The organism is Rhodobacter sp. 4.3.4 (genome assembly GCF_058724655.1).
The window spans coordinates 1137402-1358511 of sequence record NZ_CM178967.1; the positions used below are offsets into that span (position 1 = coordinate 1137402).

Below are 221110 nucleotides of genomic sequence, written 5' to 3' on the forward strand. Positions count from 1 at the left end.
AAGACCGCCTGATCGTTGCGGGCAAAAAGCCGGATCAGCGCGGGCGAAAAGGCCGAGCCCAGCACCTCGGCGACGAAGATCCCCGATCCGGCGCGGGTGGTCAGCAGGCCCTCCTGCTGCAACTCGGCCACCGCCTCGCGCAGCGAGGGCCGCGACACCGCAAGGCGTTCGGACAATTCGCGTTCCGACGGCAGCCGCTCGCCGGGGCGCAGCACGCCCTCGACGATCAGATTCTCGATCTGGCGCACGACGGCCGAGGCAAGTTTCTCGGATTCGATCTTCTGGAATGGCATGTCTCTCTCCCGTGGTCAGAAACTATGACCAATGGAAAAGCCGGGCAATGGAAAATGGTCAGGCCGGGCGGGGGCCCGGCCTGATGCAGCATCACTTTGGCGGACCGGCTCAGCGGTTCGGGCGGATGATGAATTCGACGCGGCGGTTTTGCGCCTTGCCCGCGGCGCTCAGGTTCGAGGCCACCGGCTGTTCTTCGCCGCGGCCGTAAGCCACGACGCGATAGCGCGGCACCCCGGCGCCGATCAGCAGATTGGCCACCGAATTGGCACGGTCTTGCGACAGGCGCTGGTTATAGGCGGCGTCGCCATCGGAATCGGTGTGGCCGACGACATCGACGGTGGTGTCGGGATAGCGGTTCAGGCTGCCCGCCAGCGTGTACAGATCGCGTTGCAGATCGGGGCGCACGGCGGCGCTGTCGACGGCAAAGAGCACGTCTTGCGGCATCGTCACCACCAGACGGTCGCCCTGACGCACGACCGAGACGCCGGTGGTGTCCAGATCCCGGCGCAGCTCCTGCGCCTGCTTGTCCAGCTGGTTGCCGATGGCGCCGCCGATCAGCCCGCCGACGATCGCCCCGGCGGCGGCCTTTTCCAGTTTCTCGTCGCCATTGCTGGTGGCGCCCAGAACGCCGCCGATCAGCGCCCCGGTGATCGCGCCGCCGCGCATGTTGGCATTGGGATCGGCGCTCGACGATCCGCTGTAGCCTTGGCTGTAGGGCTCGGTGCAGGCGGAAAGCGCGAAAAGCCCGGTGCAGGCGAGAAGGAGGGTGGAGGTCTTGGTCATGGAGCTGCCCTTGTGCTTGCGGCCCTCGCGGCCGTTCACCTCAGTCTACCTCAGATTTTCGTCGCGGTTCCATGCCCTCTGCGCATTGGGCGGATTCTTGCGCATCAATTTCCGGCGAGACGGTCAGAGCCCGGCTTCGTGTCTGGCGTCATGTCTGGCCGCCTCGCGCGCCAGCAGCGCCCGTTTCAGCCCCAGCCCCCAGTGATAGCCGCCCAGCCCCCCCGAGGCGCGCAGCACCCGGTGGCAGGGGATCAGCACCGCGACCGGGTTGCGCCCGACCGCCGTGCCCACCGCCCGCACCGCGCGCGGGCTGCCGATGCGGGCGGCGATGTCGGAATAGCTGCGGACCTCGCCCGAGGGGATGGCCAGAAGCGCCTCCCAGACCTTGATCTGAAAGGGGGCGCCAAGGACGCAAAGCCGCGCTTCACCGCCGGTGCCGAAGGCCGCCGCGACCCAGCCCGCCAGCGGCGCCGGGTCTTCGCGCAGCCGCGCCCCGGGCCAGCGCGCGACCATGTCGGCAAAGGCGGCGTCGGCGCCGATCTCCTCGGTGAAGGCAAGGCCGCACAGGCCGCGGTCGGTGCCAAACCCCAGCACCGGGCCGAAGGGGCTGTCGAACCGGCCCCAGCGGATCAGCAGCCCGGCCCCGCCCGCGGCCAGCTCGCCCGGTGTCATCGCCTCCCAGCGCAGGATCAGATCATGCAGCCGCGAGGGGGCAGAGAGCCCCGCGGTCTGGGCGACCTGATCAAGCGGCAGCTTCTGTGCCAGCAATTCACGCGCAAGGCCAAGCGAGAGATATTGCGTGTAGCGTTTCGGCGAGACCCCGGCCCAGGCGGAAAAGACGCGCTGGAAATGCGCCGCCGAAAGCCCAAGCCGCGCCGCAAGCGCGTCCAGCGGGATCTGCACCGGCCGGCCCGCGGCCCGGGCCTCGGCCTGGGCGGCATCGATTTCAGCGATCGCCCGGGCGATCAGCCGGTAGTGATAGCGGTCTTCAAGCGGGATCGGGTCGGACATGGGCACGCCTTTCGTTGCGCCATCCTAGCCCGGTTCGCGCGCTCCGGGCGACCCGAAAGCTGCGGTTTCGGCGGGTCAGGCGGCGACGCGGCGGGCGCGGGCCAGCCGCTCGCGGCGGAACATGGCCACTTTCCAGTCTTCAAGCCAGGGGCGGGCCGGACCGGCATGGCCCGCGGCGACGCGCGCGGCGATCGCGCCGCGGAGGCGGTCGGGCAGCAGCGAGAGATAGGCGGCATCGGCCTGGACCGAGCTGACCCACATGCCTTCGGCCAGCACGATTTCCGGGCTGGCGAAGAGCATCGAATAAAGCTTTTGCGACCCCGTTCCGGCCTCGGCCATCGGTTGCGCATGACAGGCCCGGGCGAACATCTCGGATTCGCCGAACCAGAGGTCAAGCTCGTGCCCGGCCAGCAGCACCCCGGTTCCGGGCGACAGCAGCACCTCGCGTTCCGGCAGAGCCTCGCCGAAACAGGCGGCAGAGAGCCGCAACGGCCGGGTTTCGGGGGGGGCGCGGCGCGGCATCGTGTGCTGGCCCACCCACAAAAGCGGCTGATAGCCGTAGTCGCGCGTCAGCACCCGGTCGCCCGGGCGCAGCCAGTCGATCGGGGTCGGACCCTCGGCGGTGGCGATCCGCGCGCCGCTGCCCAGGCAGGGCAGGGTGGCGATTTCCTCGGGGCTGGCGGCGCGGGCGGGCAGGGCGAAGGGCACGGCCTCGGCATAGTCGATGCCGGGGGTCAGCGGTTCCGAGGCGAGGAACAGGCACAGCACCCCGGCAATCTCGATCCGGTCGAGCCGGATCGTGCCGCCGCCCGGCTTTTGCAGCAGCAAGGGCACATCGGCGGTCATCTGCCCCGCGGCGACGACATGGCCCATCGCATTGCGCAATTCGGACCCGTCCGCGCCATGGACAAGCTGCCACAGCATCGTGGCGGTGTCGAAATCATGATCAAGCGACCAAAGCCCGCGCTCGGCGTCGAAGCCCAGCACCGAAACCGGATAACCGTAATCCATGTGACCTCCTGCACCCGCAAAGACGCCCCATTTTTCCGCATCACGGCCAACGAACCGTTAACGGCGGCGGCGAATTGTCCGCAATTTGTCGAATTCGGTTAATCCTGCGCGCGCCCTCTTGCCCCGTGCGGGAACGGCGGGCAGAAGGGGGGCCATGGTCGCACAGCTTGATTACCCCATGATGAAGGAGATCTTCCGCCGCTTCGCGGAGGCCAATCCGCATCCCGAGGGGGAGCTTGAGCATGTGAACGCCTTTACCCTGCTGGTCGCGGTCGCGCTGTCGGCGCAGGCGACCGATGTGGGGGTGAACAAGGCCACGCGCGGCCTCTGGCCGCTGGCCGACACGCCGCAAAAGATGCTGGCCTTGGGCGAGGAAGGCCTGACCGAACATATCCGCTCGATCGGGCTTTACCGCACCAAGGCGAAGAACGTGATCGCGCTCTCGCGCCTGCTGGTCGAGCGTTTTGACGGTCAGGTGCCGTCCTCGCGCGCGGCGCTGGTCAGCCTGCCCGGTGTCGGGCGCAAGACGGCGAATGTCGTTCTGAACATGGGCTGGGGGCACCCGGCGCAGGCGGTCGACACCCATATCTTCCGCGTCGGCAACCGCTCGGGCATCTGCCCGGGCAAGGATGTCGATGCGGTCGAGCGCGCGATCGAAGACAATGTGCCGGTGGAATTTCAGCGCCATGCGCATCACTGGCTGATCCTGCACGGGCGCTACATCTGCACTGCCCGCAAACCCCGCTGCGCCGATTGCCTGATCCGCGATCTGTGCCGTTACGAGGAGAAGACCGCATGAAGAAATACCAGGTTGTCGGCATCGGCAACGCCATCGTCGATGTGATCGCGCAATGCGACGATGAATTCCTGGCCGCGATGGGCATCGAAAAGGGCATCATGCAGCTGATCGACCGCGACCGCGCCGAAAAGCTTTATGCCGCGATGGCCGAGCGCACCGAGGCGCCGGGCGGCTCGGTCGGCAACACCATCGCGGGGCTGGGCAACCTTGGCCTGACGGCGGCTTTCATTGGCCGCGTCGCCGATGACACTTTGGGCCATTTCTACAAGGCCGCGCTGAATGCCGAGGGCACGGATTTCCCGAACCCGCCGGTGAAGGGCGCCGATCTGCCCTCGTCGCGCTCGATGATCTTCGTCACCCCCGATGGCGAGCGGTCGATGAACACCTATCTGGGGATTTCGGCGGAACTTTCGACCGAGGATGTTCCGCTTGAAGTCGTTGAAAACACCGAAATCCTGTTCCTTGAGGGCTATCTTTTCGACAAGGATCACGGCAAGGCGGGGTTCCTGAAGGCGGCGCAGGGCTGCCACCGCGGCGGCGGGCGGGCGGGGATCTCGCTGTCCGACCCGTTCTGCGTCGATCGCCACCGCGACAGCTTCCGCCGTCTGGTGAAGGACGAGATGGATTTTGCGCTGGGCAATGAACACGAATGGGCCTCGCTCTACCAGACCGATCTGGAGAGCGCGCTGCAACAGGCGGCGTCCGAATGCGGGCTCGTCGTCTGCACCCGCTCGGGCGCCGATGTGGTGGTGATCCGCGGCGAAGACCGGGTGGAAGTGCCGGTGACCCGGGTGGTGCCGGTCGATGCGACGGGGGCGGGCGATCAGTTCGCGGCCGGGTTCCTGTATGGCATCGCCACCGGGCAAAGCCTTGAGATCGCGGGCAAGATGGGCTGCATCGCCGCGGCCGAGGTGATCAGCCATTACGGCGCGCGGCCGGAAACCGACATTCTGGCGCAGTTCAAACAGGCCGGGCTGCTCTGATCCATGGGCCGCTCGCCCTATCTGGCGCCGGATTTCTACGGCAAGGCGCTGGCCGAGGGGCGGCACCGCGCCATCGTCGGCGGGCGCTGGGACGAGACCGGGCGGGCGCAGATGGCGGCGCTGTGCGAGGTGGGGCGGATGCAGCCCCACCATCATCTGCTCGACATCGGCGCGGGGGCGCTTCGTCTGGGCTGCAAGGCCGTCGCCTTCCTTGAGCCGGGGCATTACTGGGGCACAGATGCCTCGCGCGATCTGATGCTGGCGGGCCATGCGGCGGAACTGGCGGACCCGGCGCGGCTTGACCCCGCGCAGCTGATCGAGGATGACGCCTTCGCCTTTCCGGGTGTGCCCGGGGCGATCACCCATGCCATCGCCTTTGCGGTCTTTCCGCATCTGCCAAGTGACTGTCTGGCCCGCGCGCTGGCGAACCTCGCCCGGTTTCCGCGGCTGGAGGTCTTTCTGTTCACGGTGTTTCTGGCGCCCGAGGCGCAGGCGGGGGCACAATATCGCCAGCCCGATGGCGTCGTGACCCATCCCGACCGGCCGCCCCGGCATATGCTGGAGCGCGATGTTCTGGCCGCCGCCGCGGGCTGGGATCTGACGAAACACGACCGGATGCTGCCGCGCGGCCAGGTCCTGTTCGAGGCGCGCAAGCGCCCCGCCTGACCTTCCCCTTTATCTTGCCGCAAATATCCCGGGGGGCCGAGGCATCGCCTCGGCGGGGGCAGCGCCCCCGCGCGGCTGGCCTCAGTCGCCCAGCTTCACATGCACCTCGTCCAGATCGATCTCGCCCACCGGCAGCTTGTTGTCGGGATTGTCGAAATCGTATTTGAACAGCTGGAAATCCTTGCGATAGATTTCCCAGACCAGATGCCGCGACAGATCGTCGAAATAGGCCGAGACCGGATGCGCCCGCTTCGGCCCGTGGCCCTCGCTTTCGTTGAACTTCGGCACCGCCTTCAGATCGACCGGATGGCGCGTCTGGATGTTGTTCAAGACGACCTGCATCCCCTCGTCGAATTTCTCGGTGAAGAAAATTTGGTCATAGCGCCCGCCGTTGACGATGAAGGTCGAGATATGCCCCGCCATCGCCGACCAGTGGATGTCGGGCTCCATCGGGCGGCGCCAGCGGATGGTGTCGCGCGCAAACAGCAGAAACCGGCGGAACGAGGCCACCTGATCGAAGTCGAAGCCGTTCTCCGGGCTGCCGACATCGATGCCGTATTTCTGAATGAGCTGCGGCACCAGCGCGCCGCGGTAGCGCTTGCCGTTGCGTTGAATCCCCGCGATCTTGTCGAAGAACGACGACAGGATCCGCGCATAGGGGTTGCGCACGCAGGTGAAGGCATAGGATTTATGCGCCCTCACATTCGCCTCGATCGGCTTTTGGCTCTGCTCCTGGCTCCATTTGTGCAGCCCCGCCGTGCTGTCATGGATGTCGCCGTCGAAAAACCGCCCGTGATCGGAATAGAACATGATCTGCCCGATCGAGGAGCAGGCGCATTTCGGAACGACCCGATAGACGACGCTCTCGCTCTCGGTCATCCAGGTGCCGGGAAACCCCATGGTGTCAACCTCCAGTCGCAGTGCGCCAAGCCTGTCACACCACTCTTCAAGAATTCCTTCCCTTGAAGCAAAGAACCTCTGTTTATTCAATGTCCTTTGACGGTATCTAGGCGAATAGCGCAGAACTGGCACGGCTTGTTTCCAATATGGCAAAAATCGCCTTCATCCTGCTGACCCACAAAGACCCTGACGGGATCATCGCGCAGGCCGAACGGCTGACCTCGGCGGGGGATTTCGTCGCGATCCATTTCGATGCCCGCGCCAGCAAGGCCGATTACGCCCGCATCCGCGAGGCGCTGGCGACCAACCCCGCCGTCACCTTCGCGCGCAAGCGGCACAAATGCGGCTGGGGCGAATGGAGCCTTGTCGCCGCGACGCTCGAGGCGGTCGAAGCGGCGCTGACCGCCTTTGACCAGGCGACGCATGTCTACATGCTCTCGGGCGATTGCATGCAGATCAAGACGGCGGAATATGCGCATCGCTTTCTGGAGGCCGACGACGCCGATTACATCGAATGTTTCGATTTCTACGCCTCGGACTGGATCAAGACCGGCTTCAAGGAAGAACGGCTCGCCTATCGGCACTGGTTCAACGAACGCACGCAGACGAAGCTGTTCTACACCTCGTTCGAATGGCAAAGGCGGCTTGGCCTGACGCGGCGGGTGCCTGCGGATCTGCAGATGATGATCGGCTCGCAATGGTGGTGCCTGCGCCGCAGCACCGTCGAGACGGTGCTCGCATTCGCCGCCCGCCGCCGCGACGTGCGGCGGTTTTTCCGCACCACCTGGATCCCGGACGAGACCTTCTTTCAGACCCTCGTGCCGCATCTGGTCCCCGAGGCCGAGATCCGCCGCCGCACCCTGACCTTCCTGATGTTCACCGATTACGGCATGCCGGTGACCTTCTACAACGACCATTACGACCTGTTGGTGTCGCAAGACTACCTGTTCGCGCGCAAGATCAGCCCCGATGCGCTGGAGCTGAAGGCGCGGCTGGGCGCCCTGTGGCAGCAGCGCGGCGTCAGCTTCACCGTCTCGAACGAGGGGCGGGCGCTGTTCAGCTTCCTGACCGGGCGCGGCCGCGAGGGGCGCCGCTTCGCGCCGCGGTTCTGGGAGCGCGAGGCCAGTCTGGGCCGTGACCGCACGCTGCTTCTGGTCGTGTGCAAGAAATGGCATGTGGCGAAACGTCTGGTCGAGCAGGTCCGCCAGCAGGCGGGGCTGGCGGCGGTCGAGTATATCTTCAACGAAGAGGGCGGCCTGCCCGATCTGGGCGGCATCGAGCGGTCGGTGGACAAGCGCAACCGCCATCGCCGCGCGCTGTTGCGGATGTTGTTCGACTATCATCAGACCGACCGGCTGGTGGTCTGCCTCGATCCGGCGGCGATCGAGCTGATGCGGGATTTCGCCACCGACAAATGCACGCTGCGGGTGCTTGAAATCGAATGCGATTTTTCCGATGCCTATCTGATCGGCCATGCCCGCCGCGTCGGTCTGGCGGGCGAGACGACCCCGCCCGAGGTGCTCGACCGGCTCCTGCCGACGATCCGCAACGATCTGCGCCACGAAAGCGAGCAGATGCGCGATGCCGGTTTTCCGGTCTTCCTGCGGATGCGCCAAGGCGACAGCCCGGAGATGAACGCCGCGCCGCTGGCGGCGTTTCTGGGCATCGCGCCCGATCTTGCGCATCGCATCGCCGCGACCGATTATCTGTTCGTCGATTGAGGAGAACGCCCTTGGCCTATGTCTATGACACCACGAACGTCTTCGCCCGCATCCTGCGCGGCGAGATCCCCAACCGCACGGTCTGGGAAACCGAACACACGCTGGCATTCCGCGATATCGCGCCGAAAGCCCCCGATCATGTGCTGGTGATCCCGAAGGGACCCTATGTCACCTACGATCACTTCTGCGCCGAGGCGTCAGAGGCCGAGATCGTCGATTTCACCCGCACCGTCGCCAAGGTGGTGAGCCTGATCAGCGCCGAGGCGCATGGCGCGGGCAAGGGCTTTCGCGCCATCACCAATGCGGGCGAGAACGGCGTGCAGGAAGTGCCGCATTTCCACCTGCACATCCTCGCCGGGCGCTGCATCGGCCCGATGATCGTCACCGACTGATCTTTCTCCCAGTCGCTCCCGAGACAGGGCGTATTTGGGCCAAGAAAAAGCCCGCTGCGTTTTTTCTTGGTGCAAATACGCTGGGGGTCCGGGGGCAAAGCCCCCGGCAGCCCGACCGGGTGCCAGGTTTGGAAAGCTTGCGCGCTGCGGCGTTATTTCGCATAACTCCGCCTGACCCATTTGCCGCGCTCAGGAGCCAGCCATGTCGAACGCCCCCGAACTCAAGGTCGTCACCCATTGGAAAGGCGCCTGCGACGGCGGCGAAGGCGCGCTGGGCCATCCGAAGGTCTGGCTGACGATCCCGCGCGAGAGCGGCGAGATCTGCTGCCCCTATTGCGGCAAGAAATTCATCATCGACCGCGCCAACGCCGTCGAAGAGCACTGAGCCCGCGCCCCCGCGCGCAGAAGGCGGCCGCGTCCCGGCCGCCTTTTCGTTTGCGGGGGGCTGTGGCACAAGGAAGCAAAAGAGGAGGCGCATATGAGTTTCGGAAAAGGCTGCCATCTGCATCTGATCGACGGCTCGGCCTTCATCTTTCGCGCCTATCACGCGCTGCCGCCCTTGACGCGCAAATCCGACGGCCTGCCCGTGGGCGCCGTGGCGGGCTTCACCAACATGATCTTCCGCTACATCGAAGACGCGCGGGGCGCCGATGCGCCCACCCATGCGGCGGTGATTTTCGACTACAGTTCCAAGACCTTCCGCAACGAGATCTATCCCGCCTACAAGGAAAACCGCCCCCCCGCGCCCGAGGATCTGCGCCCGCAATTCCCCCTGACGCGCGAGGCCACCCGCGCCTTCAATCTCGCCTGTCTGGAAATCGAGGGCTATGAGGCCGATGACATCATCGCGACGCTCGCCCGGCAGGCGCGCGAGGCGGGCGGGCGCGTCACCATCATTTCCTCGGACAAGGATCTGATGCAGCTGGTGGGCGATGGCGTGGTGATGCTTGATGCGATGAAGAACCTTGTCATCGGCCCCGAGGAGGTCGAGGCGAAATTCGGCGTGCGCCCGGATCGGGTGATCGACGTGCAGGCCTTGGCGGGCGATTCCGTCGACAACGTGCCCGGCGCGCCGGGCATTGGCATCAAGACCGCCGCGCAACTGATTGGCGAATATGGCGATCTGGAAACGCTGCTCGCCCGCGCGGGCGAGATCAAGCAGCCGAAGCGGCGCGAGACGCTGGTGAATTTTGCCGATCAGATCCGGGTCTCGAAGCGGTTGGTGACGCTCGAAGATCACGTGCCGCTCGACTTCGGGCTGGAGGCGCTCGAGGTGAAGGAGCCCGAACCCGAGGCGCTGATCGCTTTCCTTGAGGCAATGGAATTCCGCAATCTGACCAAGCGCGTGGCCGAGAAATTCGGCCGCGAGCTGCCGGTGGGGGCGCCCGCAAAGGCCGACGCTGCCGCGCGCTGGGCCGAGGGGGCGGCGCCGCAGGCCCGCCTGGCACCGCAGGCCGAGGCGGTCGCGCCGATCGACCCTGCGCGCTATCTCTGCCTCACCGATCCCGCGGCGCTGCGGGACTTTCTGGCCGAGGCGCAGGCAACCGGCGTGCTGGCGGTCGATACCGAGACCACCTCGCTCGACGAGATGCAGGCTGATCTGGTCGGTGTCTCGCTTTGCACCGGGCCGGGGCGGGCCTGCTACATTCCGCTGGGGCACACGACGGGGGGCGATGATCTTTTCGGCTCCACCGCGCTTGCGGCGGGGCAGATGCCGATGGACGCGGCGCTGGCGATCCTGAAGCCGGTGCTGGAGGATGAAAGCATCCTGAAGATCGGCCAGAACATGAAATACGACTGGAAGATCTTTGCCCGGCGCGGCATCCGCGTGGCGCCGTTCGACGACACGATGCTGATGTCCTATGCGATGTTTTCCGGCCTGCACGGGCATGGCATGGACGCGCTTTCCGAGGAATATCTGCACCACCGCCCCATTCCGATCAAGGAGCTGATCGGCACCGGCAAGGCGCAGATCACCTTTGACAAGGTGCCGCTCGACAAGGCCACGGCTTACGCCGCCGAGGATGCCGAGATCACCTACCGGCTTTGGGCTGCCTTCAAACCGCAGCTGCACCGGGCACAGGTGACGACGGTTTACGAGACGCTCGAACGGCCGCTGGTCCCGGTTCTGGCGGAAATGGAGATGGCGGGGGTCAAGGTCGATCCCACCGTGCTTGCCCGGATGTCGAATGTCTTCGCGCAGCGCATGGCGGGGCTTGAGGAGGAAATTCAAGCCCTTGCCGGGCAGCCCTTCAACGTCGGCAGCCCCAAGCAGCTGGGCGAGATCCTGTTTGACAAGCTGGGCGTGCCGGGCGGCGAAAAGGGCAAGACCGGGGCCTATGCGACCGGGGCCGATGTGCTCGAAGACATCACCACGATGGCGGATCACAAGCAGGCGGCGGAGCTGGCGGCGAAGGTGCTCGACTGGCGCCAGATCGCCAAGCTGAAATCGACCTATACGGATGCGCTGCAGACGCATGTGAACCCCGACACCGGCCGGGTGCATACCTCTTATTCCATCGCGGGGGCGAACACCGGGCGGCTGGCCTCGACCGATCCGAACCTGCAAAACATCCCCGTGCGCTCCGACGAGGGCCGCCGTATCCGCGAGGCTTTCGTGGCCACGCCGGGGCATCGGATCGTCTCGCTCGACTACAGCCAGATCGAACTCCGCATCCTTGCCCATGTCGCGAACCTGCCCGAGATGAAGGCGGCTTTCGCCAAGGGCATCGACATTCACGCGATGACGGCGTCTGAAATGTTCGGCGTGCCGGTCGAGGGGATGGACCCGATGGTGCGCCGCCGCGCCAAGGCGATCAACTTCGGCGTGATCTACGGCATCTCCGGTTTCGGTCTGGCGCGCAACCTGCGCATTCCCCGGGCCGAGGCGCAGGGCTTCATCGACCGTTATTTCGAGCGTTTCCCGGGCATTCGCGCCTATATGGACGAGACGGTGGCCTTCGCCAAGGCGAACGGCTTCGTGCAAACGCTTTTCGGCCGCAAGATCCACACGCCGGAAATCAACGCCAAGGGGCCGGGCGCAGGCTTTGCCAAACGCGCCGCGATCAACGCGCCGATTCAGGGGGCGGCGGCCGACATCATCCGCCGCGCGATGATCCGCATGCCCGCCGCCATCGCGCATCTGCCCGCGAAGATGCTGCTGCAGGTGCATGACGAATTGATCTTCGAGGTGGCGGAAAGCGCCGTCGATCCGCTGATCGCCACGGCGCGGGCGGTGATGGAAGGGGCGGCCGATCCGGCGGTGCGGCTTTCGGTGCCGCTCGTCGTCGATGCGGGGCAGGGGGCGAGCTGGGCCGAGGCGCATTGAGGCCCGCCATTTGCGCTGCATCAGGGCGGGCGGTCTGGCCGCGTGCTTTGCTGGGCGCAAATGGAGGTTTGCGATGCGTGCGATTCTGATGTGCTTTGGCGGGGCGATGGGGCTGGCGGCCTGCATGGGGGCGGTTGATCTGACCGCGCCCTCGCCCGCAAGGGATTATGCCGATTACTGCGCGGGCTGCCATGGCACCGGCGGCGATCCCGGCCCGATCGCGCAGGAGCTGAAGCTGCACCCGGTCTCGCTGGCCGATCTGACGATGATGAATGACGGCAATTTCCCCGAGGCGCGGGTGATGTCGAAGATCGTCGGCCACCGCGAGCATGGCGAGATGATCGGGGCGCTGGCGGGCGATATGCCGTCGTTTGAGCCGATGCTGGACGGCCCTGTGGTGCTTTATGACAGTGGCGACGGCATCGCAACGCCGACCCCGGCGCGGCTGGTGCGGCTGATGGAATACATCAAGGGCATGCAGCAATAACCGCTTGATCCGCAACGAAAAAGGGCGCCCTTGCGGGCGCCCTTCGATCTTCCCTTTGGGGAAGATTACATCATGTCCATGCCGCCCATGCCGCCCATGCCGCCGGCCGGGGCCGCTTTCGGCTCGGGCTTCTCGGCGATCATGCATTCGGTGGTGATCAGCAGACCGGCGATCGAGGCCGCATCTTCCAGCGCGGTGCGGGTGACCTTGGCCGGGTCGATGACGCCGAAGCCGAACATGTCGCCATATTCTTCGGTCTGGGCGTTGAAGCCGAAGGCCGCATCGGTCGATTCCCGCACCTTCCCCGCCACGACGGCGCCATCGACGCCCGCGTTTTCGGCGATCTGACGCAGCGGCGCTTCCAGCGCGCGACGCACGATCGAGATGCCCGCATCCTGATCCGAGTTCGCGCCGGTCAGGTCGGCCAGCTTCTTCGCAGCCTGAACCAGAGCCACGCCACCGCCGACGATGATGCCTTCCTGAACGGCCGCACGGGTCGCGTTCAGCGCGTCATCAACGCGGTCCTTGCGCTCTTTCACTTCGACTTCGGTCATGCCGCCGACGCGGATCACCGCAACGCCACCGGCCAGTTTGGCCACGCGCTCTTGCAGCTTCTCACGGTCGTAGTCCGAGGTGGTTTCCTCGATCTGGGTGCGGATCTGCGCCACGCGGGCGTTGATTTCCGCCTTGTCGCCATGACCGTCGACGATGGTGGTGTTCTCTTTCGAGATCGTGACCTTCTTCGCACGGCCGAGCATGTCGAGCGTGACGTTTTCCAGCTTCATGCCGAGGTCGTCCGAGATCACCTGACCGCCGGTCAGGATCGCGATGTCCTGCAGCATCGCCTTGCGACGATCACCGAAGCCCGGCGCCTTGACGGCGGCGATCTTCAGCCCGCCACGCAGCTTGTTGACGACAAGGGTCGCCAGCGCTTCGCCTTCGACATCTTCCGCAACGATGATCAGCGGACGGGTCGACTGGATCACGGCTTCCAGCAGCGGCACCATCGGCTGCAGCGACGAAAGTTTCTTCTCGTGCAGCAGGATGTAGGCGTCTTCCAGATCCGCGATCATCTTGTCGGGGTTGGTGACGAAATAGGGCGAGAGGTAGCCGCGGTCGAATTGCATCCCTTCGACGACTTCGACTTCGGTGTCCATGCCCTTGTTTTCTTCGACGGTGATCACACCCTCGTTGCCAACTTTCTGCATCGCGTCAGCGATGAAGCGGCCGATCTGGGCTTCGCCGTTGGCCGAGATGGTGCCGACTTGCGCGACTTCGTCGCTGTCTTTCACCGGGCGGGCGGCGGTCTTGATCGCGTCGACGACGCGGGCGGTGGCCAGGTCGATGCCGCGCTTGAGATCCATCGGGTTCATGCCCGCGGCGACGGCTTTCATGCCTTCGCGGACAATGGCTTGCGCCAGAACGGTCGCGGTGGTGGTGCCGTCCCCGGCTTCGTCATTGGTGCGGGAAGCGACTTCCTTCACCATCTGCGCGCCCATGTTTTCGAACTTGTCGGCCAGTTCGATTTCCTTGGCGACCGAGACACCGTCCTTGGTGATGCGCGGCGCACCGAAGGATTTTTCGATCACCACGTTGCGGCCTTTCGGGCCGAGCGTCACCTTGACCGCATCAGCGAGGATGTTGACGCCGCGCAGCATCCGGTCGCGGGCGTCGGTCGAGAATTTGACTTCTTTGGCTGCCATTCTTTCGGCTCCTTCAAATATCGTTGGGGATCAGGGTCTTCTCGTCGATTACGAGATGATCCCCATGATGTCCGATTCTTTCATGATCAGCATTTCGACGCCATCAAGCGTCACTTCCGTGCCCGACCATTTGCCGAACAGGATGCGGTCGCCCACGGCGACGGCGGGGGCGATCAGCTCGCCCGAATCCTTGCGCGCACCCGCGCCCACGGCGACAACTTCGCCCTCGGCCGGTTTTTCCTTCGCCGTATCGGGGATGATCAGGCCGCCCTTGGTTTTTTCTTCGCTTTGAACGCGTTTGACCAGCACGCGGTCATGCAGCGGTTTGAATGCCATCTGGGTCACTCCCTAAGGTTCCAGGTTCATGCTTTCAGCACTCACGGGTGGCGAGTGCTAACGGCAGGGGAGTTAGTCATCGCCCCCCCGGCCTGTCAACACCCGGGGTCGGAAAAATTTTCGGGCCCGTCATTGCACCCGCGATGCTGCGGGCGCGAAAGGGCGGGGCAAGAGGTGACAAGCGGGGGGCAAGGCCCTATAAGGCGCCCAAATCCCCCTTCAACATCCGAGGAACGCATGACCACCAAGGTTTTCGGCCACAAATCCCCCGACACCGACTCGACCGGCTCGCCGATCATCTGGGCCTGGTACATGACCGAGGTGCTGGGCCAGCCCGCGAAACCGGTGCTGTTGGGCGAGCCCAACACCGAAGCCGCTTTCGTGCTGAAGCACTGGGATCTGCCGAAACCCGAGATCATCGCGGGCGTCGAAGCCGGTGAAAAGGTGGTCATCGTCGACACCAACAACCCGGCCGAGCTGCCCGAGGGCATCAACAAGGCCGATATCACCGCCATCATCGACCACCACAAGCTGGTCGGCGGTCTGGAAACCAAGGGGCCGATCGACATCACCATCCGTCCGCTGGCTTGCACCGCCACGATCATGTTCGACCTGATGGGCGAGGCGGTGGCCAAGGCGCCGCGTGGCATCAAGGGCGCGATGCTCTCGTGCATCCTGTCGGACACGCTCGAGTTCCGCAGCCCCACCACCACCGCGCATGACAAGGAAGTTTGTGAGAAGCTGGCCGCCGATCTGGGCGTCGATATCGGCGAGCTGGCCACCGCGATGTTCGAGGCGAAATCCGACGTGTCGGAGTTCTCGGATGCGGAGCTGCTGCGCATGGATTCGAAAGAATACACCGTCGACGGCAAGGAGCTGCGCGTCTCGGTGCTGGAAACCACCGCGCCGAAGCTGATCCTCGACCGCAAGGACAGCCTGATGGCCGCGATGGTCGATGTGGCGAAAGAAGACGGCGCCGATCAGGTGCTTTTGTTCGTCGTCGACATCCTGAAGGAAGAGGCGACGCTGCTGGTGCCGAACGATTTCGTCAAGCGCATCGCCGAGGCCAGCTTCCCCTGCACCGTGACCGGCGACACCGTGGTTCTGCCGGGCATCATGAGCCGCAAGAAACAGATCATCCCGGCGCTGAAGGTCTGATCGGACCTGCACCTCGGGCACAAGGATCTATCGCGGGGGGCTTCGGCCCCCCGTCGCATTTTCGCGCCGTCTCTCCGGGTTGCAGCCGCGGCTGACCGAGACCGCCCGGAGGCCGGGCCGGGCGCTTTTCGCCGCGCTGCAAGACCCGCGAGGGCTGCCGCCAGGTATCATCGCGACGATCGGGGAAGTTGCTGGCGGGGGGCGATTCGATCCCCGGCCCCTTGCGGGGGAGTCGCGCGGCAGGCCTTGTTGACAAAGGATTTTTCTGCAGGCGCGGCACATTGTCCGGACGCGACGCCCGAATCGATCCTGCGAACGGTCTGTTAACACGAATCCCCTATCACCTTCTCCCCAGAGGCCGACACGCCTCCTTCGGATCGTTTGCGCCTTCGGCCTTTGCCGTAGACCCCGAGGGCGACCCTTTGCCTCCGTCTACCCACGTCAACATCCGGGCAATCCGGTATCCGAAGGCAGATTTCATGGCACTGGTCAAACGCACCCAGATTTCCGCTCAGGCAGCTCCCAAGGCGGCCGCCCCCAAAGACGAGCCCGCGCCCAAGGCCCGCGGCGCGGCGCCGGTCGACGCGCAGCGCCGGCAGGCCCGCACCTTCGCGCGCCAGCAGGCGGCGGCGGAGCAGATCGCCTCGGCGACCACCGAACTGGCGACCGGCGTGGCCGAGGCCACCTCGGCCAGCGAAGAACTCAAACGCGCGATGGAGGAAATCGCCGCCGGGGCCGAAGAGGCTTCGAGCGCGGCCGGGGTCTCGCTGCGGGCGGTGCGGGAAATTGCGGCGATTCTGGTCACCTCGCGCGAGGCGGCGGTGATTTCGGTCGACAAGACCGAGGCGCTGCAACAGCTTGTCGGCACCACGCGCGAGCAGATCGTGAATTCCATCGCCGCCATCGCGCGCGCGGCCGCGCGTCAGGAAAATTCGGTCAAGATCGCGCATGAGCTGGAAAATCAGGCCTCGACCATCGGCGAGATCGTCAAGGCCGTGGCGCGGATCGCCGATCAGACGAACCTGCTGGCGCTGAATGCCGCGATCGAGGCGGCGCGGGCTGGCGAGCATGGCAAGGGCTTTGCCGTCGTCGCTGACCAGGTGCGCACGCTGGCCGAAACCTCGGAAAAATCCGCCCGCGACATCCAGGATCTGATCGGCAAGATCCAGGAAGAGGTGCAGGTGATCGCCGAGGGGATCAAGCAATCGGCCGACACCGCCCGCGCCGAGGTGGAGCGCGGCGAAGGGGTCAATCAGCAGCTGGCGCGGGTGCGCGACGACATGGCGACGATCGTCGAGGGCGGTCGGGACATCGCCGCGCAGGCACGCGAATCCGAAGCCGCCGCGGGCGAGGCGCAGCGCGGCGCCGAGGATATCTCCAATTCCTCGAACAGCCAGGCGGCGGCCTGCGAGGAAATCCTCTCGACGCTCGATCAGCAAAACGTCGCGCTTTCGGAGAGCGAGGCCTCGTCGGCGGTGCTCTCGGAAATCGCCGACGAGCTGAAAAACAGTTCCGATGTCCGCAAGAGCGCCGAGGAAGTGGCGGCGGCGGCGGAAGAACTGTCTTCGGCGATCGAGGAAATCAACCGCGCCGCGGCGCAGATCCTGACGGCGATCGACCAGATCGCGGCGGGGGCGAATACCCAGGCCGCGGCGACGACCCAGGCGGCGGCGGCGGCGGCGCAGATCCAGGCCGGGGCGGAAAACTCGCGCCTCCGGGCCGAGCAGGCGCTGGAACGGGGCGAGGCGATTTCCGATCTGCTGGCGCAATCGCGTGCGGCGGTGGACGAGCTGGTCTCGGGGGTGCAGAAATCGGTCGAGGCGAACGGGCTCCTGCGGGAGCAGGTTGTCGCGCTGGCGCAGGTCTCGGGGCGGATCGACAAGATCGTCGATGCGATTTCCACCGTCGGCATTCAGACCAACATGCTGGCGGTGAACGGCTCGATCGAGGCGGCGCGGGCGGGCGAATTCGGCAAGGGCTTTGCGGTGGTGTCGACCGACATTCGCAACCTGGCCGAAGAAAGCAGCGAAAATGCCTCGCGGATCAAGGATATGGTCAAGATGATCCAGGAACAGATCGGCGTCGTGCGGGTCGATCTGGATGAAATCTCGGCTGCTGCGCTGATCGAGGTGGACAAGAACCGCGCGATGACCGCCGATCTGGCCCGGGTCACCGCGGATATGGCGCAGGTGCTTGAGGGCAACCGCACCATCGCCAGCGAGGCTGAGGCGATGATCGCGCGCGTCACCGATGTGCAGACCGGGATCAACCAGATCGCCGCGGCCGCCGGGCAGGCCAATCAGAACTCGGCCCGTGCGGCGGCGGCGGCCAAGCAGCAGGCGCAGGGCGCGGAGGAGCTGGCGATGGCGGTCGAATCGATCGCCTCGCTCGCCGATGAACTGCAAACCGGGCTCTGAGGCGGACAGGTCATGACCGACAGCATCGATGCGGGCGGCGATCCGGCCGCCCCCCCCGCCGCCGCTCCGAAACCGGGACGGTCCGCGAAGGCGAAAAAGCCTGCCGCCGATGTCGGGGTGAAACCCGATGCCGAAGCGGCACCGCCCTCGGGCGCTCCCTCTGCCGGGGCCGCGCGGCAATTCGTGATCTTTTCGATTGCGGGCGAGAGCTTCGCCGTTGCTCTGGCTGCGGTGCGCGAAATCATTCGCGTTCCGGCCATCGTCAAGCTGCCGCTGGCGCCCGCCGCGCTTGAGGGGCTGGCCAATCTGCGCGGCTCGGTGCTGCCGGTGGTCAACACGCGGCGTCTTTTCGGCCTGGCCGAACGCGCCCATGACGATGCGACCCGCGTCGTCATTCTGGACGGCGCCCGGCCGGTGGGGATCGTCGTCGATGACGTGGCCAATGTCGTCAGCGTCGAGGCCGACCGCATCGAGATGGCCGGGGCGATCACCACCACGGTGCGCTCGGATCTGCTGGAGGGCGTGATCAAGGCCGAGGGCGAGCGCGGCATGGTCATGGTGCTGGATGCGCTGGCGATGATCGCGCGCGAATTCGACAGCTTCGAGGCGCGCGGCCCCGAAACGGCGCTGCGGATGCAGGCGGTTGCGCAGACCGCCGCCGAAAGCGGTCATGACGATCAGATGCAGCTCGTGTCCTTTGATGTGGCGGGGCAGGAATACGGGCTGGAAATTACCTGCGTGCAGGAAATCGTCCAGGTGCCGGAGCGCATCACCCGGGTGCCCAAGGCCGCCGCCGCGGTTCTGGGCGTGATGAACCTGCGCGACCGGCTGTTGCCGGTGCTGTCGATGCGCGCGCTGTTCGGCATGGAACCGGCGCCTTTGGCCGATCACAACCGCGTCGTCGTCGTCTCGCTGGACGGCGGACAGACTTCGGTGGGTCTGGTGATGGACCGGGTGCGCGAGGTGCTGCGGGTGCCGCGCAGCCTGATCGACCCGATGCCGCCGCTGCTGGCCGCCGATGCGCAGCTGCGCGACATCACCGCCGTGTGCCGGCTCGACGAGGGCCGCCGCATCGTTTCGGTGCTCTCGGCCGATCAGATCTTCGATGACGGCGCGCTGCGGGGCAGCCTGGCCGCGCTGACCGAACAGGGGCAAAGCATGGACAGCAGCGAAACGGTGTCGGATAGTTCCGACGAGGAACAATTCGTGGTGTTCCGGCTGATGAACGAAGAATACGGCGTCGCCATCGCCGCCGTTCAGGAAATCCTGCGTCTGCCCGAAACCATCGCTCGGGTGCCGCGCAGCCCCGATTTCATCGAGGGGGTGATCAACCTGCGTGGCGCGGTGATCCCGCTGGTCGATCAGCGCAGCCGCTTCGGCCTGCCGGTGCAGGAGCGCAACGACCGGCAACGGGTGATGGTCTTCACCATCCGCGGCGTGCAGACCGGCTTCATCGTCGACAGCGTCTCCGAGGTGATGCGGATCGCCCGCGCCCAGATCGAAGACGCGCCGGAGCTGGCGCTGGAACAGGCGCAGATGATCCGTCGTGTCGCCAATCTGGCAGAGCGGCAACGGATGATCCTGCTTTTGGAAAGTGATCGCCTGCTGGACGGGGCCGAACTCGACGCGCTTGACGCGGCCTGATCGGACAGCCCATGCCCAAGGTTCTGGTGATCGACGATTCCGCGCTGATGCGCAAACGGCTCTCGCAGATGCTGGAGGCGCGCAAATGGCAGGTGAGCACCGCCCGCAACGGGGCGCAGGCGCTGGACATGGTCGAGGCCTGCGCACCCGATGTGATCACGCTCGACATCAACATGCCCGAGATGGACGGGCTGACCTTCCTTGGGCATCTGATGCATCGTCGGCCGACGCCGGTGGTCATGGTGTCCTCGCTCACCGAGGCGGGGGCGCTGGCCACTTTCGAGGCGTTGCAGCTGGGCGCGGTCGATTACGTCCACAAGCCCGATGGCACGGTCTCGCTGGATCTGCACCGGGTCGAGGAGGAAATCTGCGCCAAGGTGGCGGCGGCGGCCCGGGCGCGGCTTTTGCGGCCGGGGGCGGTGCGCCGCCCGGCTCCGGCTGCCCGGCCGCAACGGCCCGCGCCCGCAGCCGGATCTGCGCCCGGGCAAACGCCCGAAAAACTGGTGCTTGTTGGCGCCTCGACCGGCGGGCCGCGGGCGCTGGAAGAGCTCATCTCGGCGCTGCCGGGCGATTTTCCGGCCCCGATCCTGATCTGTCAGCACATGCCCGCGGCCTTCACCGGCCCCTTTGCGGCGCGGCTTGACCAGATCGCGGCGCTTCGGGTGCAGGAGGTCACCAGCCCGACGACGCTTGCCCCGGGCACGGTCTATATCGGCCGGGGCGATGCCGATGTCGTACTGATGCGGCGCGCGGGCAATTTGATGGCGACCTCGGTGCCCTCGGACGGGCGGCCCTGGCATCCCTCGATCGGGCGGCTTGTCGAAACCGCGCTGGCGCATATGCCGGCGGAGCGGCTGGTGGGCGTGATGCTGACCGGCATGGGCGATGACGGCACGCCCGAAATGACCAAACTGCGCCGTGCCGGCGGGCGCACCGTCGCGCAGGACGAGGAAACCTCGGTCGTCTTCGGCATGCCGGCCGCGCTGATCGCGGCGGGGGGCGCTGAAACCGTGCTGCCATTGGCGCGCATCCCGGCGCGGATCGGCGTCTGGCTGAACCGCGCCCAGATCAGAAGGGGGGCCTGAGCATGGGTCTTGTCCGGGCGGAAAACCGCAGCCGCGATGCCGCGGCGGCTTCTGGCTGCGAAACCGCGGCGCAGGCGCTGCGGCGCGAGGCGCAGGCGCTGGGGCAGACCCCCGGCGCGGAGGCCGAGCTGGGTCTGCGGCTGCGGACCGAGCAGGACCCCTTTGTCCGCGAAGCGCTTGCGGGCGCCCTGGTCCGGCAGGGCAGTCTTGCCGCCGCCGAGGTTCTTGTCGCGCAGCTGCGCGCCGAGGATGCGGCGCTGCGCAATCTGGCCTTGGCCGCGCTTGTGGCGATGCCCGGCCCCGCCGCCGCGCTGCTGGAGGGGATGCTGGGCGATCCCGACCCCGGGATGCGCCTGTTCGGGGTGCTGCTGGCGGGGGATCTGCCGCTGGGCGGGATCGAAATGACCCTGTTCGCCCGGCTGCAGGAGGAGACCGATGCCAATGTCTGCGCCACGCTGATCGAGGTGTTGCAGGGCCTGGGCCAGTCCTTGCCCGCGCAGATCCTGACCACCACGGCGCAGCGCTTTCGCTCCGATGGCCTGGTGCAGTTCCTGCTGGCGGAGATGCCGACGCTGGGCGACGGTTTTTCGGCGGCCCGGTCATGAGCCCGCATGGCCCGCTGCCCAACGGCCCGCTGCCCGTCACCTCCGAGGAGATGCAGGCCCTGCAGGAGTTCTTCTATCGCAAGACCGGGATCCGGCTCGATGCGAAGCGGCGCAGCTTCACCGATCGGCGCCTGGCCGAGCGCATGCGCCTGACCGGCTCGCGCAGCTTCCGCGACTATTTCATGCTCGTGCGCTTTCAGCCCGGCGAAGAGGAATTGCAGCACCTGATCAACGAGATGACGGTGAACGAGACCTATTTCCTGCGCGAGGATTACCAGTTCGACTGTCTTGTCCGCAACATGCTGGACGAGCTGGTGCGGGACCGTGCGCCGGGCGACCGGCTGCGGATCTGGTCGATCCCCTGTTCGACGGGCGAGGAACCCTATTCGCTGGCGATCTCGATTCTGGAAAACTGGCCGAAGGCCGATGCCTATGACATCGAGATTCTGGCCTCGGATGTCGACAGCCGGGTGCTGGCCAAGGCCCGCGAGGGGCTTTACGAGGAGCGCGCCCTGCATCGGGTGCCGCAAGCCCTGCGCAGCCGCTATTTCCATGCCGTCGCGGGCGGCAAATGGCAGGTGATCGACGAGCTGCGCCAGTCGATCGACTTTTCGCTGATCAATGTCGTCGATCCGGCACAGATGGCGCGGCTGCGGCAGATCGACGTGATCTTCTGCCGCAACCTGCTGATCTATTTCGACGAAACCTCGCGTCGGCAGGTCGCCGAGGCGTTCTTCGACTGTCTGCGCCCGGGCGGTTTCATCTGCCTTGGCCATTCCGAAAGCATGTCGCGGATCTCGCCGCTGTTCTGCCCGCGCAAGTTCCCCGATGCGCTCGTGCATCAAAAACCCTTGTCCGTCCCGTCGCTCTGAGGTCGCGCCGCCATGTCGAACCCGCAAGGCAAAATCGCCACGCTGCCCCCGCCGCCGCCGCGCGTGCTTCTGATCGACGACGCCTTCACCCTGCGCCGCTATTGCCACAGCCTGCTGGCCGCCGAGGGGTTCGAACTGCACGAGGCGATCAACGGGCTCGAGGCGATGGAAGTGGCGCTGCAACGGCCGTTCGACCTGTTCTTCGTCGATATCAACATGCGGATGATGGACGGGCTGAGCTTTTTGCGCGCGGCCCGTGCCACGCCGGATCTGGCCGGGGTGCCCGCGGTGATCGTCAGTTCCGCGAAGGCCGAGGCCGAGCAGGCCCGGGCCTTCGCCGCCGGGGCGAATTTCTTCCTGACCAAGCCGATCGACCCCGCGCTTTACGTCGCGGTGGCGCGCCGCCTGTGCGGCCTTTCCCCGCGCCCGCGCGTCGCAGGCGACCGCCTTGCCGGGAGGGCCGCATGAGCCAGCAGCCCGATCTTGACCTGTTGCGCGACGGCTTCGTGCCGGAGATGCGCGATCTTGTGGAAACCGCCGCCGAGGCGCTGTTGCAGCTTGAAGCCCATCCCGCCGATGCGGTGGCGGTCAACGATCTGTTTCGCGTCGTGCATACGATCAAGGGCACGGCGGGGATGTTCGATCTGCCGATCCTGGTCGAGCTGGTGCATGCGGCCGAGGATCTTCTGGGCGCGGTGCGCGAGGGGCGGGTCGGGCTCAATCCCGAAATCGTCGATGACCTGCTGGGCTGTTTCGACACGCTTTCGGGCTGGGTCGAGGCGATCGACACCGCGGGCAGGCTGCCCGAGGGCGCGGCCGATTTCGCCCGCATCCGGTCGCGGCGCTATCGCGACTGGCTGGGCCATGCCGATCCGGCCCCGGAGACGGAAGGCGTGACCGCAGCGCAGCCGCAAGACCCCGGTGCCCCGCCCTCCGATGCCTTGCCCGCCTGGCTCGATCTGCCGCTGCGGGCGCAGATCGCGGCGGTGATCGCCGAGGCGGCGCCCGAGACCCGTTTCACCCTGATCCGCTACAGCCCGCGGGCCGATTGCTTCTTTTCCGGGGAGGACCCGGCCTATCTGATGGCGCAGGTGCCGGGGCGGCTGTGGTTCCGCGTCGGACCCTCAGGCGCCTGGGCGGCGCCCGATGTCTTCGACCCCTATCACTGTCAGCTGCGTTTCGAGCTGCTCAGCGCCGCGCCGCGCGCCGAGATCGACCATCTGTTGCGCTATGTCGTGGCGGAGACCGAGGTGATCGGGATCGACCGGGCGCAGATATTCGACGGGCCTTTCGATCCGGTCTCCGCGGCGCTGCTGGCGACGCAATTTCAGCTGGCGCAGGCGCCCGATGCGGCGGTGGCGGCGATTGCGACGGCGATCCAGGCGGTGTTTCGCAGCGCCGGTCTTGTCGTCGCGCCCGAGACCCTGCGGCTGGCGGTGCAGGCCGCCGCGCAGGAGGGATCGGATCTGCCCCTGCGGCGGCTGCGCGCGGCGGTGACGGGAGAGCCCTGCGCGGCGCCGGAGGCGGCGGAATTGGCCGCGGCGCCGGTCGCGGGGGCGCCCGTGGCCGAGGCCGGGTCAGGCGCGGACCGGGCGTTGAGGATCGAACCGGCGAAGATCGACGGCCTTGTCGATCTGGTGGGCGAGCTGGTGGTGGCGAAGAATGCCTTGCCCTTTCTGGCCGATCGGGCGGAAAACCACTTCGGCAATCGCGAGATGGCGCGCGAGATCAAGACCAGTTTCGCCGTGCTCGACCGGATCGCGCAGGAACTGCAAACCGCGGTCATGGGCATCCGCATGCTGCCGGTCGCGGTGGTGTTCAAGCGTTTCCCGCGCCTTGTGCGCGACATCAGCCGCAAGCTGGGCAAGACCGTCGATCTGCAGATCGAGGGCGAGACCACCGAGGCCGACAAGGGCGTGATCGAGGCGCTGGCCGATCCGCTGCTGCACCTGCTGCGCAACAGTCTGGATCACGGCATCGAAAGCGCCGAGGAGCGCCGCGCGGCGGGCAAGCCCGAGGCGGCGCGGCTTTTGCTGCGCGCCGCGCAGGAAGGGGACAAGGTCGTCTTGCGGATCGAAGACGACGGCCGGGGCATCGACCCGGCGAAGATCCGCGCCTCGGCACTGCGCAAGGGTTTGATTTCTGCGGAAACCGCGGCGGGGCTGTCGGATGCGGAGGCGGTCAATCTGATCTTCCTGCCCGGGTTTTCGACGGCCGAGACGGTCTCGGACCTGTCGGGGCGCGGCGTCGGCATGGATGCGGTGCGCCACGCGATCGAGGCTTTGGGGGGCACGGTGCGGCTGTCTTCGGTCGTCGGGCTGGGCACCACGGTCGATCTGCAATTGCCGCTGACGCTGGCGATCTCGAAGGTGATGGCGGTCGGGATCGGCGGCCAGCTTTACGGCATCCCGATGGCGCTGACGGCGGAAACCGTGCGCATTCCGCAGGCGGAGATCCGCAATCTGAAGGGGCGCGAGCTGGTGCATCTGCGCGGCGCGCTGGTGCCGATCGTGCGGCTGCGCGAGCGCTTCCTGCTGCCCGCGCGGCCCGCCCCGGAAGAGGCGGTGCTGGTGGTGCGGATCGACGGCGCCCCGATCGGCCTTGTGGTCGATGAATTCGTGGCGGGCATGGATGTGATCATGAAGCCGATGGCCGGCATCCTGAACGGCGTTCCGGGCTATGCGGGAACCGCCGTGCTGGGCGATGGCCGGGTGCTTTTGGTGCTCAATGTCAAGGAGTTCCTGTGATGCCGATCATTTATGACGCGGCGCAGGCGCGCTTCGAGGGCGCTGCAACCGTCGAGGAGGCGCTGGATTTCGCGCTTTGGCTGAGTGCCACCGAGGCGGCGCAGGTCGATCTTGGCGCGGCAGGGCCGATCCACAGCGCGGTGCTGCAATGTCTTCTGGCGGCGCGGCCGCGGCTGATCCGTCCGCCGCCGGAGGCGTTTATGGCCGCCTGCCTTGCGGATCTGCCGCAGGCAGGCCCGGTCGCGGCCCCGACCGCCGCCCCGATCGAAAAGATGTCTGACAAAAACAAAACGAGGAAAACATGAAGACCATCCTGCTTGTCGATGACAGCCCGACCATGCTGATGAGCATGGAAACCACCCTGACCCGCGCCGGTTATGGCGTGCTCAAGGCTTCGAGCGGCGAGGCCGCCCTGCAGGGGCTGGCGGCGGGGAACCGGCCCAATCTGATGATCACCGATCTGCATATGGGCGGGATGAACGGGCTCGATCTGATCCGCGAAGTGCGCAAGTCTCCGGCGGGCCGGTTCATGCCGATCCTGATGCTGACCACCGAATCCGCGCAATCGCGCAAGGACGAGGCGAAGGCCGCAGGCGCCACCGGCTGGATCGTCAAGCCGGTCGAGCCCGAGGCGCTTTTGGGCGTCGTGCGGCAGATCCTGCCGAGCGCCTGAACCCGGTTTCGCAGTTCCGTCAGGCAAGGGAAGACCATGGTCACGGGCTTTCATCCCCCCCGCAGTCAGGCTCTGGCCTGCGCCGAAGTCGTGCGCGGGGTTCGTGTCGAGACCGAGCGGAAGTTCCTGCGCGCGGGCATGGCGCTGACCTCGGTCTGTGCCTGTTTCGATGCGCTGGAACATCCGATCCGGGACATTGCGGCCTTCGCCTCCTCTGACGGGGCGACGGAGCTGACCGAGACGATCCGTCAAAACGAGGCGGCGCTGCGCGGGCTGCTGGCCAATTTCGAACGCAGCCGCCTGCCGCTGGAGCAGATCTGCCGGGATGTCCGGGCGATGCAGGGCGTTGCCGCGCGTCTGTCGGGGGTGATCCGGACGATGACGATCGTGGCGCTGAATGCCCGGGTCGCCGTGGCGCAGATCGCCGAGACGACGGGCTCGATGGCGGTGTTTTCGCGCGACGCGCCGGAGCTGGTGCGCACTGCGACGCTGCGGGTTGCCGAGGTCGACGAGGCGCTGGCGGCGCTCTCGCACATGGTCGCCTCGGCGCAGGAGCGGTCTTCGGGGCTTGGCGGGCTTTTTGCCGAACATGCGACGACGGCGGCGCAGGACATCCTGTCCGGCATCGCCCGGCTGGATACGCATATGTCCGCGCTGATGACGCGCGGCGGCAAGCTGGGCCAGAACGCGCAGGCGATCCGCGATGCGGTGTCGAAAGCGCTTGTGGCGCTGCAGTCGGGGGATGCGATGCGCCAGGGCCTCGAACATGTCGAGATCGTCTTCGAGGCCGCCGAAGATCCCCGGGTGGGCGAGGGGCTGCGGCTGGCCCTTGCGGATCTGGCCGGGGAACAGGCCGCCGCGGCGATCGCGCGGCACATGCCGCATCTGCAGCAGATGGAACGTCAGCTTGCCGCCGCCAATGCCCGGACGCAGGGGTTCCTGCACGAGGTGGAAGACCTGTTCCTGCCCGGGCGCTCCGGGCTTACGGATCTGCTGGCCGCCTATGCCCGGATCGGCACCATCCTTGCCGAGGGGGCCGGGCTGCAACGGGCGCTGGGCGAGGAGGCGCGGGCGCTGTCAGGCTCGGTCGACAGGGTGCAGGACATCGTCCACGAGATCGGGGCGATCGAAATGCGCATCAATCTGATCGGCATCAATGCGGTGATCGCCTGTGCCGGGCTGGGTCTGGACGGGCTGCCGCTGAAGGTGATCGCGCATCAGCTGCGCGAGCTGGTCGAGCAAAGCAGTGGCCGTGTGCGCGATCTGACCGCCAATCTCGGGCAGATCCGGTCGTCCTCGGCGCAGATCGCGGATCTGTTCGACCGCCAGTCGACGGATATGCAGGCCATTCGCGACGAGCTGGAAACGAAAGTCGCCTCCGGGCTGGCGGCGCTGCGCCGGTCGCTTGCCGCCGCGCAGACGGCGATTTCGGACAACAACCGGCTGCTGGCGGAAAACCTGACCGACGGGCTGCGGGCGATGTCGGATCATCGCGACGAGATCGGCCGGATGGGTGCGCAGCTGCAAGCCACGGCGCCGCAAGGGCCGCCAAGCCAGCCGCTGTGCCTGAGTTCCGGCGAAAGCGCGCTTCTGGCCGATATCCGCGCGCGGCTCTCGATCGAGGCCGAGCGAACCGTCCATGACGCCTGGCTGGTCCGGATCGGACAGCAGGACGCCCGGCAGACCGCGGCTCCGCCGGCCCGCGCGGCGGGCGCGGATATCGTGCTGTTCTGACCGGGGGGCTTGTCCGGGTGCCGCCCGACGCGGCAGCGCGGCACGGGGCGGCTTCGGCCACGACCTGCACCTGAGGGGCGCAGCGGAGGGCAAGGTCCGCACAACGGCAGGCTGTTTCAGCCCGGGTGATCGGTTGCGCCGGGCAGCTCTTCGCCGATCCTTGAGACGCACGATCCGCGGCGGGATCGCAGGCCCGGAGAATCGGCGATTGCAAAGATCGACACGCGGGCCAAAAATGCTGGCCGTATAAACGGCTCAGCAAACAGCTTTAGCTGTGCCTGGCCATATGCTTGATTTTATGTTTGATTTTGTTGGTGGCGAGGGGGGGACTCGAACCCCCGACCCCGTGATTATGAGTCACGTGCTCTAACCTGCTGAGCTACCTAGCCACTGGCGGCGTCACTAAGGGATGGCGCGGGGGGCGTCAAGGGCGAAATCGGGAAAAAGTGTTTCAGACCGCCAACCGCCCCGCCGCGGCCGTGACCTCTGCCGCCAGCGCGGTCAGCGCCTCGGGGGCAAGGCTGGCGGTGGCGATCTCGATCACCCGGTGATCCTGCCGCGCGCGGTGCTTGTCGTAGCGCGGATCGTAATGGCGCTGCATCAGCTCGGCCGCCAGCGCCTCGAAGGCCTGCGCCCTGGCCAGCCCGTGCCAGCGGTGGATCACCTCGGCGGCGTGATAGGGGCGCAGCTGGTCGATCAGCCGGGTCAGCCGCAGGGGATCGGCCACGATATCGGCATAGGCCCGCGCCAGATAGGCCGCGCGCGCGGGCAGGGGCGCCACCAACCGCAGCCGCGGCGCCGTGCGCAGCGCCGCCCACAGGGTTTTCGGCAGTTGCAGCTGCCCCACCTTCGCGCTTTCGGCCTCGATCAGCACCGGCCGCGCCGGATCGAGCTGTGCCAGCGCCAGCGCCAGCTTGCCCTCGAAGCCGGTCTGCGCCGGTTGCCCGCCCGGCCGCGCGCCAAAGATCGAGCCGCGATGATTGGCCAGCCCTTCAAGGTCGATCACCTGCGCGCCCTGCGCCGCCGCCGCGAGCAGCACCTCGGTCTTGGCCGAGCCGGTGTTGCCGTCCAGCACGACAACCGGCGCCCGGATCGGCTGGTCGAGCGTCTCCAGCACCAGCCGCCGCCAGCTTTTATAGCCGCCCTCGACAAGATCGGTGCGCCAGCCCACCGCGCGCAGGATCGTCGCAAACGACCCCGAGCGCTGCCCGCCGCGCCAGCAATAGACCAAGGGCCGCCAGCCCCCGGTCTTCGCCGCCAAAGGGCCTTCCAGATGCGCGGCGACATTCTTCGCCACCAGCGCCGCGCCGATCTTGCGCGCGTCAAAGGGCGAGACCTGCTTGTAGATCGTGCCGACCCGGGCGCGTTCGTCGTTTGACAGCGCAGGCAGGTTGATCGCCCCGGGCAGATGGTCGAGCGCATATTCCGCGGGCGAGCGCACGTCGATGATCGTGTCGAAATCGAGCGCCGCCGCCTCGGCGACGGAGGTCAGGCGCATCAGTAGACCGTGACCGGCGTGCCCAGCTCGACCACCTTGTAAAGGGCCATCACATGATCGTTCACCATGCGCAGGCAGCCGTTCGAGACGGCATGGCCGATCGAGGCGGGCTCGACCGTGCCATGGATGCGGATGCCGGTATCATGGCCGTTCTGGTAAAGATACATGGCGCGGGCGCCCAGCGGGTTGCCGGGGCCGCCCGGCATGCCGGTTTCGGCATATTTCGCGTAATGGCTGGGGCTGCGCTTCACCATCTCGGGGGTGGGTTTCCAGCTCGGCCATTCGACCTTGCGCGCCACCGTGGCCTGACCACGGAACTGCAGCTCCGCGCGGCCGACGGCGACGCCATAGCGCATCGCCTTGCCCGGCGCGATGATGTGGTAAAGGAAGAACTTGTCCGAGACGACGATGATCGAGCCCACCGCCAGCCCGGGCTTCACATCCACCTCGGTCGGGTAGAATTGCGGCGCGATCGGCCAGGTTTTGGCGGGCGCTGCCGCCGGAGCCGGAGCAGCAGGGGCGGCTGCGGCGGCCGGAGCTGCGGGGGCGGCCTGCGCGAACAGCGGCTTTGCAGCCACGCCCAGCGCGGCCAGACTCGTCAGAAAGGTGCGGCGATACATGCAGGTCTCCCGGTTCCGTTGCGGCAGGCTAGCAAAGCGCCTGCCGCCACTCAACGTCAAAAGGGGCGCCGCTCACTCCGACTTGCCCAGCGCCGCGGCCTCCATCTGCGCCTCGTGCTCGCGCCGCAGCGCCTTGCGCAGCTCGGCCGCCTTCCAGCGCAGCATCTCGGTCTCGTTCGCGGGCTCCAGCATCGGCACCGGCACGGTCTTGCCGGTCTCATCCACCGCGACCATGGTGAAATAGCAGCTGTTGGTGTGCCGCCGCGTGCCTTCGCGGATGTTTTCCGCCTCGACCCGGATGCCGATCTCCATCGACGACCGCCCGGTGTGGTTCACGCTGGCGCGAAACCGCACCAGCTCGCCCACATGAATGGGTTCCTTGAAGATCACCTGGTCAACGGAAATCGTCACCGCATAGCGCCCCGAATAGCGCGAGGCGAGCGAGAAAGCGACGCGGTCAAGCCAGTTCAACAGCGCACCGCCATGCACCTTGCCGGAAAAATTCGCCAGATCCGGCGTCATCAACACGGTCATTTCCAGCGTCTTGCGCTCGTCGGCGGTCAAAGGATTCATCATCTGGGCCTCGTCAAATCGAAAACGTGGCAGAGGCGTAGTTCAGCCGGGAAGAAACTGCCACCGCTTCTTGGCACATTTGCGCGATCAGGGACCTGGCCGCAACCCGCCGCCCTTTCATCTTGCTGCAAATATCCCGGGGGGCGTCCCGCAGGGACGGGGGGCAGCGCCCCCCTAGCCGGTCAGATGCCGCAGCCCCTGCGTGACATCGGTGCGCACCGCCAGCCGCAGCCCGGGTTCGTCGCCCGCCCGCAGCGCCGCCAGAATCAGCCGGTGATGGCGCGGCGGCTCGGTGCGGGGAAACTTGCCGTGCAGCTGTCGCATCGTGGGGCCGAGCTGCAGCCAGACCGTTTCCAGCACGGCCAGCATCGCCGGCGCCTGGGCGCGCAGATATAATGTGCGGTGGAATTCCAGATTGGTGCGGATATAGGCCACCGCATCGCGCCGCGCGACGGCCTCGGCATTCGCGGTGTTGATCGCCGAGAGCCGGTCGATCAGCGCCAGATGGGCGCGGGGCAGGGCGCGCGAGGCCAGCTCCGGCTCGATCAGCGCGCGCAGCGCCGCCAGCTCCTCGATCCGCTCGTTCGTCAGCTCGGGCGTCGAGACCCGGCCCGAAGACGACAGCGTCAGCGCGCCTTCCGCCACGAGGCGGCGCAAAGCCTCGCGCACCGGGGTCATTGAGACGCCGAATTGCTTGCCAAGGCCGCGCAGCGTCATCGCCCGGCCCGGCAAAAGCTCGCCGGTCAGGATCTGCTGGCGCAGGCTGCGGTAAAGCCGGTCATGGGCGGCGGTTTCGGTCGGGCGGGGCGCGGGCTGGGTCATGCCCCTTTGTGATCACGAATTCCGCCGCGGTCAATCCGTCAGACGGATCGCCTGCAGTGCCGCGCCGTTTTGTTTCAGCCAGGCCCGGTGCCGGGCGTAATCGGGGCAAAGCCGCGCCACGACGGCCCAGAAGGCGGCGGAATGGTTCATCTCGACCAGATGCGCGACCTCGTGGGCGGCAACGTAATCGAGCACCTCGGGCGGGGCCATGATCAGCCGCCAGCTGTAGGAAAGCGACCCATCCGGCGCACAGGAGCCCCAGCGCGAACGGGTGTCGCGCAGGGTGATGCGCTTGAACGGGCGCCCAAGCGCCTTGGCATGGGTCTCGGTCGCGGCCTGCAGCCGGATGCGGGCGCAATGGCGCAAAAAGGTTTCCAGCCTTGCCCCCAGCCGGTCTTCGCCCGCGGGGACCAAAAGCCGCGCGCCCTCGCGCCTTGGCGCGCGCAGGCTTGCCGCTTCGATCCGCAGCGCCGCGCCTTCAAAGGGCAGCAGGTCGCCAAAACCGGGGCGGCTTGGCGCGGGCAGCTGCGCAAGCGTGCCGCGCAGCCAGTCGGTTTGCGCCGCGGCAAAGGCCATGGCCTCGGCCAGACGGGCGCGGGCAGGCAGGGTCAGCGTCACCGCGCCGTCGATCCGGCTGACGCGCAGCGAAAACCGCCGCGCCCGGGCCGAGCGGCGCAGATGCACGGCGACACCGGGCAGATCGGGCAGGATCAGGGGGCTTTCCGTCATCGGCGGCGATGGTCCGGCTGGAAGCGGCAGGTTGCGCGCGAAAAGGCTTTGACACCCCGCGGCGGTTATGGCAGTTGGCTTCGACTCTGTGCGATAGAGCTTGCCAGGAGACTTCCATGCCGAAAGAGGAATGGGGCGTCAAGCGCCTCTGCCCGCATTGCGCGAGCCGGTTCTATGATCTGGCCAAAGACCCGATGACCTGCCCGGTCTGCTCGAACAGCTTCTCGCTCGAGAGCCTGACGGCCGCGGGCCGCAGCCGTGTGATGGTGTCCGACAAGGTGGCGCCGCGCGCGGCCGATCTTGATGTCGACGATCTCACCGATGACGATCTGGACGAAGACGGCGGCGACGTCGATCTGGACGACGATCTGCTCGAGGATGACGAGGACGACAACGTCTCGCTGGATGACATCGCCGATGTGGCGGGGGGCGAAGACGAGGCCTGAGTCGGCCCGAAAGGGGCGGATCACGGAAAAGACGGGACCGGGCGCGAAGGCAACTTCGCGCCTTTTCCTTTGCTGCAAGGCGGTTTTCGGGGGGCTGAAAAATTTTGCGACGAAGCGTGTTTTTTCCTCTTGCGCCCGTCGCTTGAGGTCCATATACACCGCCTCACGGAAGACGGAAACGTCAAGCCGATCCGGTGGGGTCATAGCTCAGATGGGAGAGCGCTTGAATGGCATTCAAGAGGTCCGGGGTTCGATTCCCCGTGGCTCCACCAATAAAAACAAAGGCTTAAGAAGCAGAAACCCCGCCCAAGTGGCGGGGTTTTGCTTTTGGGGGCACACCGGGGGCACAGGTCACGCCGCCGTCACCTCGGCCTCGGTCGGAACCGCAATGCTGCCGCCGCCCTTTACTGCGGCAAGGTCGTTGTGCAAGGCGTCGAGCCGCGCGGCGAGGTTCAGAATGATCGGCCGCAGCGCCGCGCGCGACGATTTCGCCTGCGGATCGTCGCCCCAGCTTTCCCACTCAAGGACTTCGAGGCCACCAGCGAGGGCGGCAAGGTGACAGCACTCGCCTTGCAGGTCGAGGAGGGTCTTCTCGGTCATTGCATTATCTCCGGTTGGGGGTTATCAATGAAAAACGTTGACACACCCGACAGGACAAGGCGTCAATGAAAAACGTTGATATAGCACCAGCACAGTCACGCGCGGCCCGCGGCTTGGTATCCATGACGCAAACCGATCTGGCCAAGGCCGCGAACCTCGGGCAATCAACCGTGATCGACTTCGAGCGCGAACGTCGCACCGTTTCCGATCAGGCCAAGGCCGCCATCCGCGCCGCGCTAGAGGCTGCCGGGGTCGTCTTCCTGCCGGAGAACGGGAACGGGCCGGGGGTCGCCCTGCGGAAGGGGTGATCCGCCTTTGCAAGACCGCGCGTGAGACAGAGCGCAAGCCGGGCTGCAATGTTTCTGGGGAAGCTTTGACGGCTGGAACACCGTGGCGCAGACCGGACAAGTTCGCTCGGGCAACGTCGCCCTGAGCTTCGCCTTTACCCGCCGCGCATCGGCCTTGAAATAGCACCGCTTCGAGCAAAAAATCTGATGCCCGTCTGTCTCGGCAGGTATCGGAGCGCCGCACTCTGGGCACGGGGGGCGCTTGGCCTTGGCCTCGATTCGCGCCACCCGTTCCAAATCATAGTTCGCAGCGTTCCTGCACTTGGTGTCGCAATAGATCGTCCATGCGGGCCGATCCTCTGCCAGTTCCTTGCCGCACCATTCGCACAGCCGCCGCATGTCCAGGTCAGAAGTCATATTGAACCGCCATCCGAACCGCCTCGTCTTCCTGCGCAGAGCGCAAACGGCCAAGGCGCTTATTGTAGCTGTTCTGGCATCGCGTCTCGCAAAACTTGAAATGTCCCTCGGGCAGTTCCTTGCCGCAGTTCGCGCAGCGGGTCCGCTCGATCAGGGTTCCCGCCTCGATCGTCCATTCCGGTTGCCCTTGGTCCCATGTCGGGCGCACCGGCGCCCCTGCGATGCGGAAGGCGTCTTCGAGCACTTCCCGCGCCATCTTGTCAGCCTCGGCCCAGCGCCAGCCCTGCAAGCACAGATCGGAGCGGATACCAGCCCGCAGAGGCCCTTCGAGGCCCCACAGACTGCCCGTCGCGCCCGCCTGAAACGCCAGCCGGATCACGCGGGCCAGTTCCTTGGCCAAGGCGTTGTAACGCGCCTCGCCCACGCGCCCGCGGCGGGCATCCCGCGCCCGCCGTTCCTTTCGGTTGATCATATGCGCAGGAAGCTGGAGCATGTCAGTCGGCCCAGTCAATGAAGCTCAAGGCATCCTGCAACGTGGCCCCCTCGATCCCGGCCTCTTTCGCCTGGGCGAGAGCCTGCACCATCGTCGCCAGCGCCCGCGCCTTGCCGCCCGCGTCGAAGGCCTGCATCGGGCGCACCACGTCCACCTTGACCGCCCCGCCCAGCTTTTCCGAAGCTTCCTCGGCCAAGAGCATGGCAATGGGCTGCATGACGATCTGGGCAAGGTGACGCTGTGCCTCGCGCACAAGCGGCCCCTGAGCCGCGGGCGAGAACATGGCGGGCAACACGCCATAGGCCGCGAAGATCGCGCCCCGTGCCGCGTCCAGAAGCTCGGCAGGCATCGCCCGTTGCAGATCCGGGGTCAGTTGGTCGGGCGCCTTGCCCGCGTTCGGGTGCATCCCGGCCCCGACAGCCTGCGCGACGCCTTCGACCACAAGGGCGGAACCGCGCCGCCCTTTGAACGCCGATCGCATCGCCGCCATGTCCGAGGCGCTGCCCTCGGGCATATGGGCGATCTGAGAGCCCACCGGAGCATCGCGCCAGGTATCCCGAAGCGCGGTCTCGATCTCATGCAACAGGCTCGCGGTCAGGCTGGCCCGCCGCAGCGGCGCCTGTCCGGTCCAAGGCGCAACCGGATCGACGCCCAGGCGCACATGCAGCACCTCGGCCGCAAGAACCGTGGTCGAGGTCGAGCCGCCCGCCTCAGAGACGGTCACGCGATAGGCGCGCGGGATGCCGTCCTTGGTGGACAGATCCCAATCGGCGCAGGGAATGAGCCGGTCCCGGATCAGAAGCACCGCCTCGCCACGGAGCGCCAGAGAGCGTGCGACAAGCGCCATCGTCTTGCGGTCCAGAAGGTCGCTGCCGGTCACATCGGCCATCCTCGCCGAGGGACCGGATGCCCTCCATCAGCTGCTCGCCGACATGAAACGGGGCCACGTCAACGATGCCGGGCGTTATCGGGCGCGCTACCGTTTCTTCTTCGAATGGCTGCGCTACCGCGACGACGACCGCGCGTTCGACACCATCCGCGATCTGGTCCGGGAATTCGTCTGGAAAAACTTCCCCGTCGCCCGAGGCGCGCTCGTGCTCGGCAAGGAATGTCCCCGCCAGTTCGTGCACTCGCTCTTCGCTGCCGTTCGCGCAACCGGCATCACGAAGCGCCAGTTGGGTCGAAGACTCTGCTCGATGGGGCTCGCGACACCCAACGGGAATGCGTTGGGCTTCGATATCCACGACTATATCCCGGAGGGCGTGCTTGCTACCATCGCGGCCGAGTTTTCCGGCCTGTTGAACGCCACGGAGGCCGCGGCCTATCTCGGGATCAAGCCATTCCTGCTCACCCAACTGACGCGGCCCGACCTGATCCCCGTCTTCCTGCGGGCAGAAAAGGCCCTGCCGCTCTATCATGTTTCGGCGCTGTCCGGCTTCATGGGGCGTCTCGACAAGCTGCGCGAGAACAGCGCTCCGCAGGAGAGCTGGACCGACATTGCAACCGCCGCGCATCGCACGAAAATCCTCACCGAGAAGGCGGTCGTATTGGTCCTACTGCACAAGCTCGCCCTGCGCAGCCCTCACGGCGAGGCCGCAGGGTTTCGGGATTTTCGGATTGATCCCGTTGCCCTGCGCGAAGCCATCGGTTTGCCGGAGCAGGGTGCAGTCCATCCCGCGCGGGCCGCACAGCTCTTGCACCTTCCGATCGGCACCGTCTCCGCGCTTTTGAAGCATCGGCACCTGGAGAGCGTTCCGGTCAAGCGGCCCCCCCCCGCAAGGCCGCTCCTCTATGCCTGCCCATATTCCATCGACATCTTCCCCGACATGTATGTGTCGAGAAAAGAGCTGGCCCGGCACTTCCATGACCGAGACCCCCTGGCCCTGATGGATGACCAGCTTTCGGAATTTCGGATCGACCTCGGCAAGAACGCCGCGCCGATCTATCGCCGCGAAGTGCTCGACATCCTCTGAAATCGCCGCGCCGGCCTTCGGGCCGGTGTTTTTCGTCTGACCCCGGACAGGGTGTGTGGCACAAATGGACAGGTCACTGCGCGAACCGAAATCAGGGGTACTGATTTCATTAGGTTTTCGCGGCAGAAAATGGAACAACTACGAGGCGCTTTTCAAAACAAGGACTTGAACGACCCTCGCCCCGCCTCGTGCGGGGCGTCGTCGTTTCCGGGGCAGGCTGCCGGTTCCCCGCGGCGGCCGCCCGCTGGCCGTTCCCCCCGGGGGCGTTGCCCCTCCCCGGATCGGCGCCCCGGCCCGCCCCGCGCCTTGCCTTGATCGACCCTGTCTGCCGCCTTGCCGTTGCCGGGCATCGGTGCCCCGGTCCGTCCTGTCATCCGGAGCCTTTCAGGCGCGGTGTCCATCGTGGCGCGGGTGCCGATGCACCCTCCGGGTCCGGAAGCGCTCCGGGGCAGGGGACACGGACAGATCCGGGCTTGACGGCTGTGCCGCCGCCGTCACTTCTGCCGCGGCGCTCGGGCAAGCGCCCCATCCTTGGGCGTCCCGCGCGCAAGCCGGGCGGCGGGGCAGGCCGCCTCTGCGGGCGACCTGTCGCAGATCAGGAATGCCCCGTTCGAAGGCAGGTGCAACACCGGGCCGACCGGTCAGTGATTTCGGGGGCGGCGATTCCGGGAGAGGCGATTCTGGCGTAGATGCCGCGGATCGCGATGGAAGCCCGCCGCGACCTTCGCCGCCGAGTCTTCGGCGGTCTGGCGGCTGCGCCCTGCCGGTCGGCGGCCTGCATGACGGAAGCGGCCCAGGGCCGGCGGGTAGCCGCGGCAGCCGACAGGTTCCGCCGCGAGAGCTCGCGGGAAGGGTCTTTGGGGGGATGCTTTCGGCAAACGGCCCGCAGCTTGCGGCGGGCCGGGCGGGGCCGATCTCTGCCTCTGCGGAAACCGGCCCGGTCGGATCGCCGCTTGCGCCGCGATCCGGTTTTCAGAACGGCTGCGCGCTCAGCGATGCGCGGCGTAGATCTGCACGATGCGATCCACCGCCGCTTCGGCCGACATCTCCTCGCTTTCGCCGGTCCGGCGCGAGGTCAGCTCGACCACGCCATTGCCCAGACCGCGCGGGCCGACGGTGATCCGCCACGGCAGGCCGATCAGATCCATCGTGGCGAATTTCGCCCCCGCGCGTTCGTCGCGGTCGTCGTAAAGCGGATCGAGGCCCTTTGCCACCAGCGCCTTGTAGATCCCGGCGCAGGCCGCATCGGTCGCCGCGTCGCCCTGTTTCAGGTTCACGATGCCGACATGGAAGGGCGTCACGCCCTCGGGCCAGATGATGCCGCGCTCGTCATGGTTCGCCTCGATCAGCGCGCCCAGAAGGCGGCTCACGCCGATGCCGTGGCTGCCCATCTCGACCGGCACGCGGGTACCATCGGGGGTGACGACGGTTGCGCCCATCGCTTCGGAATATTTCGTGCCGAAATAGAAGATCTGCCCCACTTCGATGCCGCGGCCGACGCAGCGGCGCTCTTCGGGGATCTGATTGAACACCGCCTCGTCGTGGGTTTCGTCGGTGCGGGCGTAAAGCGTGGTGAATTCCTCGCAGATCGCCGCCACCTGCGCGCGGTCGTCGTAATCCACCGCCCGGTCGCCCAGTTTCAGATCGGGCACCTGCGAGTCATAGAAGACCTCGCTCTCGCCGGTCTGGGCGAGGACGAGGAATTCATGCGTGTTGTCGCCGCCGATCGGCCCCGAGGCGGCGCGCATCGGAATCGCGGTCAGCCCCATACGTTCATAGGTGCGCAGATAGCTGACCATGTGGCGGTTGTAGGCATGCAGCGCGTCTTCTTTCGTCAGATCGAAGTTGTAGCCGTCCTTCATGTAGAATTCGCGGCCCCGCATGACGCCGAAGCGCGGGCGGACCTCATCGCGGAACTTCCACTGGATATGATACAGCGTCAGCGGCAGGTCCTTGTAGGACGACACATGGGCGCGGAAGATGTCGGTGATCATCTCCTCGTTCGTCGGACCGTAAAGCATTTCGCGCTCGTGCCGGTCCTTGATGCGCAGCATTTCCTGGCCGTAATCATCATAGCGGCCGGATTCGCGCCACAGATCGGCCGGTTGCAGCGTCGGCATCAGCAGCGGAATGTGACCGGCGCGGATCTGTTCCTCATGCACGATCTGTTCAATGCGCTTGAGCACCTTGAAGCCCAGCGGCAGCCAGGAATAGATCCCCGCCGCCTGCTGCTTGATCATGCCCGCGCGCAGCATCAGCCGGTGCGAGACGATCTGCGCCTCGGCGGGGTTTTCCTTGAGAACGGGGAGGAAGTAGCGGGAAAGGCGCATGGACAAGCCTCGGCACAGGGTTTCGTTGCGCAAGTGGGTAGTAGAAACGGCGTCGCGGGGCAAGATGGGCAGGCAGGATCACCGGCGCAGCGCGCCGCCGCATCGACCGGCGCGCGATGCCGGATCGTGAACCCGTCCCGGCCGCGAAGCGATTGAAACCAAAGCCTGCGCCGCAGGCCTGCGGGCCCCTTCCTCACGCCCAAAGCACGGTCTGTTGAGCAAACGTGTTTCGATGTTCCCGGTCAAAATATTGAACTTGTTCGGGAAAATGCAGACCTTGCAGGCATGAAGCCTGTTTTCTGAAGGAAGAGTAAGATGAAAAAGCTCAGTGTTGCGATCGCCGCGATGGCCAGCCTTGCCGCCCCCGCCTTTGCCGGTAACCTCTCCGCGCCCGTGGTCGAAAGCGAACCGGCCGTTGCGGCGACCCCGGCGCCGGCGCCCGTGCAATCCTGGGACGGGTTCTATGCCGGGATCACCGGCGGCTCTGTCACCGGCGGCGGCGCCAGCTACACGCCCGACGGCAAAGCCTTTGGCATGGGCCGCGGCAGCTACGGCGTGATGGGCGGCTACAACCTGCAATCGGGCGCGCTCGTCTACGGTGGCGAGATCGCGGCCCAGGCCACCGATTTCAACCTGGACGGGGCGCCGGGCAAGTTCGACAACATGATCGACCTGAAGGCCCGCGCCGGGATGGCCTATGGCAAGGCGCTGCCCTATGCCTTCGTCGGCTATTCGCGCGGCGACTGGAAGAACGGCGACGCCCGGACGAACGGCGCGGCCGATGGCATGAACTACGGTCTTGGGCTCGATTATGCGGTGAACGACAAATGGTCGGTCGGTGCCGAGCTGATCCGCCGCGAGCTGAGCACCGATTTCGACGGGGCGCAGGGCAGCGTCGACACCAACTTCAACACCGTGCAGGTGCGCGCGGGCTTCCGGTTCTGAGCCGGAGCATTTGCGAAACATCGGGGAGGGGGGCTCTGCCCCCCGTCCTTTCAGGACTCCCCCCGGGATATTTGCGGCAAGATGAACGCATGGTCTTTCATCTTGCCGCAAATATCCCGGGGGGTGAATTGGCCGAATGCCAAGAGGGGGGCAGCGCCCCCCTTTTGCCTGCGCAAAAGCGCCACGGTTGACACGCCTGCCGTCGCGGCGCATACCCGCGCCACCATAACCCGCAACCGGGCGCTTTGTAGCCGCCAAACCGACGAGGAGGACGCATGTCCCAAATCTCCCTTTCCTTTCCCGATGGTGCGAAGCGCGATTACCCCGCAGGGGTGACGGCGGCCGAAGTGGCGGCCTCGATCTCGCCCTCGCTGGCGAAGGCGGCGATCTCGGCGCAGCTTGATGGGGCGCATTGGGACCTGCAATGGCCGATCAAACGCGACGCGCGCATCTCGATCAACACGATGAAGGACCCGGTTCCGGCGCTGGAGCTGATCCGCCACGATCTGGCCCATATCATGGCCCGCGCCGTGCAGGAAATCTGGCCCGATGTGAAGGTCACCATCGGCCCGGTCCGCGATGCGGGCTGGTTTTACGATTTCGACCGCGCCGAGCCCTTCACCCCCGAGGATCTGGGCCAGATCGAGGCGCGGATGAAGCAGATCATCAACGCCCGCGAGCCTGTCCGCACCGAGGTCTGGTCGCGCGCAGATGCGATCGCGCATTACGAAAAATCGAACGAGCCCTACAAGGTGGAACTCGTCAACCGCATCCCCGAGGGGGAAGACCTGCGGATGTATTGGCACGGGAACTGGCAGGATCTCTGCCGCGGCCCGCATCTGCAACACACCGGGCAGGTGCCCGCCGATGCCTTCAAGCTGACCCATGTCGCGGGCGCCTATTGGCTGGGCGACAGCACGCGCCCGATGCTGCAGCGCATCTACGGCATTGCCTTCCGCTCCCGCGATGACCTGAAAGCCCATATGACCATGCTCGAGGAGGCCGCGAAGCGCGATCACCGCAAGCTGGGCCGCGAGATGGACCTTTACCACATGCAGGAGGAAGCGCCGGGCCAGGTGTTCTGGCATCCGAACGGCTGGACGATCTACACCACGCTGCAGGATTACATGCGTCGTCGCCAGCGCGCCGACGGCTATGTCGAGGTGAACACGCCGCAGGTGGTGAACCGCAAGCTCTGGGAGGCCTCGGGGCATTGGGAAAACTACCGCGAGAACATGTTCATCGTCGAAGTCGATGAAGAGGGCGCGCGGGAAAAGGTGATCAACGCGCTGAAACCGATGAACTGCCCCTGCCATGTGCAGATCTTCAACGTCGGGCTGAAATCCTACCGCGATCTGCCGCTTCGGATGGCGGAATTCGGCTCTTGTGCCCGCTACGAACCCTCGGGCGCGCTGCATGGCATCATGCGGGTGCGCGGCTTCACCCAGGACGATGCGCATATCTTCTGCATGCCCGATCAGATCGAGGCGGAAACGAAGAAATTCATCGAATTCCTCTCGGCGGTCTATGCCGATCTGGGCTTTGATCAGTGGCGCATCAAGCTCTCGACCCGGCCCGAAAAGCGCATCGGCTCCGAGGAAAGCTGGGATCATGCCGAGGCGGCGCTGGCCAATGCGGTCACCGCGGCCGGGCATGAGTATGAGATTTTCCCGGGCGAGGGGGCGTTTTACGGGCCGAAGCTGGAATTCGTGCTGACCGATGCGATCGGCCGCGACTGGCAATGCGGCACGCTGCAGGTGGACCCGAACCTGCCCGAGCGGCTTGACGCGAATTACATCGGCCCCGACGGCGCCAAGCACCGCCCGATCATGCTGCACCGCGCCTGTCTAGGCAGCTTCGAGCGTTTCATCGGGATTCTCATCGAATCGCATGCGGGCAAGCTGCCGCTGTGGCTGGCGCCGCGGCAGGTGGTGGTGGCCTCGATCACCTCGGAAGCCGATGATTACGTTGAGGAAGTGGCCGCCAAGCTGATCGCGGCGGGGATTCGCGCCGAATGCGACACCCGCAACGAGAAGATCAACTACAAGGTCCGCGAGCATAGCCTGGGCAAGGTGCCCTATATCTTCGCCATCGGTGCGAAAGAGGTCGAGACCCGCACCGTTTCGGTCCGCCGTCTGGGCGATACCCGCACCGAGACGGTGGATCTCGATGCCATCGTCGCGGCGCTGAAAACCGAGGCGACGCCGCCCGATCTGCGCTGAGCGCAGCTGCCTGAACGACCGGGACGCCATGGGGAAACCTGTGGCGTTTTCGCATTTTCAGGCCTTGCGCGGCCAGGGCGCGGGGCGCGCAGGCGCCGGGGCAGGGCCGGTGTTTTGGCTTTGTTCCCGTTTTTGACAGTCTTGCAACACTTTGAAACTATTCCACCTTCAACTTGGGGGTGCAAAAATGTCGCAGGCTTTGAAATCAGCGCCTGCGGCGCTTTGGCCGTTGATTTTTGGAATGCGTATGGCACGCTTCCCTTCGCGTGAACTTGGACTTTCCTACCGCTCCCTTTTCGGGGCAGCCGGAAGACACTGGAAGACCTGGCTGCACGTCCGGGGGCAATGTCGCCCCAGGCCAATACGAGGAGAGAGATATGGCTACCGGAACCGTGAAATGGTTCAACACCACCAAAGGCTACGGGTTCATCGCCCCCGATGGGGGTGGCAAGGACGTGTTCGTCCACATCTCGGCGGTTGAACGCGCCGGGCTGAAAGCGCTCAGCGACAACCAGAAGATCAGCTTCGAACTGATCTCGGGGCGCGACGGCCGCTCGTCGGCGGGCGATCTGAAACTTCTCTGAACGACGCTCCTGCCGTCGAGAAGGCCCGCGGCGCCCACGCGGGCTTTTTTTCGTTCCGGGGCTGGTCAGTCCTGCAGATCGCCGACCCCGATGCCCAGCGTGGCCGCCAGCGCCACCAGCTCCAGCCGGCTGGGGCTGTGGCGCCGCGCTTCGATGGCGGTGATGGTTTCGGGGGCGACGCCCGAGTCCCGCGCCAGATCGGCCACGCTCATCCGCGCGGCACGGCGCCAGGCCATCAAGGGCGAGGCCCCCGCGCTGATCCATGCAAGCTGGGTCCAGAAGCTTTGCGATTGGGAATGGAATTCCTCGCGCGGGATTTCTATCCGCGGCTTCGGAATTGCGGTCATGACATCCTGCCTGTTCTCGCCTCTTCCCCATGGGAAAAGTAGCGCGAAAAGACGCGCCATCCTATCATCGAGAACTTATAAGGCTCTGCAACTTTGAGATTATTTTGACACGTTCGGGGGAAGTCCGCGTCAGCAATGCGTCTTTTGCGCGGCAGCGTCCCAGCCCAGCGTCAGGCTGTCGCCGCGGATCACCGGCCGTTTCATCAAGGTCGGATGGGCCTGCAGCAGCATCGCGATCGGGGCGGCGCGCTCGGCTTCCGAAAGGCCGCGCCAGGTGGTCGAGCTGCGGTTGATCAGCTTCTCGCCAAAGGCCGCGATGAATTTCGCGATCTCGGCCTCGGTCAGCGGCTCTTTGCGGATATCGCGCAGCACCGGGGCCTTGCCCGCCGCGGAAAGCGCCGCCAGCGCCTTTTGCACCGTGCCACAGGTCTTGATGCCGTAGACGATCATTTTGCCTCCACCAGTTGCCCGTCCGAAAGCCGCAGCACCCGGTCCATCCGCGCGGCAAGCTCCAGGTTGTGCGTCGCGATCAGCGCCGAAAGCCCGGTTGCCCGCACCAGCTCCATCAGCGCCGAGAAGACCGTCTCCGAGGTCGTCGGGTCAAGGTTGCCGGTGGGCTCATCCGCCAGAAGCAGGGCAGGGCGGTTCGCCAGCGCCCGGCAAAAGGCCACCCGCTGCTGCTCTCCGCCCGAGAGCGCCGAGGGCCGGTGCCCGGCGCGCGCCGCCAGCCCGACGCGGGCGAGCAAGTCCTGCGCCCGCGCCTCGGCCGCCTTGCGCGCGGTGCCATTGGCCAGCTGCGGCAGGACGATGTTTTCCAGCGCGGTGAATTCCGGCAGCAGATGGTGGAACTGATAGACAAAGCCCAAAGCCTCGCGCCGCGCCGCGGTGCGGGCCGCGTCCTTCGCCCCGGTCAGATCCTGCCCGTTCACGATCACCCGGCCGGAATCAGGCGTGTCCAGCAGCCCCGCAATATGCAGAAGCGTCGATTTCCCGGCGCCCGAGGGCGCGACAAGGGCCACCACCTGCCCGCGCGGAATGACCAGCGAGGCCCCGCGCAGAACGATGATTTCATTCGCCTTGCCCCGGTTGTAGCCCTTTTCGAGCGCGTCGAGTCGCAACACCTCATTCATAGCGCAGCGCCTCCACCGGATTGAGCCGCGCCGCCCGGCGGGCCGGAAAGATCGTCACCACGAAACTGAGCCCCAGCGCCAGGACGACCGCCTTGGCCACGTCCCAGGGCAGCAGCTTCGCGGGCAATTCATAGATGCCGCGGATCGACGGGTCCCAGGCGCCGCCGCCGCTGACCCAGTTCACCGCATCCATCACATGGCTGATGTTAAGCGCAAACAGCACGCCAAGCCCCACCCCCAGCGCCGTCCCGATCGTGCCGGTAAACGCCCCGCACAGAAAGAACACCCGCATCACCGAGCCCTCGGTCAGCCCCATGGTGCGCAAAATGCCGATGTCGCGGCCCTTGTTCTTCACCAGCATGATCAGCCCCGAGGTGATGTTCATCGTCGCGATCAGGACCAGCACCGACAGGATGACGAACATCACGTTGTCCTCCATCGTCAACGCGCGCAGGAAGCTGCCCGAGGCATCGCGCCAGCTCCACAGCATCGTGCCCGCGCCCCCCGCCGCAATCAGCTGCGGCGTCAGGTCGTCGACATGTTCGGGGTCTTTCACCATCACCTCGATCTCGTCGGCGCCGCCCTCGCGGTTGAAGAAGCTCTGCGCCTCGGCGAAGGGCATGTAGATCCGGGTGCGGTCGATGTCCCAGCGCCCGGCGGTGAAGATGTAGACGACGGTATAGGCATTCACCCGCGGCGAGACGCCGAAGGGGGTCTTGACCCCGTTCGGAGAGATCAGCTTGACCGTGTCGCCCGCGGCCACGCCCAGTTCCCGCGCCAGTTCCGAGCCCATGGCGATGCCCTGACCGAAGCTTTCGATCTCGCCGTCGATCTGTTCCGAATGCGCGACGCGGGGAATGGTCATCAGGTTTTCGTAAGAAATCCCATAGACTTCCGCGACGTTCGAGCGGTCATTCATCGTCGCCATCACCTGGCCCCGGATCAGCGGCGCGGCCCGGGTGACGCCCGGCACCTGCGCGATCCGTGCGGCGCGGGCCTCGTAATCCGGCATCAGGCTGGAGAAGATCCCGGTCTCGGGCGCGACTTCCATCGGCGCGGAATAGACCGTGACATGGGCGTTCGAGCCGAGGATCGTGTCGACGAATTCAGCCCGAAAGCCCGCGCGCACGGCCAGCGTGATGATCAGCGCGGCGACGCCCAGCATGATGCCGATCAGGCTGATCCAGGTCATCACGCTGACGCCGCCCTCGGCGCGGCGGGCGCGCAGATAGCGCCAGGCGATCAGGAATTCGAAGCCGGAAAACGGCGCGGTGCGTGTGGCCATGAAGCGCTCCCAGAAGTCGGCGCAAGCTGGCCTCTGGGCGGCCAAAGGTCAAGGCAAGATGCGTAAAGAGGTCGCGAGGGACCGCCTTGCCCGCCGCGCGCCCCCGGGCCGCTTACCAGCTTTTGGTGTCGATCGGATAGGCGGTGGTGTGGCGCAGCCGCTCCATCGCGAAATGCGAGGTGATGTTGCGGATCGGCACCGCATCGGTCAGGCGGCGATAAAGCAGGTCATAGGCCGCCATGTCCGGGACCGCGACGCGCAGCAGGTAATCCATCTCTCCCGCCATGCGCCACACCTCCATGATTTCGGGCAGTTTTTCGACCGCGGCCGCAAAGGCGTCGCGCCAGTCCGGGCTGTGATCGGGGGCCTCGATGGCGACGAAGACGGTCAGCCCCAGCCCCAGTTCCTGCGGATTGGCCAGCGCCACGCGCTTTTCGATCACCCCCGAGGCTTCCAGTTTCTGGATCCGCTTCCAGCACGGCGTCTGCGACAACCCGACCCGGTCCGCGATCTGCGCCACCGGCAGCGTCGCATCGCGCATCAGTTCAGCAACAATCTTGCGGTCGATCAGGTCAAGCTGGGCCATCCGGGGTCTCCGAAGCGGGGTCTGTGGCAAGGGAATGCCATCTTTGGAAAAAAGTCCACTGTGTTTATCGAGTTTTGGTATTTTTTATGCGCGACCGGGAAAAAACGCGGTGTCGCGGGCCCGGTTCGACGCGGCGCAACGATGCCGGTCTGCAGCCGTGGCGCGACGGGTGGGGGCGCTCAGCGCCCCTGCCGCCGCGCCAGAAAGGCCAGCCGCTCGAACAGATGCACATCCTGTTCGTTCTTCAAAAGCGCCCCGTGCAGCTTTGGCAACAGGTTTGCCGGATCGGCCTTCAGATCCTCGGGCGACAGATCCTCGGCCAGCAGCAGCTTCAGCCAGTCGAGCACCTCGGAGGTGGAGGGCTTCTTCTTCAGCCCCGGCGTCTCGCGGATCTCGTAGAATCGGCTCAGCGCGGCGGCGAGCAGCGCCTCCTTGATGCCGGGGAAATGCACCCTGACGATGGCGCGCAGCGTCTCGGCATCGGGGAAGCGGATGTAGTGAAAGAAACAGCGCCGCAGGAAGGCGTCGGGCAGTTCCTTTTCGTTGTTCGAGGTGATGATGACGATCGGCCGGTGGCGCGCGCGGATCGTCTCGCCGGTCTCGTAGACATGGAACTCCATCCGGTCGAGTTCCTGCAACAGGTCATTGGGAAATTCGATGTCGGCCTTGTCGATCTCGTCGATCAGCAGCACCACCTTGGCCTCGGCCTCGAAAGCCTGCCAGAGCTTGCCCTTGCGGATGTAGTTGCGCACCTCGTTCACCCGCGCATCGCCCAGCTGGCTGTCGCGCAGGCGCGAGACGGCATCGTATTCGTAAAGCCCCTGTTGCGCCTTGGTCGTCGATTTCACCGCCCATTCGAGCATCGGCAGCCCGAGCGCCGCCGAGACCTGCCGCGCCAGCTCGGTCTTGCCGGTGCCGGGCTCGCCCTTGACCAGCAGCGGCCGCTCCAGCGCGACGGCGGCATTCACCGCCACGATCAGATCGGGGGGGGCAACATAATCCTTGGTCGAGCTGAACTGCACTTGCCTCTCCTTGCTTGCTGCCCAAAGCCTAGCCGGGTGGCAAAATTGCCGCAAGCGCCGCGCGGGAAGGGGGCGGGAAAGATGCCGCAGCCGCAAAGCGGGGGTGACAACACAAGCGCGTTAGGGTAAGTGAGCCCGCAGCGGTGCCGGGGGGCAACCCCGACATGACCGAGGGCCCGACAGTGAGTGACGCGATGAAAGCCGAGACCTTCCTCCCCGACAATTACCGTCCGGCCGAAGACGAGCCTTTCATGAACGAAAGGCAGCTTGAATATTTCCGCCGCAAGCTCCTGGCGTGGAAATCGGAATTGCTCGAACAATCGCTGGAAACCCTTGAGGGGCTGGCCGAATCGGCGCGCAACGTGCCCGATCTGGCCGACCGCGCCAGCGAGGAAACCGACCGCGCGCTGGAATTGCGCACCCGTGACCGGCAGCGCAAGCTGGTCTCGAAGATCGATGCCGCGCTGCGCCGGATCGAAAATGGCGAATACGGCTACTGCGAAATGACCGGCGAGCCGATCTCGCTCAAGCGGCTCGACGCCCGGCCGATCGCCACGATGACACTGGAAGCGCAGGAAAAACACGAACGCCGCGAGCGTGTTCACCGCGACGACTGACCCGGGCCGGCCCTTTTGACGGGGGGGCGCAGCAGGGGGGTGCGACGCGACGCCCCAGCGCGGGGGGGTTGATTTCGCGCAAAGACATGGGACACCGGCTCCAGCAGGGGCCGGTGCTTTTTATTGGAAGACGGCGCCGGGTCGGGCGGGGTCCAACGGTTCGGAAAGGGTCTGGTCGTGCTGATCGGTCGGAAGGTGACGGTGCTTGGGGCCGGGGTGGCGGGTCTTGCGGTGGCCCGGGCGCTGGCGCTTCGCGGCGCCGAGGTGACGGTGCTGGAACAGGCCGATGCGATCCGCGAGGTTGGGGCGGGGCTGCAGATTTCCCCCAATGGCGCGCGGGTGCTGCATGCGCTGGGTCTGGGCGAGGCGCTGGCGGCGGCGGGGCCGCAGGCCGAGGCGATCGAGCTTCTCGAGGGCGAGACCGGCAAGCGGGTGACGCGGCTGGATCTGGCGCGGCTGCGCCCGGGCGAGGAATACCGGATGCTGCATCGCGCCCGGCTGATCGAGCTTCTGGCCGAGGGGGCGCGCGCGGCAGGCGTCGAGATCAGGCTGCAAAGCCGGGTGGCCGAGGTGATGCTGGGGCCGCATCCGCCGCGGCTGAAGCTGCTCAAGGGCGAGGAGATCGAGACCGGCCTCTTGATCGGCGCCGACGGGTTGCAATCGCGGGTGCGGCGCGCGCTGAACGGCGAGGGGCGGCCCTTCTTCACCCATCAGGTCGCCTGGCGGACGCTGATCCCCTGTGACGATGCCGAACCCAAGGTGGCGCAGGTCTTCATGGGCAACGGCCGCCATCTGGTCAGCTATCCGATCGGCCGGGGGCTGCGCAACATCGTGGCGGTCGAGGAACGGCAGCGCTGGACCGCCGAGGGCTGGTCGCATCGCGACGATCCGCGCAGCCTGCTGGCCGCCTTCGAGGAGTTCTGTCCGCAGGTGCAGGACTGGCTGGAAGCGGTGAAGGAACCCTGGCTTTGGGGGTTGTTCCGGCATCGCGTGGCGCGGGTCTGGCAGGGCCGCGGCGCGGCGATCCTGGGCGACGCCGCGCATCCCACCTTGCCCTTCATGGCGCAGGGCGCGGTGATGGCGCTGGAAGATGCCTGGGTGCTGGCGGCCTCGCTGGCGGAAGCGCAAAGCGACGCCGAGGGGCTGGCCGCCTATCAGGCGGCGCGGCGTGCGCGCTGCGAGGCGATCGTCGAGGCGGCGAATGAAAACGCCCGCAACTATCACCTGTCGGGCCCGGCGCGGGTCATTGGCCATCTGGCGCTGCGCACGGCCTCGGCGATTGCGCCCGGCAAGATCCTTGGCCGCTTCGACTGGGTCTATGGCCATGACGTGACGGCCCCGCAAAAGTAGGGGCCGCCGCAAACCGGGGCTGTCTCAGGCGTCCAGATCGATCCAGACCGGCACGTGATCCGAGGGTTTCTCGCCCGCGCGCACCTCCTTGTCGATGCCCGCATCGCGCAACAGATCCGCCGCCTGGGGGCTCAGCAGCAGGTGGTCGATGCGGATGCCGTTGTTCTTTTGCCAGGCGCCCGCCTGATAATCCCAGAACGAATACTGCCCCGGACCGGGCACGCGGGCGCGGAAGGCATCGGTCAGGCCAAGGTGCAAAAGCCGCCGGAACGCCGCGCGGGTCTCGGGCAGGGCCAGCGCATCCGCGCGCCAGCTTTCCGGTTTCGCCGCATCCTCGTCTTGCGGGATCACGTTGTAATCGCCCGCGAAAACCAGCGGCTCCTCGCTGCGCAGCAGGGTGTCCACCCGCGCCTGCATCCGCGCCATCCAGGCCAGCTTGTAGTCGTATTTCGGCCCCGGCGCCGGGTTGCCATTGGGCAGGTAAAGCCCGCAGACCCGCACCGCGCGGGTGCCGATCACCGTCGCCTCGATCCAGCGGGCCTGATCGTCGCTGTCGTCGCCGGGCAGGACGCGCGTCACATCCTCCAGCGGCAGCCGCGACAGGATCGCCACCCCGTTGAAGCTTTTCTGCCCGTGCGTGTGCACCGTGTAGCCAAGCCCGTCCAGCACCTCCTGCGGGAAAGCTTCGTCGGTCGATTTGATCTCCTGCAGCAGCACGACATCGGGTTCGGCCGCGCGCAGCCAGGCGGGCAGGGCCTCGGCGCGGGCCTTGATGCCGTTGATGTTGAAGGTGGCGATCTTCATGGTCTCTCCTTGCGGGGGCGGGGGCGGTTCACAGCAACAGCAGCACGATGATCTGCGGTGCCAGGATCCGCATGCACATCACCAGCGGATAGACCGAGGCATAGCCGACCGAGGCTGCCGCCGAGCCCGACATGCCATTGGCAAAGGCAAGCGCGGGCGGATCGGTCATCGACCCCGCCAGCACGCCCGACAGGCTGAGGTAGTTCACCCGATAGACGATGCGGGCGACGAAGGCCACGATGATCAGCGGCACGAGGGTGATCACCATGCCGTAGAGCATCCAGGTCAGCCCCGGCCCGTGGATCAGCGTCTGCACGAATTGCCCGCCCGCCTTCAGCCCGACTGCCGACAGGAACAGCACGATGCCCAGCTCGCGCAGCGCATGGTTGGCGACCGGCGGCATGAAGAAGACGAAAGGCCCCAGAAAGCCGATCCGCGACAGCAGGATCGCCACCACCAGCGGCCCCCCCGCCAGACCCAGTTTCAACGGCGCGGGCAGGCCCGGAAAGGCGATCGGGATCGAGCCGAGGATCACGCCCAGCAGGATGCCGAAGAAGATGCCGGAATATTGCACCTGCTCAAGGCTTTTCACCTGATCGCCGAACAGCGGCTTCACTGCCTCGATATCGGCGGGGGCGCCGACCACGGTCAGGATGTCACCGAATTGCAGCGCCAGATCGGGCTCCACCGGCAGCTGCGTCCCCGCCCGGCTGACGCGGGAAATCGAGACCGAACGCTCCTCCAGCCCCAGATCGCGGATATGCTTGCCCAGCGCCTTTGGCTCGGTCACCGCGACGCGCTGCCAGCTCAGCTGCGTGCCCTTGGTCGAGGTGAGCGACACATCCACCTCCTCGCCGAGGATCAGCACCATCGCATGCAGCTTCTCGGCCGGGCCGACCAGATGCAGCACGTCGCCCATGTGCAGCGCCATCGAGCGCAACGGATGCATCAGCACCGCGCCGCGCTTGAGCCGCGACACCACCACGCCCTGATCGTAAAGATCGGGCACCTCACCCAGCTCCAACCCCTCAAGATTGGGGTTGCGCACCACCACATTGAGCGCGGGCAGCTCCTTCGTGCCGCCCTTGGCCCGGGTCGCCTCGAACTCCGCCTCTTCGCGCTCGATACGGATCGCCAGCACCTGCCGCACCGCGATCATCGTCAGCAAGATACCAATTATCCCAAAGGGATAGGCGATGGCATAGCCCAGAGAGGCTTCCGAGATCACCTCCGAGGGCACGCCCGCATCCTTCAGCACCTGCGTTGCCGCGCCCAGCCCCGGGGTGTTCGTCACCGCCCCCGACATCAGCCCGACCAGCGCGGGCACCGGGATATCGGCAATAAAATGCAGCGCCACCGTGGTGGCCACGCCCAGAACGACGATCGCGGCGGCGATCAGGTTGAACTGAAGACCCGCCCGCTGCAACGAGGCGAAAAAGCCCGGCCCGACCTGGATACCGATCGTGAAGACAAAGATGATGAGGCCGAATTCGCGCACGAATTCCAGCATTTCCGGGGCCAGATGCAGGCCCGCGACCGTGGTCCAGTGGCCGACGAAGAGCCCCGCGAAAAGGACCCCGCCGATACCAAGCCCGATGCCGCGCCAGTTCACCCCGCCCAGAAGCAGACCAAGTGCCCCCGACAGCGCCAGCGCCGCCGTGGCCAGCCCCACCGGCGAAATCGTGCTGAGGAAATTCAAGAACGCCATGGCCCCCCCTTGCGGGGGTTTCCTCCCCCCACGGCAAATTGCGCTTCCCGGCCAGAGAGGTCAAGTTCTTGTGACCGGCTGAAAAAACGGGGCCGGGGCCGGTTTTGCGGCACCGGCCCGGGGCCGGGCTCAGTTCAGATAGGGCATCGGATCGACCGAGTCGTAGCCCTTGCGCACCTCGAAATGCAGGAAGCCGGACTCGCCCGCGCGAACCTTGGCGATGCTCTGGCCGCGGCGCACCTTGTCGCCCTTGGCGACGGAGATGCCGTCGATATTGGCATAGACGGTCAGCAGCCCGCCCTCGTGGCGCAACACCAGGATCGGCACCTGTTCGGTGTCCTTGGTGATCGCCGCGACCGTGCCCGCATCGGCGGCCTTGACCGGGGTGCCGGCGCTGGCGCGGATATCCACCCCGTCGTTCTTGCCCTTGGCATAGGGGCGGATGATCGCGCCCGGCACCGGCATGACGAATTTCGAGCTGCTGGACGCGGCCGTGCGCGAGGCGCCCAGATCGGGGGCGGCGGATGTGTCGACCGGGGCCGAGGCCTTGGGCGGCACCTCTTTCGGCAGCGGCTTCGCCGCCGAGGGCGGCTCGGGCGTGGGCGAGCCTTCGCCCGGTTCGGTCAGCGTCGCGGTGGCGGGCCGCGGCGCGGCGCCGGTCGCGGGCGGGATCATCAGCATCTGGCCTTCGCGCACGCTCAGATCGGCGGGCAGGCCGTTCCAGTCCGCCACCGATTTCGCCGGGACATTGTAATAGCGCGCGATCGAATAGGCGGTCTCGCCACGGGCGACGCGGTGGCGGATCGGCTCGACACCGCTTTTGGCAGCAGGTTTCGTCACCGGGGTCGCGCTTGGCGCGGCCGGACGGGGCACGGCGGCGGGGGCCGCGGGTGTCGTGGCGGGCGGCTGGTTCACGGCGGCGCGGTCGATCGCACTCGAGGCAAGCGAGGTGATGTCGATCCGCTCGGTCCCGGTGCCCCCCGCGCTACCGCCAGTGCCAAGGGCGCCGCCCGTCACCGGCTCGCTCACCCGTTTGGGCAGGGCCAGAACCTCGCCCTTGCCGAGCGGCGTGTTCGGGGAAAGCGCATTGTAGCGCGCCAGTTCCGTCGCATCGAGGCCCAGCCGCGAGGCGATCGAGCCGACGCTGTCGCCCTGCCGCGCGACGGCGACCTGATAATTCGGATAGGAAATCACCCCGCGCGCATCGGGGGCGGGGCGGTCGGCCGTGGCCTGACGCACGGCCTCGGTGGTGTCGAACCCGGTCTTGCCGAAATGGCGCAGGTCGGCATCGAAACTGCCGTCCTTGCCGCAACCGGCCAGCACGGCCAGCGCGACGCCGGTCAGCAGCACGCGGGTCAGTCGGCGGGAGTGGGGGGCTTGCATCGCTCGTCCTCGTTCGGTCTGTCGTTCTTTGGTCTCGTCCCGGTTCCGCGGCGGCCCGGCTCAGTCGCCCGCCATGCCCTCGACCAGCGGCACGAAGCGCACCGGGCGCAACTCTTCGTAATCGAAGCCGGTGTCCAGTCGCGTCACGCGGATCAGGCTTTGCACGGTGTCGGACTGGCCGACCGGAAGCACCATGATACCGCCGATCTTCAGCTGCGACAACAGCGGCCCCGGCGGGTCCTCGGCGGCGGCGGTGACCAGAATCCGGTCGAAGGGCGCCTGATCGGGCAGCCCGCGCGAGCCATCGGTGGCCAGCGCGACGATATTGGACAGCGACAGCGCCTCGAAGACCGCCTGCGCCTCGCGCACCAGACGGCGGTGGCGGTCGACCGTATAGACGCGGCGGCACAAAAGCGACAGCACCGCCGCCTGATAGCCCGAGCCGGTGCCGATTTCGAGCACCCGGTCGCGCGGGCCGACCGAGAGCGCCTGGGTCATCAGGCCGACGACCGAGGGCTGCGAAATCGTCTGCCCGCAGGCGATCGGCAGCGGCATGTCCTCATAGGCGCGTTCGGCAAAGATGCCGCGCACGAAGGCGCCGCGGTCGATGCGCTCCATCGCCGACAGGATCCGGGCATCGGTCACGCCCTTCGAGCGCAGCGCGTAAAGGAACTGCATCGTGATCCGGGCGCGCTCGTCCTCGGTCATGCGAGCCGCGCCTCGAGATCGGCCAGCACGTCATGCGCGGTCAGATCGGCGCGCATCGGCGTGACCGAGATATGACCCTCCAGGTTCACCATCGCATCGGTGCCGGGCGCGGTGGCGCCATGCTGCGGACCGCCCTTGATCCACAAAAACCGCCGCCCATTGGGCGAAACCGCGGGCTCGACGGTGAAGAAACTGTCGCTGCGATAGCCCTGCGCCGCGACCCGGGTGCCCTTGACCGCGGCGGCGGGGACGGGGGGGAAGTTGACGTTGTAAAAGACGCGATAGGGGCCGTCGTCCCAGATGCCGTTCAGCCAGAGCCTGCGCACCAGACCCGGGCCATGCACGCGGGCCGCCTCGAACGGGTCAAGCCCGGGGCCAAGGCAGGCCGGGCCGAGGAACTGGCTCAGCGCGATCGCCGGAATGCCCTGCAGCGCCGCCTCCATCGCCCCGCCAAGGGTGCCGGAATAAAGCGCATTCTCGGCCGAGTTGTTGCCGCGGTTGACCCCCGACAGCACCAGATCCGGGCGCCCGTCGGTCAGCACGTCGTAAAGCCCCGCCAGCACGCAATCGGCCGGGCTGCCCTCGGCGGCGAAGCGGCGCGGCCCCAGCTCGGCAATCGACATCGGCCGGTTGTAGCTGATCGCATGACCGACGCCCGATTGCTCGAAGGCGGGGGCGACGGTCCAGACCTCGCCCGCCGGGCCCGCCAGCTCGGCCGCGATCGCTTCGAGCACCGAAAGCCCCGGCGCGTTGATGCCGTCGTCATTGGTGATCAGAATGCGCATGCGACCCTCGTTGCCCGGTTTCTGTCTGATTAGCCGCTGCGCCGCAGCCAAACAAGCAAGGTGCTGCGTTTGGCGCGCAGGTGTGCCCTTGCGGACCCGGTCTGCCCCGGACCCGGCGGGGCAGGGGGCGCTGCCCCCTCTTGGCCTCTCGGCCAATTCACCCCCGGGATATTTGTAGCAAGATGAAAGGGCGTGATTTCATCTTGCTACAAATATCCCGGGGGGAGCGTCAGCGGGGGGCGGAGCCCCCCTCCGTCAGAGTTCGGCCAGCAGCCGCTTCGCCTCGTCGCGGCAATCGATCAGCGGCGACCGGTCCTCGGACGGGAAGAAGCGCGCCCGCACAGCCGTCGCCATCGGGCGCGGCGACAGGATGCGCACCTTCGGGCCGATCTTCGCCGCCTCGACCGCATAGCTGCGGGCGAGCGAAATCTGCGCCGCCTTCGTCGCGCCGTAAGAACCGAAATAGGGCTGGCCCGCGCGGTCATCCTCGAAGAAGACCGCGGTGCCATCGCCCGCGCGCAAAAGCGGGTCGATCAGCGGGATCAGCGTCGCGGTGCCGGTCAGGTTCGTCGCCACCGACTTCTCCATGTCCTTCGCATCCGAATGCGCGGCGGGCGAGAGCGGCGCGGCATGGACCGCCGTGTGAATCCAGAGCTGCAGCCCGCCCCAGCGCCCCAGAATGCCGTTCGCCAGCGTTTCCATTTCCTCGGGCTTGGTGATGTCCAAAGGCGCCAGCGTCGCCGAGCCGCCCCGGGCCTGAATGACATCGTCCAGCGATTCCAGCCCGCCCACGGTGCGCGCCACCGCCATGATGTGCCAGCCCTGCGCCGCCAGTTCCTCGGCGATGGCAAAGCCGAGCCCGCGCGAGGCGCCGGTGACAAGGGCGAGTTTCTTGAAGGCGGTTCCGGTCATGGCGCAACTCCTGAGCGTTTCGCGCGGGTTTTAGGCCCGCTCCGGCGGCGGCGCAAGGGGCGCATTGGCGCGGGCGGGGGGCTTCTGTCTGCCGCTGGCGCCGATCCTCACGTAAAATCGCTTTACCTTGGGTTGCGCCCGGCGCGGTTTGGCGGTTCTTTAGGCCCAGCCCCAAGCAAGGTTCCGGAATGACCGATCTGACGACCGACACCGATCCCAATCCCGGCCTGTTCGGGCAGCTCGCCGATCTGGGGCGCATCCTGCGCACCGTGCGCAGCTGGCGGCGCATCCTGTGGCTGATCGCCGGGCTTGTCGCGGTGATCGCGGTGACCGCGGCGGCGCAGATCCTGCTCAATGCCTGGAACCAGCCCTTTTACGACGCGCTCACGCACAAGGATTTTCCCGCCTTCGTGGTGCAGCTGGGGGTCTTTGCCGTTCTGGCGGGGGGGCTTCTGGCGCTGAACGTTGGCCAGCTCTGGCTGGATCAGACGCTGAAGCTGACGCTGCGGCGGGGCATCTTCACCGCGCTTTTGCACGACTGGACGCGGCCCGGCGCGGCGCTGCGGCTGTCGCGCGCCGGGCGGATCGGCGAGAACCCCGATCAGCGGTTGCAGGCCGATGTCGACGGGCTGGCCGATCTGTCCGTCGCGCTGGGGGTCGGGCTGTTTCAGGCGGGGCTGTTGCTGTTTTCCTTCGTCGGCGTGCTCTGGCACCATTCCGACGGGCTGTCGGTCTCGATCCAGGGCCGCGCGGTCGAGATCCCGGGCTTCATGGTCTGGTGCGCGCTGTTCTATGCCGGGCTGGCCTCGTGGCTGAGCTGGCGCGTCGGCCGGCCGCTGGTCGCGATGAGCGCCGAGCGCGCCGCGCGCGAGGCCGATTTCCGCTTCGAGATCGTCCGCGTCAGCGAGGCCGCCGAGGCGATCACCCTTGAACGCGGCGAGCGGGTCGAGGCGCGGCGGATCAGGGCCTCTTTCGCGCGGCTGGTCGAGGTGATCCATGGCGTGATCCGCGCCACAGTCGGGCTGACCTGGGTCACTGCCGGCTCGGGCTGGTTCAACACGGTGGCGCCGATCCTCGCCGCGGCGCCGTTCTATTTCAGCACCGACATGACGATCGGCGAGCTGATGCTGGTGGTCGGCGCCTTCAACCAGGTGCAGGGCGCTTTGCGCTGGTTCATCAACAACTTCGCGGGGATCGCGACGTGGCGGGCGATCCTGCACCGGGTGATCAGTTTCCACCGGGCGCTGCGCGATCTGGCGGCGGACGACGGCGCCGCGCATCCCGACCGCATCCGCCGCGAACCGGCCGCGGGCGGGATCGAGATCGAGGCGCTGTCGATCACCACGCCCTATGTCTCGGTGCGGCTGGCCGAGGACCCGATCCGGCTGGCGCCCGGGGATCGTCTGCTGCTTCAGGGCTCTTCGGGGTCGGGCAAGACGATCCTGTTCCGCACCCTGGCGGGGCTTTGGGATCGCGGCGCAGGGCGCATCGCGATGCCGCAGGCGGGGGCGGTGATGTTCCTGCCGACGCGCGCCTATGTGCCGCCGGGGCGGCTGATCGACGTTCTGGGCTATCCGCATTCCGCCGCGCATTTCCCCCGCCCCGAGGTCGCGGCGGCGCTGGCGGCGGTGGGGCTTGGCCATCTGGCGGGCAGCCTTGACGTGGACGAGCATTGGGAAAAGCTGCTCTCGGAAAGCGAAAAGCATTGCGTGAATTTCGCGCGGGTGATCCTCAACCGGCCGCAATGGCTGGTGATGGACGACACGCTGCCGCAGCTCGACCCCGAGGCAAGGGCGCGGATCGTGACGCTGCTCAAGGGGCCTTTGGCGCATCTGGGGCTGATCGACATCGGCAATGGCGGCACGCCGCATGATGTCTTTACCCGCAAGGTCGAGATCATCGCGGGCGAGGGCGTCGCCTCAGCCGAGATGCGGGCTTGAAAAGCCAAGCCGCCGCAGGCCGGTTCGCACCTCGGGGGCGGACATGAAAAGCCGCCACAAAAGCCCCGTGCGGGCGTTTTCGATCATGCCGACGATCGGCCCCTGATCGATCGCCAGATGGCTTGACGCGACCCAGCCGCGGCTGTCGTCAAAGGCGTCGACCATGCCAAAGCGCCCCCAAAGCTCGGGGCGCGCGGCCATCGCGCGGGCGGCCGACAGGCTGGCGCGCGGCAGATAAGGCAGTGCCGAGAGCGCCGCGGTGGGGGCGATCACGCCCCTGTCGTTCGCGGGGGAAAAGGCATTGTAGCCATCTGGCCCGTCGCAGGCGGTCAGCCCCCAGAACGGGCCGTAGCCCTTGAACTTGCTGGGGTTTTTCAGGCAATGCGCGTGGTTGATCCGGGTCTGGGCGCGGTTTTGCGCGAAGTAGTCGATGCCGTCCTCGACCAGCCCGCGCGGGTCCAGGCCAAGGAAGGAATAGTGGCTGAAAAAGAGCGGCCCACCCAGCGCGGGGCCAAGCGGCAGGCGGATGCGATGCCAGCTTTGGCCGTTGCGAAAGCCGGGGCTTTGCTTCCAGCCCTGCTGGTAAGCTTCGGGCGCGATCGGATGGGTGGGCGAGCCTGCACCCAGCACAAAGGCGATCAGCCCCTCGTGCCAGCCCATCAGCGCCAGTTTTCCGAAACCGTGATGCGGGCTCCAGTGCCAGTGCAGCCGGTCGGGCGCGGGGCAGAAGCCCCCCCAGTCGACCGCCCACCACAGCGCCTGAATGCGGGCGGCCAGCGCCGGGGCAAAGGGCGCAAGCCATTGCCGCGCCGTCAAAAGCCCCATCATCAGAAAGGCGGTCTCGACGATGTCGCCGCCGTCGTCATGGGGCGAAAAGGCGATGGTGGCGCCGGTCGCGCCGTGCATCCAATGCGGAAAGGCGCCACGATGGCGGGGGGCGGCTTCGAGATGGGCCAGAATGCGGTCGATCTGCGCCAGCACGGCGTCGCGGGCGATGAAGCCACGCTCGGCGCCCACGATCAGCGCCATCAGGCCAAAGCCGGTGCCGCCGGTCGTCACCGTGTCGAGCCAGCGGTCATCGCCGTATCTTTCCCGCGCCATTCCCGACACGGGATGGGCGAATTCGGTGAAATAGCGCAGCGTCTCGGACTGGATGCGGTCCAGAAGCGGTGCTGTCCTCATTTCAGCCACCGGACGGAAATCTCTTGCGTCTCAAGCGCATGCGGGCCGATGCTCAGACGGAACTCGCCGCCCTCCCAGTCGCGGCGCAGCTGCGCCAGATCGGGGCCGCGGTCATATTCAAGATCGGCGGCGGTCAGCCGGAACCGCGCCGTGCCGGTTTCGCCCGGGGCAAGCGTCAGCCGCGCGAAGCCCTTCAGCTCGCGCAACGGCCGCGAGATTTCGGCGACCGGATCGCGCAGGTAAAGCTGCACGGTTTCCGTGCCCGCCCGCGCCCCGGTGTTGGAGACCGCGATGCTCACCTCGAGCACGGCATCGGCGCCCCGCAGCGCTGTCGCGCTAAGCTGCGGCTTGCCATAGGCGAAGCTTGTGTAACCCAGCCCGAAACCCGCCGGGAACAGCGGCGTATGCGGGCTTTCCAGAATGCAGGCGGTGGTGAATTTGCGAAACACATGCCGCCCCGTGGCGTCGGTTTCGCTGTCGCCAAAGACATCGACGCCAAGCCCCTCCTGTGGGCGGCCCGAGGGCAGGTCCTCGATGCGCAGCGGCAATTGGCCCACATGGCGCGGCAGCGAGATCGACAGCCGCCCCTCCGGCGCGCGGTCGCCAAACAGCACTTCGGCGATGGCCGGGCCGCCCTCGGCGCCCGGATGGCCGGTCCAGATCAGCGCATCGGAAGCTGCGGCTTCCGCGGTCAGGGCCAGAGGGCGGCCGGAAATCGCCAACAGGATCAGAGGGATGGCGCGGTCTTTCGCAATCTCGGCCATCTCGCGGACAAGCCTCGGCTGCGCTCCGGGCAGCGTGATGTCGAGCCGGGTCGAGCTTTCGCCGGAATGTTCCTTCGCCTCGCCCAGCGCCAGCACGATCGCATCGGCCTGGCTTGCCACGGCGCGCGCCTCGGCCAGCATCGCTTCCAGCGACCGGCTTTCCGGCGGCACCGAGGGCATGGCGCGGTTGTGGACATTCAGCCGCGCCGCCAGCGCCGGGTCTTCGACGATGGAACAGCCCTTGGCAATCAGAACCTTTGTGCCGGGGCCTGCGACGGTGGTCAGGCCTTCGGCCAAGGTGACGCTGTCCATCGGGTTCACGTCGATGGCCCAGCTGCCCTGCATGTCGATCCGGTCTTCGGCCAAAGGCCCGATCAGCGCCAGCGTCTTGCCGCGGGCGAGCGGCAGAACCCCGGTGTTCTTGAGCAAAACCAGCGACTTCGCGGCAGCTTCGCGGACAAGGGCAATATGGTCGGGGCAGCGGATCACCTTGGCGCGCAACGCTTCGTCAAGGCCCATGAAGGGATCGGCAAAAAGCCCAAGCCGTTCCTTGGCGCGCAGCACCTGACGGCAGCGGGCGGTGATCTCGGCTTCCGTCACCGGGCCCCAAGGGCGGGCGTCGGGGGCGGTCTTGCCCTCTTCGACCAGCGCCGCCAGATGATGCAGGAAGGCGCCCGAGACCAGATCGACCGCGACGCCCGCCTTGAAGGCGAGATAAGCGGCCTCGCGCGCATCCGTGGCGATGCCGTGGTGGATCAGCTCGGGGTCGATGGCGGTGAAATCGGTGACCATCATGCCCTCGAAGCCGAAACGATCCCGCAGGATGTCTTGCAACAGCACCCGATGCGCGGTGGCGGGAATGTCGTTGAGCGCGGAAAAGGCCACCATCACCGCGCCCGCCCCAGCGGCGACGCCCGCTTTGAACGGCTCCATGACCCGCATCAGCGTGGCCGGGCTGGCCTCGACCGCGGCATAATCGCGCCCGGCGATCGACAGCCCGTAGCCCGCGAAATGCTTCAGCGTCGCCATCATCCGGTCGGGCCGGGCGAGGTCGCCATCGGCGCCTTGATAGCCCGTCACGATCGCCCGCGCGATGGCGGCGCAAAGATGCGGCAGCTCGCCATGGCCTTCCGCGATCCGGCCCCAGCGCGCGTCGTAGGAAATGTCCAGCATCGGCGCCCAGGTCAGCGAGACGCCATCGGCCCGGGCCTCGCGCGCGGTCATCTGCGCGATGCGGCTGATCAGGTCGAGATCCCAGGAACAGGACAGCGCCAGCGGGATCGGCCCGCAGGTGATGTAGCGCTGCAAACAGTCGCGGGCGAAGAACAGCGGAATCCCATGCGGGCTTTCCGTGATCGCCATGCGTTGCAGCACCCGCCGCTCGGCGATATTCGCCCCCGCCGAGGTGCCGCACAGATGGCCGCGCCGGATCAGCGTTTCGGTATCGGCCCCCGCCGCGGCGCCGGTGGTGGGCAGGCCTGCGGCATGCGGAAAATTGAGCTGGCCTATCTTGTCGGCAAGGCTCATCCGGCCCAGCAGATCATCCAGAAAATCCTTGCCTTCCGTGGACTTGCGCATGGTCTGACCCCCTGGCTGACTGGGGTCAGCTTACTCCCGGTGCCGGGGGGCGCAAGCGGAAAGGCTCAGGCGCGGGCGGGCAGGCGTTCGCGGGCGGTGCGGGCCGAGACCTCTTGCAGCCCATGCACCAGCGAGATGCCCATGATGCCGTGATAGAGGATCGAACCGCCCAGAATATGCAGGATGTAGATCCAGCCCTCGGCAAAGCCGCCGATCACCAGCACGACAAGCGAGCCCACCGCCGAGATCAAGAGCGACAGCAGCATCGCCCGGCCGTTCGGACCGCGCCGCCGCGCGACGATGGCGCGGCGTTCCAGTTCCGCGGCGCCAAACAGCAGGCCAAGCGAGAGCAGCATATAAAGAACGATGACGTAAAACATCGGGGGGCCTTTCGGGATCGTGGCAGCAGGCTAGCAGAAACGCCGGGGGCTCGCAACTTGGCCGGTCAGCCGCGCAGCACCACACCGACGGCTTTCGCATCCGGGTAGACATCGGGTTTCTTCGAGGAAATCGCCGCATGTGCCACGCCCTCCAGCCCGTGGACAAAGGCATGGATGCGCGAGACCAGTTCCTCCTGCGTGTCGATCCGCGCGCCGTTGAAGGAGCGGATGAATTCCGCCACGCGGTCGTAATCGAAGAACCGCCCCGCCTGCCAGTCGGTGCCGGTCACGGTGATCTCGGCCGAGACAAGGACGCGCTGCATGCGCGCGCGCTCGAAATCATGGATGCCCAGAAACATCGTGATTTCAAGTTCTTCCAAGCGGATGATCAGATCAGCCATGAATATGTCCCTCTTTCACCAGAAAGGCCACGTCGCGCGGCAGCCGCCACAGGGCCTGACCGCCATCGACCGCGATCACCTCGCCCGTCACACCTTTCGCATCCCAGAAATAAAGCGCCAGCCGCACCAGATCGGCGGGCTGCACCTGAATGCCCAAAGGGTTGATGCGGCTTGATTTTTCGAAATTCTCCGGGGTCTGCTTGCCGGAAATCAGGGTGATCGCGGGCGCGATGCCATTGACCCGCGGGCAGCCACCAAAGCGCATCGAGAGCATCTCGGTCGCGGCATGAAGCGCGGCTTTCGACAGCGTGTAGGAAAAGAAATCCGGGTTCAGCGCCAGCACCTTGTTGTCGAGCATGTTGAGCACAAGCGCATCGCCGCCGTCCAGATCCTGCGCCGCCATCCGCGCGGCCAGCGCGAGCGGCGCCTTGAGATTGACCGCGAAATGCGCATCCATCTTCGCGTCCGACAGCGTGAAGATGTCGTCATTCATGAAGTTCGAGGCGTTGTTGAGCAAAACATCGACCCGGCCCAGAAAGCCTTGCGCCGCGTCGAAAACCCGCTGCACCGCGGCGGCATCCTGCAGATCGCCCTGCACCAGACGGCAGATCTCGGCCGTCTGGTTCAGCTCGGCGGCCAGCGCCTCGGCCTCGGTCGCGGAGGCGTTGTAATGCAGCATCACGCGAAAGCCGCGGGCGGCGAAACCGCGGGCCATTTCCGCGCCGATGCGCTTGGCGCCGCCGGTGATCAGAATGCCGGGCATGGGGTCTCCTTTGTCCTTTGGCCTATTTAGGGCAGGGGGGCGAAAGAAAAAGACCCCGGGGTTTCCCCCGGGGTCGGAACTTGCGGTGCAAGGGCTCAGATCTTGCCGTTGCGCTGCTGGATCATCATGAAGGTGTCGTAGTTGTATTCCGCCACCTGCGTCCACAGGTAGTGGTCGGCGCGGAAGGCCACCATCGAGTCGTAGATCTTCTTGAAGCCCGGGTTGGTCGCGGTCATTTCGGCATAGACTTCCTGCGCGGCGTTGAAGCAGGCCTCGAGGATCTCCTGGCTGAACGGGCGCAGCTGCGCGCCATTCGCCACCAGCGATTTCAGTGCCAACGGGTTCTTGTAGTCATACTTCTGCAGCATGTCGGCGTCTTCGGCATGGCAGGCGGTGCGCAAAAGCGCCTGATAGGATTTCGGCAGCCCCTCATAGGCGGCCTTGTTGAACATGAAATGGACGGTCGGGCCGCCTTCCCACCAGCCGGGATAGTAGTAATAGGGCGCGACCTTGTAGAAGCCGAGCTTCTCGTCATCATAGGGGCCGACCCATTCGGTGGCGTCGAGCGTGCCTTTTTCCAGCGCCGGATAGATGTCGCCGCCCGCCACCTGCTGCGGCACGAGGCCGAGCTTCTCCATCACCTTGCCGGCAAAGCCGCCGACCCGCATCTTGAGTCCGGAAAGATCGGCGACGGTGTTGATTTCCTTGCGGAACCAGCCGCCCATCTGGGCGCCGGTGTTGCCGCCCGGGAAGCCGATCAGGCCCTGAGTACCGAGGAATTCGTTGTAAAGATCGATGCCGCCGCCGTGGTATTGCCAGGCGTTCATGCCGCGCGCCGACAGCCCGAAGGGCACGGCCGCACCCAGCGCCCAGGTCGGGTCCTTGCCCCAGTAGTAATAGCCGACGGTGTGGCAGGCCTCGACCGTGCCCGCGGCGGTGGCGTCGGCGGCCTGCAGGCCGGGGACGATCTCGCCACCGGCGAAGACCTGGATCTGGAAATTGCCGTCAGTGGCTTCCGACACCATCTTCGAGAGCACGTCGGCGCCGCCATAGATCGTGTCGAGCGATTTCGGGAAGGACGAGGTCATCCGCCAGGTCACTTTCGGCATCGATTGCGCCAGCGCAGGCGTGGCCAGCGTGGTCGCGGCGGCGCCGCCAATCGCGGCTCTGGTCAGAAATGAACGACGGTCCATTGGGGTCTCCTCCCGTTTGTTTCGGTCTGGTTCGCATGCCGTCCGGGTCGTTGCCCGGCCGGTCCGGCGCTCAAACTGGCATCGCGGGCCGGTTCTGTCCAGACGCTGCGCAGGAAAATTGCGCGAACCGGTCCGAAAACATGACCAAATGAATGCGGGACGCCCTTCGGGCGGAAGATCCTGTGCGAAACTGCCGCATCTGCGGGCGGCGCAGGGCGGCCTTTGCCTTAGCGCATGTCGGGCAGCTGGATTCGCGCGACCTGTTCGGCGATCGGATCGACGGAAAGCGGATGGGTCTCGCCCGAATGATCCTCGGGGTCGCCCAAGGGTTGCCAACGCCCGGCCTTGAAGATTTCCAGCGCCGAGAATTTCGCCTTGTAGCCCATCTTGCGCGAGCCGGGGACCCAATAGCCCAGATAGACATAGGGCAGCCCCGCGCGTTTCGCGATCGCGACGTGGTCGAGGATCAGATGCGTGCCCAGGCTCAGGTCGATCTGGTCGGGCTCGTAGAAGCTGTAGACCATCGAGACGCCGTCATCGAGCACATCAGTCAGGCAGACGGCCGTCAGCGGGCGGGGGCCGCTGTCCACCCGGCCGTCGCGATATTCGATGACGCGGGTCTTTACCGGCGTTTCCTCGATCATCGCGGCAAATTCGAAGATGTCCATGTCGGCCATGCCGCCATCGGCATGGCGCGCGTCCAGATAGCGGCGGAAGAGCGCGAATTGTTCCTCGGTCGCCCAGGGGCTGGTGGCGGTGCGTTTGAGATGGGTATTGCGGTTGAGCACCTTGCGCTGCGTCCGGGTGGGGACGAAATCGGCGACGCGGATGCGCGCCGAAAGACAGGCCGAGCAATCGGCGCAGGAGGGGCGGTAGAGCACGTTCTGCGAGCGCCGGAAGCCCTGACGCGAGAGCGCATTGTTCAGTTTCTCGGCGCCTTCGCCCTGCAGCGCGGTGAACAGTTTGCGCTCCGCCCGCCCGTCCAGATAGGGGCAGGGCTGCGGGGCGGTCACGTAGAATTGCGGGGCAAGCGGAAGCGAATGGCGCATGAGAGACGGGGGCTGACACGTCAAAGGCGAGTGACGCAGGCCCAAGCTATCAAAGCGCGGGCTCTGCGCCAAGGATTTCCTTCGAAAGCGGGACAAAGACCCTGCCCTTTGGGGGCAGGGTCGGAGGCGGGCAGGGTCAGTTCGCCGTCTCATGCCGGTCTGCGGGCCGGTCTGCGGGCGCCGGAGCGGTCGCGGCGGCGCGGGCGCGTTCTTCCATGTATTGGTCGAACTCGGCCTTGTCGCGGGCTTCGCGCAGCCGGATCAGGAAGGATTCGAATTCCTCCTGTTCGCGTTCGAGCCGGGCCAGCATGTCGGCGCGATAGGCGTCGAAGGCGGCGTTGCCGGTCGGGCGCATGGCATGGAAGGCGTAGCCGCGGGCGAAGCGCGGGGTGAACCCGGCGCGGGCGCGGCAGGTTCTGGCGCTGAAACGGCCGGTCATCAGGATGAAGCCCAGCACCACAAGCCCGAGCGGGCCGGCGAAGATGAACGATCCGATCATCACCACGACCCAGCTTGTCGGGCCGCGGTCGTCAAGCCAGGTGAGCGTGCGGGTGATCGTGCCGGGGCGGTCGGGGCCAGTGTGGGTGGCGGCGGTGCTATAGGTCATGGAACCCTCCGGGGTTGGATGTGAAGTCTTTTCACATTGCGAAGGTGGGGAGGCGGCAGGGCTGGGTCAAGAGGGGATGTGAAAGATTTTTACATTGCATCGCGGGGGCGGGGAGAGACTTCGCCCCGGCGGGGGCGCTGCCCCCCGCAGCCCCCGGGATATCTGCGCCAGGGTGAAAGGGGCCGGGGCATTTGCGCGCCTTGACCCGGGGCTTGCGGCGGCTAGTCTGCCGCCATGAGCCTTGCATCCCGCCTGACCCGCACGCCCCTTCCCTTCGATCCTGCCCGCGGCGCCGATGTGGCCGCCCGCTATGGTGATTTTCCGCCCGAAATCCGGGGGGTGATCGCGGGCACGGCGGGCTGTTCGCCCTATCTGGCAGGGCTTCTGGAGCGCGAGGCGGAGTGGCTGCGGGCGGCGCTGTCAGGCCCGATCGAGGCGGCTTTCGTGGCCGAGATCGCGCGCTTGCAGGAGGTCACGCTTGAGGCGCTGGGCGCCGAGTTGCGCCGTGCGAAGCGGCGGCTGGCGCTTTTGATCGCGCTGGCCGATCTGGGCGGGGCCTGGTCATTGGAGCAGGTGACCGGGGCGCTGACGACACTGGCCGAGACCGCCGTCGATCTGGCCCTGCGCCGGCTGGTCGCCGAGGAGATCCGGCGGGGCAAGCTGCCGGGCAAGGGCCCGGATGACGCTGCCCGCGCGGGCGGCATGGTGGCGCTCGCGATGGGCAAGATGGGGGCGCATGAGCTCAATTATTCCTCGGACATCGACCTGATCTGTCTTTTCGACGAGACCCAGTTCGACCCCGATGACCGGATCGAGGCGCGCGCGGCCTTTATCCGGGTGACGCGGAAAATGTCGGCCCTGATCAATGACATCACCGCCGAGGGCTATGTGTTTCGCACCGATCTGCGGCTGCGCCCGGACGCCTCGGTGACGCCGGTGTGCATCTCGATGGGGGCGGCGGAGCTGTATTACGAGGCGGAGGGGCGGACCTGGGAACGTGCCGCCTATATCAAGGCGCGGGCTTGCGCGGGTGACATCGCGGCGGGCGAGAAATTCCTGCGCGCGCTGACCCCTTTTGTCTGGCGCAAGCATCTGGATTTCGCCGCGATTCAGGACGCCCATGACATGCGGCTGCGGATCCGCGCCCACAAGGGTCTGGGCGGGGCGATCGAGGTGGCCGGGCACAACATGAAGCTGGGTCAGGGCGGCATCCGCGAGATCGAATTCTTCACCCAGACACGGCAGCTGATCGCGGGCGGGCGCGACCCCGATCTGCGCGACCGCAGCACCGTCGGGGGGCTGGCGAAGCTGGCCGCCAAGGGCTGGGTGCCCGCCGATGTGGCCAGCGAGCTGACCGAGCACTACCGTGAGCATCGCGAGATCGAGCATCGCATCCAGATGGTGAACGATGCCCAGACCCAGCTGATGCCGACCACGCCCGAGGGGATCGACCGGATCGCGCGGATGATGGGGGCGGGCGATACCGCGGCCTGGTCGGCGCGGCTGAAGCAGCGTCTGACCCGGGTCGAGGCGCTGACGGGGGCGTTCTTTGCCCCCGCCGAGGCCGCGGCGCGGCCCGATCTGAGCCCCGAGGCCGAGGCGATCATCGAGGCCTGGGCGCATTATCCGGCCTTGCGCTCGGACCGGGCGCAGGCGATCTTCCGCCGCATCGAGCCCGAAATCCTGAAGCGGATGCAGCGCGCCGCCAGCCCCGAAGAGGCGCTGCGCCAGTTCGACGGCTTTCTGGCGCGGCTGCCCGCGGGGGTGCAGCTGTTTTCGCTTTTTGAGGCGAATCCGTCACTCATCGATCTGATCGTCGATATCTGCGCCACCGCGCCGGGGCTTGCGAGCCATCTGAGCCGCAATCCCGGCGTTTTCGATGCGGTGATCGGCGGATCGTTCTTTGCCGCCTGGCCCGGGGCCGAAGCCCTGGCCGAGAGCTTTCGTGCCACGCTGGCGGCGGTGCCGGATTACGAGAAAAAGCTCGATGCGGCGCGGCGCTGGGCCAAGGAATTCCGCTTCCGCGTCGGCGTGCATCATCTGCGCGGGCTGATCGACGCGGCCGAGGCGGCGCGGTTTTATGCCGATCTCGCGGGCACTGCCGTCGCCGGGCTCTGGCCCGAGGTGGTGGCCGAATTTGCCCGCAAGCACGGCGCGCCGCCCGGCCGGGGGGCGGTGGTGCTGGGCATGGGCTCGCTGGGCGCCGAGCGGCTCAATGCGGCCTCGGATCTGGATCTGATCGTGATCTATGACGCGCAGGGCATCGAGCAGTCGGAGGGGGTGAAGCCCTTGGCAACGCGGCAATATTTCGCGCGTCTGACGCAGGCCTTCATCACTGCGCTGACCGCGCCGATGCCCGAGGGGCGGCTTTACGAGGTCGACATGCGGCTGCGGCCCTCGGGGCGGGGGGGGCCGGTGGCGGTGTCGCTCGACAGTTTTGGCGACTATCAGCGGGCCGAGGCCTGGACCTGGGAACATCTGGCGCTGACGCGGGCGCGGGTGCTGGCGGGGGATGCCAGCCTTGGCGCCGATGTCGAGGCGGTGCGGCTGGCGGTTCTGGCCGAAAAGGGTGGCGATCCGAAGGTGATGCCCGATCTGGCCGAGATGCGGGCACGGATCTTTGCCGCCAAGGCCCCCGATGGCGCCTGGGAGGCGAAGATCGGCCCCGGGCGGCTGCAGGACATTGAGCTTCTGGCGCAAAGCTTCGCGCTGCGCGCGGGCGAGCCCGCCCGCAAGGTCGAGGCGCAGCTGCGCATCGGTCCGCGCCGGGGGTTTGTCACGAAAGCCGAGGGCGAGCTGCTGGCCTCGGCCTATCGCTTCCTGTGGCGGCTGCAGGCGGGGGGGCGGCTTTTGACCGACCGGCCGCTGGATCTGCAGGCGCTGGGCGAGGGCGGGCGGGCGTTTTTGCTGCGCGAACTGGGCGCAGACAGTCTGGACGCCCTTGCCGAACGGCTTGCGCGCACCACATCCGAAGTTGCGGCGCTCGTCGAGAAGGCGCTCGGCTGACGGGAGGGCGAAGATGGATCTGAAACTGGCGGACCCGAAGGGGCTTTTGCGCGAAAGCTATCGCATCGAGGGGATCGGTGCGGTCGAATGCCGGTCGATCTTTCTGGATTGGGCGCTGAGCCTTGCGCCGGGCACCGACCAGATCGCGGCGATGCGGGTTGTTTTGACCAGTTATGGCGCCGATGCGGGCCATCCGATGTCGCAGGTTCTGGCCGAGGGGCTGACCCGCGCGGAAACCGCGCCCGCCCGGCGCGGTGGCCGGGCGGGTCGGATGTCGGTCTGATCAGCCAAGCGTCGCGCGCGAGAGCGCGGCGGCATCCGTTGCCAGCGCCTCGATCGCGGCCCAGTTGCCCGCGCTCATCATGCCCTGCGGCGCCACCCAGGAGCCGCCGACGCACATCACGTTCGGCAGCGTCAGGTAATCGCGCGCATTCTTCAGACTGACCCCGCCGGTGGGGCAGAACGACACCTTGGGTAGCGGCCCGGCCATGGCTTTCAGCGCCGCCGCGCCGCCCGAGGTTTCGGCGGGGAAGAATTTCAGCATGTCATAGCCCAGGTCCAGCGCCCGCATCACTTCCGATGCGGTGACGGCGCCGGGCAGCAGCGGCAGGCCCTCGTCCTCGCAGGCTTTGACAAGGCTTTCGGTCAGGCCCGGGGCGACGCCGAATTGCGCGCCCGCGGCCTTGGCGGCCCGGACATCGGCGGGGGTCAAAAGCGTGCCCGCACCGACGACGCCGCCTTCGACATCGACCATGGCGCGGATCGCCTCAAGCGCGCAGGCGCTGCGCAGCGTCACTTCCAGCGCCTTCAGCCCGCCCGCCACCAGCGCCTTGGCGAGCGGCTGGGCATGGGCCACGTCCTGCACCACGATCACGGGCACGATGGGGGCAAGCGCGCAGATTTCGCGCGCTTTCGCGGATTGGGCGGTGGGGGTCATGACGGGCCTCCTGAGGGGTATGGGTCAAGGGGGCGTATTTAAGCCAAGAAAAAGCCACGGGTTTTTTCTTGGTCCAAATACGCAGATGCGCCGCAGGCGCGGCCTCACACTATCACGGACGCGCCGGAGGTGGCAGGGCCGGTGTTGCGGCGGAACGTCTCGAACAGCTCGCGGCCGAGACCCGTGCGATTGGCGCTCAGATCGGGGGTGGCCGGGGCGCGGCTCTCGAAGCCGTCGGTCAGGCAGGTGAGGCTGCCGGTGTCGGCGTCCAGCCGGATCAGATCGCCGTCGACGAGTTTGGCGAGCGGTCCACCACAGGCGGCCTCGGGGCTGACATGGATCGCGGCGGGCACCTTGCCCGATGCCCCCGACATCCGGCCATCGGTGACCAGCGCGACGCGCAAGCCGCGGTCTTGCAGCACCGAGAGCGTGGGGGTGAGCGAATGCAGCTCGGGCATGCCGTTCGCCTGCGGCCCCTGAAACCGCACCACGACCACGGTATCGGCGGTGAAGTCGCCGCGTTTGAAGGCCTCTTTCACCGCGTCCTGGCTTTCGAAGATGCGGGCCGGGGCCTCGATCACATGGCGGTCGGGGGCGACGGCCGAGACCTTGATCACGCCGCGACCGAGATTGCCCGCCAGCTGTTTCAGCCCGCCCGTCGCCGCGAAAGGATCGGCGGCGGGGCGCAGGATGCGGTCGTTGAGGCTCTCCTCCGGGCCCTCGACCCAGGTCAGGCGGCCCTCGATCAGCTTCGGTTCCTGGGTGTAGCGCGCAAGGCCCGGACCGGCGACGGTGTTCACATCGGCATGCAAAAGCCCCGCGCGCAGCAGGTGGCGGATCAGGAATTGCAGCCCGCCCGCGGCGTGAAAGGCGTTCACATCGGCCAGCCCGTTCGGATAAACCTTGGCCATCAGCGGCACCACATCGGAAATCGCGTCGAAATCTTCAAGGTCAAGCTCGATCCCCGCCGCGCGCGCCATCGCGGGCAGGTGCAGCACAAGATTGGTCGAGCCGCCCGTGGCCATCAGCCCGACCAGACCGTTGACGAAGGCGCGCTCGTCAAGGAGCTGCCCCACCGGCAGCGCATCCGGCCCCAGCGCGGTGATTTCGGCCACACGCTGCGCGCCCGCCACCGTCAGCGCATCGCGCAGGGGCGTGTGCGGGTTGACGAAACTGGACCCCGGCAGATGCAGGCCCATCACCTCCATCAGCATCTGATTGGTGTTCGCGGTGCCATAAAAGGTGCAGGTGCCCGGCCCGTGATAAGACGCCATCTCGGCTTCCATCAGCTTGTCGCGGCCCACCTCGCCGGTGGCAAATTGTTGCCGCACCTTGGCTTTTTCGTCATTCGGCAGGCCCGCCGTCATCGGCCCCGCAGGCAGGAAAATCGCGGGCAGATGGCCGAAGGTCGCCGCCGCCATCACCAGACCCGGCACGATCTTGTCGCAAACGCCCAGGAAAATCGCCGCGTCGAAGGTGTCGTGAGACAGCGCCACCCCGGCGGCCAGCGCGATCACCTCGCGCGAGAACAGCGACAACTCCATCCCCGCGCGGCCCTGGGTGACGCCGTCGCACATCGCTGGCACCCCGCCCGCCACCTGCGCCGTCGCCCCGATGTCGCGCAAAGCCGCCTTGATCTGCGCCGGGTAATCGGCATAGGGCGCATGGGCCGAAAGCATGTCGTTATAGGCGGTGACGATGCCGATATTCGGCCCGCGCCCCTCGGCCAAAGGCGCCTTGTCCGGCCCCATCGCCGCATAGGCATGGGCCTGATTGCCGCAAGCCAGATGCGCCCGCGCCGGGCCCGCGGCTGCGGCCGAGGCGATCCGCGCCAGATAGTCGGCGCGCCGCGCCGAAGACCGGGCGCGGATACGCTCGGTCACCCGGGCAATCGTGGCATTCAGCGGTGCGGCAGTCTCGGTCATGGTCATGTCCAGCTTTTGCGAAGGCTCGGGATGTCCCGTAATATTCAGTTTAGCGCTAACAAATCAATCCTGCTTTCCCTCTTGCGCGGGGCGGCGGGCAAGGTCCAGCGAATTTCCGCGAAAATCCGAAAGGTGTGGCGCGGATGAAGCAAAGCCATGCCGATGCGGGCTTTGCGCGGCGCGAAACTCGGGATAGAGGGGGCGCAATATCCTTCAGCACACAGGCCCGCCATGACCGAAGAACAAGCGCCGAAGTCCCGTCCCGTCGTGCGGCTGCGCCCCAAGGCCGAGGCCCGCGCGATCCGGCACGGCTTTCCCTGGGTCTATGCCGACGAGCTGGTGACCGACCGGCGCACGCAGGGGCTGACCCCCGGCGTGATCGCGACGCTGGAAGATGCCGAGCGCCGGGTGCTGGGCACGGTCACGGTCAATCCGAAATCGAAGATCATCGCCCGCGTTCTGGATCGCGACGCAGACGCCGCGATCGATCGCAACTGGATCGCGGCGCGGCTCGCGCGTGCGCTGGATTTGCGGGCGCGGCTGTTCGACCGGCCCTATTATCGCCTCGTGCATGCCGAGGCCGACGGCCTGCCCGGCGTCATCATCGACCGTTTCGGCGATGTCGCGGTGGTGCAGCCGAACGCCGCCTGGGCCGAGGCGCTGATCGGCGATCTTTGCGCGGCCCTCGTTGCGGTGACGGGCGTGACGACGGTGATCAAGAACGGCTCCGGCCGCTCGCGCGGGCTGGAAGGTCTGCCCGAGGAAACCGTGATCCTGTGCGGTGGGGTTGACGGCCCGGTTCCGGTCGAGATGAACGGCGCCACCTATATGGCGGATGTGCTGGGCGGGCAGAAGACCGGGCTGTTCTTTGATCAGCGTCCGAACCACGCCTTTGCCGCGCGGCTGGCGCGCGGGGCGCGGGTGCTCGATGTGTTTTCCCATGTCGGCGGGTTTGCGCTGGCCTGTCTGGCGGGGGGGGCGGAAAGCGCTTTGGCTGTCGATGCCTCGGCTGCCGCTTTGGATCTGGCCACGAAAGGCGCCGAGGCGATGGGGCAGGGGGCGCGTTTCGCCACCCGGCAGGGCGATGCCTTTGTTACGCTGGAAGCGCTTGCGACCGAGGGCGCGCAATTCGATCTGGTGATCTGCGATCCGCCCGCCTTCGCGCCGAACAAACAGGCGCTCGATGCGGGCTTGCGCGCTTATGAGCGCATCGCGCGGCTGGCGGCGCCCTTGGTGGCGCCGGGCGGTTACATCGTGCTGTGCTCCTGCTCGCATGCCGCAGATCTGGTGGCGTTCCGCAATGCCTCGGCCCGCGGTCTGGGGCGTGGCGGGCGGCGCGCGCAGCTGTTGCACACCGGGTTTGCCGGGCCCGATCACCCGATGCTGCCGCAACTGGCCGAATCGGCTTACCTCAAATCGCTGGTCTTCCGGCTCGACTGATGCGCGCCGCCCCCGGCAAGGTTTTGCTAGACGCCTGCGTGCTTTACCCGACGGTTCTGCGCGAAATCCTGACGGGCTGCGCCGCCGAGGGGCTTTACACCCCCCTCTGGTCGGACCGCATCCTGGAGGAATGGGCGCGGGCGGCGGCGCGGCTGTCCTCGGGCGACGAGGCCTATGCCCGGGGCGAGATTGCCACGCTCAAGGCCCGTTTCCCAAAGGCCAGCATTGCCCCCCGCCCGGGGCTGGAAGCACGGCTGCATCTGCCCGATGAAAACGACATCCATGTGCTCGCCGCCGCCATATCTGGCGGGGCCGAGGCGATCGTGACGCAAAACCGCGCCGATTTCCCGCGCGGGGTTCTGGCGGCCGAGGGGCTTGTGCGCCTTGATGCCGATGGGTTCCTCTGGGCGCTGGCGGCCGATCATCCCGCGCAGCTCGCCGCCGTGGTGGAACGCGTCCGGGCCAAGGCCGAGGCGCTCTCGGGCCAAAGCTGGACCACCCGGGCGCTTTTGAAAAAGGCGAAGCTCTTCCGCCTTGCCCGTGCGCTTGAAACCGCCTGAGACTTTCCCATCCCTTGCCAAACCGCTTTGAGTTCGCCCGACACCGGGCTAGACTTGCGCCCGGCGCCAAGGTAGGAAGGGCATGTGTTACCGCTAACATATGTCATGCAGGACGGCGCCGGAGGAGGGCGCCAGTCATGCCAAGAATCGGAGCCAGCCCCATGGTGTCGCGTGTCATTCCGGTCGATCTTTTCGATCTCGTGATCTTCGGAGCCACGGGCGATCTTGCGCAGCGCAAGATCCTGCCCGGGCTTTACCGCCGCTTCCATGCCGGTCAGATGCCCGAAGGGGCGCGGATCATCGGCGCGGCGCGCTCCGGGATGGATGCCGCGGGCTTTCGCGCCCAGGTGGCGAAGGCGATCGCCGACTATGTTGATCCGGCGAAACAGGATGCGGCGATGATCGCGGCCTTTCTGCAAAACCTCGATTACGTTTCGGTCGATGCGACGGGCGAGGGCGGTTGGGACGCGCTCAAGGCCCGGGTCGATCCGGGCCGGATCAACGCCTTCTATTTTTCGGTGGCGCCGATGCTGTTTGGCCCGCTGGCCGACCGGCTGAAAGCGCATGGGATCGCCGGAGAGAGCGCGCGCATCGTCGTCGAAAAGCCCTTCGGGCGCGATCTGGCATCGGCGCGGGCCTTGAACGCGACCTTGGCCGCGCATTTCGAGGAAAGCCAGATCTACCGGATCGACCATTATCTGGGCAAGGAGACGGTGCAGAACCTGATGGCGGTGCGTTTCGCCAATATCCTGTTCGAGCCGCTGTGGAACGCGCAATATATCGATCATGTGCAGATCACCGTGGCCGAAACCGTGGGCGTGGGCGGGCGCGGCAGCTATTACGACAAATCGGGCGCGATGCGCGACATGGTGCAAAACCATCTGATGCAGCTTCTGTGCCTGATCGCGATGGAGCCGCCCTATCACTTCGACCCCGATGCGGTGCGCGACGAAAAGGTGAAAGTTATCCGGGCCTTGCAGCCCATTCCCGCGGCCGACATCGTGCGCGGCCAATATCTGGGCGTGAAGGCCGGGCCGGGTCGGGCCGAGCAGCCGGGCTATCTGGAAGACAGCGAAAACCCCGACAGCCGGACCGAAAGCTATATTGCGCTGAAGGTGCAGGTGGCGAACTGGCGCTGGCAGGGCACGCCGTTTTATCTGCGCACCGGCAAGCGGCTGCGGGGGCGCGCGAGTGAAATCGCCATCACCTTCAAGGCACCGCCGCATTCGATCTTCGATCAGGAGGAGGCGTCCTGGCGCGAAAACGTCCTTGTCATCCGGCTGCAACCGGATGAGGGGATGAATCTGAAAGTGATGATCAAGGAGCCGGGGCCGGGGGGGATGCGTCTGGTGCAGGTGCCGCTTGACATGTCCTTTGCCGAGGCTCTGGGCGAGGAGGGCGCCGACATTCCCGACGCCTATGAACGCCTCATCATGGATGTGATCCGCGGCAACCAGACGCTGTTCATGCGCGGCGACGAGGTCGAGGCCGCCTGGGCCTGGACCGATCCGATCATCGCGGGCTGGGAGGCGCGGGGCGACCGGCCGCGGCCCTATGACGCCGGGTCTTCCGGCCCGGAAGATGCGCTGATGCTGATGCATCGCGACGGCCGTCGCTGGCGGGAGATCCGCGAATGAACCTGATCGAATACCCGGACCGCGAATTGATGATGCTGGCGCTTGCCGACAAGGTCGCCAGCCAGCTGCGCCGCGCGCTTGAGGTCGAGGAGCGGGTGACGCTCTGCGTGCCAGGCGGCACCACGCCCGGGCCGGTCTTCGACATCCTCTCGGGCCTTGATCTCGACTGGGCGCGGGTCTGGGTGATGCTGAATGACGAGCGCTGGGTCGATGAAACGAGCCCGCGTTCGAACACCGCGCTGTTGCGCAACCGGCTTTTGCGGGGCGCGGCGGCGCTCGCCCATCTGGTGCCGCTCTACGCCCCCGCCGAAACGCCCGAGGAGCGGCTGGAGGAGCTGTCCCGGGGCGTCCGCGCTGCGCTGCCGCTGACGGTGCTGATGCTGGGCATGGGCACCGACATGCACACCGCCTCGCTTTTCCCCGGCGCCGATCATCTCACCGAGGCGCTGGCCCCCGATGCCCCCCCGGTGATGGCGCTGCGCGCCGATGCCGCGGGCGAGCCGCGGATCACGCTGACCGCGCCCGTCCTGCGCGCGGCGATGCATTGCCATCTTCTGATCACCGGTGCAGAAAAGCGCGCAGCACTCGAGCGTGCCGCAAGCCTTCCCGAAACCGAGGCTCCGGTGCGCATCGTCCTTTCCAACGCCACCATCCATTGGGCCCCCTGATGAACCGTTTCGATGACCTGCTTGCCCATGCCGCGACCGTCAAGGATCGGCATATCCTCGATCTTTTCGCCGCCGATCCCGCCCGCGCCACAGCTTTCAGCGCCGAATTCGGGGCGTGGTTCTTCGATTTCTCGAAAACCAACATCGACGCCACGGGGCTGAAGCTGCTGATCGATCTGGCCGAAAAGACCGGGGTTGCCGCGCGCCGCGACGCGATGTTCGCGGGCGAGAAGATCAACGAGACCGAGGGGCGCGCGGTGCTGCACGCGGCCTGGCGCAATGCGGCCGAGGCGATCACGGTCGACGGTCACGACGTGATGCCCGCGCTGCGCGAGACCTTGGGCCGGATGCAGGCCTTTGCCGAGGATGTGCGGACGGGCCGGTTCACCGGGCAGGGCGGGCGCATCACCGATGTCGTCAATATCGGCATCGGCGGCTCGGATCTGGGGCCGGTGATGGCCGCGATCGCCTGCAGCTCCTTTGCCGACGGGCCGCGGCTGCATTTCATCTCGAATGTCGATGGCGCGCATGCGCATGACGTGCTCTCGGGGCTCGACCCGGAAACGACGCTGGTGATCGTGGCGTCAAAAACCTTCACCACGATCGAGACGATGACGAATGCGCAAACCGTCCGCGCCTGGATGGCGGCGAAGGTTGCGGACCCGGCGGCGCAATTCGCCGCGATCTCGACCGCGACCGACAGAACCGCCGCTTTCGGCATCCCGGCTGAGCGCGTCTTCGGGTTTGAGGATTGGGTCGGCGGGCGCTATTCGGTCTGGTCGCCGATTGGCCTCAGCCTGATGATCGGCATCGGCCCGGGCTATTTCGCCGAGTTCCACGCCGGCGCCGCCGCGATGGACCGCCATTTCCGGCAGGCGCCTTTGGCGGAAAACCTGCCGGTACTGCTCGCGCTGGTCGGCATCTGGCACAATCAGGTTCTGGGCCATGCCACCCGCGCCGTGTTGCCCTATGAACAGCGCCTCGCCCGGCTGCCCGCCTATCTGCAGCAGCTGGAAATGGAAAGCAACGGCAAGCGCGTCTCGATGGACGGCGCCGATCTGCCCTGGCATTCCGGCCCGGTGGTCTGGGGCGAGCCCGGCACGAATGGCCAGCACGCCTTCTATCAGCTGATCCATCAGGGCACCCGGGTCGTGCCTTGCGAATTCATCCTGGCCGCGCGCGGCCGCGAGCCCGATCTGGAACATCAGCACCTGCTGCTGGTGGCGAACTGCCTGGCGCAGTCCGAGGCGCTTCTGCGCGGCCGCTCGCTTGCGGAAGCGACGGAGATCATGGCGAAAAAGGGCCTGACCGGGGCAGAGCTCGACCGTCAGGCCCGCCACCGCGTCTTCCCGGGCAACCGCCCCTCGACGACGCTGCTGATCGAGGTGCTTACCCCCTTCACGCTTGGCGGCATCGTCGCGCTTTACGAACACCGGGTGTTCGTCGAGGGCGTGATCCTTGGCCTCAACAGCTTCGACCAATGGGGGGTCGAGCTTGGCAAGGAACTGGCGTTGGCGCTGGCGCCGGTGCTTGACGGCAGCTCGGAGGGCGCGGGCAAGGACGGCTCGACGCTCGGCCTCGCCCAACGCATCCGCGCCGCCCGAGCCTGAGCAAAGGGGGGGCGCTGCCCCCCGTCCGCAAGCGGACTCCCCCCGGGATATTTCCGGCAAGATAAAAGCACGATCGGGGCTTCTCATTCATCTTGCCGGAAATATCCCGGGGGGTGAATTGCCGAAGGCAAGAGGGGGGCAGCGCCCCCCCCTTTTTCTTTGGCGTCGCCTGCGGTTCAGCCCATACGTTCCGACGTATAGCCGCCGGGCGAGGCCGGGAAGACGACGGTCTTGTTGCCGTTGATGAAGACGCGGTGCTGCACATGGGCGTGGATCGCCCGGGCGAGCACCAGCGCCTCGACATCGCGGCCAAGGCTGACGTAATCCTCGGGGCTTTGCGCATGGGTGATGCGGACGGTTTCCTGCTCGATGATCGGGCCTTCATCCAGATCGGCGGTGACGTAATGCGAGGTCGCCCCGATCAGCTTCACGCCGCGCTCATAGGCCTGCTTGTAGGGATTGGCGCCCTTGAAGCTGGGCAGGAAGGAATGGTGGATGTTGATGATCTTGCCCGACATTTTCTGGCAGAGCTTGTCCGACAGGATCTGCATGTAGCGCGCCAGAACCACCAGCTCGGCGCCGGATTCCTCGACCACATCGAGCAGATGCGCCTCGGCCTCGGGCTTGTTTTCCTTCGTCACCTTGATGTGGTGGAAGGGGATGTCGTGGTTCACCACCACCTTCTGATAGGTCATGTGGTTCGAGACGACGCCGACGATCTCGACCGGCAGCGCGCCGATGCGCCAGCGGTAAAGCAGGTCGTTCAGGCAATGGCCGAAGTTCGAGACCATCAGCAGGACCTTGACCTTCTTTTCCGCATCATGGATCGCCCAGTCCATGTCGAATTCCTGCGCCACCGGCTCGAAGCCTGCCTTCAGGCTTTCAAGCGTCGCCCCGGTCTGCGACACGAAGGTGACGCGCATGAAAAACTGGCCGGTCAGAAGGTCGTCATACTGGTTCGAATCGGTCAGGTTGCAGCCGCTGTCGGCCAGATAATTGGCAATCGCCGCCACGATCCCGCGGGTCGAGTGGCACTTCACGGTCAGCACATAGGTGGTCATTCCCGGTTCCTTTCGCGGCCCCCTGAGGGTGTCTCGGAGGCGTCTAGCACATATTCCCCGCCCCGCGGCAAGGGGCCTGCCGGGATGCGACCGCGGATCGTCAAAATGCGTCGGGGCGCGTGTCGCAATTGCTCCGGCTGGCCAATCCGTCCGCGTCGCGCCCGGCGCGGCCGGAGTTTCGCCGCGGCTTCGCCCCGGCGACCCGCGGGGGGCGCTGCCCCCCGCACCCCCCGGCGTATTTTGCCAAGGAAAACCACAGAGCCGGGGCCGCTGTCCCGGTCTTGAAGCCGGTCATTGCGGCAAAGCCGCGCGAGGCGACACAGCAAAGATGGTCGGCTTTCGGCTTTTCCTGGTGCAAATACGCCGGGGGTGCGGGGGCGGAGCCCCCGCCCGGGTCGCCTTGGCGACGCCAAGGCGAAATCCCTTCCTCCCGGCGGGCGGGGTGTCAGATCTGCTTTTCGGGCAGATGCACCACCAGCCCGTCAAGCAGCGAGGTCACCTTGATCTGGCAGGTCAGCCGCGAGGTTGCCGGGTTCGGCTCATAGGCGAAATCGATCATGTCGGTCTCGGTCGGCAGGGGTTTGGGCAGCCGGTCCACCCAGGCCGGATCAACATAGGCATGGCAGGTCGAACAGGCGCAGGCGCCGCCGCAATCGGCGTCGATGCCCGGCACGCCATTGTCGCGCGCCGCTTCCATCACCGTCAGGCCCGGTTTCGCTTCCACCTCGTGACGGGTGCCATTGTGTTCGATGAAGATGATCTTCGCCATGAAATCCTCGTGTGCCGTGGCTGCGCTGGGTTCGCTTTCCCTTTAGGACAAAGGCGCCCGCATTGCCAGCGCCGCTTGGCCGCATCCGTGTTGTCCCGCCGCGCCGCCCCTTTGCGGCGCATCTCAAAGCCGCTATGGTCGCGCCGAACCCGAGCCGGACCCGTCATGACCTTTTCCCTGCCTTGCCCGCCCCTTGCCCTGCTGGCGCTTTGCGCGGGCCTTGCCGGTTGCACCGCGGCCGATGCCCCGGCGCCGCGGGGCAAGCCCGCGCAGGCGCCGGTGCCGATCCTCGCCCCCCCCGCCAATTCGCTGGCGGGCGAATGGCTGAAATCCCCCCCCGGCCCCGAGGCGAAGGGCTGTTTCACCGAGGAACGCCGCCCCGCCGTGGTCGAGACGGTCACCGACCATGCGCTGGTCGAACCCGAGGAGCGCGATGCGAAAACCGGCGCGGTGCTCTCGCCTGCGCGCTACCGCACCACGACGCAGGCGCGCATCGTCTCGGGCGGCGGGCGGATGTGGTTCGCCTCGGTCTGCGCCGCCGAGATGACCACCGCCCGCATCGCGGTTTTGCAACGCGCGCTTTGGGTGCGCGGGCTTTACGCGGGCCCGCTGGACGGGCGGATGAGCGCCGCCACGCGCGAGGCGATCCGCCGCTATCAGACCCAGCGCGGCCTGCTCAGCGCCGAGCTTTCGCTGCGCGCGGCGCGCGAAATGGGCGTCGTCTCCTGGCTGGCAGCGCCCTGATGCAAAAGGCACCCCGAAGGGTGCCTTGGCTGCCGGTCCGGTCGCGGGTTATTGCAGCGGCACTGCCACGAACCGCGGCTCGCCCGCGCGGCGAATGAGCAAAAGCACCGATTTGCGCCCGCCCTCCTTCGCCTCGGCCACCCGGGCCTGCAGATCTGCCAGCGTCGCCACCGGCTGCTGTCCGGCCTCGACGATCACATCCCCCGCCCGCAGCCCCTTGTCGAAAGCCGCCCCGGTCGCGTCGATATCGGTCACCATCAGCCCGGTCAGATCCTCGGGCAGGTTGCGCTCGGCGCGCATCGCATCGGTGATCGGCGAGAGCACCATGCCCAGCACCGACCCGCCCGCCAGCGCCGGGGCCACGCTGTCCGCCGCCACCTCGCTGCTTTCGGCCAGTTCGCGCTGACCCAGCGTCACCTGCAGCGTCACCGGCTTGCCCGCCCGCATCACCACCACATCGACCGCCTTGCCCACCGGCGCATCGGCAACGCGACGGGTCAGCGATTTCGTGTCCTTCACCGGCGCACCGGCAAAGCTGATGATCACGTCGCCCGATTTCATCCCCGCCACCTTGGCCGGGCCCTCGGGCACTTCCGACACCATCGCCCCCTCGGGCTTGGCAAGGCTCATCGCCTCGGCCATGTCGGGGGTCACGTCCTGGATCTTCACCCCCAGCCAGCCGCGCCGGGTGGCGCCGAATTCCTGCAGCTGCCCCACCACCTTCGAGACCACGTTCGAGGCCATGGAAAAGCCGATCCCGATCGAGCCGCCATTGGGCGAGAGAATCGCCGTGTTGACCCCGATCACCTTGCCGTCCATGCTGAACAGCGGCCCGCCCGAGTTGCCGCGGTTGATCGCGGCATCGGTCTGGATGTAGTCGTCATAGGTGCCCGAAAGCTCGCGATTGCGCGCCGAGACGATGCCGACCGAGGTCGAGAACCCCTGACCCAGCGGGTTGCCCATCGCCATCACCCAGTCGCCCTCGCGCATCGTGTCGCTGTCGCCGAAGCTGACGAAGGGCAGCGGCTCCTTGCTCTCGACCTTCAGAAGCGCGATGTCGGTTTTCGGATCGGTGCCGACGATCTTCGCATCAAGCTTCTTGCCATTTGCGAATTCGATCGAGATTTCATCGGCGACGGTATTGCCATCCTCGCCCTTGATGACGTGGTTGTTGGTCACGATGTAGCCATCGGCCGAGATCACGAAGCCCGAGCCCAGCGCGTCTGCGCGGTGTTGCCGCTGCGGCCCGCCCTGCGGCAGGTTCGGCATGCCGAATTCCTTGAAGAATTCCTCGAACGGCGAGCCCGGCGGAAAGCCCGGCATGCCGCCCACGGGTTCGGATACCGTGGTCGAGGTGGTGATCATCACAACCGCCGGTTTCACCTGCACGACCAGATCGGCGAAGCTCTCGGGCACCGGGCCCGCCAGCGCCGGGCTCATCGCCACGGGCGCCAGCGCCAGCGCGGTGGAAAGCAGCGCCGCCATCAGGATCGGTCGGGCAAGGCGCGGGGTGGTCAGCGAAAGAGGGGTCTTGATCATGCGGGTCTCCCGTGGTCCTGGCCGATGCTCGGCTTGACCTGAATAAAAGGGTAGGGGCTTCGGCTTGCAATTGAAAGCCCGTCGCGCGGCGTCACTTCGATGTGAAAGCGTCGCGAGGCTCAGGCGAAGGCCTGCACCAGCGCCACGACGCCGACGCCCGCCGCCACCGCCGCAAGGCCGATCCGGCGCCGCCCCTCGGGGCCGAGGCTGGCCAGCAGCGCCAGCACCTCAAGGATGCGCGAAGGGGCCAGCACAAGTGCCAGCCCCTCGATCACGAGCACAAGGCCCAGGGCGGTGAACACCGCCGCCATCAGTTTCCGGCCGCCGGAACGCCCGCCGCGAGCGATTTCACGAAGCGCTCATAGTCGAAGTAAAGGCTGTCCGGTTCCGTCACCAGCGAGGAGGTGCCCGGCTTCAGGCTTTCGGCATAGAATTGCAGCGCCCGGGTGAAGGCGAAGAAGCTTTCGTCCTTGCCATAAGCCTCGGCATAGATCCGGTTGCGTTCGGCATCCGCCTGACCGCGCACGATTTCCGCCTGCTTGCGCGCCTCCGAGGTGAGTTCGACCACCTCGCGATCGGCCGCCGCACGCACCCGCTGCGCCGCCTCGCCGCCGCGCGCGCGTTCATCCGCCGCCTCGCGTTCCCGCTCGGCCCGCATCCGCGCATAGGTCGCGGCCAGGTTCTGCTCGGGCAGGTCGGTGCGCGTCAGCCGCACGTCGATCACATCGACGCCCAGCGCATTCGCCTCGCGTTTCGCGATGTCGCGGATCTTGTTCATCAGCGCGGTGCGGTCGTTCGACAGAACGGCGGTCGAGGGCACCGAACCCATGACTTCGCGGATCGCATTGTTCAGGATGCCATCCAGCCGGTTCTTGGCAAAGCTTTCGCCGCCATCGCCCACCGCCTCGCGGAACTTCACCGCATCGACGATGCGCCAGCGCGCGAAGGCATCGACCACCAGACGGCGGTCATCGAGCGGCGTGACCTCCAGCGGCTGCGTGGTCAGGCTGAGGATCCGGTCGTCGTATTTCACCACATTCTGCACGAAGGGGATCTTGAAGCCGATCCCCGGTTCGGTCCGCGCCGCGGTCACTTCGCCGAATTGCAGCACCAGCGCCTTTTCGCGTTCATCGACCGTGTAGATCGAGGACAGGCCAAGGCCCAGGGCGATGATGCCGATCGGGATCAGGAATTGTGCCTTCATCAGTTCGCCCCCCCGGTCGTCGGCTGCACCGGCCGCAGCCGGTCAAGCGGCAGATAGGGCACGGTGCCCGACTGCCCGTCGATCACCACCTTGTTCACGCCGCCCAGCGTCGTGCTCATGGTTTCATAGAACATCCGCCGTTTCGTCACATCAGGGGCCTTGCGGTATTCCTCATAGACCGAGGTGAAGCGCGCGGCCTGACCCTGGGCGTCGTTGACCACCGAAGCGCGATAGGCCTCGGCCTGCTGCACCAGCTGCGCGGCCTGACCGCGGGCGCCCGCCGTCACCTGGTTGGCATAGGCGTCGGCCTCTTTCTCCAGCTTGTCGCGTTCCTGCTGCGCCGCCTGCACGTCGCGGAAACTGTCGATCACCTCGCGCGGCGGATCGGCGCGGTTGAAGTTCACCCGCACGATGTTGATGCCCGCCTGATAGCTGTCAAGCGTGCCCTGCACGGCGGCACGCAGATCGGTGGCGATCACGCCGCGGTCGCGGTTCAGGATCGGCGCCAGTTCAGACCGCGCGATGATGTCGCGCATGGCGGATTCGCTGACGGCGCGGATCGTGTCCTCGGGGTCGGCGAGGTTGAACAGGAATTTCGACGGGTCCGAGACGTTCCAGACGATCTGGTAGCTGACATCGACGATATTCTGGTCGCGCGTCAGCATCAGCCCGGAATCGGTGACAAAATCGCTGCTGCGATTTGCCGAGAACACGCCGTCGCTGCTTTCGGACGTGCCGATGGCGCGGGCGCGGCCGGTGCCGACCTCGGTGGTGCGTTCGTCGGTGACCGGGATCACCACTTTCGACACCACGGGCCAGGGCGCGAAGTTCAGACCCGGGTTGCCGGTGGCATGGTATTTGCCGAACATCAGCTCGATCGAGCGTTCGTTCTGCTGCACCGTGTAAAACGAGCTCCAGGCCCAGACCGCGGCCAGCGCCACCGCGCCGATGGCGATGGTGCCCAGCGTGAAGGCAGGGCCGTCATCGCGCCCGCCGCCGGGGCGGCCCGGTCCGCCGCGCCCGCCCATCAGGACGCGCAGCTGTTCGGTGCCCTTGCGCACGATCTGGTCGATTTCGGGAATCGGTGCGCTGTCATTGGGCCGGCGCGGGCCGGGGCGGCGCGGCGGCTCGCGGTCGTCACCGCCGCCCGAGCCCCAGGGTCCTCCGTTGGTCATGCTGTCCTCTTTCGAATGTCCTTGCCCCGAAGTGGGGATTGTTTGCGCAATGTCAACCGCTTCGCTCAGGAATGACGGGTCGGTGCCCGCATCGTCACCAGTTCCTCGGCCATCGTCGGATGCACGGCGCAGGTGGCGTCGAACTGCTCCTTGGTGGCGCCCATCTTCATCGCGATCGCCGCCATCTGGATCATTTCGCCCGCTTCCGGCGCGACGATATGGCAGCCCAGCACCTTGCGCGTCGCCTTGCAGACAATCAGTTTCATCAGAACGCGGTCCTCCGCCCCGGCAAAGGCCGAGCGCATCGGCTTGAAGGCGCTGGTATAAACCTCGATCGGACCTTGTTTGCGCGCGGCCTCCTCGCTTTGCCCGCAGGTGCCGAATTCGGGCCGGGTGAAGACCGCCGAGGCGACAAGCTCGTGATCGCTCACCCGCGGGTTGGCGCCAAAGACGGTATCGGCAAAGGCGTGCCCCTCGCGGATCGCGACCGGGGTCAGGTTGATCCGGTCGGTCACATCACCCACGGCATAGATCGAGGGCACATTGGTCTGCGACCATTGATCGACGATCACCGCGCCATTCGCGGCCAGCTTGACGCCCGCGTTTTCCAGCCCCAGCCCGGCGGTGTTCGGCACCCGGCCGGTGGCATAGACCACGGCGTCAAACTCCTGCGACCGGCCATCGCCGCAATGCGCCACGACGCCGGTTGCGGTTTTCGTCACCCGGTCGATGATGACATTTTCATGCACGTCGATGCCGCGTGCCTGCATCTGCGTCACGATCAGATCGCGGCATTCGGTGTCGAAACTGCGCAGCAGGGGCGAGCGGTTCCATTGCGCCACCGCGACCCCCAGCCCGTTGAAGACACAGGCGAATTCGGACGCAATATAGCCGCCGCCGACGATCAGCAGACGTTTGGGCAGGTCGGGCAGATGAAACAGGTCGTTCGAGGTCAGCACATGCTCGGCGCCCTCGAAGGCGGGGACGAAAGGCCGCCCGCCGACCGCGATTAGGATGTGTTTGGCACTGATCACCCGGCCATCGGCCAGTTCGACCTCATGCGGACCCTTCACGGTGGCGCGGCAATCATGCACCTTCACCCCGGCATTTTGCTGCCCGGCGCGGTAGATTTTTTCCAGCCGGTCCAGTTCGGCATGCAGCTTGCCCTTGAAGGCGCCCCAGTCGAACCCGCCGATCGTCGCGTCCCAGCCATAGGCGCGGGCCTCGGCCACCGCCGCGGGCATGCCCGAGGCGAAAACCATCAGCTTTTTCGGCACGCAACCGCGGATGACGCAGGTGCCGCCCATCCGATCCTCCTCGGCCAGCGCCACGCGCGCGCCATGGCCTGCGGCGATGCGGGCCGCCCGCACGCCGCCCGATCCGCCGCCGATCACGAAGAGGTCGAAATCGAAACTCATCTGCCGTCCTTTCGAAGCCGCGGCCAGATGCCGCGCATCAGGACTTAGCCCCGCGACCCGGTTCCGGCAAGGGCAGGCGCCCGCGCCGCCAGTTCCGCCTGCCAGGCGGCGTTCTCCTCGGCCGTCATCACCCAGCCCGGCACCGACAGCTCGCGCTGCCGCACCGGGGCCTTGCCCGCCTGGGCTGCGGCGCCCTCGCCCTTGATCTCGGCATAGGGGACGGTGACGTATTTGCCGAAAAGCTTGCCGATCTCGACCCGGTCGGCGCGGAAGATCAGCACCGGACGCGGCACCGACAGCACCACCCAGGCCAGATAGAAGCACAAGCTGGCGCCGACCGCGCCGACGAGCGCGTTCAGGATCATGTCGTCGCGGAACCCCTCGCCGAAGAAGGCCGCCAGCGTCAGGATCGGCGTGATGATCTGCACCACGCCGATGAGGCCGATCACCCCCCCCATCACCAGCGGCAGCACCGACCGGCCGGGGATCACCAGATCCGGGCGGGTCTCAGTCGAGGTCGGCGAAGATGTTCTCGTCATCGGCAAAATCGATCCGTTCATGGGCCACGGTGCCCGCGTTGATATCGCGCAGCTCGACCTGACCCTCGGCGCCGCCAATGATCACCATGTCGCAGATGTCGATGAACAGACCGTTCTCGACCACGCCCGGGATCTGGTTGAGCGCCACCGCCAAAGACCGCGCATTGCCAATGCGGTTGAGGTGCAGATCGACGATATAGTTACCCTCGTCGGTGATGTAGGGCTGCGTGCCATTCAGCCGCAGCGTCGTCTGCCGCCCCAGAACATCGGTGGCGATCAGCATTTCCTCGATCAAGGCGCGGGTGGTCTGCCAGCCGAAGGGCACGACCTCCACGGGCAGCGGAAAGGCGCCAAGGTTCACCACTTCCTTCGAGGCATCGGTGATCACGATCATCCGGTCGGAGGCCGTGGCGACGATCTTTTCCTGCAACAGCGCGCCGCCGCCGCCCTTGATCAGCTGCAGCTGCGCGTCGAATTCATCGGCGCCGTCGATCGTCAGATCAAGCCATTTCGCCTCGTCCAGACCGACGACGGAAATGCCGATCTGCCGCGCCAGATCGGCGGTGCGCGAACTCGTCGGCACGCCGACGATGCGCAGGCCTTCCTCGCGCACCCGCTCGCCCAGGCAGCGCACCATCCAGGCGGCGGTGGAGCCGGTGCCAAGGCCGACCTTCATCCCGTCTTCGACGAAATCGACGGCACGGCGCGCGGCGGCGAATTTCGCCTTGTCGATGGGGGAAAGCTCGGCGGGCATGGCGGCTCCTGCGGACCAGAATTTCAGCTGTTGCGCGCCGTTATAGCCAAGCCCGCCTGCCCATGCGAGGTCTTTTTGCACCGCCCGGGGCCGATCTCTCAGCGCCGCGCCAGCCCCGCGCTTTCCAGCGGGCTGTGGCCGCGGCGGTGCTGCAAGATCAGCTTCGCGACTTTCGGCGTGGGCACGATCGGCCGCGCGGGCAGGCCGGTGAAGGGATCGCCCGACAGGCTCTGGCGCAGCGCCAGCGCCTGGCCGGGGTCGAGCACGTTCATCGTCCGCGGTCCGGCCAGCATGGTTTCGGCGCGGGCGTTTTCGGCAAAGATCACCTCATGCGCGGGCATCAGCACATGCACCCAGTCCACCCGCGCCACCGGCGCGCGGGCGATGCCGGGCAGGCCGACCAGCGCCTTGGCGGCGACCAGCACCTCTTCTCCGGCAAGCGGGCCGGTCGTCGGCCGCAGCAGCACCCGGTGCTGGCCCGACACGACAAGCGCCCGGTCATTGCCCAGAACCCCCGGCGCAAAGCGCACCGGCGCCGCAGCGCCAATGCCGCCGACGCGCCAGCGCCCGACCCATTGCACCGGCCGGTAGCCATTGTCCGAGGTCTGTACCCGATCCCCGGGCTGCAGATCCTCGACCGGTTTCGGGCCGCGCCGGGTGGCGATCAGCGTTCCGGCGGCAAAACAGACCGCCTGGCTGGCGAAGGGGGTCAGCATCCCCTCGGTCTCGATCCCGGTGATGCGATAGGCCCGGCCGGGTTTCAGCCGTTCAGAGGCCGCCAGCCCGCGCCCGGTGGCGGGGGTGTCGATCAGATGCACGACCCGGGTCTCGGTGACATCCTCCGAGGCGAGCGGGCGGATCAGATAGGACACCTCGGGGTCGATCGCGGCGGCATCCGGGTCTGCCCCGTCCGCCTCGGGCAGGTCGATGAAGCGCATCGCCGCGCTGGGGCGCAGCGCGAAATGCGCCTGCGCCCGCGCCGCCGCCTCGGCGTCGGGCAGCGTGCCGAAGGGATCTTGGCCGAACGGATCGGGGCCCGAGGCGGTGACCTCGGACAGCGGCCAGAAACAGAATGTGGGCATGGCATCTCCCGCCTTTGCGACAGTATCGCCAGAACCGGTGAAACAGGGCTTAACATGTTAACCTGTCTGGCGAATTTGCGCGCCCGGGCGGCGGGGGCCGGGAAAGTGAGAGGGAAGGTGAGGGGGGCACCGCTTGCGGGCGCGCAGATGTCGCTTTCGCGCTTTCCTCGCCGGGCGCGACAGGGCAGCATGGGGCAAAGGGAGGGCGCGATGTTTCTGAGCGTTTTCGACATCTTCAAGGTGGGCGTCGGGCCGTCCTCCTCGCATACGATGGGGCCGATGGTGGCGGGGGGGCGGTTTCTCGACATGCTGCGCGCCTCGCCCTTTCATCCGCGCCACCTGCGGGTGCGGCTTTACGGCTCGCTCGCCTTCACCGGCAAGGGCCATGCGACCGACCGCGCCACGATCCTCGGCCTTGCCGGGTTCCTGCCCGAGAGCTACGAGGCCGAAAGGGCCGAGGCGGCGCTGGCGGCGAACCGCGACACGCGGATGCTGACACCGCCCGGGCTGGGCCCGCTGCACTTCGACCCCGATCACGATCTGATCTTCGATTACGGCCACCCTTTGCCCGGCCATGCGAACGGCATGGTGATCGAGGCCCGCGACGCCGAGGGCGACGTGATCCTGCGCGAGACCTTTTATTCGATCGGCGGCGGCTTCGTGCTGACCGAGGCGGAACATGCCGCGGTGGATGACAAGGCGCTTGCCGCGCCCTCGCCGGTGCCGTTTCCGTTCCGCAAGGCCGATGAGATGCTCTCGATGGCGCAGGCCTCGGGGCTGACGATCGCGCAGATGAAGCGGCGCAACGAACGGCGCTATCGGTCGGAGGCGGAGATCGAAGCGGGGCTGGCGCGGATCTGGCAGGTGATGAACGATTGCCTGACGCGGGGGCTGGAGACCGAGGGCGTGCTGCCGGGCGGGCTGCGGGTGAAGCGGCGGGCCAAGGCGATCCATGCCGCGCTTTTGGCCGAACGGGGCATGAACCTGGTCGCGCCGCATACGATCAACGACTGGATTTCCTGCTATGCGATGGCGGTGAACGAGGAAAACGCGGCCGGCGGGCAGGTGGTGACAGCGCCGACGAATGGCGCGGCGGGGGTGGTGCCGGCGGTGATCCGCTACTGGCTCGACCATGTGCCCGGGGCGAGCGGGTCACAGGTGGGGGATTTCCTGCTGACGGCGGCGGCGGTGGGCGGGATCATCAAGACCAATGCCTCGATTTCGGGCGCCGAATGCGGCTGTCAGGCCGAGGTCGGCTCGGCCGCCGCGATGGCGGCGGCGGGGCTGGCGGCGGTCTTGGGGGGCAGCCCCGCGCAGATCGAGAACGCGGCCGAGATCGCGCTGGAGCATCATCTGGGCATGACCTGCGACCCGGTGAAGGGGCTGGTTCAGGTGCCTTGCATCGAACGCAACGGGCTGGGCGCGATCAAGGCGATTTCGGCGGCCTCGCTGGCCTTGCGCGGCGACGGCACGCATTTCGTGCCGCTTGATGCGGCGATCGAGACGATGCGGCAGACCGGGCGCGACATGCATGAACATTATAAGGAAACGAGCCTTGGCGGTCTGGCGGTGAACGTGCCGAACTGCTGAGGGGGGCGCCCTCCTTGGGCGGGCAAGCCCGCCGCGCGTCGGGCGCTTCGGGGGCGCTGCCCCCGCCCGCAAGCGGGCTCCCCCGGGATATTTGCAGCAAGATGAAAGGGAACAACCTTCTTTATCTTGCCTGAAATATCCCGGGGGGTGAATTGGCCGAAGGCCAAGAGGGGGGCAGCGCCCCCCCCGTTTCGTCTCAGAGCGCGCGCCAGCCGATGTCGCGGCGGCAAAAGCCCTCGGGCCAGTCGATCGCATCGACCATCGCATAGGCGCGCTGTTGCGCCTCGGCCAAGGTCGCGGCGCGGGCGGTGACGTTGAGCACGCGCCCGCCGGTGGCAAGGGTCCTGCCTTCCTGCGCCGTCGTCCCGGCATGGAAGACGATCTGCGAGGAGATCTCGGGCAGGGCGTCAAGGCCCTTGATCTCGCTGCCCTTTTCGTAAGCGCCCGGATAGCCGCGGGCCGCCATCACCACGGTCAGCGCCGTATCCTCGGCCCATTGCGCGCTGATCTGATCCAGCCGCCCCTCGGCGCAGGCCTGCAGCAGATCGAGTGCCTGACCACCGAGCCGCGCCATCAGCACCTGGCATTCGGGATCGCCAAAGCGGACGTTGTATTCGACCAGCCGCGCCCGGCCGTTCTCGATCATCAGCCCGGCGTAAAGCACGCCCTGAAACGGCATGCCGCGCCGCGCCATTTCCGCCACGGTGGGGCGGACGATTTCCGCCAGCACCTGCTCCTGAATCGCCGCCGTCAGCACCGGCGCCGGGGAATAGGCGCCCATGCCGCCAGTGTTCGGGCCGGTGTCGCCATCGCCCACCCGCTTGTGATCCTGCGCCGTGCCGACGGGAGCCACGTTGACCCCGTCCGAGAGGATGAAGAAGCTCGCCTCCTCGCCCGCCATGAACTCTTCGATCACCACCTCGGCGCCCGCCGCACCAAAGGCGCCGCCGAAAATCTCGCGCAACCCGGCCTCGGCTTCCGCAAGCGTCATCGCCACGATCACGCCCTTGCCCGCCGCCAGACCATCGGCCTTGACCACGATCGGCGCGCCCTGCGCCCGCACATAGGCCAGCGCGGCCTCAAGATCCTTGAACCGCGCCCAGGCGGCGGTGGGGGCGCCGCAGGCGTCGCAGATCTCCTTGGTGAAGGCTTTCGAGGCTTCCAGCTGCGCCGCCTGCGCCGAGGGCCCGAAGGTCAGCACCCCCGCCGCACGCAGCGCATCGGCCACGCCCGCGGCCAGCGGCGCCTCGGGCCCGATGATGACGAAATCCACCGCGTTTTCCGCGACACAGGCCAGAACGGCCGTGGCGTCGCAGGGGTCGATGGCGGCCAGTTCCGCCAGCTGCCCGATGCCCGCATTGCCGGGGGCGACAATCAGCCGGTCGCATTTCGGGTTCTGTTTCACCGCCCAGGCCAGCGCATGTTCGCGCCCGCCGCTGCCCAGAATGAGAATGTTCATGCGGTTCCCCCGTTTGCGGCTGCAATGGCCCTTGGCCTCGGCTTTCGCGCCTTCTAAGGTTTCGCGACACATCAGGCAAGGCAACATGGACATCCTGGACGACGGCCCCGAGGCTTCGAAAACCGGCCCTTCCGGCAACACCCCCGAATTCACCGTCTCGGAAATCTCGGGCGCGGTGAAACGGGTGATCGAGGGCGAATTCACCCGCGTGCGCGTGCGCGGCGAGGTCGGGCGGGTCAGCCGTCCCGGCTCGGGGCATCTTTACTTCGACCTCAAGGACCCGAATGCGGTGATCGCCGCGGTCAGCTGGAAGGGGCAGGTGGCGCGGATGCAGATCCGCCCCGAGGAGGGGATGGAGGTGATCGCCACCGGCAAGCTGACCACCTTTCCGGGGCAGTCGAAATATCAGCTGATCGTCGATGATGTCGAACCCGCGGGGGCGGGGGCCTTGATGGCGATGCTCGAGGCGCGGCGCAAGGCGCTGGCGGCCGAGGGGCTTTTCGATCCCGCGCGCAAGAAGCCGATCCCCTGGCTGCCCGGGGTGATCGGCGTGGTCACTTCGCCCTCGGGGGCGGTGATCCGCGACATCCTGCACCGGCTGCGCGACCGCTTTCCGCGCCGGGTGCTGATCTGGCCGGTGGCGGTGCAGGGCCAGGCCTGCGCGCCCGAGGTCGCGGCGGCAATCCGCGGCTTCAACGCGCTGGTGCCGGGGGGCAAGGTGCCGCGGCCCGATCTGATCATCGTCGCGCGCGGCGGCGGCTCGCTCGAGGATCTGTGGGGCTTCAACGAGGAAGCGGTCGTGCGGGCGGCGGCGGAGAGCCGGATCCCGCTGATTTCCGCAGTGGGGCACGAAACCGACACGACGCTGATCGATTTTGCCGCCGACCGGCGCGCGCCCACGCCGACGGCGGCGGCGGAAATGGCGGTGCCGGTGCGCGCCGAACTGGCGACCCGACTTGCCGAGATGCAGGCCCGGATCAGCCGCGCGACCCAGACCCGGATGGCCAGCCGGGCACAAAGGCTGGCCGATCTTTCGCGCGCGCTGGGCCGCCCCGAGGCGATCACCCGGCCGCGGCGCCAACGCTTCGATCTGGTCGCCGACCGGCTCTTGCCCGCGCTGCGGATGGTCGTGGTGCGCAAGCGCGCGGCCTTTGCGCCGCTGGAAGCCCGGATCTCGCCGCGGCTTTTGCAGACCTATCTGCGGGTCGAGCGCGACCGGCTCGCGGGGCTTTCCGACCGGCTTCTCCGCGCCGAGCAGGCCCGGCTGACGCGGGCGCAGGACCGCTTCTCCCGCCTCACCGCGATGTTGCAGACACTGGGCTATCAGGAGACGCTGCGGCGCGGCTATGCGGTGGTGCGCGGTCCGGCCGATCAGGTGCTGACCAGCGCCGCCACCGCGGCAGGGCTGGCGCCGTTGGAGATCGAGTTTCAGGATGGCCGCCTGCGCCTGTGCCCCGCTGATGCGCCGCCGTCCGCGCCCGCCCCGAAACCGGCGGCCAAACCCCGCAAAGCCGCGAAAACCCCGCCCGATCAGGGTTCACTGTTCTGAGCGGCTGTCCCGCGGCGACCCGCGAAAGAGCGTATTTGCACCAAGAAAAAGCCCATGTTTTTTCTTGGTGCAAATACGCACCTTGCCGAGGGCGGGGCCGGGCGCGCGGTCGGTCAGACCCCGACCTCGGGCCCGGGGCAGTTGAGCGGGGCAGCGCTGGTATTGAGCGAGACGAGGGGGGCGCCGTCGCGCTTGCCCTCAAACCAGGCGACAAGCGCGTCGCCCTGCAGATGGAAGGTCCAGCATTGCAGGCCCACGTCGGCATTGTGGTAATCGAAGCAGATCTGCTCGCCCTGCTGGAACCAGTCGCCTTCCTCGCAATCGCCCGCGGCAAAGGCCCAGACGACCTTGCGGCCGGGGCGGTATTCCTCGATCCCGTAGGTGGTGTCGCCGGCGGAATAGGTGATCGTCTTGCCCAGCGTCAGCGCGTCGAATTGCGCGGCGGTCAGCGGCGGGCCGATCTCTTCGGCCGGGGCGGCGAGCGGGGCGAGGGCGAGGACAAGCGAAAACAGAACCGGGCGCATCGGGGTCTCCCTTTGCGCCCAGCTTGCCGTATCGGGGCAGGCGTGGAAAGCCACGCCTGCGTGAGGTCTCAGGCGTCGGCCTTTTCCCGTTCCGCCGGGGCGACAGGGGCGGCGGCAACCTGCGGCGCCGGGGCGTCGGCGGGGGCGGTTTCGGCGGGGGCCGGTTCGGCCCCGGTCAGCACCAAAGGCGCCTCGCCCTCTGCCGCCGCAGCGGGGGCGGCCGCCCCCTTGGGCTTGGGTTCGCTGTAGACGCTTTCGCCCTTGCGCACGGCCAGAACGCGATGGTCCATCAGCCGCGCGAATTGCGCGGGCATCAGCGCCAGCATCGCCATCACCGGCAGGCTGTAGGGCAGGATCGGCCGGCCCGGCGCCTTCAGATCGCCCAGTTGCAGCGCCGGATAGGGGCGCCCGGGATGGGCGTGGTGATCGGAATGGCGCGGCGCGTTCAGCATCATCAAGGCCGAGCCGGTCTCGATTGCATCCCAGCTGTGCGCGGCGCTCACCGGTTCATATTCGCCCGGCGCGGTTTCCTTGCGTTGCAGCCCGTAGTGCTGGACGTAATCCGACAGCATCAGCTGCGCCTGGGTCAGCGCGCAGAGGAAGAGGAAGCTGGCAAACCCGGCCGAGCCGAACAAAAGCCCGGCGCCGATCACGAACCACAGGCCCCCCAGAACATAGGTGGCATAGGGGTTGATGCGGTTGATCCGTTCCCGGATCGTGGGCTTGCCCGGATTGGCCTTGATCCGCGCCTCGATGATCGCCTGTTCTTTCGCGTAACCGGCCTTGAACGACTCCGACCACGTGCGCGAGGCGTAATTCCAGTAGCTTTCGCCCAAAGTCGCCGTGGCCGGATCGGCGGGGGTCGCGACCGAGACATGGTGCACCAGCCGATGCGCCGAAACATGGTGGCCGTAAAGCAGCGAGATATAGACCCACTTGCCCAGGTTGAACAATTTCCGGTCGGTGCGGTGGATCAGCTCATGCGCGTTCGCGTTCGAGACCTGCCCGAACCAGAGCGCGGCGGCGATCATCAGCCCCAGCGTGCCCATGGTCGAGATGCCCGCAAAGCCCGCGAGCGAGGCGACGACGATCGGCAGCAGGACGAAATGGGTGACGGCCAGCGCCGAGGACAGCCGGTCGGCTTTCGGGAACTCCGCGCCCTCGGGGGCGTCGGGGGCGGGCTTGGGCGCGCGGCGGTCGAGCACGAAGATGCCGACCGTGATCCAGGCGATGGCAAGCCAGGAGAAGACGCCTCCGAACAGCGCGCCAAGGAAGATCAGCGGCACCGGGGCGAAGGCGAAGAGAGCGAAAGTGTCCACGTCGGGGGTTTCGCGGCCGATCTTGCGCAGGCTGCGCAGCGCGACCATGAATTTCGCGAAGGACAGTTCAGCGGGCTTTTCAGTCATGATGCGGTTTACTCCGGCATGAGATGGCTCCGACTTGAGCGCGCACTTTAGACGGCTTTGCGCAAACCGCAGGGCGACGACTTGCCGCAAGGCGGGATTTTCGCGCAAGCGCCCGCGCGCGCCGGGGGCGGCGGAAACCCAGCCACGGGCGAAAGGCGCCGATCCGGGCTTCTCCCTTCCCTCTTTCCCCCCGATCCGGTAGGGATTTGCAAAACGGAGGCTCCGATGTCGTTCTTCAACAAGCTGAAGTCCCGGTTGACCCGCTCGTCCTCGAAAATCGAGGAGGGGCTTGACGCGATCATTGCCGAGGCCCCGGACACCGCGCCGGAGCCGGAAGCAAAGGCTGTGGCCGCGCCCGAGCCGGTGGTGCCCGAGCCGGTGGTGCCCGAGCTGACGCTGCCCGAGCCGGTGGCTGTGGTGCCGGACCCCGTGGCGGAACCGGACCCCGAACCGGAGCCTGTGGCCGTTGCCGAGCCGGAGCCCGCGGTCACGCCGGAGCCCGAGCCTGTGGCGGGACCGGAGCCTGCGCCCGCGGCGGAAGCTGAACCGGAGCCCGCGGCCGAGCCGGAACCGGCCCGGCGCGGCTTCTTCGGGCGGCTGCTGGGGCGCGGCGGCGCGGAGCCCGAAGCCGAGGCCGAGGCGGCCCCCGAAGCCGAACCGGTGCCTGCCGCGCGCCCGGGGAGGCTGGGCCGTCTGGTCAGCCGGGCGGATGTGCCGCGCCGGGTGCTCGATGATGCGATGCTCGAAAGCATCGAAGATCTGCTGATCGCCGCCGACATGGGGGTGGATACGGCGCTGCGGGTGACGGCGAACCTGGCCGAGGGGCGGATGGGGCGCAAGCTGTCGGTGCCGGAACTCAAGGACATTCTGGCCGCCGAAGTGGCGCGGATCATGGAGCCGGTGGCGCGGCCGATGCCGCTTTATGCGCGCCGCCCGCAGGTGGTTCTGGTCGTCGGCGTGAACGGCTCGGGCAAGACGACGACGATCGGCAAGCTGGCGTCGCAGTTCCGCGCCGCAGGCAAATCGGTGATGATCGCCGCGGGCGACACCTTCCGCGCCGCGGCGGTCGAACAGCTGAAGGTCTGGGGCAGCCGCGCCGGGGTGCCGGTGCTGACCGCACCCGAGGGGGCGGACCCGGCCTCGCTGGCCTTTGACGCGCTGACGCGGGCGACGGCCGAGGGGGTGGATCTGTTGATGATCGACACCGCCGGGCGGCTGCAGAACCGCGCCGATCTGATGGAGGAGCTGGCGAAGATCGTGCGGGTGATCCGCAAGATCGACGACAGCGCACCGCATAACACGCTTCTGGTGCTGGATGCGACGACCGGGCAGAATGCGCTGGCGCAGGTCGAGGTGTTCCGCAAGATTTCCGATGTCTCGGGTCTGGTGATGACGAAGCTGGACGGCACGGCGAAGGGCGGCGTGCTGGTGGCGCTGGCCGACAAGTTCGGCCTGCCGATCCATGCGATCGGGGTGGGCGAGCAGATCGACGACCTCTCGCCCTTCGATCCCGAGGAATTCGCCGCCGCGCTGGTGGGGATCGAAGAAGACTGAGGGCGGCAGACGGGGGCCGGGTGCGCCTTCGTTGGGCGGGCAAGCCCGCCGCGCCTCAGGCGCTTCGGGGGGCGCTGCCCCCCGCTTTGCGCTGACGCGCAAACCCCCCGGCGTTTCGCCCAAGGAAAAGCAGGGCTGCGGCGCGAAGGACACAATCCTGTCAGGAATCCGCCTGCGGTGACGAAAACCCCTGTCCTTGCCTCTGTCCTTGCCTATTTATCACGCGCGGGTCGCCCGATGGGAGAGGTGACCCGGAGCGCGGGCAGCCGCGGAGGGGAACAGATGGCAGAACGCAAACCGATACCGCAGGGGCTGAAGCTCGCGCTTGATTTCGGGCCGCTGGTGGTTTTCTTCGCGGCGTTCTTCCTGCTGCGCGACTATCCGCTGACGCTGGGCGGCGAGACCTATGGCGGTTTCGTTCTGGCCACCGCGGTCTTCGTGCCGGTGCTGATCGTCTCGATGGCGGTGCTGTGGCGGCTCTCGGGCCATCTGGCGCCGATGCAGGTGGCGACCCTGATCCTGGTCACCGTCTTTGGCGGGCTTTCGGTCTGGTTCAACGATCCGCGTTTCTTCAAGATGAAGCCGACGCTGATCTATCTGCTCTTCGCGGCGCTGCTGGGCTTTGGCCTGATCCGCGGCAAGCCCTGGCTGCAGCTGGTGATGGACGGCGCCATCCCGATGCGGGCCGAGGGCTGGGTGATCCTGACCCGGCGGCTGGTGGCCTTCTTCCTGTTTCTCGCCGTCGCCAATGAGGTGATCTGGCGTAATTTCTCGGATGCGACCTGGGTCAATTTCAAGACCTTCGGGCTGACCATCCTGCTGATGGGCTTCTTCGTGGCGCAAAGCCGCCTGTTTGCCCGCTTCGCCCCCGAGGAGGGCGGCAAGCCCGAGAGCTGAGCCGGCAAAATCGGCGCAACTTTAGCTGGTCGGAGAATTGCCGCAATCCTGCCGCGTTTCGGCAGGAGCCTGTGCGGGCAAGGCCGGATCGACCGGCCGCGCTGAACCGCCTCGGCAACAGGAGCCAGACATGTCCACCGTCGCAGCCAATGCCTCCGAAATCTCCTCTGAAGTCGGCTTTCACCATGAACCGCTGGCGCTTTTGCTGGTCGTGCTCTTCGGCCCGGTGGGGCTGCTTTACACCTCGGTCCGCGGCGGGGTGGCGCTGATCCTGGTGGCGCTGGTGGGGGCGATCTTCACCATGGGGCTGGCGCCGCTTGCGGTCTGGCCGGTCTGCATCCTGTGGGTGCTGATGGCCGGGATGATGCGCCGCGCCTGACCCCTCAGAGCCTGGCGAAGCGGCGCCCGAGCTGCGCCGCTTCCTCGGCAAGGCCCCAGGGCGGGTTCAGCACCATCATGCCCGAGCCCACCATCCCGTGCCCCTCGCGCGCAGGCGGGAAGCGCACCTCGGACAAAAGCGCCTCGGGGTGATCGGCCATCAGCGCGCGCACCATCGCGCGCTGCGCCGGGGCCACCGCCACATGGGGGGCGAGGATCGGATACCAGAGCGCGATCACCCCCACATTCCATTTCCGCGCCAGCTGCCCGACCAGCTTCGGCACGGTCTCGTAATCCGATTTCACCTCCCACGAGGGGTCGATCAGCAAGACCCCCCGGCGCGGCGTCGGCGGGCACATGGCCAAGGCCATCTGCAGCCCGTCCTTTTGGTAAAAGATCCCGCCATGCGCCGCCATCGCCGCCTTCAGCGCGGCGAATTCCTGCGGATGCAGCTCGCACAGCTGGAGCGAATCGACCGGCCGCAACAGCGTCGCCGCCAAAAGCGGCGAGCCCGGATAGGCGGCGCGGCCATGCGCCTTGCGCACCACGGCCAGCGCCCGGCTGTAGGGATGATCGGGCGCAAACCAGCGCTCGGCCTCGGCGCGCGCGATCCCCGCCGCCGCCTCGCCCGTTTTCGCCGCCTCGGCGCCATCGAGCGCATAAAGCCCGCGCCCGGCATGGGTTTCCATATAGGACAAGGGCTTGTCCTTGCGCGTCATGTAGTCGAGCAGCGCCGCCATCAGCGCATGCTTGTGCACATCGGCCAGATTCCCGGCGTGATAGGCATGTTGATAAGACAGCATCGCGTCCTCCCTTTCCCGCCTTCCTGACCCGGTCTCGGCCCCTCTGCAAGGGTCTGCTTTTTCTTGGCGCAAATACGCCGGGGGGGAGCGCGTTAGCGCCGGGGGGCAGCGCCCCCCGCCTTTGGGTGGCGCAAAAGAAAACGGCGGCGCTCAGAGAGGAGGAGAGAGCGCCGCCGCGATAACCTCGGCCCAGGGAGGAGGAGAGGGCCTCGGGTATTCCGGTGCCACCCGGGAGGAGGTGGGCAGCACCATTCCGCCGCCCGGGAGGAGGAGAGGGCGGCGGGATCAGGTCGAAGACGGGCGGCCTCTGGGAGGAGGACGAGGCCGCCGTCTTCTATCGAAGCCCCAGGGAGGAGGAGAGGGGCTTGATCCTTGGTCCGGCAGATCGGGCCGGTATGGGGTGGCGGCATCCCCAGGGAGGAGGAGAGAGGATGCCGCCGATCTCCGAGACCCAGGGAGGAGGAGAGGGTCTCCGGAAGTCTGTTCTATTTGCCGTAGGCCGCTTCCAGCGCGATGCGGGTCAGCATCGAGCGGTGCATGCCCAGATCGCTCAGCTCGCGGTTCGACAGCGAGCGCAGTTCCGCCAGCGTCTGGCGATAGACCTTGCGCCGGGCCAGCCCCTCGCGAATCGAGGCCAGAAGATTGGAAAAACCGCTCTCGGTCGTCCGGATGTCGCTGACCAGTGCCATCGGTCGTGTTCTTTCGTTCGTATCGTCGTGGAGTTTAGCGTCGGACCGTCTGGCTGTCGCTGTGGTGCACCGTCGCTGTTGAGACCAAAATGGCCCGATTGCTGCAGATGCACAATGGGCGGCGGGGGCAATGCTGCCTTGCGGAAAATGCATAACGGATTCTGACCTGAATCCGCCTCCAAACTGGATTAATTCCACATTGGGCCGCGCAAATATCGTGCAAATCTTGCCCGGGCGGGGGGCGCCCCCTTGAAGCCCGCGACAAATGCGCCACAGTCCCCGGCAAATCGACAGGAGAGAGCCATGACGCTTACGAAGGAATCGGTGCTGGAGGCGCTGCGCAAGACCGTCTTGCCGGGTGGTGGGGATGCGGTCGGCCGCGATCTGGTGCATGCGCTGGCGGTCGAATCGGGGGTGGTGCGCTTTGTCCTTGAAGGTGCGCCCGAGGCGGAGCTGCTGGCGATCCGGCCGGTGCTGGAGGCAGCGGTGCGGGCGCTGCCGGGGGTGCAGAGCCTGTCGGTGGTGATCCCGGCGCGGCCGTCGAAGGCGCCCGGCGGCGGGGTGAAGATCGGCGGTCACGCCAAGCCGCAGGAGGGCCCGCTGCCGGTGCCGGGCGTCGCGCATGTGATCGCGGTGGGCTCGGGCAAGGGGGGCGTGGGCAAGTCCACCGTCGCCTCGAACCTGGCGGTGGCTTTGGCGCGGGCGGGCAAAAGGGTGGGGCTGCTCGATGCCGATCTTTACGGGCCAAGCCAGCCGCGGATGATGGGGACGACGGAAAAGCCCGCCTCGCCCGATGGTCAGACGATCCTGCCGGTGCGCGCGCATGGGGTGGTGCTGATGTCGCTCGGGCTGATGCTGCGCGAGGACGAGGCGGTGATCTGGCGCGGTCCGATGCTGATGGGGGCGCTGCAGCAGCTGCTTGGTCAGGTGAAATGGGATCATTTCGGGCCTTTGGACGTGCTGGTGATCGACCTGCCGCCCGGCACCGGGGATGTTCAGCTCAGCCTGTGCCAGAAGACCGTGCTCGATGGTGCGGTGATCGTGTCGACGCCGCAGGACATCGCGCTGCTGGATGCGAAAAAGGCGCTCGACATGTTCGCCAAGCTGAAGCTGCCGGTGCTGGGGTTGATCGAGAACATGTCGACCTATGTCTGTCCGAACTGCGGCCATGAGGCGCATCTCTTCGGCCATGGCGGGGTGGAGGCCGAGGCGGCGCGGCTGGGCCTGCCGTTCCTGGGCGCCCTGCCGCTGGCGCTTGAGGTGCGCGAGGCGGGGGATGCGGGCCGTCCCGTGGCGCTCGGCACGGGCGCGGCGGCCGAGGCCTATGCGGCGATCGCGGCGAAGCTGATCGCGGGCGGCGTGGCCTGATTTCGCCGCGCTTTTCGCGCGGCGACCCGGGCGGGGGCTCCGCCCCGTCGTCCATTGGGTCTTGACCCAATGGCGCCCCAATGGACGACCCCCGAGGTATTTGAGGCAAGATGAAAGGGCAGTCGCAGGGCTGCCCTTTCGCGTTGCGGAGTTTGCGGTCTTGGGTGGGAAATCATGGGAGAGATCGGGCAGGCGGGCGTCGCCGCCCGAATCACTTGCCCGTGTTTGACCGTGATCGGGCGTTCTTCGCGGCACTTGCCCGGGATTTTGCGAATTTTGACGTTTTCTGCGGGAATGCGCCCCACCGGACGGGATGGCAGATCTGTCACAGAGGTGTTGCCTAGATGTTGTGGTTGATCTGGATCAAACCCGCTAGAGCTTTGCCTTTGCTGTAAAAGTTATCCACAAGCTGTTGAGTTATCATCGCTTTCCGCGCCACAGGTCGGGCAGGAATTCCATCGCATCCCAAAATATCCCTTGAAATCCCACCCCGGACCGTGGCATCACTGACTCACGGAAGACGGGCAAGAGGCAGCAAGACCTCAACGGCGCAAAGACCGAAGTTTCATACAGGCACCCGCTTCACGAAAGAGAGATCCGGCGCGCGAGCGAGCAGACATCCCCCAGGTGGCGCGCGCAGACCGGACAGCCCAGAGATGGGACGAGGGCGGCGGATCGAGCAGTGGCAGCAGCTCGGTCCGCCGTTTTCCTTCAAGACCACCGGCGGGGAGGGGACGGGAGTTGCCGCCTTGGCGGGCATGTTCATCGGCGAATACACCTTCAAGGTGGACAGCAAGGGTCGCGTGTCGATCCCCGCGCTGTTTCGTCGTGAGCTCGAGGAGGGCGATCCCGAAGCCGCGGTGACGAAACGTCCGCGTCTGGTCATCGTCTATGGCGCCGACACCCAGAAAATGCTGCAGGTTCATTCCTTTGCGGGCTTCCAGAAGCTCGCCGCCGCGATCAACGCGCGCCCCTACAGCGACCCGAGCCGGGCGATCCTGCAACGCTTCGTGCTGAACAAGGCGCATCCGACCGAGATCGATCCCGATGGTCGTCTGGTCCTGCCCGCGCAGCTGCGCGAGCGCTTCCAGCTCACCGGCGACGCCTATTTCGCCGGCATGGGCGAGACTTTCGAGATCTGGAACCCCGACACCTTCGCCGCCGTCGATCAGGCGCGGCTGGAAAAACTGATGGCCGAGATGGGCGAGGATTTCGACCCGCTCAGCCTGCTCAACGGGGGCTGAGATGGACCGACCCGACACCCCGCATATTCCCGTTCTGCTGCGACCGCTCCTTCAGGCGGTCGCGCCTGTCTTGGGGACATGGCTTGACGGCACCTTCGGCGCGGGCGGTTATGCGCGCGGGTTGCTGGCCGCGGGGGCGGCGCGCGTCATTGGCATCGACCGCGATCCGCTGGCCTTCGAGATGGCGGCGCCCTGGCGGGGCGAGTTCGGCGACCGGCTGGTGCTGGTCGAGAACACCTTTTCGAACCTGGATGCCGTCGCCGCCGAGATCGCACCCGGGGGGTTGGACGGCGTTGTGCTCGATCTGGGCGTCTCCTCGATGCAGCTCGATCAGGCCGAGCGCGGCTTTTCCTTTCTGCGCGACGGGCCCTTGGACATGCGGATGTCGCAATCCGGGCCTTCGGCCGCCGATCTGGTGAACGAGGCCGACGAGGGGGCGCTGGCCGATATCCTTTATCATTACGGCGAGGAACGCGCCTCGCGCCGGATCGCGCGGGCCATCGTCGAGGCCCGCAAGAGCGCGCCCTATGAGAGCACAAAGCAGCTGGTGGCGACGATCGAGCGCTGCCTGCCGCGGCCGAAACCGGGGCAAAGCCACCCCGCCACGCGCAGCTTTCAGGCGCTGCGCATCGCGGTGAATGACGAATTCGGCCAGCTGATCGCGGGGCTTGAGGCCGCCGAGCGGGCGCTGAAGCCGGGCGGCAAGCTGGCGGTCGTCACCTTCCATTCGCTGGAAGACCGGGTGGTGAAGCGGTTCTTTCAGGCGCGTTCGGGCCGGGCGCCGGGGGGGTCGCGCTATGCGCCCGAGGCCGCCCCCGAGGCGGCGGCCTTCGATCTTGTGACCCGCAAGGGGGTGGGGCCGGACGAAATCGAGCTTGCACAGAACCCGCGGGCGCGCTCTGCTATATTGCGTGTTGGTGCGCGCACCGATTCCCCCGCCGGTAGAGCTGATCGTGCAAGCCTTGGCCTGCCGGCCCCCCTTTTCGAAACTGACCGCAGCCGGGGCCGTCCCAGATGAAGACCATCTCGTATATCCTTGTTTCGCTTTGTGTTCTGGGTCTTGCCTTCTGGGCTTATCACGTCAATTACGCGACCCAGGACCGCGAACAGGAACTGCGCGCGCTCAATGCCGAGATCGCCGATCTGCAGGAAGGCCTGAGCGTCTTGCGCGCCGAATGGGCCTATCTGAACCGCCCCGAGCGGCTGCGCGAGCTGGTGAACCTGAATTTCGCTTCGCTGGGCCTGTTGCCGATGACCCCCGATCAGTTCGGCACTGCCGCCATGGTCGCCTATCCCGCACCCGAGGGCACCGATCCGCTGGCGATCGATCAGGCCATCGCACAGGCGATCGAGGTCTCCGCACCGCCGACCGATGACGAAAGCTCCCGCATCGCCGAAGAGGAGGCGCAATGAGCCACCGCACGCCGCTGCGCCCGCTGGCGCGGATCCTGGATGCCCGCGCCCGCGGCGAAAACCCCGACCTGATCGAACGCGCCAATATCCGCGCCCGCGGCGAGGCGGGGCGGGAAGCCGCCCGCGCCCGCGTCGCCTGGCGGATCGGGCTGGTGATCGGGATCTTCTGCGTCTGTTTCGGTGCGGTGGGGGTGCGGATGGGGACGCTGGCCGCCTCCACCCCCGAAGAGCCGCAACGCGCCGACACCGCCCCGGCGATCCTGGCGCAGCGCGCCGATATCACCGACCGCGAGGGCCGGGTGCTGGCGACGAACCTGGTGACGCATGCGCTTTACGCGCAGCCGCCGATGATGGTCGATCCGGTCGGCACGGCGAAGAAACTGGCGAAGATCTTCCCCGATCTGGATGCCACGCGCCTCGCCGCCGATTTCACCGGCCCGCGCAAATTTGTCTGGATCAAGAAGAAGATCTCGCCCGAGCAGCTGCAGCAGGTGCATGACATCGGCGAGCCGGGGTTGCTGTTCGGCCCGCGCGAGATGCGGCTTTACCCGAACGGGCGGCTGGCGGCGCATGTGCTGGGCGGCGCGCGCTTTGGCAACGAGGGCGTGGACAGCGCCGAGATCATCGGCACGGCGGGGGTGGAAAAGGCCTTTGACGGCTGGCTGCGCGATCCGGCCAACAATGGTGCGCCGCTCAAGCTCTCGATCGATCTGACGGTGCAGCAGGCGGTCGAGGAGATCCTCGCCGGCGGCATGAAGCTGATGAATGCCAAGGGCGCCACCGCGGTGCTGATGGATGTGCATTCGGGCGAGATCGTCGCGCTGGCCTCCTTGCCCGATTTCGACCCGAACGACCGCCCGGCGCCGCTGGCGAAGGGCGATGCGTCGGACAGCCCGCTTTTCAACCGGGCGGTGCAGGGGGTCTACGAACTCGGCTCCACCTTCAAGATCTTTGCCGTGGCGCAGGCGCTGGAACTGGGGCTGGTAAGCCCGACGACGATGCTCGACACCAAGTCGCCGATGGTCTGGGGCCGCTTCCGCATCCGCGATTTCCACAATTACGGCCCGGCGCTCTCGATCACCGATATCGTCGTCGAAAGTTCGAACGTCGGCACGGCGCGGATCGCGCTTCTGATCGGCGGGCAGCGACAAAAGGCCTTCCTTGAAAGCCTGGGCTTTCTGGCGCCGACCCCGGTCGAGCTGTCCGAGGCGCCCTCGGGGCGGCCGATCGTGCCGGGGAAATGGTCCGATATCACCACGATGACGGTGGGCTATGGCCACGGGCTGGCGGCCTCGCCGCTGCATCTGGCGGCGGCCTATGCGACGATCGCCAATGGCGGCTACAGGGTCAAGCCGACGCTGGTGCATGCGCCTGCGCGCGAACGCGGGCCGCAGGTGATGTCGACCGAGGCGGCGCGCAAGTCGCTGGCGATGATGCGCGCGGTGGTGACGCGCGGCACCGCCAGCTTCGCCGATGTGAAGGGCTATGAGGTCGCGGGCAAGACCGGCACCGCCGACAAGGTGAAGCCGGGCGGCGGCTATTACGACAACAAGGTGATTGCCACCTTCGCCTCGGCCTTTCCGGCCTCGGACCCGAAATATGTGCTGGTGCTGACGCTTGACGAGCCCTCGTCCTTTGCCGCGAACCAGACCCGGCGCACGGCGGGCTGGACCGCCGTGCCGGTCGCGGCCGAGGTGATCCGCCGCATCGCGCCGATCCTTGGCCTGCGCCCGGCCGACAGCGTGCCCGATGTGCTGGACGGGATCCAGCTGGTGAAGGCCGCGAAGGGGCATTGAGGGCGGAGCGGGGCGCTGCCCCGCACCCCGGCGTATTTGCACCAGGAAAAACACCGCAGAGAACAAAGGGCCGGGGCGCAAGCTCCGGCCCTTTGCTTTGGCGGGCTTGCGGGGCGGGGCGTCCCGAGGTATTTGGGTTATAATATAACGTAACTCAGATGGACGGCCATGACCCTTTCCCCCACTGATCCCCGCCTTCCGGTCACCGTGCTTTCGGGCTTTCTGGGCGCGGGCAAGACCACGCTTTTGAACCATGTGCTGAACAACCGCGCCGGGCGTCGCGTCGCGGTGATCGTCAACGACATGTCCGAGGTGAACATCGACGCCGATCTGATCCGCGAGGGCACCGAATTGAACCGCGCCGAAGAGGCGCTGGTGGAAATGACCAACGGCTGCATCTGCTGCACGCTGCGCGATGATCTGCTCAAGGGCGTGCGGGCCCTGGCCGAGGCGGGGCGGTTCGATTACCTGCTGATCGAGGGGACGGGGGTGGCCGAGCCCTTGCCCGTCGCCACCACTTTCGATTTCCGCGACGAGCGGGGCGAGAGCCTGTCCGACATCGCGCGGCTTGACTGCATGGTGACGGTGGTCGACACGATCAACCTGACGAAGGACTTCGCCTCGAGCGATTTTCTGGCCGATCGCGGCGAGACGGCGGGGGCGGAGGACAGCCGGACGCTGGTGACCCTGCTGACCGAGCAGATCGAATTCGCCGATGTGGTGGTGCTGAACAAGGTGACGGATGCCGGGCCGGAAAAGCTGCGCGTCGCGCGGCAGATCGTCAAGGCGCTGAACCCCGATGCGCGGCTGATCGAGACCGATTTCGGCCAGGTTCCGGCCGAGGCGATCTTTGACACCGGGCTGTTCGATTTCGCCCGCGCCGCCGAGCATCCGCTTTGGGCGAAAGAGCTTTACGGTTTCGCCAACCACACCCCCGAGACCGAGGAATACGGGATTTCAAGCTTCGTCTACCACGCCCGCGCGCCCTTTGATTCGGGCAAGATCGAGGCGGCTCTGGGCGGCGCGCTTCCCGGCGTGATCCGCGCCAAGGGGCATTTCTGGCTGGCGACGCGGCCCGATTGGGCGGTCGAATTCAGCCTGGCGGGGGCCTCGGCCAATGTCACGCCGCTGGGGCGCTGGTGGGCCTCGGTCCCGCCCGAGCGGCTGCCGAGCCACCCCGATGCGCAGCGCGAGATTGCGCGGCACTGGGCCGAGCCCTGGGGCGACCGGCGTCAGGAGATCGTCTTCATCGGCGTCGATCTGGACCGCGAGGCGATCTGCGCGCGGCTGAATGCGGCGCTGGTTCCGGCCGCGGATTTCACCCCCGAGGTCTGGGCCGATCTGCCCGATCCTTTCCCGCGCTGGGGGCAGGGGGCATGAGGCGCAACCTGACGACACCGCTGCGCCGCCGGTTGCGGGCCGATCCGATGGCGGCCTTCGACCGGCTGCCCGCGCCCGCACGGGCCTGGGCGCATCAGGCGGTGCTGCCCTGGTCGGCGGCCTCGGTGGCGCGGATCTGGGCGCGGGCGCTGGCAGAGACCGGCTCGCCGCAGGCGGCGCTTGACCGGCTGCATCTGGCCGAGGCGCGGACGCTGGCGCGCGAGCCGTCGCTCAGCGCGAAAACTTGACGGAAATGGAAAAGGCGTAGCTCGGCTTTGCCAGCTCTGCCGGGGCGGCGGGGAAACGCCCCGCCTTCTGCACCGCCGCCAGCGCCGCCGCATCGAGCGCCGGATGGCCCGAGGAGCGGTTCACCGCGGCCGAAATCAGCGCGCCGTCGCGGCCGACCCGCAGCGCCAGCCCGACCGAGCCCGAAGCCCGTCCCGCCGCGGCGGGATAGCTCTTGCGCCGCTCGATCCGGGTGCGGATCGTCGCGCCCCATTTCGCAAGCTGGCTTTTCACCGTGCCCGCCGCGACCGTCGCCTGCGCATCCGTCCCGCCCGTGCCCGCCTGCGCGCCTGCGCCCGATCCCGCCGCGCGCGCGGCGGCGCGGCTTTCGCTTTGCGCGGGCGCGGGTTTTGCCTGTTTCGGCTTTTCCGCCCGCCGCTCGGGTTTCGGTTTTGGCGGCGGCGGTTTCGGCTTGTCTTCCGCGACTTTCGGCGGCGTGATCTTCGGCAGCTCGGGCGGCAAAAGCACCGGATCGGGCAGCCGGACTTCGGGAATGTCGATCACCGGCGCGGTCAGCGGCAATGTCATCGCCGGCTCGGGCAGCTGGATCTGCGGCGTCAGATCGACGAAGGTCGCGGCGATCGCCTCGAGCGTGTCGAGATCCTCGCCGCCCGCCCCCGCCGCCACCAGCGCCGCGGGCGCGGCCTCGGTCTGCGACAGCACGGAAACCGCGACCGCATGCAGCGCCAGCGAGAGCGCCAGCCCCCACAAAAGCGCCCGGCCCGGCGCCTCGGGCGGATCGGCAAGCGCCAGGCTCATGGCGCGGCCTCCTCCAGACCGACAAGGCCGATCTTCAGATAGCCGCCCGCGCGCAGCTGGTTCAAAAGCCCCATCATCTCGCCGTAAGGCACGGATTTGTCAGCCGAAACGAAGATCCGCGTGTCCAGCTTGCCCGCCGTCGCCTCGGCCAGCCTTGCGGGCAGATCGGTGGCGCTGACCGGATCGCGGCCCAGCATCAGCCCCTTTTCCGCGTTCAGGCTCAGCACAACCGGGTCCGCCGGGCGCGGCTGCGGCTGCCCCGAGGCGACGGGCAGATCGACCGGCACATCAACGGTCGAGAGCGGCGCCGCCACCATGAAGATGATCAGCAGCACCAGCATCACATCGATGAAGGGGGTGATGTTGATCTGCGCCTCGGGGGCGAGGTCGTCGCCGTCGGAGAGCCGGACCGCCATTATTCCGCCACCAGATGCAGGGGGGTGACGCTGGCGGGCGCCCGCCGCGCCCGGTCCAGATCGCGCGAGAGCGTGCGTTCGACCAGCGCCGCCGCATCGGTCAGCGCGGCGCGGTAGCCGCCGACGGCGCGGGTCAGGTGGTTGTAAAGCAGCACGGCGGGGATCGCCGCGACCAGGCCAAGCGCGGTGGCCATCAGCGCCTCGGCGATGCCCGGCGCGACGACGGCAAGGCTGGAAGACCCGCTTTCCGCGATGCCGACAAAGGCGTTCATGATCCCCCAGACGGTGCCGAACAGCCCGACGAAGGGCGCGGTCGAGCCGATCGACCCCACCGCCGTCACCCCCGATTGCATCGCCCGCGCCGCCCCGGCCTCGATCCGGGCCAGATCGATCGCGACACGCTCCTTGATGCCGCCATCGGGCAGCCCTTCGGAGGCGCGGATTTCCGCGCTTGCCGCCGCCTGCATCCGCGCCAGAATCCCGCCGCTGAGCGTCGCGCCCAGCGTGCCGCGCGCCGCCAGCGCCCGGTAATCGCGCGAAAGACGGCGGCGCGACAGCGTCAGCTGCACCAGCTTGCCCGCCCAGATCGCCCAGGCCAGCACCGAGGCCGCAAGCAGCCCCAGCATCACGCCCTGCACCAGAATATCGGCATGGGCGAACATCGCCAGCGGGGTCAGCGCCTCGGCGGCGGCGGCGGCGCGCAGGGACTCGGCCAGCGAGGAAAGCCCGACACGGTCGAGAAACAGGATCAGCGCGTCATTGGCAGGCGCGGGCATGACGGGATGCATGACTGGGTTCATGTCGGGGGGCATGGCAGACCTCGGGGACGTTCAGGGCGGGACAGGAGCGGCTGGCGGAGGGCTGGCTTTGTCCCCTCCTGCGCTTGCTGAGTGAAATTGTCAAGTAATGGGCGGCCGCAAGGGCCGGGCCATCTCCGGCTTTGCCCCGGCGCGGCGGGTCGCAGGCGGGGGCGGGGCGGCGACGGGCTGGACGGCAAAGAAAGGCGCAGGACGAAAGCGGCATCGGCGAACCTTGGTCGGCCGGGCGAAACCGCCCGGAAGGTGGGATGTCGCGGAAGGCCGGGGCTTTCCGCGGACGGCGGGCCACCTCTGCGGAACGGGCCGCTTCCGCGGCGCCCCTCGCGCCCCGGAAAGGGTGAGTGTCCAAGCAGGTCTCCTGGCTCGCGGGTCTTGGCTTCGCCGGCCTTCCCGGGCAGCGCCCAGTGGCATGTCGACGTTGCTCGCCGCTCACAGTTGCGGGGGCAGCCGCGGTCTGGGCGCAAGCGCCGTTCCGCGTTCCCTTTCAATCCGGCCCGCGGGCCGGAACTTGGACGGCGTCAGCCAAATCCAATTCGCCCGCCGCGTCAAGCCGGAACTGCGGCTTGCGGTTGTGGGCGCTGCGCTGCGGCTCAGCCGCGGGGAAGGGGGGGCGTGCGCAGGATGCAGGGGATGCGGAAATGCGCGGGGCTGGTCGGGCCGCCCTCGATCAGCGCGAAGACCTTGGCAATCATCCCGTCCACGTCCTGCTCGATCATGCCAACATTGTCAGGCAGTTGCGCGGCGAAAGCGTCATAGTCGAAACAGCCGTAACGCATCCGCCCGGCATGATCGGGCACGGCGCGGTTGAGCCAGCCCACCACCCCTTCAAGGCTGATCGTCGAGTTCACGAACAGCCCCGGCGGCAGCGCCCCCGCCCGCGCGTCGAGCGCCCGCTCGGCCTTGTCGGGCGAATAGCCGCAGGCCAGGATCGCCTCTTCGGGCAGGGGGATGGCGCGTTCGGCATGGGCGGCGCGAAAGCCGCCGATCCGCTCGGCGGTGTTGTGATCGCCCGCCCGCCCGCCGATGAAGAGAAGCGGCCCGGCATAGCCCAGATCGTCGCGGCAGCGGTCGAGGATCAGATGCGTCAGCGTCTTCGCCCCGGCAAAGTTGTCCGAGGTGACCGAGGCCGCCTTCGATCCCGGCAGATCGAGGTTGACCACCCGCACCCCGGCCGCGGCGCACAGATCGGCGATCCGGTCCGGGTCGGTCGCCCCATTCGCCACCAGACAATCGACCTGATAGGACAAAAGCGCCCGCGCCGCCTCGAATTCCAGCGCCGGGTCGCGCTGCGTGCAGGTCATCACCGGAAACATCCCATGCGCGCGGGCCACTGCCTCGAAGCGCTCGGCCATGGCGCCGAAATAGCGGTTGTCATATTTCGGCACGATCATGCCGACGATGTTCGAACGCTCCCGCCGCAGCAGGCTGGCCTGATAATTCACCGCATAGCCCAGCTCGCCCGCCAGCGCGGTGATCCGCTCCGCCAGCTTTTCGCTGATCCGCCGCTTCTTCCACGAGCCGTTCAGCACCGCGCTGACCGCGCTGGGCGAGGTCCCCGCCCGTTCGGCCAGGTCATAGATCGTCGGGCGCTTGCGGCCGGGGCCAGAGGTGTCGGTCATGCTTTTCCGTCGGTTGTCATCTTCGATCTTGACGTGAATCGAAACCGGATGCAATTCTGCTTCATCGATTGAGCAAGCTTGCGCAACCGATGCAGCATAAGGGCGGAGGCGTGGAGGCGGCGCAACCGGGGCGTGTCGGCGTGGCTGGACGGGGTTTGCAGGCCCGGTCGGGCGGCGGCGGAACCCGGGCCAAGACCGGGCCGGGGCCTTGCGGATCATCCAGAGGAGGAGACCAGGATGAACAAGACGATTTCGCTGGCGGGGGCTTCGGTTCTTGTCGCAGCTTTCCTTGGCGCCGCGGCCAGCGCGCAGGAAGCGGCCACGGTGGCCTTCCTGATGCCCGACCAGGCTTCGACCCGTTACGAGCAGCACGATTTCCCCGGCTTCAAGGCGGCGATGGACAAGCTTTGCGCCGATTGCACGGTGATCTATCAGAACGCCAATGCCGATGTGGCGCTGCAACAGCAGCAGTTCAACTCGGTGATCGCGCAGGGGGCCAAGGTGATCGTGCTCGATCCGGTCGACAGCGCCGCCGCCGCGGGTCTGGTCGAGATCGCGCAGTCGCAGGGCGTCAAGGTCATCGCCTATGACCGTCCGATCCCGGCGAAACCGGCCGATTACTATGTCTCCTTCGACAATGAGGGCATCGGCTATGCGATCGCGAAATCGCTGGTCGAGCATATGAAGGCCTCGGGCGTGCCCGATGGCGCGGGGGTGCTGGAGATCAACGGCTCGCCCACCGATGCGGCGGCCGGTTTGATCCGCGACGGTATCCACCGCGCGCTGGAGGAATCGCCCTATACCAAGCTTTCCGAATTCGACACGCCGGACTGGGCGCCGCCGAAGGCGCAGGAATGGACCGCCGGGCAGATCACCCGGTTCGGCGATCAGATCAAGGGCATCGTCGCAGCCAATGACGGCACCGGCGGCGGCGCGATTGCGGCGCTGAAGGCGGCGGGCGTCGATCCGATGCCGCCGGTCACCGGCAACGACGCCACCATCGCGGCGCTGCAGCTGATCATCGCGGGCGATCAATACAACACGATCTCGAAACCCTCGGAAATCGTTGCCGAAGCTGCCGCGAATGTCGCCGTGACCTTCCTCAAGGGCGAAACGCCCGCGCCGAAGACCACGCTTTACGACACGCCTTCGGAGCTGTTCGTTCCGGCCGTGGTGACGCGCGAAAACATCAAGGCCGAGATCTTCGACAAGGGTATCCAGACCGCCGCCGAGATCTGCACCGGCGATTATGCCGAGGGCTGCAAGGCGCTGGGCATCGAGTAAGATCCGGGCATCACGCAAGGTTTGACCGACGGGCGCAGGCGGGTGACTGCCTGCGCCGCACTGGGGAGGAGAGGCCGGATGGCTGTGAATGACGCTTCGCTTGCGCCCGCGCGCGAGCCGGTCCTGCGCCTGCGCGGGATCACCAAGACCTTCGGCGCGGTCTCCGCGCTGAGCGACATCGACCTGGACGTGCATGCGGGCGAGGTGGTGGCGCTGGTGGGCGACAATGGCGCGGGCAAAAGCACGCTGATCAAGATCCTGGCGGGGGTGTTCCAGCCCACATCGGGCACGATCGAATTCATGGGGCGGCCGGTCAGCATCGACAGCCCCTCGGCGGCGCTGACCCTGGGCATTTCCACCGTCTTTCAGGATCTGTCGCTGTGCGAAAATCTGGATGTGGTGGCGAACCTGTTCCTTGGCCAGGAGCTGTCCCCCTGGGCGCTCGACGAGGTGCAGATGGAGGTCCGCGCCTGGCAATTGCTGGGGGAACTCGCCGCCCGCATCCCCTCGGTGCGCGAACCCATCGCCTCGCTTTCGGGCGGGCAGCGGCAGACCGTGGCGATTGCCCGCTCGCTGCTCTTGGAGCCGAAGATCGTCATGCTGGATGAGCCCACCGCCGCGCTGGGGGTGGCGCAGACCGCCGAGGTCTTGAACCTGATCGAGCGGCTGCGCGATCGCGGCTATGGCGTGATCCTGATTTCCCACAACATGGACAATGTCCGCGCCGTTTCTGACCGCATCGCGGTGCTGCGGCTTGGGCGCAACAACGGCACCTTCCCCCGCGAGGCCACGCGCGAACAGATCGTCGCCGCGATCATGGGGGCAGAGGACAATGTCGCCGCCCGCCGCGATGCCATCGAAAGAACAAGGGCCCAGCAATGAGCATGAAACCCGACGCCTCGCCCATCGCCTATGACCGCGCCGATGCCCGGCTGCGGGCCGATACCGGGCTTGCCGGTGCGGCGCGCGCCTTCATCGACCGCATCCGCTCGGGCGATCTGGGCATCCTGCCGGTCGTGGTGGGGCTGATCCTGATTTCGGTGGTGTTTTCCACCCTGAACCCGGTCTTCCTGCTGCCCAACAACCTCGTCAACCTGCTGTTTGACGCCGCGGCGGTGGGGTTCATCTCGCTTGGCATCGTGCTGATCCTGCTTCTGGGCGAGATCGACCTCTCCGTCGGTTCGATGAGCGGGCTGGCCTCGGCGCTGGTCGGTGTTCTCTGGGTCAACATGGGGGTGCCGCTGCCGCTCGCCATTCTGGCGGCGCTTTCGGCCGGGGCGACGATGGGGGCGATCTATGCGACGCTGCTCAATCGCTTCACCATGCCGAGCTTTGTTTCGACCCTTTCGGGGCTGCTCGCGCTTTTGGGCATGCAGCTTTACATCCTCGGGCCGACCGGCTCGATCAACCTGCCTTACGCCTCCTTCCTGGTCCGCTTCGGACAGATCCTGATCATGCCGGACTGGGCCTCGCATGCGCTGGCTTTGGTGCCGGGGCTGGGCATCCTGTGGTTCGGCTTCCGGCAGATGCGGGCGCGGGCGGCGGCGAACCTGTCGCATGCCTCCGCCAGCGTCGTGCTGGTCAAGGCGGGCGCGGTCACCCTGCTTCTGGAAGGCGCCGTCGCCTATCTGAACCTTGGCCGCGGCGTGCCCTTCATGTTCGTCGTCTTCGTCCTTTGCGTCGCGGCGATGCAATATGCGCTGACCCGCACGAAATGGGGCCGCTCGATGTTCGCCGTCGGCGGCAATATCGAGGCGGCGCGGCGTTCCGGCATCAAGGTCAAGCGCATCCGCCTGACCGCCTTCATGCTGGGGTCGTCGCTTGCCGCTTTGGGCGGGGTCTTTTCCGCCGCGCGTCTGGCCACGGCCAGCCAGCAGGCGGGCACGGGCGACGTGAACCTCAACGCCATCGCGGCGGCGGTCATCGGCGGCACCTCGCTTTTCGGCGGCCGCGGCTCGGCCTGGGCGGCGCTGCTCGGCGTGCTGGTGATCCAGTCGATCTCGAACGGCCTGACCCTTCTCAATCTCAGCTCGTCGCTGCGTTACATGATCACCGGGGCGGTTCTGGCCATCGCCGTGATCATCAACTCGCTGGCACGGCAATCGCGCGCCAGCCACGGCCGCGCCTGACAACCGGAGGATATCATGACAAATCTCATGCAGGGCAAAACCGCCGCCATCACCGGCGCCGCCTCGGGCATCGGCCTTGCCTGCGCGAAAATCCTGGTCGAGGAAGGCGCGCAGGTCGTGCTGATCGACCGCGACGCAACGAAACTGGCGCAGGCCTGCGCCGAGATCGGCCCCGGCGCGCATCCGCTCAGCCTCGATCTGTTCGACGCCAAGGCGGTCGCGGGGATGCTGCCCGCGATCCGCGACCTTGTGGGCGATCTTGACATCTTCCACGCCAATGCGGGCGCCTATGTCGGCGGTCCCGCCGCCGAGGGCGACCCGGATGTCTGGGACAAGGTGCTCAACCTCAACATCAACGCCGCCTTCCGCACGGTGAATGCGGTCTTGCCGCATATGATCGAACGCAAGACCGGCGACATCATCTTCACCTCCTCGGTGGCGGGGGTGGTGCCGGTGGTCTGGGAGCCGGTTTACACCGCCTCGAAATTCGCGGTGCAGGCGTTTTTGCATGCCACCCGCCGTCAGGTTGCGCCGCATGGCGTGCGCATGGGCGCGGTGCTGCCCGGCCCGGTGGTGACGGCGCTGCTCGATGACTGGCCGAAGGCGAAGATGGAGGAAGCCCTGGCGAATGGCTCGCTGATGCAGGCGCGCGAAGTGGCGGAAGCCGTGCTCTTCATGCTCTCGCGCAGCCGCGGCGTCGTCGTGCGCGACCTCGTTTTGCTGCCCAACAGCGTCGATCTTTGACCACGGCCCAGCCCGGAGGATTTCCCATGTCCGCTTCCACTGCCCGCCATCTTGTCGGGGTCGATGTCGGCACCGGCTCTGCCCGCGCCGGGGTTTTCGACCTTTCGGGTCAGTTGCTTGGCACCGATCACCACCCGATCACGCTTTACCGCGAGGAAGGCTCGGTCGTCGAGCAATCGAGCGCCGAGATCTGGGCGGCGGTGGGCCGTTCGGTGCAGGGCGCGCTGCGGGCGGCGGGGCTGACGGCGGCGGATATCGCGGGCATCGGCTTTGACGCCACCTGTTCGCTGGTGGTGCTCGATCCCGCGGGGCGGCCGCTGCCGGTCGGCCCCTCGGATGATCCGGCGCGCAATGTGATCGTCTGGATGGACCACCGCGCCACCGCGCAGACCGAGCGGATCAACGCGACGAAACACCGGGTGCTCGACTATGTCGGCGGCCGGATCTCGCCCGAGATGGAGACGCCGAAGCTTTTGTGGCTCAAGGAACACCGCCGCGCCGAGTTCGACGCCGCCGGGCATTTCTTCGACCTGACCGATTTCCTGACCTGGAAGGCGACCGGTTCGGCGGCGCGCTCGATCTGCACCGTGACCTGCAAATGGACCTATATGGGCCATGAGGGGCGCTGGGACGACAGCTATTTCCGCCAGATCGGGCTTGCGGAACTGGCCGACGAGGGCTTTGCCCGCATCGGCACCGAAGTCGTCATGCCCGGCACCGCTTTGGGCGCGGGCCTGACCGCGGAGGCCGCGCGGGATCTGGGCCTCTTGCCCGGAACGCCCGTTGCGGCGGGGCTGATCGATGCCCATGCGGGCGGTGTCGGCACCGTCGGCGCCGCGGGCGAGGGCGGGGCCAGCGCGAACTTGGCCTATGTCTTCGGCACCTCGTCGTGCACCATGACCACCACCGAGGAACCCGTCTTCGTTCCGGGCGTCTGGGGCCCCTATTACTCGGCGATGGTGCCGGGGGCCTGGCTCAACGAAGGCGGTCAGTCTGCCGCCGGGGCTGCGATCGATCAGCTCCTGCGGTTCCACCCCGCCTCTGCCGAGGCCTCGGCCGCCGCCTCCCGTGCCGGGCTTTCCCTCCCCGCCTGGCTTGCGCGACGGGCCGAGGCTTTGGCGGGGGCGGGGGGCGACATCGCCGGTCTGGCGGCGGGGCTGCATGTGGTGCCGGAATTTCTGGGCAACCGTGCGCCCCATGCCGATCCCTATACCCGCGCGCTGATCGCTGGGCTGGGGATGGAGGATGACCTGGACAACCTTGTCGCGCTTTACGTCGCGGGGATCTGCGGGCTGGGCTACGGGCTGCGCCAGATCCTTGAGGTGCAGGCGAAACGCGGCGCCACTGTCTCGACCGTCGTGATCAGCGGCGGGGCGGGGCGGTCGGATCTGGTGCGCCAGATCCTGGCCGATGCGACCGGCCTGCCGGTGGCGGCGCCGCAGACCGAGGAACCGGTGCTGCTGGGCTCGGCGATCCTGGCCGCGGTGGCGGCGGGGGCGGCGCCCGATGTGGCAACAGCGATGGCGCAGATGTCGAAGATCGCGCGCCGCTATGCGCCGGGGGGGGCGGAAACGCGCGCCTTCCATGATGCCCGTTTTGCGCTTTTCGAGCAGTTTCAGGCGCTTGCACGCGATGCCGCGGTGCGGGAGGCGTGATGGATCAGCCGCTTCGCGCGCTGCTGTGGGACATGGATGGTACGCTGGTGGACAGCGAGTCGGTGCATCGCCGCTCTTTCGTCGATGCCGCGCGGATCTGCGGGCTGACGCTGCCCGGGGAGTTCCACACCGCCCTGATCGGCAAGAGCGAGGAGGCGATCCACGCGATCCTTGTGGCCGATCACGGGCTTTCGCTGTCCCTTGCGCATTGGTCCGAGTTGCGTTTCGCCGCCTATCTGGCCCGGATCGACGAGGTGCATCCCTTTGAGATCGCAGCCGATCTTTGGGCGCGGGCGCAGGCGGCGGGGCTTTGTCAGGCGATCGTTTCGAATGCGCCCGCGCTGATCGTGCAGGCAAACCTGACCCGGCTGGGTCTGGCCCCCGGAGCGGTGACGACGGTCAGCCGTGAGGATGTCCGCCGCGGCAAGCCCGATCCCGAGCCCTATCAGCTGGCGCTGGCGCGGCTTGGCCTGCCCGCCGCCGCGGCGGCGGTGATCGAGGACAGCGCCGCGGGGCTGGCCGCGGCCCGGGCGGCGGGTCTTGGTGTCTACATGATGCCCGGCTTTGCCGGACCGCCGGGCGATTGGCAGCCCTTGGCGGCGCTGTCGCAGCGCCTGCCGGGCTGACCATCGTTCCGGCCCGGCGACGGAAACCCGGGGCTGGCGCGTTCATATTGCAAGATCAGCATGAAAGGGATCTGCGATGAACCGCGTTCTGAGACTTGCGACGATCCTTGCCCTCTCGGGGGCGGCCCTGCCCGCGCTGGCGCAGCAGGCACCCGATCCGGCGGTGGTGCCGGGGCAGGCGTTCCTGGCGCAATGGGATCTGGACGGCGACGGTCAGGTGACCCTGGCCGAGGCCCGCAGCCACCGCGCCGACATCTTCACCATGTTCGACAGCGACGGCGACGGCGTCTTCTCGGCCGGGGAGCTGGCGGGGATCGACGATTTCAAACAGGCGCAGCTGGAGGCCGGGATGGGCCCCGGGCATCAGCGCCCCGAAGGCATGACGCCCGGCGCCGGGATTGGGCGCGGCATGGGTCAGGGCCAAGGTATGGGAATGGGCCAAGGCCAAGGTATGGGCATGGCGGGGCAGGGCTTTCTGGCCCCGGCCGCCGATCAGATGCGGTGGCTTGACAGCGATGGCGACGGCCGGGTGACGCAGGCGGAATTTGTCGCGGGCACAGATCGCTGGTTTGCGCTGCGCGAGCGCAGTGGCGACGGCGTCATCACGCTGGCCGATTTCGGTCCGCGCCGCCGCTTCTGACCCGGCTCAGCCGATCCCCTGCAGCGCCAGGGCGAGGGCCAGATAGCGCCCTCCCTTGGCCAGGGTGACCAGCAGCACAAACCGCCCGAACGGCGCGCGCAAAAGCCCCGCCGCCAGCGTCAGCGGATCGCCGATGATCGGCAGCCAGGCGCCCAGAAGGCTCCACTGCCCCCAGCGCGCATACCAGCGCGCCGCCTGATCAAGCCGCGCCGCCGGGACCGGAAACCACCGCGCCCCGGCATGGGCGGCGCAATAGCGCCCCAGCGCCCAGTTCAGCACCGAGCCAAGCACATTGCCCAGGGTCGCAACCGCCAGCAGCAGCGCCAGCGGATGCGCGCCCTGCAAGATCAGCGCAGCCAGCACCGCCTCGGATTGCGCGGGCACCAGCGTCGCCGCCAGCAGCGCGGCCAGAAAGAGCCCGGTCAGCGCCACGGCACGATCCCGGCCGTGACGGGGGCAAGGCCGACAGAACCGGCGATCGGGGCGGCAAGGGGTCGCGGCGGTGGTCGGGTCATCGGGGGCTCCGGGCGGCGTCCTGCCTTCCTGACAAGCAAGGCGCTCTCCCGCAAGCCCCCTTGCGTGCGCCTATTCGCGCCTCCCCGACCTCTCCGCCCGGCCCCGACCCCTTGATTGCGGGCGGTTTTCCTGTCTTTTCCCGGGGGAGTGGCCCGCAACCAAGGAGCTTGCCCGTGACCCTGCGCCCCCTTTTTCTCGCGGCCACCGCGGCCCTTGCCTTGCTGGCCCCCGCCCCAGCCCCGGCCCAGACCGCGGCCCAAAGCTCGCCCCCCGGCCCGCCCCTTGCCGCGCCCGTGCCCTTCAGCCTTGACGCGCTGGCTGCCCGGGCCGCCGCCATCGCCCGCGCGCCCTATGTGCCCGCGCCGCCGCGCCAGCCCGAGGTGCTGGAACGCATCGATTACGACGCGCATTGGCAGATCCGCTACCGCAAGGACATGACCCTGCATCAGGGCACGGTGCCCGTTCAGTTCTTCCATCTGGGCACCTATTTCCGCCAGCCGGTAAAGATGTTCGCGGTGACGAACGGACAGGCGCGCGAACTTGTCTATGCCCCGGACCTGTTCGACATGCCGAAAGACAGCCCCGCCCGCGCTCTGGCCGCCGATGCGGGCTTTGCGGGTTTTCGCATCCTGCGCCCGGATCTCTCGGGCGACTGGATTTCCTTCCTCGGCGCCACCTATTTCCGCACCGAGGGGGCGCTGGGCCAGTTCGGTCTCTCGGCCCGCGCGATTGCCGTCGACACCGGCCTGCCCTCGGGCGAGGAATTTCCCCGCTTCACCGAGGTCTATCTGGAAGAAGGCCCCGGGGGGCAGGCGATCGTCACCGCGCTGGTCGAGGGGCGCAGCCTGGCCGGGGTCTGGCGCATGGCGATCACCAACACCCCCGGGCGGGGGCAGGTGATGGCGGTCGAAAGCCGGATCTACCTGCGCAAGCCGGTGGCGCGGCTGGGGCTTGCGCCGCTCACCTCGATGTTCTGGTATTCCGAAACGAACCGCTGGCACGCGCTGGACTGGCGCCCCGAAGTGCATGACAGCGACGGGCTGCTGATCGCGCCCGCCAGCGGAACGCCGGTCTGGCGCGCGCTCGATACGCCCGGCGACATCGTCACCACGCGCTTTGCAGGCCCCGCGCCAAAGGGCTTCGGCCTGGTGCAGCGCGACCGGGATTTCGAGCATTATCAGGATGATGGCGTCTGGTATGAGCGCCGTCCGACGGTCTGGGTCGAGCCTGCCTCGGACTGGGGGCGGGGGGCGGTGACGCTGGTCGAGCTGCCGACCCATGACGAGATCTACGACAATATCGTTGCCTTCTGGACGCCCGAGACCCTGCCCGCCCCGGGGCAGGAGCTGCGCTTTGACTATACCCTGCACTGGGTCGATCAGGCGCCGCGGCAGGGCGATCTGGCACAGGTGGTGGCGAGCCGGATCGGCATGGGCGGCAATCCGGGCCAGTCGCGGCCGCGCGATCAGATCAAGGTGGTGCTCGATTTCGAGGGTCCGGCGCTGGCCGGTCTGGGCGAGGCCGATGGCGTGACCCCGGCGATCACCGCGCCGAAGGGGGTGGAGATCATCAACCCCTTCGCCCATCCGATCCGCGGCAGCACCCGTTGGCGGCTGGTCTTCGACGTGAAATCGCCCCCCGGCACCGAGACGGTCGATCTGCTGGCAACGATCAAGCGCGGCGGTCGGGCGCTGAGCGAGACCTGGGCCGGGGTGTTGCACCCCGCGCAGATCGAAGCGCGGCGCTGACCTCCCCCACTTCCTCATGCAAAAGGCCGGGGTTTCCCCCGGCCTTGTTCGTTTCTGACCCGTCGCTCAGCGCTTCGGCACCGGCACGTAATCGCGGGCGACATGGCCGGTGTAAAGCTGACGCGGACGGCCGATCTTGCCGCTCGGATCGCCCAGCATTTCCTTCCATTGCGAAATCCAGCCCACGGTGCGCGAGAGCGCGAAGATCGGGGTGAACATCGAGGTCGGGAAGCCCATCGCTTCAAGGATGATGCCGGAATAGAAGTCGACGTTCGGGTAAAGCTTTTTCGAGACGAAGTAATCGTCCTCGAGCGCGATCCGTTCCAGTTCCTTGGCGACCTGCAGGATCGGGTTGTCGTGCACGCCGAGCAGGTCGAGCACCTCGTCGGCCGATTCCTTCATCACCTTGGCGCGCGGATCGAAGTTCTTGTAGACGCGGTGGCCAAAGCCCATCAGGCGGAACGGATCGTTCTTGTCCTTGGCCCGCGCGATATATTCGGGAATGCGCTCGACCGAGCCGATTTCGCGCAGCATTTCCAGACAGGCCTGGTTCGCCCCGCCATGCGCCGGACCCCAAAGGCAGGCGATCCCGGCCGCGACGCAGGCAAAGGGGTTCGCCCCCGAAGAGCCCGCCAGACGCACCGTCGAGGTGGAGGCGTTCTGTTCGTGATCGGCATGCAGCATCATGATCCGGTCCATGGCTTTCGCCAGTTCCGGTTTCACCACATAGGGTTCGGCCGGGACCGAGAAGCACATGTGCAGGAAGTTCGCCGCGTAATCGAGATCGTTGCGCGGATAGACGAAGGGCTGGCCGATCGAATATTTATAGGCCATCGCGGCGATCGTCGGCAGTTTCGCGATCATCCGCATCGCCGCCACTTCGCGCTGCCACGGGTCGTTGATGTCGAGACTGTCGTGATAGAAGGCCGACATCGCGCCGACCACACCCACCATCGTCGCCATCGGGTGGCTGTCACGCCGGAAGCCGCGGAAGAACATGTGGATCTGTTCGTGCAGCATCGTGTGCCGGGTGATCCGCGCCTCGAAATCGTTCATCTGCTTTTCGCTCGGCAGCTCGCCGTTCAGAAGCAGGTAGCAGACTTCCAGGTAATGCGACTTTTCGGCCAGTTGCTCGATCGGATAGCCGCGGTACAGAAGCTCACCCTTGTCGCCGTCGATATAGGTGATCTCCGATTCGCAGGCCGCGGTCGAGGTGAAACCGGGGTCGTAGGTGAAGACATCGGCCTGCGCGTAAAGCTTGCGGATGTCGAGCACATCCGGCCCCACCGAAGGCGACAGCACCGGCAGATCATAGGTCTTGCCGTCAAGCGTCAGCGTTGCCGTGCGTTTCGTTTCAGCCATGGTTCCCTCTCCATTCGTCCGGCGGGCCACGCCGGTGCATCCTTCCCGGTTCCCGCGCGCCGGTTCCCGACGAACCGGCTGCGGGAGAGGGCGGCCGGGCCTCAGGCCGCCTGATCGTCGAGCCGGGCCAAGACTTCCTCGCGGCCCAGCAATTCCATCATGTCGAAGACCGAGGGCGTTGCCGCCCGTCCCGCCAGCGCCGCGCGCAGGGGGGCCGCGATCTTGCCAAGGCCCAGTCCATGCGCCTCGGCCACCCGCGCGACCACGCTTTCGAGCTCCTCACGCACCCAGCTAGCATCTTGCAACTGCTGCGTCAATTCATTCAGTATACCACGGGATACCGGATCAAGCGCCGCCATCGCCTTCGCGTCGATCTCGACGGGGCGGGAGATCAGCGTGAAGCGCGCCTTTTCCAGCAGCTGACCAAAGGTCTTCGCCCCCGATTTCACCACGGGCAGGGCCTTGTGCAAAGCCGCCAGTTGCACCTCGCTCAGCGCGGGCAGGTTGGCCGCCTCCAGATAGCCCGAAATCTGGGCGATCAGGGCGTCATCTTCGATCTGGCCCATGTGATGGCCACAGACATTTTCGAGCTTCTTGAAATCCAGCCGCGAGGGCGCGCGGCCGATTCCCTCCAGTTCGAACCATTCCCTGGCCTGGGCATCGGTGAAGACCTCGTCATCGCCATGGCTCCAGCCCAGCCGCGCCAGATAGTTGCGCATGCCCGCGGCCGGATAGCCCATCGCCTGATATTCTTCCAAACCCACCGCGCCGTGACGCTTGGACAGTTTCTTGCCGTCGGGGCCGTGAATGAGCGGGATATGCGCGAACACCGGCACCTCCCAGCCCATCGCGTGATACACCTGCATCTGCCGCGCCGCGTTGATCAGATGGTCGTCGCCCCGGATGACATGGGTGACGCCCATGTCGTGGTCATCGACAACGACGGCAAGCATGTAAGTCGGTGTACCATCCGAGCGTAAACAAACCATATCGTCGAGCTGGTCATTCTTCACCGTCACCGCGCCCTGCACCCGGTCTTCGATCACCGTCGCGCCCTCGCGCGGCGCCTTCAGCCGGATCACATAGGGCGCATCCGGATGCGTCGCGGGGTCGGCATCGCGCCAGGGGCTTTGAAACAGCGTCGATTTCCCCTCGGCCCGGGCGGCTTCGCGGAAGGCCTCGATCTCTTCCTGGGTCGAGAAGCACTTGTAGGCCGCGCCGCGGGCCAGCATCTCGCGCGCCACCTCGGCATGGCGGGGGGCGCGGTCGAACTGGCTCACCACCTCGCCGTCATAATCCAGCCCAAGCCAGTCCAGCCCCTTGAGGATCGCCGCCGTCGCCTCGGGGGTCGAGCGGGCGCGGTCGGTATCCTCGATCCTGAGCAGGAAGCTGCCGCCATGGCCGCGGGCGAACAGCCAGTTGAACAACGCGGTCCGCGCGCCGCCGATATGCAGATAGCCGGTGGGCGAGGGGGCGAAACGGGTGACGATCTTTTGCGACATTGCGGCCTTTCTGCGGGCTCCGGGGCTGCCGGAGGGCGCGTTTTAACCATTTGGAAACCATGATGCCCGTAGGCTTGCTTGCGCGTTTCTCTAATGCAGGAGGGGGCGACAGGACAAGTGGCGCAGGCATCGGCGGTGCATCGGGACGGGATCCGGCGTCGCATTGCGGGGCTTTGGGCGGGCTTGGCCGATCCGGTCGCGGCGCTGGACCGGGCGCAGCTTGACGGGGTGCTTTGGGCGCCGCTGGGCCTTGGCTTTGGCGTCGGGCTTTATTTCGCGCTGCGCGTCGAGCCGGGCGTGCCCGTGCTGGCCGCGGCGGTCGCGGTCATCGTGGTCGCGGTGCTGGTGTGGCGGCGCGGCCCGGGCTTTCTGCACCTGCCTGCGACGCTGGTTCTGATGGCGGCGCTTGGTCTTCTGTCCGCCAGCTGGCGTGCCCATTCCGTCGCCGCCCCGGTGCTGCCCTTCAACTATTACGGCCCGGTCGAGGGGCGGATCATCGGCATCGACCGCTCGGCGCGCGACGTGATCCGCCTCACGCTCGATCAGCTGCGGCTGGCCCGGGTCGCGCCCGAGGCCCTGCCCGCCAGGGTTCGCATCGCGCTGCATGGCGACATCAGCAGCCTTGCGCCCGAGCCCGGTCTGCGCATTGCCACGACCGCGCATCTGAGCCCCCCCGCCGAGCCGATCGCCCCCGGGGCCTGGGATTTTCGCCGCAACGCCTGGTTTTCGGAGCTGGGTGCGCTGGGCTACACCCGCAGCCCGGTGGTGGTGATCGCACCGCCCGAGGACGATTGGGCTCTGGCCGCGCATCGGCTGCGGATGCGGCTTTCGGCGGCGATGCAGGACCAGATCGGCGGTCAGGCGGGGGCGGTGGCGGCGGCGCTGATGACGGGGGACCGCTCTGGCATTTCCGAGGCGACGAATGCGACGCTGCGGGCCTCGAACCTTTACCACATCGTGTCGATTTCCGGGCTGCACATGGGGATGCTGGCCGGGTTCGTCTTTGGCGCGCTGCGCTGGGGGCTGGCGCTGGCCGGGCCTTTCGCCCTGATCTGGCCGACGAAAAAGATCGCCGCCGCCGTCGCGCTGATCGCCTCGGCGGCGTATCTCTGGGTCTCGGGCGGCGATATCGCGACGCAGCGGGCCTTTCTCATGACGGCGGTGATGCTGGTGGGGATCTTGCTCGACCGGCGCGCGCTGAGCCTGCATACGGTGGCGCTGGCGGCGATTTTGCTTTTGTTTCTGTGGCCCGAGGCGCTGACCGGCCCCGGCTTTCAGATGTCCTTTGCCGCCACCGTGGCGCTGATCCTAATGGCGGGGCCCTGGGCTGTGCATCACCACCGCCTGCCGTGGCTGGTGCGCCCGGTGCTGCTGCTGGTGCTGACCTCGCTGATTGCGGGGCTGGCGACGGCACCGATTGCGGCGGCGCATTTCGGGCGGATGTCGCAATATGGCATGCTGGCGAACCTGCTGGCGGTGCCGGTGATGGGGATTGTGGTGATGCCCGCGGGGGTGCTGGCGGCGGTTCTGGCGCCGCTGGGTCTGGCCGGGCCCGCGCTCTGGCTGATGGGGCTGGGCACCGACTGGGTGCTGGCGGTGGCCGATTTCGTCGCCGGGCTGGCGGGGGCGCAGAGCTTCGTGCCCGCCCCGCCCGGCTGGGTGCTGCCGGTGCTTGCCCTTGCCGCCGGGGCGGCGGTGCTGTCGCGCGGCGCTTTTCGGTCGGCGATGGTCGTGCTGGGGCTGCTCGCCTGTGCCGGTTGGGCGCTTGCGCCCCGTCCGGCGCTGCTGATCGCGCCCGGGGGCGCGCTGGTCGGGCTGATGACGCCCGAGGGGCGGGCGCTGTCGAAAGCCGCGCCCAGCTTCACCGCCGAGGGCTGGTTGCAGGCCGATGGCGATGCGGTCACGCCGAAAGAGGCCGCGGCACGGGCAGGGTTCAGCGGCAAGAGGGGGGGCCGGCAAGCGGTCTGGCAGGGCAGGCGGCTTTTGCACCTGTCGGGCAAGGCGGCGCTGGAAAATCTGGAACAAGCCTGTCGGGACGGGGCCTTGATCGTGCTCGACACGGTCGCGCCCAAAGGGGTCACGGGCGATTGCCAGATCTATGACCGGCGCAAGCTTGCGCAGAGCGGGGCGCTGTCTTTCGATGCGGCGGGCGGGATGCGTTCGGCGCGCGAGGAGGCCGGGCAGAGGCTCTGGACCGATCCGCCGCGCCGCAAGACGCCGCCCGAAGAGCGGACGGCGCCAGACCCGGAGCCGCCCGAAGGCGCTCAGTAGCTGCGGATCAGCCCGACCAGACGGCCCTGCACCTTCACCTGATCCTCGCGCAGAAGCCGGGTTTCGTAAGCCGGGTTCGCCGCCTCAAGCGCGATCATCCCGCCGCGGCGGTGATAGCGCTTCAGCGTCGCCTCCAGATCCTCGACAAGCGCCACGACGATATCGCCATTCTCGGCGGTGGTCTGGTTGCGGATCACCACGATATCGCCATCGTTGATCCCCGCCTCGATCATGGAATCGCCTTTGACTTCAAGGGCGTAATGCTCGCCGCGGCCAGAGAGCATCGATCCCGGAACGGTGACGTGATGCGCCACTTCGGCAATCGCCTCGATCGGCACACCGGCGGCGATCCGCCCCATCATCGGAATGTCAAGCGCCGCCGCTGCCACCGGCAGCGCCGCGCGCGGCGGTTCGGCCCGGCCCCCCGGGATCACCGTCGGCGTGAAGGCCGGTTGCGTCTGCAGGCTGCGTTCCGCCTCGGCGGCGCGTTCCATCGACTCGGGCAGCTTGACGATTTCAAGCGCCCGCGCCCGATGCGCAAGACGGCGGATGAAGCCGCGTTCCTCCAGCGCCGTGATCAGCCGGTGGATCCCGGATTTCGAACGCAGATCAAGCGCATCCTTCATTTCGTCAAAGGACGGCGGAACCCCGTCACGCGCCATGCGCTTTTGGATAAAATCCAGAAGTTCCAATTGCTTGTGCGTCAGCATCCGGTTGCCCCCCGCTTGCGTCCTGGCTCGGTGTTCCGCAAGTGTTCTAGACACGTTCCCGTTTCGTGTCAATGACGCCCCCGGCCTTGGCGTTAACGCGCCAGCAAGGATTGGCCGGTCTCAGGGCGTCGCGCGATAGGGGCCGGACTTGCCGCCCTCTTTCGACACCAGCCGTATCCCCTCGATATGCATGGATTTTTCAGCGGCTTTCAGCATGTCGTAAAGGGTCAGCGCCGCGCCCGATACGGCGGTCAGCGCCTCCATCTCAACCCCGGTCGGGCCGGTGGTCTTCACCGTCGCCACGATCCGCACACCGGGCAGGGCCGGATCGGGGGTTAGCTCGACCGAGACCTTGGACAGCGCCAAGGGATGACAAAGCGGGATCAGATCGGCGGTCTTTTTCGCCGCCATGATCCCCGCCACCCGCGCAATCCCCAGCACGTCGCCCTTTTCCGCCGTGCCCGCCAGCACCAGCGCCAGGGTCTCGGGCGTCATCACGATTGCCCCCTCGGCTACGGCCACCCGGGTCGTCGGCGCCTTGTCCGACACATCGACCATATGGGCTTTGCCCGCGGCGTCGAAATGGCTCAGCACGTCAACAGCGCCCGGGTTGCGGCGGCGACATCGGCCTGACGCATCAGGCTTTCGCCGATCAGGAACCGCCGCGCGCCGACCTCGGCCATCGCCGCCATGTCGGCGGGGGTGAAGATGCCGCTTTCGCAGACCAATTCGCGCCCCTCGACCAGGATCGTGGGCGCCAGTTGACGGGTCACATCCAGTGTCACCTCGAAGGTCTTCAGATTGCGGTTGTTCACCCCAAGCAGCGGCGATTTCAGGCATTTCAGCGCCCGGTCCAGTTCCGCGCCGTCATGCACCTCGATCAGCGCATCCATGCCCCAGCCCGTCGCGGCCTCCTCCAGCTCGACCGCCAGCGCGTCTTCGACCGAGGCCATGATGATCAGGATGCAATCGGCGCCCCAGGCGCGGGCCTCGGCAACCTGATAGGGGTCGTAAAGGAAATCCTTGCGCAAAGCGGGCAGGGCGCAGGCGCTGCGCGCCGCGATCAGATAGTCGGGGGCGCCCTGAAAGCTGGGCGCATCGGTCAGCACCGACAGACAGGCGGCGCCGCCCTCTTCATAGGCGCGTGCCAGCGCAGGCGGGTCGAAATCGGGGCGGATCAGCCCTTTCGAGGGCGAGGCCTTCTTGATTTCCGCAATCAACCCATAGCCTTGCGCGGATTTCCTGCGCAAAGCCTCGGCAAAGCCCCGGCACGGCGTCTGCGCGCGGGCCTGCGCCTCAAGATCCGCCATCGACACGCGGGTCTTCGCCGCGGCCACTTCCTCAAGCTTGTAGGCCTTGATCCGGTCGAGGATATTGGTCATGCGCCCAGCACCTCGCGCAAGGCCACCAGCCGCGCCTTGGCCGCGCCCGAGGCGAGGCTCTCCGCCGCCATCTCGGCCCCCGCTTTCAGATCACCCGCCTTGCCCGCCACGACCAGCGCGGCCGCCGCGTTCAACACCACCGCATCGCGGTAAGCCCCCGTGCGGCCATCGAGCAAGTCGTTGAAGGCGCGCGCATTCTCGGCCGGTTCGCCGCCGATGATCGCCTCGAACGGATGGGTGGGCAGACCGGCTTGCTCGGGGTGGACCTCGAAGTCCGTGATCTCGCCATTGCGCAAAGCCGCCACCCAGCTCACGCCGCAGATCGACAGCTCATCGGTGCCGTCCGAGCCATGCACAAGCCAGGCCGCCTCCGACCCCAGCGCTTTGAGCACCTCGGCCATCGGCCGGATCCAGTCGCGCGAGAAGGCCCCGGTCAGCTGCCGCTTCACCCCCCCCGGATTGGTCAGCGGCCCAAGCAGGTTGAACACCGTGCGCGTGCCCAGTTCCACCCGCGCCGGGCCGATATGCTTCATCGCCGGATGGTGCATCGGTGCCATCAGAAAGGTGATCCCGGTCTGCGCCAGCGCCCTTTCGGCGACCTCCGGCCCCTTCATCACGTCAAGCCCCAGCGCCGTCAGCGCATCCGCCGCGCCGGATTTCGAGCTGAGATTGCGGTTGCCGTGCTTGGCCACCGGCACCCCCGCCCCCGCAACAACAAAGGCCGTCGCGGTCGAGATGTTCAACGTGCCCTTGCCGTCGCCGCCGGTGCCGACAATATCCATCGCCCCTTCGGGCGCCGCGATCCGGTGCATCTTCGAGCGCATCACGGAAGCCGCGGCGGCAATCTCGTCCACGGTCTCGCCGCGGGTGCGCAAGGCCATCAAAAGTCCGCCCATCTGCGCCGGTGTCGCCGCGCCCTCGAAGAAGATTTCAAACGCCGTCTCCGCCTCGGCACGGGTCAGCGGACGCTCGGCAGCAAGGCCGATCAGGGGCTTGAGCTGGCTCATGCGCGCACCTTCACTTTCGCTTCCGTCAGGAAATTGCGCAGCATCGCATGGCCATGCTCTGACGCGATGGATTCGGGGTGGAATTGCACCCCCTCGATCAGCTTGTCGCGGTGCCGCAGCCCCATGATCATGCCGCTCTCCAGCTCTGCCGTGACTTCAAGGCAGGCGGGCAGGGTTTCCCGTTCGACGACGAGCGAGTGATAGCGCGTCGCCAGAAACGGGCTGGGCAGACCGGCGAAGACGCCCTTGCCCTGATGGTGGATGGTGCCCATCTTGCCATGCACGATCTCGCCCGCGCGGATCACCCTTCCGCCGAAGGCCTCGCCGATGGTCTGATGGCCCAGACAGACGCCCAGCAGCGGCACCCCCGCCTCGGCCGCCGCAAGGGTCAGCGGCAGGCAGATCCCCGCCTGCGCCGGATCGCAGGGCCCGGGGCTCAGCACGATCGCCTCGGCGCCAAGGCCCATCGCCGCCTGCACATCCATCGCGTCGTTGCGCACCACCTTCACATCCGCGCCAAGCGCGCCGAAATAATGCACCAGATTCCAGGTGAAACTGTCGTAGTTGTCGATCAGCAGAAGCATGCGCAATTCCTTTGGGCCGCCCGCATTCTGGGGGTGAACCGGGTCAGGCGTCGCGGTATAGATGTTCAGAGCAAGCGGCCGGGGTCAAGCCTTCAAGGCCGCGATGAAGGCGCGCAGAAAGCGGCAAAGGATCAAAGAGGGGCAGCGATGGCAGGCGGTCTGATCAAGGGCATGGTTGCGGGGGTGGTCGTCTCGGGGCTGGGGCTGGGCGCGGTCTCGCTGGTGCTGCCGTTGCCGTCGCAAGGCCCGGGCCGGACCGCGCCGCCCAAGGCCGCGCCCCTTGATCCCGCCGCCACCGATCCCGCCGCCGCGCAGGCGGTGCCCGGGACACCGGCCGCAACGCCCGCCCCAGCCCGGACGGCGCCGACCGAGGGGCAGCCCGCGCCCGTGCCCGCGCCCGTGCCTGTGACGGAACCGCCCGCGAAGCCCGAAACCGCGGTGACGCCGCCGGTGATCGCGCCGCCCGAGCAACCCCCCGCCGTCGCGCTCGACCTTCCGCCGCAGGCCGAGCCCGCGATGCCGGTGCCGCCCGGCATCGCTCCCGCCCCCTCCCTGCCCCCCGCCGCGCCTGCGCCCGCGCCCGGTCCGGGCGGCGAGATCACCCTGATGCCCGATGGCGCGCTGGTGCCTCCAGGCCCCGCGCGGCCGCGGGTGATCGTTCCGGGGCAAGGCGGGCCGGGCGAGGGGGGCGCGGGCTTCGCCGCCGCCGAGGGGACGAAGGTGAACCGCCTGCCGCAGGTGGGCTCGGCGCCGCGGGGCAGTTCCGTGCCGCCCTCGGGCGCGCCGGTGACGCCCTTCGGGTCCGACGCCACGCCGCCCGCGGCCCCGCCCGCGCCCGAGGCCTCCGGCCCGGCGCTGACCCGTTTTGGCGCGGCTTTCGTGGAAAAGCCGGGCAAGCCCTATGTGACGGTGCTGCTGGTCGATGTCGGCACCACGGCGGGCGGGCTTGACGCGCAGACGATCGCGGCGCTTGGCAGCTGGGTGACGGTGGTGCTCGACCCCGCGGCCCCCGGCGTGACCGAGGCGGCCGCGACCTACCGTGCCGCCGGGCTCGAGGTGGCGATGCTGGCCGGGTCGCTGCCCGCGGGCGCGCAGGCGCAGGATCTCGAGGTGGCGCTGGCGGCCTGGCAGCGGGCGGTGCCGCAGGCGGTGGCGCTGGTCGAGCCGGAAACGCCGGTGCTGCAGGGCAAGGCGCCGCTGCTGGCGCAGGCGGAAAAGGCGCTGGCCGCCGAGGGCATGGCCTATGTGACGCAACCGGGCGGCATCGGCGCGCGGGCCACGAAAGACGTGCCGCGCGCGGGCATCTTCCGGGTTCTGGACACGCGGCGCGACAAGGCGGCGGTGATCAGCCGCACCCTTGGCCGCGCCGGCTTCGAGGCGGCCCGCGATGGTGCCACGGTCGTCATGCTCTCGGCCTGGCCCGAATCCGTCGCCGGTCTGACCGCCTGGGCCGCCGAGGAGGGGGCGAATTACAACCTCGCACCGCTTTCGGCGCTGATCGGGGCGGGGAAGGCCAAATAAGCGCCGCGCCCGGCCCGGCCTCCGGCAAGAGCGTCTTTTCCCCAAGCAGAAACGGCAGGGGTTTTTTCTTGGCCAAAATACGCTCCTTTTCGCGCCGGACCCCAAGCGCCGCGGTCGGATTTGCGTATTTGTAGCAAGAAAAAGCCCTCCCCGCAGGGAAGGCTGTCTTGAAGGCTGTTTTTTTCTTGGCGCAAATACGCCCTTCGCGCGGGCGGCTTTACAGGTTCGCCCGCCGCACGAACAGCCCTGCATCTTCCGCCGCGCGGCGCAGGGCCTTGGATTTGTTCACGGTTTCCTGGAACTCGGCTTCGGGGTCGCTGTCATAGACGACGCCGCCGCCTGCCTGGATGTAGAGCGTCTGATCCTTCACCACCGCGGTGCGCAGCGCGATGCACATGTCCATTTCGCCATTGGCCGCAAAATAGCCCACGCCGCCGCCATAGATGCCGCGCTTTTCCGGCTCCAGCTCGTCGATGATCTCCATCGCGCGCACCTTCGGTGCCCCCGAAACCGTGCCCGCGGGCAGACCGGCCAGAAGCGCCGAAAGCGCATCCTCGCCATCCGCCAGTTCGCCGACCACGTTCGAGACGATATGCATGACGTGGGAATAGCGCTCGATCACGAATTTCTCGGTCGGCCGCACCGTGCCGATCTTCGCCACCCGGCCCACATCGTTGCGGCCCAGATCGAGCAGCATCAGATGCTCGGCCAGTTCCTTCTTGTCGGCGAGCAGGTCGGCTTCCAGCGCCTTGTCTTCCGCGGGCGTCGCGCCGCGGGGGCGGGTGCCCGCGATCGGGCGGATCGTCACCTCGCCGTCGCGCAGCCGCACCAGGATTTCGGGGCTGGCGCCGACGATCTGGAAGCCGCCGAAATTGAGAAAGAACATGAAGGGCGAGGGGTTGGTGCGCCGCAAGCTCCGGTAGAGCGCAAAGGGCGGCAGCGGGAAATCCGCCGACCAGCGCTGCGCGGGCACGACCTGAAAGATGTCGCCCGCACGGATATAGTCTTTCGCCTTTTCCACCGCGGCCTTGTAGCCCTCGGGGGTAAAGTTCGATTTCAGCGGCCCGACCTGCGCCGCTTCGCCCATTTCGCGGCCCTGCGCGGGCGAGCGGTCCAGATCGCGCAAAGCATCCATCACCCGTTCGGCGGCCTGCGCATAGGCCGCCCGCGCCGAGAGCCCCGAGCCCTGGAAGGCGGGCGCACAGAGGATCACATCGCCCTTGACCCCGTCGAGCACCGCCACGACCGAGGGCCGCATCAAGACCGCATCGGGCACGCCCAGCGGATCGGGGTTGACGTTCGGCAGATGCTCGACCAGCCGGATCGTGTCATAGCCAAGATAGCCGAACAGCCCGGCCGCCGCCGCGGGCAGGCCCTCGGGCATGTCGATCCGGCTTTCGGCAATCAGCGCGCGCAAGGACTCGAACGGATGGCCGGGCAGATCCTCGAAGCCGTCCTCGAACCGCGCCTGCCGGTTGATCCGCGCCCGCTCGCCGCGGCATTCCCAGATCACGTCGGGCTTCATGCCGATGATCGAATAGCGCCCCCGAACCTCGCCGCCGGTCACCGATTCCAGCATGAAGCTGTTCTTCTGCGCATCCGCCAGCTTCAGCATCAGGGACACCGGCGTGTCCAGATCGGCCGCCAGCCGCGCATAGACCAGCTGGTTGCGGCCCGCGGCCCAGGCGGTTTCGAAAGCCTCATAAGCGGGGAAAAGCGCGACCATTGCGGCCTCCGTCACTGAAACTGCGCTTGCACGGCAGCGATCATGCCGCTGTCGAGGGTGATCCCGGCCTCGGCCTGGGCGGCGCGGGCATAAAAGGCCGCCAGATCGGCGCCGATCAATTGCCCCAGCCGGGTGTCGAAGGTCTTGCGCAGCTGCACAAGTTCGGGATCGGCCAGATCGGCCGGTTTCACCGCGCGCACCAACAGAACGAAGACCTTCTCGCCCTCGGTCAGGGTCGCGGATTTGCCCGCCGCCGTCGCGAAAGCGGTCTGCGCCAGCCCCTGCGGCGCACCTTCGACAAAGCCGCCGCGCTGCAGATCCGGGGCGGTCTTTTCGTCCAGCCCCTGCGTCGCCAGGGTTTGACCGGCTGCCGCCGCCGCGCCCGCCACCTCGGCCTTCGCCTGTTTCGCCTTCACCACCTCGGCCTTGCGCCAGCTGGCCTCGACCTTGTCGCGCAGCTGATCAAAGGGGATCGGCGCCGCCGCCGTCACCCCGTCCAGCCGCAGCGCGAAGACGCCGCCGTCTTCCAGCACCGCCAGTTCCGGGAAATCCTCGGTCGTGGCCTTGGCGGCGGCCTCGCGGAAGGCGTCATAGGCGGCGATCCCGTCCCGGGTATCGGCGGCCATCGAGATCTTGCCCGCCTGCATCTTCGTTTCCTTGACCATGTCCTCAAGCGTCGCGCCCGAGGCCAGACGATCCTCCAGATCCGTGGTCATGTCGCCGATCATCCGGCGGGCCTTTTCCATCGCCAGCTCCGCCGCGATATCGCCGCGGGCTTCCTCGAAAGTGGTGGTCTCGCTCGGCGTCACCGCCTGAAAGTCGAACAGCGCCGGGCCAAGGTCGGTCTCATAGGGGCCGATCACGCCGGGGCTGGTCCGGGCAAAGACCGCTTCGCCCGCCGCGCCGCCGATTTCGTCTTGCGAAACATCGCCAAGGTCGATGTCGGCCGCGCTCAGCCCGCGTTCCTTCGCCAGATCGGCCAGGCTGGCCTTGCCCGCGGCGATCTTCGCCATCCCCGCCTCGGCCTCGGCCTCGGTCGGGAACACCAGCTTCGCAATCTTGCGCCGCTCGGGCTGGATGTATTCCGCCTTGCGCTCGTCATAGGTGGCGCGCAGCTGCGCCTCGTCGATGGCGATGCCGTCCCTGAGCATCTCGGGCGTCAGCCAGACGTAGGAGATTTCGCGGGTTTCGGGCCGGGTGAATTCGGCAAGATGCCCGTCGTAATAGGCTTTCAGCACCGCGTCATCGGGGCTGGCCGGGGCGATCCCCGCTGCCGGGATCTCGGCAAAGACCACGTCGCGGGTCTCGCCCAGATAGCCGATATAGCCATCAAGCAGCGCCGCCGGGGCCTGCACGCCGCCCGCCACCGCGCCCTGCAGGATCGAGCGCGCGATATCGGCGCGCAGCCGGGTTTCGAATTCCGTTTCGGTCAGACCCTCGCGGCGCAGCACCTCGCGGTAGGTTTCGCGATCAAAGCTGCCGGTGGCGCCCTGAAACGGCCGCGCCGTGCGGATCTGCCGGCTCACCTCGGCATCGCCGATCGAAAGCTCCAGCCTGCGCGCCTGTTCGCTCAGCGCCGCGGTGTTGAAAAGCTGCGCCTGCACGACCTGATCAATCCCCATCGCCCGGACCTCTGCCATGCTGGGCGCATGGCCGATCTGCGCCGCGACGGCGTTGATTTCCTGGCGCAGCGCCTGCGCATAGTCGCGCGCGGTGATTTCGCTCTCGCCGACCGCGCCGATGCTCTGGCCGCGGTTCGAGAAATTCCCGACCTGATAGCCGCCAAGCCCCAGAACGATCATGGCCACAAGCACCCAGACCGTCACGCTCTTGCCAGAGCTGCGCAGCATCGTCGACATCGGACCTCCCGGGTTTTCTGGTCTTTTGCGGTGTTTAGGGCTTTGGGCGCGGGGCCGCAAGCGTCACGGGGCAAGGGCGGCAAGCCGTCTCATCAATTCCGCGATCCCCGCGGTGTCGATATTGGCAAAAGCGAAGCGCAGCTGGCGCGCGCCCGCCGGGTCGGTCGCGGGCATGAACATCGTGCCGGGCAGGGCCAGAACCGAGGCCTCGGTGACAAGGCGTTTGGCAAAGTCGGGTGCGGGCAGGGGCGAGGGATGGGTGACATAGGCGAAATAGGCGCCACAGCCTAGCGTTTCCCAGCCGGGCAGGGCGGCCAGCCCCGCCGTCATCGCGGCGCGGCGGGCCAGGATCTCGGCGCGCTCGCCTGCGACCCAGTCCGCAAGGTGGCGCATCCCCCAAAGCGCCGCGATCTGGCCCAGCTGCCCCGGGCAGATCGCGACGGTATCGAGGAATTTCTCGACCTCCGCCAGGCGGCCTTGGCTGGCGAGGATGGCGCCGACGCGGTGGCCGGTGAGCCGGTAGGCCTTGGAAAAGGAATAAAGCTGGATCAGCCCCGCGTCCCAGTCGGGATCGGTGAAAAGATCATGCGGCGCACCGGTGCGGGCGTCGAAATCGCGGTAGGTCTCATCGAGGATCAGCGCAAGGCCGTGACGGCGGGCCAGATCGGCAAAGGCGCGCACCAGCGCGGCGGGATATTCGACACCGCCCGGGTTGTTCGGCGTCACCAGCACGATGGCGCGGGTGGCAGGCGTGATCCGCGCCGCAGCATGATCGGGGTCGGGCAAAAGCCCCGGCCCGGTCGGCAGCGGAACCGCCCGCACCCCCGCCATGTCGAGCCACATTTTATGATTGAAATACCAAGGCGTTGGCAGAAGAACTTCATCGCCTACCCCGGCCAGCGTGGCAATCGCGGCGCAAAAGGCCTGATTGCAGCCCTGGGTGATGGCGACCTGCGCCGGGCGGATCGTGCCGCCATAGGCCAGGGACCATTGCGCCGCCACCTCGGCGCGCAGATCGGCGTTGCCCAGCACCGGGCCGTAAAGATGCGCGGCGGGGATGTTCAGCGCGGCTTCGGCGATCGCCTGCCGCAGGGCCAAGGGCGGCGGATCGACCGGCGCGGCCTGTGAAACGTTGATCAGGGGCCGCCCGGGCGGGAAGGTCACCCCGTCCAGCCAGCGCCGCGCCTCCATCACCGGGGGGGCGAAGGTGGCGGCAAGCGCGGGATTGAGCGGCTGGATCATCGCGGGCTCCGGTCAGTGTCGCGCCACCCTTCCACTCGGCCGCGCCCTTGGCAAGGGCGGGACGCCTGCGGCGGGCGCGTATTTGAGCCAAGAAAAAACCGGCTTCTTTTTCTTGGTCCAAATACGCCCTGTCGCGGGTGGGGCAGGGCGGGCGGTCAGTCGGTGCCGCGATAGGGCTGGACGTATTGCAGCGCCATGTCCCAGGGGAAGAAGATCCAGGTGTCCTGCGACACTTCGGTGATGAAGGTATCGACCTGTTCGCGGCCCTTGGGCTTGGCATAGACGGTGGCGAAATGCGCCTTGGGATACAGGCGGCGCACCAGTTCCAGCGTCTTGCCGCTGTCGACGAGATCGTCGATCACCAGAATGCCCTCGCCCTCGGCGCCCATCAGATCTTCCTGCGGCGCCTTGATCACCACCGGGGGCGATTGGGTCTGGTGGTTGTAGCCCTTGACCGAAATCGTGTCGATGATGCGGATGTTCAGCTCGCGCGCGATGATCGCCGCGGGGACCATGCCGCCGCGGGTGATGCCGACGATGGCTTTCCAGGCGCCATTGTCCGGCCCCTTGCCGTCCAGCCGCCAGGCCAGCGCCCGCGCGTCGCGATGCAGCTGGTCCCAGCTGACGTGAAAGCCTTTTTCATGCGGCAAACGTTCGGCCATGGAGGACTCCTCAGGTCAGGGCAAGCTTCAGGCCCATCAGCCCCAGAAGCCCGCCGAAAATGCGGTCGATCAGCTTCTTCAGCCCCAGATAGGCGGCCCGCGTCCGGTCGAGCGAGAAGATCCGCGCAACGATTACGTTCCAGACCGTATCGTTGAAGAAGATGATGCCCAGAATGACGCCATAGGCCCAGAAGGGCAGCACCGGCGGCAGGAAGGTCAGAAACACCGTGCCAAAGAAGACCGCCGGTTTCGGATTGGCAAGTTGCGCCGCGATGCCGCGCCAGACCTGCCCCGGCGCAGAGCGCTTCGCGTCATCCTCGGGCAGCTCCATCGACATCGGCTCGGCCGAATGGCGCCACATTTTATACGCGAGATAGAGCAGATAGGCCGCGCCCGCGACTTTCAGCGCCACAAGCAGGGTGGGGGCGATCCTGAACAGGATTGCCAGCCCGAACATCGCCGCCACGGCCCAGATGCAGGCGCCAAGGCCGATGCCCACGGCGAGCCAGGCGCCGCGGGCAAAGCCCTCGCGCAGCGAGGTGCGCGCCGCCAGCAGCACCGCAGGCCCCGGAGAGATCGCCGCCGCCAGCGAAATCATGTAGATGCCGAAGAAGGCGGCGAAACTCATCTCAGTCCTTGCGCCCCGTGACCACGTCGATATCGGGCGCATCCACCGCCTTCATGCCGACGACATGATAGCCCGCATCGACATGCAGGTTCTCGCCGGTGGTGCCCGAGCCCAGATCCGACAGCAGGTACAGCGCGGCCTTGCCGACCTCTTCCTGCGTCACGTTGCGGCGCAGCGGGCTGTTCAGCTCGTTCCACTTCATGATGTAGCGGAAATCGCCGATGCCCGAAGCGGCCAGCGTCTTGATCGGCCCGGCCGAGATCGCGTTGCAGCGGATGCCCAGCTTGCCCAGATCCTCGGCGATATATTTCACCGAAGCCTCGAGCGCCGCCTTCGCCACGCCCATCACGTTGTAGTGCGGCATCACCTGTTCGGCGCCGTAATAGGTCAGCGTCAGCAGCGAGCCACCGTTCGGCATCATCGCCGCGGCGCGGGCGCAGACGGCGGTGAAGGAATAGACCGAAATGTCCATTGTCATGGTGAAGTTGCCGCGCGAAGTATCGACATAACGGCCGCGCAGCTCGTTCTTGTCGGAAAACCCGATCGCATGGACGACGAAATCCAGCGTACCCCAAGCGTCCTTGAGACCGGCAAAAAGCGCATCCATGCTGTCTTCATTCGCCACGTCGCATTCGAACAGAAGCGGCGTGCCAAGGCTGGCGGCCAAGGGTTCGACCCGCTTTTTCAGCGCCTCGCCCTGATAGGAAAACGCCAGCTCCGCCCCCGCGTCGCCCAGCGCCTTGGCGATGCCCCAGGCGATCGACTTGTCATTGGCGAGCCCCATGATCAGGCCCCGTTTTCCCGCCATCAAGCCTGCCGTCATCTGGATTCTCCTGCTTGCCTCTGGAAAGTCCGCTTTCCTTAGGCGAAGATTGCAAAGTCAGCAAGGCGGGTTGACGCGGGCGCAACGGCGCGTTTGCGTCGCATCCTCAGGGAAAGGGCAGGACATGAGCGACAGAACCGGCATCTTTGCGGGCGAGGACCCCTTTGCCCTGGCGCAATCCTGGCTGATCGAGGCCGAAAAGACCGAGATCAACGACCCCAATGCGATCGCGCTTGCCACCGTCGATGCCGAGGGGCTGCCCAATGTCCGCATGGTGCTGTTGAAAGAGATCGAGGGGCGCGACGCCCCCTCGGGCGGGGCGTTCCTGTTCTACACCAATTACGGCTCTGCAAAATCGGCCGAGATCACGGCGGCGGGCAAGGCCGCCTTCGTGCTGCACTGGAAAAGTCTGCGCCGGCAGATCCGCGTGCGCGGGCTGGTCACGCGCAAGGAGGGGGCGCAGGCGGATGCCTATTACGCCTCGCGCTCGCTCAAGTCGCGGCTTGGCGCTTGGGCGTCGCGACAAAGTGAACCACTTGCCTCGCGCACGGCGCTGATGGCCGAGGTGGCGAAGGTGACGGCGGCGCATGGCACCGCGCCGACGCGCCCGCCGTTCTGGGGCGGCTTCCGCATCGTACCGCTCGAGATCGAATTCTGGGCCGATGGCGCCTTCCGGCTGCATGACCGGTTCCGCTGGCGCCGCGCCGCACCGGGCACGGCCTGGGAAATCCTGCGGCTGAACCCCTGATTCTGACCGGCGTCCGCGTCAAATGCGGCTCAAATTGGCTGCATTTCACGCTTCGTCAATCGCAGACTGCCCAAAAAGACAAGCCAAATCAGCTTGAATCCGGTTGCAAACCTGTGACAACTGAGCAGCGGCGCTCTGGCGGATCTTCACAGTCCCGGCGCATCATAAAATGGACGGCAGCGGATGGTTGACGAAACGGGCGCGGCGCGCGAGGCCGCGGGTCGGGTGAAATGGTTCGACGCGGGTAAGGGCTTCGGGTTCATCCTCGACGGCGAGGGCGGACCGGACATCCTGCTTCACGCCAATGTTCTGCGCAATTTCGGACAAAGCTCGGTGGCCGACAATGCGGGCATCCGCGTGCTGGTGCAGGCGACGCCGCGTGGCGCGCAGGCGGTCGAGGTGCTGGAAATCTCGCCGCCCGAGACCGAAACCCGGCTGGCGCCGATCGAAGATCTGGGCGAGACCGACCCCGAGGTGATCGCGGCGCTGCCGCTGGAACCGGCGCGGGTGAAGTGGTTCGACAAGGGCAAGGGATTTGGCTTTGCAAATGTCTTCGGGCGGCCCGAAGATGTGTTCATCCATGTCGAAGTGCTGCGCCGCTCGGGATTCGCCGATCTGGCGCCGGGAGAGGCGGTATGTCTGCGGGTGATCGAGGGACGGCGCGGCCGGATGGCGGCGCAGATCACAAGCTGGGAAGTGGCGCTGCGCGCGCGCTGAGGCGCGGTCTCTTGCTGGCGGCGCCAGGTCTTTTCTGCGCCGCGGCGGCCTTTGGCGCCGACTGCGACCGGGCCGGTTTCGCGGCGGCCCGGCAGGGGCAGGGGCCTGCCGTGCTGTGCATCGAGGGCGCGCGGGGCCTGGCGCGGCTGCGCGTCGAGATCGCCGATACCGAGGCCGAACGCGAACGCGGCCTGATGGGGCGGCGCGATCTGCCCCCCGGCACCGGGATGATCTTCGTCTATCCGACGCCGCGGCGGGTGGCGTTCTGGATGCATGACACGCCGCTGCCGCTGGACATGCTGTTCATCGACGCTGCGGGCCGGATCGAGTCGGTGCAGGAAAACGCCCGTCCCTATGACGACACGCCGATCTGGTCGGCCGGTCCGGTGCTTTATGTGCTGGAGATCGGAGGCGGGCAGGCGGCGGCGCTGGGGCTGCGCCCCGGTCAGCGCGTTGCGCCGCTCGATTGAGGCATTTCCCCTTTTCAGCGCCCGCCGCTGCCGCTATGGAAGGCGAAGCGGGGCGTAGCGCAGCCTGGTAGCGCGTCTGTTTTGGGTACAGAAGGTCGTGAGTTCGAATCTCGCCGCCCCGACCATCTTCACATCGAGAAGGAAATCCCGCAGCCGCAGCTGGCCGTCGCATTCGGGTTTTGCACCACGAACCGCGCCCCGATCAGCTCTTGCGTGTAGTCGATCACCGCATCTTGCAGGAACGGCAGGCTGACCGGGTCGATCAGCACGCGCTGGCCTTCCCCCTCGATCACCAGATCATCGGGCGCGGCCACCTCTTCCAGCTTCAGATCATATTGGAACCCCGAACAGCCGCCGCCCTCGACCGCGACGCGCAGCGCCTTGGGCGCGGCTTCCTGCGCATTCAGTTTCGCCAGACGCGCAAAGGCGCGGGGGGTGACTTTCGGCGGCAAAAGCATCGGGTTGGACCTGTTCTGTTGTTCCCTTTAGAGTATAGGAGGGGGCATGCCCTGCGACAAGGTGAGGTGAGAGATGCTGCAACCCTATGCCTGCAATCCCGAGGCCAGCCGGGGCCGGCGCTTCGCCGAAAACTATTCCACCTTCCGCACGCCGTTTCAGCGCGACCGCGACCGGATCATCCATTCCTCGGCGTTCCGGCGGCTCAAACACAAGACCCAGGTCTTTGTCGAGCATGAGGGCGATTATTACCGCACCCGGCTGACCCATACGATCGAGGTGGCGCAGGTGGCCCGCACGATCGCGGGCGCGCTGGGTCTGAACACCGATCTGGCCGAGGCGGTGGCCCTGGCGCATGATCTGGGCCATCCGCCCTTTGGCCATACCGGCGAGGATGCGCTGGCGCTGCTCATGGAGCCTTACGGCGGCTTTGATCACAACGCCCAGGCGCTGCGGATCGTGACACGGCTGGAACGCCATTACGCCGATTTCGACGGGCTGAACCTGACCTGGGAGACGCTGGAGGGCATCGCCAAGCACAACGGCCCGGTGGCGCAGCCGTGGAATTACGCGCTGGCCGAAGTGAATGCGCAATGGGATCTGGAACTGGGCACCAACGCCAGCGCCGAGGCGCAGGTGGCGGCCGTGGCCGATGACTGCGCCTACAACCACCACGACTTGCATGACGGCCTGCGCGCCGGGCTGTTCAGCGAAGCCGACCTGTGCGAGCTGCCGGTTCTGGGCGAGTGTTTTGCCGCGGTCGACAGGCTTTACCCCGGGCTGGACCCGATGCGGCGCCGCCACGAGGCGCTGCGGCGGGTCTTTGGCGTGATGGTCGAAGACGTGATCGCGGTGGCGAAGAACCGGCTGGACGCATTGCGCCCCCGCCATGTCGACGAGATCCGGGCGATGCAGGGGCCGATCATCCGGTTTTCCAAGCCGCTTTATCAGAATATCAAGGCGATCAAGAGCTTCCTGTTCACCCGGATGTATCGCGCCCCCTCGGTGGTGGTGGAACGGCAGCGGGTGACGGGGATCGTGAATGCGCTGTTCCCGCTGTTCCTCGAACGCCCCGAGCTATTGCCCGAGGATTGGCAGGCCGATGTCGCCCGCGCCCGGTTGCAGGGCAATTCGGAACTGGCGCGCACGGTGCTGGATTACGTTGCGGGCATGACCGACCGTTTCGCGATCCAGGAACATCAGCGGCTGTTCGGCGCAGACTGAGCGCGGATTTGCGTATTCGTGCCAGGAAAAACGCATGGGTTCCCCGGGTGGGAAAGACCGTCCGCATCTTTGCGACGGGATGAGTTTGCGACAGGGCGGGTTAGGGCGGTGTGAGATGCGCCGTCCCCGGGGGCGGGGGACGGCGCACCCGTTTCAGCCCCTGTCGGCGTCGTAATCGCCCTCGTGACCGAAGGCGTCCTTGTTCGCCTTTTTCTGGATCTTGATGTCGCCGGGGCTCGCGCCCTCCTCGGTCATCCGGGTGATGATCTTGTCGGCGGCCTTCTGGCGTTTCTTGTCCATCACATCGTCGTCGGACATTGCATCCTCCAAAGTGGCAAGACATGCGGCTTTTGCCGCGCAACCAGCCTAGCACAACTTTAGCGTGCGTGCCATGCCCTTCGGCGGGGCCTTATTGCATCATTTCCTTCGTCGCCGAGAGCTTCACGCCCTCATAATCGCGCACCACCCGGTCGATGTCCCATTGCAGCCGGGTCAGGAAGACGATGTCGCCATCGTGATCGGTCGCGATATGCTGCTTGTTCACGTTCACCAGCTTTTCGACCAGATCCTTCGGCCCCTGCACCCAGCGCGCCGAGGTGAATTGCGAGCTTTCGAACCGGACCGGAATGCCGTATTCGATCTCGATCCGGCTGGCCAGAACGTCGAATTGCAGCGCGCCGACGACGCCGACGATGAAGCCCGAGCCGATCATCGGCTTGAACACCTTCGCCGCGCCTTCCTCGGCGAATTGCATCAGCGCCTTTTCCAGATGCTTGCCCTTCATCGGATCGGTCGAGCGCACGGCTTGCAGAAGTTCCGGCGCGAAACTCGGAATGCCGGTGAAGCGCAGCTTCTCCCCCTCGGTCAGTGCGTCGCCGATGCGCAGCTGCCCGTGGTTCGGAATGCCGATGATGTCGCCCGCCCAGGCCTCCTCGGCCAGTTCGCGGTCGGCGGCCAGAAACAGCACCGGGTTCGAAACCGCCATCGGCTTGCCCGAACGCACATGCAAAAGCTTCATCCCGCGCTCGAAATGCCCCGAGGCCAGACGCACGAAAGCCACCCGGTCGCGGTGCTTGGGGTCCATGTTCGCCTGAACCTTGAAGACAAAGCCGGTGACCGCGGTCTCCTCCGAGGAAATCTGCCGCTCGGCTGCCTTTTGCGGCTGCGGCTCGGGGCCGTATTCGCCCATGCCATCCATCAACTCCTTGACGCCAAAGGAATTGATCGCCGAGCCGAACCAGATCGGCGTCATGTGGCCTTCCAGAAAGCTTTGCCGGTCGAAGGCGGGCAGAAGCTCGCGCGCCATCGCCACTTCCTCGCGCAGCTTCGCCAGCAGATCGGCGGGCACATGATCGGCAAGCTTCGGATCGTCGAGCCCGTCGATCTTGATACTTTCCGCGACGCGGTTGCGGTCGGCCCGGTCCATCAGCTCCAGCCGGTCGTGCAGGATATCGTAGCAGCCGACGAAGTCGCGCCCCATCCCGATCGGCCAGCTTGCCGGGGCCACGTCGATCGCCAGATTTTCCTGAATCTCGTCGATGATCTCGAACGTGTCGCGGCTTTCGCGGTCCATCTTGTTGCAAAAGGTCAGGATCGGCAGATCGCGCAGCCGGCAGACCTCGAACAGTTTCCGCGTCTGGCTTTCCACCCCCTTCGCCCCGTCGATCACCATGATCGCGGCATCGACCGCGGTCAGTGTGCGATAGGTGTCCTCGGAAAAGTCCGAGTGGCCGGGCGTGTCGACCAGATTGAAGCGATACTGGCGGAAATCGAAGCTCATCGCCGAGGCGGAAACCGAGATGCCGCGCTCCTGTTCCAGCTTCATGAAGTCCGAGCGCGTGCGCCGCGCCTCGCCCTTGGCGCGGACTTGCCCCGCCATCTGGATCGCGCCGCCAAACAGCAGGAATTTTTCCGTGAGCGTGGTTTTCCCGGCGTCGGGGTGCGAGATGATCGCAAAGGTCCGGCGGCGGGCGATTTCGGGCGGGAGGGGGGCACGGTTGCTCATGCGCGGCCTTTAGCGCAAGGCGGGATGGCGGGCAAGAAGGACGGATTTTTCCCGCCCGACCTGCGGCAAATTGATCCGCGTCATGGCGTGGCGCGTGGAATCATTCCAATCTCGGGGAACGTCGGGCGGGCTTCGTGGGGGAGCCCGTCTTCGGCGGATGGGGGTCGCTTACGCGCCCGACCCCGATCGGAACAGGAGGCTGCCATGGCAAGGGTCGATCCCGCCGCCGGGTCCTTGAATGTGCGCGAAACGGTTCTGTGCCCCTATTGCGGGGTGCCGCTGTTCACCGCCAGGGACCGCGAAAAACATCTGGAGCTGAAGCTCTGCCGTCCCGAGGGCGAGGCGGCCTGGGATTGCGCCGATTGCACCGATCCGCATGCGCGCCCGGAGGACCGCTGCGGTTGCGGCCGCGCGGCGGACTAGGGCTCAGTCCTTCTTGCGAAACAGCGCCTCGCGGCCGACGCGGTCAAGCATCTCGCGCCCGGCCTCGGTGCCAAAATGCGGGGTATGGGTCAGATCGGGCAGGCGGGCCTTGATCTCGGCGCTCAGTTCCTCGGGCATCAGGCTCAGCGTCGCCTCGGACAGCTGCAGGCTTTCGACCGGCACGCCCTCGGCATAGACGATCTCGTGGCGGTCGAAGACCAGCGCGAAATAATCGACATAGCCGCCCTCGCGGCGCCAGACATGGTCGCCATCGACCAGATGCTTGGCCTGAACCAGAATCTCGGCGGTGTCGCCCAGCCGCTTTTCGCCGCGCCGATAGAGGAACACCCGGTGATGCGGCGCGACGACCAGATCGCTTTCATTGCCGAGTGTGCCCGCCGAGATCACCACCGGCGCGAAAGAGCCGAGCGCGCGCAGCGTCGCGCGCGCCACCAGCCGCACCGGCTGCGGGCCGCTGTCGCGCGTGAGCACCCGGTCCCCCGGCGCCAAGGTCTCGATCGGGCGCTGCGCGCCGCCCGCCATGGTGATCAGCGTGCCGGTGGTGAAGGCGATGCAGACCAGGTCCGAAAGCCGCACATCGCCCGGATCATCGGTGGCATCGAGCAGGGTGTAATCGACCCGCGGCGCGATCGGCGACAGCGGCAGGGCATAGAGGATCTGCGTTTCCTCGTGCCGGATCAACAGGATGTCGACCGTGTCGCCTTCGGGCGTGATGAAGACATGCCGCGCCAGCAGGGCGATCCGGTCGCCCTCGGCGCCCAGTTCCGAGCCCGCGCAGATGCGCTGCCCGGTCTCGGGATCGGCGGCGATCAGCAGCCGCAGCGGCCGGGCGTCGCGGTCCAGCTGATAGATGTCGCCGGGCTGGCACAGCGCGGCCAGATCAAGCCCGTCGCCCTGATTGGCGCCCGAGGTCACCCAGATCAGATCGGCCTCATAGACGTGAACGACCTGAGGCGGCAGGGAACGCGAGGCGGTCATGGCGGGTCCGGGGAAGGAAGGTTGGGCGAGGATCGCAGCATCTGCTGCAAATTCGGTTAATGCCCGCGCCCCCATCCGTCAAGGCGCGGCCACGGACTGGCCGGGCAGGGGGGCGCTGCCCCCCTCTGGCTGCGCCATTCACCCCCCGGGATATTTCGGGCAAGGTAAAACCGGATGCCTTTCATCTTGCTGCAAATATCCCCGGGGGAGTCCCGCAGGGACGGGGGGCAGCGCCCCCCCTTACTCCGCCTGTCGTGCCGCGCGCCCGCCGCGGCGCTGCGCGAGGCGCGGCGCGCGGGCGGGCAGGTCGGCCATCACCGCGCGGCGCTCCTCGGGGCTCATCCGCGACCAGCGGCCGATCTCGTCCAGTGTGCGCAAACAGCCGATGCAGAGCTTTTCGGTCGGGTGGATCTGGCAGATCTTCACGCAGGGCGTGTCGATTTCCGCCCGTTTCCAGATCCCGTCGGTGTTTTCCGGCCTGTTCTCAGCCATGCGCGCGCCCCAGATGCGCAAGGCGGTCGAGCGCGCCTTGCAGAATGAACCCCGCCGCGACGTGATCGACCAGCTCGGCCCGGCGCTTGCGGGAAAGATCGGCCTCCAGCATCGCGCGTTCGGCCGCCACCGTCGAGAGCCGCTCGTCCCAGAAGGTTATCGGCAAGGGCGTCAGCTTTTCCAGGTTGCGCGCGAAGGCCCGCGTCGATTGCGCCCGCGGCCCTTCCGAGCCGTCCATGTTCACCGGCAGACCCAGCACCAGCCCGACGATCTGCCGCTCGGCCACGGTCTTCATCAGATCCGCCACGTCGAGGGTGAATTTCTCGCGCCGGATCGTGCGCAGGGGCGTCGCGATGCCCCGCTGCGTGTCCGAGACCGCAACCCCGATCGTTTTCGTGCCCAGATCCAGCCCGGCCAGCGCCCCCACCCGCGGCAGCGCTCCGGCAAAGTCGTCCATCCCGGGGCAGATCATGGCGCGGCTCCGATCGTGCCAAGCGGCACCTGCGTCGCCGCCTCGATCTTCGCCAGATCCCCGGCGCGGCCGGTGAATTTCGTCCGCGCCTCGGTGGCGATCGTCGCGGCGCGCTCCGCCTCGCCCAGCACCCGCAGCGAGGAGATCAGCTTCGCCCAGTCCTCGGCGCTGCCGCCCTCATTCGCCAGCCGCGCGTTCAGGTTGTCCACCATGCCGCGGATCATCGCCAGACGGTCGGCGGGGGCCATGCCCTCGGCGGCCTGCATCTGCTCGGCCGAGGGGCCCGCGGGCACCGGCAGCGGCGCGGTGTAATCCTGTTCGCCCGCCAGCCAGGCCAGCGTTTCGATGCCCTGGGCGATCTCGGCCACCCAGGGCGCCTCGGGCGGCGAGACGCGCAAGGACGCATCCCACAGCCGGAAGGCCCGGTCGGGGCGATCATTCTGCCCCATCATCAGCCCGACATAGAACAGCGCCAAGCCGTCTTTCGGGTTCATTTCCAGCGCCTTGGCAAAGGCCGCCTCGGCCTCGGCCGTCACCAGCCCGCCCGCGGCAATCGTCATCAGCTCGCCCAGACGGGTGTAATCCGCCGCCTCGGCCCGGTCGCCCTTGAGCGCGACAAGCCGCCGCTGCGCCTCCCATCCGGCGCGGTAATTGCCCAGCGCCATCTCGTTTTCCGACAGCAGCGCCAGCCCCTTCTGATCATTGGGCCGCGCGGCCACCGCCTGACGCAGCCGGTCCATCAGCTCCAGATATTGCGGATCGGGCTGTGGCACGGGGCGGCCCGCCGCCGCGGCCCGCGCCTCGGCGGCCTTGCGCTCGGCCGCCGCCGTCGCTTCCGCCGCCGCCTGATCGGGGCGGGCCTGGTAACGCGCCTCCGCCCCGGCCAGCCGTCCGGCCAGCGGCGCATCGGGCAGACCCGCCGCGCCAAGCCGGTCATAGAGCGCGAAAGCCCCGGTCAGCACCGCCACCACCAGCACCGCCGCCGCCACCGTGCCGCGCCGCGGCGCCTCGGCTGCGCGGCCCGCCGCCTGCAGCGCCCGGTCCGCCTCCAGCAGCCGGCGCGAGATTTCCACCCGGCTCCGGGCCGCCTCCTCGGGGCTCAGCACGCCGCGGGCAAGGTCCTTGTCCACCTCGGCCAGTTGCGCGCGATAGACCTGCAGATCCTGCGCCCCGGCGGGCTGGGCCTGCCCGCGCGGGCGGATCAGCGTCAGGGCAAGGGCGAAGGCGATGGCGGCGACCAGCGTCGCGCAGATGATCCAGAACAGCATGGGGTCTCCTATCCTGCATCTTCCATAGGGCTTTTGGCGTCGTGCAGAAAGAGACAAGAGCGTGAAAGGCCCGCGCACGGCTCTGCGCGACAGCTCTTGTCAACGATGTCGCTTTTTGCTGCCGATTGCCGCATGGGGGGGGCTTTCGGGGTTCCGGGCGGTTCATCTAAGGTGGAACAGCCAGACTCGGGGCGCGCGCACAGCCTGTGGCACCCCAACCCGAAGCGAGAGAGGGCCGATGAGACGCTATTCGATCTTCGCCGTTGCGCGCGAGGCGCTGCGCTACCACAGCGGTTGGGAAAAGGCCTGGGCCTCGCCCGAGCCGAAAAAACGCTACGATGTCATCGTGGTGGGGGCGGGCGGGCATGGCCTGGCCACGGCCTATTATCTGGGCAAGGTGCATGGCATCCGCAATGTCGCGATCATCGAAAAGGGCTGGCTGGGCGGTGGCAACACCGGGCGCAACACCACGATCATCCGCTCGAACTACCTGCAGGACCCCTCGGCCGCGATCTACGAAAAGGCGCGCTCGCTTTATGAGGGGCTGAGCCAGGATCTGAACTACAACGTCATGTTCAGCCCGCGCGGCCTTTTGATGCTGGCGCAAAGCGAACACGAGGTCCGCGGCTACAAGCGCACCGTTTATGCCAACACCCTGCAAAATGTCGAAACCCGCTGGATCGAGCCGAAGGAAGTCAAGAAGCTGGTGCCGATCCTGAACATCGCCGGGCCGCGTTATCCGGTTCTGGGCGCGCTTTATCAGGAAAAGGGCGGCACCGCGCGGCATGATGCGGTGGCCTGGGGCTATGCGCGGGCCTGTTCCGACATGGGCATGGATCTGTTGCAAAACACCGAAGTCACCGGCGTGCGCACCGCGGACGGCAAGGTCGTCGGCGTCGACACCTCGCGTGGGTCGATCGATTGCGGCAAGCTCGCCATCGTCGTCGCGGGTCATTCCTCGGTGCTGGCGGGCATGGCGGGCTTCCGTCTGCCGATCGAATCGATGGCGCTGCAGGCCTGGGTGTCGGAGCCGATCAAGCCCACCATCGATGTCGTGGTGATGGCGAACCTTGTGCACGGCTACATGTCGCAATCCGACAAGGGCGAGCTGGTGATCGGTGGCGGCACCGACGGCTTCAACAACTATTCGCAGCGCGGCAGCTGGCACCATGTCGAGGAAACCACCCGCGCCCTGATCGAGACCTTCCCGGTGATTTCGCGGCTCAAGATGCTGCGCCAATGGGGCGGCATCGTCGACATGACGGGCGACCGCTCGCCCATTCTGTCGAAAACGCCGGTCGAGGGCATTTTTGTCAACTGCGGCTGGGGCACCGGCGGCTTCAAGGCCATTCCCGGCTCGGGCTTTGCGATGGCGGAACTGGTGGCCAAGGGCTACTCGCCGCTTGCCGCCGAATTCGGCCTGCACCGCTTCAAGGAAGGCCAGTTCATCGACGAATCCGTCGCCGCCGGGGTGGCGCACTGATGCGTGCTGCCGCCTGTTCCATGGTCGGCGTCGCTGCTGCCCTCTGTCTTCCGCTCACGTCCGTCGCGCAGACCTCGGAAAAAGTCGAGATCTACGGCTGTGATCCGGAAGGCTGGGCCGATGCGGGCGTTGTGCTTGATCTGGTCAAGCCCGATATTGGCTTTGCGGGTGTCGTACTGAGCTGGGCGTCGAAAACGCCCGGGTATCATGTGCATCGCGCAACGGTCGAAGCGGCAAATGAAATCGCGCGGCTTGTTATGGCCTATGATGACGAGGGGCAAGTCGTGACGAAGACCTTCATCCTCAGCAAAACGCCGGAGGGCACGGTCGAATTGGATCAGGACCCTCCGTCAACCTTCAAATTTGCCAAGAAAGTCAATGGCATTCCTGTGCCGTGGCGCTGCGAGGCTTCTGTCTGGAAAAGCAAGCCATGACGCGCGCATTCGTTTCATCTTGCCCGAAATACCTCGGGGGTCCGGGGGCAGCGCCCCCGGCCGCCGTCACAAAAAAGGCCTGCTGACATGCTGACACTGACCTGTCCCTGCTGCGGCGTCACCGTCGAGGAAACCGAACTGGCCCCCGGCGGCGAGGCGCATCTGAAGCGCTTTGGCCCGGGCTCCTCGGATGCCGAGTTCGAAACCTACATGTTCGCCCGCAAGAACCCCAAGGGCGTGCATTTCGAACGCTGGCGCCACGCTTACGGCTGCGGCAAGTGGTTTTTGGCCGCGCGCTGCACCGTCACGCTCGAGGTTTTCGGCACCTATCCGGCGCAGACCTCCGAACCGCCCGCCGATCTCATCGCCAAAATCAAAGAGAAACGTCCGGGCTGGGAGGGCTGGAAATGAGCCATCGTCTGTCTTCGGGTGGCCGTCTGATCGACCGCTCCAAACCGCTCTCCTTCAAGTTCAACCGCCGCAAGGCCAAGGGCTTTGCCGGTGACACCCTCGCCTCGGCGCTCTTGGGGTCGGGCCGCACGCTGCTGGGGCGGTCGTTCAAATACCACCGCCCGCGCGGGCTGGTGGCCTCGGGCGCCGAGGAGCCGAACGTGCTGGTCAACCTGGGCCGCGGCAACCGCCACGAACCCGACCAGCGCGCCACCACGACGGAGCTGTTCGAGGGCGCCTGGGCCACGTCGCAAAACCACTGGCCAAGCCTTGGCTTCGACATCGGCGCGGTGAACGATTTCGCCTACAAGCTGATGCCCGCGGGCTTTTACTACAAGACCTTCATGCATTCGCTGGAAGCCTGGCACGGCATTTTCGAGCCGCTGATCCGCCGCGCCGCGGGGCTGGGCAAGGCGCCGAAAAAGCCCGACCCGGACCGCTACGAACAGGCCTATGCCTATTGCGACGTGCTGGTTGCGGGGGGCGGTATCGCGGGTCTTGCCGCGGCGCTGAAGGCGGGCCGCGAGGGCAAGCGGGTGATCCTCGCCGAGCAGACCGCGCATTGGGGCGGTCGCGCCCCGGTGGATGGCGGGCTGATCGACGGCCAGACACCCGAGGTCTGGATCAACAACACCCTGCAAGCCCTTGGCGCCATGGAAAATGTCCGGCTGATGACCCGCACGATGGTGGCGGGCCTGCATGACCATGGCTATGCGATCCTGTACGAGCGCGTCGCTGATCACACCCCGGGCGACGGCCGTCCGCGGCATCGGCTGTGGCGCACCCGTGCCGGGATCACCCGGGTCGCGACCGGCGCGATCGAGCGGCCGCTGGCCTTTGCGGGCAACGACATTCCGGGCGTGATGCTGGCCTCGGCGGTGCGCGATTACATCGTCAACTGGGCCGTCGCGCCAGGCAAGCGCATCCTTGTGGTGACGAACAACGACGACGCTTACCGCACCGCGCTTTGCGCACTCGGCGCGGGGCTGGAGGTCGCGGCGGTCATCGACGCCCGCCCGGCGCCGACCGGGCCGCTGGTGGAAGCCCTGCGCGAACGCGGCGTCAAGGTGCTCGAAGGCCGGGCCATCGCCCGGGTCAAGGGGGCGAAGGCGGTGAAGGCGGTCGAGATCGCCAGCCACATGGGCGAGGGCGGCGCGGTCGAGCGGATCGACTGCGATTGCGTCGCGATGTCGGGCGGCTGGTCGCCGGTGGTGCATCTTTATTCGCATGCGGGCGGCAAGGTGATCTGGGATGCGGCGGCGGCGATGTTCCGCCCCGATGGTGCGAAACCGCCGACCGGCGACAAGGGGCAACCGATCGCCGCCGCGGTGGGCGCCGCGAATGGGCATCTGACGCTCGATGCGATCTGCGCGGAAGCGGGCATGGTGGGCCAGGTCGAGGCCGAAGCGCCGCTGATGCCGGTCTGGGTGATGCCTGCCAAGGCCTCGGAAGCCTTGAAATTCAAGGCCTTCCTTGACTATCAGAACGATGTGAAGGTCTCGGACGTGCAGCTGGCCGCGCGCGAAGGTTACGCCTCGGTCGAACATACCAAGCGCTACACCACGCTCGGCATGGCCACCGATCAGGGGAAACTCAGCAACATCAACGGTCTGGCGATCCTGTCCGAAGCTTTGGGGCAGGAGATCCCGCAGACCGGCACCACCACCTTCCGCCCGCCCTACACGCCGATTTCCTTTGGCGCGATCGCGGGCGAGGCGCGGGGCGAGATCTTCCAGCCTTTGCGGAAAACCCCGATGCACGCCTGGCACGAAGCCAAGGGCGCGCATTGGGAGCCGGTGGGCCTGTGGCGCCGCCCCTATACCTATCCGCGCAAGGGCGAAAAGCACCGCGAGTCGGTCAACCGCGAGATCGTCAACACCCGCACCAATGTCGGGTTGCTTGATGCCTCGACGCTGGGCAAGATCGTGGTCAAGGGGCCGGATGCGGGGCGGTTCCTGGACATGATCTATACCAACCTGATGTCGACGCTGCCGGTGGGCAAGTGCCGCTACGGGCTGATGTGTTCGGACAACGGCTTTCTGATCGACGACGGCGTGGTGGTGCGGCTGGATGAAGACACCTGGCTGTGCCACACCACTTCGGGCGGCGCGGACCGGATCCATGGCCACATGGAAGACTGGCTGCAATGCGAATGGTGGGACTGGAAGGTCTATACCGCCAACCTGACCGAGCAATATGCGCAGGTCGCGGTTGTGGGGCCGAAGGCGCGGAAACTGCTGGAAAAGCTCGGCGGCATGGATGTCTCCAAGGAGGCGCTGCCCTTCATGACCTATCGGGAAGGCACTTTGGGCGGCTTTCCCGTGCGGGTGTTCCGGATCAGCTTCTCGGGCGAGCTCTCCTATGAAATCGCGGTCCCGGCGAATATGGGGCTGGCGTTCTGGGAGGCGCTGCATGCGGCAGGCGAGGAATTCGGCGTCATGCCCTATGGCACCGAAGCTTTGCATGTGATGCGGGCCGAAAAGGGCTTCATCATGATCGGCGACGAGACCGACGGCACCGTCATCCCGCAGGATCTGGGCCTTGGCTGGGCGATCAGCAAGAAAAAGGCGGATTATCTGGGCAAGCGCGCGCAGGAGCGCAAGCACATGACCGACCCGGACCGCTGGACGCTGGTGGGGCTGGAAACGCTTGACGGTTCGGTTCTGCCCGATGGCGTCTATGCCATCGACGAGGGGGTGAACGAGAACGGCCAGCGCAAGGTGCAGGGCCGCGTGACCTCGAGCTATTATTCGCCGATGCTGAAGAAGGGCATCGCCATGGGGCTGGTGCGGCATGGCCCGGCGCGCATGGGCGAGGTGCTCGAATTCCCGGCCGATGCGGGCAAGGTCATTCAGGCGCGGATCGTCGATCCGGTGTTCTACGACAAGGCGGGGGAGAAAGCCGATGTCTGAAGCGGTATCTGCACTGAACGGCGAAAGCCATGCCGGGTTTGCGACCGTGACCGAGGCGGGGCTGTCGGGCATGGTCACCGTGCGGGCCGATCTGGCGCTGACCGCGACGCGGATCGCGCTGGCCGGGCAGGGGCTGAAGCTGCCCGGCGCGCGCGAGATCGTCGCGGGCGAGAAGGGCCGCTTCACCGCCTGGATGAGCCCCGACGAGCTGCTGGTGCTCTGCGCCTATGAGGACGCGCCCGCCGTGGCGGCGGGGATCGCGCATTCGCTGCACACCGAACATGCGCTGGTGAGCAATGTCTCGGATGCCCGGGCGCGCTTCACCATTGCGGGGGCCAAGGCCGATCAGGTGCTGATGAAGCTTTGCCCGGTCGATTTCGCCGCGCTCAAGCCCGGCGAGATGCGCCGCACCCGCGCCGCGCAGGTCGCTGCGGCGATCTGGCGCTCGGGTCCCGAGGAGCTGAGCCTGGTCTGCTTCCGCTCGGTCGCGGCCTATGTGATGGGGCTGCTCGAGGTCTCGGCCCGCCCGGGGGGCGAGCTTTATTGACCGGGCAGGGGGGCGCTGCCCCCCGTCCTTCGGACTCCCCCCGGGATATTTATGGCAAGATGAAACCCGCCTCCTTCATCTTGCCATAAATATCCCGGGGGTGACTTGCCCGGCAGGGCAAGAGGGGGCAGCGCCCCCTTTTTCCTTGCCTTGCGGGGCCGCTTGCCGCAGATCGGAGGCAAAGGAGACCCACCATGGACTATTCGAAATCCGGGGGCGCGCGGCCCGACAAGAACACCCCGCGTCATGCCGAACATAATGCCAAGGGCTCGGCGAAGAACCCCTTTGGCAAGGGCGCGGCGAAGGACGATCTGATCGCGCGGATGAAGGCCGCCGCCGAGGCGCGCAAGGCGGCGGCCCAAAAGCCCTGATCTGCGGATCGGGCAGGGGGGCTGTGCGGGAAATTCACCCGTCAACCCTTGACCTTGGCGCGTTCAGTGCTTCAATTGGTCGCAACAGAACCCGAGTAAAAGGATCGCTCAAATGGCTTTCGAACTTCCTGCCCTTCCCTATGCGCATGATGCCCTGGCGTCGCTGGGCATGTCGAAGGAGACGCTCGAATATCACCACGACCTGCACCACAAGGCCTATGTCGACAACGGCAACAAGCTGATCGCGGGCACCGAATGGGAAGGCAAGTCGGTCGAGGAGATCATCAAGGGCACCTATTGCGCCGGGGCCGTGGCGCAATCGGGGATCTTCAACAACGCCTCGCAGCACTGGAACCACGCGCAGTTCTGGGAAATGATGGGGCCGGGCGAAGACAAGAAGATGCCGGGCGACCTGGAAAAGGCGCTGGTGGAAAGCTTCGGCTCGGTCGCGAAATTCAAGGAGGATTTCGCCGCTGCGGGCGCCGCGCAATTCGGCTCGGGCTGGGCCTGGCTGGTCAAGGACAGCGATGGCGCGCTGAAGATCACCAAGACCGAAAACGGGGTGAACCCGCTCTGCTTCGGGCAGACCGCGCTTCTGGGCTGCGATGTCTGGGAGCACAGCTATTACATCGACTTCCGCAACAAGCGCCCGGCCTATCTGACCAACTTCCTCGACAAGCTGGTGAACTGGGAAAACGTCGCCTCGCGTCTGTGAGGCGGACAGACGGATGAAGAAACCGGCCCCCGCGGGGGCCGGTTTTGTTTTGACCTCTCTTTGGCTGAGGCCATTGCCGAAGCCACGCAGACCAGTTGCCCCGTGACCGCCGGGGGCCCAAAGGCCCTCGGCCAGCGCCCGCCCCGCCCATGGCGGGCGCTTCTCGCCCGCCGGGGCTGGGCGCTGGCCTCTGTCGCGCTTGGGGCTGACGGCCCTGCGGCAGGCGTTGCCCGCGCGGGCGGGGAAAGGCGGTGCCTTTCCTGATCCGCCCGAAACCGGCTCAGAGCTTCTCGAACCGGCAGGTGAAATGCCGCATCAGCTTCGGCTCCTTGACGATCCGGTAGCCGCGCAGGCTGTCCTTGGTTGCCGCCAGCTCCTCAAAGGCCTCGATGATGTAATCGGCATGGCTTTGCGTATAGGTCCGGCGCGGGAAGGCGAGCCGCACCAGATCCATCGCCGCCGGTTTCTCGGACCCGTCCGGCTGGCGGCCGAACATCGCCGTGCCGATCTCGCACGACCGCACCCCGGCGATCTCATAAAGCGCAACGGCCAAAGCCTGCCCCGGATATTCGAGCGGCGGAATCTGCGACAGCCAGGCCCGCGCGTCGATGAAGACCGCATGCCCGCCCGCGGGCTTCACCACCGGCACCCCCATCGCATCCAGCCGCTCGACGATATATTGATGCGTGCGGATGCGGTAGCGCAGGTAATCCTCGTCGACGATCTCGACCAGACCCTGCGCCAGCGCGTCCAGATCGCGGCCCGCCAGCCCGCCATAGGTCGGAAAGCCCTCGGTGCGGATCAGATGGCCGCGCGCCTCCTCGGCCAGATCGTCATCGTTCAGCGCCAGCCAGCCGCCGATATTGCCGAACGCATCCTTCTTCGCCGACATCGTCATGCCATCCGCCACCGCGAAGCAATCGCGCACGATCTCGGGGATCGAGCGCTCTGATTGCCCCGCCTCGCGGGTCTTGATGAACCAGGCGTTTTCCGCAAAGCGACAGCCGTCGATGACGAAAGGCTTGCCATACCGATGCGCCAGATCGGCCACGGCGTGGATATTGGCAAGGCTCACCGGCTGGCCGCCGCCCGCATTGTTGGTGATGGTGATCATCACCAGCGGCACTTCGGCGTGATGCGCCTCAAGGTAAGCCTCGAGCCGCGCCAGATCCATGTTGCCCTTGAACGGATGCAGGCTTTGCGGGTCCTTGCCCTCGGCAATTACCAGATCGTCGCCCATGGCGCCCGAGGCCTCGATATTGCCGCGCGTGGTGTCGAAATGCGTGTTCGAGGGGATGCGCTTGCCCGGCCCGCCGAAGATCGAGAACAGGATCGCTTCTGCCGCGCGGCCCTGGTGCGTCGGGATGATGTGCTTGAATGGCATCAGGTTCTGCACCGCCGCCTCGAAGCGGAAGAAGCTGGGCGAACCGGCATAGCTTTCGTCACCCTGCATCATGGCGGCCCATTGCAGCGATGACATCGCGCCGGTGCCGCTGTCGGTCAGAAGATCGATCAGCACGTCATCCGAGTGCAGGCCGAAGAGGTTGTAGCCGGCCGCGCGCGCCAGACGTTCACGCTCGGGGCGCGAGGTGAGGCGGATCGGCTCGACCGATTTGATGCGGAAAGGTTCGATGATGGTTTTCATCACGGGGCTCCTGTCGATGGCCCCATGAAGCCGTGGCAACCGTCGCACGATGGGGCCGCAGCGTCGCGGTTGCCCGAAGACCCGGACCGCGCTCGACGCCCAAAGAGGTTGCAGGATGAAATCTTGCATCGCGCGTCATTTCCGTCAAGTCAGGCGGTGGGATCGGGATTGACGGACGCCCCGGGGCGGGGTTCTGTGGCCGCCTTGGCGCAGGGGAGATGCGGATGACGGACACCACGAAGGGTTTTGTCGCGATGGTGGCCGCCTGTTGTGTCTGGGGTCTGTCGGGGATCTATTACAAGGCGCTTTCCGAGGTGCCGCCGCTGGAAGTGCTTGCCCATCGCACGCTCTGGTCGGTGGTGTTTCTGGGCGCGGTGGTGGCGGTGCAGGGGCAGGGCGCGGTTCTGGCGCGCGCGCTTTCGGGGGCCAATCTGCGCATCGTGACGGCGGCGGCGGTGGTGATCTCGCTGAACTGGTTCGGCTTCATCTGGTCGGTGCAGAACGGCCGCGCGGTCGAGGCGTCCTTGGGCTATTACATCTTCCCGCTGGTCGCGGTGGCGCTGGGCATGGTGTTTTACGGCGAGCGGATGGGGCGGGCGCAGGCGGTGGCGGTGGCGGTCGCGGCGGCGGCGGTGGGCTGGCTGACCTGGGCGCTGGGCGCGGCGCCCTGGATCGCGCTGCTTCTGGCGGGCAGCTTCGGATTTTACGGGCTTTTGAAGAAGAAGCTTTCGGTGCCTTCGGTGGTCTCGGTGCTGGCCGAGGTGGTGCTTCTGGCGCCGCTGGCCGGGCTGGTGCTGGCGGCGGCGCATTTTGGCTGGTTTGGCCGCGCGCCCGGCTCCGGGCATTTCGGCGATGACCTTGGCCATTCGCTGATGCTGGCCTTTTCCGGGCTGATGACCGGCGGGCCGTTGATGCTGTTTTCCTATGCCGCGCAGCGGGTGCGGATGGCGACGATCGGGCTGGTGCAATATCTCAATCCGACGCTGCAATTCCTGGTTGCGGTCGCGGTCTTCGCCGAGCCCTTCACCCGCGCCCATGCCATCGCCTTTGCGCTGATCTGGGGGGCGCTGGCGCTGTATTCGGCTGCGGCGCTGCGGGCGCGCGGCTAGGGGGCGCTGTCCCGCCGCGACCCGAACGGGCGCAACATCCCGCGGGGGCAGGCTTTGCCGGGCGGCAGAGGTTGACAACTTCCGGCAGAAGCGCGACCTTGGCGCCCTCACCCGGGGGGTCTCGACAAGAGGCTGAGATACTGCTGGCCGGAAACCGATGCCGCGCAGCGCAGTGACCCGATGAACCTGATCCAGTTCACACTGGCGTAGGGATGGTGCACAGGCCGCGCGCGCCCCGCCCCCGGTTTCGTGGGAAGGGAAGCTTCCTGCCGGTCCTCCCATTCGACGCGGAACTGGGTCTCCTACGCCTTGAGCTCTGGAGGCTCCGACCGATGAAAGACCTGACCCCAACCGTCACCACGGGCCCGCTGCCCGGCTCGCGCCGCGTCTGGCATGCGGGCGAACGCCACCCCGAGATCCGCGTGCCGATGCGCGAGATCGACCTGCATCCGACCGCAGGGGAGCCCGCCGTCACCGTCTACGACAGTTCCGGCCCCTATACCGACCCGAAAGCCGAGATCGCCATTGACCGCGGCCTGCCGCGTCTGCGCGAAGCCTGGATCGCCGCGCGGGGCGATACCGAGACCTGTGCCCGAAGCGCCGCGCCGCCCCGGCAGCAGGCCGGTGCCGAAACCGCGCGGCAGGCGCCCGATTTCCCGCAGCCCCCGCGGCCGCGCCGGGCGAGGGGTGGGCAGGCGGTGACGCAGCTGGCCTATGCAAGGGCCGGGATCGTCACGCCGGAAATGGAATTCGTCGCCATCCGCGAGAATCTGGGACGCAAGGCCGCGCAGCAGGCACTGGCCCGCGACGGCGAGAGCTTCGGCGCCGAGATTCCGGCGTTCATCACCCCCGAATTCGTCCGCGACGAGATCGCGCGGGGCCGGGCGGTCCTTCCCGCCAACATCAACCACCCCGAGGCCGAACCCATGGTCATCGGGCGCAACTTCCTGGTGAAGATCAACGCCAATATCGGCAATTCCGCCGTCACCTCGTCGATGGCCGAAGAGGTCGAAAAGATGGTCTGGGCCATCCGCTGGGGCGCGGATACGGTGATGGACCTGTCGACGGGCCAGGACATCCACACCATTCGCGAATGGATCTTGCGCAATTCCCCGGTGCCGATCGGCACGGTGCCGCTGTATCAGGCGCTGGAAAAGGTGGGCGGCATCGCCGAAGACCTGAGCTGGGAGGTGTTCCGCGACACGCTGATCGAACAGGCCGAGCAGGGAGTGGATTACTTCACCATCCATGCCGGGCTGCGGTTGCACATGATCCCGATGACGGTGGGCCGGGTGACGGGCATCGTGTCGCGCGGCGGGGCGATCATGGCCAGATGGTGCCTGCATCATCACCGCGAGAGCTTCCTTTACGAGCATTTCGACGAAATCTGCGAGATCGCCCGCGCCTATGACGTGGCCTTCAGCCTGGGCGACGGGCTGCGGCCGGGCTCGATCGCCGATGCCAATGACGCGGCGCAATTCGCCGAGCTGGAAACCCTGGGCCAGCTGACCCGGATCGCCTGGGCCAGGGATTGCCAGGTGATGGTCGAGGGGCCGGGCCATGTGCCGATGCACAAGATCAAGGAAAACATGGACCGGCAGCTGCGCGACTGTGGCGAGGCGCCCTTTTACACCCTCGGGCCGCTGACCACCGACATTGCCCCGGGCTATGACCATATCACCAGCGGCATCGGCGCCGCGATGATCGGATGGTTCGGCACGGCGATGCTGTGCTACGTCACGCCCAAGGAGCATCTTGGCCTGCCCGACCGGAACGACGTGAAAACGGGGGTGATCACCTACAAGATCGCCGCCCATGCCGCCGATCTGGCCAAGGGGCATCCGGCGGCGCGGATCCGCGATGATGCCCTGAGCCGCGCGCGGTTCGAATTCCGCTGGGAGGATCAGTTCAACCTGTCGCTCGACCCCGACACGGCGCGCGCGATGCATGACGAAACCCTGCCCAAAGAGGCCCATAAGCTGGCGCATTTCTGTTCGATGTGCGGGCCGAAATTCTGCTCCATGCGCCTGAGCCACGACATCCGGGCCGAGGCGCAAAAGGACGGCATGCAGAAGATGGCCGAGAAGTTCCGCGCGGGCGGGGAACTTTACATGCCGCTTGACGAGGCGCCATGAGCGCGGGGCGGGCGCCGGAACGATGGCCGGGCGCGCGCCGCCCGGCGCCAAGGCCGAGCCGGTGAGAATTGCCCCGTAAGTGCTTGAAAAGTAATCGTTAAACTTGCGTCCCGCCGGTGCTGAACGCCCTCAGCCCCGGCGGGGCAGCCCCGTTCCGGTTGTTTCCTCAGCCGAAGGCGGTTTCGAGCGCTTCCTCCAGCGCGGCCACCGTCGCCACCGTCGTCACGCCGTCCAGCAGGCTCTCGCCCGCAAAGCCCTCGGCCACGACATGGGCGTTCAGCGCCAGCAGCGGGTCCCAGTAGCCCTCGGTGTTCAGAAGCAGGATCGGTTTCGTGTGCAGGCCCAGCTGGCGCCAGGTCAGCACCTCGTAGAATTCGTCCAGGCTTCCGGCGCCGCCCGGCAGCACGACGACCGCATCCGAATTCATGAACATCACCTTTTTCCGCTCGTGCATGTTCTCGGTGACGACAAAGGTGGTCAGGTCGCGTTTGCCGACCTCGAGCCGGAACAGGTGTTCGGGGATCACCCCGAAGGTCTTCGCCCCCGCCGCCTGCGCGGCCCGCGCCACCTCGCCCATCAGGCCCACATCGCCCGCGCCGTAAACCAGCCGCCAGCCGCGCGCGGCGAGCATCGCGCCGGTGGCCCGGGCGTCTTGGGCATAGGCGGGGCGGGCGCCCGGGCGTGAGCCGCAGAAGACGCAGACCGAGGGGGCGGATGTGGCGGACATGAGCTGGGCTTTCGTGCTGGAAATCGCGGTGGCGGGTGTTGCTTTTGGCAGGGATACCGGGTCAGATGGTCGCAAGCAAGCGGCGGAAAACGCCGTGGCCGCAAGGCCGCCAGGAGGGAGAGACAGCATGTCCGAGGGCAGGAAGACGGCGGTTGGGGTCGCGGTGGGCGGTGGTGCGGCTGTGGCGGCGGTGGCTGCCGTTGCCGCGCTCTGGTCGCTCGGGCAGGACGCGCCTGAACCCGCCGCTTCAGGGCCTGAACCGGCGGCTTTGCCCTCCGCGGCGGCCCCGGCGCCGATCCCGCAAACCGCGCCCGCGCCGGGGCAACAGGGGGGGGCCTCGGCCGCGCCGCAGGCTCCCGCTGCTGCCCCGCCCGTTTCGCTCCCCGTCGCGGCTGCGCCTGCGACGCCTGCCCCGGTTCCGACCGCGCCGATTGGGCCGGCCCCGCCGGCGCAATCGGCGCCTGTCGCAGAAGCTGCCGTTCCCCCGCAGTCTCCGCCGCCGCCGGTCGCCCGCTTCGACACTTTGCGCGTCACCCCCGCCGGGGCGCTGACGCTGGCGGGCGATGTCGCCCCGGGCGCCAAGGTCGAGCTGCTGCTCGAGGGCGAGGTGATCGACACCGTTACCGCCAATGCGCAGGGCGCCTTTGCCGCCGTCACCTCGGCCGAACCCTCGGCCGAACCGCGGTCCTTGCAGCTGCGGGTGACCGGCGCCGATGGCGTGGCGAAGATGTCCGAGGAAAGCCTGACCGTCGCGCCCAGTCCGCGTGCTTTGGCCGAGGCCGCAACCGCCGAGGGCGCGGCGCCCGAAACCGTCGCGGCCCAGGTCGAAGCGGCGCAGGTTCTGGCCGAAACGCCGCTGCTCACCGATGCCAGCGGCACGCCGCGGCTCCTGGCGGGCGTTTCCGAAACGCTGGTGATCGACACGCTGTCGTTTGCGCCCGATGGCAAGATCACGATTTCGGGCCGCGGCGCGCCCAAGGGGGCGCTGTTGCGCGCCTATGTCGACACTGCCGAGGTGGGGCTGGTGCAGGCGGGCGCCGCGGGCGGCTTCACCCTGCGGCTGCCCGCGGCGACGCCCGGGCCGCACAGCCTGCGCCTTGACGCGCTTGACGCCGCGGGCCGGGTGCTGGCCCGCGCCGAGCAGGGCTTCGAGGGCATCGCCCCGCCGCCGCCCGCCACCGCCGCGGTTGCCGACACCGCCGCCCAGAGCCGCATCGTCACCATTTCCAGCGGCAACACGCTTTGGGCGATCGCGCGCGACACCTATGGCGATCCCTATTTTTACGTGCAGATTTTTGAGGCGAACCGCGACCAGATCCGCGACCCGAACCGGATCTATCCGGGCCAGGTCTTCACCCTGCCCGAGTAAGCCCTTTCGGGTCAAATGCGCGCGGGGGCTGGACAATCGCGCCCCACCCCCTAGGTTGCCCGCACGGCCGCGGCATCCGCCCGGCTTCCCGGACACTCGAGACTTTGGAAGGACGGGCAGATGGCGCCCTCTCAGATCACGCAGGCTGGCAAGCTGGACGCTTCGGAACGGGCGCGGGGCTGGCGCACGATGAAGGCCGTTGCGCCCTATCTGTGGCCCGAGGGGCATGGCTGGGTGAAACAGCGCGTCGTGCTGGCGATGGCCTTCCTGGTCGCCGCCAAGGTGATCGCGGTGCTGACGCCTTTCCTTTACAAGGCGGCGGTGGACGGTCTGGCGGGCCAGGCCCGTGACGAGACCTGGCTTCTGGGCTTTGGCGCCATCGCGCTGACCGTGGCTTACGGGCTGGCGCGGCTGATGTCGGTGGGCTTTGGCGAATTGCGCGACGCGGTTTTCGTGCGGGTGGCGCAACGCGCGCTGCGGGCGCTGGCGCTGGAAACCTTCCAGCACATCCATGCGCTGTCGCTGCGCTATCACATCACCCGCAAGACCGGCGGGCTGTCCCGCGTTGTCGAGCGCGGCGTGAAGGGCGTCGATTTCCTGTTGCGTTTCATGCTGTTCTCGGTCGGGCCGCTGATCCTTGAACTCACGTTGGTCACGCTGATCTTCGCCTTCCTGTTTGACTGGCGCTATGCGCTGGTCGTCGTCGGCACGATCTGGACCTATGTCACCTACACCTTCCGCGTCACCGAATGGCGGGTGGCGATCCGCAAGAAGATGAACGACGCCGATACGGCGGCGAACCAGAAGGCGATCGACAGCCTTTTGAACTTCGAGACGGTGAAATATTTCAGCGCCGAGAAGCGCGAGGCGGCGCGCTATGACGCCTCAATGGAGCGTTACGAGGGCGCGGCGGTGAAGACCGGGCAAAGCCTGGCCGCGCTGAATGCGGGGCAGACGCTGATCATCACCGCGGGGCTTGTGGCCGTGATGGTGATGGCGGCGATGGAGGTGCAGGCGGGCACGCTGACGGTGGGCGATTTCGTCATGGTGCAGGCCTATATGATCCAGATCACCATGCCCTTGAGCTTCCTCGGCACGGTCTATCGCGAGATCCGGCAGGCGCTCGTCGACATGGGCGAGATGTTTGATCTGCTGCACCAACCGGCCGAGATCACCGATGCGCCCGGGGCGAAGCCGCTGGCGGTTTCGGGCGGGGCCATTGCCTTCAAGGGCGTCAACTTCGCCTATTCCCCGGAACGGCCGATCCTGAAGGGGATCGATCTGGCGGTGGCGGCGGGGCAGAAGGTGGCGCTGGTTGGCCCCTCGGGCTCGGGCAAATCCACCATCGGGCGGCTTTTGTTCCGGTTCTACGAGGTGACGGGCGGCGCCATCAGCATCGACGGGCAGGACATTCGCGCGGTGACGCAGGAAAGCCTGCATGCGGCCATCGGCGTGGTGCCGCAGGACACGGTGCTGTTCAACGACACGATCCGCTACAACATCGCCTATGGCCGGGCGAATGCCACCCAGGCCGAGATCGAGGCGGCGGCGCGGGCGGCGAAGATCCATGATTTCGTGATGTCCCTGCCCGAGGGCTATGACACCCAGGTCGGCGAGCGCGGGTTGAAGCTGTCGGGCGGCGAAAAGCAGCGCGTGGGCATTGCGCGTACGCTGTTGAAGAACCCGCCGATCCTGCTTCTGGACGAGGCGACCTCGGCGCTCGATACCCAGACCGAACGCGACATTCAGGAAAGTCTGGATGCGATGGGGCGGGGGCGCACGGTGATCGTGATCGCGCACCGGCTGTCCACGATTGCCGATGCCGACCGGATCGTGGTTCTGGAAGCGGGCGAGATCGTCGAGGAAGGCACGCATGAGGCGCTTGTGGCGCGCGCGGGCCGCTATGCCGCAATGTGGGCGGCGCAATCGGCCGAGGAAGCCGCCGAGGCGGCGGAGTAGGGCAGGGGGGCGCTGCCCTCCTTTCGTGACCGGGGCCGTGGTTTCCCGGCCTTGGCAATGGCGCGGGCTTGCGTATAGATAGGCCAAAGACGAGGAGCCCGGCGTGGATCAGACCGACAGTTTCATTGACGAAGTTACCGAGGAAGTCCGCCGTGACCGGCTGTTTGCGGCGTTTCGCAAATATGGATGGATCGGGGTCGTGGCGATCCTGGCGCTTGTTGGCGGCTCGGCCTATGTCGAATGGGAAAAGACGCAGCGGCAGGCCCGGGCCGAGGCCTTTGGGGACGGCATCCTGAGCGCGCTCGAGGCGGAAAACCCGGCCGAGGCGCTGGCGGCGCTGCCGGTTTCGGGGCCGCAGGACGGGATGCGCAAGCTTCTGACCGCGGCGCAGGCGGCCGAGGATGGCAAGGTCGAGGTGGCGCTGGCGGATCTGCGCGCGGTGGCGGGCGATGCGACGCTGCCCGACAGCCTGCGCCAGCTGGCCCGGCTCAAGGCGGTTCTGGTCGCGGGCGCGGCGATGGGCGCCGAGGAGCGCAGCGCGGAACTGGCGGCGCTCTCCGCGCCCGGGGCGCCGTTTCGCCTGATGGCGATGGAGCAGCAGGCGCTGGCGGCGCTGGCGGCGGGCGACCGGGACGGTGCTATCGCGAAAGCGCGCGAGATCATGGCCGAGGATGGTGTGACCTCGGGCTTGCAACAGCGCGCGACAGAGTTGATTGTGGCGCTGGGTGGCGATCCGGCTGCGAAATGATGCGCCGGTGCCGCGGAAAAGACATGAAGGCAGGGGGTTTGCGGTGAAGCTGAGGTCGTCGATTGCCGTTCTGGGCGTCGCCATGGTGCTGGCTGCCTGCGAAAAGGAAGTGCTGCTGGAAGGCGAGCGGCTGGATCCCCGCGCCGTGCTGGAGGGGGGCGCGCCCTCTGCCCCGGCGGTGAACGAAAGCCGTCCGGTCAGCCTGCCGCGCCTGCAGGGCAATGCCGACTGGCCGCAGCGCGCGGGCAGCGCGCGCCATGATCTGGTCAATGCGGCGCTGGGCAATGCCCAGACGCTGGTCTGGTCGGCGCCGGTCGGGCAGGGGCAATCGCAGCGCTATCGGATCGCCGCCGCCCCGGTGGCGGCGGGCGGGCGGATCTTCACGCTCGACAGCCGCGCCCGGCTGACCGCGACCGGCACCAATGGCGCGACGCTCTGGACGACCGATGTCGTGCGTCCGGGCGACCGCGACGGCGATGCCACCGGGGCGGGGCTTGCGGTCGAGGGCGGGCGGGTCTTCGTCACCTCCGGCTTTGCCGAGCTGGTGGCGCTGGAGGCCGCCACGGGCAAGGTGATCTGGCGGCAGGATTTCGACGCGGGCGTCGGCGGCGCCCCCACCGTGGCCGAGGGGGTCGTCTATGCGCTGGCGCGCGACGGCTCGGCCTGGGCGATCGACGCGCGGGATGGCAAGGTGATCTGGCAGGTCGCGGGCACCCCTGCGGCGGCGGGCGTCTCGGGCGTTTCGGCCCCGGCGATTGCCGGAAAATTCGTGATTTTCCCCTTTGCTTCCGGGCAGATGCTCGCGGTGGAGCGGGCCACCGGCCTTCCCGCTTGGCGCGCGCAGGTGGCGGGCGGCCGCCCCGGGCGCGGCTACGCGATCGTCTCCGATCTGACCGGCGATCCGGTGGTGATGGGCGGCACGGTCTATGCCGGGTCCTCGGCGGGCAAGCTTGGCGCCTTTGACGCGCAGACCGGCGAGACCCGCTGGATCGCGGATGAGGGCGCGGTCAGCCCGGTGCAGGTGGCGGGCAATGCGATCTTCCTGATTTCCGATCAGGCGCAGCTGGTGCGGCTGGACGCGGCGACGGGCAAGACCGTCTGGGCTCAGGATCTGCCCTATTTCGTCAAGGAAAAGATCAAGAAACAGGCCGAGATCCACGTCAACCTTGGCCCGGTTCTGGCGGGCAACCGGCTCTTTGTCGTCTCCTCGGACGGGCTGGTGCGCAGCTTCGATCCGGCCTCGGGCAGGCTGCTGGGGCAGGCCGATCTGCCGGGCGGGGCGGCCACCGATGCGATCGTCGCCGGGCAGACGCTTTATGTCGTCTCGCGCAAGGGGCAGCTGCTCGCCTTCCGGTGAGGGCTTTCCGTCGCGGGAAAAGCGGTGTAAGGGGGCAGTTTCGCGGCGGGCTTTCGGCCGCCACAGGAGCATGCCATGAGTTTCACCCTTGCCATCGTGGGCCGTCCGAATGTGGGCAAATCGACGCTGTTCAACCGGCTCGTCGGCAAGCGGCTGGCCTTGGTGGACGACACGCCCGGCGTCACCCGCGACCTGCGCGAGGGCGACGCGCGGCTGGGCGATCTGCGCTTCGTGGTGATCGATTCGGCCGGGCTTGAACTGGCCGAGGATGACAGCCTGCAGGGGCGGATGCGCCGTCTGACCGAACGCGCGGTCGAGGAGGCGGATGTCTGCCTGTTCCTGATCGATGCGCGGGTGGGCGTGACCCCGGCCGACGAGATTTTCGCCGATATCCTGCGCAAGAAGAACGCCCATGTGATCCTTGCGGCGAACAAGGCCGAGGGCAATGCGGGGGCGGCGGGGGCGCTTGAAGCCTGGAACCTGGGTCTGGGCGAGCCGATCGCGCTTTCGGCCGAGCACGGGCAGGGGCTTGACGATCTTTACGACGCGCTGCAGCCGCTGGCCGATGGCTTTGCCGCGAAGAACGTCGCGCAGATGCCCGAGGTGGATGTCGATCTGCCCGAGGATCTGGACGAGGACGCGCCGATCCGCATGCCGACCGAGGCGCGGCCCTTGCAGCTGGCGGTGATTGGCCGCCCGAATGCCGGGAAATCGACGCTGATCAACAAGATCCTGGGCGAAGACCGGCTGCTGACCGGCCCCGAAGCGGGCATCACCCGCGATGCGATTTCGGTTTCGAAGACCTTCATGGGCACGCCGATGCGGATCTGGGACACGGCGGGGATGCGCAAGAAGGCGCGGGTGTCGGACAAGCTCGAGAAGCTCTCGGTTGCCGATGGTTTGCGCGCGGTGCGCTTTGCCGAGGTGGTCGTGGTGCTGCTGGACGTGAACATCCCCTTCGAGGTGCAGGATCTGCGGATTGCCGATTTCGCCGAGACCGAGGGGCGGGCCGTCGTCGTGGCGGCGAACAAGTGGGATCTGGAAGAAGACAAGACCGAGAAGCTGAAGGAGCTGCGCGAGAATTTCGAGCGGCTGCTGCCGCAGCTGCGCGGCGCACCGCTGGTGACGGTCTCGGCCAAGACCGGCAAGGGGCTTGACCGGCTGCACGCTGCGATCCTGAAGGCCTATGAGGTCTGGAACCGGCGTATTTCGACGGCGAAGCTGAACAACTGGCTGGGGGCGATGACCGAGGCGCATCCGCCGCCCGCGCCGGGCGGGCGCCGGATCAAGCTGCGCTACATCACCCAGGCGAAGACCCGGCCGCCGGGGTTCGTGATCAAGGCGACCCATACCGACCAGATCCCGGAAAGCTACAGCCGCTATCTGGTGAACGGGCTGCGCGCCGATTTCGACATGCCGGGCACGCCGATTCGGCTTTATTTCCGCGATCAGGGCAGCACCAACCCCTACAAGGAACGCAAGAAGTCGATCCCCTCGCGGCTGACGAAGCATGTCGAGGCGAAGAAACACGCCGCGCGCAAGGACAAGGGTTTGCCCTCGAAACCGAAGGGCTGATTTCGCCTCGGGCTTGCCCGAGGCGACCCGCGGGGGGCTGCGCCCCCCGCACCCCCCGCTTTGCGTATTTGGCCAAGGAAAGCCGAGGCCGTTCGGGGCGGGCAGCCGTGGTTCCTGTTCCCCTTGCGGAAAATATCCCCGGGGCGAGGCATCGCCTCGGCGGTGCGCCCGGCTTCCGCCGGGGCGACGAAAATCCGAAATTCCTTGACAGCCCGGCGTTCCGTCCGCATAAGCGCGAAGCCCGGCGGTGAGTCTGCTCTCCGCCCGGGTATCATTTGCAACACCACCCGATCGGGTGCGCTGTCCGAGGCGGGGAAACCCGGCAACATCGCGGGGCGAAAGCTTCGGGGGCCACAGGACGCGGCTGAAAAAGGGAAAAACGCATGTTTGCGGTCCTCAAGACTGGCGGCAAGCAATACAAGGTTCAGGCGGGCGATGTGCTGCGCGTGGAACTGATTGCCGCCGTGGCTGGTGAAAAAGTCCAGTTCAACGAGATCCTGATGGTCGGCGGCGAGGCCGTGACCGTCGGCGCCCCCACCGTGGCCGGTGCCGCCGTGGTCGCCGAGGTCATCGACACCATCAAGGCCGACAAGGTCATCACCTTCCACAAGCGCCGCCGGAAACATTCGTCGCAGCGCACCCGTGGCCACCGTCAGCAACTGACGCTGCTGCGCGTGACCGAGGTGCTCGCCTCGGGCGCCGAAACCTCGGGCGTGAAGGAAGCCGTGGGCACCGCCGAAGCCCGTCGTGCCGCCCATGGCGCGGCCGCCCCGGCCGAAGCCCCCGCGAAACCGAAGCGTGCGAAAAAAGCCGCTGCAGCTCAGGAGTAATCCCCCATGGCACACAAGAAAGCTGGCGGTTCTTCCCGTAACGGCCGCGACTCTGCCGGTCGTCGCCTTGGCGTGAAACTCTACGGTGGCCAGTCGGCCATTCCGGGCAACATCATCATTCGTCAGCGCGGCACCACCTGGTGGCCGGGTGAAGGCGTGATGATGGGCCGTGACCACACGCTCTTTGCCGTCGTCGAAGGCAAGGTGACCTACAAGAAGGGCCTCAAGGGCCGTACTTTCGTTTCGGTTCTCCCGGTCGTGGAGGCCGCCGAGTAAGCCGAACCGGAACCCGGATCAGGTGGGGGGGATCGGCCGCGGCCGGTCCCCCTTTTCGTTCCGGGTGTTGCCTCCGTCGGGCCGCTGCGGGGAGGGCGGTGGCCAAGCGGTCGCAGTTGACATCAGCCGGAGGGATGCCCAACTCCCGTCATACGGCTGTCGATTTTCAAGGTTAAGGGCCCCCAAAGGCCAGCGTTTGAGGAGAACGCGATGTTTCAGACGACCATATCCAACCAGCCGGTGATCGAAGCCGAGCGGTTCGTCCTGCGCCCGCTGCGTCGCTCCGACGCCGGGTTGATTTCCATGTATACCGCCGACAAGCGGCTGGCCGAAGGCACCCGCGCGATCCCGCATCCGCTGCCGCCGGGCACGACCGAGAATTTCATCGCCCGCGCCATGGCCGAGACCCGCAACGAGGATGTCTGGGCGCTCGACGGCTCGGCGCATGGTCTGGCCGAGGTGCTGGGGCTGGTCTCGCTCACCCGTCACGAGGGCGCGCAATCCGAGGTCGGCTTCTGGGTCGGCCCGGGGTTCTGGAACACCGGCTTCGCCTCGGAGGCGGTGGCGGCGCTGATTGCGGCCAATCCGCATCGCGCCCGCACGCTGATTGCCGAAGTGTTTCAGGACAGCCCCGGCTCGGCCCGGGTGCTGACCCACAACGGCTTTGCCTATCTGGGCGATGCCGAGGCCTGGTCGCTGGCGCGCAATGCGCGCGTGCCGACCTGGACCTATGTCAAGAAACTCGGGTGAGCCTGCCCGCGCATCTGACAACTGACCGGCTGGCGCTGCGCCCGCTTGCCGCCGAGGACGAGACCGCCTGCGTTGCGGCGCTCTCCGATTTCGAGGTGGTGCGCTGGCTTGCCCCCGTGCCCTGGCCCTATGGGGCCGGGGATTTCCGCGCCTTTCTGGCCGATCCCGTGCCCGCGGCGCGCTGGGTGATCTGCCGTGACGGCGCGTTCCTCGGCATGATCGGATTGCAGGGCCAGTTCGGCTATTGGCTGGCGCGCCCGGCCTGGGGGCAGGGCTTTGCCAGCGAGGCCGGGCGGGCGGTTCTGGCTGCGCATTTCGCCGATCCCAAGGCCGGAGCTGTGCGCGCGGGCTATTTCGAGGGCAACGCCCGCTCCGCCCGGGTGCTGGCGAAACTCGGCTTTTGCGAGATCGGCCGCTCCTGCCTTCCGTCGCTCGCGCTCGATACGGTCTTGCCGCATATCGAACTCAAGCTCAGCCGCGCCGCCTTTGATGTCGCCTGCGCGGGGTGAACAGGGCGGGGAGGGCGCTGCCCTCCCCGAACCCCACCCGGGATATTTAGGGCAAGATAAAGGGGCATGCTTTTATCTTGCCCTAAATATCCCGGGGGTTTGGGGGCAGAGCCCCCATGCTTCGCTTGCAGATTGGCGCGCGCGCGCGTAATCAGACGCCTTGCGAAAGGGGCGACTGCGATGAAATTTCTCGACCTTGCGAAAGTCTATATCCGCTCGGGTGGCGGCGGTGGCGGCTGCGTCAGCTTCCGGCGCGAGAAATTCGTCGAATTCGGCGGCCCCGATGGCGGCGATGGCGGCAAGGGCGGCTCGGTCTATGCCGAGGCGGTCGAAGGGCTGAACACGCTGATCGATTTCCGCTATCAGCAGCATTTCTTTGCGCAGTCCGGCCAGCATGGCATGGGCAGCCAATGCACCGGCAAGGATGGCGCCGATATCGTGCTGAAAGTGCCGGTCGGCACCGAGATCATCGACGAGGATGAGGAAACGGTGATCGCCGATCTGACCGTGCCGGGGCAACGCGTGCTTCTGGCCAAGGGCGGCAATGGCGGCTGGGGCAACCAGCGTTTCAAGACGGCCACCAACCGCGCCCCCGCCCATGCCAATCCGGGGCAGGAGGGCGTCGAGCGCACGCTTTGGCTGCGGCTCAAGCTGATTGCCGATGCCGGGCTTTTGGGGCTGCCCAATGCGGGCAAGTCGACCTTCCTCGCCGCGGTCTCGAACGCGCGGCCGAAGATTGCCGATTATCCTTTCACCACGCTGGTGCCAAACCTCGGCGTCGTCGGCATCGACGGCAAGGAATTCGTCATGGCCGACATTCCGGGGCTGATCGAGGGGGCGTCCGAAGGCCGCGGTCTGGGCGATCAGTTCCTTGGCCATGTCGAGCGCTGCTCGGTGCTGCTGCATCTGGTCGACGGCACGTCGTCCACCATCACCAAGGATTATCGCACCATCATCGGCGAGCTTGAGGCCTATTCCGAGGAGCTGTTCGAAAAGCCGCGCATCACGGTTCTGAACAAGGCCGATGCGCTGGACGCAAAGACGCTCTCAAGCCGCAAGCGCGCCTTGGAAAAGGCCTCCGAAGGGCCGGTTCTGGTGATGTCGGGCGTGTCGAAAAAAGGCGTGGCCGAGGTGCTGCGGGCGCTTTGGGCCGAGATCGAGGACGACCGCCGGGGTGAGGAAGAGGTGGCGCCGTGGCAGCCGTGAAGACGCCGCAGGTTTCGGCCGCGAAGCGGCTGGTGGTGAAGATCGGCTCGGCGCTACTGGTCGGAGCCGAGGGGCTGAAGACCGACTGGCTGACGGCGCTGGCGCTCGATGTGGTTGCGGCGAAGAAACGCGGCGCCGATGTGGTGCTGGTCTCCTCGGGCTCGATCGCGCTGGGGCGGCGGGTGCTGGGGCTGCCGCTTGGCCCCTTGGCGCTGGAACAATCGCAGGCCGCGGCGGCGGTGGGGCAGATCCGTCTGGCCCGCGCCTATGAAGAGATCCTCGCGCCGCATGGGGTGACCACGGCGCAGGTGCTTGTCACGCTGGAAGACACCGATGACCGCCGCCGCTATCTGAACTCGCGCGCGACGATGCAGACGCTGCTCTCGCTCGGCGTCGTGCCGATCGTGAACGAGAACGACACCGTGGCGACGGATGAAATCCGCTTTGGCGACAACGACCGCCTTGCCGCGCAGATTGCCGTCACCGTCGGCGCCGATCAGCTGATCCTGCTTTCGGATGTCGACGGCTTCTATTCGGCGAACCCGAAGGAAGACCCGAGCGCGGTGCGCTTCGAGCTGGTCGAGCATATCACCCCCGAGATCGAGGCGATGGCGGGCGATCCGATTTCGGGTCTCTCGAAAGGCGGGATGAAGACGAAGCTTCTGGCGGCGAAGACCGCGGTGGCGGGGGGCTGCGCCATGGCGATCATGGAGGGCTCGGCCCTGCGGCCGCTGACGGCGCTGGCCGAGGGCGCGAATTGCACCTGGTTCCTGCCCGAGGGCGATCCGCAGGCGGCGCGCAAGCGCTGGATCGCGGCGATGAAGCCGCGCGGCGAGGTGATCGTCGATGCGGGCGCTGTCGGCGCGCTGGCGCAGGGCAGCTCGCTTCTGCCCGCGGGGGTGACGAAGGTCACCGGCCGCTTTGGCCGCGGCGAGCCGGTGACGATCGCCGGGCCGGATGGCGCGGCGCTTGGCAAGGGTCTGGTGCGCTACACCGCCGAGGAGGCGCGCACCATCGCGGGCCATCGCTCGGGCGAGATCGAGGCGCTGCTGGGCTATCCGGGCCGGGCTGCGCTTGTGCATCGCGACGACATGGTGATCGGCTGAGGCCGGGGCAGGGAGGGGGCGCTGCCCCCTCGGGCTTCGCCCTCACCCCCGGGATATTTCCGGCAAGATGAAAGAGCATGTGAAAAGGGCGCCCGATCCGGGCGCCCTTTGCTTTTCCTGGTGCAAATACGCCACGGGGGTGCGGGGGTGTGAACCCCCCGCCGCCGCCCGGTCAGCCCGCGATCCGGTCCAGAATCCGCGCCCAGCTGCGGATGCCCTTGTGGAAGCTTTCCAGATCGTATTTCTCGTTCGGGCTGTGGATCTGGTCGTCGTCCTTGCCAAAGCCGATCAGCATCGCATCCATGCCAAGGATCTCCTTGAAATAGCCCGCAATCGGGATCGAGCCGCCGCAGCCGACGAAAGCCGCGGGCACGCCCCATTCCTCGGTCAGCGCGGCGCGGGCGGCTTCGAACGCCGGGTCGTCGATCGCCATCACCGAGGCGGGCGAGCCGTTCGGCGCCTTCCACTCGAGCCGGACATCGGGGGGCAGCTGCGCCTCGATCCAGGATTTGAAGGACGCCAGGATCTTTTCCGGGTCCTGCTTCGACACCAGACGGAAGCTGACCTTGGCGCTGGCCTCGGCGGGCAGCACGGTCTTGAAGCCCGCGCCGGTATAGCCGCCCCAGATGCCGTTGATTTCCGCCGTGGGCCGCGACCAGATCTGTTCGAGCGGCGTGCGGTCCACCTCGCCCGCGGGCTGGCTCAGCCCGACCCCGCCGAGGAAGGCGGCGTGGTCAAAGCCCAGGCCCTGCCACTGTGCCCGCACCTCTTCGGGCAGGTCCGCCACATCGTCGTAAAAGCCCGGCACGGTGACGCGGCCCTGATCGTCGTGCAACTGCCCGAGGATGCGCGTGAGCACCCGGATCGGGTTGATCGCCGCGCCGCCGAAACTGCCCGAATGCAGGTCCTTGTCGGCGGCCTTCAGGGTGAATTCGATCTTGGCCAGGCCGCGCAGCATCGTCACCACCGCGGGCACCTTGTCGGCAAACATCCCGGTGTCGCAGATCAGCGCGAGCGAGGCTTCCCCCAGCTCCTCGGCATTGTCCTTCATGAACGGGATGAGCGAGGGCGAACCCGACTCTTCCTCGCCCTCGAAGAAGATCGTCAGGTTGCCGGGCAGGGTGCCATGCACCTCTTTCCAGGCGCGGCAGGCCTCAAGGAAGGTCATCAGCTGGCCCTTGTCATCGGCGGCGCCGCGGCCGCGGATCACCACGCCCCTTGCCGTTTCCTCAAGCGCCGGATCGAACGGGTCGCGATCCCAAAGCTCAATCGGATCAACGGGTTGCACGTCGTAGTGCCCGTAGAAAAGGATGTGCCGCCCGGGGCCTGCATGGCGCGCCACCACCATCGGATGGCCGGGGGTGGGCCGCGCCGAGGCGGTGAAGCCCAGCGATTTCAGCTCCTGCACCAGCCAGGCGGCGGCGCGGGCGCAATCGCCCTCAAAGGCGGGGTCGGTCGAGATCGACGCGATGCGCAACAGGTCAAGCAGCCTGTCGCAGGCGTCGGGCAGAGTGTCGTCGATACGGGCAAGAACGGCGTCGAGTGTCATTGAAGGGCCTCCATCGGGCAAGCCTAGCAGCGCTTGCCGGGCAAGGCCAGAGCCCGGGGCAGGGCTTGGGGCGGGGCTTTTTGGGGGGGCGGTGGCCGCATCGGGCGCGCAAGAAAATGATGCACCGGGATGCGACAATTTAGAACTCCCATTTTTTGGGCAAGGCGCGTAAACCTGTCTCCGCCGGACAGGGCCGAAGAGCCGACCCGGCGATCCACAACCAAGTGCTCAAAGCCAGGGGTGACAGACATGGACTACAATCTCGCGCTCGACAAAGCGATCCAGAAGCTCCACGACGAGGGACGTTACCGCACGTTCATCGACATCGAACGCGAGAAGGGCGCCTTCCCCAAGGCGCAGTGGAACCGCCCCGATGGCGGCAAGCAGGACATCACCGTCTGGTGCGGCAACGACTATCTGGGCATGGGCCAGCACCCGGTCGTTCTGGCCGCGATGCATGAGGCGCTGGAAGCGGTCGGGGCCGGGTCGGGTGGCACCCGCAACATCTCGGGCACCACGGCCTATCACCGCCGTCTGGAAGCCGAGATCGCCGATCTGCACCAGAAGGAAGCGGCGCTGGTGTTCTCCTCGGCCTATAACGCCAACGACGCCACGCTTTCGACGCTGCGCGTGCTTTTCCCCGGCCTGATCATCTATTCCGACAGCCTGAACCACGCCTCGATGATCGAGGGGATCAAGCGCAATGCCGGGCCGAAGCGGATCTTCCGTCACAATGACGTGGCGCATCTGCGCGAGCTGATCGCCGCCGACGATCCGGCCGCGCCGAAGCTGATCGCCTTCGAATCGGTCTATTCGATGGATGGCGACTTTGGCCCGATCAAGGAAATCTGCGACATCGCCGAGGAATTCGGCGCGCTGACCTATATCGACGAAGTCCATGCCGTCGGCATGTATGGCCCCCGCGGCGCGGGCGTGGCGGAACGCGACGGTCTGATGCACCGCATCGACATCTTCAACGGCACGCTGGCCAAGGCTTACGGCGTCTTCGGCGGCTATATTGCCGCTTCGGCGAAGATGGTCGATGCCGTGCGCTCCTATGCGCCGGGCTTCATCTTCTCGACCTCGCTGCCGCCGGCGATTGCCGCGGGGGCGCAGGCCTCGATCGCCTTCCTGAAAACCGCCGAGGGGCAGAAGCTGCGCGACGCGCAACAGATGCATGCCAAGGTTCTCAAGATGCGGCTGAAGGCGCTGGGCATGCCGATCATCGATCATGGCAGCCACATCGTTCCGGTGGTCATCGGCGACCCCGTGCACACCAAGGCGGTGTCGGACATGCTCTTGTCGGATTACGGCGTTTACGTGCAGCCGATCAACTTCCCGACGGTGCCGCGCGGCACCGAACGGCTGCGCTTCACCCCCTCGCCGGTGCATGATCTCAAGCAGATCGACGGGCTGGTTCATGCCATGGATCTGCTCTGGGCGCGCTGTGCGCTGAATCGCGCCGAGGCCTCTGCCTGAGCCATTCTGCGGATGCACCGCCCTCGGGATTATGCTAGGGATTCGTCAAGAATTCAGGACCTACAGGTTCGAATCGGACAAACCACACCGAGGGCGGGACAGGCAGATGATCAGGTGGAAGGGCAACCCTTCGACGCAGGTTGAGGCCGCGCAAAAAGGCTTTGACGACTTCGACATGAAGCTTGGCGACGTGCTTCGCGGCGAACGTGCGACCCTGGCGAAATCGCTGCTTGATGTGCAGCGCGAGCTGCGCATCAAGGCGGTCTATATTGCCGCCATCGAGAATTGCGACCCCACCGCTTTCGAAAGCCCGTCCTTCATCGCGGGCTTCGTGCGTTCCTATGCGCGCTATCTGGGGCTCGATCCCGACTGGGCCTTTGACCGCTTCTGCAAGGAATCGGGCTTCACCCCCACCCATGGTCTGGCGGCGGCCGCCTCGGGGCCGAAACAGCCGCGGCGCACCGCCGATCTGGCCAGCTCGCTGGCCAATCCCAATGCGTCCTTCATCCCGAAACAGGCGCCGATCTGGACCAAGATCGACCCGCGCGCGGTGGGCTCGCTTGCCGTCGTGGTGATGGTCGCGGGCGGTATCGGCTATGGCGCCTGGTCGGTGCTGCAGGAAGTGCAGCGCGTGCAGCTGACCCCGGTCGAACAGGCCCCGGGCCTTGTGGCCGAGATCGATCCGCTGCAGCCTGTCGCCCCGGTCGAGATGGCCGCGGCCGCCGATGCGCTGCCTGCCGATGTCCAGCCCAATGTCGCCACCGAAGAGGCCTTTGACCGGCTTTACCGCCCCGCTGCGTTGGAAACCCCGGTGCTGATCGCCCGCGACGGTCCGATTGCCGCGATCGACCCGCGCGAGGCGGGCGTGCTGCCCGGCACGGCGCAGGCGATGACCAGTGCGCCGATGGTTCTGGCCGAGGCCGGGACAACCGCGGCCGCGCCCGGTCAGTTGCCGGTCGTGCATGCGCTGGGCGCCGAGCCCGCCGAGGTCGAGGTTCTGGCGGTGCGGCCGTCCTGGGTGCGGATCACCGCCTCGGACGGGTCGGTGATCTTCGAAAAGGTGATGGATGCGGGCGAGCGTTTCGCCGTGCCGAAGCTGGAACAGCCGCCGAAGCTGCGCACCGGGGAATCGGGGGCGATCTATTTCGCTGTGAATGGCGTCGCGCATGGGCCGGTGGGCTCGAAGGGCGCGGTGACGAAGAATGTCGAGCTGTCGGCGCAATCGCTGGGCGCGACCTATGCGGTGGCCGACATGGCCGCCGATGGCGATCTGGCGAAGATGATCGCGGTGGCCGATGCCTCCTCGGTCGTGCCGGTCCCCCTCGAAGAGTAACAGTCTTTCGAACGCGACAAAGCGGCCGTTGCCCTTGGGCGACGGCTGACCTATTTGTGGGGCAGCTGAACGGAGGCCTTCCCATGTCGCTCAATCCCCATCGTCCGTGGCGGAACATCACCCGCCGTCCCTCGCGCAAGATCTGGGTCGGCAAGGTGCCGGTGGGGGGCGATGCGCCGATCTCGGTGCAGACGATGACCAACACCATCACCTCGGACGTGAAGGCGACGCTGGGGCAGGTGCTGCGCGCCGCCGATGTGGGGGCCGATATCGTCCGCGTCTCGGTGCCCGACGAGGATGCGACCCGCGCGCTGAAGGAAATCTGCCGCGAAAGCCCGGTGCCGATCGTCGCCGACATCCATTTCCACTACAAGCGCGCCATCGAGGCGGCCGAGGCGGGCGCGGCCTGTCTGCGCATCAACCCGGGCAACATCGGCGACGAAAGCCGCGTGCGCGAGGTGATCAAGGCCGCCCGCGATCACGGCTGTTCGATGCGGATCGGGGTCAATGCCGGGTCGCTGGAAAAGCACCTTCTGGACAAATACGGCGAGCCCTGCCCGGAAGCGATGCTGGAAAGCGGTCTGGATCACATCAAGATCCTGCAGGACAATGATTTCCACGAATTCAAGATTTCGGTGAAGGCCTCGGACGTGTTCCTGGCCGCTGCCGCCTATACCGCGCTGGCCGAGGCCACCGATGCGCCGATCCATCTGGGCATCACCGAGGCGGGCGGGCTGATGGCGGGCACGGTGAAATCGGCGGTGGGTCTGGGCAATCTGCTTTGGGCCGGGATCGGCGACACGATCCGCGTCAGCCTTTCGGCCGATCCGGTCGAAGAGGTGAAGGTCGGCTACGAGATCCTGAAATCGCTCGGCCTGCGCACCCGCGGCGTGCAGATCATTTCCTGCCCCAGCTGCGCGCGGCAAGGGTTCGACGTGATCAAGACGGTGGATGCGCTGGAGCGTCGGCTGGAACATATCAAGACGCCGATGTCGCTCTCGATCATCGGCTGCGTGGTGAACGGCCCGGGCGAGGCGCTGATGACCGATATCGGCTTCACCGGCGGTGGCGCGGGTTCGGGCATGGTCTATCTGGCGGGCAAGCAAAGCCACCGGCTGTCGAACGAGCAGATGATCGACGAGATCGTGCGGATGGTCGAGGATCGCGCGGCACAGCTTGCGGCGGCGGAGCAGGCGGCGGAATGATCCCCGCCAAGGCGGAAGTCACGGCGCGTCCCGAAAGGGGCGCGCCGTTGCGTTTCAGACCAGCGCGCCGTCCACCAGACGGGTCTTGCCGCCCAGGTAAGGGTGCAGCACTTCGGGCAGAGTGACGGAGCCGTCCTCTTGCTGGCCGTTTTCCAGCACCGCGATCAGGCAGCGCCCGACGGCCAGACCCGAGCCGTTCAGCGTCGCGACGAATTCGGGCTTGCCGCCCGCGGCGGGCTTGTAGCGCCCGTTCATCCGCCGCGCCTGGAATTGCCCGCAGGTCGAGACCGAGGAAATCTCGCGGAAGCAGTTCTGCCCCGGCAGCCAGACTTCAAGGTCATAGGTCTTTTGCGAGCCAAAGCCCATGTCGCCGGTGCAGAGCACGATGCGGCGATAGGGCAGGCCAAGCGCTTCCAGCACGGCTTCGGCGCAGCCGGTCATCCGTTCATGTTCGGCCAGCGCATCCTCGGGGCGGCAGATCGTCACCATCTCGACCTTTTCGAACTGGTGCTGGCGCAGCATCCCCGCGGTGTCCTTGCCCGCCGAGCCCGCTTCCGAGCGGAAGCAGTTCGTATGCGCGGTCATCCGGCAGGGCAGGGCGGCCTCGTCCCAGATCTCATTCGCGATGAAATTGGTCAGCGTCACCTCGGCGGTCGGGATCATCCACCAGCCATTCGTGGTCTCGTAGCTGTCCTCGGCGAATTTCGGCAGCTGCCCGGTGCCCTGCATCGCCTCGGCGCGCACCAGAACCGGGGTGATCGCCTCGGTCAGCCCATGCGTGTCGACATGCAGATCCAGCATGAATTGCGCCAAAGCGCGATGCACCCGGGCGACGCCCGCGCGCAGCACAACGAAACGCGCGCCCGAAAGCTTTGCCGCGGTTTCGAAATCCATCGCCTTGGCCACGGCGGAAAGCTGATAATGTTCAAGCGGTTTGAAGGCGAAGTTCGGGATATTGCCCCAGCGTTTCACCTCGACATTGCCCGCCTCGTCTGCGCCTTCGGGCACCTCGTCCAAGGGCGCGTTCGGAATCAGCATCAGCCGGTCGCGCAGCTCGCCATCCAGCCGCCCGGCCTCGGCCTGCATCGCCGCCACTTCGGATTTCTTTTCCGCCACCAGCGCGCGCAGCCGTTCGAATTCGGCCTCGTCGCCCCGCGCCTTGGCGGCACCGACCTCTTTCGCGGCGGCATTCTGCGCGGCTTGCGCGGTCTCGGCCGCAAGGATCGCGGCACGGCGCCGTTCGTCCAGCGCCAGCACCTCGGCCGAGAGCGGCGGCAGGCTGCGGCGGGCCAGATCGGCGTCGAATTGGGCGGGGTTGTCGCGGATCGCGCGGATGTCGTGCATGGGCTCACCTGTCGCAAGGGGTTGGCTTCGCGTTTAGCACAATTGCGACCCGAGAAAAGCCCCGGCCTTGATGGCACGGCGCTGTCGCCGGGGCCATCGCCCTGGCTTGGCGAATTACGGTTTGACATATTCACAACTCGGAATGTAAATGGATCGGACAGGCTGGCAAAAGGGAGATGCCGCGATGAAAGCTTTCGTCCTTGTCCTGGCGCTTTGCGCGCTGGGGCTGCCGCGACTGGCCCTGGCCGAAAGTGCCTTTGCCGTCGCGCCGACCGAGATCACCGACTGGAAGACCGTCTATGGCCAGATCGAGGCCAAGGACATGATCCCGGCGCGGGCGCGGCTGGGCGGCACGCTGGTGTCGCTGAGCGTGTCCGAGGGCGATCTGGTCACGGCAGGGCAGGAACTCGGCAAGGTCGTCGATGCGAAGATCGCCTTTCAGATCAATGCCATCGACGCGCAGATTGCGGCGCTGGAAAGCCAGCTTGCGAATGCGCGCGCCGATCTGACCCGGGGCGAGGCGCTGAAAGCGCGCGGCGTGATGACGGCGCAGGCCTATGATGCGCTGCAGACCCAGGTCAGCGTGCTGGGCCAGCAGATCGAGGCGCAAAAGGCCTCGCGGCAGGTGACGGAACAACAGGCGACCGAGGGCGCGGTGCTGGCGCCGATTGCGGGGCGGGTGCTGGAGGTGCCGGTTGCGCGCGGCGCGGTGGTGATGGCGGGGGAAACCGTGGCGACGGTCGGCGGTGGCGGGGTGTTCCTGCGGCTTTCCGTGCCCGAACGTTTCGCGGCGACGCTGCATGCGGGCGATGCCATCGCGATCGAGACCGGCGGGGCCTCGGTGGCGGGGAAACTGGCCAAGGTCTATCCGACGATTGCCGGAGGGCGTGTCAATGCCGATGTCGAAGTGCCTGATCTGAAATCGGATTTCGTGGGTGAACGGGTGCTGGTCAAGCTGCCGCTCGCGCGTCGTCAGGCCTTCATTGTGCCTGCGCACCTTTTGCACACCCGCTCGGGGCTGGATTTTCTGCGCGTCCGGGCGGGCGATGCGGTGATCGAGCGCGCCGTGGTTCCCGGCCCGAAACAGGTGATCGACGGGGTGGAGATGGTCGAGATCGTCTCGGGCCTCTCGGGTGGCGAGGAGGTTCTGGGCGATGAATGATCCGCATGACGATCTGCCCACCGCGGGGCTGGGCCTTGCGGGCCGTCTGACCCGGGGCTTCATCGGCTCGGCGCTGACACCCCTGTTCGTGCTGGCGGCGCTGGCGGTCGGGCTGGTGGCGCTTGGCGCACTCCCGCGCGAGGAAGAGCCGCAGATCTCGGTTCCGATGGTCGATATCCATCTTCAGGCGCCGGGCCTGAAGGCGGAAGATGCGATGAAGCTTGTCACCGAGCCGATGGAGACGATCATCACCTCGATCAACGAGGTGGAACATGTCTACAGCCAGACCAGTGACGATGCCGCGCTGGTGATGGCGCGGTTCATCGTCGGCACCTCGTCCGATGCGGCGATCCTGCGGGTGCATGAAAAGGTCAAGGCGAACCTTGACCGCATCCCCAAGGGCATCCCCGAGCCGATCATCGTCGGGCGCGGCATCGACGATGTGGCGATCATGTCGCTGACGCTGTCGGGCAAGCCCGGCGCCCAGATCGGCGCGGCTGATCTGACCCGGATTGCGCGCGAATTGCAGACCGAGGTGACGAAGATCGAAAACGTCGGTCTGACCTATCTTGTCGGCGAGGCGCGCGAGGTGATCCGCATTGCCCCCGACCCGGAACGGCTGGCGCTTTACGGCATCACGCTGCAGCAGCTCTCGACCAAGGTCGAACAGGCGAACCGCAGTTTCAACACCGGCCGTTTGCGCGATCAGGGCCAGCAGATCGACCTTGTGGCCGGCAAGACGCTGACCGCCCCGGCCGAGATCGCCGGGCTTTTGCTGACCGCCCGCGACGGGCGGCCCGTCTATGTCGCCGATGTGGCCGATGTCGCCTATGTGCCCGATACCTCGGAACATCTGGTGGCCAATGTCACCCGCGACGGCGAGACCCTGCACCGCTCCCCCGCCGTCACGCTGGCGATTGCCAAGCGCGCCGGGGCGAATGCGGTGATCGTGGGCGAAAAGATCCACGAGCGGCTGGAGGAGCTGGAGGGCAGCCTGATCCCCGAGAGCGTCGATCTGGCCTTCACCCGCGACTATGGCGAGACGGCGAATGAAAAGGCCAACGAGCTGCTGTTCCATCTGGGGCTGGCCACCATTTCGATCATCGCGCTGGTGTTCTTTGCCATCGGCTGGCGGGAAAGCATCGTCGTCGCCATCGTCATTCCGGTGACGATCCTGCTGACGCTGTTCGCTGCCAATGCGATGGGCTTCACGCTGAACCGGGTCAGCCTGTTCGCGCTGATCTTTTCCATCGGCATTCTGGTCGATGACGCGATCGTGGTGATTGAAAACATCGCCCGGCACTGGGCGATGCCGGGGCCGGGATCGCGCGTCCGCAAGGCGATCGCGGCGGTGGCCGAGGTCGGCAATCCGACCATCGTCGCCACGCTGACCGTGGTCGCGGCGCTTTTGCCGATGCTGGCCGTCGCGGGGCTGATGGGGCCTTACATGTCTCCCATCCCCGCGGTCGCCTCGGCGGCGATGGTGTTTTCGTTTTTCGTCGCCGTCATCATCACCCCGTGGCTGATGGTGAAGATCGCGGGCCGGGCTGACATGTCCGGCCATGACGCGATGGCCCATGCCGGTGCCCATGGCCATGGCGGCAAGCTTGGCGCGATCTATGCCCGCGTGGCGCGGCCGGTGCTGGCGACGAAACGCGCGTCCTGGGCGTTCTTGCTGGCCACCATCGTTCTGTCCTTCGGCTCTTTGGGCCTGCTTTACACCCAGGATGTCACGGTCAAACTGCTGCCTTTCGACAACAAGTCGGAACTCAGCGTGGTGATCGACCTGCCCGAGGGCTCCTCGGTCGAGGCGACGGATGCGGTGGCGCAGCAGGTGGCGGCGGCGGTGACGCGGCTGCCCGAGGTGGTCTCGGTGCAGACCCATGCGGGCACCGCCTCGCCCTTCAACTTCAACGGGTTGGTGCGGCATTACTATCTGCGCGGCCGTCCGTGGGAGGGCGATGTGCAGATCAACCTTGCGGGCAAGGACGCGCGCGACCGCACCAGCCACGAAATCGCGCTCGAGGTTCGCCAGATCGTGACGCAGCTGCCGCTGCCTGCGGGCACGGTGCTGAAGACGGTCGAGCCCCCCCCCGGCCCCCCCGTCATCGCCACGCTTCTGGCCGAGGTTTACGGCCCCGATGCCGAAACCCGGCGTGCGGCGGCGGGGCAGATCGAACAGGCGTTCCGGTCCGTGCCCTTCATCGTCGATGTGGATACGAGTTTTGGCGAACAGGCACGCCGGCTGCGCGCGACGATTGACCCCGACAATCTGGAATTCTACGCGGTCGAGGAAAGCGATGTCTTTGACACGCTTGGGCTTTTGAACGGCCAGACCACGGTGGGCTATTCGCATCGCGGGCAGGAACGGATGCCTTTGCCGATCGTGATGGAACGGGCCAAGGGCGAAAAGGTGATGGATGCGGCGACGCTCTCCACCCCCATTCCGGCCAATGTCCTGCCCGGCGCGCGCGGCGTGGTGGAGCTGGGCGATGTCGTCGCCCTGCGCCCCGAGATGAGCAGCTTCCCGATCTTTCGCCACAACGGCCGCGCCGCCGAGATGGTGACGGCGGAGCTGGCGGGCACGTTCGAAGCGCCGCTTTACGGCATGCTGGCTGTGGGCGCGGCGATCGAGAACATGGACTGGGCCCCGGGCACGAAGCCGGTGATCCGCCTGCATGGCCAGCCCGAGGACGAAAGCCATGTCACGCTGCTTTGGGACGGCGAATGGGAGGTGACCTGGGTCACCTTCCGCGACATGGGCGGCGCCTTCGGCATTGCGCTGGTGGGCATCTACATTCTGGTGGTGGCGCAATTCGGCTCGTTCCGGCTGCCCTTGGTGGTGCTGACGCCGGTGCCGCTGACGTTCCTTGGCATCATGCTGGGTCACATGATGTTTTCGGCGCCGTTTTCCGCAACCTCGATGATCGGCTTCATCGCGCTGGCGGGGATCATCGTGCGCAACTCGATCCTGCTCGTCGATTTCATCCGCCACGCGGATCGGGCGGGCAAGACCGAGATCGACATTCTGATCGAGGCGGGGTCGATCCGCTTCAAGCCGATCCTGCTGACGGCGGTCGCGGCGATGATCGGGGCGGCGGTGATCCTGTTCGATCCGATCTTCCAGGGGCTGGCGATCTCGCTGCTGTTCGGGCTGCTCAGCTCGACGCTGCTGACGGTTCTGGTGATCCCGGCGATCTACCGCATCTTCAAGACCTGAGGGCCCGCACAGGCCCCGAAAGCGCCCCCGGCCCCCCGGGGGCGCCTGTCTTTCCTGACTGCGACACTCTGACATTTCCGGCAAAAGACATGCGACGGAATGTCGCAGACGAATTTTGTTCCGACTCTCGCGCAAAGGCGTAACGTGGTCTTGTCGCACGCAGGCGATGTCATGATGGAGGCTTGATAGATATGAACAATCTTGATCCGGTTTCTGTCTTGGCGCTGATGCTGCAGGCTGCTGCCCTGCGGTGACGGGCTGACGCCTGACCGGTTTGCACAGGTCTCGAGGTTCGAAAAGACGGCGCGTCAACTGCGCATGGGTGATCCATGCAGGCGTGAGGGTGGTCGATTCGGCCGGACAGCAAATGCGGTGAAAGCTCGGCAATGCCGCCTGCGGCTTGGCGAAAAGACAGTTTCCCGGATACGTCCGACACAGGGGGCCGATCCCGGCGACGGGGTCGGCCTTTTCCTTTCGCGGTGTCTTTTGCTGGCGGTGTCTTTTGGGCTTCCGGTGCCGCCGCGCGAACCGCGGCGGCGTGTTTCAGTCGCCCGAGCAGAACTGCTCGTAGACCGTCTGCACCACGCGGGCGGCGCGCGGATCGGAGAGCGAATAATAGATCGCCTTGCCCTCGCGCCGGCTTTGCACCAGCCCCTCGAGCCGCAACCGTGCCAGCTGCTGGCTGACGGCCGCCTGCCGTGTCGCCAGCCGGGTTTCCAGCTCGGTCACCGATTTCTCGCCCGAGGCGAGATAGCACATGATCATCAGCCGGCCTTCGTGCGCCAGCGCCTTGAGCAGGTTCGAGGCCGCCCGCGCCCGTGTCGCCATTTCCTCGGCGTCCAGCGCCGCGCAGCGCTCGTCCGTCCCGGCGGCGGTCTCGGGATCGGCTTCTTCTTGCGGGTCTCGGGCAGTATCCATCGCCAAGGCGGCTTCCTCGTGGTCGCAGGTCGGGGGCATCGGACGGCCATAGCACGGCTGCGGCGCGGAATCGAGAGCGGCGTCGAGGGGGCGGCTCAGGCTTCCAGCGGATCGCGCCCGGCGGCGCGGGCGGCACGCGCGCGGCGCAGACGGTTGCCCGCCTCGCGCAGCGCCACGAACAGAATGACGCCAACCGCAAGCGCGTCGAAACCGGGGAAGTCCATCTGATCCCTGCCTTGGCTGTGAAGTCCCGCAAAGGCTGGGGCAGGATTGTGGCGCCAGCGCGGCGGGGATGGGGAATAACCGCGTCACGCCGCACGGCGGGGGGGCTTGACCGCGGCGGCGCGGCGCGGCTTTGTGGGGCGGACCCGCCATGTCGGCGGCCCCATCCTGCGAGGGCGCATGCTGCACGCCTACAAGCCGCTGCCGCGCGGGCTCGCCCGCCTTGGTCAGCAAAGCCCGACCGAGATCGGGGCCGATCTGGAACAGGCGTTCTGGATCGATCTGTATCGCCCGCTCGACAGCCAGGTCGCGGCGGTGGCGGCGCTGGGCGTCGAGGTGCCGACGCTGGCCGACATGGAAGAGATCGAGATCTCGAACCGGCTTTACCGCGAGGAGGGGGTGGATGTGATGACCGTGGTGCTGCCCGGTCACACGCCCTCGGGCGAGCATATCTCGGGGCCGGTCAGCTTCATCCTGTCGCCCGAGCGGCTGGTGACGGTGCGCCACCATGCGCCGCGCAGCTTTGTCACCTATCCCGACCGGGCCGAGCGCACGACGGCGGGCTGCCGCACGCCCGAGCGGATCTTTCTGGGGCTGATCGAGGAAATCGTCGCCCGGCAGGCCGATCTGCTCGAGGCCTCGGGGCGGGCGCTGGATCAGGTCTCGGCGCGGGTGCTGGGCCAGGCGCGCGCGCCCGAGCTGAAGGTGGCGCTGGGCGAGGTGGGCAAGCAGGGCGAGCTGCTGGGCCATATCCGGCTGGCGCTTCTGACGCTGGAACGGGCCTTGTCGTTCTATGATCAGAGCCTTGTGACGCATGCGCAGGGGGGCGAGCTGCGGCCGCTGGCCAAGGCGCTGATGCGCGACATCACGGCGCTGGCGGTGCATAACGACTATCTGTCCTCGCGGGTGTCGCTGACCGTCGATGCGACGCTCGGCATGATCAACCTGGCGCAGAACAACACGGTGCGGATCCTGTCGGTGGTGACGGCGCTGTTCCTGCCGCCGACGCTGATCGCTTCGGCCTATGGGATGAACTTTGCCAATATGCCGGAGCTGAACCAGCCCTGGGGCTATCCTTTCGCGCTGGTGCTGATGCTGGCCTCGGCCTTGCTGTCCTGGGCCTTCTTCAAGTGGAAGGACTGGCTTTAGGGATTGCGCCCTCGCGCGGCTCGGGCGCCCGGAAAGCGGGGGGCTGCCGCCCCCCGCACCCCCCGCTGCCGGGGGACGATGTCCCCCGCACCCCCTTGCGTATTTGCCCCAGGAAAAACCCCGTGGTGTTTTTTCTTGGTCAAAATACGCCCTTCGCGACGGTGCCGCCGGGGGCTAGCGTTCAAGGATCATCCGGCGGTCGTCGAACTGCACCTTGCCGAAACGGGTCAGGTAGCTCATGCCCAGAAGCGAGCCCGCCATCGCGCCGCGATTGACCACCGCCGCCACGTCGCGGTCGGTGAAGGGGCCGACGCTGAGGCTGTCCAGCCGCACCGGCGCCGTCGCCACCTCGCCATTCGCCGTGAAGGCGCGGCCGATATAGGCGAGCGCGCCGGTGTCGATCCCCGCCCGTTCCGCATCCGCCCGGCTGAGCACGATCTGCGAGGCGCCGGTGTCGATGACGAAATCGATCGTGGTGCCGTTCACCTGCGCCTGCAGGTAATAATGCCCGTCCGCCCGCAGCGGCAGCTCGATCCGGCCCGACTGGGTCACGGTCTGCGCGGGCGCGATCGCGGCGCGGACATCGGGCCAGATCCCCGCCACGGCGGCGATGCCGAGAAAGATCAGCGCCCAGATCATCAGCTGTTGCAGCGCCTGACCGGGGCGGCGGCGCAGCGCCGCGACCAGATAGCCGCCGATCGCCAGAAGCAGCAGAAGATAATAAATCACACGCGGGATATCGGGGTCCATGGTGCCTCCTGCCCCCCGATGTAGGGGCGCCGGGCCGTCCTGTCATCCCCCGAACGTCACCCCCCGAGCGGCGCGGCGATGATCCCCGCCCCGCGCAGCCCGTCGAGGATGAACTGCACCGCCAGCGCGGCAAGCAGCATCCCCAGAAGCCGCGTCACCACCATCGTTCCGGTCCGCCCCAGCGCGCGCTCCAAGGGCGTTGCGAGCAGAAACAGCACGAAGACGCAGGCCAGAACCAGCACCATCACCGCCAGCACCGCCGCCAGATGCAGCCCCCCCGTGCCCGAGCCCGCCAGCAGGATCATCGTCGCCATCGCCCCGGGCCCCGCCAGCAGCGGCGTCGCCAGGGGAAAGACCGAAGGGTCGGGGGTATGCGGCTCGGCCGATTGGCCTTCGCGGCGCTGGGTGCGGCGCTCGAACAGCATGTCCAGCGCGGTCAGGAACAGCAGCATCCCGCCCGAAATGCGGAAGGCGGGCATCGAAATGCCGATGCCGCGCAACAGCGCATCGCCGAAAAGCCCGAAGGCGGTCAGCAGGACGGTGGCGATGACCAGCGCCCGGATGCCCACGGTGCGGCGCATCTGGGCGCTCATCCCCTGGGTCAGCGCCAGGAACAGCGGCACGAGGCCGATCGGATCGACGACGACGAAAAGGGTGGCGAAGGCGGTGACGAATTCAGGCGTGCTCATGGCCGTTTTCTAGCCTGTTGCGCCCGGCCGCGCCAGTGGCGGCTCAGACCGGGTCCTCGGTCGCGGGGTCGGGGGGCATCACGGCGCGGATCTTCGCGGCGAGCGTCCGCGCCCCCGTGGCGATGCGCGTGTCGCCATGCGCCCCCGCCAGCCGCAACAGATGGTACAGCGCCGCCATCTCGTCTTGCGTCAGCACCAGCGGCGGCAGCGCCACCGGCCGGCGCAGGATATAGCCGACGCCGCGTTCGCCCTCGATCGGCACGCCGTAATCCACAAGCTTCGCCATGTCGCGCCAGATCGTGCGCTCCGACACCCCGAGTCGCGCCGCGACGTCGCGCGCCCGGATCAGCTCGCCCTCCCGCAGCAGCAGCAGAATCTGCTCGAACCTTTCGTTGCGTGTCATTGTCCCTCCGGGCGGCAGGATCGCACATCCGGGCGCAACTGACAAATAACTGTCAGTAATCCCGCCAGGCGGCGGCGGCTGCGGCGGGATTGACGCTTGTCAGCCGGGCGGGCTGCGGGAAAGATCGCCGCAAATCCCGTGTTTAGGAGAAATGACATGCAAATGGGTCCCTGGCAGCTGCTGCTGATCGCCGTGGTCGTGCTGGTGCTGTTCGGTCGCGGCAAGGTCTCGTCGCTGATGGGCGAAGTCGGCAAAGGCATCACCGCCTTCAAGAAAGGCGTGAGCGAAGGCACGAAGGACATCGAGGAGGCCGCCGCCGAGCCGAAGACCGCCGAGACGAAGACCCTTGAGACGACCCCCGACAAGGACAAGGTCTGATCCCTGACCAAAGGCGGATAACGCATGTTCGACATCGGCTGGAGCGAGCTTCTGCTCATCGGCATTGTCGCCCTCATCGTGGTGGGTCCGAAGGACCTGCCGCGGATGTTTCACGCTCTGGGGCGGCTGACGGCCAAGGCCAAGCGTCTGGGCCGGGAATTCACCGCCGCGATGGAAGAGGCGGCGCGGGACACCGGCGTCAAGGAGGCGGCGGAGGGTCTGCAGGACCTGAAGGCGATGACCACGACGAAGGGTCTGGGCATCGACGCGCTGGAGCGCGCCACCGAGCGGTTCGAGAAATGGGACCCGAAGCTGCCCAAGCCGGCGGCGGCGGGGGCGGCGGCGGTGCTGACGCTTGACCCGGAACTCGCGGCTGATCTGGACGCGGCAGAGCTGGCGCCGGAGCCGGAGGCGGGACCGGAGCGGAAAACGACCCCCGCGGCGAGCCCCGCGGTCAAACGCCCCGAAGGGCCGGGAGGGGCGGCATGACGGCCGATCATATCGACGAGACCGCGGCGCCGCTGATCGAGCATCTGGCGGAACTGCGCACGCGCATCCTTTATGCGCTGGCCGCCTATGTGGTGGCGGTGGTGCTGTGCTACATCGTCTGGCATCCGGTCTTCACCTTCCTGACGCATCCGATCTGCGAGGCGCTTGCCGCGCGCGGGCAGGCCTGCCAGCTGTCGCTGATCAAGCTGCAGGAGGGTTTCTTCGTCGCGATCAACATCGCGATGCTGGGCGGCTTTGCGCTGGCCTTCCCGATGATCGGCTTCCAGCTTTGGCGCTTTGTCGCGCCCGGGCTTTACCGCAACGAAAAACGGGCCTTCCTGCCGTTCCTGATCGCCTCGCCGGTGATGTTCTTTCTGGGCGCGGCGTTTTGCTATTACATCATCCTGCCGATGGCCTTCAGCTTCTTTCTGGGCTTCCAGATGGGCGATGTGGTGGCGGGGGCCGATGCGAGTGATCCGGCCAACCAGATGGCAGTGATCGGCTTCACCGGCTCGATGGAAGAATATCTCAAGCTCACGACGAAATTCGTCATGGCCTTCGGGATCTGCTTCCAGATGCCGGTGGCGCTGACGCTTCTGGGCAAGGCGGGGCTGGTCTCGGCCGATGCGCTGGCCTCGGTGCGCAAATATGCGGTGGTGGCGATGCTGACGGTCGCGGCTATCGTCACGCCGCCCGATGTGATGTCGCAGGTCATCATGTTCGCGGTGATCTATCCGCTTTACGAGGGCTCGATTTTCCTTGTCCGGCGGATCGAGAAGAAGCGCGAGGCGCAGATGCGCGCCGAGGGCAGCTGGATCGACGACGAGGACGACGAAGAATGACTGATCCGATGACGCGGATTGCCGAGGCGCTTGAGCGCCTCGCCCCCGCGCCCGCGCCTGCCCCCGAGTTTTCGGGGGCGGATGCGTTTTTGTGGCACGCCGCGCCCGACCGGCTGGAGCCGGTGACACAGGTTTCGCGCATCGATCTGGGCCTTTTGCGCGACATCGACCGGGCGCGGGACACGCTTTTGGCCAATACGCTGCAATTCGCCCGCGGTGCGGCGGCGAACAATGCGCTGTTGTGGGGCGCGCGGGGGATGGGGAAATCCTCGCTCGTCAAGGCGGTCCATGCCGAGGTGCTGCGCCAGGGGCTGGGGCTGAAACTGGTCGAGCTCTCGCGCGAGGATCTGCCCTCGGTCGGGCGGCTGCTGACCCTGCTGCGCGCCGCGCCCGGGCATCGCTTCGTGCTCTTTTGCGATGACCTCAGCTTCAGCCACGACGACCAGCATTACAAGTCGCTCAAAGCCGTGCTCGATGGCGGCATCGCGGGCCGCCCGGCCAATGTGATCTTTTACGCCACCTCGAACCGGCGCCATCTGATGCCGCGCGAGATGATCGAGAATGAACGCTCGACCGCGATCAACCCGTCGGAGGCGGTGGAGGAAAAGGTCTCGCTCTCGGATCGGTTCGGGCTCTGGCTGGGGTTCCATCCCTGCGATCAGGACGCCTATTTCGCGATGATCGAGGGCTATGTGGCGGCCTATGGGCTGCGCATCGACCCCGAGGCGCTGCGCGCCGAGGCGGTGGAATGGTACCGCACCCGGGGATCGCGCTCGGGCCGGGTGGCCTGGCAGTTTTTCACCGATCTGGCGGGGCGGCACGGGCTGGCGCTTTGACCCCGGGCAGGGCGGGGCTGGAAAGCGGCGCCGCGTGGGTGGAAAGTATCTTGTCAGCCTTTGCGCCCCGATGGGGCAGTGCGACGGCGCCGTTTTCGGCCCCGTCCGGCGCCCGATCCTGGGGGGCAGGCAGCTGACACGCTGCGGCCGGGACTGGCCCCGGTTGCGTCCGGCGCCGCTTTTTCCACCACATCTGGTAGGCCCATCCGCCCCGAACGCGCGGGGTCGCGCAACGGCCAGACACTATCCGTAGCGAATCCCCCCATTAAGATTCCTTAAGAAATACTTAATAAATTCCGTCCGTTTGCCCTCTGTGGCGCGGTTTTGTCCCCAACCGGCCCGAGGCCAGCGCGGTGGGCGATTTTTGGCCGAAGTTCTCCACAAGATATGGGGGGCTGTGGAGAAGTCGCTCTGCCGTCGCAGCTGCGGCGGGTAATTCTGCCCAAAGCAAAGGAAATTCGGCCCTCAAGCCCGGCGCGGCCGAAACCGGGGCAATGTGGAAGAATCTCCCGGCAGCTTTTGCGCGCCGCCGTCAAGCGGGATTCTCGCCCGTTATTCGTGAAAATTACGTTGACGATACCGAGGGGACGCGGCAGGTTGTGGGCTGTCGGCGGCGGCGCTACCAGATATAGTGTTCCGCGGCGGCAAGACAGCCAACCAGAATGGTCCGCCCGTCAGGGTTCGACCCAGCCTCGGGCCTTGGGCGCCGGGTTGGCCGTTTTGCTTCCGCTTGCCGTGTCGGCGCAAGAAACGGGAAGGGCAGGACCGGCAGATGAAGATCGAGCGCAAGTTCACCACGGTCGAGGGCGGCGCCTACGGGGCGATGACCTTCACCACCACCACCTCGGAAATCCGCAATCCCGATGGCAAGGTGGTGTTCCGCAACGAGGCCGTGGAAGTGCCCGAGGGCTTCAGCCAGGTCGCCTCGGACGTGATCGCGCAAAAATACTTCCGCAAGGCGGGCGTTCCGGCGGCGCTCAAGCGCGTCAAGGAAAAGGGCGTGCCCGAATTCCTGTGGCGCTCCGTGCCCGATACCGATGTGCTGGAAACTCTGCCCGAAGATCAGCGTTTTGTCGGCGAAACCTCGGCCAAACAGGTGTTCGACCGGATGGCCGGGGCCTGGACCTATTGGGGCTGGAAGGGCGGCTATTTCACCAATGAAGACGACGCCCGCGTCTATTACGACGAGCTGCGCTACATGCTGGCCGCGCAGATGGCCGCGCCCAACAGCCCGCAATGGTTCAACACCGGCCTGCACTGGGCCTATGGCATCGACGGCCCGTCGCAGGGCCATTACTATGTCGATCACAAGACCGGCCAGCTGACGAAATCGGCCTCGGCCTATGAACATCCGCAACCGCATGCCTGTTTCATCCAATCCGTCCGCGACGATCTGGTGGGCGAGGGCGGCATCATGGATCTCTGGGTCCGCGAAGCGCGTCTGTTCAAATACGGCTCGGGCACCGGCACCAACTTTTCCAGCCTGCGCGCCGAGGGCGAGCGGCTGTCGGGCGGCGGCAAGTCCAGCGGCCTGATGGGGTTCCTGAAGATCGGCGACCGCGCGGCGGGGGCGATCAAATCGGGCGGCACCACGCGGCGGGCGGCGAAGATGGTGATCTGCGACATGGATCACCCCGATATCGAGGAATTCATTAACTGGAAGGTGATCGAAGAACAGAAGGTCGCCTCGCTGGTGGCCGGCTCGAAAATGCACGAGCGCGAGCTGAACAAGATCTTCGAGGCGATCCGGGCTTTCGATGGTTCCGAGGATGGCCGCACCGATCCGGCGGGGAACGCGGTGCTGAAGGCCGCGATCCGGTCCGCGAAAAAGGCGATGATCCCGGAAACCTACATCAACCGCGTGCTGCAATATGCCCGGCAGGGGTTTTCCAGCATCGAATTCCCGACCTATGACACCGATTGGGATTCGGATGCCTATATCTCGGTCTCGGGGCAGAATTCGAACAATTCGGTGCGCGTCACCGACGCTTTCCTCAAGGCGGTGAAGGACGACGCGAACTGGGAGCTGCTGCGCCGCACCGATGGCTCGGTGGCCAAGGTCGTGAAGGCGCGCGCGCTGTGGGATCAGGTCGGCCATGCCGCCTGGGCCTGCGCCGATCCGGGCATCCAGTTCCATGACACGGTGAACGCCTGGCACACCTGCCCCGAGGACGGGCCGATCCGGGGCTCGAACCCGTGCTCGGAATACATGTTCCTCGATGATACCGCCTGCAACCTTGCCTCGCTCAACCTGCTGACCTTCTACAAGGGCGGCGAATTCGACGCCGAGGCCTATGTCCATGCCACCCGGCTCTGGACGATGACGCTGGAAATCTCGGTGCTGATGGCGCAATTCCCGTCGAAGGAAATCGCGCAGCGCAGCTATGATTTCCGCACCCTCGGGCTGGGCTATGCCAATATCGGCGGCCTTCTGATGACCATGGGCCTTGGCTATGACAGCGACGAGGGCCGGGCGCTGTGCGGCGCGCTGAGTGCGATCATGACCGGGATCAGCTATGCGACCTCGGCCGAGATGGCGGCGGAACTGGGCGCCTTCCCGGGCTATGCCCGCAACCGCGACCACATGCTGCGGGTGATCCGCAACCACCGCACCGCGGCGCATGGCAAGTCGAAGGGCTACGAGGGGCTGGAAGTGCCGCCGGTGCCGCTCGATCTGGCCAATTGCCCCGATGACCGGCTGCTGCGTCTGGCGCGCATGGCCTGGGACGAGGCGCTGCGTCTGGGCGAGGAATACGGCTTCCGCAACGCGCAGGTCTCGGTGATCGCGCCGACGGGCACCATCGGTCTGGTGATGGATTGCGACACGACCGGGATCGAGCCCGATTTCGCGCTGGTGAAATTCAAGAAACTGGCGGGCGGCGGCTATTTCAAGATCATCAACCGCTCAGTGCCCGCGGCTTTGGAAACGCTGGGTTACGGCTCGGCGCAGATCGCGGAAATCATCGCCTATGCGGTGGGGCATGGCTCCTTGGGCAATTGCCCCGGCATCAACCATACCGCGCTGATCGGCCATGGCTTCGGCCCGCGCGAGATCGAAAAGATCGAGGCCGCGCTGCCCTCGGCCTTCGACATCCGTTTCGTCTTCAACCAATGGACGCTGGGCGAGGATTTCTGCACGAAAACGCTGGGCATCCCGGCCGAGAAACTGGCCGATCCGACCTTTGACCTGTTGCGCCACCTGGGCTTCAGCAAGGCGCAGATCGATGCGGCGAACGACCATGTTTGCGGCACGATGACGTTGGAAGGCGCCCCCTTCCTGCGCCCCGAGCATTACGTCGTCTTCGACTGCGCCAACACCTGCGGCAAGCGCGGCAAGCGCTATCTGTCGGTCGAAAGCCACATCCGCATGATGGCGGCGGCGCAGTCGTTCATCTCGGGTGCGATTTCGAAGACGATCAACATGGCCAACACCGCCACGATCGAGGATGTGAAGGCGGCCTACGAGCTGTCCTGGTCGCTCGGTATCAAGGCGAATGCGCTCTACCGCGACGGCTCGAAACTGTCGCAACCGCTCGCCTCGGCGCTGGTCGAGGATGACGAGGAGGCCGAGGAAATCCTCGCCACCGGCAGCCAGCAGGAAAAGGCCGCGGTGCTGGCCGAGAAGATCGTCGAGAAGATCGTGGTCAAGGAGATCGTGCGCTCGCATCGCGAGAAGCTGCCCGATCGCCGCAAGGGCTACACGCAAAAGGCCGTCGTGGGGGGCCACAAGGTCTATCTGCGCACCGGCGAATATGCCGATGGCTCCTTGGGCGAGATCTTCATCGACATGCACAAGGAAGGCGCGGGCTTTCGCGCGATGATGAACAATTTCGCCATCGCCGTGTCCGTGGGCCTGCAATATGGCGTGCCGCTGGAGGAATTCGTCGACGCCTTCACCTTCACCAAATTCGAGCCCGCGGGCATGGTGCAGGGCAATGACAGCATCAAGAACGCCACCTCGATCCTCGATTACGTCTTCCGCGAACTGGCGGTGAGCTATCTGGACCGCACCGATCTGGCGCATATCAAGCCGCAGGGCACGATGTTCGACGATCTGGGCGGTGGGCAGAACGAGGGCAAGCGCAATGTCGAGCCGGTGAGCGAAACCGCGGCGTCGAAATCGCTTGAGGTGCTGCGGCAGATTTCCTCGACCGGCTATCTGCGCAAGCGTCTGCCGCAGGAGCTGGTGGTGCTGCGCGGCGGTGCGGGGGCGCAGCTTGATCCGATGGCGGCGCTGAACACGCTGGTTCCCGAAACCGCGCTGACGGCGGGGGTCTCGACCGCGCTTTCCTCGGGCGTGGTGGCGCTGGACGCCCGCGCCAAGGCGAAGATGCAGGGCTACGAGGGCGAGGCCTGCGGCGAATGCGGCAACTACACGCTGGTGCGCAACGGCACCTGCATGAAGTGCAACACCTGTGGCGCGACGAGCGGCTGCAGCTGATCCCTTCTGAGCTTCGCCCCGCAAGGGGCGCAGACGAAACGAAACTTTTCCTCCAGAACGACCGGACCGACATGCATCTGATCATCGCCACCGAAAGCTTCGCCGACGTGCCCCTGCGCCGCATCCCCGGCGGTTACGAGGCCGTGCTGGCGGGCAAGGCGCTCAAGCGCCTGATCGACGCCGCTTTCGAGGGCGCCTCGATCGAGGTCTGGGGCGGCGATCTGACCGCGCATGGGCTGGACGTGACCGACATCCGCATGGCGGGCGCCACCACCACCGTCACGCTGATGAGTTCGGGCGCGAAGGCGCTGCATTGAGAGATCCGGGGCAGGTGCGCTTGCCCCAGACGTCGAGAAGGCCCAGGCGAAACCTAAACCTCGGGCATGAAAAAAGAGCCTGATCGACGAACCTGGCCCCTGTCCGCAAGGACGGGGGCCTTTTCCTGCGGCGGGTCCGGTCGGGACCGCGGGCGCATCGGACCCGGGCCTGACGGACACCCGCCGCGGCTCAGGCCGCCACATGGGCGAGCAGCAGGCAGCTCTGGCTGTTGATCACCCCCGGAATTTCGCGGATCGCGCGCAGCACCCGGTCGAAATCGACCAGCGAGCCGGTGCGGATCTCCACCACCAGATCCCAGGCGCCATTGGTGGCATGCACGGTGCTGACCCCGGGCAGCGCGGTCAGGCTGCGGATCACCTGCCGCGACAGCTTGCCCTGCAATTCCACCAGCGTGATCGCGCGCACCTCGCCCTCGACATCCACATCGGTCTCGATGGTGAAACGCCGGATCCGGCCCTCGGCCAGCAGGCTGTCCAGCCGCAGCTTGGCCGTGGTGCGCGAGACCTGCGCGGCATGGGCCAGCTCGGTGATGCTCATCCGCGCGTTCTGGCGCAGCGCGGCGATGATCCGCCGGTCGGTGGCGCTGAGATCGGTCATCTGGTCGGAGTGTCCATTCGGCTGTTCAAAGTGACCAGATAAAACACCGGAATGATCAGATTTGCCAGCGAAACCGGCGGCGGCCTCTGCGAAGCTTGGCCCCCTGAAGGAGCAAAAGATGACGCGAAGCAGTATCATTCTCGGGGCGCCGATCCAGAGCGGCACCCACCAGCCGGGCTGCGTGATGGGACCTGCCAGCCTGCGCACGGCGGGGCTGATCGCCAGCCTCGAGGCGCTGGGATGGCGGATCGAGGATCAGGGCGATCTGTCGATCGGCCCGCAGGCGGCGATGGCCCATGCCAATCCGGCGGTGCATCATCTGGCCGAGACCCGCGCCTGGATCGCGCTTCTGGCCGCGCGCGCCGAGGCGGCCGCGGCGCAAAGCGACCTGCCGGTGTTTCTGGGCGGCGATCATTCGATGTCGGCGGGCACGATGGCGGGGGTTGCGGCCCATGCCGCGCGGCTGGGCCGTCCGCTGTTCGTGCTCTGGCTCGACGCCCATCCCGATCTGCATTCGCTTGACACCACCGAAAGCGGCAATCTGCATGGCACGCCCGTCGCCTATGCCTGCGGCCTTGGTGATTTCGCCGCCTATCCGCCGCTGGCCCATGCGATCGACCCGTCGCGGCTGTGCATGATGGGCATTCGTTCGGTCGATCCGGCCGAGCATCGCCGCATTCTGGACCACGGGATCGAGGTGCATGACATGCGCGCCATCGACGAGACCGGCGTCGTCGCGCCCTTGCGCGCCTTCATCGAGCGGGTGAAAGCCGCGAACGGGCTGCTGCATGTCAGCTTCGATGTCGATTTCCTCGATCCCGGCATCGCCCCCGCGGTGGGCACCACCGTGCCGGGCGGCGCCACCTTCCGCGAGGCGCATCTGATCATGGAATATCTGTGCGATGCCGGGGTCGTCACCTCGCTCGATCTGGTCGAGCTGAACCCGTTCCTCGACGAGCGCGGCCGCACCGCCTCGCTGATCTGCGACCTGGCCGCCAGCCTTTTCGGCCGCCGTGTGCTCGACCGTCAGACCCGGAGCTTCGCATGAGGCTGCGCCCGCAACCCTCGCAGCTGGCCTTCGTGCCCTTCGTCTCGGTCGCGAACATGATGCGTCTGGTGCATGCGATCGGGGTCGAGCGGTTTATTACGGATCTGGCCGGTCACATCGAGGCCGATTTCCGCCGCTGGCCCGAATTCGACAAGACGCCCCGCGTGGCCAGCCATTCGCGCGACGGCGTGATCGAGCTGATGCCGACCGCCGATGCGGAAAGCTACGGCTTCAAATATGTGAACGGCCATCCGGGCAACATGCGGGCGGGCTATCAGACCGTCACCGCCTTTGGCGTGCTCGCCTCGGTCAGCACCGGCTATCCGCTGCTTCTGACGGAAATGACCCTGCTGACGGCGCTGCGCACCGCGGCCACCTCGGCGCTGGTGGGGCGCTATCTTGCCCCCGAGGGGGCGCAGGTGATGGCGCTGATCGGCAATGGCGCGCAATGCGAGTTTCAGGCGCTGGCGTTCCGGGCGCTGTGCGGCATCAACCGGCTGCGGCTTTACGATATCGACCCGCGGGCAACCGAAAAGGCCCTGCGCAATCTGCGCGCGCAGGGGTTCGAGGTGACCGCCTGCGCCTCGGCACAGGCGGCGGTCGAAGGCGCGCAGATCCTCACCACCTGCACCGCCGACAAGCAATTCGCGACGATCCTGACCGACAACATGGTGGGGGCGGGGGTGCATCTCAACGCGATCGGCGGTGACTGTCCGGGCAAGACCGAACTGCATCCCGACATTCTGAAACGTGCCGAGATCTTCGTCGAATACCCGCCGCAGACCCGCATCGAGGGCGAGATCCAGCAGCTCGCCCCCGACCATCCGGTGACCGAGCTGTGGCAGGTGATGCGCGGCGAGGTGGCGGGGCGGCGCGATGCGCGGCAGATCACGCTGTTTGATTCCGTCGGCTTCGCGATCGAGGATTTTTCGGCGCTGCGTTTCGTGCATGAGCGGATCGCGGGCACGGATTTCTTCGAGCCGCTTGACATGCTGGCCGACCCCGATGACCCGCGCGACCTGTTCGGCATGCTCGACCGGGCGCGCTGAGCCGCCAGCGCGGCACGGCCTGCGGAACCTTCCTTGCCCCGCAGGCCGTGCCCGGCTCAGAACCCTTCGAGCACGATCTTGCCTTTTGCCGTGCCCGCCTCGAGGGCGGCATGGGCACGACGCAGGTTCTCGGCGTTGATCGGGTGCAGCACCTCGGTCAGCGTGCTGCGGATCTGGCCCGCGTCGATCTGCGCCGCAACCCAGGTCAGCAGCCGGTGCTGTTCGATCATGTCGGGGGTCTGGTGCATGGCGCGGGCGAACATGAATTCCCAATGCAGGCTGGCCGCCTTGGACTTCATCCCCGCCATCGGCATCGGCAGATGGGTGTCGTCGATCGAGACGATGCCGCCCTGCGGCCGGATCAGCTCCACCGCCGTCTCCCAATGGCGCATGTCGTTGAAAATCGCGACGTGATCGACATGGTGGTGTCCCAGCGCCCGCACCTGGGCCACCATGTCGCCGCGATGGTCGACCGTCGCGTCGGCGCCGAGCTGGCGCACCCAGGCCACCGTTTCCGGGCGCGAGGCCGAGGCGATCACCCCCAGCCCGGCCCGTTTCGCCAGCTGGATCGCGATGGAGCCGACACCGCCCGCCCCGCCGATCATCAGGATGCTTTGCCCGGCAGAGCCGCCGTCGCGGTCGATCCGCAGCCGGTCGAACAGCGCCTCATAGGCGGTGATGGTGGTCAACGGCAGGGCCGCGGCCTCTGCGAAGGACAGGCTTTGCGGCTTGGCCCCGACAATGCGCTCGTCGACCAGCTGAAACTGCTGGTTCGACCCGGGCCGCGTGATGTCACCGGCGTAATAGACCGCATCGCCCGGGCGGAACAGCGTCACCCCGGGGCCGACCGCTGCCACCACGCCGCTGGCATCCCAGCCCAGCACCCGGGGGCTGGGCTCCACCTTGTCCTTCGGCGCGCGCACCTTGGTATCGACCGGGTTCACCGCGACCGCCTTCACCTCGACCAGAAGGTCGCGGCCCTGCGGCACCGGTATCGGCAAGGTCACGTCCAGCAGGGCCTCGGCCTCGGTCAGTGGCAGATAGCGTCTCAGGCCGACGGCCTTCATCTCGGATGTCATCTTGTCGTCTCCTTTCACGATCGGGGCATTGCGCCATGCGGGGGGTAGGTGGTGAAGCCCTCGGCGCCGCCGCCGAACAGGGTTTCGGGGTCGAAATCGGCCAGGGGCAGCTGCGCGGCCAGGCGGCGCGGGAAATCGGGATTGGCGAGGAACGGACGGCCGAAAGCCACCAGATCCACCAGACCATCCGTCAGCAGCGCCTGCGCCCTGGGCGCGTCATAGCCGCCCGCCACGATGATATGGCCCGCAAAGGCCTGACGCAGCGCGACGCGGAACTCCCGCGGGGTTTCGGGCGCATCGTCCCAATCGGCCTCGGCGATATGGACATGACCCAGCCCGAGGTCATTCAGCACCCGCACAAGCGCGAGGATGGTCTCCGGCGCTGCGGGATCGTCCATCCCGCGCTGCGTGATGAAGGGCGAAAAGCGGAATCCCGTCCGCTCCGGGCCGAAGACCGGGGCCACCGCCTCGGCCACCTCGCGCAGCAGACGAAGGCGGTTTTCGACCGTGCCGCCGTAGCTGTCGGTGCGCAGATTGGAGGAGGCGCGCAGGAAACTGTCCAGCAGATAGCCATTCGCCGCATGGATCTCGACGCCGTCGAACCCGGCCTCCCGGGCATTGCGGGCGGCCCGGGCATAATCGGCGACGATCCCGGCGATCTCGGAGCGGTCCAGCGCGCGCGGCACCGGACAGGGCAGCATCCGGCCCTTGCCCGTTGCCGGATCGGCCACCCAGACCGATGCCCCCGGCGCCAGAGCCGAAGGCGCCACCGGCAGCCCGTCGGGATGAAAGCTGGCGTGGCTCATCCGGCCGACATGCCAAAGCTGCAACAGGATGCGCCCGCCCGCGGCATGGACGGCCTCGGTCACCTGGCGCCAGCCGGCCACCTGCCGGGCAGAATGGATGCCGGGGGTGAAGCTGTAGCCCTGACCCTGCGGGCTGATTTGCGTGGCTTCGGAGATGATCAGCCCGGCCGAGGCGCGCTGGGCATAGTATTGCGCCATCAGCGGCGTGGGGACATTGCCGGGCTGCGCGGCGCGGGCGCGGGTCTCGGCGCCATGACGATCCGCGAGGGCAGCGGCAGGCCGCCGTGGACAAGGGGGGAAAACAGGCTGGTCATCGGGAACCTCGATCAGGGTGGCCGGGAAATCTCCGCTTTGCGCCGCGCGGGAGGGCGTGGCAGGGGCGGCTTCCCGGTCTGGTGCCTCCGACATAGGCCTTGCGGCAAAGCGGCGGAATTGCCAGACTTCCGAAGTCATCATTCGGAGGAACCGAACAGTGCTGCTGGACAATCTGCGCCTGTTCCTGACCATTCTGGAAAAGGGCAGCCTTGCCGCGGCGGCGCGGGAGGCGGGGCTGTCGCCCGCCACCGTGTCCGAGCGGCTGGCGGCGCTCGAGGCGCATTACGGCACCCGGCTGCTCAATCGCACCACCCGGGCGCTGGGCCTCACCGAAGAGGGGCGCATGCTGGCCGAGGGCGCGCGCCGTCTTCTGGCCGACACCGACGCGCTTGCGGCGCGGATGAAATTCGGCATCGAGCGGATCGCCGGCCCGATCCGGCTGTCGGCCCCGGCCGATCTGGGGCGCGCCCGCATCGCCCCGGTGCTGGAGGCGTTTCAGGCCGCCCATCCCGATGTGACCTTCGATCTGCATCTGCATGATGGCTATGTCGATATTGCCGGTCAGGGGCTGGATCTGGCGATCCGCTTTGGCGATCTGGCCGATTCCAGCCTGCGCGCGCGCCGTCTGACCACCAGCCGCCGCCTGATCTGCGCCGCCCCCGACTATCTGCACCGCTGCGGCACGCCCGAACATCCCGCCGATCTGGCCGGGCATAATTGCCTGCTGATGCGTTTTGGCGCCGAGATCGACCGGCTCTGGCCGTTTTGGGTGAACGGGCAGGTCGAACGGCATGCGGTGCGCGGCAACCGGGTGGCCAATGATGGTGCGCTGGTGCGGCACTGGGCGGTCGCGGGGCAGGGCATCGTGCGCAAGTCGGAATGGGATGTGGCCGAGGACATCCGCGCCGGGCGTCTGGTGCCGATCCTGCAGGCCTTCGCGATGCCGGGACTGGCCTTGCAGGCGGTCTTCCCGGAGGGCCGCACCGAGCAGCGCCGCATCCGCCTGTTGCTTGATGCGCTGGTCATGGCGTTCCAGGGGCAGGAGGCGGTCGATTCCTTGGCCGGATGAGCCGCCCCCCCCGCGCCGCGCTGCCGCGCCTGCCGCCCCGGGCTCAGGCGCGGCAGCGCAGGCTGATCCCCAGCCCCGCAAGCGCCGCGGCCACCGTCAGTCCGACCACGGCCCCCCATCCGCCGTGTTGCCAGAACCAGCCGCCCAGCGATCCGGTCAGGCTCGATCCGGCGTAATAGAACAGCAAATAGAGCGACGAGGCATGGCCCTTGGCGCCCTCGGCCTCGGCGCCCACCGCGCTGGACGCCACCGCATGGCCGACAAAGAACCCCGTCGCCACCAGCGCAACCCCGCATGCCATCGCGGGCAGGCTGGCGGGCAGGGTCAGCAGGCTGCCGCTCAGGATCAGCCCGAAGGCCAGCGCCAGCAGCCGGGCCTGCCCGAACCGCCCGGCCAGACGCCCGGCCACCGCCGAGGCGATGACGCCCAGTCCGAAGGCCAGAAAGATCAGGCTCACCTGGCCCTGCGTCAGGCCGAAAGGCGCGGCCGACAGCCGGAAGGTGGCATAGTTGAACAGCGTGACAAAGACGCTTGTGAGGCAAAACCCCACCGCATAAAGGCGCAGCAGCGCCGGGCGGCGCAGATGCCCGGCCCAGAGCCGCAGATGCCCGGCAAGGCCGATCCCGGCGCGCGGGGTGAAATGGCGCGACGGCGGCAGAAGCAGCACAAAGCCCAAAGCCGCGATCAGGCACAGCCCGCCCAGCGCCGCCATCGCCCCGCGCCAGCCCAGGACATCCGCCAGCCCCCCCATGCCGACCCGCCCCATCATCGCGCCAAAGGCGGTGCCGCCGATGTAAAGTCCCATCGCCCGGCCCAGATCGGCGGGGCGGATTTCCTCGGCCAGATAGGCCATCGCCACCGCGGGAACGCCCCCCATCGCAAGGCCAAGGGCAAATCGCAAGGCAAGCAACCCGTGCCAGTCGGAAAGCCGGGCCAGCACCAGCGTCAGCGCCGCCCCCAGCACCATCGAGGCCGCCATCACCGCCTTGCGCCCCAGCCGTTGCGACAGGCCCGCCATCGCCATGATCGCCCCCGCAAGCGCCCCGGTGGTCAGCGATAGCGCCAGCGAACTTTCCGCCGGGGAGACCTGAAACGTCCTTGAAAACGCAGGCAAAAGCGGCTGCACGCAATAGATCAGCGCGAAGCTGGCAAAGCCCGCCAGAAACAGCGCCAGCCGCACCCGGGCAAAGGCGGCCGTGCCCTTGGCGATGCGGGGGGCGGTGGCGGGGGGAACGGCGGCGCTCATTGCGATCTCCTTTTCGCAGGGGATAGACCGCGGCCTTCCGGCAGTCCAATATATATCAAAGCCGTTCGTCATAGGAAAAACAGATAGCATGGAGCTGCGCCACATCCGCTACTTCCTCGCCGTGGCCGAGGAGGGCAATTTCACCCGCGCGGCGGCGCGGCTCGGGATCGGGCAGCCGCCGCTGAGCCAGCAGATCCGCGATCTGGAAACCGAAATCGGCACGCGGCTGTTTCGGCGCCTGCCACAGGGGGCAGAGCTGACCGAGGCCGGGCGGGTGTTCCGCGCCGCCGTGGCGCCGCTGCCTGCGGCGGCGCAGGCGGCGATCCTTGCGGCGCGGGCGGCGGCGCGGGGCGAAACCGGGGAATTGCGGCTGGGTCTGACCGGCACGGTGGCGCTCAACCCGGTGGTGCAGGGGCTGATCCGCGCCTTCCGCGCCGAGCGTCCCGGGGTGGCGCTGCGGCTGCTCGAGGCGAATTCGCAACGCCTGCGCGATGCGGTGCTGGCGGGCGGGCTCGATCTGGCGATCTTGCGGCCCAGCCGCTCCGATCCGCCCGATCTGGTGACGCGGCCGCTGCTGTCGGAACCGCTGCTGGCCGCCGTTTGCGCCAGCCGCGATCTGCCCGGGACCGGGCCGGTCTCGCTCGTCGATCTGGCGCAGGAGCCGCTGATCCTGACCCCCCGCGAGATGGCGATGAGCCTGCATGATGCCGCGATCTCGGCCTGCCGCGCCGCGGGGGTGGAGCCGCGGCTGGGGCCGCCCGCGCCGCAGATCGCCACGATCCTGGCGCTCGTCGCCTCGGATCTTGGATTTTCGCTGGTTCCGGCCTCGGTCGAGAAACTGGCGCTGGAGGGGGTGCGCTACCGTCAGGTGCGCGAGCCGGTGCCGCAGGTCGCGATTGCCCTGGCCAGCCGCCGCGGCCCGCTGACCCCGGCGGCGGCGGCCTTTTGCGCGCAGGCCCGGGCGGATTGAGCGCAGAGCCGACCAGGCGCACGGTCGCGGGGGGCTTGCCGCGCTAGACCGGGCCTTCCGCCAGCCGGTAGCCGACGCCCGGCTCGGTCAGGATCAGCGCCGGTGCGGCGGGATCGGCTTCGATCTTGGCGCGCAGCTGGCCGATGAAGACGCGCAGATATTGCGTGTCGTCGTGATGCGCCGGACCCCAGACCGCGGTCAGGATCTGCCGATGCGTGACGACGCGGCCCAGATTGCGCACCAGAACCGACAGCAGGTCGAATTCTTTCGGCGTCAGCCGCACCGGCTGGCCGTCCTTTTGCACCAGCCGCTTGTCCAGATCGACGCTGAGCGCGCCCAGCAGCAGCCGTGTCGTCTCGCCGCGCGCGCGCGTCGCATGGCGGGCGGCGGCCCGCAGCCTTGCCTGCAACTCGCCGATGCCGAAGGGCTTTTCCAGATAGTCATCGGCGCCCAGATCCAGCGCCTCGACCTTTTCCGCCTCGCGGTCGCGCGCCGAGAGCACGATCACCGGCACCGTGCTGAAGGCCCGCACCGCCCGCAGAACCTCCTTGCCGTCGCGGTCGGGCAGGCCCAGATCGAGCAGGATCGCCTCGGGCGCGATGCTGGCCGCAAGCCGGATCGCCTCCTGTCCGGTCATCGCCGCGACGATCTCGTAGCCCGCCGTTTCCAGCGCGATCCGCAGCATGGTCTGGATCTGGTCATCATCATCGACGACAAGCAAACGGCGCATCGCTATCGGGCCTCCTCTTCCTTCGGCAGCTCCGCCAGCGGCAACCGCACGATCAGCCGGGTGCCGCGGCGGCGGATCGCCGGGCTTTCGGCCTTGATCGTGCCGCCCATCGCGCGCACGAGGCCGCGGCAGATCGACAGCCCCAGCCCGGTGCCGGGCTTGCGCCGGTCGGTGCCGCCCGCGCGGAAGAATTTCTCGAAAATCCGTTCCAGATCAGCCGGTTTCACCCCGGGGCCGTCGTCGGTCACGCTGATCGTCACCTGATCCCCCTCGTTGCGCGCATGCACGCTGACCTCGGTTTCGCCGTATTTATGCGCGTTGTCGAGCAGGTTGAACACCACCTGCGACAGCAAGTCCTGATCGCCGCGCACGAAGCCCAGATCGGGGGCGAGGCTGACCCGCGTCTGCCGCCCCGGATGGGTCTTGCGCGTCCGCTCCACCGCCAGCCGGATCGCATCGCCGACATCGACCCAGTCGCGGCGGACCTTGACCACGCCCTGATCGATCCGGCTCATCTCCAGCAGATTGGTGACGAAACGGTTCAGCCGCGCGGCTTCCTGACCGATGGTGTCGAGCAGCTCGGCGCGCTGATCGGCGCGCAGCGGCGCCTCCTCGGAGCGTTGCAGCGTTGTCACCGCGCCGGTGATCGCGGCCAAGGGCGTGCGCAGATCATGGCCGAGCGAGGCCAGAAGCGCATCGCGGATGTTCTCGTTTTCCTGCATCGCCGCCGCCTTCACCGCCTCGCGCACCAGAAGCGCGCGATCAAGCGCCACCGCCGCCTGTTCCACCGCCGCCGCCAGCTTCGCCTCGTCGGCGACCGAGAGCGGCTGGTCGCGGTCGGGCGGCTCGTAGCCCAGCACCGCCACCACATGGCGCGGCGTCGCCAGCGGGTGAAAGCGCCAGCGCAGGTTCGGCAGCGTCGCGGTGCGCCAGCCCGCCGTCTCGCCGCGCTCGAAGGCCCAGCGCGCGGCGGTCATCTCGACCGGATCGGCGATCTCCTCGGGCGGCCAGGCGGCGCAGGAGCGCAGCTCGGTGCCCTCGACCAGCAGCAAGATCGCCTTGCCGCCCATCAATCCATGCACCTGCGTCACCATCGCCCAGGCGACATCCTCGGCCGAAGAGGCCGCCGAGAGCTGGCGCGAAAACGCCGCCTGCGCCTCGATCGCGCGGGTCTGCGACAGTGCCGAGCGGGCCTGGGCGCGGATCCGCCCGGTCCAGGACCCGGTCAGGCTGGCGACGATCAGAAAGATCACCAGCGCCAGGAATTCATGCGGCCGCGCGATGCTGAAGGTGTGCAGCGGCTCGATGAAGAAGAAGTTATAGGCAAGAAAGGATAAAAGCGCCGCCGCAACCGCCGCCCGGGTGCCGCGGAAGGTGCCGCAGATCAGCACGCCCGCCAGAAAGATCATCGACAGGTTCGGCAGTTCCATCACCGCCGCCAAAGCCAGGCCGATCGCGACCACCCCGGTCGTGGCAAGCACCGCAAGGCTCAGATCGAGCGGCAGGCCCGGCCCGGCGATGCCCCGGCGCAGCGCCTCAAGGCGCCGTCGTGCCGTCGCGGGCTGCGGGCCGGGCAGCGGCAGCAGATGCACCGCGATCCCGGTGGCGCGGGCGGTCAGCGCCTCGGGCAGGCTTTGGCGCAGCAGCCGCGCCAGCGGCCCGCGCGTGCGATGCCCGAGCAGGATCTGGGAGACGTTTTCGCGCCGCGCCACGCGCAGGATGTCCTCGGCGAAATCGGCGCTGGTCAGCCGCAGCGCCGCGCCCCCCAGCGTCTCGACCAGCCGCAAAGCTTCGGTGGCGTTCCGTTCTGTCGCGGAGGCATCCGCCGGATCGCCGGGCGGCGCCAGCAGCAGCGCGATCCAGTCCGCATTGAGCGCCGAGGCGAGCCGCGCCGTCTGCCGGATCAGCGTGTCGCTGGTGCCATCGGGAAACAGGCACAGCAGCAGCCGCTCGGCCGAGGCCCACGGCCCCTCGATCGCCTTTTGCCGCAGGATCTCGGTCATCTGGTCGTCGACCCGCTCGGCGGTGCGGCGCAGCGCCAGTTCGCGCAGCGCCGTCAGATTGCCGGGGGTGAAGAATTTCTCCACCGCCCGGCGCGCGGTCTGTGGCAGATAGACCTTGCCCGCCTTGAGCCGCGCGATCAGCTCGTCGGGGGGGATGTCGACCAGCACCACATCCTGCGCATCCTGCACCATGACATCGGGCACGGTCTCGCGCACGGTGACGCCGGTGACCTGCGCCACCACATCGGCAAGGCTTTCCAGATGCTGGATGTTCAGTGCCGTCCAGACATCGATCCCGGCATCGAGCAGTTCGCGGATATCCTGCCAGCGTTTCGGATGCCGGCTTTGCGGCGCGTTGGTATGGGCCAGCTCGTCCACCACCAGAAGCGCCGGCCGCCGCGCCAGCGCCGCGTCGATGTCGAATTCCTCCAGCCTCTGGCCGCGATAGTCGATCTGCCGCCGCGGCAGGGTTTCAAGCCCCGCCGCAAGCGCTTCGGTTTCAGCCCGGCCATGTGTCTCGATCAGGCCCAGAACCACGTCCCGGCCCTCGGCGCGCAGCCGGTGGGCTTCCTGCAGCATCGCGCAGGTCTTGCCCACCCCCGGCGCCGCGCCCAGGAAGATCTTCAGACGGCCGGGCCGCTCGCGCTGGCTCAGCGCCAGCAACGCATCGGGATCGGGGCGTTTTTCCGGGTCACCGGCGGGCATCGCTTCCTCGGGTCATTGCGCCGACAGTGTGTCAAGCGCGCGGTTCAGTGCAAGCACATTCACCCGCGGCTCGCCGAAGACGCCCAGGATCGGCTGCCGGGTCTGCCGCTCCACCAGTTCCGCCACCTGCGCCGGGGCGAGGGCGCGCGCCGCCGCCACCCGCGCCACCTGCGCCTGCGCGTTTTGCGGCGAGATGTCGGGATCAAGCCCCGAGGCCGAGGCGGTCACCGCATCGGCGGGCACCGGCGCCGTCATCCCCGAGGCGGCGACATCGGCGCGGACCCGGTCGAGCAGCTTTTGCGACAGTGGCCCGAGGTTGGAGCCGCCCGAGGCCATCGCATCATAAGGCGTCGCCGCGGCCGAGGGGCGGGGGTGGAAATAGCCCGGCGTGGTGAAATTCTGGCCCACAAGCTCCGATCCCAGAACGCGCGCGCCGTCCCGGATCAGGCTGCCCTGTGCCTGATGCGGCAAAAGCGCGGTGGCAATGGCCGTCATCGAGAGCGGATAGGCCAGCCCGAGCAGGAGGGTGAAGCCCCCGACGAAGACAAGGGCGGGGCGAAGATGAGAGATCATGCAAGCCTCCTCAGGCCAGGTTCAGATGGGTCAGCGCAAGGTCGATCAGCTTGATGCCCGCAAACGGCATCACCAGCCCGCCAAGCCCGTAGATCGCCAGGTTGCGACGCAGAAGCGACGCCGCCGCGACCGGGCGATAGCGCACGCCGCGCAGGGCCAGCGGGATCAGCGCGACAATGATCAGCGCGTTGAAGATCACCGCCGAAAGGATCGCCGATTGCGGCGAGCCCAGATGCATCAGGTTCAGCGCCTGCATCTGCGGATAGGTCGCGACGAACAGCGCGGGCAGGATGGCGAAATATTTCGCCACGTCGTTCGAGATCGAGAATGTGGTCAGCGCGCCGCGCGTCATCAGGAGTTGCTTGCCGATGCCGACGATCTCGATCAGCTTCGTCGGGTTGCTGTCCAGATCGACCATGTTGCCCGCCTCGCGCGCGGCCTGGGTGCCGGTCTGCATCGCCACGCCGACATCGGCCTGGGCAAGGGCAGGGGCGTCGTTGGTGCCGTCGCCGCACATCGCAATCAGCCGCCCGCCCGCCTGTTCGCGGCGGATATAGGCCAGCTTGTCCTCGGGCGTCGCCTCGGCCAGGAAATCATCCACCCCGGCCTCCGAGGCGATGGCGGCGGCGGTCACCGGGTTGTCGCCCGTCACCATCACCGTGCGGATGCCCATGGCGCGCAATTCCGCGAACCGCGCCCGGATGCCGGGCTTGATCACGTCCTTGAGATGGATCACCCCCAGAAGCTGGCCGTCATCGGCCACGGCCAGCGGCGTGCCGCCCGAACGCGCGATGCGGCTGACCGTGGCGCGGAATTCGGCGGGCGCGGTGTCGGGGCTGCGGCCCAGATAGCGCAGCACGGCATCGACCGCCCCCTTGCGCAGCCGCCGCGGCCCCAGATCAAGCCCCGAAAGCCGGGTCTGCGCCGCAAAGGGCACCAGCACCGCGCCTTCGGGCAGCGCGGGCTCGCTCAGCCCGAAATCGGAACGGGCCAGCGCCACGATCGAGCGCCCCTCGGGCGTCTCGTCGCCGCGGCTGGCCAGCAGCGCCGCCTCGGCCAGCGCGCGCTCGCTCACCCCCGGCATCGGCAGGAATTCCGACGCCATCCGGTTGCCAAAGGTGATCGTGCCGGTCTTGTCGAGCAACAGCGTGTCGACATCGCCCGCCGCCTCGACCGCGCGGCCCGAGGTGGCGATGACGTTGAAGCGGATCAGCCGATCCATCCCGGCGATGCCGATGGCCGACAAAAGCCCGCCGATCGTGGTCGGGATCAGCGTCACCAGCAGCGCCACCAGCACCACCACCGAAACCGTCGTGCCCGAATAACCCGCCAGCCCCCAGAGCGTCACCACCGCAATCAGGAAGATCAGCGTCATCCCCGACAGCAGCACCGAGAGCGCCAGCTCGTTGGGCGTGCGTTGCCGCTCGGCCCCCTCGACCAGCGCGATCATCCGGTCGATGAAGGTCTCGCCCGGGGCGGTGGTGATGCGGATGCGGATTTCATCCGAAAGCACCGTGGTGCCGCCGGTGACGGCGGATCGGTCGCCGCCCGCCTCGCGGATCACCGGGGCGCTTTCGCCGGTGATCGCCGCCTCGTTGATCGCCGCGACCCCGGCAAGGATCTCGCCGTCAAGCGGGATGATCTCGCCCGCGGCGACAAGGACGACATCGCCCGGTTCCAGATCAAGCGCGGAGACGTTTTCCCAGATCGGCTCCGGGCTTTCGGGCATCACCAGACGGCGGGCGCGGACATCGCAGCGGGCCTGGCGCAGACTGGCGGCCTGCGCCTTGCCGCGGCCCTCGGCGATGGCCTCGGCGAAGGTGGCGAAGAGCACGGTGAACCAGAGCCAGGCCGCGATCTGGCCAGAGAACCACGGCTGTCCGTTGCCCTGTCCCAGCTCGCTCAGCCACAGGCCGGTGACCAGAACGGCCCCGATTTCGGTGACGAAAATCACCGGGTTGCGCAGCAGCTTGCGCGGGTCAAGCTTGCGGAACGCCTCGATCAGGGCCTCGGCGAGCGCGGCGCGGTCAAAGGCGGCGGGTTTTGAGGATTGCATCATCATATGCCTCTCAGAAGGTCACGAGATCGTGCATCAGCACGTGCTCGACGATCGGGCCAAGCGCGAGCGCGGGGAAGAATTGCAGCCCGCCGAGGATCAGGATCACCCCCACCAGCAGCCCGACAAAGAGCGGCGAGGTGGTGGGGAACGTCCCCGCCGAGGCGGCGATGCGCGGTTTCGACGCCAGCGCCCCGGCCATCGCCAGCACCGGCAGCACATAGGCGAAGCGGCCCATCATCATCGCGATGCCAAGGGTGGTGTTGTACCAGGGCGTGTTGGCATTGAGCCCGGCAAAGGCCGAACCGTTGTTGCCCGCCGCCGAGGAATAGGCGTAAAGCATCTCGCTCAGCCCGTGCGGGCCGGCGTTGTTCAGGCTGGCCAGCGCCGAGGGCAGCATCGCCGAAGCCGAGGTGAAGCCCAGGATCACCAGCGGCAGGATCAGCACCGCCAGAACCGCCAGCCGGATTTCCCGCGCCTCGATCTTCTTGCCCAGGAATTCGGGGCTGCGTCCGACCATCAGACCGGCGACAAAGACCGAGAGCACGCAAAACACCACCATGCCGTAAAGCCCCGAGCCGACACCGCCCGGCAGCACCTCGCCCAGTTGCATCAGCAGCATCGGCACCAGACCGCCCAGCGGCGTCAGGCTGTCATGCATCGTGTTCACCGCGCCGCAGGACAGCCCGGTCGTCACCGCAATGAACAGGGCCGACATCGCCTGTCCGAACCGGAGCTCCTTGCCCTCCATGTTGCCCGCCAGCGGATCAAGCCCGAGCGCGGTCAGATGCGGGTTGCCCGAGGTTTCGGCCCAGTAAACGACCGCCGTCGCCACGACCAGCAACAGCCCCATCGCCGAGAGGATCGCCCAGCCCTGCCGTTCCGATCCGGTCATCCGGCCAAAGGTGATCGGCAGCGCCGCCGAGATCGCCAGCATCGCCCAGATCACCAGCCCGTTCGACAGCCCCGAGGGGTTTTCCAGCGGATGCGCCGAGTTGGCGTTGAAGAAACCGCCGCCATTGGTGCCCAGCTGCTTGATCGCCTCCTGGCTGGCCATCGGCCCCGTCGCGATCGTCTGCTGCGCCCCTTCAAGCGTCACCGCCCCGACCGAGCCGGTCAGGGTCTGCGGCACGCCAAGCACCACCAGCGCCAGCGCCACGACCATCGCCAGCGGCAACAGCACGTAAAGCGTCGCCCGGCTCATATCGACCCAGAAGTTGCCCAGCGCTTCGCTGCTGGCCCGCGCGAAGGCGCGCGTCACCGCCATCGCCAGCGCGATCCCGGTCGCCGCCGAGAGGAAATTCTGCACCGCAAGCCCGGCCATCTGGCTGAAGGGGCTCATCGTGGTCTCGCCCGCATAGGACTGCCAGTTGGTGTTGGTCAGGAAGCTGACGGCGGTGTTGAAGGCCAGATCGGCGGGCAGGCCGGGCAGCTGGCCGGGGTTGAGCGGCATCAGCCCCTGCAGCCGCAAGATCAGGTAAAGGGCGGCAAATCCGGCCGCGCTGAAGGCGAGCATCGCAAAGGCATAGGTCAGCCAGCCCTGCTCGCGCTCGGGGGTGACACCTGCAAGGCGGTAAAAGCCGCGCTCGACCGGGTGCAGGAGCGGGTGCAGGAAGGTGCGCTCGCCAGTGAAAACACGGGCCATGTGGCGGCCCAGCGGCACCGCCGTCGCCAGCGTGAACAACAATACGGCCGCGATCTGCAGCCATCCGAAAACTGTCATGGGGTTCTCCTGGCCCGCTCAGAATTTCTCGGGCGCAATCAGGGTGAGGATCAGATAGGCGCCCACTCCAAGCGCCACCACAAGGCCGATCAGGGCTTCCAGCATGATCAGGCCCGCGCCAGCAACAGGGCGTAAAACGCGAACAGCGCGATCAGCCCGAGGCCAAGACCGGCGAAAAGGATATCGGACATCGAGGTCTCCTTGGTGCATCGAAAACGTGCCGGGAGGATCGTGCCGAAGCGCATCAGGGATCGATAGCGAAAGCACCCGTGCGGCATAAGGAAGATGCAAGGAAACCGGGGCGGGCGGTCAGGGCGTCTGCGGCACCAGCCCCTTGCGGATCGCAAGCGCGTCGCGGCCGGGCGGGGCGCCGAACATGCGGCGATAGTCGCGGCTGAATTGCGCGGGGCTTTCGTAGCCGATCGCATAGCCGATCCGGGCGACCTCGGCCGGTTCGGACAACAGCAGCCGCCGCGCCTCCTGCAGGCGCAGCTGCTTTTGATACTGCACCGGCGTCATCGCCGTTACCGCTTTGAAATGCCGATGAAAGGTGGCAGGGCTCATGCCCGCGACCTCGGCCAGCCGCGCGACGGGGAGCGGCTCGGCAAAACTGTCCCGGATCTGCGCGATGGCGCGGCCGATCCGCGCCCCGGGGCTGCCCGCCAGCCCGATCTGGCGCAGCGCAGGCCCCATCGGGCCGTTCAGCAGCCGCCAGGTGATCTCGCGCCGGATCAGCGGCGACAGGATCGCGATATCGCGCGGCCGGTCGCACAGGGTCAGCAGCCGGAGCAGCGGGTCGTGCAGTTCCTCCTCCAGACCATGCACCGCCAGCGCCGGTCCGGCCGGAAGTCTGGCGGTCTCGCCCGGGTCCAGCAGCAGGTCGGCGATCGTCGCGGGCTCCAGCGCCAGGCTGAAGGCGAGATAGGGGCGGTCCGGTCCGGCCTCGGTGATCTCGGCGCGGATCGGCACCTCCATCGTGGCGATCAGGCATTTTCCGGCGTCATAGCGAAAGGCCCGATCACCCATCAGGCTGAGCTTGGCGCCCTGCACCACGACGCAGAGCGAGGGGCGGTAAACCGCATGGATCGGCCCGGCCGGGGCAGAGGCCGCGCTCAGACAAAGCCCCGCGATCGGTGTCTCGCGGCCATGCGCCCGCCACAGGCGGGCGATCGTGTCTCTCAGCGGGGCCAGCGGGTCGGTATCCATGACCGGCAGGCTAACCGTCTTCGCGCGATCGCGCAGCCTGCAATCGGCGCGAATGAGAGGATCGAGCAAGATTTCGCGAGGATCGGCGTCGCGGCCCGGGACCTTGCGGGCCTATTCTGCCGGCAACCGGGCGGCCATCGCCCCGGTCTTGCCGATCGAAAGGACAGATCATGCGCTATCGCCCCCTTGGCCCGAGCGGCCTTCTGGTGTCCGAGCTTTGCCTTGGCACGATGACCTTTGGCGGCGCGGAGGGGATCTGGGGCCAGATCGGCCAGCTGCGCCAGCCCGAGGCCGATGCGCTGGTGCAGACCGCCTTTGACGCCGGGATCAATTTCATCGACACGGCGAATGTCTATGCGGGCGGCGAGAGCGAGCGGATTCTGGGTCAGTCGATCCGCAGCCTTGGTCTTGCCCGCGACGATCTGGTGATCGCGACCAAGGTGATGGGGACGATGGGGGCGGGACCGAACGGCTGCGGCGCCGCGCGGGCGCATATCCTGTCGCAGGCGAAGGCCAGTCTTTCCCGGCTGCAGATGGAGCATATCGACCTTTACCAGATCCACGGCTTTGACCCGGTGACGCCGATCGCCGAGACGCTCGAGGCGCTTGATACGCTCGTGCGGCAGGGGCATGTGCGCTATATCGGCCTGTCGAACTGGGCGGCCTGGCAGATCGTCAAGGCGGTGGGCATCACCGAGGCCCGCAAGCTGGCGCCGATCCTGTCGTTGCAGGCCTATTACACGCTCGTCGGCCGGGATCTGGAACGCGAGATCGTGCCGATGCTGCAAGCCGAGGGCATCGGGCTGCTGGTCTGGAGCCCGCTGGCGGGCGGGTTCCTCTCGGGCAAATACAGCGACGGCACGGCCGCCGAGGGGCGGCGGGCGGCCTTCAACTTCCCGCCCGTCGATCTGGCGCGGGGCGATGCTGCGGTGGCCGCGATGCGCAAGATCGCCACGGCCCGGGGCTGTTCGGTGGCGCAGGTGGCGCTGGCCTGGCTCTTGCATCAGCCGGTGGTGACCTCGGTGATCGTCGGCGCGAAGCGGGTCGATCAGCTGGCCGACAATATCGGCGCGACCGACGTGCGGCTTTCGCCCGAGGATCTGGCGGCGCTCGATGCGGTGACGGCGCTTGCCCCGGAATATCCGGGCTGGATGCTGGCGCGTCAGGCGCAATACCGCGCCCCCTTCGCCGCGCCGAAGCGCTGAGAGCGCGGCCTCGCCCGCCCCGGCCGCTGCGCCGCCGGGCACACCAGCGCGGCAGCGGGCGGAGGCCCCGGCGCGCGGGGCCTGAAGGCGGAGCAGGTCGGGGTCACTGCAGGAAGATGGCGGCGATCAGCCCTGCCCAGCCCGCCAGCAGCAGGCCAAGCAGCAGCCTGTCGCGCAGGCTGGGCGGGCGCCAGAACAGCTGTCTCATGCGCTTTTCTCCACCGGCTGGGGCAGGCGGGTCAGCAGCCGGTCGCGCAGCGCCTTGCCCGCGGGCCAGGGGCCGAAACCGGCGGCGACATTGATGTGCCCGGCGGCGCCCAGATCGACCAGCTCCGAGCCCCAGGCCGCGGCCAGTTCGCTGGCGCGGGCAAAGCTCATCCAGGGGTCGTTGCGCGAGGCGACGACCATGCTTGGCACCGGCAAAGTCCGGCGCGAGGGCGAGCCGAAATGGCCGATCCGGCGGGCGCAGCGGGTGTCGGCGGGGGCGACGAACATCGCAGCGCGCACCTCGATCTGCGGCCATTTCGACAGCATCCGCGCCACCAGCACCGCGCCAAGGCTGTGGCCGACGAGCACGGCGCCGGGATGTTGCAGCACCATGCCCGCCAGTTCCGCCTCCCACAGATCGGGCATCGGCCGGTCGGGGCAGGGCAGGTCGACCATCAGCGCGGTCGGATCGGTGGCGGCCCACCAGTCCTGCCAATGCGGCGCGGGCGAGCCATCCAGGCCCGGAACGAGCAGCGTCTTGATCATGGGAACCTCTGCGGTCGGGTTGCGTTCTGGAATATCTATCACGGTTGTCGTGATTGCGGGTTCCAAAGACCCGGGGGAAAAGAGAAGATCCTGCCCTTTTGCGCCCCCCGGGCAGGGGGGCGTTCCTGCGCCTCAGCCGCTCTGCGCCTCGATCGGATAGGCGGTCGAGAATCTGAGCCGCTCCATCGCGAAATGCGAGGTGATGTTGCGGATCGGCACCGCATCGGTGAGGCGCCGATAGAGCAGGTCATAGGCCGCCATGTCGGGCACCGAAACGCGCAGCAGGTAATCCATCTCGCCCGCCATCCGCCAGACCTCCATGATTTCCGGCAGTTTGGCGACTTCGGCCCCAAAGATGTCGCGCCACGCCGGCCCGTGATCGGGCGCCTCGATTGCCACGAACGCCGTCAGGCCCAATCCCAGCGCCCGCGGATTGGCGAGCGCGACGCGTTTCTCGATCACCCCCGAGGCTTCCAGCTTCTGGATCCGCTTCCAGCACGGCGTTTGCGACAGCCCCACCCGGCCAGCGATCTGCGCCACCGGCAGGGTCGCGTCGCGCATCAGTTCGGAGACGATCTTGCGGTCGATCAGGTCAAGCCGGGTCATCGGTTTCTCCTTTCGGGGTCCGGGGCAGCATGACATTAAAGAGCAAAAAGTCTACCGTGATTATGGGGAATAATTGTCTCGGCACAGATCTGGCGGAAGGCTTTGGCAAGATCGGGGGGGACTGACCGGGAGACCTGCACCGGTCAGCCGCACCGATCAGCCGTATCGCGTCGCCGGACCGGGCGGACCCGGTTCCGCCACGCTCCCGAAAAGGCGCGGCGTTTCAGCGCCTTGTCGCAGGCTGGCCGGGTCCGGGTCTGCCAATTCGGGGGGCTCATGTTCTCCGGCGATCAGGCTGGAGTCACGGGATGAAGCCCGTCAGAGCCGCGGTGCAACAGCGCCGCAGGCGCGGGATCTCACCGGGCCGATACAGCGGCGCCCCGGACAGGGCGCTTCGCGGCCTTTGCGGTCATTCCTCCAGCTCGCTGTCCCAGTACAGGAAGTCGAGCCAGGTCTGGTGCAGCCCCTCCTTCGCCATCGGCAGCCGTCGCGCGATGTCATCAAGCTGGCGTGGGCTCGGCTCGAAGGGCGGGCGCAGAAGCCGCATCCCCGCCTCTTTCGGCGTCCGGCAGCCCTTGCGCAGATTGTCGGGCCCGCAGGCGGTGACGATGTTCGTCCAGCGGCTGCCGCCCGAACGCGCGCGCGGGATCACATGGTCGAAGGTCAGCTCCGAGGCGGGAAAGCGCTTGCCGCAATACTGGCAGCGGAATTCGTCGCGCAAAAATACGTTGAACCGCGTGTAGGGCACCTTCTTGCGCCGCCGATAGGTCTTGAGCGCCACCACCGCCGGAATTTCAAAGCTCTGGTTCGCCGAAGAGACCCGCAGCCCCTCGTAGGTCTTCACCTGGATGACGCGCTCCTGCAGCACCGCGACCAGGCCCTGCTGCCAGCTCCAGGCCGAAAGCGGCGCCCAGGAAAGCGGCTGCATGTCGGCATTCAACACCAGCGTGCGCAGATTTCCGATCGCCGCATTCATCCCCGCCCCCTTTCGCCAAGGCTCTGCAGGCAAAGAAAAAAGCGCGTGGGATACACGCGCTTTCGCAAGGTCCGACAGGAGAAGATCGTCGTCACGGGGCACAGACTGCCCGGATGCGGCGGGCAGGCAAAGCCGCCGTCGGCCGAAACCCGGTTGCGCCGGTCACCGCAGGCTCGCAGCCTTTCGCCTCCCTGATCCGATCCGCACATTGTCTTTCCCCGCCTGTTCCGAGCGGGCAGCGCGGCGGAGAAGCCCCCGCCTCTGCCACAGCTCTACTATATCTCGCGTCAGCCGCAGGGCAAGGCCCGCGATCTGCGCAACCTGCCCATGGGCCTTGGCATTGCATGCCTTTGCGACGGCGATATGACGGGTTGCCCGGAAAACGGGCAGGGGGAAAGCGACTCAGCCGGGCAGATGCGCCCGCAGGAAGCTCAGCGCCTGACCCAGCCCATCGGGCGAGATGCCATGCCCGGTGCCGCGCATCACATGGGTCCGCAGGTCAAAGCCCGCGGCGCTGAGCGCATCGGCGGCCTGTTTCAGATCGCCAAAGGGCACGATCTGGTCCACGTCGCCATGCAACAGCAGCATCGGCGGCTTTGTCACCGTTTCGGCGGCCAGCGCCTCGGCGCGCAGAAGCCGCCCGGAAAAGCCGATCACCCCGGCCAGGGCCTGCGCGCGGCGCGGCGCCACCTGCAGCGCCATCATCGTGCCCTGCGAAAAGCCCAGAAGCGCGATCTGCGACGCTGCCAGCCCCTCGGCGGTCATCACCTGATCCAGGAAGGCGTTCAGGTCCTCCGAGGATCGCGCCAGACCGGCGGCGGCCTCTTCGGGGGCAGAGCCATCGAGCCACGGGATCGGGAACCATTGCCGACCAAAGGGATTGGTCACGCAGTCCTCGGGCGCGTCGGGGGCAAGGAACAGCGTGTTCGGCAGATGCGGCGCCAAGGGCTCGGCCAGACCCAGAAGATCGTCGCCGTCCGCCCCATAGCCATGCAAGAAGATCACCGCCGAGCTTGCCTTGCCCGAGCGGGCCTCGACCCGCCCCACCTTGTTGATCCGCGTCATGGCGCCACTCCTTCGCGATCCTTCATCGCCGCGTAATAGGCCCAAAGCCCGCGCGCGGCAACCGCCCGCCAGGGCGACCAGGGCGCAGAGAGCGTGCCAAAGGCGCGCGGCTTCGGCCGTTCGGGCAGATCGAACAGCATTCGCGCCGCCTCGGCCAAGGCCAGATCGTCGACGGCAAAGACATCGGCGCGGCCGAGCGCGAAGATCAGATACATCTCGACCGTCCAGCGGCCGATGCCGGGCAGGGGCAGCAGCGTCTCGAACACCTGCGCATCGGGCAGGCGGCGCAGCGCGTCGAAATCGATCCCCGAGCGGGCGAGCGCCTGCAGATAGCGCACCTTCTGCCGCGACAGGCCACAGCCGCGCAGATCGTCCTCGGAGGCCTCGGCCAAAGCGGGGGCGGCGCCGAACCCGGCCTCGATCAGCCTGCCGCGGATCGCGCGCGCCGCGGCAGTAGACACCTGCTGACCAAGGATCGCATCGCGCAGCGCGTCGAACCCGTCCTCGCGGCGTCTGAGCGGCCAGGGGCCGGTCCGCTCCAGCGCGCGGGCAAAGCGCGGCTCGGTCGTGGCCAGCCAGGCCGCGCCCTCGGCGATATCCTCTTCGGTGGTGATGATGCGTCCGACCATGCGCCCAGCCTGCCCGGTTTTCGCCCCCCGCGCCAGCCCCGAAAGCTTGCCAGCCCGCGCGGCGCGGGGTAGGGCTGGAGCATGACCGAGACCGCCCCTTCCGCCCCGCCGCTGCCGCTTCGCAACCTGATCGTGCTGGTCGCGGCACAGGCGTTTCTGGGCGCGCAGATGTCGATGATCTTCACCGTGGGCGGGCTGGCGGGCCAGTCGCTGGCGACGAACCCCTGTCTGGCGACGTTGCCGCTGTCGCTGATCGTGCTGGGGTCCGTGCTGACGGCGCAGCCGATGTCGTCCTTCATGGCGGTTTACGGCCGCCGCGCGGGGTTCATTCTGGCCACGGCCGCGGGCGGCATCGGGGCGGCGATTTCCGCCCATGCGCTGGCCATCGGCTCTTTCGCGCTCTTCTGCCTTGGCTCGCTTCTGGCCGGTATCTATATGTCGGCGCAGGGTTTTTACCGTTTTGCCGCGACCGACGGGATCGCGCCCGAACACCAGAGCAAGGCGATTTCCTGGGTGCTGGCCGGGGGGCTGATCGCGGCGGTGCTGGGGCCGCAGCTGGTGAAAGTGACGGCGCAGGCGCTGGTGGTGCCGTTTCAGGCCACATATCTGGCGATCATCGCGATCAATCTGGCCGGGCCGCTGCTGTTCGCCTTCCTGCGCCTTCCCGCGCCCGGACGCCGGGTGAAGGGGCAGGCGGGGGGGCGGACGCGGGCGCAGCTGTTGCGCGATCCGGTGATCCTGGTGGCGATGATCTGCGGCATGGTCTCCTATGCGCTGATGAACCTCGTGATGACCTCGACGCCGCTGGCGGTGGTGGGCTGCGGCCACACGACGACGAATGCCGCCGACATCGTCTCGGCGCATGTGTTGGCGATGTATCTGCCGTCTTTCTTCACCGGCCATCTGATCGCCCGCTTCGGGCGCGAAACCATTGTCGGCATTGGTCTTTTCATTCTGGCCGTGGCGGGGGCCGTGGCCCTGACCGGGGTCGATCTCGAACAATTCTTCCTGGCGCTGGTGCTGCTCGGGCTGGGCTGGAACTTCGGCTTCATCGGCTCGACCGCGATGCTGGCCGCCGCCCATGCCCCCGAGGAACGCGGCACGGTGCAGGGGATGAACGATTTCGTCGTCTTCGGCGGGGTGTTTCTGGCCTCGCTCTCCTCGGGCGGGCTGATGACCTGCGCCTCGGCCGATGCGGTGGCGGGCTGGCAGGCGGTGAACCTCGCCATGCTGCCGTTCCTGACGCTCGCGGGCGCGGCGCTGATCTGGCTGGTGCTGCGGCCGAAGGACACCCGCTGAGGCGGCTACCGCCCCGGCCCCTCCTCCTCGGGCGCGCCGTGGTGGTCATGCGCGCACAGGCCGTGATCGCCCAGCACCTCGATCACCCGGCACTCGGCGATCCTGCCATGGGCACATTGCCCGATCATCCGCACCAGCTCGTCCTCCAGCGCCTGCAGCCGCGCGATGCGCGAGCGGATCGTCGCCAGCTGCGCCCGCGCGATCGCATCGACCGCGGTGCAGGGCTGGTCGGGCTGGTCGGTGAGGCCCAGCAGATCGCGGATCGCCTCGAGCGGAAAACCCAGATCGCGGGCATGGCGGATGAAGGACAGCCGCCGCCGCGCCGCTGCGCCGTAAAGCCGCTGATTGCCGCTGCTGCGCTCGGCCGCGGGCATCAGGCCGATCTGCTCGTAATAACGGATCGTCGGCACCTTGACCCCGGTTTCCTGCGACAAACGCCCGATGCTGAGCATGATCCCCCCTTGCAGCTCTAGTCGCTGGAGAGATTAGGGTTTTGGCAAGATCGCGGCAAGCGTCTGAAGATCGTGAGACAAGAGGTTGATATGGCAGTCGTTTCGCAAATGGAATCATGCGAGTGGCAGATCGGCGGCATGGATTGCGCCGCCTGTGCGGGCAAGGTCCGCAGCGCGGTGGAGCGGTTGCCGGGCGTCGAGGCGGTAGAGATCGCCCTGATGAGCGAGCGGCTGCGGGCGCGGCTGACCCCGGGCGCGACCAGCCCGGCCGAGCTGGAACGCACGGTGACGCGGCTGGGCTATACGATCACCCGCATCGGTGCCGCGCCGCCGCTGCCGGTGCTGAAACCTCGCCACGATCACGCGCATGACCATGCGCATGACCATGCACATGACGGGCACGACCACGGCCATGGCAGCGCCCCGGAATGCGGCTGTGGTGGTTGCGGCTGCGGCGCGGCGGCCCCCGCGCCCGAGGCGGCCCCCGAAGTGACCGCCGCGCCCCCGCCGCCCGCCGCGCCCTGGCTGCGCGGGCCGAAGGCGGCGCGGCTGTTCTGGTCGGCGGGCGGGCTCGCCCTTGCCTGGGGCGTCGCGCTGGCACTGCCCGCGCTGGCGGCTCCGGCCTTCGCGCTCGCCTGTCTGGGGGCGCTTTTCCCGGTGGCGCGGCAGGCCTTGGCGCTGGCGCGGACGGGGCAGCCCTTCACCATCGAGATGCTGATGACCGTGGCCGCCATTGGCGCGCTGATCATCGGCGCCGCGGCCGAGGCGGCGATGGTGGTGGTGCTGTTCGCCTTGGGCGAGCTGCTGGAATCGATTGCCGCGGCCCGCGCCCGCGACGGGCTGCGGGCGCTGGCCCGGCAGATGCCGGAAACCGCGCTTCTGGAGCTGGACGGACAGACGCGCGAGGTGGCGGCGGCGGCGCTGCAACCGGGGCAGATCCTGCGGCTGCGTCCGGGCGACCGCGCCCCGGTCGATGCCGAGATCGTCGAGGGGGTCTCGGGGCTTGATGAAAGCGCGGTGACCGGGGAAAGCGTGCCGGTGACGCGCGGCCCGGGCGAGCGGGTTCTGGCGGGTTCGATCAACACCGAGGCGCTGTTGCGGCTGCGGGTGACGCGCGCGGCAGCGGACAGCACGCTGGCGCGGATCGCGCGGATGGTGGCCGAGGCCGAAGCGGCCAAGGCCCCGGTGGAGCGGTTCATCGACCGCTTCAGCCGCTGGTACATGCCGCTGATCGTCGGGCTGGCGGCGCTGGTGGCGGTGCTGCCACCGCTTTTGACCGGGGCGGATTGGGGCGTCTGGATCTATCGCGCGCTGGCGCTGTTGCTGATCGGCTGCCCCTGTGCGCTGGTGATCTCGGTGCCCGCGGCGATGGCGGCGGCGCTCTCGACCGGGGCGCGGCGCGGGCTTCTGGTCAAGGGCGGCGCGGTGATCGAGGCGCTGGCGCGGCTGCGGCTTGTGGCGCTGGACAAGACCGGCACGCTGACGCCGGGGCGCCCGCTGGTGACCGATCTTCTGCCTGCGGCCGGGGTCCCGGTCGCCGATCTGCTGGCCCATGCGGCGGCGGTCGAGGCGGGCTCCTCGCATCCCCTGGCGCGGGCGATCCTTGTGCGCGCCGCGGAGGAGGGGGGCACGGCCCCCGCCGCCACTGCCGCCCGGGTGATCCCGGGGGTGGGGGCCGAGGCGCAGATCGCCGGGGCGCTGTGGCGCATTGCGGCGCCTGCCGCGGGCAACCCGCAGGCGGCGGCGCTGCAGGCCGAGGCTAAGACCGTGGTCGAACTTTGCCGCGACGGCGTTCCGCAGGGGCTGATTGCCCTGCGCGACGAGCCCCGGCCCGAGGCGGGCGCGGCGCTGGCGGCGCTGCGGGCGCTTGGGCTGGACAGCGTGATGCTGACCGGCGATGCCGAGGCCCCGGCGCGGGCGCTGGCGGCGCCTTTCGGGCTTGCGGTCAAGGCGGGGCTGCTGCCCGAGGACAAATGCGCCGAGGTGACGCGGCTTTCGGCGCAGGGCGGCGTGCTGATGCTGGGCGACGGCATCAACGACGCCCCGGCGCTGCGGGCGGCCGATGTCGGCGTGGCGATCGGGGCGGGGACCGATGTGGCGATCGAGACCGCCGATGCGGTGCTGATGCGCAACGACCTGACCGATCTGCCCGCGCTGATCCGGCTGTCGCGGCAGACCCTGGGCAATATCCGCCAGAATGTCGCCATCGCGCTGGGGCTGAAGGCGGTGTTTCTGGTCACCTCGGTTTTCGGGATCACCGGGCTTTGGATCGCGGTTCTGGCCGATACCGGGGCGACGGTGCTGGTGACGGCGAATGCGCTGCGGCTGCTGCGCTATGATCCGCGCCACAACCAGTGACAAAATGTCGCATTCAAGGGGCTGTATTTTGCATCCTTGCCGTAGCAACCTTGGGTTGAAAAGATATGCCGGGGTGGCGAGGTCAGATGGAAACGGTCGCGGTTCTGGTCGATGGCGAGACTCTTTCGGCCAAATATGTCGGGCAGATCGCGCTGCGCGCGCGGGCTCTGGGCACGGTGACGGTGCGGCGGGTCTATCTCGACGCGCAAAAGGCCACGGACTGGCAGGGCGGTCCGCAGGGATTCCGGCTGATGCATGCGGGCACGGGCAAGACTGCCGCAGACCTGCTATTGGCGCTCGATGCGATGGAGCTGGCGCTGCGCGAGGGGGTGAGCCGCTTCGTGATCGCCAGTTCGGAGCGCGATTTCAGCCATCTGGCGCTGCGCCTGCGTGAATACGGGCGGCAGGTGACCGGGATCGGCGAGACGAGGACGCCGCAGATCTTTCGCGACGCCTGCGAGACCTTCGTCACCCTTTCGCCCCCCGCCGCGCTGACCGAAGCGCTGCAGCCGCCCCCGCAGCCCGCGCCGGTTGCCGACCCGGATCGGAAGATCCTCGCGGTTGTCGACGAGCATTAGGCTCCGGGCGCAGGCCCGGATCGGTGGCGCCCGGGGGCTGCGCGATGATCTGCCGCTCAGCCGACCTTGAGCCCGTCGAGCCGGGTCAGCAGCGCGCCCACCTGCGCCGCCGGAACCGGCTTGCTGAACAGATAGCCCTGTACCTCGGTGCAGCCCTCGCGCGCCAGCGCGGCCAGTTGCGTCTCGGTCTCCACCCCCTCGGCGGTCGAGACCATGCCCAGGCTCTGGCACATCCCCGTCACCGCCCGCACGATCGCCGCGCTTTGCCGCGAGCTGCCCAGACCCGCGGTGAAGGCGCGGTCGATCTTCACCTTGTCAAAGGGAAACCGCTGCAGGTTGCGCAACGAGGAATAACCGGCGCCGAAATCATCCATCGCGATGCGCAGCCCGATCCCCTTGAGCCGCTCCAGCGTCGCCAGCGTCGCCGGGGTTTCCTTCATCATTGCCGTCTCGGTGATCTCCAGCTCCAGCCGGTTCGCCGCCAGCCCGGTCCGCCGCAGCGCCGCTGCGATCGCCTCGGCCAGGCCGATATGCGCCAGCTGCACCGGCGACAGATTGACCGCCACCCGCAGGCTGCCCGGCCAGCGCGCCGCCGCCGCGCAGGCCTCGGTCAGCACCCATTCGCCGACCGGCACGATCAGCCCCATCTCCTCGGCCAGCGGAATGAAGGTCTCGGGCGAGACCCAGCCGCGTTCGGGGTGGTGCCAGCGCAACAGCGCCTCGAGGCAGGAGACCCGGCGCGTCTTCATCTCAAGGATCGGCTGGAAGAACAGCTGGAAATCGCGCGCCGCCCAGGCCCGGCGCAGATCGCTTTCCAGCGCCCGGCGCTGCTGCATCCGGCTGTCGCTTTCGGGCGCGAAAAACCGCAGACAGCCCGAGCCGTCCGCCTTGGCCCGGCACAGCGCCACATCGGCCGCCTTGACCAGCGCCTTCGGGCCCAGCCCGTCCGAGGGCGCCATCGCAATGCCAAGGCTGGCGCCGATGCGGACCCGCCGCCCGTCCAGATCGAACTCCGCCTCGATCGCCGCGATCAGCCGCTCGGCCAGCGCGCTCACCGTCTGCGGCGCCTCGGTCTCGGTCAAGAGCACGGCGAATTCGTCGCCGCCCAGCCGCGCCAGCGTCTCGGCCGGGCCGACCTCGGCGCGCAGCCGCGCCGCCACCGCGCACAACAGCCTGTCCCCCGCCGCATGGCCCAGCGTCTCGTTCACCCCCTTGAACCGGTCGAGATCGATCAGCAGCACCGCGCAGCCCCGCGTCTGCCGCACCCGCCCCAAAGCCGCCTCGAGCCGGTCAAGAAACAGCGCCCGGTTCGGCAAGCCGGTCAGCCCGTCGTGATGCGCCAGATAGGCGATGCGCTCCACCGCCTCGAAACGGTCGGTGACATCAAAGGAAATGCCGCTGATCTTCCGCGCCCGCCCCTCGGCATCGCGCTCGATCCGTCCGAAAGCCTCGATCCAGCGCGCCCCGCGCCCGTCCGGCAGCGCCACGCGATATTGCAGCGCCTGATCGCGCCCGCCGGTGTCAAGCGCCCCCAGCACCAGCGCCTGCACCCCCGCGCGGTCCTCGGGATGCAGGCAGGCCAGCCACCCGGCCAGCGTCAGCGGAGCCGCCGCGGGCGCAAGCCCGTGCTGCTGCAAGAACCGCTCCGAACCGATCATCCGGTCCTCGGGGCAGTGCCATTGCCACGATCCCGCCCGCGCCGAATCTAGCGCGAAGCGCAGCTTTTCCTCGCTTTGGCGCAGCGCGTCGAAAATCTGCATGTTCTCGGTGATGTCGCGCAGGATCGTCGAGATGCCGACGATCGCGCCCGTGGGATCGCGGATCGGCGAGAGCGTGATCGAGACATCGATCCGGCGGCCATCGCGGCTGCGCAGCCGGGTTTCGAAATGCTCGACCGTCTTGCCGGCGCGGACCCGGGCGAAGATCTCGGCGCTCTGGTCGACCTCGGTGCCGCACAGATCATGCACCGGCCTGCCGATCCGTTCCTCGGCGGGATAGCCCAGCATCGCTGTCGCCGCCGGGTTCCAGGTGGTGACAAGGCCATCCAGCGTATGGGTCAGGATCGCGTCGTTCGAATATTCGATCACCGCCGCGTTCAGCCGCTCGACACGGTCGGCGCGGCGGCTTTCGAGCAGGGCAACCTTTTGTGCGCGAACGAAAAGGTCCGCCAGAAGGACGGTGAAGCCCGCCGCGGCCAGATAGATCAGCTGGGCGATGTCATGGCCCGGCCCGGCCTTGGGCACGAACAGGAAATGGATCTGCAGCGCGGTGAGCACGATCACGGTCAGACCGATCTCGGCACGCAGGAAGGCGGCGGCCAGCGTCACCGTGGGCAAAAGCGGCAGGTAGGTCACCTCGGCGCCCAGCGCATGCAAAAGCTCGCGCAGCCCGGTGCCCAGCGCGATCATCGACAGCCCGGCCAGAAACTGCTGCCGCGCCGGTGCCTGCTCGCGCCAGTGCATCGCGCGGCGCAAGACCCCATACAGGGCCTTTTGCAACGCGGTCCGGGTGTCCGCGGTATCGGCCGAAAACGGGGGGGGCGGTGCGGACATGGGATCTCCGACGCGCGACGCAGGGCTGCGACCGCCCCGGCAAGGGGGGCGGCCCGACAAGGATACAGGGATTTCGGAAAATGCAAAGCGGCTGTTCGTTCCGCCCGGGACCGCCGCGCGGTATTTGCAGGTTTTTCCCGCAAGACGGCTTCGCCGGAGAGAGCGGATTGACGCTGGCGGGTAATTTGATCATATTTTGAAAAGACCCG

General features: G+C 67.3%; 209 protein-coding genes, 3 tRNA genes and 2 riboswitches (1 of these 214 running past the window's edge). Of the genes, 105 read left to right on the forward strand and 107 right to left on the reverse strand.

Translation table 11 applies throughout. The features are described from left to right. The 4 genes from AC4PTB_RS05460 to AC4PTB_RS05475 all read right to left on the reverse strand — a co-directional run. Window positions 1-293, reverse strand: the 5' end (the start) of a protein-coding gene (locus tag AC4PTB_RS05460) for a FadR/GntR family transcriptional regulator (RefSeq protein WP_492192060.1). The gene continues 481 nt to the left of window position 1, outside the view; the window shows 293 of its 774 coding nt (coding positions 1-293); the start codon lies at window positions 291-293; the stop codon falls past the left edge of the window. Between the two features lie 109 nt (window positions 294-402). Further along, window positions 403-1077, reverse strand: coding sequence for a YiaD family glycine zipper/OmpA-like lipoprotein (locus AC4PTB_RS05465; RefSeq protein WP_492192061.1), 675 nt, complete (start codon window positions 1075-1077; stop codon window positions 403-405). Between the two features lie 123 nt (window positions 1078-1200). Further along, window positions 1201-2088, reverse strand: coding sequence for a methylated-DNA--[protein]-cysteine S-methyltransferase (locus AC4PTB_RS05470; protein ID WP_492192062.1), 888 nt, complete (start codon window positions 2086-2088; stop codon window positions 1201-1203). Between the two features lie 75 nt (window positions 2089-2163). Continuing rightward, on the reverse strand, window positions 2164-3099 hold the full coding sequence (locus AC4PTB_RS05475; protein WP_492192063.1) for a Hint domain-containing protein: 936 nt from the start codon (window positions 3097-3099) through the stop codon (window positions 2164-2166). A 154-nt stretch (window positions 3100-3253) separates the two neighbouring features. On the opposite strand from AC4PTB_RS05475, the gene nth reads away from it, so the two are divergent. From nth to AC4PTB_RS05490, 3 genes are read left to right on the forward strand one after another with little or no spacing between them, the layout of a single operon-like run. After that, entirely contained in the window at window positions 3254-3898 is a 645-nt protein-coding gene (gene nth / locus AC4PTB_RS05480) for an endonuclease III (RefSeq protein ID WP_492192064.1), read from the forward strand. Further along, the gene (locus AC4PTB_RS05485; protein WP_492192065.1) at window positions 3895-4881 is read left to right on the forward strand and encodes an adenosine kinase; all 987 of its coding nucleotides are present in this window, start codon (window positions 3895-3897) and stop codon (window positions 4879-4881) included. The genes nth and AC4PTB_RS05485 overlap by 4 nt, the downstream gene beginning before the upstream one ends. 3 nt (window positions 4882-4884) lie before the next feature. Continuing rightward, window positions 4885-5547, forward strand: coding sequence for a class I SAM-dependent methyltransferase (locus tag AC4PTB_RS05490; protein WP_492192066.1), 663 nt, complete (start codon window positions 4885-4887; stop codon window positions 5545-5547). 81 nt (window positions 5548-5628) lie between these two features. Here the strand turns inward: AC4PTB_RS05490 and AC4PTB_RS05495 are convergent, their stop codons facing one another. Then, window positions 5629-6447, reverse strand: coding sequence for a sulfotransferase family protein (locus AC4PTB_RS05495; RefSeq protein WP_492192067.1), 819 nt, complete (start codon window positions 6445-6447; stop codon window positions 5629-5631). Window positions 6448-6593: 146 nt separating this feature from the next. Between AC4PTB_RS05495 and AC4PTB_RS05500 the strand changes: the two genes are divergently transcribed. The 5 genes from AC4PTB_RS05500 to AC4PTB_RS05520 all read left to right on the forward strand — a co-directional run bounded on the left by AC4PTB_RS05500 (window position 6594) and on the right by AC4PTB_RS05520 (window position 12375). Continuing rightward, window positions 6594-8168 (forward strand): DUF5928 domain-containing protein, encoded by a 1575-nt coding sequence (locus AC4PTB_RS05500; RefSeq protein ID WP_492192068.1) that lies wholly within the window; start codon window positions 6594-6596, stop codon window positions 8166-8168. A gap of 11 nt (window positions 8169-8179) precedes the next feature. After that, complete coding sequence (locus AC4PTB_RS05505; RefSeq protein ID WP_492192069.1) at window positions 8180-8560, forward strand: HIT domain-containing protein; 381 nt, start codon at window positions 8180-8182, stop codon at window positions 8558-8560. Window positions 8561-8762: 202 nt separating this feature from the next. Continuing rightward, window positions 8763-8945, forward strand: coding sequence for a zinc-finger domain-containing protein (locus tag AC4PTB_RS05510; protein WP_492192070.1), 183 nt, complete (start codon window positions 8763-8765; stop codon window positions 8943-8945). Between the two features lie 93 nt (window positions 8946-9038). Continuing rightward, a complete protein-coding gene (gene polA / locus AC4PTB_RS05515; RefSeq protein WP_492192071.1) occupies window positions 9039-11888 on the forward strand; it encodes a DNA polymerase I in 2850 nt (949 codons plus the stop codon). 73 nt (window positions 11889-11961) lie between these two features. Next, complete coding sequence (locus AC4PTB_RS05520) at window positions 11962-12375, forward strand: cytochrome C (protein ID WP_492192072.1); 414 nt, start codon at window positions 11962-11964, stop codon at window positions 12373-12375. Between the two features lie 65 nt (window positions 12376-12440). Here the strand turns inward: AC4PTB_RS05520 and groL are convergent, their stop codons facing one another. Then, a complete protein-coding gene (groL, locus tag AC4PTB_RS05525; RefSeq protein ID WP_492192073.1) occupies window positions 12441-14078 on the reverse strand; it encodes a chaperonin GroEL in 1638 nt (545 codons plus the stop codon). Window positions 14079-14126: 48 nt separating this feature from the next. Further along, complete coding sequence (locus tag AC4PTB_RS05530; protein WP_013068186.1) at window positions 14127-14414, reverse strand: co-chaperone GroES; 288 nt, start codon at window positions 14412-14414, stop codon at window positions 14127-14129. A 237-nt stretch (window positions 14415-14651) separates the two neighbouring features. Between AC4PTB_RS05530 and AC4PTB_RS05535 the strand changes: the two genes are divergently transcribed. The 11 genes from AC4PTB_RS05535 (at window position 14652) to AC4PTB_RS05585 (ending at window position 27349) form a co-directional block, all read left to right on the forward strand. After that, window positions 14652-15572 carry a manganese-dependent inorganic pyrophosphatase gene (locus tag AC4PTB_RS05535; protein WP_492192074.1) on the forward strand — a complete coding sequence of 307 codons (921 nt, stop codon included), beginning with the start codon at window positions 14652-14654 and terminating at the stop codon, window positions 15570-15572. A 479-nt stretch (window positions 15573-16051) separates the two neighbouring features. Next, on the forward strand, window positions 16052-17989 hold the full coding sequence (locus tag AC4PTB_RS05540) for a methyl-accepting chemotaxis protein (protein WP_492192075.1): 1938 nt from the start codon (window positions 16052-16054) through the stop codon (window positions 17987-17989). 12 nt (window positions 17990-18001) lie between these two features. Further along, window positions 18002-19633: a chemotaxis protein CheW gene (locus AC4PTB_RS05545; protein ID WP_492192076.1), complete on the forward strand. Its 1632-nt coding sequence runs from the start codon at window positions 18002-18004 to the stop codon at window positions 19631-19633. A gap of 11 nt (window positions 19634-19644) precedes the next feature. Then, window positions 19645-20718: a chemotaxis-specific protein-glutamate methyltransferase CheB gene (cheB, locus tag AC4PTB_RS05550; RefSeq protein WP_492192077.1), complete on the forward strand. Its 1074-nt coding sequence runs from the start codon at window positions 19645-19647 to the stop codon at window positions 20716-20718. Between the two features lie 2 nt (window positions 20719-20720). Further along, window positions 20721-21323: a hypothetical protein gene (locus AC4PTB_RS05555; protein ID WP_492192078.1), complete on the forward strand. Its 603-nt coding sequence runs from the start codon at window positions 20721-20723 to the stop codon at window positions 21321-21323. Further along, entirely contained in the window at window positions 21320-22195 is an 876-nt protein-coding gene (locus AC4PTB_RS05560; RefSeq protein ID WP_492192079.1) for a CheR family methyltransferase, read from the forward strand. The genes AC4PTB_RS05555 and AC4PTB_RS05560 overlap by 4 nt, the downstream gene beginning before the upstream one ends. Window positions 22196-22207: 12 nt before the next feature. Further along, window positions 22208-22663, forward strand: coding sequence for a response regulator (locus AC4PTB_RS05565; RefSeq protein WP_492192080.1), 456 nt, complete (start codon window positions 22208-22210; stop codon window positions 22661-22663). Next, on the forward strand, window positions 22660-24942 hold the full coding sequence (locus AC4PTB_RS05570; RefSeq protein WP_492192081.1) for a chemotaxis protein CheA: 2283 nt from the start codon (window positions 22660-22662) through the stop codon (window positions 24940-24942). Before AC4PTB_RS05565 ends, AC4PTB_RS05570 begins: the two co-directional genes overlap by 4 nt. Beyond that, the gene (locus AC4PTB_RS05575) at window positions 24942-25247 is read left to right on the forward strand and encodes a hypothetical protein (RefSeq protein ID WP_492192082.1); all 306 of its coding nucleotides are present in this window, start codon (window positions 24942-24944) and stop codon (window positions 25245-25247) included. The genes AC4PTB_RS05570 and AC4PTB_RS05575 overlap by 1 nt, the downstream gene beginning before the upstream one ends. Continuing rightward, complete coding sequence (locus AC4PTB_RS05580) at window positions 25244-25615, forward strand: response regulator (RefSeq protein WP_492192083.1); 372 nt, start codon at window positions 25244-25246, stop codon at window positions 25613-25615. The genes AC4PTB_RS05575 and AC4PTB_RS05580 overlap by 4 nt, the downstream gene beginning before the upstream one ends. A 36-nt stretch (window positions 25616-25651) precedes the next feature. Continuing rightward, entirely contained in the window at window positions 25652-27349 is a 1698-nt protein-coding gene (locus tag AC4PTB_RS05585) for a hypothetical protein (protein ID WP_492192084.1), read from the forward strand. A gap of 312 nt (window positions 27350-27661) precedes the next feature. Here AC4PTB_RS05585 and AC4PTB_RS05590 read toward each other — a convergent pair. The 6 genes from AC4PTB_RS05590 to AC4PTB_RS05615 form a co-directional block, all read right to left on the reverse strand. Continuing rightward, a tRNA-Met gene (locus tag AC4PTB_RS05590) sits at window positions 27662-27738 on the reverse strand. A 62-nt stretch (window positions 27739-27800) separates the two neighbouring features. Beyond that, window positions 27801-28847 (reverse strand): tRNA 2-selenouridine(34) synthase MnmH, encoded by a 1047-nt coding sequence (gene mnmH, locus AC4PTB_RS05595; protein WP_492192085.1) that lies wholly within the window; start codon window positions 28845-28847, stop codon window positions 27801-27803. Beyond that, complete coding sequence (locus AC4PTB_RS05600; RefSeq protein ID WP_492192086.1) at window positions 28847-29467, reverse strand: L,D-transpeptidase; 621 nt, start codon at window positions 29465-29467, stop codon at window positions 28847-28849. The genes mnmH and AC4PTB_RS05600 overlap by 1 nt, the downstream gene beginning before the upstream one ends. 72 nt (window positions 29468-29539) lie before the next feature. Next, complete coding sequence (locus AC4PTB_RS05605) at window positions 29540-30040, reverse strand: acyl-CoA thioesterase (protein ID WP_492192586.1); 501 nt, start codon at window positions 30038-30040, stop codon at window positions 29540-29542. A 174-nt stretch (window positions 30041-30214) separates the two neighbouring features. Beyond that, on the reverse strand, window positions 30215-30862 hold the full coding sequence (locus AC4PTB_RS05610) for a GntR family transcriptional regulator (protein ID WP_492192087.1): 648 nt from the start codon (window positions 30860-30862) through the stop codon (window positions 30215-30217). Between the two features lie 30 nt (window positions 30863-30892). Further along, entirely contained in the window at window positions 30893-31591 is a 699-nt protein-coding gene (locus tag AC4PTB_RS05615; protein WP_492192088.1) for a M48 family metallopeptidase, read from the reverse strand. A gap of 116 nt (window positions 31592-31707) precedes the next feature. Between AC4PTB_RS05615 and AC4PTB_RS05620 the strand changes: the two genes are divergently transcribed. Together AC4PTB_RS05620 and AC4PTB_RS05625 are read left to right on the forward strand one after the other, a co-directional pair. Beyond that, window positions 31708-32037 (forward strand): FYDLN acid domain-containing protein, encoded by a 330-nt coding sequence (locus AC4PTB_RS05620; protein WP_013068174.1) that lies wholly within the window; start codon window positions 31708-31710, stop codon window positions 32035-32037. Between the two features lie 196 nt (window positions 32038-32233). Beyond that, window positions 32234-32309 (forward strand) — tRNA-Ala (locus AC4PTB_RS05625). 79 nt (window positions 32310-32388) lie between these two features. On the opposite strand, the gene AC4PTB_RS05630 is transcribed toward AC4PTB_RS05625, so the two are convergent. After that, on the reverse strand, window positions 32389-32637 hold the full coding sequence (locus AC4PTB_RS05630; RefSeq protein ID WP_492192089.1) for a hypothetical protein: 249 nt from the start codon (window positions 32635-32637) through the stop codon (window positions 32389-32391). A 122-nt stretch (window positions 32638-32759) separates the two neighbouring features. Here AC4PTB_RS05630 and AC4PTB_RS05635 point away from each other — a divergent pair, with 122 nt between their 5' ends. After that, entirely contained in the window at window positions 32760-32945 is a 186-nt protein-coding gene (locus AC4PTB_RS05635) for a helix-turn-helix domain-containing protein (RefSeq protein ID WP_492192090.1), read from the forward strand. Window positions 32946-33330: 385 nt separating this feature from the next. Here AC4PTB_RS05635 and AC4PTB_RS05640 read toward each other — a convergent pair whose 3' ends face one another. Both AC4PTB_RS05640 and AC4PTB_RS05645 read right to left on the reverse strand, forming a co-directional pair. Continuing rightward, entirely contained in the window at window positions 33331-33834 is a 504-nt protein-coding gene (locus AC4PTB_RS05640) for a hypothetical protein (RefSeq protein WP_492192091.1), read from the reverse strand. Between the two features lies 1 nt (window position 33835). Further along, on the reverse strand, window positions 33836-34723 hold the full coding sequence (locus AC4PTB_RS05645; RefSeq protein ID WP_492192092.1) for a phage portal protein: 888 nt from the start codon (window positions 34721-34723) through the stop codon (window positions 33836-33838). 43 nt (window positions 34724-34766) lie between these two features. On the opposite strand from AC4PTB_RS05645, the gene AC4PTB_RS05650 reads away from it, so the two are divergent. Next, window positions 34767-35807, forward strand: a complete 1041-nt coding sequence (locus tag AC4PTB_RS05650; protein WP_492192093.1) for a hypothetical protein — start codon at window positions 34767-34769, stop codon at window positions 35805-35807. A gap of 989 nt (window positions 35808-36796) precedes the next feature. Here the strand turns inward: AC4PTB_RS05650 and proS are convergent. Then, window positions 36797-38137: a proline--tRNA ligase gene (gene proS, locus AC4PTB_RS05655; RefSeq protein WP_492192094.1), complete on the reverse strand. Its 1341-nt coding sequence runs from the start codon at window positions 38135-38137 to the stop codon at window positions 36797-36799. Window positions 38138-38452: 315 nt separating this feature from the next. On the opposite strand from proS, the gene AC4PTB_RS05660 reads away from it, so the two are divergent. The 3 genes from AC4PTB_RS05660 to AC4PTB_RS05670 all read left to right on the forward strand — a co-directional run bounded on the left by AC4PTB_RS05660 (window position 38453) and on the right by AC4PTB_RS05670 (window position 41888). Then, window positions 38453-39082 carry an outer membrane protein gene (locus tag AC4PTB_RS05660; protein ID WP_492192095.1) on the forward strand — a complete coding sequence of 210 codons (630 nt, stop codon included), beginning with the start codon at window positions 38453-38455 and terminating at the stop codon, window positions 39080-39082. Window positions 39083-39357: 275 nt separating this feature from the next. Further along, on the forward strand, window positions 39358-41304 hold the full coding sequence (gene thrS / locus AC4PTB_RS05665) for a threonine--tRNA ligase (RefSeq protein WP_492192096.1): 1947 nt from the start codon (window positions 39358-39360) through the stop codon (window positions 41302-41304). A 377-nt stretch (window positions 41305-41681) separates the two neighbouring features. Continuing rightward, window positions 41682-41888, forward strand: coding sequence for a cold-shock protein (locus AC4PTB_RS05670; protein ID WP_013068169.1), 207 nt, complete (start codon window positions 41682-41684; stop codon window positions 41886-41888). A gap of 65 nt (window positions 41889-41953) precedes the next feature. Here the strand turns inward: AC4PTB_RS05670 and AC4PTB_RS05675 are convergent, their stop codons facing one another. The 6 genes from AC4PTB_RS05675 to AC4PTB_RS05700 form a co-directional block, all read right to left on the reverse strand. Beyond that, on the reverse strand, window positions 41954-42235 hold the full coding sequence (locus tag AC4PTB_RS05675) for a helix-turn-helix transcriptional regulator (RefSeq protein WP_492192097.1): 282 nt from the start codon (window positions 42233-42235) through the stop codon (window positions 41954-41956). A 129-nt stretch (window positions 42236-42364) separates the two neighbouring features. Then, on the reverse strand, window positions 42365-42685 hold the full coding sequence (locus AC4PTB_RS05680) for an arsenate reductase family protein (RefSeq protein WP_492192098.1): 321 nt from the start codon (window positions 42683-42685) through the stop codon (window positions 42365-42367). Then, window positions 42682-43365, reverse strand: a complete 684-nt coding sequence (locus AC4PTB_RS05685) for an ABC transporter ATP-binding protein (protein WP_492192099.1) — start codon at window positions 43363-43365, stop codon at window positions 42682-42684. The genes AC4PTB_RS05680 and AC4PTB_RS05685 overlap by 4 nt, the downstream gene beginning before the upstream one ends. After that, window positions 43358-44650 carry a lipoprotein-releasing ABC transporter permease subunit gene (locus AC4PTB_RS05690; protein ID WP_492192100.1) on the reverse strand — a complete coding sequence of 431 codons (1293 nt, stop codon included), beginning with the start codon at window positions 44648-44650 and terminating at the stop codon, window positions 43358-43360. The genes AC4PTB_RS05685 and AC4PTB_RS05690 overlap by 8 nt, the downstream gene beginning before the upstream one ends. Before the next feature lie 112 nt (window positions 44651-44762). Further along, window positions 44763-45236: an Lrp/AsnC family transcriptional regulator gene (locus AC4PTB_RS05695; protein ID WP_492192101.1), complete on the reverse strand. Its 474-nt coding sequence runs from the start codon at window positions 45234-45236 to the stop codon at window positions 44763-44765. Between the two features lie 179 nt (window positions 45237-45415). Then, the gene (locus tag AC4PTB_RS05700; protein WP_492192102.1) at window positions 45416-46258 is read right to left on the reverse strand and encodes an AAA family ATPase; all 843 of its coding nucleotides are present in this window, start codon (window positions 46256-46258) and stop codon (window positions 45416-45418) included. A 194-nt stretch (window positions 46259-46452) separates the two neighbouring features. On the opposite strand from AC4PTB_RS05700, the gene dksA reads away from it, so the two are divergent. Continuing rightward, window positions 46453-46875, forward strand: a complete 423-nt coding sequence (gene dksA, locus AC4PTB_RS05705) for an RNA polymerase-binding protein DksA (RefSeq protein ID WP_013068140.1) — start codon at window positions 46453-46455, stop codon at window positions 46873-46875. 177 nt (window positions 46876-47052) lie between these two features. Beyond that, window positions 47053-48225, forward strand: a complete 1173-nt coding sequence (locus AC4PTB_RS05710) for an FAD-dependent monooxygenase (RefSeq protein ID WP_492192103.1) — start codon at window positions 47053-47055, stop codon at window positions 48223-48225. 24 nt (window positions 48226-48249) lie between these two features. Here AC4PTB_RS05710 and xth read toward each other — a convergent pair whose 3' ends face one another. The 6 genes from xth to AC4PTB_RS05740 form a co-directional block, all read right to left on the reverse strand. Continuing rightward, a complete protein-coding gene (gene xth / locus AC4PTB_RS05715) occupies window positions 48250-49029 on the reverse strand; it encodes an exodeoxyribonuclease III (RefSeq protein WP_492192104.1) in 780 nt (259 codons plus the stop codon). Window positions 49030-49057: 28 nt separating this feature from the next. Continuing rightward, window positions 49058-50737 carry a putative transporter gene (locus tag AC4PTB_RS05720; protein ID WP_492192105.1) on the reverse strand — a complete coding sequence of 560 codons (1680 nt, stop codon included), beginning with the start codon at window positions 50735-50737 and terminating at the stop codon, window positions 49058-49060. A gap of 129 nt (window positions 50738-50866) precedes the next feature. Continuing rightward, on the reverse strand, window positions 50867-52120 hold the full coding sequence (locus AC4PTB_RS05725; protein ID WP_492192106.1) for a peptidoglycan DD-metalloendopeptidase family protein: 1254 nt from the start codon (window positions 52118-52120) through the stop codon (window positions 50867-50869). 60 nt (window positions 52121-52180) lie between these two features. Further along, complete coding sequence (locus tag AC4PTB_RS05730; protein ID WP_492192107.1) at window positions 52181-52828, reverse strand: protein-L-isoaspartate(D-aspartate) O-methyltransferase; 648 nt, start codon at window positions 52826-52828, stop codon at window positions 52181-52183. Next, the gene (surE, locus tag AC4PTB_RS05735; protein ID WP_492192108.1) at window positions 52825-53613 is read right to left on the reverse strand and encodes a 5'/3'-nucleotidase SurE; all 789 of its coding nucleotides are present in this window, start codon (window positions 53611-53613) and stop codon (window positions 52825-52827) included. The genes AC4PTB_RS05730 and surE overlap by 4 nt, the downstream gene beginning before the upstream one ends. A gap of 255 nt (window positions 53614-53868) precedes the next feature. Further along, window positions 53869-54525 (reverse strand): SDR family NAD(P)-dependent oxidoreductase, encoded by a 657-nt coding sequence (locus AC4PTB_RS05740; RefSeq protein WP_492192109.1) that lies wholly within the window; start codon window positions 54523-54525, stop codon window positions 53869-53871. A gap of 188 nt (window positions 54526-54713) precedes the next feature. Here AC4PTB_RS05740 and AC4PTB_RS05745 point away from each other — a divergent pair, with 188 nt between their 5' ends. After that, window positions 54714-56465, forward strand: coding sequence for an ABC transporter ATP-binding protein/permease (locus tag AC4PTB_RS05745; RefSeq protein WP_492192110.1), 1752 nt, complete (start codon window positions 54714-54716; stop codon window positions 56463-56465). Here the strand turns inward: AC4PTB_RS05745 and AC4PTB_RS05750 are convergent. From AC4PTB_RS05750 to AC4PTB_RS05785, 8 genes are all read right to left on the reverse strand, one after another. Continuing rightward, window positions 56445-57647 carry a glucoamylase family protein gene (locus AC4PTB_RS05750; RefSeq protein ID WP_492192111.1) on the reverse strand — a complete coding sequence of 401 codons (1203 nt, stop codon included), beginning with the start codon at window positions 57645-57647 and terminating at the stop codon, window positions 56445-56447. The genes AC4PTB_RS05745 and AC4PTB_RS05750 overlap by 21 nt on opposite strands. Beyond that, window positions 57644-59989, reverse strand: coding sequence for a glycoside hydrolase family 3 N-terminal domain-containing protein (locus AC4PTB_RS05755; RefSeq protein ID WP_492192112.1), 2346 nt, complete (start codon window positions 59987-59989; stop codon window positions 57644-57646). The genes AC4PTB_RS05750 and AC4PTB_RS05755 overlap by 4 nt, the downstream gene beginning before the upstream one ends. A gap of 65 nt (window positions 59990-60054) precedes the next feature. Continuing rightward, on the reverse strand, window positions 60055-60369 hold the full coding sequence (locus tag AC4PTB_RS05760) for a hypothetical protein (RefSeq protein WP_055209768.1): 315 nt from the start codon (window positions 60367-60369) through the stop codon (window positions 60055-60057). A gap of 65 nt (window positions 60370-60434) precedes the next feature. Beyond that, window positions 60435-60770: a dihydroneopterin aldolase gene (locus AC4PTB_RS05765; protein WP_169583561.1), complete on the reverse strand. Its 336-nt coding sequence runs from the start codon at window positions 60768-60770 to the stop codon at window positions 60435-60437. Continuing rightward, window positions 60763-61533, reverse strand: a complete 771-nt coding sequence (locus AC4PTB_RS05770; protein ID WP_492192113.1) for an SDR family oxidoreductase — start codon at window positions 61531-61533, stop codon at window positions 60763-60765. Before AC4PTB_RS05770 ends, AC4PTB_RS05765 begins: the two co-directional genes overlap by 8 nt. Before the next feature lie 95 nt (window positions 61534-61628). After that, window positions 61629-62726 carry a TRAP transporter substrate-binding protein gene (locus AC4PTB_RS05775; protein ID WP_492192114.1) on the reverse strand — a complete coding sequence of 366 codons (1098 nt, stop codon included), beginning with the start codon at window positions 62724-62726 and terminating at the stop codon, window positions 61629-61631. Between the two features lie 227 nt (window positions 62727-62953). Continuing rightward, on the reverse strand, window positions 62954-63775 hold the full coding sequence (locus tag AC4PTB_RS05780) for an arginyltransferase (protein ID WP_492192115.1): 822 nt from the start codon (window positions 63773-63775) through the stop codon (window positions 62954-62956). A gap of 136 nt (window positions 63776-63911) precedes the next feature. After that, on the reverse strand, window positions 63912-64382 hold the full coding sequence (locus AC4PTB_RS05785) for a DUF2852 domain-containing protein (RefSeq protein WP_492192116.1): 471 nt from the start codon (window positions 64380-64382) through the stop codon (window positions 63912-63914). 234 nt (window positions 64383-64616) lie between these two features. Between AC4PTB_RS05785 and AC4PTB_RS05790 the strand changes: the two genes are divergently transcribed. Both AC4PTB_RS05790 and AC4PTB_RS05795 read left to right on the forward strand, forming a co-directional pair. After that, window positions 64617-67388: a [protein-PII] uridylyltransferase family protein gene (locus AC4PTB_RS05790; RefSeq protein WP_492192117.1), complete on the forward strand. Its 2772-nt coding sequence runs from the start codon at window positions 64617-64619 to the stop codon at window positions 67386-67388. A 13-nt stretch (window positions 67389-67401) separates the two neighbouring features. Beyond that, on the forward strand, window positions 67402-67671 hold the full coding sequence (locus AC4PTB_RS05795) for a hypothetical protein (protein ID WP_492192118.1): 270 nt from the start codon (window positions 67402-67404) through the stop codon (window positions 67669-67671). Here AC4PTB_RS05795 and AC4PTB_RS05800 read toward each other — a convergent pair whose 3' ends face one another. Together AC4PTB_RS05800 and edd are read right to left on the reverse strand one after the other, a co-directional pair. Then, window positions 67672-68325 (reverse strand): bifunctional 4-hydroxy-2-oxoglutarate aldolase/2-dehydro-3-deoxy-phosphogluconate aldolase, encoded by a 654-nt coding sequence (locus AC4PTB_RS05800; RefSeq protein WP_492192119.1) that lies wholly within the window; start codon window positions 68323-68325, stop codon window positions 67672-67674. A gap of 104 nt (window positions 68326-68429) precedes the next feature. After that, window positions 68430-70250: a phosphogluconate dehydratase gene (gene edd / locus AC4PTB_RS05805; RefSeq protein WP_492192120.1), complete on the reverse strand. Its 1821-nt coding sequence runs from the start codon at window positions 70248-70250 to the stop codon at window positions 68430-68432. 231 nt (window positions 70251-70481) lie between these two features. On the opposite strand from edd, the gene AC4PTB_RS05810 reads away from it, so the two are divergent. The 5 genes from AC4PTB_RS05810 (at window position 70482) to pgi (ending at window position 76165) form a co-directional block, all read left to right on the forward strand. Then, complete coding sequence (locus AC4PTB_RS05810) at window positions 70482-71690, forward strand: RSP_2647 family RNA methyltransferase (RefSeq protein ID WP_492192121.1); 1209 nt, start codon at window positions 70482-70484, stop codon at window positions 71688-71690. Next, window positions 71690-72250, forward strand: coding sequence for an RSP_2648 family PIN domain-containing protein (locus AC4PTB_RS05815; protein ID WP_492192122.1), 561 nt, complete (start codon window positions 71690-71692; stop codon window positions 72248-72250). Before AC4PTB_RS05810 ends, AC4PTB_RS05815 begins: the two co-directional genes overlap by 1 nt. 161 nt (window positions 72251-72411) lie before the next feature. Next, complete coding sequence (gene zwf / locus AC4PTB_RS05820) at window positions 72412-73887, forward strand: glucose-6-phosphate dehydrogenase (protein ID WP_492192587.1); 1476 nt, start codon at window positions 72412-72414, stop codon at window positions 73885-73887. After that, window positions 73884-74555, forward strand: a complete 672-nt coding sequence (pgl, locus tag AC4PTB_RS05825) for a 6-phosphogluconolactonase (protein WP_492192123.1) — start codon at window positions 73884-73886, stop codon at window positions 74553-74555. The genes zwf and pgl overlap by 4 nt, the downstream gene beginning before the upstream one ends. Next, the gene (pgi, locus tag AC4PTB_RS05830) at window positions 74552-76165 is read left to right on the forward strand and encodes a glucose-6-phosphate isomerase (RefSeq protein ID WP_492192588.1); all 1614 of its coding nucleotides are present in this window, start codon (window positions 74552-74554) and stop codon (window positions 76163-76165) included. The genes pgl and pgi overlap by 4 nt, the downstream gene beginning before the upstream one ends. 176 nt (window positions 76166-76341) lie before the next feature. Here the strand turns inward: pgi and purU are convergent, their stop codons facing one another. Together purU and fdxE are read right to left on the reverse strand one after the other, a co-directional pair. Then, on the reverse strand, window positions 76342-77226 hold the full coding sequence (purU, locus tag AC4PTB_RS05835) for a formyltetrahydrofolate deformylase (RefSeq protein WP_492192124.1): 885 nt from the start codon (window positions 77224-77226) through the stop codon (window positions 76342-76344). Window positions 77227-77671: 445 nt separating this feature from the next. Beyond that, window positions 77672-77995 carry a ferredoxin FdxE gene (gene fdxE / locus AC4PTB_RS05840; RefSeq protein ID WP_492192125.1) on the reverse strand — a complete coding sequence of 108 codons (324 nt, stop codon included), beginning with the start codon at window positions 77993-77995 and terminating at the stop codon, window positions 77672-77674. Between the two features lie 165 nt (window positions 77996-78160). Here fdxE and AC4PTB_RS05845 point away from each other — a divergent pair, with 165 nt between their 5' ends. After that, window positions 78161-78739, forward strand: coding sequence for a peptidoglycan-binding domain-containing protein (locus AC4PTB_RS05845; protein ID WP_492192126.1), 579 nt, complete (start codon window positions 78161-78163; stop codon window positions 78737-78739). Between the two features lie 48 nt (window positions 78740-78787). On the opposite strand, the gene AC4PTB_RS05850 is transcribed toward AC4PTB_RS05845, so the two are convergent. The 8 genes from AC4PTB_RS05850 to AC4PTB_RS05885 all read right to left on the reverse strand — a co-directional run bounded on the left by AC4PTB_RS05850 (window position 78788) and on the right by AC4PTB_RS05885 (window position 86450). Continuing rightward, window positions 78788-80278 (reverse strand): Do family serine endopeptidase, encoded by a 1491-nt coding sequence (locus AC4PTB_RS05850; RefSeq protein ID WP_492192127.1) that lies wholly within the window; start codon window positions 80276-80278, stop codon window positions 78788-78790. Window positions 80279-80397: 119 nt separating this feature from the next. Then, window positions 80398-80589 carry a DUF2065 family protein gene (locus AC4PTB_RS05855; RefSeq protein WP_492192128.1) on the reverse strand — a complete coding sequence of 64 codons (192 nt, stop codon included), beginning with the start codon at window positions 80587-80589 and terminating at the stop codon, window positions 80398-80400. Further along, window positions 80589-81485 carry a protease modulator HflC gene (gene hflC, locus AC4PTB_RS05860; protein WP_492192589.1) on the reverse strand — a complete coding sequence of 299 codons (897 nt, stop codon included), beginning with the start codon at window positions 81483-81485 and terminating at the stop codon, window positions 80589-80591. Before hflC ends, AC4PTB_RS05855 begins: the two co-directional genes overlap by 1 nt. Then, window positions 81482-82657, reverse strand: a complete 1176-nt coding sequence (gene hflK, locus AC4PTB_RS05865) for an FtsH protease activity modulator HflK (protein ID WP_492192129.1) — start codon at window positions 82655-82657, stop codon at window positions 81482-81484. Before hflK ends, hflC begins: the two co-directional genes overlap by 4 nt. Window positions 82658-82722: 65 nt before the next feature. After that, a complete protein-coding gene (gene gorA / locus AC4PTB_RS05870) occupies window positions 82723-84075 on the reverse strand; it encodes a glutathione-disulfide reductase (protein WP_492192130.1) in 1353 nt (450 codons plus the stop codon). Window positions 84076-84119: 44 nt separating this feature from the next. After that, the gene (locus AC4PTB_RS05875; protein WP_492192131.1) at window positions 84120-84614 is read right to left on the reverse strand and encodes a hypothetical protein; all 495 of its coding nucleotides are present in this window, start codon (window positions 84612-84614) and stop codon (window positions 84120-84122) included. Then, complete coding sequence (gene rpiA, locus AC4PTB_RS05880) at window positions 84583-85368, reverse strand: ribose-5-phosphate isomerase RpiA (protein WP_492192590.1); 786 nt, start codon at window positions 85366-85368, stop codon at window positions 84583-84585. The genes AC4PTB_RS05875 and rpiA overlap by 32 nt, the downstream gene beginning before the upstream one ends. A gap of 98 nt (window positions 85369-85466) precedes the next feature. Next, window positions 85467-86450 carry a Hint domain-containing protein gene (locus AC4PTB_RS05885; RefSeq protein ID WP_492192132.1) on the reverse strand — a complete coding sequence of 328 codons (984 nt, stop codon included), beginning with the start codon at window positions 86448-86450 and terminating at the stop codon, window positions 85467-85469. Between the two features lie 210 nt (window positions 86451-86660). On the opposite strand from AC4PTB_RS05885, the gene AC4PTB_RS05890 reads away from it, so the two are divergent. Then, window positions 86661-88040 carry an L-serine ammonia-lyase gene (locus AC4PTB_RS05890; RefSeq protein WP_492192133.1) on the forward strand — a complete coding sequence of 460 codons (1380 nt, stop codon included), beginning with the start codon at window positions 86661-86663 and terminating at the stop codon, window positions 88038-88040. A 196-nt stretch (window positions 88041-88236) separates the two neighbouring features. On the opposite strand, the gene purD is transcribed toward AC4PTB_RS05890, so the two are convergent. Then, entirely contained in the window at window positions 88237-89499 is a 1263-nt protein-coding gene (gene purD / locus AC4PTB_RS05895; protein WP_492192134.1) for a phosphoribosylamine--glycine ligase, read from the reverse strand. A gap of 85 nt (window positions 89500-89584) precedes the next feature. Between purD and xseA the strand changes: the two genes are divergently transcribed. Continuing rightward, window positions 89585-91048, forward strand: a complete 1464-nt coding sequence (gene xseA, locus AC4PTB_RS05900; protein ID WP_492192135.1) for an exodeoxyribonuclease VII large subunit — start codon at window positions 89585-89587, stop codon at window positions 91046-91048. Between the two features lie 113 nt (window positions 91049-91161). Here xseA and AC4PTB_RS05905 read toward each other — a convergent pair whose 3' ends face one another. Both AC4PTB_RS05905 and AC4PTB_RS05910 read right to left on the reverse strand, forming a co-directional pair. Next, on the reverse strand, window positions 91162-91572 hold the full coding sequence (locus tag AC4PTB_RS05905; protein ID WP_492192136.1) for a hypothetical protein: 411 nt from the start codon (window positions 91570-91572) through the stop codon (window positions 91162-91164). 68 nt (window positions 91573-91640) lie between these two features. Next, complete coding sequence (locus tag AC4PTB_RS05910) at window positions 91641-92978, reverse strand: alkane 1-monooxygenase (RefSeq protein ID WP_492192137.1); 1338 nt, start codon at window positions 92976-92978, stop codon at window positions 91641-91643. 225 nt (window positions 92979-93203) lie between these two features. On the opposite strand from AC4PTB_RS05910, the gene ftsY reads away from it, so the two are divergent. From ftsY to AC4PTB_RS05925, 3 genes are all read left to right on the forward strand, one after another. Beyond that, on the forward strand, window positions 93204-94532 hold the full coding sequence (ftsY, locus tag AC4PTB_RS05915) for a signal recognition particle-docking protein FtsY (protein WP_492192138.1): 1329 nt from the start codon (window positions 93204-93206) through the stop codon (window positions 94530-94532). A 282-nt stretch (window positions 94533-94814) separates the two neighbouring features. Next, a complete protein-coding gene (locus AC4PTB_RS05920) occupies window positions 94815-95429 on the forward strand; it encodes an inner membrane-spanning protein YciB (RefSeq protein ID WP_492192139.1) in 615 nt (204 codons plus the stop codon). A 130-nt stretch (window positions 95430-95559) separates the two neighbouring features. After that, window positions 95560-95808, forward strand: a complete 249-nt coding sequence (locus AC4PTB_RS05925) for a hypothetical protein (RefSeq protein WP_492192140.1) — start codon at window positions 95560-95562, stop codon at window positions 95806-95808. 4 nt (window positions 95809-95812) lie between these two features. On the opposite strand, the gene rlmJ is transcribed toward AC4PTB_RS05925, so the two are convergent. Together rlmJ and AC4PTB_RS05935 are read right to left on the reverse strand one after the other, a co-directional pair. Next, a complete protein-coding gene (gene rlmJ, locus AC4PTB_RS05930) occupies window positions 95813-96610 on the reverse strand; it encodes a 23S rRNA (adenine(2030)-N(6))-methyltransferase RlmJ (RefSeq protein WP_492192141.1) in 798 nt (265 codons plus the stop codon). 485 nt (window positions 96611-97095) lie between these two features. After that, complete coding sequence (locus AC4PTB_RS05935) at window positions 97096-97299, reverse strand: DUF1127 domain-containing protein (protein ID WP_492192142.1); 204 nt, start codon at window positions 97297-97299, stop codon at window positions 97096-97098. A 303-nt stretch (window positions 97300-97602) separates the two neighbouring features. Here AC4PTB_RS05935 and AC4PTB_RS05940 point away from each other — a divergent pair, with 303 nt between their 5' ends. The 7 genes from AC4PTB_RS05940 to AC4PTB_RS05970 all read left to right on the forward strand — a co-directional run bounded on the left by AC4PTB_RS05940 (window position 97603) and on the right by AC4PTB_RS05970 (window position 104748). Beyond that, entirely contained in the window at window positions 97603-98667 is a 1065-nt protein-coding gene (locus tag AC4PTB_RS05940) for an Mrp/NBP35 family ATP-binding protein (protein ID WP_492192143.1), read from the forward strand. Window positions 98668-99323: 656 nt separating this feature from the next. Then, window positions 99324-99911 carry a division/cell wall cluster transcriptional repressor MraZ gene (gene mraZ / locus AC4PTB_RS05945; RefSeq protein WP_492192144.1) on the forward strand — a complete coding sequence of 196 codons (588 nt, stop codon included), beginning with the start codon at window positions 99324-99326 and terminating at the stop codon, window positions 99909-99911. 1 nt (window position 99912) lies between these two features. Continuing rightward, complete coding sequence (gene rsmH / locus AC4PTB_RS05950) at window positions 99913-100929, forward strand: 16S rRNA (cytosine(1402)-N(4))-methyltransferase RsmH (RefSeq protein ID WP_492192145.1); 1017 nt, start codon at window positions 99913-99915, stop codon at window positions 100927-100929. Beyond that, window positions 100926-101324: a cell division protein FtsL gene (gene ftsL, locus AC4PTB_RS05955; protein WP_492192146.1), complete on the forward strand. Its 399-nt coding sequence runs from the start codon at window positions 100926-100928 to the stop codon at window positions 101322-101324. Before rsmH ends, ftsL begins: the two co-directional genes overlap by 4 nt. Further along, the gene (locus tag AC4PTB_RS05960; RefSeq protein ID WP_492192147.1) at window positions 101321-103120 is read left to right on the forward strand and encodes a peptidoglycan D,D-transpeptidase FtsI family protein; all 1800 of its coding nucleotides are present in this window, start codon (window positions 101321-101323) and stop codon (window positions 103118-103120) included. The genes ftsL and AC4PTB_RS05960 overlap by 4 nt, the downstream gene beginning before the upstream one ends. Before the next feature lie 168 nt (window positions 103121-103288). Further along, window positions 103289-104500 (forward strand): GTP-binding protein, encoded by a 1212-nt coding sequence (locus AC4PTB_RS05965; RefSeq protein ID WP_492192148.1) that lies wholly within the window; start codon window positions 103289-103291, stop codon window positions 104498-104500. After that, window positions 104497-104748, forward strand: coding sequence for a DUF6525 family protein (locus AC4PTB_RS05970; protein WP_492192149.1), 252 nt, complete (start codon window positions 104497-104499; stop codon window positions 104746-104748). Before AC4PTB_RS05965 ends, AC4PTB_RS05970 begins: the two co-directional genes overlap by 4 nt. Here the strand turns inward: AC4PTB_RS05970 and AC4PTB_RS05975 are convergent. The 4 genes from AC4PTB_RS05975 to AC4PTB_RS05990 all read right to left on the reverse strand — a co-directional run bounded on the left by AC4PTB_RS05975 (window position 104732) and on the right by AC4PTB_RS05990 (window position 108397). Next, window positions 104732-105544: an energy transducer TonB family protein gene (locus AC4PTB_RS05975; protein WP_492192150.1), complete on the reverse strand. Its 813-nt coding sequence runs from the start codon at window positions 105542-105544 to the stop codon at window positions 104732-104734. The two genes, AC4PTB_RS05970 and AC4PTB_RS05975, sit on opposite strands and share 17 nt — an antisense overlap. Further along, on the reverse strand, window positions 105541-105960 hold the full coding sequence (gene exbD, locus AC4PTB_RS05980; protein WP_492192151.1) for a TonB system transport protein ExbD: 420 nt from the start codon (window positions 105958-105960) through the stop codon (window positions 105541-105543). Before exbD ends, AC4PTB_RS05975 begins: the two co-directional genes overlap by 4 nt. Continuing rightward, window positions 105960-106748 carry a tonB-system energizer ExbB gene (gene exbB, locus AC4PTB_RS05985; RefSeq protein WP_492192152.1) on the reverse strand — a complete coding sequence of 263 codons (789 nt, stop codon included), beginning with the start codon at window positions 106746-106748 and terminating at the stop codon, window positions 105960-105962. Before exbB ends, exbD begins: the two co-directional genes overlap by 1 nt. A gap of 361 nt (window positions 106749-107109) precedes the next feature. Beyond that, window positions 107110-107305, reverse strand: a riboswitch (cobalamin riboswitch). 63 nt (window positions 107306-107368) lie between these two features. Further along, complete coding sequence (locus AC4PTB_RS05990; RefSeq protein WP_492192153.1) at window positions 107369-108397, reverse strand: substrate-binding domain-containing protein; 1029 nt, start codon at window positions 108395-108397, stop codon at window positions 107369-107371. Window positions 108398-108634: 237 nt separating this feature from the next. On the opposite strand from AC4PTB_RS05990, the gene AC4PTB_RS05995 reads away from it, so the two are divergent. The 7 genes from AC4PTB_RS05995 to AC4PTB_RS06025 all read left to right on the forward strand — a co-directional run bounded on the left by AC4PTB_RS05995 (window position 108635) and on the right by AC4PTB_RS06025 (window position 115475). Continuing rightward, complete coding sequence (locus AC4PTB_RS05995; protein ID WP_492192154.1) at window positions 108635-109681, forward strand: ABC transporter substrate-binding protein; 1047 nt, start codon at window positions 108635-108637, stop codon at window positions 109679-109681. A gap of 78 nt (window positions 109682-109759) precedes the next feature. Then, window positions 109760-110563 (forward strand): ATP-binding cassette domain-containing protein, encoded by an 804-nt coding sequence (locus AC4PTB_RS06000; RefSeq protein WP_492192155.1) that lies wholly within the window; start codon window positions 109760-109762, stop codon window positions 110561-110563. Further along, on the forward strand, window positions 110560-111810 hold the full coding sequence (locus tag AC4PTB_RS06005) for a sugar ABC transporter permease (RefSeq protein WP_492192156.1): 1251 nt from the start codon (window positions 110560-110562) through the stop codon (window positions 111808-111810). The genes AC4PTB_RS06000 and AC4PTB_RS06005 overlap by 4 nt, the downstream gene beginning before the upstream one ends. Before the next feature lie 15 nt (window positions 111811-111825). Next, window positions 111826-112554 (forward strand): SDR family oxidoreductase, encoded by a 729-nt coding sequence (locus tag AC4PTB_RS06010; protein WP_492192157.1) that lies wholly within the window; start codon window positions 111826-111828, stop codon window positions 112552-112554. 26 nt (window positions 112555-112580) lie between these two features. Further along, window positions 112581-114209: an FGGY-family carbohydrate kinase gene (locus AC4PTB_RS06015; RefSeq protein WP_492192158.1), complete on the forward strand. Its 1629-nt coding sequence runs from the start codon at window positions 112581-112583 to the stop codon at window positions 114207-114209. Continuing rightward, entirely contained in the window at window positions 114209-114835 is a 627-nt protein-coding gene (locus AC4PTB_RS06020; RefSeq protein WP_492192159.1) for an HAD family hydrolase, read from the forward strand. Before AC4PTB_RS06015 ends, AC4PTB_RS06020 begins: the two co-directional genes overlap by 1 nt. A 76-nt stretch (window positions 114836-114911) precedes the next feature. Beyond that, a complete protein-coding gene (locus AC4PTB_RS06025) occupies window positions 114912-115475 on the forward strand; it encodes a hypothetical protein (protein ID WP_492192160.1) in 564 nt (187 codons plus the stop codon). Between the two features lie 6 nt (window positions 115476-115481). On the opposite strand, the gene AC4PTB_RS06030 is transcribed toward AC4PTB_RS06025, so the two are convergent. Next, on the reverse strand, window positions 115482-115907 hold the full coding sequence (locus AC4PTB_RS06030) for a YqaA family protein (RefSeq protein ID WP_492192161.1): 426 nt from the start codon (window positions 115905-115907) through the stop codon (window positions 115482-115484). Window positions 115908-116164: 257 nt separating this feature from the next. Here AC4PTB_RS06030 and AC4PTB_RS06035 point away from each other — a divergent pair, with 257 nt between their 5' ends. Continuing rightward, a complete protein-coding gene (locus AC4PTB_RS06035) occupies window positions 116165-117739 on the forward strand; it encodes an OpgD/OpgG family glucan biosynthesis protein (RefSeq protein WP_492192162.1) in 1575 nt (524 codons plus the stop codon). 66 nt (window positions 117740-117805) lie between these two features. Here the strand turns inward: AC4PTB_RS06035 and gltA are convergent, their stop codons facing one another. Both gltA and gltX read right to left on the reverse strand, forming a co-directional pair. Continuing rightward, window positions 117806-119101 carry a citrate synthase gene (gene gltA, locus AC4PTB_RS06040; RefSeq protein WP_492192163.1) on the reverse strand — a complete coding sequence of 432 codons (1296 nt, stop codon included), beginning with the start codon at window positions 119099-119101 and terminating at the stop codon, window positions 117806-117808. A gap of 101 nt (window positions 119102-119202) precedes the next feature. Beyond that, window positions 119203-120603 (reverse strand): glutamate--tRNA ligase, encoded by a 1401-nt coding sequence (gene gltX / locus AC4PTB_RS06045; protein WP_492192164.1) that lies wholly within the window; start codon window positions 120601-120603, stop codon window positions 119203-119205. Window positions 120604-120720: 117 nt separating this feature from the next. Between gltX and AC4PTB_RS06050 the strand changes: the two genes are divergently transcribed. Then, a complete protein-coding gene (locus tag AC4PTB_RS06050) occupies window positions 120721-122874 on the forward strand; it encodes a ComEC/Rec2 family competence protein (RefSeq protein WP_492192165.1) in 2154 nt (717 codons plus the stop codon). Here AC4PTB_RS06050 and lexA read toward each other — a convergent pair. The 5 genes from lexA to AC4PTB_RS06075 all read right to left on the reverse strand — a co-directional run bounded on the left by lexA (window position 122868) and on the right by AC4PTB_RS06075 (window position 126557). After that, window positions 122868-123584, reverse strand: coding sequence for a transcriptional repressor LexA (gene lexA / locus AC4PTB_RS06055; protein WP_492192166.1), 717 nt, complete (start codon window positions 123582-123584; stop codon window positions 122868-122870). The two genes, AC4PTB_RS06050 and lexA, sit on opposite strands and share 7 nt — an antisense overlap. Before the next feature lie 120 nt (window positions 123585-123704). Next, the gene (gene moaC, locus AC4PTB_RS06060; RefSeq protein ID WP_492192591.1) at window positions 123705-124142 is read right to left on the reverse strand and encodes a cyclic pyranopterin monophosphate synthase MoaC; all 438 of its coding nucleotides are present in this window, start codon (window positions 124140-124142) and stop codon (window positions 123705-123707) included. A gap of 29 nt (window positions 124143-124171) precedes the next feature. Then, the gene (gene trpC, locus AC4PTB_RS06065; protein WP_492192167.1) at window positions 124172-124966 is read right to left on the reverse strand and encodes an indole-3-glycerol phosphate synthase TrpC; all 795 of its coding nucleotides are present in this window, start codon (window positions 124964-124966) and stop codon (window positions 124172-124174) included. Then, window positions 124963-125973, reverse strand: coding sequence for an anthranilate phosphoribosyltransferase (gene trpD / locus AC4PTB_RS06070; protein ID WP_492192168.1), 1011 nt, complete (start codon window positions 125971-125973; stop codon window positions 124963-124965). Before trpD ends, trpC begins: the two co-directional genes overlap by 4 nt. Next, window positions 125970-126557: an anthranilate synthase component II gene (locus tag AC4PTB_RS06075; protein ID WP_492192169.1), complete on the reverse strand. Its 588-nt coding sequence runs from the start codon at window positions 126555-126557 to the stop codon at window positions 125970-125972. The genes trpD and AC4PTB_RS06075 overlap by 4 nt, the downstream gene beginning before the upstream one ends. A 147-nt stretch (window positions 126558-126704) precedes the next feature. Between AC4PTB_RS06075 and AC4PTB_RS06080 the strand changes: the two genes are divergently transcribed. Continuing rightward, complete coding sequence (locus tag AC4PTB_RS06080) at window positions 126705-128078, forward strand: divergent polysaccharide deacetylase family protein (RefSeq protein ID WP_492192170.1); 1374 nt, start codon at window positions 126705-126707, stop codon at window positions 128076-128078. Between the two features lie 217 nt (window positions 128079-128295). Here AC4PTB_RS06080 and trpE read toward each other — a convergent pair whose 3' ends face one another. From trpE to fabI, 6 genes are all read right to left on the reverse strand, one after another. Next, complete coding sequence (trpE, locus tag AC4PTB_RS06085; protein ID WP_492192171.1) at window positions 128296-129804, reverse strand: anthranilate synthase component I; 1509 nt, start codon at window positions 129802-129804, stop codon at window positions 128296-128298. 11 nt (window positions 129805-129815) lie between these two features. Then, window positions 129816-131663: a SurA N-terminal domain-containing protein gene (locus AC4PTB_RS06090; protein ID WP_492192172.1), complete on the reverse strand. Its 1848-nt coding sequence runs from the start codon at window positions 131661-131663 to the stop codon at window positions 129816-129818. 63 nt (window positions 131664-131726) lie between these two features. Beyond that, complete coding sequence (locus tag AC4PTB_RS06095) at window positions 131727-132905, reverse strand: aminotransferase (protein ID WP_492192173.1); 1179 nt, start codon at window positions 132903-132905, stop codon at window positions 131727-131729. 155 nt (window positions 132906-133060) lie between these two features. Next, entirely contained in the window at window positions 133061-133567 is a 507-nt protein-coding gene (gene gpt, locus AC4PTB_RS06100) for a xanthine phosphoribosyltransferase (RefSeq protein ID WP_492192174.1), read from the reverse strand. Between the two features lie 10 nt (window positions 133568-133577). Beyond that, complete coding sequence (locus tag AC4PTB_RS06105) at window positions 133578-134195, reverse strand: LysE family translocator (protein WP_492192175.1); 618 nt, start codon at window positions 134193-134195, stop codon at window positions 133578-133580. A gap of 1 nt (window position 134196) precedes the next feature. Continuing rightward, a complete protein-coding gene (gene fabI / locus AC4PTB_RS06110; protein WP_013068059.1) occupies window positions 134197-135018 on the reverse strand; it encodes an enoyl-ACP reductase FabI in 822 nt (273 codons plus the stop codon). Between the two features lie 124 nt (window positions 135019-135142). Between fabI and pdxH the strand changes: the two genes are divergently transcribed. The 4 genes from pdxH to AC4PTB_RS06130 all read left to right on the forward strand — a co-directional run bounded on the left by pdxH (window position 135143) and on the right by AC4PTB_RS06130 (window position 137078). Then, window positions 135143-135766: a pyridoxamine 5'-phosphate oxidase gene (gene pdxH, locus AC4PTB_RS06115; RefSeq protein WP_492192176.1), complete on the forward strand. Its 624-nt coding sequence runs from the start codon at window positions 135143-135145 to the stop codon at window positions 135764-135766. A 183-nt stretch (window positions 135767-135949) separates the two neighbouring features. Beyond that, window positions 135950-136483, forward strand: coding sequence for a cold-shock protein (locus tag AC4PTB_RS06120; RefSeq protein WP_492192177.1), 534 nt, complete (start codon window positions 135950-135952; stop codon window positions 136481-136483). An 11-nt stretch (window positions 136484-136494) separates the two neighbouring features. Beyond that, window positions 136495-136953 carry a DUF192 domain-containing protein gene (locus AC4PTB_RS06125; RefSeq protein ID WP_492192178.1) on the forward strand — a complete coding sequence of 153 codons (459 nt, stop codon included), beginning with the start codon at window positions 136495-136497 and terminating at the stop codon, window positions 136951-136953. 48 nt (window positions 136954-137001) lie between these two features. Beyond that, window positions 137002-137078 (forward strand) — tRNA-Pro (locus AC4PTB_RS06130). Window positions 137079-137081: 3 nt separating this feature from the next. Here the strand turns inward: AC4PTB_RS06130 and AC4PTB_RS06135 are convergent. After that, window positions 137082-137411: a HesB/IscA family protein gene (locus AC4PTB_RS06135; protein ID WP_492192179.1), complete on the reverse strand. Its 330-nt coding sequence runs from the start codon at window positions 137409-137411 to the stop codon at window positions 137082-137084. 73 nt (window positions 137412-137484) lie between these two features. Here AC4PTB_RS06135 and AC4PTB_RS06140 point away from each other — a divergent pair, with 73 nt between their 5' ends. Beyond that, the gene (locus tag AC4PTB_RS06140) at window positions 137485-138633 is read left to right on the forward strand and encodes a deoxyguanosinetriphosphate triphosphohydrolase (RefSeq protein ID WP_492192180.1); all 1149 of its coding nucleotides are present in this window, start codon (window positions 137485-137487) and stop codon (window positions 138631-138633) included. A 153-nt stretch (window positions 138634-138786) separates the two neighbouring features. Here the strand turns inward: AC4PTB_RS06140 and AC4PTB_RS06145 are convergent, their stop codons facing one another. Together AC4PTB_RS06145 and AC4PTB_RS06150 are read right to left on the reverse strand one after the other, a co-directional pair. After that, window positions 138787-138951 (reverse strand): hypothetical protein, encoded by a 165-nt coding sequence (locus AC4PTB_RS06145; RefSeq protein ID WP_160320031.1) that lies wholly within the window; start codon window positions 138949-138951, stop codon window positions 138787-138789. 91 nt (window positions 138952-139042) lie between these two features. Continuing rightward, window positions 139043-140638 (reverse strand): peptide chain release factor 3, encoded by a 1596-nt coding sequence (locus AC4PTB_RS06150; protein ID WP_492192181.1) that lies wholly within the window; start codon window positions 140636-140638, stop codon window positions 139043-139045. Window positions 140639-140842: 204 nt separating this feature from the next. Between AC4PTB_RS06150 and AC4PTB_RS06155 the strand changes: the two genes are divergently transcribed. Beyond that, window positions 140843-141061: a hypothetical protein gene (locus AC4PTB_RS06155; RefSeq protein WP_492192182.1), complete on the forward strand. Its 219-nt coding sequence runs from the start codon at window positions 140843-140845 to the stop codon at window positions 141059-141061. A gap of 3 nt (window positions 141062-141064) precedes the next feature. On the opposite strand, the gene AC4PTB_RS06160 is transcribed toward AC4PTB_RS06155, so the two are convergent. The 4 genes from AC4PTB_RS06160 to ccmI form a co-directional block, all read right to left on the reverse strand. Continuing rightward, a complete protein-coding gene (locus AC4PTB_RS06160; protein ID WP_492192183.1) occupies window positions 141065-142060 on the reverse strand; it encodes a Hint domain-containing protein in 996 nt (331 codons plus the stop codon). Window positions 142061-142300: 240 nt separating this feature from the next. Continuing rightward, window positions 142301-142552, reverse strand: a complete 252-nt coding sequence (locus tag AC4PTB_RS06165; RefSeq protein WP_492192184.1) for a DUF1289 domain-containing protein — start codon at window positions 142550-142552, stop codon at window positions 142301-142303. Beyond that, window positions 142545-143024 carry a Holliday junction resolvase RuvX gene (gene ruvX / locus AC4PTB_RS06170; protein ID WP_492192185.1) on the reverse strand — a complete coding sequence of 160 codons (480 nt, stop codon included), beginning with the start codon at window positions 143022-143024 and terminating at the stop codon, window positions 142545-142547. The genes AC4PTB_RS06165 and ruvX overlap by 8 nt, the downstream gene beginning before the upstream one ends. Then, window positions 143021-144292, reverse strand: coding sequence for a c-type cytochrome biogenesis protein CcmI (gene ccmI / locus AC4PTB_RS06175; RefSeq protein ID WP_492192186.1), 1272 nt, complete (start codon window positions 144290-144292; stop codon window positions 143021-143023). Before ccmI ends, ruvX begins: the two co-directional genes overlap by 4 nt. Before the next feature lie 238 nt (window positions 144293-144530). On the opposite strand from ccmI, the gene AC4PTB_RS06180 reads away from it, so the two are divergent. The 7 genes from AC4PTB_RS06180 (at window position 144531) to AC4PTB_RS06210 (ending at window position 151204) form a co-directional block, all read left to right on the forward strand. Further along, window positions 144531-145775, forward strand: a complete 1245-nt coding sequence (locus AC4PTB_RS06180; protein WP_492192187.1) for a sarcosine oxidase subunit beta family protein — start codon at window positions 144531-144533, stop codon at window positions 145773-145775. Further along, entirely contained in the window at window positions 145775-146209 is a 435-nt protein-coding gene (locus AC4PTB_RS06185) for a hypothetical protein (RefSeq protein ID WP_492192188.1), read from the forward strand. The genes AC4PTB_RS06180 and AC4PTB_RS06185 overlap by 1 nt, the downstream gene beginning before the upstream one ends. Before the next feature lie 87 nt (window positions 146210-146296). Continuing rightward, a complete protein-coding gene (locus tag AC4PTB_RS06190; protein WP_492192189.1) occupies window positions 146297-146620 on the forward strand; it encodes a sarcosine oxidase subunit delta in 324 nt (107 codons plus the stop codon). Further along, window positions 146617-149571: a sarcosine oxidase subunit alpha family protein gene (locus AC4PTB_RS06195; protein ID WP_492192190.1), complete on the forward strand. Its 2955-nt coding sequence runs from the start codon at window positions 146617-146619 to the stop codon at window positions 149569-149571. Before AC4PTB_RS06190 ends, AC4PTB_RS06195 begins: the two co-directional genes overlap by 4 nt. Then, window positions 149564-150118, forward strand: coding sequence for a sarcosine oxidase subunit gamma (locus AC4PTB_RS06200; RefSeq protein ID WP_492192191.1), 555 nt, complete (start codon window positions 149564-149566; stop codon window positions 150116-150118). The genes AC4PTB_RS06195 and AC4PTB_RS06200 overlap by 8 nt, the downstream gene beginning before the upstream one ends. Before the next feature lie 194 nt (window positions 150119-150312). Beyond that, window positions 150313-150489: a hypothetical protein gene (locus tag AC4PTB_RS06205; RefSeq protein ID WP_492192192.1), complete on the forward strand. Its 177-nt coding sequence runs from the start codon at window positions 150313-150315 to the stop codon at window positions 150487-150489. 112 nt (window positions 150490-150601) lie between these two features. Further along, window positions 150602-151204, forward strand: coding sequence for a superoxide dismutase (locus AC4PTB_RS06210; RefSeq protein WP_492192193.1), 603 nt, complete (start codon window positions 150602-150604; stop codon window positions 151202-151204). Window positions 151205-151484: 280 nt separating this feature from the next. On the opposite strand, the gene AC4PTB_RS06215 is transcribed toward AC4PTB_RS06210, so the two are convergent. Continuing rightward, window positions 151485-152849, reverse strand: a complete 1365-nt coding sequence (locus tag AC4PTB_RS06215; RefSeq protein WP_492192194.1) for a tryptophanase — start codon at window positions 152847-152849, stop codon at window positions 151485-151487. A 224-nt stretch (window positions 152850-153073) separates the two neighbouring features. Between AC4PTB_RS06215 and rarD the strand changes: the two genes are divergently transcribed. Continuing rightward, window positions 153074-153958, forward strand: coding sequence for an EamA family transporter RarD (rarD, locus tag AC4PTB_RS06220; protein ID WP_492192195.1), 885 nt, complete (start codon window positions 153074-153076; stop codon window positions 153956-153958). Between the two features lie 102 nt (window positions 153959-154060). Continuing rightward, a riboswitch (TPP riboswitch) is annotated at window positions 154061-154189 on the forward strand. A 101-nt stretch (window positions 154190-154290) separates the two neighbouring features. Next, a complete protein-coding gene (gene thiC, locus AC4PTB_RS06225; RefSeq protein ID WP_492192196.1) occupies window positions 154291-156093 on the forward strand; it encodes a phosphomethylpyrimidine synthase ThiC in 1803 nt (600 codons plus the stop codon). Window positions 156094-156259: 166 nt separating this feature from the next. Here thiC and AC4PTB_RS06230 read toward each other — a convergent pair whose 3' ends face one another. After that, a complete protein-coding gene (locus tag AC4PTB_RS06230; RefSeq protein WP_492192197.1) occupies window positions 156260-156820 on the reverse strand; it encodes an LOG family protein in 561 nt (186 codons plus the stop codon). Window positions 156821-156947: 127 nt separating this feature from the next. Between AC4PTB_RS06230 and AC4PTB_RS06235 the strand changes: the two genes are divergently transcribed. The 11 genes from AC4PTB_RS06235 (at window position 156948) to proB (ending at window position 168505) form a co-directional block, all read left to right on the forward strand. Then, window positions 156948-158189 carry a LysM peptidoglycan-binding domain-containing protein gene (locus AC4PTB_RS06235; RefSeq protein WP_492192198.1) on the forward strand — a complete coding sequence of 414 codons (1242 nt, stop codon included), beginning with the start codon at window positions 156948-156950 and terminating at the stop codon, window positions 158187-158189. Window positions 158190-158309: 120 nt separating this feature from the next. Further along, the gene (locus AC4PTB_RS06240) at window positions 158310-160148 is read left to right on the forward strand and encodes an ABCB family ABC transporter ATP-binding protein/permease (RefSeq protein ID WP_492192199.1); all 1839 of its coding nucleotides are present in this window, start codon (window positions 158310-158312) and stop codon (window positions 160146-160148) included. A gap of 103 nt (window positions 160149-160251) precedes the next feature. Further along, window positions 160252-160896, forward strand: coding sequence for a hypothetical protein (locus AC4PTB_RS06245; RefSeq protein ID WP_492192200.1), 645 nt, complete (start codon window positions 160252-160254; stop codon window positions 160894-160896). Window positions 160897-160945: 49 nt separating this feature from the next. Continuing rightward, the gene (locus AC4PTB_RS06250) at window positions 160946-162253 is read left to right on the forward strand and encodes an outer membrane protein assembly factor BamB family protein (protein ID WP_492192592.1); all 1308 of its coding nucleotides are present in this window, start codon (window positions 160946-160948) and stop codon (window positions 162251-162253) included. A 75-nt stretch (window positions 162254-162328) separates the two neighbouring features. Further along, complete coding sequence (gene der / locus AC4PTB_RS06255) at window positions 162329-163828, forward strand: ribosome biogenesis GTPase Der (protein WP_492192201.1); 1500 nt, start codon at window positions 162329-162331, stop codon at window positions 163826-163828. A gap of 383 nt (window positions 163829-164211) precedes the next feature. Then, window positions 164212-164658 (forward strand): 50S ribosomal protein L21, encoded by a 447-nt coding sequence (rplU, locus tag AC4PTB_RS06260; protein WP_444462469.1) that lies wholly within the window; start codon window positions 164212-164214, stop codon window positions 164656-164658. 6 nt (window positions 164659-164664) lie between these two features. Then, window positions 164665-164934 carry a 50S ribosomal protein L27 gene (gene rpmA / locus AC4PTB_RS06265; protein ID WP_492192202.1) on the forward strand — a complete coding sequence of 90 codons (270 nt, stop codon included), beginning with the start codon at window positions 164665-164667 and terminating at the stop codon, window positions 164932-164934. Between the two features lie 210 nt (window positions 164935-165144). Beyond that, window positions 165145-165684, forward strand: coding sequence for a GNAT family N-acetyltransferase (locus tag AC4PTB_RS06270; protein ID WP_492192203.1), 540 nt, complete (start codon window positions 165145-165147; stop codon window positions 165682-165684). Further along, complete coding sequence (locus AC4PTB_RS06275) at window positions 165681-166193, forward strand: GNAT family N-acetyltransferase (RefSeq protein WP_492192204.1); 513 nt, start codon at window positions 165681-165683, stop codon at window positions 166191-166193. The genes AC4PTB_RS06270 and AC4PTB_RS06275 overlap by 4 nt, the downstream gene beginning before the upstream one ends. 180 nt (window positions 166194-166373) lie before the next feature. Further along, the gene (gene obgE / locus AC4PTB_RS06280) at window positions 166374-167399 is read left to right on the forward strand and encodes a GTPase ObgE (RefSeq protein WP_492192205.1); all 1026 of its coding nucleotides are present in this window, start codon (window positions 166374-166376) and stop codon (window positions 167397-167399) included. Beyond that, window positions 167396-168505 (forward strand): glutamate 5-kinase, encoded by a 1110-nt coding sequence (gene proB, locus AC4PTB_RS06285; protein ID WP_492192593.1) that lies wholly within the window; start codon window positions 167396-167398, stop codon window positions 168503-168505. The genes obgE and proB overlap by 4 nt, the downstream gene beginning before the upstream one ends. Before the next feature lie 172 nt (window positions 168506-168677). Here proB and AC4PTB_RS06290 read toward each other — a convergent pair whose 3' ends face one another. Further along, a complete protein-coding gene (locus AC4PTB_RS06290) occupies window positions 168678-170054 on the reverse strand; it encodes a M20/M25/M40 family metallo-hydrolase (RefSeq protein ID WP_492192206.1) in 1377 nt (458 codons plus the stop codon). A gap of 249 nt (window positions 170055-170303) precedes the next feature. On the opposite strand from AC4PTB_RS06290, the gene hemA reads away from it, so the two are divergent. The 3 genes from hemA (at window position 170304) to ispG (ending at window position 174071) form a co-directional block, all read left to right on the forward strand. After that, the gene (hemA, locus tag AC4PTB_RS06295; RefSeq protein ID WP_492192207.1) at window positions 170304-171533 is read left to right on the forward strand and encodes a 5-aminolevulinate synthase; all 1230 of its coding nucleotides are present in this window, start codon (window positions 170304-170306) and stop codon (window positions 171531-171533) included. 106 nt (window positions 171534-171639) lie between these two features. Beyond that, a complete protein-coding gene (locus AC4PTB_RS06300) occupies window positions 171640-172866 on the forward strand; it encodes a helix-turn-helix domain-containing protein (RefSeq protein WP_492192208.1) in 1227 nt (408 codons plus the stop codon). 83 nt (window positions 172867-172949) lie between these two features. Further along, entirely contained in the window at window positions 172950-174071 is a 1122-nt protein-coding gene (gene ispG, locus AC4PTB_RS06305) for a flavodoxin-dependent (E)-4-hydroxy-3-methylbut-2-enyl-diphosphate synthase (protein ID WP_492192209.1), read from the forward strand. Window positions 174072-174125: 54 nt separating this feature from the next. On the opposite strand, the gene serS is transcribed toward ispG, so the two are convergent. Next, on the reverse strand, window positions 174126-175415 hold the full coding sequence (gene serS, locus AC4PTB_RS06310) for a serine--tRNA ligase (RefSeq protein ID WP_492192210.1): 1290 nt from the start codon (window positions 175413-175415) through the stop codon (window positions 174126-174128). A 184-nt stretch (window positions 175416-175599) separates the two neighbouring features. Here serS and AC4PTB_RS06315 point away from each other — a divergent pair, with 184 nt between their 5' ends. After that, window positions 175600-176577, forward strand: a complete 978-nt coding sequence (locus AC4PTB_RS06315) for an efflux RND transporter periplasmic adaptor subunit (protein WP_492192211.1) — start codon at window positions 175600-175602, stop codon at window positions 176575-176577. After that, entirely contained in the window at window positions 176570-179797 is a 3228-nt protein-coding gene (locus AC4PTB_RS06320) for an efflux RND transporter permease subunit (protein WP_492192212.1), read from the forward strand. Before AC4PTB_RS06315 ends, AC4PTB_RS06320 begins: the two co-directional genes overlap by 8 nt. A 543-nt stretch (window positions 179798-180340) precedes the next feature. Here the strand turns inward: AC4PTB_RS06320 and AC4PTB_RS06325 are convergent. Then, the gene (locus AC4PTB_RS06325) at window positions 180341-180715 is read right to left on the reverse strand and encodes an ArsR/SmtB family transcription factor (protein ID WP_492192594.1); all 375 of its coding nucleotides are present in this window, start codon (window positions 180713-180715) and stop codon (window positions 180341-180343) included. A 95-nt stretch (window positions 180716-180810) separates the two neighbouring features. After that, window positions 180811-180939, reverse strand: coding sequence for a hypothetical protein (locus AC4PTB_RS06330; RefSeq protein WP_492192213.1), 129 nt, complete (start codon window positions 180937-180939; stop codon window positions 180811-180813). A gap of 178 nt (window positions 180940-181117) precedes the next feature. On the opposite strand from AC4PTB_RS06330, the gene AC4PTB_RS06335 reads away from it, so the two are divergent. Then, complete coding sequence (locus AC4PTB_RS06335; RefSeq protein WP_492192214.1) at window positions 181118-182086, forward strand: magnesium transporter CorA family protein; 969 nt, start codon at window positions 181118-181120, stop codon at window positions 182084-182086. 174 nt (window positions 182087-182260) lie between these two features. Here the strand turns inward: AC4PTB_RS06335 and AC4PTB_RS06340 are convergent, their stop codons facing one another. The 3 genes from AC4PTB_RS06340 to AC4PTB_RS06350 are packed head-to-tail and all read right to left on the reverse strand — an operon-like array spanning window position 182261 to window position 183928. After that, on the reverse strand, window positions 182261-182836 hold the full coding sequence (locus AC4PTB_RS06340; RefSeq protein WP_492192215.1) for a retropepsin-like aspartic protease family protein: 576 nt from the start codon (window positions 182834-182836) through the stop codon (window positions 182261-182263). A gap of 56 nt (window positions 182837-182892) precedes the next feature. Beyond that, the gene (locus tag AC4PTB_RS06345) at window positions 182893-183525 is read right to left on the reverse strand and encodes a MarC family protein (protein WP_492192216.1); all 633 of its coding nucleotides are present in this window, start codon (window positions 183523-183525) and stop codon (window positions 182893-182895) included. 43 nt (window positions 183526-183568) lie between these two features. Beyond that, window positions 183569-183928 carry a helix-turn-helix transcriptional regulator gene (locus AC4PTB_RS06350; RefSeq protein ID WP_492192217.1) on the reverse strand — a complete coding sequence of 120 codons (360 nt, stop codon included), beginning with the start codon at window positions 183926-183928 and terminating at the stop codon, window positions 183569-183571. Window positions 183929-184084: 156 nt separating this feature from the next. Here AC4PTB_RS06350 and tatA point away from each other — a divergent pair, with 156 nt between their 5' ends. From tatA to AC4PTB_RS06380, 6 genes are all read left to right on the forward strand, one after another. Further along, the gene (gene tatA / locus AC4PTB_RS06355) at window positions 184085-184306 is read left to right on the forward strand and encodes a twin-arginine translocase TatA/TatE family subunit (RefSeq protein WP_492192218.1); all 222 of its coding nucleotides are present in this window, start codon (window positions 184085-184087) and stop codon (window positions 184304-184306) included. Between the two features lie 24 nt (window positions 184307-184330). After that, window positions 184331-184795, forward strand: coding sequence for a Sec-independent protein translocase protein TatB (gene tatB, locus AC4PTB_RS06360; RefSeq protein ID WP_492192219.1), 465 nt, complete (start codon window positions 184331-184333; stop codon window positions 184793-184795). Next, window positions 184792-185637, forward strand: coding sequence for a twin-arginine translocase subunit TatC (gene tatC, locus AC4PTB_RS06365; RefSeq protein WP_492192220.1), 846 nt, complete (start codon window positions 184792-184794; stop codon window positions 185635-185637). Before tatB ends, tatC begins: the two co-directional genes overlap by 4 nt. Continuing rightward, on the forward strand, window positions 185634-186473 hold the full coding sequence (locus AC4PTB_RS06370) for an ATP-binding protein (protein ID WP_492192221.1): 840 nt from the start codon (window positions 185634-185636) through the stop codon (window positions 186471-186473). Before tatC ends, AC4PTB_RS06370 begins: the two co-directional genes overlap by 4 nt. Before the next feature lie 772 nt (window positions 186474-187245). Then, window positions 187246-190914, forward strand: coding sequence for a vitamin B12-dependent ribonucleotide reductase (locus tag AC4PTB_RS06375; RefSeq protein WP_492192222.1), 3669 nt, complete (start codon window positions 187246-187248; stop codon window positions 190912-190914). 71 nt (window positions 190915-190985) lie between these two features. Then, complete coding sequence (locus tag AC4PTB_RS06380; protein WP_492192223.1) at window positions 190986-191231, forward strand: hypothetical protein; 246 nt, start codon at window positions 190986-190988, stop codon at window positions 191229-191231. 190 nt (window positions 191232-191421) lie between these two features. Here AC4PTB_RS06380 and AC4PTB_RS06385 read toward each other — a convergent pair whose 3' ends face one another. Beyond that, complete coding sequence (locus AC4PTB_RS06385; RefSeq protein WP_074555503.1) at window positions 191422-191850, reverse strand: Lrp/AsnC family transcriptional regulator; 429 nt, start codon at window positions 191848-191850, stop codon at window positions 191422-191424. A gap of 118 nt (window positions 191851-191968) precedes the next feature. On the opposite strand from AC4PTB_RS06385, the gene rocF reads away from it, so the two are divergent. Both rocF and ocd read left to right on the forward strand, forming a co-directional pair. Next, complete coding sequence (gene rocF / locus AC4PTB_RS06390) at window positions 191969-192898, forward strand: arginase (protein ID WP_492192224.1); 930 nt, start codon at window positions 191969-191971, stop codon at window positions 192896-192898. Beyond that, a complete protein-coding gene (gene ocd / locus AC4PTB_RS06395) occupies window positions 192895-193947 on the forward strand; it encodes an ornithine cyclodeaminase (protein ID WP_492192225.1) in 1053 nt (350 codons plus the stop codon). Before rocF ends, ocd begins: the two co-directional genes overlap by 4 nt. 56 nt (window positions 193948-194003) lie before the next feature. On the opposite strand, the gene AC4PTB_RS06400 is transcribed toward ocd, so the two are convergent. After that, the gene (locus AC4PTB_RS06400) at window positions 194004-195014 is read right to left on the reverse strand and encodes a zinc-binding alcohol dehydrogenase family protein (protein WP_492192595.1); all 1011 of its coding nucleotides are present in this window, start codon (window positions 195012-195014) and stop codon (window positions 194004-194006) included. Between the two features lie 26 nt (window positions 195015-195040). After that, on the reverse strand, window positions 195041-196240 hold the full coding sequence (locus AC4PTB_RS06405) for an alkene reductase (protein ID WP_492192226.1): 1200 nt from the start codon (window positions 196238-196240) through the stop codon (window positions 195041-195043). Between the two features lie 64 nt (window positions 196241-196304). Between AC4PTB_RS06405 and AC4PTB_RS06410 the strand changes: the two genes are divergently transcribed. Then, window positions 196305-197216: a LysR family transcriptional regulator gene (locus tag AC4PTB_RS06410; protein ID WP_492192227.1), complete on the forward strand. Its 912-nt coding sequence runs from the start codon at window positions 196305-196307 to the stop codon at window positions 197214-197216. A 43-nt stretch (window positions 197217-197259) separates the two neighbouring features. On the opposite strand, the gene AC4PTB_RS06415 is transcribed toward AC4PTB_RS06410, so the two are convergent. Then, window positions 197260-198462 carry an MFS transporter gene (locus AC4PTB_RS06415; RefSeq protein ID WP_492192228.1) on the reverse strand — a complete coding sequence of 401 codons (1203 nt, stop codon included), beginning with the start codon at window positions 198460-198462 and terminating at the stop codon, window positions 197260-197262. Window positions 198463-198550: 88 nt separating this feature from the next. Between AC4PTB_RS06415 and AC4PTB_RS06420 the strand changes: the two genes are divergently transcribed. Further along, on the forward strand, window positions 198551-199432 hold the full coding sequence (locus AC4PTB_RS06420; protein ID WP_492192229.1) for a LysR family transcriptional regulator: 882 nt from the start codon (window positions 198551-198553) through the stop codon (window positions 199430-199432). Between the two features lie 43 nt (window positions 199433-199475). Here AC4PTB_RS06420 and AC4PTB_RS06425 read toward each other — a convergent pair whose 3' ends face one another. The 8 genes from AC4PTB_RS06425 to AC4PTB_RS06460 form a co-directional block, all read right to left on the reverse strand. Then, window positions 199476-200162 (reverse strand): response regulator, encoded by a 687-nt coding sequence (locus AC4PTB_RS06425; RefSeq protein ID WP_492192230.1) that lies wholly within the window; start codon window positions 200160-200162, stop codon window positions 199476-199478. Between the two features lie 2 nt (window positions 200163-200164). Next, complete coding sequence (locus tag AC4PTB_RS06430) at window positions 200165-202870, reverse strand: ATP-binding protein (protein WP_492192231.1); 2706 nt, start codon at window positions 202868-202870, stop codon at window positions 200165-200167. A 12-nt stretch (window positions 202871-202882) separates the two neighbouring features. Beyond that, window positions 202883-203443 carry a potassium-transporting ATPase subunit KdpC gene (gene kdpC / locus AC4PTB_RS06435; protein WP_492192232.1) on the reverse strand — a complete coding sequence of 187 codons (561 nt, stop codon included), beginning with the start codon at window positions 203441-203443 and terminating at the stop codon, window positions 202883-202885. A 10-nt stretch (window positions 203444-203453) separates the two neighbouring features. Next, a complete protein-coding gene (kdpB, locus tag AC4PTB_RS06440) occupies window positions 203454-205502 on the reverse strand; it encodes a potassium-transporting ATPase subunit KdpB (RefSeq protein ID WP_492192596.1) in 2049 nt (682 codons plus the stop codon). Window positions 205503-205512: 10 nt separating this feature from the next. After that, window positions 205513-207222 (reverse strand): potassium-transporting ATPase subunit KdpA, encoded by a 1710-nt coding sequence (gene kdpA / locus AC4PTB_RS06445; RefSeq protein WP_492192233.1) that lies wholly within the window; start codon window positions 207220-207222, stop codon window positions 205513-205515. An 18-nt stretch (window positions 207223-207240) separates the two neighbouring features. Then, window positions 207241-207327 (reverse strand): potassium-transporting ATPase subunit F, encoded by an 87-nt coding sequence (locus tag AC4PTB_RS06450; protein ID WP_492192597.1) that lies wholly within the window; start codon window positions 207325-207327, stop codon window positions 207241-207243. Between the two features lie 2 nt (window positions 207328-207329). Further along, on the reverse strand, window positions 207330-207467 hold the full coding sequence (locus tag AC4PTB_RS06455; RefSeq protein WP_492192660.1) for a hypothetical protein: 138 nt from the start codon (window positions 207465-207467) through the stop codon (window positions 207330-207332). 64 nt (window positions 207468-207531) lie between these two features. Next, window positions 207532-208428 (reverse strand): AraC family transcriptional regulator, encoded by an 897-nt coding sequence (locus tag AC4PTB_RS06460; RefSeq protein ID WP_492192234.1) that lies wholly within the window; start codon window positions 208426-208428, stop codon window positions 207532-207534. 170 nt (window positions 208429-208598) lie between these two features. On the opposite strand from AC4PTB_RS06460, the gene AC4PTB_RS06465 reads away from it, so the two are divergent. Continuing rightward, entirely contained in the window at window positions 208599-209633 is a 1035-nt protein-coding gene (locus AC4PTB_RS06465) for an aldo/keto reductase (protein ID WP_492192235.1), read from the forward strand. A 204-nt stretch (window positions 209634-209837) separates the two neighbouring features. On the opposite strand, the gene AC4PTB_RS06470 is transcribed toward AC4PTB_RS06465, so the two are convergent. From AC4PTB_RS06470 to AC4PTB_RS06490, 5 genes are all read right to left on the reverse strand, one after another. Beyond that, window positions 209838-210386, reverse strand: a complete 549-nt coding sequence (locus tag AC4PTB_RS06470) for an RBBP9/YdeN family alpha/beta hydrolase (RefSeq protein WP_492192236.1) — start codon at window positions 210384-210386, stop codon at window positions 209838-209840. 132 nt (window positions 210387-210518) lie between these two features. Next, window positions 210519-210992: an Lrp/AsnC family transcriptional regulator gene (locus tag AC4PTB_RS06475; RefSeq protein WP_492192237.1), complete on the reverse strand. Its 474-nt coding sequence runs from the start codon at window positions 210990-210992 to the stop codon at window positions 210519-210521. 409 nt (window positions 210993-211401) lie between these two features. Beyond that, window positions 211402-211968 carry an HNH endonuclease gene (locus tag AC4PTB_RS06480; RefSeq protein WP_492192238.1) on the reverse strand — a complete coding sequence of 189 codons (567 nt, stop codon included), beginning with the start codon at window positions 211966-211968 and terminating at the stop codon, window positions 211402-211404. A 402-nt stretch (window positions 211969-212370) separates the two neighbouring features. Further along, window positions 212371-213033, reverse strand: coding sequence for an alpha/beta hydrolase (locus tag AC4PTB_RS06485; protein ID WP_492192239.1), 663 nt, complete (start codon window positions 213031-213033; stop codon window positions 212371-212373). Beyond that, window positions 213030-213662, reverse strand: coding sequence for a DNA-3-methyladenine glycosylase family protein (locus AC4PTB_RS06490; RefSeq protein WP_492192240.1), 633 nt, complete (start codon window positions 213660-213662; stop codon window positions 213030-213032). The genes AC4PTB_RS06485 and AC4PTB_RS06490 overlap by 4 nt, the downstream gene beginning before the upstream one ends. 81 nt (window positions 213663-213743) lie before the next feature. Here AC4PTB_RS06490 and AC4PTB_RS06495 point away from each other — a divergent pair, with 81 nt between their 5' ends. After that, window positions 213744-214961 (forward strand): MFS transporter, encoded by a 1218-nt coding sequence (locus AC4PTB_RS06495; protein ID WP_492192241.1) that lies wholly within the window; start codon window positions 213744-213746, stop codon window positions 214959-214961. 5 nt (window positions 214962-214966) lie between these two features. Here the strand turns inward: AC4PTB_RS06495 and AC4PTB_RS06500 are convergent, their stop codons facing one another. Continuing rightward, the gene (locus AC4PTB_RS06500) at window positions 214967-215413 is read right to left on the reverse strand and encodes a MerR family transcriptional regulator (protein WP_492192242.1); all 447 of its coding nucleotides are present in this window, start codon (window positions 215411-215413) and stop codon (window positions 214967-214969) included. 108 nt (window positions 215414-215521) lie between these two features. Here AC4PTB_RS06500 and AC4PTB_RS06505 point away from each other — a divergent pair, with 108 nt between their 5' ends. Next, a complete protein-coding gene (locus tag AC4PTB_RS06505; protein WP_492192243.1) occupies window positions 215522-217771 on the forward strand; it encodes a heavy metal translocating P-type ATPase in 2250 nt (749 codons plus the stop codon). 86 nt (window positions 217772-217857) lie between these two features. Next, entirely contained in the window at window positions 217858-218349 is a 492-nt protein-coding gene (locus tag AC4PTB_RS06510; protein WP_492192244.1) for an NYN domain-containing protein, read from the forward strand. A gap of 56 nt (window positions 218350-218405) precedes the next feature. Here AC4PTB_RS06510 and AC4PTB_RS06515 read toward each other — a convergent pair whose 3' ends face one another. Then, window positions 218406-220901, reverse strand: a complete 2496-nt coding sequence (locus AC4PTB_RS06515; protein ID WP_492192245.1) for a putative bifunctional diguanylate cyclase/phosphodiesterase — start codon at window positions 220899-220901, stop codon at window positions 218406-218408. Between the last annotated feature and the right edge of the window lie 209 nt (window positions 220902-221110).

Bases quoted from the DNA above. Each gene is read 5' to 3' on its own strand.
- AC4PTB_RS05465 (WP_492192061.1), bottom strand. From the start codon at position 1,077: ATGACCAAGACCTCCACCCTCCTTCTCGCCTGCACCGGGCTTTTCGCG.
- AC4PTB_RS05470 (WP_492192062.1), bottom strand. From the start codon at position 2,088: ATGTCCGACCCGATCCCGCTTGAAGACCGCTATCACTACCGGCTGATC.
- AC4PTB_RS05475 (WP_492192063.1), bottom strand. From the start codon at position 3,099: ATGGATTACGGTTATCCGGTTTCGGTGCTGGGCTTCGACGCCGAGCGC.
- nth (WP_492192064.1), top strand. From the start codon at position 3,254: ATGGTCGCACAGCTTGATTACCCCATGATGAAGGAGATCTTCCGCCGC.
- AC4PTB_RS05485 (WP_492192065.1), top strand. From the start codon at position 3,895: ATGAAGAAATACCAGGTTGTCGGCATCGGCAACGCCATCGTCGATGTG.
- AC4PTB_RS05490 (WP_492192066.1), top strand. From the start codon at position 4,885: ATGGGCCGCTCGCCCTATCTGGCGCCGGATTTCTACGGCAAGGCGCTG.
- AC4PTB_RS05495 (WP_492192067.1), bottom strand. From the start codon at position 6,447: ATGGGGTTTCCCGGCACCTGGATGACCGAGAGCGAGAGCGTCGTCTAT.
- AC4PTB_RS05500 (WP_492192068.1), top strand. From the start codon at position 6,594: ATGGCAAAAATCGCCTTCATCCTGCTGACCCACAAAGACCCTGACGGG.
- AC4PTB_RS05510 (WP_492192070.1), top strand. From the start codon at position 8,763: ATGTCGAACGCCCCCGAACTCAAGGTCGTCACCCATTGGAAAGGCGCC.
- polA (WP_492192071.1), top strand. From the start codon at position 9,039: ATGAGTTTCGGAAAAGGCTGCCATCTGCATCTGATCGACGGCTCGGCC.
- AC4PTB_RS05520 (WP_492192072.1), top strand. From the start codon at position 11,962: ATGCGTGCGATTCTGATGTGCTTTGGCGGGGCGATGGGGCTGGCGGCC.
- groL (WP_492192073.1), bottom strand. From the start codon at position 14,078: ATGGCAGCCAAAGAAGTCAAATTCTCGACCGACGCCCGCGACCGGATG.
- AC4PTB_RS05530 (WP_013068186.1), bottom strand. From the start codon at position 14,414: ATGGCATTCAAACCGCTGCATGACCGCGTGCTGGTCAAACGCGTTCAA.
- AC4PTB_RS05535 (WP_492192074.1), top strand. From the start codon at position 14,652: ATGACCACCAAGGTTTTCGGCCACAAATCCCCCGACACCGACTCGACC.
- AC4PTB_RS05540 (WP_492192075.1), top strand. From the start codon at position 16,052: ATGGCACTGGTCAAACGCACCCAGATTTCCGCTCAGGCAGCTCCCAAG.
- AC4PTB_RS05545 (WP_492192076.1), top strand. From the start codon at position 18,002: ATGACCGACAGCATCGATGCGGGCGGCGATCCGGCCGCCCCCCCCGCC.
- cheB (WP_492192077.1), top strand. From the start codon at position 19,645: ATGCCCAAGGTTCTGGTGATCGACGATTCCGCGCTGATGCGCAAACGG.
- AC4PTB_RS05555 (WP_492192078.1), top strand. From the start codon at position 20,721: ATGGGTCTTGTCCGGGCGGAAAACCGCAGCCGCGATGCCGCGGCGGCT.
- AC4PTB_RS05560 (WP_492192079.1), top strand. From the start codon at position 21,320: ATGAGCCCGCATGGCCCGCTGCCCAACGGCCCGCTGCCCGTCACCTCC.
- AC4PTB_RS05565 (WP_492192080.1), top strand. From the start codon at position 22,208: ATGTCGAACCCGCAAGGCAAAATCGCCACGCTGCCCCCGCCGCCGCCG.
- AC4PTB_RS05570 (WP_492192081.1), top strand. From the start codon at position 22,660: ATGAGCCAGCAGCCCGATCTTGACCTGTTGCGCGACGGCTTCGTGCCG.
- AC4PTB_RS05575 (WP_492192082.1), top strand. From the start codon at position 24,942: ATGCCGATCATTTATGACGCGGCGCAGGCGCGCTTCGAGGGCGCTGCA.
- AC4PTB_RS05580 (WP_492192083.1), top strand. From the start codon at position 25,244: ATGAAGACCATCCTGCTTGTCGATGACAGCCCGACCATGCTGATGAGC.
- AC4PTB_RS05585 (WP_492192084.1), top strand. From the start codon at position 25,652: ATGGTCACGGGCTTTCATCCCCCCCGCAGTCAGGCTCTGGCCTGCGCC.
- mnmH (WP_492192085.1), bottom strand. From the start codon at position 28,847: ATGCGCCTGACCTCCGTCGCCGAGGCGGCGGCGCTCGATTTCGACACG.
- AC4PTB_RS05600 (WP_492192086.1), bottom strand. From the start codon at position 29,467: ATGTATCGCCGCACCTTTCTGACGAGTCTGGCCGCGCTGGGCGTGGCT.
- AC4PTB_RS05605 (WP_492192586.1), bottom strand. From the start codon at position 30,040: ATGAATCCTTTGACCGCCGACGAGCGCAAGACGCTGGAAATGACCGTG.
- AC4PTB_RS05610 (WP_492192087.1), bottom strand. From the start codon at position 30,862: ATGACCCAGCCCGCGCCCCGCCCGACCGAAACCGCCGCCCATGACCGG.
- AC4PTB_RS05615 (WP_492192088.1), bottom strand. From the start codon at position 31,591: ATGACGGAAAGCCCCCTGATCCTGCCCGATCTGCCCGGTGTCGCCGTG.
- AC4PTB_RS05620 (WP_013068174.1), top strand. From the start codon at position 31,708: ATGCCGAAAGAGGAATGGGGCGTCAAGCGCCTCTGCCCGCATTGCGCG.
- AC4PTB_RS05630 (WP_492192089.1), bottom strand. From the start codon at position 32,637: ATGACCGAGAAGACCCTCCTCGACCTGCAAGGCGAGTGCTGTCACCTT.
- AC4PTB_RS05635 (WP_492192090.1), top strand. From the start codon at position 32,760: ATGACGCAAACCGATCTGGCCAAGGCCGCGAACCTCGGGCAATCAACC.
- AC4PTB_RS05640 (WP_492192091.1), bottom strand. From the start codon at position 33,834: ATGCTCCAGCTTCCTGCGCATATGATCAACCGAAAGGAACGGCGGGCG.
- AC4PTB_RS05645 (WP_492192092.1), bottom strand. From the start codon at position 34,723: ATGGCCGATGTGACCGGCAGCGACCTTCTGGACCGCAAGACGATGGCG.
- AC4PTB_RS05650 (WP_492192093.1), top strand. From the start codon at position 34,767: ATGAAACGGGGCCACGTCAACGATGCCGGGCGTTATCGGGCGCGCTAC.
- proS (WP_492192094.1), bottom strand. From the start codon at position 38,137: ATGCGCCTTTCCCGCTACTTCCTCCCCGTTCTCAAGGAAAACCCCGCC.
- AC4PTB_RS05660 (WP_492192095.1), top strand. From the start codon at position 38,453: ATGAAAAAGCTCAGTGTTGCGATCGCCGCGATGGCCAGCCTTGCCGCC.
- thrS (WP_492192096.1), top strand. From the start codon at position 39,358: ATGTCCCAAATCTCCCTTTCCTTTCCCGATGGTGCGAAGCGCGATTAC.
- AC4PTB_RS05670 (WP_013068169.1), top strand. From the start codon at position 41,682: ATGGCTACCGGAACCGTGAAATGGTTCAACACCACCAAAGGCTACGGG.
- AC4PTB_RS05675 (WP_492192097.1), bottom strand. From the start codon at position 42,235: ATGACCGCAATTCCGAAGCCGCGGATAGAAATCCCGCGCGAGGAATTC.
- AC4PTB_RS05680 (WP_492192098.1), bottom strand. From the start codon at position 42,685: ATGATCGTCTACGGCATCAAGACCTGTGGCACGGTGCAAAAGGCGCTG.
- AC4PTB_RS05685 (WP_492192099.1), bottom strand. From the start codon at position 43,365: ATGAATGAGGTGTTGCGACTCGACGCGCTCGAAAAGGGCTACAACCGG.
- AC4PTB_RS05690 (WP_492192100.1), bottom strand. From the start codon at position 44,650: ATGGCCACACGCACCGCGCCGTTTTCCGGCTTCGAATTCCTGATCGCC.
- AC4PTB_RS05695 (WP_492192101.1), bottom strand. From the start codon at position 45,236: ATGGCCCAGCTTGACCTGATCGACCGCAAGATTGTTGCTGAACTGATG.
- dksA (WP_013068140.1), top strand. From the start codon at position 46,453: ATGAAAGCCGAGACCTTCCTCCCCGACAATTACCGTCCGGCCGAAGAC.
- xth (WP_492192104.1), bottom strand. From the start codon at position 49,029: ATGAAGATCGCCACCTTCAACATCAACGGCATCAAGGCCCGCGCCGAG.
- AC4PTB_RS05720 (WP_492192105.1), bottom strand. From the start codon at position 50,737: ATGGCGTTCTTGAATTTCCTCAGCACGATTTCGCCGGTGGGGCTGGCC.
- AC4PTB_RS05725 (WP_492192106.1), bottom strand. From the start codon at position 52,120: ATGCAAGCCCCCCACTCCCGCCGACTGACCCGCGTGCTGCTGACCGGC.
- AC4PTB_RS05730 (WP_492192107.1), bottom strand. From the start codon at position 52,828: ATGACCGAGGACGAGCGCGCCCGGATCACGATGCAGTTCCTTTACGCG.
- surE (WP_492192108.1), bottom strand. From the start codon at position 53,613: ATGCGCATTCTGATCACCAATGACGACGGCATCAACGCGCCGGGGCTT.
- AC4PTB_RS05740 (WP_492192109.1), bottom strand. From the start codon at position 54,525: ATGACCGGAACCGCCTTCAAGAAACTCGCCCTTGTCACCGGCGCCTCG.
- AC4PTB_RS05745 (WP_492192110.1), top strand. From the start codon at position 54,714: ATGACCGATCTGACGACCGACACCGATCCCAATCCCGGCCTGTTCGGG.
- AC4PTB_RS05750 (WP_492192111.1), bottom strand. From the start codon at position 57,647: ATGAGGACAGCACCGCTTCTGGACCGCATCCAGTCCGAGACGCTGCGC.
- AC4PTB_RS05755 (WP_492192112.1), bottom strand. From the start codon at position 59,989: ATGCGCAAGTCCACGGAAGGCAAGGATTTTCTGGATGATCTGCTGGGC.
- AC4PTB_RS05760 (WP_055209768.1), bottom strand. From the start codon at position 60,369: ATGTTTTACGTCATCGTTCTTTATATGCTGCTCTCGCTTGGCCTGCTG.
- AC4PTB_RS05765 (WP_169583561.1), bottom strand. From the start codon at position 60,770: ATGGCTGATCTGATCATCCGCTTGGAAGAACTTGAAATCACGATGTTT.
- AC4PTB_RS05770 (WP_492192113.1), bottom strand. From the start codon at position 61,533: ATGCCCGGCATTCTGATCACCGGCGGCGCCAAGCGCATCGGCGCGGAA.
- AC4PTB_RS05775 (WP_492192114.1), bottom strand. From the start codon at position 62,726: ATGGACCGTCGTTCATTTCTGACCAGAGCCGCGATTGGCGGCGCCGCC.
- AC4PTB_RS05780 (WP_492192115.1), bottom strand. From the start codon at position 63,775: ATGCGCCATTCGCTTCCGCTTGCCCCGCAATTCTACGTGACCGCCCCG.
- AC4PTB_RS05785 (WP_492192116.1), bottom strand. From the start codon at position 64,382: ATGACCTATAGCACCGCCGCCACCCACACTGGCCCCGACCGCCCCGGC.
- AC4PTB_RS05790 (WP_492192117.1), top strand. From the start codon at position 64,617: ATGAGCCTTGCATCCCGCCTGACCCGCACGCCCCTTCCCTTCGATCCT.
- AC4PTB_RS05795 (WP_492192118.1), top strand. From the start codon at position 67,402: ATGGATCTGAAACTGGCGGACCCGAAGGGGCTTTTGCGCGAAAGCTAT.
- AC4PTB_RS05800 (WP_492192119.1), bottom strand. From the start codon at position 68,325: ATGACCCCCACCGCCCAATCCGCGAAAGCGCGCGAAATCTGCGCGCTT.
- edd (WP_492192120.1), bottom strand. From the start codon at position 70,250: ATGACCGAGACTGCCGCACCGCTGAATGCCACGATTGCCCGGGTGACC.
- AC4PTB_RS05810 (WP_492192121.1), top strand. From the start codon at position 70,482: ATGACCGAAGAACAAGCGCCGAAGTCCCGTCCCGTCGTGCGGCTGCGC.
- AC4PTB_RS05815 (WP_492192122.1), top strand. From the start codon at position 71,690: ATGCGCGCCGCCCCCGGCAAGGTTTTGCTAGACGCCTGCGTGCTTTAC.
- zwf (WP_492192587.1), top strand. From the start codon at position 72,412: ATGGTGTCGCGTGTCATTCCGGTCGATCTTTTCGATCTCGTGATCTTC.
- pgl (WP_492192123.1), top strand. From the start codon at position 73,884: ATGAACCTGATCGAATACCCGGACCGCGAATTGATGATGCTGGCGCTT.
- purU (WP_492192124.1), bottom strand. From the start codon at position 77,226: ATGACCACCTATGTGCTGACCGTGAAGTGCCACTCGACCCGCGGGATC.
- fdxE (WP_492192125.1), bottom strand. From the start codon at position 77,995: ATGGCGAAGATCATCTTCATCGAACACAATGGCACCCGTCACGAGGTG.
- AC4PTB_RS05845 (WP_492192126.1), top strand. From the start codon at position 78,161: ATGACCTTTTCCCTGCCTTGCCCGCCCCTTGCCCTGCTGGCGCTTTGC.
- AC4PTB_RS05850 (WP_492192127.1), bottom strand. From the start codon at position 80,278: ATGATCAAGACCCCTCTTTCGCTGACCACCCCGCGCCTTGCCCGACCG.
- AC4PTB_RS05855 (WP_492192128.1), bottom strand. From the start codon at position 80,589: ATGGCGGCGGTGTTCACCGCCCTGGGCCTTGTGCTCGTGATCGAGGGG.
- hflK (WP_492192129.1), bottom strand. From the start codon at position 82,657: ATGACCAACGGAGGACCCTGGGGCTCGGGCGGCGGTGACGACCGCGAG.
- gorA (WP_492192130.1), bottom strand. From the start codon at position 84,075: ATGAGTTTCGATTTCGACCTCTTCGTGATCGGCGGCGGATCGGGCGGC.
- AC4PTB_RS05875 (WP_492192131.1), bottom strand. From the start codon at position 84,614: ATGACGAGAACATCTTCGCCGACCTCGACTGAGACCCGCCCGGATCTG.
- rpiA (WP_492192590.1), bottom strand. From the start codon at position 85,368: ATGCCCGCCGAGCTTTCCCCCATCGACAAGGCGAAATTCGCCGCCGCG.
- AC4PTB_RS05885 (WP_492192132.1), bottom strand. From the start codon at position 86,450: ATGCCCACATTCTGTTTCTGGCCGCTGTCCGAGGTCACCGCCTCGGGC.
- AC4PTB_RS05890 (WP_492192133.1), top strand. From the start codon at position 86,661: ATGTTTCTGAGCGTTTTCGACATCTTCAAGGTGGGCGTCGGGCCGTCC.
- purD (WP_492192134.1), bottom strand. From the start codon at position 89,499: ATGAACATTCTCATTCTGGGCAGCGGCGGGCGCGAACATGCGCTGGCC.
- xseA (WP_492192135.1), top strand. From the start codon at position 89,585: ATGGACATCCTGGACGACGGCCCCGAGGCTTCGAAAACCGGCCCTTCC.
- AC4PTB_RS05905 (WP_492192136.1), bottom strand. From the start codon at position 91,572: ATGCGCCCGGTTCTGTTTTCGCTTGTCCTCGCCCTCGCCCCGCTCGCC.
- AC4PTB_RS05910 (WP_492192137.1), bottom strand. From the start codon at position 92,978: ATGACTGAAAAGCCCGCTGAACTGTCCTTCGCGAAATTCATGGTCGCG.
- ftsY (WP_492192138.1), top strand. From the start codon at position 93,204: ATGTCGTTCTTCAACAAGCTGAAGTCCCGGTTGACCCGCTCGTCCTCG.
- AC4PTB_RS05920 (WP_492192139.1), top strand. From the start codon at position 94,815: ATGGCAGAACGCAAACCGATACCGCAGGGGCTGAAGCTCGCGCTTGAT.
- AC4PTB_RS05925 (WP_492192140.1), top strand. From the start codon at position 95,560: ATGTCCACCGTCGCAGCCAATGCCTCCGAAATCTCCTCTGAAGTCGGC.
- rlmJ (WP_492192141.1), bottom strand. From the start codon at position 96,610: ATGCTGTCTTATCAACATGCCTATCACGCCGGGAATCTGGCCGATGTG.
- AC4PTB_RS05935 (WP_492192142.1), bottom strand. From the start codon at position 97,299: ATGGCACTGGTCAGCGACATCCGGACGACCGAGAGCGGTTTTTCCAAT.
- AC4PTB_RS05940 (WP_492192143.1), top strand. From the start codon at position 97,603: ATGACGCTTACGAAGGAATCGGTGCTGGAGGCGCTGCGCAAGACCGTC.
- mraZ (WP_492192144.1), top strand. From the start codon at position 99,324: ATGGGACGAGGGCGGCGGATCGAGCAGTGGCAGCAGCTCGGTCCGCCG.
- rsmH (WP_492192145.1), top strand. From the start codon at position 99,913: ATGGACCGACCCGACACCCCGCATATTCCCGTTCTGCTGCGACCGCTC.
- ftsL (WP_492192146.1), top strand. From the start codon at position 100,926: ATGAAGACCATCTCGTATATCCTTGTTTCGCTTTGTGTTCTGGGTCTT.
- AC4PTB_RS05960 (WP_492192147.1), top strand. From the start codon at position 101,321: ATGAGCCACCGCACGCCGCTGCGCCCGCTGGCGCGGATCCTGGATGCC.
- AC4PTB_RS05965 (WP_492192148.1), top strand. From the start codon at position 103,289: ATGACCCTTTCCCCCACTGATCCCCGCCTTCCGGTCACCGTGCTTTCG.
- AC4PTB_RS05970 (WP_492192149.1), top strand. From the start codon at position 104,497: ATGAGGCGCAACCTGACGACACCGCTGCGCCGCCGGTTGCGGGCCGAT.
- AC4PTB_RS05975 (WP_492192150.1), bottom strand. From the start codon at position 105,544: ATGAGCCTGGCGCTTGCCGATCCGCCCGAGGCGCCGGGCCGGGCGCTT.
- exbD (WP_492192151.1), bottom strand. From the start codon at position 105,960: ATGGCGGTCCGGCTCTCCGACGGCGACGACCTCGCCCCCGAGGCGCAG.
- exbB (WP_492192152.1), bottom strand. From the start codon at position 106,748: ATGCATCCCGTCATGCCCGCGCCTGCCAATGACGCGCTGATCCTGTTT.
- AC4PTB_RS05990 (WP_492192153.1), bottom strand. From the start codon at position 108,397: ATGACCGACACCTCTGGCCCCGGCCGCAAGCGCCCGACGATCTATGAC.
- AC4PTB_RS05995 (WP_492192154.1), top strand. From the start codon at position 108,635: ATGAACAAGACGATTTCGCTGGCGGGGGCTTCGGTTCTTGTCGCAGCT.
- AC4PTB_RS06000 (WP_492192155.1), top strand. From the start codon at position 109,760: ATGGCTGTGAATGACGCTTCGCTTGCGCCCGCGCGCGAGCCGGTCCTG.
- AC4PTB_RS06005 (WP_492192156.1), top strand. From the start codon at position 110,560: ATGAGCATGAAACCCGACGCCTCGCCCATCGCCTATGACCGCGCCGAT.
- AC4PTB_RS06010 (WP_492192157.1), top strand. From the start codon at position 111,826: ATGACAAATCTCATGCAGGGCAAAACCGCCGCCATCACCGGCGCCGCC.
- AC4PTB_RS06015 (WP_492192158.1), top strand. From the start codon at position 112,581: ATGTCCGCTTCCACTGCCCGCCATCTTGTCGGGGTCGATGTCGGCACC.
- AC4PTB_RS06020 (WP_492192159.1), top strand. From the start codon at position 114,209: ATGGATCAGCCGCTTCGCGCGCTGCTGTGGGACATGGATGGTACGCTG.
- AC4PTB_RS06025 (WP_492192160.1), top strand. From the start codon at position 114,912: ATGAACCGCGTTCTGAGACTTGCGACGATCCTTGCCCTCTCGGGGGCG.
- gltA (WP_492192163.1), bottom strand. From the start codon at position 119,101: ATGGCTGAAACGAAACGCACGGCAACGCTGACGCTTGACGGCAAGACC.
- gltX (WP_492192164.1), bottom strand. From the start codon at position 120,603: ATGTCGCAAAAGATCGTCACCCGTTTCGCCCCCTCGCCCACCGGCTAT.
- lexA (WP_492192166.1), bottom strand. From the start codon at position 123,584: ATGCTGACGCACAAGCAATTGGAACTTCTGGATTTTATCCAAAAGCGC.
- moaC (WP_492192591.1), bottom strand. From the start codon at position 124,142: ATGGTCGATGTGTCGGACAAGGCGCCGACGACCCGGGTGGCCGTAGCC.
- trpC (WP_492192167.1), bottom strand. From the start codon at position 124,966: ATGACCAATATCCTCGACCGGATCAAGGCCTACAAGCTTGAGGAAGTG.
- trpD (WP_492192168.1), bottom strand. From the start codon at position 125,973: ATGAGCCAGCTCAAGCCCCTGATCGGCCTTGCTGCCGAGCGTCCGCTG.
- AC4PTB_RS06075 (WP_492192169.1), bottom strand. From the start codon at position 126,557: ATGCTTCTGCTGATCGACAACTACGACAGTTTCACCTGGAATCTGGTG.
- AC4PTB_RS06080 (WP_492192170.1), top strand. From the start codon at position 126,705: ATGGCAGGCGGTCTGATCAAGGGCATGGTTGCGGGGGTGGTCGTCTCG.
- trpE (WP_492192171.1), bottom strand. From the start codon at position 129,804: ATGGTCGCGCTTTTCCCCGCTTATGAGGCTTTCGAAACCGCCTGGGCC.
- AC4PTB_RS06090 (WP_492192172.1), bottom strand. From the start codon at position 131,663: ATGTCGACGATGCTGCGCAGCTCTGGCAAGAGCGTGACGGTCTGGGTG.
- AC4PTB_RS06095 (WP_492192173.1), bottom strand. From the start codon at position 132,905: ATGATCCAGCCGCTCAATCCCGCGCTTGCCGCCACCTTCGCCCCCCCG.
- gpt (WP_492192174.1), bottom strand. From the start codon at position 133,567: ATGGCCGAACGTTTGCCGCATGAAAAAGGCTTTCACGTCAGCTGGGAC.
- AC4PTB_RS06105 (WP_492192175.1), bottom strand. From the start codon at position 134,195: ATGAGTTTCGCCGCCTTCTTCGGCATCTACATGATTTCGCTGGCGGCG.
- fabI (WP_013068059.1), bottom strand. From the start codon at position 135,018: ATGACGGCAGGCTTGATGGCGGGAAAACGGGGCCTGATCATGGGGCTC.
- pdxH (WP_492192176.1), top strand. From the start codon at position 135,143: ATGAGCGACAGAACCGGCATCTTTGCGGGCGAGGACCCCTTTGCCCTG.
- AC4PTB_RS06120 (WP_492192177.1), top strand. From the start codon at position 135,950: ATGGTTGACGAAACGGGCGCGGCGCGCGAGGCCGCGGGTCGGGTGAAA.
- AC4PTB_RS06135 (WP_492192179.1), bottom strand. From the start codon at position 137,411: ATGCTTTTGCCGCCGAAAGTCACCCCCCGCGCCTTTGCGCGTCTGGCG.
- AC4PTB_RS06140 (WP_492192180.1), top strand. From the start codon at position 137,485: ATGCTGCAACCCTATGCCTGCAATCCCGAGGCCAGCCGGGGCCGGCGC.
- AC4PTB_RS06145 (WP_160320031.1), bottom strand. From the start codon at position 138,951: ATGTCCGACGACGATGTGATGGACAAGAAACGCCAGAAGGCCGCCGAC.
- AC4PTB_RS06150 (WP_492192181.1), bottom strand. From the start codon at position 140,638: ATGAGCAACCGTGCCCCCCTCCCGCCCGAAATCGCCCGCCGCCGGACC.
- AC4PTB_RS06155 (WP_492192182.1), top strand. From the start codon at position 140,843: ATGGCAAGGGTCGATCCCGCCGCCGGGTCCTTGAATGTGCGCGAAACG.
- AC4PTB_RS06160 (WP_492192183.1), bottom strand. From the start codon at position 142,060: ATGACCGCCTCGCGTTCCCTGCCGCCTCAGGTCGTTCACGTCTATGAG.
- AC4PTB_RS06165 (WP_492192184.1), bottom strand. From the start codon at position 142,552: ATGGCTGAGAACAGGCCGGAAAACACCGACGGGATCTGGAAACGGGCG.
- ruvX (WP_492192185.1), bottom strand. From the start codon at position 143,024: ATGATCTGCCCCGGGATGGACGACTTTGCCGGAGCGCTGCCGCGGGTG.
- ccmI (WP_492192186.1), bottom strand. From the start codon at position 144,292: ATGCTGTTCTGGATCATCTGCGCGACGCTGGTCGCCGCCATCGCCTTC.
- AC4PTB_RS06180 (WP_492192187.1), top strand. From the start codon at position 144,531: ATGAGACGCTATTCGATCTTCGCCGTTGCGCGCGAGGCGCTGCGCTAC.
- AC4PTB_RS06185 (WP_492192188.1), top strand. From the start codon at position 145,775: ATGCGTGCTGCCGCCTGTTCCATGGTCGGCGTCGCTGCTGCCCTCTGT.
- AC4PTB_RS06190 (WP_492192189.1), top strand. From the start codon at position 146,297: ATGCTGACACTGACCTGTCCCTGCTGCGGCGTCACCGTCGAGGAAACC.
- AC4PTB_RS06195 (WP_492192190.1), top strand. From the start codon at position 146,617: ATGAGCCATCGTCTGTCTTCGGGTGGCCGTCTGATCGACCGCTCCAAA.
- AC4PTB_RS06200 (WP_492192191.1), top strand. From the start codon at position 149,564: ATGTCTGAAGCGGTATCTGCACTGAACGGCGAAAGCCATGCCGGGTTT.
- AC4PTB_RS06205 (WP_492192192.1), top strand. From the start codon at position 150,313: ATGGACTATTCGAAATCCGGGGGCGCGCGGCCCGACAAGAACACCCCG.
- AC4PTB_RS06210 (WP_492192193.1), top strand. From the start codon at position 150,602: ATGGCTTTCGAACTTCCTGCCCTTCCCTATGCGCATGATGCCCTGGCG.
- AC4PTB_RS06215 (WP_492192194.1), bottom strand. From the start codon at position 152,849: ATGAAAACCATCATCGAACCTTTCCGCATCAAATCGGTCGAGCCGATC.
- rarD (WP_492192195.1), top strand. From the start codon at position 153,074: ATGACGGACACCACGAAGGGTTTTGTCGCGATGGTGGCCGCCTGTTGT.
- thiC (WP_492192196.1), top strand. From the start codon at position 154,291: ATGAAAGACCTGACCCCAACCGTCACCACGGGCCCGCTGCCCGGCTCG.
- AC4PTB_RS06230 (WP_492192197.1), bottom strand. From the start codon at position 156,820: ATGTCCGCCACATCCGCCCCCTCGGTCTGCGTCTTCTGCGGCTCACGC.
- AC4PTB_RS06235 (WP_492192198.1), top strand. From the start codon at position 156,948: ATGTCCGAGGGCAGGAAGACGGCGGTTGGGGTCGCGGTGGGCGGTGGT.
- AC4PTB_RS06240 (WP_492192199.1), top strand. From the start codon at position 158,310: ATGGCGCCCTCTCAGATCACGCAGGCTGGCAAGCTGGACGCTTCGGAA.
- der (WP_492192201.1), top strand. From the start codon at position 162,329: ATGAGTTTCACCCTTGCCATCGTGGGCCGTCCGAATGTGGGCAAATCG.
- rplU (WP_444462469.1), top strand. From the start codon at position 164,212: ATGTTTGCGGTCCTCAAGACTGGCGGCAAGCAATACAAGGTTCAGGCG.
- rpmA (WP_492192202.1), top strand. From the start codon at position 164,665: ATGGCACACAAGAAAGCTGGCGGTTCTTCCCGTAACGGCCGCGACTCT.
- AC4PTB_RS06270 (WP_492192203.1), top strand. From the start codon at position 165,145: ATGTTTCAGACGACCATATCCAACCAGCCGGTGATCGAAGCCGAGCGG.
- obgE (WP_492192205.1), top strand. From the start codon at position 166,374: ATGAAATTTCTCGACCTTGCGAAAGTCTATATCCGCTCGGGTGGCGGC.
- AC4PTB_RS06290 (WP_492192206.1), bottom strand. From the start codon at position 170,054: ATGACACTCGACGCCGTTCTTGCCCGTATCGACGACACTCTGCCCGAC.
- hemA (WP_492192207.1), top strand. From the start codon at position 170,304: ATGGACTACAATCTCGCGCTCGACAAAGCGATCCAGAAGCTCCACGAC.
- AC4PTB_RS06300 (WP_492192208.1), top strand. From the start codon at position 171,640: ATGATCAGGTGGAAGGGCAACCCTTCGACGCAGGTTGAGGCCGCGCAA.
- ispG (WP_492192209.1), top strand. From the start codon at position 172,950: ATGTCGCTCAATCCCCATCGTCCGTGGCGGAACATCACCCGCCGTCCC.
- serS (WP_492192210.1), bottom strand. From the start codon at position 175,415: ATGCACGACATCCGCGCGATCCGCGACAACCCCGCCCAATTCGACGCC.
- AC4PTB_RS06315 (WP_492192211.1), top strand. From the start codon at position 175,600: ATGAAAGCTTTCGTCCTTGTCCTGGCGCTTTGCGCGCTGGGGCTGCCG.
- AC4PTB_RS06320 (WP_492192212.1), top strand. From the start codon at position 176,570: ATGAATGATCCGCATGACGATCTGCCCACCGCGGGGCTGGGCCTTGCG.
- AC4PTB_RS06325 (WP_492192594.1), bottom strand. From the start codon at position 180,715: ATGGATACTGCCCGAGACCCGCAAGAAGAAGCCGATCCCGAGACCGCC.
- AC4PTB_RS06330 (WP_492192213.1), bottom strand. From the start codon at position 180,939: ATGGACTTCCCCGGTTTCGACGCGCTTGCGGTTGGCGTCATTCTGTTC.
- AC4PTB_RS06335 (WP_492192214.1), top strand. From the start codon at position 181,118: ATGCTGCACGCCTACAAGCCGCTGCCGCGCGGGCTCGCCCGCCTTGGT.
- AC4PTB_RS06340 (WP_492192215.1), bottom strand. From the start codon at position 182,836: ATGGACCCCGATATCCCGCGTGTGATTTATTATCTTCTGCTGCTTCTG.
- AC4PTB_RS06345 (WP_492192216.1), bottom strand. From the start codon at position 183,525: ATGAGCACGCCTGAATTCGTCACCGCCTTCGCCACCCTTTTCGTCGTC.
- AC4PTB_RS06350 (WP_492192217.1), bottom strand. From the start codon at position 183,928: ATGACACGCAACGAAAGGTTCGAGCAGATTCTGCTGCTGCTGCGGGAG.
- tatA (WP_492192218.1), top strand. From the start codon at position 184,085: ATGCAAATGGGTCCCTGGCAGCTGCTGCTGATCGCCGTGGTCGTGCTG.
- tatB (WP_492192219.1), top strand. From the start codon at position 184,331: ATGTTCGACATCGGCTGGAGCGAGCTTCTGCTCATCGGCATTGTCGCC.
- tatC (WP_492192220.1), top strand. From the start codon at position 184,792: ATGACGGCCGATCATATCGACGAGACCGCGGCGCCGCTGATCGAGCAT.
- AC4PTB_RS06370 (WP_492192221.1), top strand. From the start codon at position 185,634: ATGACTGATCCGATGACGCGGATTGCCGAGGCGCTTGAGCGCCTCGCC.
- AC4PTB_RS06375 (WP_492192222.1), top strand. From the start codon at position 187,246: ATGAAGATCGAGCGCAAGTTCACCACGGTCGAGGGCGGCGCCTACGGG.
- AC4PTB_RS06380 (WP_492192223.1), top strand. From the start codon at position 190,986: ATGCATCTGATCATCGCCACCGAAAGCTTCGCCGACGTGCCCCTGCGC.
- AC4PTB_RS06385 (WP_074555503.1), bottom strand. From the start codon at position 191,850: ATGACCGATCTCAGCGCCACCGACCGGCGGATCATCGCCGCGCTGCGC.
- rocF (WP_492192224.1), top strand. From the start codon at position 191,969: ATGACGCGAAGCAGTATCATTCTCGGGGCGCCGATCCAGAGCGGCACC.
- ocd (WP_492192225.1), top strand. From the start codon at position 192,895: ATGAGGCTGCGCCCGCAACCCTCGCAGCTGGCCTTCGTGCCCTTCGTC.
- AC4PTB_RS06400 (WP_492192595.1), bottom strand. From the start codon at position 195,014: ATGAAGGCCGTCGGCCTGAGACGCTATCTGCCACTGACCGAGGCCGAG.
- AC4PTB_RS06405 (WP_492192226.1), bottom strand. From the start codon at position 196,240: ATGTCGGAGGCACCAGACCGGGAAGCCGCCCCTGCCACGCCCTCCCGC.
- AC4PTB_RS06415 (WP_492192228.1), bottom strand. From the start codon at position 198,462: ATGAGCGCCGCCGTTCCCCCCGCCACCGCCCCCCGCATCGCCAAGGGC.
- AC4PTB_RS06420 (WP_492192229.1), top strand. From the start codon at position 198,551: ATGGAGCTGCGCCACATCCGCTACTTCCTCGCCGTGGCCGAGGAGGGC.
- AC4PTB_RS06425 (WP_492192230.1), bottom strand. From the start codon at position 200,162: ATGCGCCGTTTGCTTGTCGTCGATGATGATGACCAGATCCAGACCATG.
- AC4PTB_RS06430 (WP_492192231.1), bottom strand. From the start codon at position 202,870: ATGCCCGCCGGTGACCCGGAAAAACGCCCCGATCCCGATGCGTTGCTG.
- kdpC (WP_492192232.1), bottom strand. From the start codon at position 203,443: ATGATCTCTCATCTTCGCCCCGCCCTTGTCTTCGTCGGGGGCTTCACC.
- kdpB (WP_492192596.1), bottom strand. From the start codon at position 205,502: ATGATGCAATCCTCAAAACCCGCCGCCTTTGACCGCGCCGCGCTCGCC.
- kdpA (WP_492192233.1), bottom strand. From the start codon at position 207,222: ATGACAGTTTTCGGATGGCTGCAGATCGCGGCCGTATTGTTGTTCACG.
- AC4PTB_RS06450 (WP_492192597.1), bottom strand. From the start codon at position 207,327: ATGCTGGAAGCCCTGATCGGCCTTGTGGTGGCGCTTGGAGTGGGCGCC.
- AC4PTB_RS06455 (WP_492192660.1), bottom strand. From the start codon at position 207,467: ATGCGCTTCGGCACGATCCTCCCGGCACGTTTTCGATGCACCAAGGAG.
- AC4PTB_RS06460 (WP_492192234.1), bottom strand. From the start codon at position 208,428: ATGGATACCGACCCGCTGGCCCCGCTGAGAGACACGATCGCCCGCCTG.
- AC4PTB_RS06465 (WP_492192235.1), top strand. From the start codon at position 208,599: ATGCGCTATCGCCCCCTTGGCCCGAGCGGCCTTCTGGTGTCCGAGCTT.
- AC4PTB_RS06470 (WP_492192236.1), bottom strand. From the start codon at position 210,386: ATGATCAAGACGCTGCTCGTTCCGGGCCTGGATGGCTCGCCCGCGCCG.
- AC4PTB_RS06475 (WP_492192237.1), bottom strand. From the start codon at position 210,992: ATGACCCGGCTTGACCTGATCGACCGCAAGATCGTCTCCGAACTGATG.
- AC4PTB_RS06480 (WP_492192238.1), bottom strand. From the start codon at position 211,968: ATGAATGCGGCGATCGGAAATCTGCGCACGCTGGTGTTGAATGCCGAC.
- AC4PTB_RS06485 (WP_492192239.1), bottom strand. From the start codon at position 213,033: ATGACGCGGATCAACAAGGTGGGGCGGGTCGAGGCCCGCTCGGGCAAG.
- AC4PTB_RS06490 (WP_492192240.1), bottom strand. From the start codon at position 213,662: ATGGTCGGACGCATCATCACCACCGAAGAGGATATCGCCGAGGGCGCG.
- AC4PTB_RS06495 (WP_492192241.1), top strand. From the start codon at position 213,744: ATGACCGAGACCGCCCCTTCCGCCCCGCCGCTGCCGCTTCGCAACCTG.
- AC4PTB_RS06500 (WP_492192242.1), bottom strand. From the start codon at position 215,413: ATGCTCAGCATCGGGCGTTTGTCGCAGGAAACCGGGGTCAAGGTGCCG.
- AC4PTB_RS06505 (WP_492192243.1), top strand. From the start codon at position 215,522: ATGGAATCATGCGAGTGGCAGATCGGCGGCATGGATTGCGCCGCCTGT.
- AC4PTB_RS06510 (WP_492192244.1), top strand. From the start codon at position 217,858: ATGGAAACGGTCGCGGTTCTGGTCGATGGCGAGACTCTTTCGGCCAAA.
- AC4PTB_RS06515 (WP_492192245.1), bottom strand. From the start codon at position 220,901: ATGTCCGCACCGCCCCCCCCGTTTTCGGCCGATACCGCGGACACCCGG.